Raw genomic sequence first — 229,226 nt, 5'->3', positions numbered from 1 at the left:
CGCTCAGGCGGGTCTGCAACTGGTTCTCCTGAATGCTGGTAAACACCAGCAGACTCGACAGCAGGCTCACCACCAGCACCACCAGCAGTACGGCTCCCCGCTGCCCCTGCAATCCCTTGTTCATCCCGCTCCCCCTGCTGTGGCGTTGGCACCGGATGTGGCCAACGCTGCCGCCCAGACCGCCTTGCGGCGGGCCACCTGCACCTCGACTCCCGGCGCCAGATAGCTGGGCAGCCCTTCGGGCAAGATGCGGATATTGACCAGCGCCCCCTGCTGGCCGAATTCAAGATCCTGAAGATGGGCCAGCAACAGGCGCGGGCCATCCCCGTCATCGCAACTGAGTACCGGCGGCGTGAAGCGGTACTGCTCGGTAAAATCGGCGGTTTTCTGGTTGCCAAGACAGGAGAGCACCTGACTGCCCCCCTCTACCTTGAAGGCCAGCGTCAGGCGATCAGGGGTGACCGCTATCAGCTGATCCGCCTGCTTGATGCTGTTGGTAAAGGTGAGAGTGGCAAAGCGCAGCACTTCGTTCGCCTGCTCCAGCGCCTTGCTCTGTTCGACCGTGCTCTTGATCGGGGCGTAACCGGCAAAAATCGCCAGCATCAGCATCAGACCGAGCACCATGGAGATCATCAGCTCGACGAGACTGATGCCTCGTTGCCGTGAGGGGAGGCTCAGCATAAAGGCGGAAATCCTGCGTTCAGCTCCACCCGCTTGGCGCCGGAGACCCGCTCATCCTGCCACTCGATAGCGACCACAAAGTTGTCGCTATAACGGTTCGGCAGCACCAGCCGGTGGCCCTCGTGCAGGGTGAAGCGGGCAAGAAAATCGGCCTGGGTGAACCGCTCGGGCTTGCGCTGCACTTCACACAGCGAGCTCCAGATCTGCTCCACGCTGTTGCTCGCCTCGATCGTGGCCAGCGTGCTCTGCAAGCTGTAATGCGCCTGCTGCAACGAGACCACCTGCCCCTTGGCGAGACCGAGAAACACCATCACCGCCAACACCATGGAAACCATGATCTCCACCAGATTGAAGCCCTGCTGGCGGGCAAGTGCGGCGTGTCTCATGAGCAGCTCCCTTGCAGCAGCTGGCCGCTCGGAGCCACGCAGAGCACCCGCTGCTCACCGAGGCGATTGGCCAGAATGATCTCGGCGTGGCTGCTGCTGCCGGTTGGCGCGATCTGGATGGGGTCAAACGGCTTGATCACCACTCCGCCAGCAGGTGCTGCTGCCTGACGCAGCAACTTGCTGTCAGCCATCACCTCCCAGCCACCGTTCTCGGTGCCCTGCAGTACCACCGGCAGGGTCAACTTGACCGCTTCACTGCGGGCAAAACGGTAGGCAGACGCGAGTTCGGTCGCGCTGCGATCGAGCCGTTCGGCCGCGAGGCGCTGACTCATGGAGGGCAACCCGACCAATAGCAAGATGGCGGCGATGCCGACCGTGATCATCAACTCAATCAGAGTAAATCCACGCACATTCATCTTATGATCCCCAGCAGTCATGGCGATTGGCCGCGCGATAACCGGTCTGATCGAGGGTCAGAGTGCCGCACTCATCCTGTTGTCGCGTCGTTGGAATGGCTTTAAGCAGGTAGTCGCCAGCATCTTGCTGGCTGTAGCTGAACTGGTAGAAATCCGTGTTGGAAGGGGTAGCAAACGTGTCTGGATAACGGCCCTGTTGGGTATAGATACGTTCGAGGGCGAGCGCCTGCTCCAGCAATTGCTGCTGCGCTTCGTAACGACGTCCCTGTTGCAGATAACCCTGATACGCTGGCAACGCGATGGCCGCGAGAATGCTGACAACCGTCATGGCGATCAACAACTCGATCAGACTAAACCCTCGGCAATGGGGCCATGCCTTACAGTCGTTCACTTATCATCCTTGGCAAGTGTTGTTGTTATTGGTCGGCCCTGGGCCGCAAATGCGATGACTTAATAATCATCAAAAATTAACTGACTCGATTGAACAACACAAAATCGCCACACTCAATGTAAAAAAGATAATTATGTGATCTGTTATTAATTTTTAAGCAGTTTTCACCGCCACTAATCTCGCTAAGCAAATAAAGCTAAGCCAATCGTGCCTACAACCCGTCCGTTATGCCCCCTTCTGTCGAGCCGCGACATATGAATAACAGCGTGACGAAGAGTGAAACCCGGCCGTGCAATGAAAGAGCAAAAAAACCTTTGGCCAATTTTTGCTATCCCTGTCCGTTTCTGGCTAGTCACAGCCCCCGAGCCCCCTTACTCTCTTGCCATCTATTCCAGCAAAGCCGCCAACACCATGAATGCAAAGCCCAGCCCAGAGTCGTCACCGGATGAGGTGATCAACACCCTCAGCCGCGAGCAGTGTCACGCCGCACGGCTCGCCCGCGATTCTCGCTTCGATGGCCGCTTCTTTACCGGCGTGCTCTCGACCGGCATCTACTGCCGGCCTGTCTGCCCGGCACGGCCACCGCACGAGCACAATGTGCGCTACTTCCAAAGCGCCGCGGCCGCCGAGCAGTATGGGCTGCGACCCTGCCTGCGCTGCCGCCCTGAGCTGGCCCCCGCCGCCCGTGGCGATCTGCCGGTTGAACTGGCACGTCTGCTGGCGTGCATCGATCGCGGCGAGCTGGCGGAAGGCACGCTCGCCAAACTGGCCACTGAGGCAGGGATAAGCGAACGCACCCTGCGCCGCCAGTTCGAGCAGCACCTCGGCGCCTCGCCAAAACAGGTGGAGCAGACGCGCCGTCTGCTGCTCGCGAAACGGTTGCTGACTGAAACCGGGCTGCCCATCACCGACATCGCGTTTGCCGCCGGATTTGCCAGCATCCGCCGCTTCAATGACGCCTGGCTCAACGCCTACGGACTGGCCCCGCGCTCCCTGCGCCAGCAGGAGCAGCACGCTGACGCGCCAGAGCACATGAGCGCGCAGCCGCGCGGCGCAACCCTGACACTGCAACTGCCCTACCGCCCCCCATATGACGTGGCGGCCATGCTGGCGTTCTACCGGCTACGGGCGATCCCCGGACTGGAGCGGGTAGATGGCGAGGTGTACGAGCGGCGCTATCGGGTCGGCGATCAGGTCGCGCTGGTGCGTATCGCGCAAGGCAAGGGGCATAGCCTGCAGCTCACCGTCCATGATCTGCCGCTCGCAGCACTGCCCGATCTGCTCTATCGGGTGCGCCGGATGTGGGATCTCGATGCCGATATGCAGCGGATCGGCGATCTGCTCGGTCAGGATCCGCTGCTCGCCCGCTTGCAGGCGCGCTGGCCCGGCGTACGGCTGCCAGGTGGCTGGGACGAATACGAGGTGATGCTGCGCGCCATCGTCGGCCAGCAGGTCTCGGTCAAGGGGGCCATCACCATACTCGGGCGGCTGGTAGCTCGTACCGAGGCGCAATTCGGGGTGGCGCAACTACCGACCCCCGCCCAGTTGTGCGAACTCGATCTCGACGGCATCGGCATGCCCGGCAGCCGTATTCGTACCCTGCGGGGAGTGGCGAAGGCACTGGCCAGCGGTGAGCTGACCCTCACGACAGCCAGTGATGAGCAGTTGCTGGCACTACCGGGCATAGGCCCCTGGACGGTCTCGTACTGGCGGCTGCGCTGCGGGCTGGATACCGATGCCTTCCCCGCTTCCGATCTGGTGCTGCAAAAGGCACTCGGCGGCGGCACCAAGCTGCCGGTAAAAGAGGTGTTGGCGCAAAGCGCAGCATGGCAGCCGTGGCGCAGCTATGCGGCCAGCTGGCTGTGGCACGCCATGAGTGAAGCGCCCAATTTGCTGCTCCATGCCACCGGCAACGAACAACAGCCAGATAACCAACCATAGGAGATAACCCCATGATCCGCTACGATATCCTGCCGACCCGCTGCGGCAATCTGCTGGTTGCCATCAACGAGTATGGCTTGGTGCACGTGGACTTTGTGGCGGGCCTGCGGGCGCTGCCCGATATGAGCGGCTGGCTGCAAGACCCCGCAGCGCTGGCCCCCTTCCTCGCCGAATTTGACGCCTATTTTGCCGGTCGCTTGCAGCGCTTCTCCCTGCCCCTTGCCGCCCGTGGCACAGCTTTTCAGCAGGCGGTGTGGCAAGCGCTGTGCGACATCCCCTACGGCGAGACCCGCAGCTACAGCGATATCGCTCGCACCATCGGCAAACCCGATGCGGTGCGGGCAGTGGGCGCGGCGAATGGCCGCAATCCGCTCTCGATCATCGTCCCCTGCCATCGGGTGATCGGCCAAAACGGCAGCCTGACCGGCTATGCGGGGGGATTGGAGATTAAAAAAACGCTGCTGGCGCTGGAGAGGGGCAATTAAAGGAGGGTAGGCAGAGAACCTGCGATAAAAATTGCCCCTTTCCGGATGGAGAAAGGGGCTCATTGATCAGCGTTTCAGGCTGCCCATCACATGCATTTCGCAGCGGTGACAATCAAAACGCAGGCGGAAGGTGTCTTTACCCATTTTGAGTTCCAGCGGCTCGGCCTTGAGACCTGGCACCTCGTTCGGGCAGAGGTTCTGGCTATAGCGGATGCAATGCTTGGTGATCATCAGCACCACTTCCCGCTCCTCCTTGTTCGCCTCATAGGCGGGAGCAATCCGATCCACCCCGTGTTCGCGGAAGAACTGCTCGGCCGCGCTGTTCAGCACATTGCCAAGGTAGGAGAGACGGTGCTGGGGATAGTTGATATCCCGCAGGGCAATGCGTCGCTCGGGGCGCTGGTAGCTGGCCACGCGTGCGGCCTCAAGTGCAGCGATGCCATCCCGGCGCAAACCGTTGAGCTGTGATGCGGCGATAAATAGCGGCCTCGTTACTGCCAACTCAATCTTGCGCGCCACAAAGAGGGTATTGCCAAGTTTGCCAAGTTGATCCCGCGCCTGCTGCAGCGCCCGCTCCGGATTGTCGGCAGGCTGTTTATCGCAAGACAGCGTCACCATGGCGCTGATGCCCTGCTCGTCGGTGAGCGTGAGGCTCACGCCCTCATCGCACTCTGCCAGCACCATATCGACCCGGATACGGCGATCCGCGCTCGCCTTCTCCAGCATCTTGCTGAAGGCCTGATCGTGGTTGCGGTAGATTTCGGTGCCTACCTTCAACCCCGGCATACGCTCTGACAGGAGTAACTGCTTACCTTCGACTTTGTTGAGGCGCATCCCCACCAGCTCGTTATTCGGCTTGAAGAAGCCCAGACCGTCGCCGTTGTTGAGGGTGACCTGTTTGCCATCAATCTCGATGCCGTCACGGGTCACCTTGGTGACCCGCCCCAGCGGCTCGCCCACATATTTTGGGCTCTTGGTGGAATCGATCCCCTGCTGGCGGCCATGGAGGAAGTAATCGGTGCTGCCGCGGTTGAAGCTCTTTTTGGGATCTGGCGTGAAGCTGTAGCTGCAACGACCCGCCGAGGCAGCCACCAGATCGGAGCGACTATCGAGAATGGCGTCCAACTTCTGCCGATACCAGGCGGTGACGTTTTTGACGTAGTCGAGCCCCTTGAGACGCCCTTCAATCTTGAAGGAGCGGATCCCCGCCTCGATCAAGGCCTCCAGGTTGTCGGTCTGATCCATATCCTTGAGCGACAACAGGTGGCTGTCGGCCACCAGCACTTCACCGTCCGGCTTTTGCAGCGAGCAGGGCAAGCGACAGAGCTGGGCACACTCGCCGCGGTTGGCACTGCGACCGGTACGGGCATGGCTGATGTTGCACTGGCCGCTGTAGGAAACGCAGAGCGCGCCGTGGATAAAAAACTCCAGCTGCACATTGGTCGCCGTACTGATCTCGCGGATCTGCGCAAGAGACAGTTCGCGCGCCAGCACCACCTGAGAGAAGCCCACATCCTGCAGAAACTTCACCTTCTCCGGCGTGCGGTTGTCGGTCTGGGTACTAGCATGAAGGGCGATGGGTGGCAGATCGAGCGCCAGCAGCCCCATATCCTGCACGATGAGCGCATCGGCACCGGCTTCGTAGATCTGGTGGGTCAGCCGCCGGGCCTGCTCCAGCTCATGATCGTGCAGCAGGGTGTTGAAGGCGACAAAAACCTGGGCGCCGAAACGGTGGGCGTGACGTGCCAGCGCTTCGATATCCTCAATGGTGTTGCCTGCCGCACTGCGGGCGCCAAAGGCTGGGCCCCCCATGTAGACGGCATCGGCCCCATGGTTGATGGCTTCGATGCCGTAGGCGAGGTTCTTGGCCGGAGCCAGCAGCTCCAACCGGTTGTTGTGGCTTAACGGGTGCTTGTTCTGGTGCATGGTCTCGGGATCAGGGCGGACAGCAAATGGGCGCTACTCTAGCCCATTCACCACCCGCGTGCCTTGATCCCGCTTAAGGTATCTGCGAAATACAGGATTACATGACCACCTTGAGTGCCAGCCCGAGCAGCACCAGCCCACTCACCTTGTCGATGACAAAGGATTTGGCTTTAAGCCACGCCAGCACCGGCCCGCGGGAGAGCACCAGCGCCACCAGCACGTACCAGACTGCATCGATCCCGCCAGCGGTAAGCATCATGATGCCCCCTTCGCTCCAGCCGGTATCGGCTCGCACAAACTGGCTGAACAGGGCGATGAAGAAAACCGCCAGTTGGGGATTGAGGAAAGCCACCATAAAACCTTCAAAGGCCCCCTGCCGACCACGCAATTGATGCACCTCTTCACTCGCTTCGCCGCTGGCTGGTTTTGCCAGCAGGGCTTTCACCCCGAGCCAGGCAAGAAATGCGGCGCCGCCGTAGCGGATCAGATCAAACAGGATCGGGGTCTGGGTGATCAAAATGGAGAGGCCAAGCGCCGTGACCAGCGCATAGATACCAACCCCGAGGCCGTGGCCAAGCGCAGTAGCGACGCCGTGCCCCTGCCCGCCCTGCACCGTGTTGCGGATGATCAGCGCCAGACTCGGCCCCGGGCTGATGGCCCCCATCACGCAGATTGCGGCCAGTGCCAGCCAACTCGTCAGTTCCATGCATTTCCTCTTTATATGCTCGATATGATGACCTGCATTCAGGGTACGGGCTGAGCCATTATGCCAGTAGTGAAAGTTATGAATAGATTCCATAACCAATGGCTATGGCACCACACAACTGACTGGGGCTAACCGCCGAGATCGAGCAGCTTGCGACTCTCGCCAACGGTACGTTGCAGGTGATCCCGCAGGAAGGGGTAGGCCAGCTCGCGAAACCAGCGGTGGGCCGGATCCTGATGGTGGCGCTGATGCCACAGCAGATGATACTGCTGGTCGCGGGTAGCAAATGGCAGATCGACAAAGGTGAGCTCATGGCCGCAGGAAAGCTGCCAGGCGATATGAGCCGGAGTGGTCATCAGGCAATCGGTGCGCAGCAACACCTCCACTGCCGCCTGAAAGAAGGGGACTCTGGCAAACCAGCGTCGACTCAGTCCCTGCGGCGCCAATACCTGCTCCACCGGGCTGTCCTTGTCGCCACCGCCACTCACCTGCAGGTGAGGCCAGGCGAGATAGTCATCGAGACTCAGCGCCTTGCCCGCCAACGGGTGATGACGTCCCATCAACACCGCCAGCCGATCTTCCCCCTGATGCAGACCGCGTATCTGCTCCGGTACCTGCTCGGTGATGGTAGAGACCAGATCGAGCTCGGACTGCCACAACTGCGGCAGCTGACGCTTGTCCCACAGGCTGTACTCCAGCGCCGCCAACGGCGCCTCTTTGGCGAGCGCGGCACAGATATCGGGCAGGATATGCTGGGCAACATAATCAGAAGACGCGAGTCGAAATACCCGCTCGCAGCGGCTCGGGTCAAATCCGGGCGCCTCGTAGAGCCGCTCCAGCGCATCGAGAGAATCCGCCAGCAGGGCGGCCAACATTTCGGCCCGTGGCGTCAGCAACCAGCGTTGCCCCTCCCGTACCAGCAACTCGTCATCAAACTCGCTGCGCAACTGGGCAAGCTGCTTGCTGATGGAGGGCTGACTCAGGTGCAGCAGCTCGGCGGCGCGGCTGATATTGCGGGTCTCCAGCAGCACCTTGAGGGTCGGCAACAAGTTGAGATTGGCTCTGAGCAAGGAGATACCCTCATCGGTGGCGAAATGCCTATCTTAGGGCAGAGGAGTCCCGCGTTTTAAGCAAAATTTCCTGCCATGTTCAGCGCGTTGCAGCCCTTTGCGACCAGATGGCACAGCTGAGCCCCCCGCACATAACCATGACCACAAGATGACAGTGGTTGTCTCGTACGGCATAATTGCACGATTTTCCGCCCGCGGGCGATCCACTTTGAGAAGCGGTAACAAGATGAAATACGCCAATATCACCGGCTGGGGCAAATGCCTGCCTCCCTCTGTGCTGACCAACGACGACCTCAGCACCATCATGGATACGTCAGACGAGTGGATCTATCCGCGCACCGGCATCAAGGCCCGCCGGATCTCCCATGTCAGCACCTCGGATCTCGCCACCCTGGCCGGTCGCCGCGCACTGGCCTGCGCCGGTCTGGAAGCGAGCGATCTCGATGGCATCATCCTGGCTACCGCCACCCCGGACAACCTGCTGCCAAGCGCCGCCTCTGCGGTGCAAAAGAAGCTGGGCGCAGTCAACGCTGCCGTATTCGACCTCAACGCGGCCTGCACCGGTTTCGTCTACTCCCTCTCCGTCGCCACCTCGCTGGTGCAGACCGGCATGATGAAGAAGGTGCTGGTGATCGGTGCCGAGCGCCTTACCTACCTGCTGGACTGGGCGCGCCGCGATACCGCCGTGCTGTTTGGCGATGGTGCCGGTGCCGTGGTAATCGAGGCGAGCGAGCAGGAGTGTGGCCTGATCGCCAACAAGCTGGGCTGCGACAGCGAAGCGCGAGAGATCCTGCACGTACCGAACTTCGGTACTGATCGGGTGCGTTTTGCCGACATCGATGGTCTGTTCACCTTCAACTTCGAAGGGCCGGAGATCTTCAAACGCGCCGTGCGTGGCATGGGTGAAGCCACCAGCACTGTGCTGGCGCAGGCCGGTATTGCGCCGGAGCAGGTCGACCTGATCGTGCCGCACCAGGCCAATATCCGCATCATCGAGACCCTCGCCAAACGGATGAATGCGCCGATGGAGAAGGTGATGGTCAACATCGAAAACTACGGCAACACCTCTGCAGCCACTGTGCCCATCGCCCTGTGTGAAGCGCTGGAGCAGGGCCGCGTCAAGCCGAACTCCTATCTGCTGACCGCCGCTTTCGGTGCCGGCCTGACTTGGGGTGCCGCCATCATCAAGTGGGGCGACCGCGTCACCCCCATCAAGGGGTGCGATGCCGAGCTGCCCCCCTGCGACAAGAGCGCGCTGGAGCTCATCGCCCACGCCGTAGAAGGGTGCCAGAAGGCTCACGTCAACGAGGCTTGATCCTCATCAGGAGCCTGAATCCTCAGGCTCCTTCTCTCCTTTTCATCCCCACCAGGCTCTTCCCCCCACTTCGCAAGCCACTTGATACGGCAATCGCTGATACAAACAACTCCGATTTGCAGCCAATTAATTTTTTTCCGCTAACCTTATTGTGCCAACTATAAATAAAGAAAAGAGCGTCAAGGGGCACCATGACTGTTTCGGTCCCGCGCCTTTACCTCTTACCAAATAATTGCACAGGGATAAGCTACGTATGGCACAACACAAAAGTGGCGTGAACACACCGCTTTGGGAACCGGTTTGCTGGATTTGCTGCATCGGGCTTGCTCTGCTGAGCTGCCTGTTGCTGCAGCTCGCCGATGCGCTGTCACCTCTCTACCTGCTGCTCAATGTGCTGGTTGCTATTGCCGCCGCGCTCTGGACATCGAGTCACTTCCACCAGCACACACTCCGACATCGTGCAGGAGAGGAACAAACAGTCGCGACCGATCCTCTCGCCCACTCCATCATCGGGCTCGAACAGGTGTGCGAGAAGGCACTCCCCATCTGGTCCCAGCAGATTGAAAACTCTCGTCAACAAACAGAAGCCGCGATGATTGACCTGACTCAACGCTTCAGCGGCTTGGCCAACAAGCTGGAGGAAGCAGTCAATGCTTCTCATCTGGCAGCCGGAGAACTGGGTGATGCCAATTCCCGTGGCATGGCAGGAGTCTTGAGCGAGAGCCAGCAGCAACTCAATGAGGTAGTGGCCATCCTGCACTCCGCCCAGGCCAATCGGGACGCCATGCTGGGTGAGATAAAAAGCCTGACCACCTACACCATAGAGCTCAACACCATGGCCATGGATGTGGCCAAAATCGCCTCCCAGACCAACCTGCTGGCCCTCAACGCCGCCATTGAAGCGGCCCGCGCTGGGGAAGCTGGTCGTGGCTTTGCTGTGGTAGCTGATGAAGTGCGCAACCTCTCCCGCCTCTCCAGCGAAACCGCCCAGAAGATGACCGACAAGGTAGACACCATCAATACTGCTATCGGTCGCGCCTTCCAGATTGCCGAAAATGCTGCCGCACGGGATCACGCCTCAGCGCTCAATTCGGAGCAGACAATTGAACAGGTACTGGCCCGTTTTCGCCATGCCACTGACAGCCTGGCGGAATCCGCCTCCCTGCTGCAAAACGAGAGCACCGATATCCATCGCGAAATCTCCAGCGTCATTGTCTCGCTGCAATTTCAAGACAGAGTCAGCCAGATCCTCAGCCACGTCAGACAAAACATGGAGAGCCTCTCCAGCCATCTGGTTGCTTCGGAGCAGAGCAGCAATGCGACAGGGCCAATCCAGATCGATGCCAATCGCTGGCTGGCAGAGATGGAGCTCTCATACGCCACCGACGAACAGCGCAATATTCACCATGGTCGCACCACCCGTACAGTCAACGCGCAACCAAGCAGCGCCGACATCACATTTTTCTAGGAGAGAGATATGGGCAAAACGATCCTGATCGTGGATGACTCGGCAACTATTCGCCAAGTCGTGGGCATGACCCTCAAGGGAGCCGGTTATGAGGTCATGGAAGCCTCTGACGGCAAAGATGCGCTCAACAAACTAGATGGCAAGAAGATCAACCTGATCATCAGTGACGTCAACATGCCGAACATGGATGGCATCACCTTCGTCAAAGAGGCCAAAAAGCTGGCCAACTACAAATTTACCCCTGTCATCATGCTGACCACCGAGTCTCAGGACAGCAAGAAGCAGGAGGGACAAGCCGCAGGAGCCAAAGCCTGGGTGGTCAAACCCTTCCAGCCCGAACAGATGCTGGCCGCAGTCGCCAAGCTCATCATGCCGTGATCCGGAGCGCATCATGCAACTACAGAGTGAGCTACTCGACAACAAGGTAGTGGTGACCATGCCGGACGAGATCACCATTTATACAGTCAGCGAGCTGAAAGATGCTCTCTCACCCTTATTGCATCAGGGGAACGAACTGGAGCTGAATCTGGCAGCGGTATCCGAGATAGACAGCGCCGGGCTGCAATTGCTGCTGGCAGCGAAGAAAACCGCTCTGCAGCAAGGCTCCTCCCTGGCACTGGTCTGGCACAGCCATGTTGTGCTTGAACTGCTGGAGCTCTGCCAGCTCTCGGCCTTTTTTGGCGACCCCACCCTCATCACCCATGGCGAACGGCCCTGAGCCACCATGACAAGGAGTCACCGTGAGCATCGATCTTGATCAGGCTTTACAAACCTATATCGCCGAGGCACGCGAGTTGCTTGAAGAGATGGAGTCAGCCCTTCTATCACTGGAATCTGACCCTGACAATAGCGAGCTGATTGGTGCCATCTTCCGTGCTGCTCATACCATCAAGGGGTCAGCTGGCCTGTTTGGTCTGCAACCAATCGTCGGGTTTACCCATATCGTCGAGGATCTGCTCGACCAGATCCGCAATCAGCAGCTCACCGTCACCTCTCCTCTGATCAAGGATCTGCTGGAGAGCTGTGACCACATCCAGACGCTCATCAGTGTCGTTGCAGAACAGGGCAGCACGTTAAGCGATAGCGATGCCAACCAGGATGAACGGCTGAGGCTCACCCTCACCCGTCATCAGTGCGTCCCCCATGCCACGCTGCCAGATACTGTACATACGCCGGAACCCAAGATCGAAAAAGAGGGAGGAATTACCAGCTCCGCCTCCCTGTGGCATATCTCCCTGCGTTTTGGCCCCGATGTGCTGCGCAATGGCATGGATCCGGCCGCATTTCTGCGCTATCTCGGCACCCTCGGAACCATATGTTCAGTGGAGACAATCCATCAGGCGCTACCGGATTGGGAACAGTTCGATCCGGAGAATTGCTACCTCGGCTACGAGATAGACTTCGACTCGCAGGCAGACAAGGCGGCCATCAGCGATGTCTTTGAATTTGTCAGAGATGACTGCCAGATCACCATCTTGCCACCCCACAGCAAGATCGCCGAGTTCATCAACCTGATCGAGTCGCTGCCGGAAGATAGCGCCATGCTGGGGCAGTTGTTGGTCAACACCGGCGCCCTCACCGCAGAGGAGTTAGCCAGCGGTCTGCAGGCACAACAAGCGACCCCGGCAGAACAAGCGCCCAAACTCGGGGAGATCCTGATTGCGCAGGGTGCTGTCAACGAAGCCGTCGTCGATGCCGCCCTGAAAAAACAGAACCAGACCAAGGAGAGCAAGAGCAAAGAGGGCCGTTACGTCAGGGTGCATGCCGACAAGCTGGACGATCTAATCAATCTGGTCGGGGAGTTGGTAGTCGCCAGTTCAGGAGCCAATCTGCTGGCCCAACGCACCCGCGAAAGCCAACTGCAGGAAGCCACCTCGGTCATTGCCATGCTGGTGGAAGAGATCCGCGACAGTGCACTGCGCCTGCGAATGGTGCCTATCGGCGATACCTTCAACCGCTTCCAGCGGGTGGTGCGCGATGTCAGTCAGGAACTGAACAAGGATATCACTCTGGTGATCTCCGGAGCCGAGACTGAACTGGACAAGTCGGTGGTAGAGAAGATCGGCGATCCGCTGATGCATCTGGTCAGAAACTCGATGGATCATGGCATCGAATCGGCAGAGCAACGGCTGCTGGCAGGCAAATCCCCCCGTGGCACCCTGAATCTTAATGCCTATCACGACTCCAACAGTATCGTCATCGAAATTCGGGATGACGGTGCAGGTCTCAACAAAGCCAGGATCCAGCAAAAAGCCATCGAGCGCGGTCTGATCAACCCAACCACCACGCTGACGGATCAGGAGATATACAACCTGATCTTCGAGCCGGGGTTCTCTACCGCCGAGGCGATAACCAACCTCTCCGGTCGCGGGGTTGGCATGGATGTCGTCAAACGCAACATCACAGCCCTGCGCGGCACGGTCGATCTGGACAGCATCCCGGGAAAAGGAACCCGTGTGCAGATCCGCCTGCCGCTTACCCTTGCCATCATCGACGGCTTCCTGGTGCGAGTCTGCGACACCCACTACGTCATTCCCCTCGATATGGTGATCGAGTGCGTTGAATTGACCCAGAGTGCACTGTCCGATACCCAGGGTCGCAATTACATCAATTTGCGTGGCGAGGTGCTGCCCTTTATCCGCCTGCAACACTACTTCGATACCAATGGCAGCAAAGGGAGGCGCGAGAACATTGTCGTGGTCAGCCATGCAGGCAAAAAATCCGGACTGGTAGTGGATGAACTGCTGGGAGAATTCCAGACCGTCATCAAGCCGTTGGGGAAATTGTTCCAGCGCCTGCAGGGCATTAGTGGTTCAACCATTCTGGGGGGGGGGGAGGTCGCCCTGATCCTCGACATTCCTTCGCTGATCCAGCACGCAATCACTCAGGAATCCTGTCAGCTCAACAGGTTGACAGTGTCGCGCAACCTGCCTCAATCCAGCATCAACTGAGGGGACCATCATGTTAAAAAATTCCACCATCAAATTGCGTCTTATTGTACTGCTCTGCATGCTCTGCCTGCTGCTGCTGGCCGTTGGCAGCCTCGGGTTATACAACATGCAGAGCAGCAATACCGGGTTGCAGCGCGTTTACAACGACAGGGTGGTTCCCCTCAAGCAGCTGAAGACCATCTCCGACAGCTATGCCGTCTCGATCATCGACAACCTCAACAAGGCCAATGCGGGACTGATCCCGGCAGAAGAGGCTTTGAAGCAGATACAACAGGCCCAGCAGACAATCAAAAACGAGTGGCATCACTACCAGTCCACCACTCTCACACCGGAAGAACAGCGTTTGTCAGCCGAGGCGACAACCCTGTTCAACGCGGCCGATACCGATATTGGCAAGCTGGAGAAATACCTAGCCACCCAGCACGGCATGATTACTGGCATGCTGAACAATTTTGACGGTGCCCTCTATGGCTCCATCGACCCGATAGGCAACAAAATCACCGAGCTGGTCAACCTGCAGCTCAATGTGGCCAAGTCGGAATATACCGCAGCGCAATCCTGGTATGACGTGATGCTGCTAACCATGGCGGTGGTTATCGCGGTCGGCATCGCACTCGCAGCCTGGTTTGGCACCCTGCTGATCAAAAGCATCATCACCCCCATCGAACAGGCTCTACGCGTGGCCAATAGTCTGGCCGATGGCAATCTGGATGTATCGATCCAGATAGAGTCCAACGATGAAGCGGGTCAGCTCTTGATGGCGATGGATAACATGGTCAAGAAACTCGGGGCCTTGATCACGGATATCGAGACCTTGGTTACTGCCGCTGTCGAACAGGGCGACTTCAGCCACAAGATTGCGCTGGAGGATCGTCAGGGATATATCAAGCGGGTATCCGAGCTGCTGAATCGCCTCTCCCACGTGACAGATACCAGCCTGGAAGATGTGATGCGCATTGCCACCGCGCTCTCCAAGGGTGACCTGACCCAACGGATCGATGAGCCCTATCCAGGAATTTTTGGCCAGACCAAAGACGGCCTCAACCGGACCATCACTGCGCTGACCAATATCATCGAAGAGGTACGCAACGCCGCCGACAACCTGACCAATGCCTCCAATCAGGTGAGCAACACGGCGCAGGCATTGAGCCAGGCCACCAGCGAGCAAGCGGCCAGCGTTGAAGAGACCAGCGCCTCTATCGAGCAGATGAGCGCCAGCATCAATCAGAACACCGAGAACGCCAAGATCACCGACAGCATGGCCAGCAACTCGGTGCTGGAGGCAACCGAAGGGGGCCAATCCGTTCAACAGACGGTGACCGCCATGCAGCAAATCGCCAAGAAAGTCAGCATCATCGACGACATTGCCTACCAAACCAACCTGCTTGCCCTCAACGCCGCCATCGAGGCGGCTCGCGCCGGAGAGCATGGCAAAGGCTTCGCGGTGGTTGCTGCCGAGGTGAGAAAACTGGCAGAGCGCAGCCAGATCGCAGCGCAGGAGATTGGCGAGCTCTCCTCCGACAGCGTCAGCAAGGCAGAGCGGGCTGGCAACCTGCTGGAGAGGATCGTCCCCTCCATTCGCAAAACCTCTGATCTGGTACAAGAGATCAATGCCGCCTCAGGTGAACAGGCCAGCGCAGCCAACCAGATCAGTCTGGCCATGAACCAGCTTAATCAGGTGACACAGCAAAATGCGGCCAGCAGCGAGGAGCTGGCGGCCACGGCCGAAGAGATGAGCTCGCAAGCCAGCGAACTGCAGCAAACCATGGCCTTTTTTGCTCTGGAGAAAAGTGCGCAGCTCAACACCAGGCCCAATGAAACCGGCCACAAGGGCATGCCTCCCAGAGGCAGTTTCATCGCCCCCCCACAACGGGCCAGCCAGCCCAATCAACCATCATCCCATTCCATTGATGACGCGGATTTTGTCCGCTTTTAACCGGAGGCGACCATGCATACATCCACCGACATCACGGTGCCATCAGCGGCCGCTGACGAGAGCAGTGGCGATGCCCAGTACCTGACATTTCTGATCAACAACGAGATGTTCGCCATCAATATTCTGGGGGTCAAAGAGATCATCGAATACGGCAATATCACTCCGGTTCCGATGATGCCGGGTTTTATTCGTGGCGTAATCAACCTCAGAGGAGCGGTAGTGTCGGTCGTAGACTTGAATGCCCGCTTTGGCAATGCACCTTCGGTCATCACTCGCCGCAGTTGCATCGTCATTATTGAGGGGATGGCCCCGCAGGGCGATGAACCTGTAGGTCAGGATATTGGCGTTGTGGTGGATTCTGTATCGGAAGTACTGGGTATCCCACAAGCAGATATCGAGCCCCCACCCAGTTTTGGTGCCCGCATCCGGGCCGATTTCATCAGCGGCATGGGCAAGGTCAACGGCAAATTCGTCATCCTCATCGATACCGGGAAAGTGTTGTCACTCGATGAGATGGCTCAACTCAGCGAACTGGCCCAGCCACAGGCAAGGTTGCCACAAGGCAACCTGCAACCCTCCTGAACAGGCCTCCATACTCCACGACATGCAGCATAAGGAAACGCTCATGACCCAATCACTCTTAGGAAAACTCTTCGGAGACAATGCCACCGAAGTGAGGCAGCGGACCGAGTTACTCGACGCAATAGGCCAGTTGCAACACGCAGTCCTGGCAGAGCAGGTTCCAGCACCACTCGATCTTTCCGGTATGGATAGCCCCTTGCGTGAAGTAGGACATGCCATCAACGAGGTGGTCACCTTGCTCAGTGACAAGCTGGAACAGAGCCGCAACGACATTAAAAAGAACCAGGTGCTGCTCCATGAGAACCAGCTGGTTCGCAAAGCACTCGACTGCGCCAGCACCAACGTGATGATTGCCGATACCAACCTCGACATTATCTATATGAACGAGGCTGTGACCGGCATGCTCAATCAGGCCGAGACCGACATCAAGAAAGAGCTATACAGCTTCAACGCCAATCAGCTGATGGGCGCCAACATCGACAGCTTTCATAAAAATCCCGGCCATCAGCGCGCCATGCTGGCCAAACTCAACAGCACCTACCGTACCCAGATTCAGCTGGGGGGGCGCACCTTCTCCCTGATCGCCAATCCGGTCTTCAACGATACCGGTGAACGGTTGGGATCCGTGGTCGAATGGGCCGACAGAACCAAGGAGGTGATGATAGAGAAAGAGATGTCCGACATTGTGCAGGCCGTGATCAATGGCGAGCTGCACCGCAGGATGGAACTTGCTGGCAAGAGCGGCTTCTTTCAGGCGATGGGAGAAGGGATCAACCAGATTGCCGAAGTGATCGACAGCACCCTCAACGACGTCATCCGGGTCGTGCAATGTCTGGCAAAAGGTGACCTGACCCAACAGATTGAGGCGGACTATCCCGGCGTGTTTGGCACCACCAAGGATGCGCTCAACAAGACCATCGCATCGCTCACCAACATCGTCACCGAAGTGCGCGGCGCCTCTGACAACCTCTCCAGTGCCGCCGAGCAGGTAAGCGCGACCGCCCAGTCGATCAGCCAATCCAGCAGTGAACAGGCCTCCAGCATGGAGGAGACCAGCGCCTCCATCGAGCAGATGAGCGCCAGCATCAACCAGAATACCGACAATGCCCAGGTCACCGATGGCATGGCCAGCAAGGCAGCCAAAGAGGCCGTAGAGGGAGGAGAAGCGGTCAAACTGACTGTGGATGCCATGAAACAGATCGCCAGACGGATTGGCATCATCGATGACATCGCCTACCAGACCAATCTGCTGGCTCTCAACGCAGCTATCGAAGCGGCGCGGGCAGGCGATCACGGCAAAGGCTTTGCCGTAGTGGCGGCGGAGGTGCGCAAACTGGCCGAACGCAGCCAGGTTGCAGCACAGGAGATTGGTGAGCTGGCCTCCAGCAGTGTCGAGATGGCGGAAAAAGCAGGTCGTTTGTTGGATCAGATGGTTCCTTCAATCAACAAGACCTCGGATCTGGTTCAGGAGATCAGTGCCGCTTCGGTTGAGCAATCCACCGGTGTCAGCCAGATCAATCAGGCCATGAACCAGCTGAGTCAGGTTACCCAGCAGAATGCCTCTTGCAGCGAAGAGCTGGCTGCCACAGCAGAAGAGATGAGCAGCCAGGCTGAACAGCTGCAGCTGGCCATGGAGTTCTTTACCCTGGAGGCCCACGCCAAAGAAGGTAAAGCAGCCACCTCGCATCTTCACCCCAATACCCGAGGTCGCTTTATGAACGAGAGCACTGCCAACAGTCGGGAACGAGCCGCCACCGTCCAACGCCCCATCGGCGATGGCGATTTTGTCCGGTTCTAGCCACGGGAGAGGCGTTGCCTCTCCCGTCTCCGACAACACAGGTAGAGGGACAGTTTTTTGTATCAAACCCAGCTGCATGATGATGAGTTCTCCCGCTTCCAACGCTGGCTTCATCAAACGGCGGGGATAGAGCTGTCTCCTGCCAAGAAGGCGCTGGTGGCCAGCCGCCTGGCGAAACGCCTCTGCCACTATGAGCTGGATAGTTATGACGACTACTTCCAGCTCATCATGAACGATCGCAGCAGCGAACTGCAGCTGGCGCTCGATCTCCTTACCACCAACGAAACCTACTTTTTCAGGGAGCCCAAACACTTCGAGTTTCTGACGCGGGAGATAGTCTCAACCCTCCCGCCAGAGCAATCGCTGCGAGTCTGGAGTGCCGCCAGTTCATCTGGCGAGGAGCCCTACAGTCTGGCCATGACCCTCGCGGAAAAACGCAGCACCTTCAACTGGGAGATACTGGCCTCCGATATCTCGTCCAGGGTGCTGGAACAGGCGATGAGCGGTCGTTACCCCATCGAGCGGGCGCAAAATATTCCACTGCCCTTTTTGATGAAATATTGCCTCAAGGGTGTGGGCCTGCAGGAGGGCATTTTCATCATCGATCGCAAGTTGCGGGACAAGGTGCAGTTCAGGCAGATCAACCTCAATCAGGATCTGCCAGACATCGGCATGTTTGACGTCATCTTCATCAGAAACGTGATGATTTACTTCAACAAGGAGACCAAAGGGCAAGTATTGCAGCGGCTGGTACCCAGACTCAAACCCGGTGGCTACCTGCTGGTGAGCCACGCCGAGAGCCTGCATGGCCTGCACCACGGCCTGCAGCTTGTCTCTCCTTCCATCTATCAGAAGAGATAAGTCATGGCACGGGAGGTGATCCTGCAACCGGGAGAGCTCTTCTTTGGCAAGGAGGATGTGGTGGTCAGAACCGTACTGGGCTCCTGTATTGCCATCACCTTGTGGCATCCGGAGCAGAAACAGGGAGGAATGTGTCACTACATGCTGCCAAGTCGGCGCAATCCCTCTGCCAAGCTGGATGGGCGCTATGCCGATGAGGCCCTCGCCTTGCTGCTGCAAGCGGCCAGTCACTATCCCGCCCCCATCAATGAATATGAGGCCAAGTTGTTCGGGGGTGGCAACATGTTTACCGAGCCTCAATACGCACAGAGCGACAACAATGTCGCCGCCAAAAATATTCAGGCAGCCTGGCAGCTGACCCGACACCTTGGCCTTGATATCAAGGCTCATCATCTTGGCCATAGCGGCCACCGAAGCTTGCTCTTTGAGCTCAGCAACGGCACTGTCTGGCTCCGCCATCATCGTCTGCCACATCAACGGGAGTCGCGAGAATGAAGCAGATCCGGGTCATGCTGGTGGATGATTCCGCCGTGGTCAGACAGGTATTGCAAGCGGTGCTGGAGCAGGAGCCTGATATCCGGGTGATAGCCACAGCATCGGACCCCCTGTTTGCCCAGGAAAAACTGAAGAAAGAGTGGCCTGACGTCATCGTGCTCGATGTGGAGATGCCCCGTATGGACGGCATAACCTTTCTCACCAAGATCATGGCGGAGCATCCCACCCCGGTGGTGATCTGCTCCTCCCTCACCGAAAAAGGGGCCGAGACCACCTTGCAGGCAATGGCTGCCGGCGCGGTGGACATCATCACCAAGCCGACCATGGGGATAAAAAGCTTTCTGCAAGAATCTGCCCACGACCTGGCTATGGCGGTACGTGCTGCGGCCCAGGCCAACCTCAAGCGCGTGGGCAAGCCCTACTCTGTACCGGTCAGCACCAAACTCAACGCGGATGCCATGCTGGCGCCCAACCAGCACGCCATGGCACAAACCACCGAGCGGCTCATCGCCATCGGCACCTCGACCGGCGGCACCCAGGCACTGGAAGCCGTGCTGACTGCCTTGCCCCGGGTCAGCCCCGGCATTGTCATCGTGCAGCACATGCCAGAGAAATTTACCGCCATGTTTGCCGAACGCCTGAACGGGGTCTGCCAGATAGAAGTGCGGGAGGCGAGGAACAATGACCGGGTAATCCCGGGGCTGGCGCTGATTGCCCCCGGAGGCAAGCATATGCTGCTCAAACGCAGCGGTGCCTACTATCACGTCGAGGTAGTCGACGGGCCGCTTATCAATCGCCATCGCCCCTCGGTAGATGTGCTGTTTCGCTCCGTCGCCAAATATGCCGGCAAGAATGCCACCGGCATCATCATGACCGGCATGGGGGATGACGGAGCCCGGGGATTGCGCGAGATGCTGGATGCGGGTGCCAACACCTATGCCCAGGATGAGGCCTCCTGCGTGGTCTTCGGCATGCCCAAGGAGGCGATCAAGCTGGGAGCAGCCCGCCATGTACTTCCCTTGCAAGAGATGCAGTACGCCATCCTCGGCAAGTAATCCCTTATTGCGCGTTTTGACCATAAAAAAATCCGGCTCCCATTGGGGAGCCGGATTTTTTACATCAACCGGAACCTATCCGGTATCAGGCGAGCAGATTACTCTGCAGCAGGCGCTTCTTCTGCGGCCGGAGCGGCGTCAGCAGCAGGTGCAGCTGCTTCGGTCGGGGCGTTCGCTTCCTTGATGGAGAGACGTACGCGGCCCTGACGGTCCACTTCCAGTACCTTCACCTTGACTACGTCACCGATGGTCAGGTGGTCAGCCACGTTCTGCACGCGAGCGTCGGTGATCTGGGAGATGTGTACCAGACCATCTTTGCCCGGCAGAATGTTGACGAATGCACCGAAATCGGCCAGACGAACAACTTTACCTTCATAGATGCGGTTCACTTCGATCTCGGCGGTGATGGCCTCGATGCGACGGATCGCTTCCATGGCGGCTTCGTTGGCCACGGCGGAGATACGTACAGTACCGTCATCATCCAGCTCGATGTTGGTGCCGGTCTCTTCGGTCAGCGCACGGATCACGGAACCACCCTTACCGATCACGTCCTTGATCTTCTCGGGATTGATCTTGATGGTGTGGATACGCGGTGCGAAATCGGAAATCTGGGCACGGGGAGCCTGGATAGCTTCGTCCATCACTTTCAGGATGTGCAGACGAGCGCCACGAGCTTGCTTCAGCGCAATCTCCATGATCTCTTTGGTGATGCCTTCGATCTTGATGTCCATCTGCAGCGCGGTCACACCTTCGGTGGTACCGGCTACTTTGAAGTCCATGTCGCCCAGGTGATCTTCGTCACCCAGAATGTCGGACAGCACGACGAAACCTTCTTCTTCCTTCACCAGACCCATGGCGATACCGGCAACGGAGGCCTTGATCGGCACACCGGCATCCATCAGCGCCAGAGAGGAACCACAGACAGACGCCATGGAGGAGGAGCCGTTGGATTCGGTGATTTCAGAGACCACGCGCACCACGTACGGGAACTCGGCGGCGCTCGGCATCACGGCAGCAACGCCGCGCTTGGCCAGACGGCCGTGACCGATTTCACGACGCTTCGGGCTACCCATCATGCCGGTCTCACCGACACAGTATGGCGGGAAGTTGTAGTGCAGCATGAAGCGATCGGCACGGTTGCCGGTCAGCTCGTCGATGTTCTGGGCGTCACGCTCGGTACCCAGAGTGGCGACCACGATGGCCTGAGTTTCACCACGGGTGAACAGGGCAGAGCCGTGAGCACGGGGCAGAATACCGGTACCTACGCTCAGGGCGCGGATCATTTCCGGATCGCGACCATCGATACGCGGCTCACCACGTACTACGCGACCACGAACGATGCGGCTTTCCAAGCTGTGGAACTCTTCGCCGATCTTCTTGGCATCTTCTTCCACGCCGGAAGCGATAACTTGCTCAACCACACGACCCTTGATGGCCGCGATGGTTTCGTAACGAACTGCCTTCTCGGTGATGCGGTAGGCTTCACCCAGTTCAGCGCTTGCCAGCTCGGCAACCTTGGCTTTCAGCGCTTCGTTGACGGCAGGCGGAGTCCAGTCCCACGGCTTGGTGCCGACGGCAGCGGCAAACTCGTTGATCGCATTGATCACGGTCTGCATCTGCTCGTGACCGTATACCACGGCGCCCAGCATTACCTCTTCGGAGAGGATGGCCGCTTCGGACTCAACCATCAGCACGGCATTGGCAGTACCGGCAACTACCAGATCCAGATCGCTCTGCGGCAGTTCGGTGGTGGTCGGGTTCAGCACATACTGACCGTTCATGTAACCCACGCGAGCAGCACCGATCGGGCCGCCAAACGGGATACCGGAGATGGCCAGTGCAGCAGAGGCACCGATCATGGCAACGATGTCGGGGGATACGGCCGGATTCACGGACATTACGGTCGCAACGACCTGAACCTCATTGAGGAAGCCTTCCGGGAACAGCGGACGAATAGGACGGTCGATCAGACGGGAGATGAGGGTCTCGCCTTCGCTCGGACGGCCTTCACGACGGAAGAAACCACCCGGGATACGACCAGCAGCATAGGTACGCTCCTGGTAGTTGACGGTCAGCGGGAAGAAATCACGGCCGTGATCGGCCTCTTTCTTGCCGACTACGGTCACAAATACGCAGGTATCGTCCATGCTGACCATAACGGCCGCAGTGGCTTGACGGGCCATCACACCGGTTTCCAGAGTGACGGTGTGTTGACCGTACTGGAATGACTTTACAATAGGATTCACGTGAATTTCCTTTTTACAATTTGGCTCTTTAAATTCGCGCACAAGTATACTTGATTCGATGCAAAAGGTAAGCGGTGACGCGAATTCTGTGAGGCAGGCAACGGCTTGAAGAGCAATAAAAAAGGGGAACCTGACGGTTCCCCTTTTTCGCGAAATCTGATGGTCGATTAACGACGCAGACCCAGCTTGGCGATCAGAGCAGCATAACGCTCGGAATCTTTACGCTTCAGGTAGTCCAGCAGCTTACGACGCTGGGAAACCATGCGCAGCAGACCGCGACGACCGTGGTGGTCCTTGGAGTGCTCTTTGAAGTGACCTTGCAGATGGTTGATCTGGGCAGTCAGCAGGGCAACTTGCACTTCGGGGGAACCGGTGTCGTTGGCGCAACGAGCATTGTCAGCAACGATTTGAGCTTTGATCTCAGCATTTAGAGACATGGTAATACTCCAGTAGAGTGTTTAAAGGTTCACAGCCAATCTCTAATTCAGCCGTGAAATGAGGGCGGTATCATAATCGTCCCCGCCCCTTTTCGCAACGATAAAGAGGCTAAACGGGAAAGACGCGCTGATACCGCCTGAGGATCACTCCTCGTCGTGATAACGCACCAGTCGCTTGGGAGCGACGCGGCCATCGTCATCAATCTCGCCAACCCCGATGAACTCGCGCTCCGGGCCGACCGTCATGCGAACCTGACCGCTTTGCGGCGCACCCGCTACCTGCACCGCCTGGCCCTGATTCACATAGGCAGCCACAACCGCCAGCATGTTCACCTCGGGCAAGCTTGCCACGGCGGTATCCATCGGCAGCAGCAGCGGATCCAGCTGCTCGCGCGGCGGGATGCTCTCGGCCTTGGCCTGCTCGAAGATGCACTCGAGTTGCTCCAGGGTCAGCATCCGCTCGTACGGATAACTGGCCACCTGGGTACGGCGCAACTGGGTCACGTGGGCGCCACAGCCCAGCACTTCACCCAGATCATCCACCAGAGAGCGGATGTAGGTGCCCTTGCTGCAGTGCACTTCAAGGCGCACCTCATCACCTTCAAAGCTCAGCAGTTTGAGCTCGAATACGGTGATGGGACGGGCTTCACGCTCAATCTCGATGCCTTCGCGGGCATATTCGTAGAGCGGACGGCCGTTGTGCTTGAGCGCGGAGTACATGGAGGGCACCTGCATGATGGGGCCGCGGAACTGGTCCAGCGCCTCGATCAGGGTACCGACAGCCACGTTCACCGGACGGGTGGAGACCACCTCACCATCGGAGTCGCTGGTGTTGGTGCGCTCGCCCAGTTTGGCGGTCACCTCATAGCGTTTGTCCGCTTCCAGCAGATACTGGGAGAACTTGGTGGCCTCGCCGAGGCAGATCGGCAGCATGCCGGTAGCCAGCGGATCCAGTGCGCCGGTGTGACCGGCCTTGGCGGCGTTGTAGATGCGCTTGACCTTCTGCAACACATCGTTGGAGGTCAGGCCGGTCGGCTTGTCCAGCAGCAGAATACCGTGCACATCACGGCCCTTGAAACGACGTCTTCGGGTCATCTCAGGCTTTATCCTCAGTCGTGTCATCCGGTGCGGATTCAGCTTCTTCGTCACGGCCGGATTCGGCCATGCGACGCTTGTCTTCACGCACAGTGTTGGTCACCAGGTTGGAGAGACGCATCCCCTCGACCAGGGTCTGGTCGTAGTAGAAACGCAGCTCAGGCACCACGCGCAGACGCATGGCACTGCCCAGCAGACTACGGATATATCCGGCTGCTTCGGTCAGACCCTGCAAGCCTTCCTTGATGCGCTCGGCATCATTTTCCAGCTGCAAGAAGGTGACGTAAATCTTGGCATAGTTGAGGTCACGGGACACTTCCACATCGGAAACGGTCACCATGCCGATGCGCGGGTCTTTCACCTCGCGCTGCAGGATCAGCGCGATTTCACGCTGGATCTGCTGTCCGACCCGACGGGTCCGGCTGAATTCTCTGGCCATATTCTATCCTGCGATAAAAGGGGGCCGCGGCCCCCTATTTTGTCTAACTCTCGGCTTACAGAGTCCGTTGGATTTCAACAGTCTCGTAAACTTCGATCTGGTCGCCTTCGCGCACGTCGTTGTAGTTCTTGACCGCGATACCACACTCGTAGCCGTTGCGAACTTCGTTGACGTCATCCTTGAAGCGGCGCAGGGATTCCAGCTCGCCTTCATAGATAACCACGTTGTCACGCAGAACGCGGATACGGTTGGAACGCTTGACCACACCTTCGGTAACCATACAGCCGGCAACGGCGCCGAACTTCGGAGACTTGAAGACGCTACGCACTTCAGCCAGACCGATGATTTCCTGACGATACTCAGGGGCCAGCTTGCCGCTCATGGCCTGCTTCACTTCGTCGATCAGGTCATAGATGACGGAGTAGTAACGCAGATCCAGGCTCTCGGATTCGATGACCTTGCGCGCAGAAGCGTCGGCACGGACGTTGAAACCAACCAGGATGGCGCTGGAAGCAGCAGCCAGGGTCGCGTCGGTTTCGGTGATACCACCTACGCCGGAACCCACGATCTTCACCTTCACTTCGTCGGTGGAGAGTTTGACCAGCGCATCGCAGATCGCTTCCACAGAACCTTGTACGTCGGCCTTGATCACCACGTTCACTTCGGACACTTCGCCCTCGGTCATGTTGGCGAACATGTTTTCCAGCTTGGCCTTCTGCTGGCGAGCCAGCTTGACTTCGCGGAACTTGCCCTGACGATAGAGCGCCACTTCACGGGCTTTCTTCTCGTCACGGACAACGGTGGCTTCGTCACCGGCAGAGGGAACGCCGGACAGGCCCAGGATTTCCACAGGCAGGGACGGGCCCGCTTCCTTGATCTCGCGACCCAGTTCGTCACGCATGGCGCGAACTCGGCCGTACTCAAGACCACACAGAACGATGTCGCCCTGACGCAGAGTACCTTCTTGTACCAGTACGGTAGCAACCGGACCACGACCTTTATCCAGGAAGGATTCGATCACGACGCCGTTGGCCATGCCATCAACCACCGCTTTCAGCTCCAGTACTTCAGCCTGGATCAGGATGGCTTCCAGCAGGTCGTCGATGCCTTCGCCAGACTTGGCGGATACGTGCACGAACTGGCAGTCTCCACCCCAATCTTCGGACATGACGTTGTAACGGGCCAGTTCGGTCTTGACGCGATCCGGATCCGCTTCCGGCTTGTCGATCTTGTTGACCGCAACAACCAGCGGCACACCGGCAGCCTTGGCGTGCTGGATAGCTTCGATGGTTTGCGGCATCACGCCGTCGTCAGCTGCAACAACCAGAACAACGATATCGGTCGCCTTGGCACCACGAGCACGCATGGAGGTAAACGCCGCGTGACCCGGGGTATCCAGGAAGGTGATCATGCCACTGTCAGTCTGGACGTGGTAAGCACCGATATGCTGGGTAATACCACCGGCTTCGCCAGCAGCAACCTTGGCTTTACGAATGTAGTCGAGCAGCGAGGTCTTACCGTGGTCAACGTGACCCATGATGGTAACGACCGGTGCGCGCGGCTTGGCTTCGGAGGTCTCGTCACGATCGGACAGTACCGCCTCTTCCAGCTCGTTCTCACGACGCAGCACAACCTTGTGACCCATCTCCTCGGCGACCAGCTGAGCAGTCTCCTGGTCGATCACCTGGTTGATGGTGGCCATGGCGCCCATCTTCATCATCACCTTGATGACTTCAACGCCCTTGACGGCCATCTTGTTGGCCAGCTCAGCCACGGTGATGGTCTCGCCGATGACGACGTCGCGGTTCACCACGGCAGCCGGCTTGTTGAAGCCGTGCTTCATGGCGTTCGGCATGGCGACCTTGCCGCGCTTGCCTTTGCGGGCTCGCGGGTTGCGAGAGTCGCGATCATCTTCACGACGACCGGCTTTCTTCGGTGCCTTGGCAGCTGCAGCAGTGCGGCGGCTGGTCTCTTCTTTCCGATCCAACTCGTCTTCTGCGGCTTGCGCATGCTTGTTGGTGGTCAGATGGTAGTCGCTGCTCTCTTTGGCGCGAGCGGCCTCTTCTTCAGCCCAGCGGGCTGCGTTCTGTTCCGCCATGAGACGAGCCTCTTCGGCTTTCTTCGCGGCGAGTTCTTCAGCTTTTTTCAAAGCTGTTTGTTCCTGTTGGCGCTTCAGTTCTTCTGCTTCGCGCTTGGCCATCTTTTCTGCCTCTTGCTGAGCTGTGCTACTGGCTGCTTTGGCGGGCTGTGAAGCCTGTCGAGCCTTTGATTGTGCCTCGATCCGCGCCTTTTCCTCAGCTTCACGACGAGCCTGCTCAGCCTCACGGCGAGCCTTCTCTTCAGCTTCGAGGCGAGCCTTCTCTTCGGCCTCGCGACGAGCTTTTTCTTCTGCTTCCAAACGCGCTGTTTCCTCGGCTTCCGCCTGACGCTGTTCATCTTCCAGCGCCGAGCGTCTTACATAGGTGCGAGACTTGCGCACTTCTACCTGCACTTCCTTGTTCTTGCCGCCAGTACCCTGAACACTGATGGTGCTCTTGGTCTTGCGCTGCAAGGTCATGCGGGCAGGAGCGGCGACCTCGTCACCTCCATGCTGTTTCTTCAGGTGTGCCAGCAGGGCCTGTTTCTCAGACTCGCTGACCATGTCGTCGGCCTTGCTCTTGCTGATACCGGCATCGACAAACTGCTGGAGAAGACGATCAACCGGTGTGTCGATGTCAGTGGCAAGTTGTTTGACTGATACTTCTGCCATTCATTTTCCTCCGTTTGATCTTACTCGGACTGCTCTTCTCCGAACCAACAGATATTGCGAGCAGCCATAATGAGCTCACCTGCCTTCTCGGCAGTCAGCCCTTCAATATCAGCAAGGTCATCGATACCTTGCTCAGCCAAATCTTCCAGGGTGCCCACGCCACGGCCCGCCAGAGCGTAAGCCAGTTCGCGGCTCAGACCGTTCAGATTGAGCAGCTCTTCGGACGGCTCAACACCATCGAAAGACTCTTCTTTGGCCAGTGCCTTGGTAGTCAGGGCATCTTTGGCGCGCTTGCGCAGCTCTTCGACCATGTCTTCATCCAGACCGTCGATAGCCAGCAGCTCGTTGACCGGTACAAAGGCGATCTCTTCCAGGGTAGAGAAGCCCTCTTCCATCAGCAGACCGGCGAAATCGTCGTCGATATCCAAAGTGCTGGTGAACAGGTTCATGATGCGGTCGTTTTCGGCCTGGTGCTTGGCACGCATGTCCTCAACGGTCATCACGTTCAGCTCCCAACCGGTCAGCTGGGAGGCCAGACGCACGTTCTGACCATTGCGACCGATGGCCTGAGCCAGGTTGGCAGCTTCCACGGCGATATCCATGGTGTGGTTGTCTTCATCAACGATGATGGAAGCCACATCGGCAGGTGCCATGGCATTGATCACGTACTGGGCCGGGTTGTCATCGTACAGCACGATGTCAGCGCGCTCACCGCTCAGCTCGGCGGAGACAGCTTGCACACGGGCGCCACGCATGCCGATACAGGCACCGATCGGGTCGATACGACGATCGTTGGTCTTCACCGCGATCTTGGCGCGGGAACCCGGATCACGGGCCGCGCCCATGATTTCGATCATCTCTTCACCGATCTCCGGTACTTCGATACGGAACAGCTCTTTCAGGAAGTCCGGGCTGGAACGACTGACAAACAGCTGGGAACCACGGGCTTCCGGGCGTACTGCGTAGAGCAGGCCACGGACACGGTCGCCCGGGCGGAAGGTTTCACGCGGCAGCATGTCATCACGGAAGATCACGGCTTCAGCATTGCTGCCCAGATCCAGGATGACGTTGTCGCGGTTGCTCTTCTTGACCACACCACTGATGATGGTGCCTTCTTTATCTTTAAACTGATCAACTACTTGTGAACGCTCGGCTTCGCGCACTTTCTGCACGATAACCTGCTTGGCGGTCTGGGTAGTGATACGGTCGAAGGTCACAGAGTCGATCTGGTCTTCAACATACTCACCGATCTGGATTTCCGGCTGATCAATTTGTGCCGCTTCCAGGGTGATTTCAGCATAGGGGTTCTCCATCGCGGCTTGATCCGCAATTACTACCCAGCGGCGATAAGTGTCGTAGTCACCGGTCTTGCGATCGATTTCGACCCGGACTTCAATCTCGCCTTCATATTTCTTCTTGGTCGCAGTCGCCAGCGCGGTTTCCAGAGCCTGGAAGATCTTCTCGCGGGGTACCGCTTTCTCGTTGGATACTGCGTCAACGACCAGCAAAATCTCTTTATTCATATCCGATAGCCTCGTTAACCAAAGTTCGGCACTATGTTCGCTTTTTGGATATTGGTGAAAGCCAACACGTCGTCCTTACCATCTACTGTCAGGGTGATCATGTCGCCTTGCACAGCTTTGATTACGCCTTTGAACTTGCGGCGGTTGTTTGTTGCCATCCGAAGCGTTACCGCCGCCTCTTGGCCAACGTATTTTTCGAAATGGGCAACCTTGAACAGGGGACGATCCAGGCCGGGGGAGGATACCTCGAGGTAATACTCCTCGGTGATGGGATCTTCGACGTCCATGATGGCGCCAACCTGATGGCTGACCTCAGCACAGTTCTCGACAGTCACACCCTGCTCGCCGTCGATATAGACACGCAAGGTGGAGTGTTTACCCGCACGGATAAACTCAATACCCCAAAGTTCAAAACCCAAGGCAACGACCGGAGCCTCGAGCAGATCGGTCAAACGTTGTTCCAACGTAGCCAAAGTCACCCTCCGAAAAACAAAAAAAGGGCATAAAGCCCAGATAGATATCGATTCAGAGTAAATTGCACATAACAAAAAGCCCCGATGTCAAATCGGGGCTTGGCGCTTTACCCTGATTGTCGCCTCGCAGCGACCGCCTTCCTGAGCGTAGGAAATGCGTGAAATTTGGTTGCGGGGGCCGGATTTGAACCGACGACCTTCGGGTTATGAGCCCGACGAGCTACCATGCTGCTCCACCCCGCGTCCGAAATCGTGCGAGATTATAGCCACTTCACTCTCTCGATACAAGACTGACTGGCTATAATACACTCGGTTTCCCGAGCTCACTGCTTAATTGGTGCCGTGGGCGGGACTCGAACCCGCACACCCTAGAGCACTACCCCCTCAAGATAGCGTGTCTACCAATTCCACCACCACGGCAAAACTCTTACTCGGGAACGTCAGTATCTTTCTTCACTGGCGCTTTGGTCTGCTCAACCTGTTGGGTTTGTTGCAGATTTTCCCATTCACTACCCTGCTTTACCTTGTTGCTGGACATAGATCCGAGCACCAAGCTGATAACGAAAAACAGAGTAGCCAAAATTGCTGTTGTTCGGGTCAGGAAACTGCCTGAACCACCGGAGCCGAATACTGTGTTCGATGCCCCTGCGCCGAAGGAGGCGCCCATATCAGCCCCTTTACCTTGCTGAATCATCACCAGACCAATCAGAGCCAGTGAAACCAGCAGATAAACGACTAAAAGAATCTCGTACATTTAACTTGCACCCTTTGCCGCTTCAACAATTCCTAAAAACGCATCGCTATCGAGGCTTGCTCCGCCAATCAGTCCGCCATCAATGTCGGGCTGTGCAAACAAATCTCTCGCGTTGCTCGGCGTTACGCTCCCACCATAGATGATTCTAACTTTCTCACCTATTACCGGAGTATCCTCCGCCAAGCGACCACGTATAAAGGAATGAACCTCTTGTGCCTGCTCGGGTGTGGCGCATTTACCTGTACCTACAGCCCAAATCGGCTCGTAGGCGATGATAGCATTATCGAAAGCCATCGCGCCATTTTTCTCTATGACGATATCCAGCTCTTCAGCGATCACCTCGAAGGCTCTTCTCGCCTGCCTCGCCGCACCTGATTCACCTAAACATAGGATGGGAATCAAGCCTGCCGCTCTGGCTGCCGCAAACTTCTCTGCGACGATAAAACTGGTCTCACCAAAGAGACGCCTGCGCTCGGAGTGCCCTACCAATACGTAACGACACCCTGCCTCAACCAGCATCTGACACGAGATTTCTCCAGTGTAAGCGCCAGTAGCGTGCTGACTCACATTCTGAGCCCCCAACTTTATTACCTTCTGCTCATTGAGCAGTGAAGCGCTAAAGTCGAGATGCACATGGGAAGGACAGAGAACCACATCTACTTTTCCGTCAAAGCCCTTGAGGCACTGACTCGTAAACTGCTCTAACTGCGACCTACTACCGTGCAACTTCCAGTTGGCTGCTACAAACGGCTTGCGATGTCCCATCGGCAACTCCCTTGCGAAAGCGGTGCTGATAATATCCAGAGGATGCTCAGCTGACAAGTGCTATTTATAAATTTTTGAATCGTTTGAACAAGATACAACCAGGGCGGCCAAAAAGCCGCCCTGGTTGTTCATTAAAACGCCGATTCAACCTGCTTGGCGATGCGCTGAGCCATATCACGCACCTGCTGTTCATGCTCCCCTTCGACCATGACCCGGATCAGCGGTTCGGTACCTGATTTACGCAACAGTACGCGACCACGGCCAGCCAGCTCCTGTTCCACCTTGGCAACCTCAGCCATGACAGCATCCGCGGCCAGCGGATCCTTGCCTTCGGCAAAACGAACATTCACCAGCACCTGCGGGAACTTGCTCATGCCGGAGCGCAGCTTGGCCAGCGGCATCTCGGCACTGCGCATGGCGGTAAGTACCTGCAAAGCGGCCACGATGCCATCACCCGTAGTGGTTTGATCCAGACAGATAATGTGGCCGGAGTTCTCGCCACCGATACGCCAGCCCTTCTCTTCCATCATCTCCAGCACATAGCGGTCACCCACCTTGGCACGGGCAAACGGAATGCCTAGGGTTTGCAGCGCCAGCTCCAGACCCATGTTGGCCATCAGGGTGCCGACGACACCACCTTTGAGGCGACCATTGCGCAGGGCATCGCGCGCGATGATATAGAGCACTTCATCACCGTCGATGAGATAGCCGGTATGGTCAACCATGATCAGACGGTCGCCGTCACCATCAAAGGCAACCCCCAGATCGGCCTTGCACTCCAGTACCTTGGCAACCAGAGCGTCAGGCGCAGTCGAACCGACACCATCGTTGATATTGAGACCATCCGGGGCACAGCCCATGGTGATCACTTCAGCGCCCAGCTCGCGGAAAACCGAAGGCGCAATGTGGTAAGTGGCGCCGTGGCCACAGTCGACCACCATTTTCACCCCATCCAGATTCATGTGGGAGGGGAAGGTGCTCTTGCAGAATTCGATATAGCGACCAGCAGCATCATCAATGCGCACCGCTTTGCCAAGTTCGGCCGACTCGACACACTTGAGCTCGTGATCCAGCTCGGCTTCGATAGCCAGCTCGACATCATCGGGCAGCTTGGTGCCATCGGCGGAGAAGAACTTGATGCCGTTGTCGTAGAAGGGGTTGTGGGAAGCACTGATGACGATGCCAGCTTCGGCACGGAAAGTGCGAGTCAGGTAGGCAACCGCCGGCGTGGGCATGGGCCCCATCAGAATGGCTTTAAGGCCTGCTGCAGAGAGCCCCGCTTCCAGCGCGGATTCCAGCATGTAACCGGAGATGCGGGTATCTTTGCCAATCAGCACCTTTTTGGTGCCCTTCTTGGAGAGCACCTTGCCGGCAGCCCAACCCAATTTCATTACAAAATCAGGGGTGATCGGGTATTCGCCAACCTTGCCGCGTACCCCATCGGTACCGAAATACTTTCTTGCCATTGTCTGTTCTCTTTATTATCTGGAAATAAAATCTTGTCCCGTCATTGCCAGCCAACCGACGCGCAATGCGTCCATGGTCTCCCGTACATCGTGTACCCTGATGATGCGGGCCCCATGCTGCATGCCGATAAGGGCGCATGCCAGACTGCCCGCCAGACGCTCATCCACCGGACGGCCCAGCAGGTTGCCTATCATAGACTTTCGCGACATCCCCACCAATAGCGGCAAGCCATAATCAAGCAGTTCCTTTTGAGCCGCCAACAGCTGATAGTTGTGTGCAAGGGTTTTGCCAAAGCCATATCCCGGATCCAGCAACAGCTCTTCACGACGGATCCCGACCGCCAGACAAGCCGCAATACGCTCATCAAAGAAGGCGCGTACCTCCCCGATCAGGTCGTCATAGTGCGGCTCGACTTGCATGGTTCTCGGCTGCCCCTGCATATGCATCAGACAGACCGGAACCCGCGCTTCGGCCGCGGCTTGCAGTGATCCAGGTTCTTGCAGTGCCCGCACATCGTTGATCAGATGGGCACCCACCTTGCAACCCTCCCGCATCACAGCCGCTTTGGAGGTATCGAGGGAGATCATCACATCCAGCTCACGGGCCATCTGCTCCACGACAGGAATGACCCTGTCCAGCTCCTCCTGCTCGCTCACATCGGGCGCACCAGGGCGGGTTGACTCGCCACCGATGTCGATGAGGGTCGCACCGTCAGAGACCATCTGGCGCGCATGGGCCATTGCCCGTTCAAGCTGGTTGAAATGGCCGCCATCGGAGAAGGAGTCGGGCGTCACATTGAGGATCCCCATCACATGGGGACGATCGAGGGAGAGGCTAAGCCCCTTGCTGGTTAACTGCATTTTCACGTCCATCTGATAAAGAAAAACCCCGGGCAAGCCCGGGGTTTGGAGAGTCACGATTATTTGGCCGGAGCGTCGTTGGCTTTGTCGATAGTGACATCCGCCACCGGTGCAGCCTCATCGACAGGCTTGGCCTCGGCAGCCACGGTGGAACCGCCTTGCGGGGTATCACCGTGCTCGTCATGCCAATTGCTCGGAGCACGAACCTCGCGACGCGCCATCAGATCATCGATCTGTTTGGCGTCGATGGTCTCGTACTTCATCAGCGCATCTTTCATGCTGTGCAACACATCCATATTATCCAGCAGGATCTGCTTGGAACGGGCGTAGTTGCGGTCGATGACCTGCTTGACTTCGGCATCGATCACGCGAGCTGTATCGTCGGACATGTGCTTGGCCTTGGCCATGCTGCGACCGAGGAACACTTCACCATCTTCTTCCGCGTAGAGCATCGGGCCGAGACGCTCGGACATACCCCACTGGGTCACCATCTTGCGTGCAATGTCGGTCGCTCGCTCGATGTCGTTGGAAGCACCAGTAGAAACCTTCTCGGCACCGTAGATCAGCTCTTCTGCCAGACGACCGCCATACAGACTGGAGATCATCGACTCCAGATGCTGCTTGGAGTGGCTCCAGCGATCCTGCTCCGGCAGATACATGGTCACACCCAGCGCACGACCACGCGGAATGATGGAGACCTTGTAAACCGGGTCATGATCCGGAACCAGACGACCAATGATGGCGTGACCGGCTTCGTGATACGCAGTCATCTCCTTCTCGGACTCTTTCATCACCATGGAGCGGCGTTCCGCACCCATCATGATCTTGTCCTTCGCCTTCTCGAACTCGGCCATGGAGACCACTCGGCGGCTCTCACGGGCAGAGAAGAGGGCAGCTTCGTTGACCAGGTTCGCCAAATCCGCACCGGAGAAACCGGGGGTACCACGGGCAATCAGTGCCGGATTGACGTCATCCGCCAACGGAACTTTGCGCATGTGCACTTTCAGGATCTGCTCGCGACCACGGACATCCGGCAGACCGACCACCACCTGACGGTCGAAACGGCCCGGACGCAGCAGTGCCGGATCCAGTACGTCAGGACGGTTGGTGGCAGCGATGACGATAATGCCTTCATTGCCTTCAAAACCATCCATCTCGACCAGCATCTGGTTAAGGGTCTGCTCACGTTCATCGTGACCACCACCCAGACCGGCGCCACGCTGGCGACCGACCGCATCAATTTCATCGATGAAGATGATGCAGGGAGAAGATTTCTTGGCCTGTTCGAACATGTCACGCACCCGGGAGGCACCAACACCGACGAACATCTCCACGAAATCGGAACCTGAGATGGTGAAGAACGGCACCTTGGCCTCGCCCGCAATGGCCTTGGCCAGCAGGGTCTTACCGGTACCGGGAGGACCAACCAGCAGCACACCGGTCGGTATCTTGCCACCCAGTTTCTGGAATTTGCTCGGGTCGCGCAGATAGTCGACCAGCTCCTTCACCTCTTCCTTGGCTTCATCGCAACCTGCAACATCAGCAAAGGTGGTCTTGATCTGATCTTCGCTCATCAGGCGAGCCTTGCTCTTGCCAAACGACATGGCACCTTTGCCACCGCCGCCCTGCATCTGACGCATGAAGAAGACCCAGACACCGATCAGCAGCAGCATCGGGAACCAGGAGATGAAGATAGAGGTCAACAGAGACGGCTCTTCCGGCTTCTCGCCCATCACTTTGACATTGTGATTGAGCATGTCGTTGAGCAGCTGGGGATCCGGCGCAGGGATGATGGTGGTGAATCGTTCACCAGTACGCTTGACGCCATTAATGACCTTACCGTCCATCCGCACTTCACGGATCTGCTCTTGGGTCACCTCTTTAACGAAGCTGGAATAGTCCAGCTGGCGACTGGTGGTATCGCTGGGGCTGAAGCTATTGAACACCGACATCAAAACGACGGCGATGACCAGCCACAGGATTAAGTTTTTCGCCATGTCACTCAAATCAGTAACCTCGCAGACTGACAGTTAACGATGAAGGTTAGGGTACTACAGTTTAAAACCGGTAGCCACAATGTAGACTTCCCGTGATCTGGCGCGGGATGAGTCTGGTTTACGAATTTTGACAGCGGAGAAAAGTTTACGAATTTCATTGAGATAGGCATCAAAACCCTCTCCCTGAAACACCTTCACTACGAAACTGCCGTCACTACGCAATACCTGATTGCACATGTCCAGAGCCAGCTCGACCAGATACATGGCGCGAGCCTGATCCACCTGCTGGGTACCGCTCATATTGGGCGCCATATCAGACATCACGACATCGACCTTGTCGGGACCCACTCGTTCCAGCAAAGCGCCGAGTACAGTTTCCTCTCGAAAGTCCCCTTGCAGGAAATCGACACCAGCAATGGGATCCATCGGCAAAATGTCACATGCGATGACGCGACCCGAATCACCAACCTGTTCAACCGCGAACTGGGACCAACCACCGGGGGCTGCACCCAAATCCACTACGGTCATGCCATGTTTCAGCAAGCGATCCTTGCCCTGGATCTCGTCAATCTTGAAAACAGCACGAGAACGCAGGCCCATTTTCTGGGCTTTTTTGACGTATTGATCGTCGAAATGTTCTTTTAACCAGCGAGTTGAACTGGGGGAACGTTTTTTCTGGGTCATGATAATCGACTTTAAAAAACCACAAGGGTTATTAGTATTAAGGGCTAAGTGGGGGTAGAATACGCCCCTTTCAACCCTGACTTATGAAGAAATTGCGATGATTCTCAACAATAAACAGAAACAGTACCTCAAGGGCCTTGCCCATAGCCTCAAGCCTGTCGTCCTGCTGGGTCAGCATGGTCTGACCGAAGGTGTACTGGCCGAGATCGATCTGGCACTGAACCATCACGAGCTGATCAAGGTTAAGGTTGCCTCTGAAGATCGCGAAATGAAACAACTGGTTATGGATGCTATCGTCCGTGAAACCGGTTCAATCAAGGTGCAAAGCATGGGTCATGTGCTGACCATTTATCGTCAAGCCAACGAACCCAAAATCCAGCTGCCCCGCAAGTAAAAGGAAAGAGCATCGCTCTTTCCTTATTCCACTTCTTCCCGAGTCGCTTGCCAAAGTAGTCGCAAAGCCCTTAACCTGCGATGAATACTTCCGGACACGCATTATGGCTCACCATCCTATTCTGACCGACGATGAGCTGGCCATGCTGCGGGACTTGGGGAGCAATCAGGACACCCATGTTCTGAGTGGTCACCTCGATGCCCCCATGCTTGGCTTGCTGCAAAAAGCCGAACACCTTGTACTCGAAGCCCGCTTCGCTGGCCATCAGCTGCGTTTTCCCCTGAGCTTTACACAAGGGGAAGATGGCTTCGTCGAGCCCCGCTTATCTGCACCGGTCATCAGGGAGCTGGGGTTTGCGCAACCGCGCGCCTGGCGTCTCACCCAAAAAGCCAAGCTATGCAGCGAACTGGGCCTGTTTCAGGTACTCAGCCTCTCCCTCAATGGCCTCATCGTGGAAAATTTGCCAACCGACATGGTGGCCGATACCCCCATCAACGGCGAGCTCTGCATCGAGCAAGAGCCCCCTCTTCCACTGCAGGGACGACTGGTAAGGCGCATCAAAGCCAATGCCGACCATGCCACCTGGGCGCTGAGCTTTCAGATGAGCGAGAACAACATCGAACGGCTGCGCCACTGGTTGTTTCAGCGCCATCAGGACGCCTTTACCGAGGCGTATCTGTCCTGATTTTTATCAATAATCACATAGATAAAGACAAACAGGGGAGCGCCAGCCCCCCTGTTTCATCGTCTGTAGCATTCGCTTAGATATAAGCGACTTCCAGCACTTCGTATTCCACATCACCGCCCGGCGTCTTGACGATTGCAACATCGTCCACTTCCTTGCCAATCAGGGCGCGGGCAATGGGGGAGTTGACAGAGATGAGGTTCTGTTTGATATCAGCCTCATCATCACCCACGATGCGGTAAACCACCTCTTCCTCTGTCTCGCTCTTGAGCAGAGTCACAGTCGCGCCAAAAATAACGCGGCCGTTGTTGGTCATCTTGGTGACATCGATCACCTGCGCATTGGAGAGCTTGGCTTCAATCTCCTGAATGCGGCCTTCACAGAACCCCTGCTGCTCGCGAGCGGCATGGTATTCGGCGTTTTCCTTCAGATCGCCGTGCTCACGGGCATCGGCAATCGCTTCGATAATCTGGGGACGAAGCTCGGTCTTGAGATAATCGAGCTCTTCGCGCAGCTTCTCAGCGCCGCGAACAGTCATCGGAGTATGATTCATAGTCGAAACCTGGGTTGCTTGAAAATAGAAACTGCGGCCATCTGCAAGGAGGCCGCAGCAATCGGTTCGGATGAGGCATCTTAATATGAAGCCAACACAAAATCCACGTCAGCCCCCTGATGCAGATCCCACTTGCGTCATCGGCATTCCCTTCGCTTACTTCCCTTCCGGTACGGAAATGGGGGCCGAAACGGTCGGTTTGCCCTGCATGATGGCGATCTCCACTCGCCGGTTCATCCGACGATTTTCCGGGGTGGTATTGGGCACCAATGGTTGGGAGTCCGCCATCCCCTGCACCACCAGTCGCCCCTGATCAAAACCGGGGACCTTCAGCATCTGGTGCGCCACCGCCACCGCCCGTTGCGACGACAACTCCCAGTTGGACTGGAACAGCTCATCTTCGGTCGCCACGTTGTCGGTGTGACCGGAGATGGTGATTTCACCCGGCACATCCTTGAGCAGGGTCGCGACCTTGCGAATGACCGGCCAAAACTGGGGCTGCAGAAATGCCGAACCGGCCGGGAAAGACGCTTTTTCCCTGATCCGGATGATGATCTGCTGGCCCAGCGCCTCAATTTCGATGGCACCGTCCTGGATCTGATCTTTCATCTGCTCGGCGAGGGCTTTGGCCAGGGTATTGGACTGTTCTTGCGCCTTCTTCGCATCCTGCGCGGTATCGCCCCCCGTCTGTTTGCCATCACTCTTGTCCTGACCACCGGCCTGATCCGCCTCACCGGGCAGAAACTCCAGTTCGGTCTGGGTCAGATCGATGGTCTGCTGCATCACGGTATCAATCGGCGTGGGTTCCGGGCGACCGGGCCTGAACTCCTGGGCAATCACCGAGGTTCCCTTGGGAATATCTTTCACCTCAAGGATGTTCTGTACCCCGAATGCCTTGTCCATGGAACCGGCTATCTGCTTGAACTTCTGCACATCCATCTCGGCAAAGGAGAGCAACAGCACGAAGAAGCACATCAGCAGCGACATCAGGTCGGCAAAGGTTCCCATGTAACCAGGAAGACCTGGTGGTGGGCACTTGCAATCAGACATAGCGCCCCCTATTCGGTGCCGGTATTACGTTTGGACTGGTTCAGATAGTTTTGCAGCATGGACTGGATCACCCGCGGATTCTGACCATCCTGAATCCCCATAATGGCATCAAGGATCAAGGTACGACTGAGCTTCTCCTCCCCGCTGCGCAGCTCCAGCTTGTCGGCAATCGGGATCGCCAACATATTGGCCTCTATCGCACCGTACAGGGTGGTAAGCAAGGCCACCGCCATCGCCGGCCCGATCGACTTGGGATCACTCATGTTGGCCAGCATGGCCACCAGACCCACCAACGTACCTATCATCCCCATGGCAGGGCCCAGATCCCCAAGGGTACGGAAGACCTTGATGGCAATGACATGGCGCTCGGCTGTCAGGTCGATATCCTTTTCCATCACGGCGCGCACCACTTCGGCATCGTGACCATCCACCAGCATGTCGATCCCTTTTTTCATAAATGCATTGGGGATCTCTGCGGCCTCCAGCGCCAGAAAGCCCCCTTTGCGAGCCGCGTCAGCCAGTTCAACGGCTTTGGTAATCAGGTCTTCAAGCTTGTCGCCCTTGTACATAAAGGCTTTGCCCGCCACCTTGAATGCCATCAGGAACTGGCCAAGGTTGAACTTCATCATGGCGATGAAGATTGAGCCCAATACAGTGATGTAGACCGATGGCATATCAACATACATGCTCATGGGGCCACCCAGCAGCATGCCGTACACCACCACCCCGAAACCCAGCACTATCCCTATCAGACTGCCTAGATCCACGTCCCTACTCCTGTCACCGGTTCTTATGTCTATTTATAGTCTGTTGAATTTTCTGCTATTGCGACCCATGCGGCAAGCATGCATCCACTGAGAATGATGGCTCATTATCGGCCAGTTTAGCGAGAGTTTGAGGGGGCGATGCTTTTCTGCCTCCCCCCTGTGGACGGTCGATGTTAATATAAGCCGTTTTTTTCAATCCCCGAGGATGGACATGGCCAGTAAAAAAATCGACCGTCTGAGTTTTGATGCCACTCTGGAAGAGCTGGAAACCATCGTTCATCAGCTGGAACAAGGTTCCCTACCCCTGGAAGAGGCACTCAAGCAGTTCGAGCAGGGCGTTCATCTGGTACGGGCCGGTCAGCAGAAGCTGGAACTGGCCGAACAGAAGATCCAGATCCTGCTCAGTCAAGCCGATGGCAGTGACCAGCTCGCCACCTTCCAGCCAGAACAAGGAGAGGAGTGAGTGGCGCTGGACCATTTTTCCCGTCTGCATCGTCAGCGTATTGACGACTGTCTGTCAGCACAACTTGAATCCTTGCCCGCCATGGCGCCACGCCTGCGCGATGCCATGAGTTATGGCCTGCTGCTGGGCGGCAAGCGGGTTCGCCCGTTTCTGGTCTACGCGGTCGGCGAGATGCTGGGCGTCAAGAGCGAACTGCTGGATGGCCCCGCGGCTGCCGTGGAGTGCATCCACGCCTACTCCCTGCTGCACGATGACCTGCCCGCCATGGATAACGACGACCTGCGTCGTGGTAAGCCAACCGTTCACAAGGCGTTTGACGAAGGAACCGCCATTCTGGCCGGTGATGCGCTGCAGACCCTGGCGTTCTCCATTCTCGCCGATCACCCCATGCCCGACTCCTTGATGGCCAACCGGGTGCGGATGCTGAGTACCCTCGCCCGCGCCTCCGGCTATCTGGGGATGTGTGGCGGCCAGGCGCTGGATCTGCAGGCCGAAGGGCGCCAGATCACGCTTGCCGAACTGGAGCAGGTACACCGCCACAAGACCGGTGCGCTGATTGAATGCGCCGTGGCGCTCGGCGCTCTGTGCAAAGCCGATGTCGATAACGCCACGCTGGCTGCCCTGCAAACCTACGCCGCTGCGATTGGCCTCGCCTTTCAGGTGCAGGATGACATCCTCGACATCACAGGTGATACCGCCACCCTGGGCAAGCCGCAAGGTTCTGACCTGGCGCTGGAGAAAAGTACCTATCCGGCCCTGCTGGGACTCGAAAATGCCCGTGAGCTGGCTCGCGAACTGCATGGGAAAGCCTTAACAGCCCTGCAATCCTTGCCCTACAATACCGACATTCTGGAAGCGTTTGCCGATTACATCATCGAGCGAACCCACTAAACGCTGGATAACAGTAACAATATGAGCGTTGATATTAGCAATTTCCCCAACCTGGCCCTCGCGGACACTCCGGTCGAGCTGCGTTCCTTGCCCAAAGATCGGCTGCCGGTGCTGTGCAACGAGCTGCGCGAATATCTGCTGCGCTCTGTCAGCCGCTCCAGCGGACACTTTGCCTCCGGTCTCGGCACGGTCGAACTGACCGTGGCCCTGCACTACGTCTACAACACCCCGTTCGATCGGCTGATCTGGGACGTGGGCCATCAGGCCTATCCCCACAAGATCCTGACCGGGCGCCGTGACCAGATCCACACAATCCGGCAGAAGGATGGCCTGCACCCCTTCCCCTGGCGTGGCGAGAGTGAATACGACGTGCTCTCCGTCGGCCACTCCAGCACTTCCATCGGTGCGGCGCTCGGTATGGCGGTCGCCGCCGAGAGTGAAGGGCTGGGTCGCAAGGTCGTTGCCGTGATCGGTGATGGTGCCATTACCGCAGGTATGGCCTTTGAAGCGCTCAACCACGCCGGCGATGTCCATAAAGACATGCTGGTGATCCTCAACGACAACGAGATGTCCATCTCCGAGAATGTCGGGGCGCTGAACAACCATCTGGCCCGGGTCATGTCCGGCAAGCTCTACACCACCATCCGCGAAGGCGGCAAGAAGGTGCTGGCGGGGCTGCCGCCGGTCAAGGAGCTGGCCAAACGGGCCGAAGAGCACCTCAAGGGGATGGTTGTGCCCGGCACCCTGTTCGAGGAGTTCGGCTTTAACTACATCGGCCCCATCGACGGTCACGATATCGAGGCACTGGTCGAGACCCTGCGCAACATGCGCAACCTCAAGGGCCCGCAGCTGCTGCACGTCAAGACCAAGAAGGGCAAGGGCTACGAGCCCGCCGAAAAAGACCCTATCGGTTATCATGCCGTGCCCAAGTTCAATCCGGACGAGTGCGCCCTGCCCAAGGCGAGTGGTGCCAAGCCCACCTTCTCCGCCATCTTCGGCCAGTGGCTGTGCGACATGGCGGCCAAAGACGAGAAGCTGGTTGGCATCACCCCTGCCATGCGTGAAGGCTCGGGGCTGGTGAAATTCAGCCAGCAGTATCCGGATCGCTACTTCGATGTGGCCATTGCCGAGCAGCACGCGGTCACTTTTGCTGCCGGTCTCGCCATCGCCGACAAAAAGCCGGTGGTCGCCATCTATTCGAGCTTCCTGCAACGTGCCTACGATCAGGTGATCCACGACGTAGCGCTGCAAGAGCTGCCGGTGCTGTTCGCCATCGACCGGGCCGGTCTGGTGGGCGCCGATGGCCCCACCCATCAGGGGGCGTTCGATATCAGCTTCCTGCGCACCGTGCCCAACATGGTGATCATGACCCCCTCCGACGAGAACGAATGCCGTCAGATGCTCTATACCGGCTATCGCCATCAGGGGCCAGCTGCGGTGCGCTACCCCCGTGGCAGCAGCCTGAGCGATGCCCCCATCTCGCAGGAGATGCAGGCGCTGGCGCTTGGCAAGGGACTCATCATTCGAGAGGGCAAAGGCACTGCCATTCTGGCGTTTGGCACTCTGCTGCAACACGCCAAAGCGGCGGCCGAAGCACTCGATGCCACCCTGGTGGACATGCGCTTTGTCAAACCGATGGATGAGTCACTGGTGCTGTCGCTGGCGGCCAGCCACGATCAGTTCGTCACCATCGAAGACAACGCCATCATGGGCGGCGCCGGTTCGGCGGTGAACGAACTGCTGATGCGCAGCAAGCAGTGCAAGCCGGTGCTCAACCTTGGCTTGCCGGATCGCTTCGTGGAACAGGGTACCCAGCAGGAGATCTATGCCCTGCTCGGTCTGGACGATGCTGGCATCCAGCGCAGCATCGAAAGCTGGCTGCAAGCCTGACGAGACACGATGTGATGCAATAGACAGGAAAATTCAGTAACGGTTCGAAAAAATCCCCGGGTAATGCCCGGGGATTTTTTTAAGAAGACAGCAGAGTGTGACTACTGTTGTGACGATACCGAATCGACAGCTCTTAGTTACACCCTTCGGCAGATGTTGAGTTCAGATAGGTCACCTCATTGGACGGTTGATAATCGGCCACGTTGATCACCTTCTTGATCTCGATGAACTCTTTCAGCACGGCAGCATCCACCAAACCGGCGTTGATGGTATCGATCTTCGGATAGCCGTCACCACCGGAGGCGCTGAAGCTCGGGATCGCGAAGCTGTAGGTTGCTGCCGGATCAAACGCCTTGCCACCGATACTGGTGATATTGACGCTCTTGGCCTGGCAATCCACCGCCATGTTGATACCGCCAAACTGGGCATAACCACCGGTATTGCGGGTCTTGCTTGCCACCTGGCCCAGATAGGTCGCCAGCTCGCTTCCCTTCATGACAGCCTTATTGACCGTGTTGCCAAACGGGTGTACCAGCAGCACGCTGCGGTAGGTGATATCACCGGCCGGGATGCTGTCACGGACACCGCCAGAGTTGACGATACCAAAGTCGACACCCAGCTTGCTGCTGGTCGCCGTGGTGATGAGGCGACCCAGGTTGGTCTGCTTGTTGCGAACCGAGTTGCGATCACCAACCAGCAAGCCATCTGCCGAGCCAATGACGACATTCAGCTCTTGCTGACCTTTCTCCTGGTAACCCAGCAGGGTGTTATACAGCTCGGGATCCTTGGTGATCTCGTCCTGTACGAACTGCATCTTGGCCGGATCCTTGGTTACGGCGCCGTTGGCATCGATCGCCTCGCCCTTGGCGTTGCGCTTGATCAGGTTGACCGGGATCAGGTCATAGCTGGTCAGGGTCAACTTGCCATTCTGGTACTCAAACTGGGCACGGCCCACATACTTGCCCCACTCGTGGGCCTGCATGATCCAGGTGCCGTTTTGCTGGTCCGGTTGGCAGTTATCACCCGGTTTGAAATTGGCGTACTTGTTGGTGGTACCCGGTTCCATACAGACCGGATTCTGGGAGTGGCCACCAATGATGGCATCCAGAGTCCCTGCCGGCAGAGCACGAGCCATCTCTACATCACCCGGCGCATTGCTGCCGTGCTGACCATTCTCGTAATGGCCCATGTGAGTGATGGCGAAGACCAGATTGGCCTCCTTGTTGCTGCGGATCTGCTGGCCCAGTTTGGCCGCCTCGCTGGTCGGATCGCGGAACTCCAGGGTTTGCACGTTGTTGGGATCCACCAGCTGGGCGGTATCCTCGGTGGTCAGGCCCAGTACAGCGACCTTGAGACCGCTCTCCAACTTGAACACCTTGTAGGGGTCAAAGTAGTGTTTACCGCTGGCCTTATCATAGATATTGGCCGAGAGCATGGGGAACTGGGCCCACTTGCGCTGCTTCTCCAGCACGCTGAGGGGGTTGTCGAATTCATGGTTGCCCACTGCCATGGCATCGTAGCGAATGTTGTTCATCGCCATGAAGTCAGGCTCGGCATCCTGCAGATCTGACTCCGGCACCCCAGTATTCACATCACCACCGGAAAGAACCAGTACGTCACTGCCAGCAGCCTTGGCATCGGCACGCAGCTGTTCGACCAGAGTCTTCTGGGCAGCCATACCATACTCATTTTCAGCGTTGTGCCAGAAACGGCCGTGGGTATCGTTGGTGTGCAGTATGGTCAGTTTGCAGACATTTTCGGTGCAGGGTGCAACGGTGTCATTGGTCGAGGTATTACAGCCAGTCAGTGCAGCAAGCACGGCCAGTGCCACGCCGCCTTTGATAAAGTTATTATTCATTTCCATATCACCTTGATTGTTTTGTTATTTATCAACCCTGTCCAGCGGGTCGGGCGCCAATATAACAAACAACAGATGACCGTTTTTCATCGATGACTCACAAATTCTGCTAATTGTGATCTTCGGCCCAACATCCGGCTTCCTGCTGATTTATCAGGTTTTTTGTTGAGCAGTCACTCACTTGCTCCCCTCCCGCACCAAGGAGGCGCCACCCGGACGCGCCTTTATGGCATACTCCCCAGCCAGCCATGTCCGAGGAGATGATTTGATGGCCAAGTACGACAAGATTTCCCCCGAGACCCAGCAGGAGGCGATGAAAATTGCCCGTGCCAACCAGAAGCCGGGGCAGACCAAGGAGCAGACCCAGCTTATCGCGCAAGGGATCCAGAAAGGCATCGACGAATACAAGAAACAGATGAAGGCGCGGGCCCGTGAAGCGAGCCGCCAGAAAAAATTGCAGGCCAAAGCCAGGCAGCCACAGGGCGCACCCCAAACCGAAGAACAAGATGATCAGCTGGAGCTGGTTGAAGTAAGCCATCAGCATCCCCTGCCCTGGATATTGCTGGTGCTGAGCTGGCTGGGATTTGCTGCAGCCTGGTTCTGGTTGCACTAAGAGTGCGCTAGCAAACCTTTATCCGGGATCCTCTTCACAGCCCGGACCCGGGCTGCTGGTGATTACCTGCGAAGAGTGATTAAATCCCGCGCCTCTTGCACCGGACTCCCTGTTTTTTGACGATCAGTTTTCAGGAAAGATGTTATGAACCCCGCTCCGCTCTATCTGCTGGCCCCTTTTGTTCTGTTCCTTGTGACCATGCTGCTCTATCGCATTTCGCCGCTGCGGGCGGTCGCCGCCGGTGGGGTACGCTGGTTTATCCTCCCCGCCTTCACCCTGTTTATTTTACTGATCATCATCAACGGTGCCGCCGATCCCGCCCTGCGCGATCCGGCATTCCACTGGTTGATGCCGGGCCTTGGCTTTGCCCTGAGCCTGTTTCCGGCCCTGCCCAAGGCGCTGGTGCCAAGGCTCGCCATCAAGGAGGGTGCCTTCGCCGCACTCGGTCTGATGCTGATGAGCCTGGCCATGGTCTACTGACCAACCGGCCACAGCAGTTAGCATGCTGCAAGGGGCGCTCTGTGACGGGCGCCCCTTGTACAAACAATGGCCTGCAGGCATCTTGGTGACAGGATAACCAGCAAGGAGGCCAAATGGACAATCCGCCCGATTTCATGGCGCTGTGGGATTATCAGGATCCCGCCGCCAGCGCCCTGCGTTTTCATACCCTTCTTCCCGAAGCGCGCGCCGCTGCCTACCTGCAACTCGAACTGGAGTTGCTGACCCAAATTGCCCGCACCCATTCACTGCAGCGCCAGTTTGCCGAAGCCCATCAGCTGCTCGACGAGATAGCGCCCCGCCTCACCGATAAAACCCCCAGAGCCCGGATCAGGGCCCTGCTGGAACGAGGCCGCACCTTTAACTCGGCGGGTGACAAAGCCAGTGCCAAACCGCTGTTTGAACAAGCCTGGCAATGGGGGCTCAAGGAGAAAGAAACCTATCTCGCCATCGACGCCGCTCACATGATCGCCATCGCCGCACCACTGGAAGAGCAGAGCCGCTGGCATCAACTGGCGATGGAGCTGGCGGAACGCAGCAGTGACGAGAAGGTGCGTGGCTGGCTTGCCCCCCTTTACAACAATCAGGGCTGGACCCTGTTCGAATTGGGCCGCTTTGATGAGGCGAAAATCCAGCAACAGAAGTGCCTGGCCTGGCATCTGCAGCATAACCAGCCGGCCAAGGCGTTTATCGCTCGCTGGAGTCTGGCTCGCCTGACCCGGGCCCAAGGTCAGCACCAGCAGGCACTGGCAGAGCTGCACCAACTCAAGGTTGATATGGCCGAGGCAGGCGAACCTGAGGATGGTTATCTGTTCGAGGAGCTGGGGGAGAATGCCTTGGTGCTCGACGATCCGCTGGCCGCGGAATACTTTTCCCGCGCCTGGTTTCTGTTGTCGCAGGACCGCTGGTTCAGCGCCAACGAGGGGGAGCGACTGGCCCGCCTCAAGCGCCTCGCCAAACTCTGATCCCCAAAATAGAAAGGGCGGCACACTAGCCGCCCTTTCTGCTAGCAAGATGGTTCAGGCCCGATTGGACTCTTCCCACCCCTGCTTTTTACGGTAAATGGTGGAGGGGCTGATCTCAAGCAGTGCCGCCGCCTTGGGAATGTTGCCGTCACAGCTGGCGATGGCCTGTTCGATCACCTCTTTCTCCACCAGCCAGAGCGGACGAATTGGCCCGTTGGCCGCCCCGGTGGCGGCCGGAGCCGATGCCACCGCTGCCGCAATCGCAGCCGGCAGCTGGGGGCGAACCCCATTGAGTGGTGGCGGCAGAATATCCGGGCTCACCAACTCCTTATCGTTGAGCACCACAATATTGCGCACCACGTTCTGCAGCTCGCGTACGTTGCCAGGCCAGGGGTAGTCAAGCAGCACTCGCGCCGCCTCGACATCGAAATCCTTGAAGCGTTTGTTCTCCTCCTTGGCGTAGCTTTGCAGCAGGGTGCGCGCCAGCAGCAGGATATCCTCACCCCGCTCCCGCAGTGGCGGCAGGGTAAGCGGAATGACGTGGAGCCGATAGTAGAGATCCTCGCGAAAACGGCCCGCTTTCACCTCCACCAGCGGATCCCGGTTGGTGGCGCAGATAAAGCGCACATCCACCGTCTCGAGCTTGCCGCTGCCGACCCGCTGCACTGTGCCGGTCTGGATAAAGCGCAGCAACTTGCTCTGCAGATCCAGGTCCATCTCGCAGATCTCGTCGAGAAACAGGGTACCGCCATCGGCCAGACTGGCCGCCCCCTTGCGATCCCCCTGCGCACCGGTAAAAGAGCCCTTCACATGACCGAAGATCTCGCTCTCCATCAAATCATGGGGAATGGCGGCGCAGTTGAGGGCAATAAAGGGCTGTTCGCTGCGGGGACTGCACTGGTGAATCGCCTCGGCACACACCTCTTTGCCGGTGCCGCTCTCGCCAGTGATAAAGACGGTCGCCTTGCTGGGCGCCGCACTTTCGATGATGCGATAGACCGCCTGCATCGACATGGAGGCGCCGATAAAACCGAAGAAGGAGCTACGCTCGAAGTTCTCCCGATAGTGGGCAACCAGCGAGCTCAACTGCTGATGTTTCAAGGCATTGCGAACGGTGGCGCAGAGCCGCTTGCTGTCAAACGGCTTGGTCAGAAAATCGAAAGCACCGAGGCGCATCGCCTCCACTGCCACATCCACCGAACCATGGGCGGTGATCACCACCACAGAGCAGGGCAACTGCTGTTCGGTGATCATTTGCAGAATATCCATACCGGACATATCCGGCAGCTCCAGATCCAGCAGCACCACGGGGGGAGGACTTGCCAGCAACTGTGCCAACGCTTGCTGACCACAATCGGCCAGCACTACCTCGTACCCCTCCTGGCGCAGGTACTGTTCATAGACCACCGCCAGACTACGGGTATCTTCCACCAGCAGGACACGCGATTTATTTTCAGCCACTGGACTCATCCTTGTATTTGATTCTGCGATCTATTTTGCCTTATTTTCGCGCGCAAACCCAACGCCAAGACAGCTCTGTTATCCCGCGATTGCAGGGAATACACAAGTAAAAACGGCTCCTTAAGGAGCCGTTTTTCACTACAAGAAAAGATTACTTCTTGGCATCGTCTGCAGTCGGCTTCTCGATAGCCAGCAGCTCAACGTCAAACACCAGTACGGCATTCGCCGGGATGGAGCCTGCACCGTGCTCGCCATAGGCCAGCTTGGACGGCAGGAAGAACTTGAACTTGGAACCAACCGGCATCAGCTGAACGCCTTCGGTCCAACCCGGGATAACCTGGTTGAGCGGGAAGGTAGCCGGCTCGCCGCGATCGACGGAGCTGTCAAACTTGGTGCCATCGGTCAGGGTACCGGTGTAGTGCACCTTGACGATGTCGGTAGATTTCGGCTTGGCGCCAGTGCCCATCTTCTCGACCACGTATTGCAGGCCGGATTCAGTGCTCTTCACACCCTCTTTCTTGGCGTTGGTAGCCAGGAACTCTTCGCCCTTCTTCAGATTCTCAACGGCGTCTTTCTCGGCCTTGGCCTTGGTCAGCTCGTTGATCTTGGCGTCGTAATCCTGCAGTACCTTCTGGATCTCTTCATCAGTCATCTTGGCTTCTTTGCCCAGACCGTCAGTCACCCCTTTCAGGATCACGGCGTTGTCCAGTTTGATGCCCAGTTCCTGCTGACGCTCCAGGGTATTGGCGATGTAACGACCCATGGAGAGGCCAATTGCGTAGCCAGATTGCTCTTCAAAGCTCTTGGCTTCGGCCTTGGTCGCCTCTGCCGGCTTGCTGGCTTCTGCCTTCACTTCGGCGGTATTGGCCGCAGCAGGCTTCTCGTCTTTTTGGCAAGCAGTCAGACCGACGGCAACGGCCGCCGCCAACAGGGACACCTTCAGAAATTTGTTCATCAGTTTCTCCAAACTCCAAATACCGCTCTCGGTTCCATCGTGAAATGAGAGGTTTATCGTGATAAGCGCCTTATACTAACGCCGTGATCGCAGGTAACAAAAGCGTGAGACCGCAAAAATGATAAAAAGTGCCATTTATCTGGTGAGCCTCTGTTTAATGCTCACCGGTTGCGAGCAGAGCTCCCAACCCAACCAGCAAATGACTCTCGCCAGCACAGGTCTGCTGACCGCAGATCTCTCCAGTGATGGCAAGCAGGCCATCGTCTCCAGCATCAGCCAGGGCATCATCGTCTGGGATCTGGAACAGAACCGTCAACGCTGGCGCTGGAAGCAATCCGACTCGGCGGATGATCTGGTATTCATTACCCGCTTTTCCGAAGGCAACAGCCATGCCGTCACCGCCACCCCAGACACCTTTGCTACCTGGCGGCTGAACGACGGGCAATCACAAGGCTACTACTCACTTCCTGAATCCAGGCTGAGGGACATCGCGCTCTCTGCCGACGGTCGTTATGTGCTGATCGGGCGGGAAGATGGCAAAGCTGAGTGGCTCGACACCCGAAGCGGCCGTCGCCTGCAGTTTCTGGGGCACACCGAACAGGTCAATACGGTGGATCTCTCCGCCAACGGTCGCTACGCCCTGACCGGCGGCAACGACTACAGCGCCTATCTGTGGGATACCCGTAGCGGGCAGGTGATCTGGCGCTTCAACCATGGTGGCCGGGTGATCATGGCCAGACTGGAGCCGAGCGGCCGCTACGCCTTCACCGCCGACAGCAGCCGGGCCAGCATCTGGGATCTGAAAACCGGCAAGGAGGTGAGTCAGCTGCAATATGATCACCGCTTCGAGGTCTACACCAGCGCCCGCTTTGCCAACGATGGCAAGTGGCTCATCACCGGCGCCCCTTCCCGTCAGCTCTCCCTGTGGCAAGTGAGCGATGGTGCCCTGCTGCAGAGCTGGCGCGTCTCGCCGCAACCCAAGGTGAAACCGCCCAGCGCAGTGGTCTACGGCGTCGCTTTGCGCGACAATAGCCACCTTGTCAGTGCCAGCTCCAGTGGTCTGGCCGAAATCTGGACAATCAAGTAAGGACCCGAAGGCCCATGAGTCAGCAACTTAACGATCGCATCGAAACCCTGGAAACCCGTCTCGCCTATGCGGAATACACCATAGAGCAGCTCAACGACGAGGTAACCACCCAGGGCCGTGAACTCGATCGACTCAAATACCAGATCCAGCTGCTGATCGACAAACTGCAAAGCGTACAGCCCAGCCAGATTGCCAGCATGGCCGAAGAGACCCCGCCACCGCACTACTGATGGGTGTGCAATCAACAAGCTGTCTGCTCAAGACCAATAAAAATCCGAAACCGGCTAAACCGGTTTCGGATTTTTTTATCCAAATGCTCTGACAGCTGCGACTCGGCGCTTCAGAATCAGCCCGCGTTAACCTTTGTAGATCTTGGGGTTAAACACATCCCGCAACCAGTCACCCAGCAGGTTGATGACCAGCACCAGCACCACCAGACAGATACCCGGGAAGGCGGTGATCCACCAGGAGCCGGAGAAGATGTAGTTGAAGCCGACGCTGATAAGCGAACCGAGCGAGGGCTGATCAACCGGCATTCCCAGACCCAGGAAGGAGAGCGCCGCCTCGCTCATGATGGCGTTGGCCACCTGCACAGTGGAGATGACCAGAATGGGCGACAAACAGTTGGGCAGAATGTGGCGGAACATGATGCGCGGGGCGCGGAACCCCATCACCTTGGCCGCTTCCACATACTCCTTCTTCTTCTCCGCCAGCACAGAGGCGCGCACGGTACGGGCGTACTGCGGCCACTCGGCGATACCGATGATCACCACCAGCATCATGATGGCGAACTTCGAGTAGAACTCGGAGCCAAATGTTGCCTGAAAGATGGCGGAGATGATGATCGCCACCATCATGGTGGAGAACGACAACTGCACGTCGGCAAAGCGCATCAGCAGGTTGTCGATGCGGCCACCGAAGTAACCGGCAATCAGACCGATGACGATACCGAGCACCAGCTGCAGCGCCACCGCAAACAGGCCGATGGTGAGGGAGATACGGGCGCCATAGAGGATGGTGCTCCAGATATCCCGCCCCTGGTTGTCGGTGCCGAGCCAGAAGCGCTCCTCGCCACCTTCGAGCCAGGAGGGGGGCAACTCGGCATCCATCAGATCAAAACTGGTCTGGTCATAGACGTTGTGCGGGGCGAGCCAGGGCGCCAGCAGCGCCGCCAGCACGAACACCACAAACACCGCAAAGCTGAACATGGCTACCTTGTCCCGCAGGAAGTAGTAGACGATGTCAGAGTTCTTGAATCGTGCCCAACGGCTTGGGCTTGCAGTTACAGCATTAGTCATGCGCTTACCCCTTGGCAGTCAGGTTAACGGTCGGGTTGATCAACCCGTAGAGCAGGTCGACCAGGGTATTGGTCACCACGAAGATCAGTCCCACAAAGATGACGTAGGCGGTGATCAGCGGCGTATCGACCCGGTGGATCGCCTCAAGGAACAGGAAGCCGGTGCCCGGCCACTGGAACACGCTCTCGGTCAGGATGGTGTAGGCCACCATGGTGCCGATCTGCACCCCGCCGACGGTAATGACCGGCAGCATGGTGTTCTTCAGAGCGTGTTGATAGTAGACCTTGTTGTTGTCCAGCCCCTTGGCGCGGGCGAATTTGACGTACTCGGAGGAGAGCTGCTCCAGCATCTCGGAGCGCACCAGCCGGATAAACAGCGGCAACATGATGGAAGAGAGCGATACCGCGGGCAGGATCAGGTGCAGGATGCCGTCCCAAGTGAAGAAGCCCGACTCCCAGCCCAGCAGGTTACGGGTCTCGCCGCGGCCATAGGCAGGCAGCCAGCCCAACTGGATGGAGAAGAGGTACATCAGCATGATGGCGGTCAAAAATACCGGGATCGAAATGCCGATACTGCTCCCCGCCATGATGATCTTGGTGGGAATGCTGCGCGGGCGGATCGCCGAATAGACACCGAGTGGAATGGAAACCACCACGATGATGAGCGCGGCAGCAAACACCAGCTCAAGGGTAGCCACCAGCTTGTCGAGGATCACCTCGAGAGCGGGTCGCTTGAAGAAATAGGAGGTACCCAAATCCCCATGCACCGCATTTTTCAAAAAGCGGCTGTATTTGATGAGGAAGGGATCGTTAAGGCCCATCTTCTCGCGCAACTCGTGACGCTGGGCTTCGGAGACGGATTGTCCCACCAGCTCGCGCAACGGGTCACCCAGGTTGTCCTGGATGGAGAAGGCGACCAGGCTGATGACGAACATCACTATCACGGCCTGATAGAACCGTTTCAGCAGGAATGTAAACATGCTTGTCCTTCTACGTGGCCTGTGTCGTGGCACAGGCTTCTGTTAGTGGGCGGAGTGGCCAGCTGACCACCCCGCCCCGTCCTTCCTTGCGACGTTCTCTTACTTGCTGACCACCAGGTCACCCAGGTAAGGGAAGTTCATCACGTTGACCACTGGCTTGATGTCGACGTTCTTCTTGGCGCCATAGGCCAGATCTTCCCAGTGCAACGGCACGTAGGCAGCATCTTCGATCAGCATGGCTTCGACCTTCTTCAGCATCTCGGCACGCTTGGCAGGATCGGTCTCGGCGTTGGCATCCATCACCAGCTTGTCAGCTTCGGCGTTGGCGTAACCGGCGCAGTTGTACTGACCCATACCGGTCTTGGCATCCTTGGTGAAGGTCAGGAACTCGAAGAAGTTCGCGGTATCTTCAGTGTCGGAGTGCCAGCCGATCAGCTGCATGTCCGCGGCGCACTTGTCAAACTCGGGCCAGTACTGTGCCACCGGCATGGTCTTCAGATCCACCTTGATGTTGATCTTGGCCAGCATGGCGGAGACAGCCTGGGCAATCTTGACGTCGTTGACGTAGCGGGCAGCCGGGGAGATGAAGGTCATCTTGAAGCCTTTCTCGTAACCGGCCTCTTTCATCAGCTCCTTGGCCTTGGCCAGGTCATACTGGGGCACCAGCGCCTCGTTGTGACCGGCATAGCCTTTCGGGCTCAGCTGACCAGCAGGGGTACCGAAGCCCTTGTTGATCTTCTCGACGATACCCACCTGGTTGATGGCGTAGTTGATCGCCTGACGTACACGCTTGTCTTTCAGCGCCGGGTTGGTGTTCTGGTTCAGCTCGATGATGATGGCGCGGGTACCGGACAGGGTAACCAGCTGGGAGTCCTTGCCATTCTTCACGCGCTCCAGATCGTTCGGCGCAACCGGATAGATCATGTCCACGTCGCCACCCAGCAGGGCTGCAACACGAGTCGCATCTTCCTTGATGGGCACCACGGTCAGGTTCTCAACGTTACCCTTGGAGGCCTTGTCCCAGTAGTTGGCGTTGCGGGCATAATCCAGCTTCACACCCTGCTCGCGGAACTTGACGGTGAACGGGCCAGTACCGGAGACGTGGGTAGAGGCATAGGAGTCGCCGTTTTTGACGATCTCGGCCTTGTCTTTGCCCGCTTCGGTCTTGCCGGTGTAGAACTTGGAGTCCATCGGGAAGATGTAGGTGACGGTCTGCAGCACCAGCGGGAACGGCTTGGCGGTAATCAGATCGACGGTGTAGTCATCAACTTTCTTCACTTCGCTGATGGGATCGAAGATCGCCTTGAAGTCGACGGAGGATTTCAGGCGGTTGACGGTCCACACCACGTCGTCTGCGGTGAAGTCGTTACCGGAGTGGAACTTGACCCCTTTGCGCAGGTGGAAGCGGACGGTCTTGTCATCGACACGCTCGAACTTCTCGGCCAGACGGGGCTCGAACTGCAAGTCCTGGGTGTAACGCATCAGGGGATCGAATACCAGGTGCGACATCTCCAGGGTCTGACCGGAGAGCTGCTCCTGCGGATCCAGCGAAGTGGCGTCAGAAGCGACCCCCACCTTGATATCGGCGGCTGAGACACTGAAGGCGAAACCGGCGGCAAACAGCGCCAGGGCAATCTTGGACAATCCTTTCTTCATCTTGTTCTCCATGCTTTTGGCTTTCTTATGACACTTTTTTTGACAAGCAGACCGGCGCACCGGCGCTCTCCTAGCTTGCGATTTCCAGCCCCTCGCGGGACATTCCCTTGAACTCCGGCATGAGGGAGATCAGCTTGCGGCTGTACTCATGCTCGGCATTGGTAAAGAGTTTCTCGGTCTCTGCCACTTCCACCAGATGACCGTGCTGCATCACCCCGATGCGGTCGCACATCTGGCGGATCACCGGCAGATCGTGGCTGATAAACAGCATGGTGAGCTTGAGCTCCTGCTGCAGATCCTTGAGCAGGTTGAGGATCTGGGCCTGCACCGACACATCCAGCGCCGAGGTCGGCTCGTCACAGATAAGGAAGCGCGGGCGAGTGGCCAGGGCGCGGGCAATAGAGATGCGCTGGCGCTGACCGCCGGAGAACTCGTGGGGATACTTGAGGCCAGCACCACGACCGAGACCCACATGATCCAGCAGATCGCCGACGATCCCCTCGATCTGGCTCTCGCTGCTTGCCAGCTGATGGAAGCGGATCGGCTCGGCAATGATGTCGCGTACCTTCATCCGCGGGTTCATCGAGGAATAGGGGTTCTGGAACACCATCTGCATCTGGCGACGCAACGGGCGACGCTCGCGCTCGCTCTTGAGAGCGGTCAGATCGATCCCCTCGAAGAAAATCTTGCCGGTATCAGGCGGATAGAGACCGGTGATGGCGCGGGCAATGGTCGATTTGCCGGAGCCCGACTCCCCCACCAGACCGAAGGTTTCACCCTCGAAGATCTCGAAGCTGATGTTGTTGCAGGCGCGTACATACTGGCGGCGGCTCGGGAAGATGGAGTCCTTGGTGACGAACTTCAGATCGACGTTCTCCACCCGCAGCAGCGCCCCTTCATAGGCTCGCTCGTCCTGACTCTGGCCGAGCCAGTGGGTCTTGAGGTCGATATTGGTATCCGGCGCACTGGCATCCTCGATATAGGAGACCAGCGGGAAACGCACCAGCTTCACGTCGGAGCGAGGTACCGCCGAGATGAGGCTGCGGGTATAGGGGTGATTGGGGCTGCCCAACACCTGTTCGGTCAGGCCGAACTCCACCAGATCGCCGCGATACATCACCGCCACCTTGTCGGTAACGTTGGAGACCACGCCCATGTCGTGGGTCACCAGCATGCAGCCCACCTGACGCTCTTTGCAGAGGGCGCGGATAAGCTGGAGGATCTGATCCTGAATGGAAACGTCCAGCGCCGTGGTCGGCTCGTCGGCGATGATCAGCTCCGGATCGCAGGAGAGCGCAATGGCGATAACCACCCGCTGACGCATGCCACCGGAAAACTGGTGTGGATACTGCTTGATGCGCAGCTCCGGCTGCGGAATACCCACCGCCCCCATCAGTTCCAATGCCTTGGCAAAAGCGGCTTCGCGAGAGAGGTCGGTATTGGCCAGAATGGTCTCCACCAGCTGATGCTCAACGGTGAACAGTGGGTTGAGGGAGGTCATGGGGTCCTGAAAGATGAACCCGATACGGGAACCACGGATGGCCCGCATCTCGTTCTGGCTCTTGCCGGAGATGAGCTCGCCATTGAGATAGATATCGCCACGGGCGATGCGACCCGGCGGGCTCAGGAGATCGATAACGGCGTTGCCGATGGTGGACTTGCCGGCGCCGGATTCACCGACCACCCCGACAATCTCACCCTTTTCGATAGAGAAAGAGAGATCCTTCACCGCGGCCAGCACCCCGTAGCGGGAGGGGTACTCGATCCGCAAGTTCTTTACTTCGAGCAAGGACATGTTTACCTCTGCGGGGGACATCCGTCCCAAATAATTCGTCCGTAAATCAGCCGCAGATGCCGGTTGTTACCTTGGGCAATATTTGCTCAATCCATGAGGCAGCGAAACCAGCGATCCGGGCGGGTTTTTTGCATTTTTTTGGAATAACCCGCGAGTAACTTAGACGGTTTGACCACGGGTGTAAATGATTGAGTTATACAATTCCGCAATGTTTTGTGCAGATAACCACCAATTCGGCAGAGATAAATGATGATTTTCATCACACAAATGGCCGGTGCGTCCGTACATCTATTGGTATCATTACTTTAATTTCAACAACAACGCAACAAGCAGCATTTATCACTATTTCCAAAACAATCACCAGCCCCGAATGAGTAGTGAATATTTATGTGAAATGGATGATAAACGGCAGCATATGCCGATGAATGAAAATTAAGCAGATATAAATCGGGGGATGCCAGAACGGTCATCCCCCGGAAGGTGGCTCTCAACCGAGCCAGAATGCCAGTAATTGCATACAAAACAGGGCGAACAGGCCGGCGATCAGATCGTCCAGCATGATGCCCAGACCACCGTGGATCCGGCGATCAAACCAGGAGATGGGCCAGGGCTTGAGCACATCAAACAACCGGAACAGCGCGAAGCCCGCCACCACCCACTCCCAGCCGGCTGGCGCTGCGATCATGGTGACGCCAAAACCGATCACCTCGTCCCAGACGATGGCGCCGTGATCCGGCATGCCGATGGCATCGGTGGCGCTCTGGCAGATACGAATACCGACAACAAAACCCACCGCCAGCAAGGCGATAAACCAATAGGTCGGCAGCCCGCTCACCAGCAGGTAGAGCGGAATCGCCGCCAGGGTGCCCATGGTGCCCGGCGCTTTGGGGCTGAGACCGGAACCAAACCCCACCGCCAAAAAGTGAAGCGGATTTTTCAGATCCAGTCGTGTCAGCTCGGGCTTTATCCTGAACAAACTCATGCGAAGTGATCCCACCCTTTCAGTTGCAGCTCGACCGCTTGGTCGCCACGCAGGTAGTCGATGCCCGGCTCGCCCGCCACGATGCGGCCGATGCGGCTGAACTTGACCCCGCTGTGGGCCAGCGCCGTATCGAGCGCGCCGCGGTGCTCCTCCGGTACGGTGAAGCAGAGCTCGTAGTCATCGCCACCGGCCAGCGCCAGTTGCCACGCCTCCTGCTCGCTCACCGCATCCTGCAGCACCGGCGAGAGCGGCAGCAGATCGAGCTCGATCTGGGCCCGCACGCCGGACGCCTTGAGGATATGGCCGAGATCCGATGCCAGACCATCGGAGAGGTCCAGCGCACTGCCCGCCAGCCCGCGCAGCGCCTGACCGGCCAGAATGCGGGGATGGGGATGGTCGAGCCGTGGCAGCACCGCAGCCAGCTGGTTCTCGTTGAGGGTGCGTTTGCCCAGCAGGTGGGAGAGCGCCAGCGCGGCATCTCCCAGAGTGCCGGTCACATAGATGCCGTCACCGGCTTTGGCACCGCTGCGCATCAGGGCGCGACCGGCAGGCACCGATCCCTTCACCGAGATGGTGATGGAGAGCGGCCCGCGGGTCATGTCTCCGCCCACCAGCGCCACGTTGTAGTACTCGGCCAGCTCCAGAAACCCTTCGGCAAAACCGGCAACCCAACCTTCGTTGATGGCAGGCAGGGTCAGCGCCAGCGACACCCAGCGTGGCTCGGCACCCATGGCGGCGAGATCGGAGAGATTGACCGCCAGCGCCTTGTAGCCGAGATCCACCGGATCCATGTCGGGAAAGAAGTGTACGCCGCTCACCAGAGTGTCGGTGCTCACCGCCAGCTGGGTATCGGGGGGCAGGGTCAGCAGGGCACAGTCATCTCCAGGGCCCATCACCACGTCCTTGCGGGCGTGGGGAACCTTGAAGTACTTATCAATCAGCTCAAATTCACCCATACAGTAAAAAGCCAGCAATAAGCTGGCTCCTCTCTTAGATGCTGACGGACAGCAGGATCAACGCTTGTTCAGCGACTTGATCACCTTGTCCAGTACACCGTTGACAAACTTGTGGCTGTCATCGGCAGCAAAAGCTTTGGCCAGCTCGATCGCTTCGTTGATGACCACGCGCGGCGGTACATCATCACGACGGGTCAGCTCGTAGGTCGCCAGACGCAGGATCGCCTTGTCCACCATGTCCACTTCTTCCAGCGGACGGGAGAGGAAAGGTGCAAACACCTTGTCCAGCTCGCTGCAGTGGAGGGCTACCCCGAACAGCAGATCGCGGAAATAGTTCAGGTCTACACCCTTGGTGTCCTGATCGATCTTGAACTGCTCTTCGATGTCACCCACGTTAGCCTTGGTCATCTGCCACTGGTAGATGGCCTGGGTGGCGCAATGGCGGGCTTTACGGCGCTCAGACGGTTTCAATGTACTTCTCCTCGTTACACGTCCAGTTCTTTCAGGACGTTGATCATTTCGAGCGCTGCCAGTGCAGCCTCTGCACCCTTGTTACCCGCCTTGGTACCTGCACGCTCGATGGCTTGTTCAATGTTTTCAGTGGTCAGCACACCGAAGGCAACGGGAATTTCATATTCCATCATTACCTGGGCCATGCCCTTGCTGTTCTCGTTTGCCACCAGGTCGAAGTGGTAGGTGCCGCCACGGATGACAGTACCGACCGCCACGATGGCGTCGTATTGACCACTCTTGGCCAGCTTCTTGATGACCAATGGCATTTCAACCGCGCCCGGCACTTTTACCAGTGTCAGGTTGCTGTCCTGCACTTGACCTTGACGCTTCAGTACGTCCACCGCGCCGTTCACCAGACTGTCGTTGATGAAGCTGTTGAAACGGGCAACAACAATAGCAACGCGCGCCTCAGGAGCGGCGATATTTCCTTCGATAACCTTCATTGGAAATCCTGTATCTGTGCAATCAAAAGGGCCGGAGTCAAAAGTGCGCACATTCTAGCACAACAGACCCACGACAAAAACCATGGCCGCAATAGACAGCCATGATCGCGATGTAACCAGTCCGGCGCGCTTACTCGCCGGTAAATTCCACAACTTCCAGGCCTAAACCACCCGGAAGGGGATGGTACTTCTCTGGTAGAACGTTATTCGCCGATGTACTCAACCACTTCCAGGCCGAAACCACCGAGGGCATGGTACTTCTTCGGCGAGCTCAACAGGCGCATCTTGCTCACGCCGAGCGCCTTGAGGATCTGGGAACCCACACCAACACGGCGCGAGGTGCCCTGCCACTTGGCTCCTTCCGGTGCCAGTCCCTTGTCGGCGGCTTCAAAACCCTTGACCCGGGCCAGCAACTCGGCGCCATGGGATTCCGCTCCCAGGATCACAAGCACCCCGCCCTCGTCGGCGATGCGGGCCATAGATTTGGGCAGCGGCCAGCTGCGGGCGGCGTGGCGGTCGGTCAGCAGCAGATCGCTCAGCACATCGTGCAGATGGACGCGCACCAGGGTCGGCTGGTCCGCCTGTACCTCACCCTTTTTCAGGGCGAAGTGAACCTGATTGTCGATGGTGTCACGGAAGGTGATGAGGTCAAACTCGCCAAACTCGGTCGGCAGCTTGCACTCAGCCACCTTCTCGACCGTGGTCTCGTGCTGGTTGCGGTACTCGATAAGGTCGGCGATGGTGCCGAGCTTGATGCCGTGCTGCTCGGCGAAGATCTCCAGGTCAGGACGGCGCGCCATGGTGCCATCTTCGTTGAGGATCTCGACGATGACGGCGGCAGGCTCGAAACCAGCCAGACGGGCCAGATCGCAGCCCGCTTCGGTGTGACCGGCGCGGGTCAGCACGCCGCCATCCTGTGCCATCAGTGGGAAGATGTGGCCCGGCTGCACCAGATCGGCCGCCTTGGCATTGGGCGCCACAGCGGCCTGCACGGTCACCGCACGATCGGCGGCGGAGATACCTGTGGTCACCCCTTCTGCCGCCTCGATGGAGACGGTAAAGGCGGTGGAGAACTGGGCATTGTTGCGATCCACCATCAGCGGCAGCGCCAATTGCTTGCAGCGATCCCGAGTCAGGGTCAGGCAGATGAGGCCACGGCCGTAGCGGGCCATGAAGTTGATATCCTCCGGACGGACGCAGGAGGCGGCCATGATGAGGTCCCCTTCGTTCTCCCTGTCTTCGTCATCCATCAGGATCACCATCTTGCCAGCCTTGATATCGGCAATGATTTCCTGGGTTGTGCTCAGCGCCATGGGCTACTCCATCAGTGTGCTTGGGGGTTGAGCCAGCAGGCTCAACGCAAATTCGAGTGTATGTTGCTCTAGATTGGGGCTAGCGGCTCCATTTCAATCAGAGCGGGATCACAGAAAATCGTTTTGGGGGCCAGATTCAGCGCTCACCGTCAGAGAAAACCGGCCTTGGCCAGCGTCTCCATGGTCAGGGTCGAGGCGCTGCTCTCCTGACTTTTTCCCATCATCAGCCGCTCCAGATAGCGGGCGATTTGATCCACCTCGAGGTTGACCTTGTGGCCCGGCTTCCAGCTGGCGATGGTGGTCTCCTGGGCGGTGTGGGGCACGATAGTCAGGCGGAAAAGGTCGCCCTGCACCGCGTTGACGGTGAGGCTAATGCCATCCACCGCAATGGATCCCTTCTCGGCGATATAGCGGGAGAGCTCGCCCGGCGCCTTGATCCAGTACTCGATGGCGCGGCCGCTGCTGGAGACGCTTTTCACCTCCCCTACCCCGTCCACGTGGCCGGAGACCAGATGGCCGCCGAGGCGGGAGGTGGGCATCAGCGCCTTCTCGAGATTGACCCGATCGCCCACCTTGGCGGCGGCAAAGCCGGTTCGGGAGAGGGTTTCCAGCGACACGTCGGCGGTATAGCTCTTGTCGCCGAGCGCCACGACGGTGAGGCAGACGCCGTTGGTGGCGATGGAGTCGCCCAGTTTGACGTCGCTAAAATCCAGACCTGGTGCGTGGACGGTGAGGGCCATGTCATCGCTCTGACGACGCAGTTCGGCCAGGGTTCCCACCGCTTCGATAATTCCGGTAAACATGCAGATCACCTTGCTGATGACGGGGGCTGATTATGCCCCCTTGAACATTGATAAATCAGGCTATTTTGGCGGTAATGCGAATATCCGGCCCCACCATGCGCACGTCCTTGATGGCGAGCTTGGGCGCCTGGAACAGCCGGGTCAGGCCCGGCAGATGGAACAGGCCGCGCCCTTCGTCACCCATCAGTTTGGGTGCCTGATAGAGCACCAGCTCATCCACCAGCCCCTTCTCCAGCAGAGCGCCGCAGAGCCGCGGGCCCGCCTCGACCAGTACCGAGTTGACGTTCTGCTTGGCCAGCAGCATGAAGAGGCTGACCAGATCCAGCTTGCCATCCAGCAGCGGCAGCTCCAGCTGCTGCACCCATGCGGGCCACTCGCCGGACGCCTTGTGACGGGCCAGCAGCACCGGACTCTCGCTCTGGAACAGCGGCAAGTCGGGTGTGAGGCGGTTTTGCGAATCGACGATGACTCGCAGCGGCTGGCGCAGGGTCTCTTTGGGGTAGCTCGCCTTGACCGAGGGGGGCAGCTCGTCCCAGCGCACGGTCAGGGAAGCGCCATCGGCCAGCACGGTTTCAGCGCTGGAGAGCACCGCATCGTGGCGGGCCCGCAGTCGTTGCACGTCACGGCGCGCATCCGGGGAGGTGATCCACTGGCTCTCGCCGCTCGCCATGGCGGTGCGGCCATCGAGGCTGGCCCCCAGCTTGACGGTCACCCGCGGGAAGGCGGTACGCATCCGCTTGAAAAAGCCCAGGTTGAGCGCTTCGGCTTCGCTCGCCAGCAGGCCGAAATCTGTCTTGATCCCCGCTTCGGAGAGCATCCGCAGGCCACGTCCGCCCACCTGGGGATTGGGATCGACCATGGCTGCTACCACCCGGGCCACGCCGGCGTTGATCAGCGCCTCGGCGCAGGGGGGAGTACGACCGTGGTGGGAGCAGGGTTCGAGGGTCACATAGGCGGTAGCGCCACGGGCGTTGTCACCGGCGGCGCGCAGGGCGTAAACCTCGGCATGGGGCTCGCCCGCCTTCTGATGCCACCCTTCGCCAACTACCACGCCATCTTTCACCAGCACAGCGCCGACGCAGGGGTTGGGGGCCGTGGTGTAGCGGCCGCGGCGGGCCAGTTCGAGGGCCCGATTCATCCATTGGTAATCATCTTGACTAAACATTCGGGCTCCTTTGACAACACATCTCGACTTTACGCAGTATCGTAGGTTCGATTAGCGCAGCGTAATCGGACGCGGCAACATGGGTGAGCATGGAGGTTTACTTCTCCAGCTTGGCAATCTCTTCGCCGAACTCGCGAATATCTTCGAAGCTGCGATAGACGGAGGCAAAGCGGATATAGGCCACCTTGTCCAGACTCTTGAGCTCATCCATCACCAGATTGCCCACCAGCTCGGAGGCGACTTCGCGCTCACCGGTGGCACGCAGGCGGGATTTGATATGGTTGACCGCCTTTTCGATGGCCTCCATGCTCACCGGCCGCTTCTCCAGCGCCCGCAGGATGCCGGCACGCAGCTTATCTTCGTTGAACGGCTCACGGGAACCGTTGGACTTGATGACGCGGGGCATCACCAGCTCGGCCATTTCGAAGGTGGTAAAACGCTCGTGACAGAGCAGACACTCACGACGGCGGCGCACCTGATGGCCTTCTGCCACCAGACGGGAATCGATCACCTTGGTATCAACCGCACTACAGAATGGGCAATGCATCGGACCTCCGGCGTTAATGGAACAGGGACCGGCCCGGCGGGCCAGGATCTAGGTCGGCCAGTGTAGCACGGCCATCCAAAACCGGTAAAAGCCAGAAAAAACAATGCCACCCGAAGGTGGCATTGGTCTCAAACCGGATGGTCTGACTTATCAGCCATAAACCGGGAAGCGGCGGCAGATATCCAGCACCTTCTCACGCACGGTGGCCAGCACGGCATCGTTGTCGTGGTTGTCCAGTACGTCGCAGATCCAGTGGGTCAGCTCGATGGACTCGGCTTCCTTGAAACCGCGGCGGGTGATGGCCGGGGTACCAATACGCACACCGGAGGTGACGAACGGGGAGCGCGGGTCATTGGGCACGGAGTTCTTGTTGACGGTGATGTTGGCTTTGCCCAGTGCGGCGTCAGCATCCTTACCGGTCAGCTCGCGGCCGATCAGGTCAACCAGCATCAGGTGGTTGTCGGTACCGCCGGAGACGATCTTGTAACCGCGCTCGATAAAGGTCGCAGCCATCGCCTTGGCGTTTTTCACGACCTGAGCCTGATAGGTCTTGAACTCCGGCTCCAGCGCCTCTTTGAAGGCAACGGCTTTACCGGCGATGACGTGCATCAGCGGGCCACCCTGACCACCCGGGAAGACGGCAGAGTTGAGCTTCTTGTAGAGTTCCTCGTCGTCAGCGGCGGAGAGGATCAGACCACCGCGCGGACCGGCCAGGGTCTTGTGAGTGGTGGAGGTAACCACGTGAGCGTGGGGAACCGGGTTCGGGTAGACGCCAGCGGCGATCAGGCCAGCCACATGGGCCATGTCGACGAACAGGTAGGCACCGACCTTGTCGGCGATTTCGCGCATGCGGGCCCAGTCAACGATGCCGGAGTAGGCGGAGAAGCCACCGATCATCATCTTCGGCTTGTGCTCGACAGCCTGACGTTCCATGTCGTCGTAGTCGATCTTGCCGGACTCATCGATACCGTAAGGCACGATGTTGTAAAGCTTGCCGGAGAAGTTGACCGGAGAGCCGTGGGTCAGGTGACCGCCGTGGGCCAGGTTCATGCCCAGCACGGTGTCGCCCGGCTGCAGCAGAGCCATGTAAACGGCGCTGTTGGCCTGGGAGCCGGAGTGCGGCTGCACGTTGGCGTAAGTGGCACCGAACAGCTCTTTGGCGCGCTCGATAGCCAGGGTTTCGACCACATCCACATACTCGCAACCACCGTAGTAACGCTTGGAGGGGTAACCTTCGGCGTACTTGTTGGTCAGCTGGGAGCCCTGGGCTTCCATGACACGGGGGCTGGTGTAGTTCTCAGACGCAATCAGCTCGATATGCTCTTCCTGACGACGGGTTTCGTCTGTGATGGCCTGCCACAATTGCGGATCATAATTGGCGATGGTCATGTCACGTTTCAACATCCGTTTCTCTCCTGAAAATCGTTTGCGCGTTAGGTGAAGTGGGCGCGGGCATTGTAACGTGAGCTGGATCAAAGAGACAGTCCAACCACCTAAAAAAATGTTGAATTTATGTTGTAAAAAAACAAGATTCCCTCCCCGTTCAATACCCTGGCCGCTCCGTCAAACGGCACATTTTTCATCCCGCTGCGGGCGGGCAAAACCCGAAGGGGATCACAACGCCCTCTTTATCCATCCTGTAACATATTCATTCGAAACAAATTTAATGATGATGGAGCTGATTGCAGCCATGCATCCGAGGGGCTGCACCTAACCGGAGGAGTTCAAGATGGACCATCTGCTGACATTCGTGATCCTGGCTGTCTTTTTTCTGTTCTACTGGGTCTACTACACCAGCCAACGCAAACATGTCCCCACCACCTCGTGGGAGCAGCTCCCCACCAAAGCCGACTATCTGGCGGCCCACCCTGAATCAGTCGATGGCGATATCATCTTCTGTTATCACTGCGGCCACCCCGAGTTGCTGGAGGTGGGCATGGTGCACCTGACCGATTTTCGTCGGGAATGGGTCTGTGCCAAGTGCAAGCAGGTGCTGTTTCGCGAGATCGAATAACGGCGCAGGGACTGGCCCCCTCTGAACGTTGTGCATCGCCAGCAGGGATCAGGGCTGCGAATCCCTGTTGGCCGCCAGCCACTGCTGCAACCCGCTCACCGCCGCGTCAAATTGCGCCCCGATTGCCGCAGGCTCCCCGCCTCCCGCCTCAAGAGCCGCACAGTGGCTGGCAAATTCGGTCAACCCCAGCGCCAGCGCACTCCCCTTGAGCTTGTGCGCCAGCTGACGTTGCTCACTCCCCTCACCCTGAGCCAACTTATCTACCAACACCCGCCCTTGCGACTCAAACAGCGCGACCAGCTGGCGGATCCGCGCCATACCGAGCAGGGGTAGATCGGCGTCCAGCACCGGATTGGTCCACTCGGGCTGGTTAGTTGGGGGCACGGCTACTGATAACTGCACCTGCGGCTCGATAGCGGCGCCCTCTTGCCGAAATAGTTGATCGATGGCGTTCGCCAGCACCGCCAGCCGCACCGGCTTGCCGACAAAATCGACGAAGCCGACGGCAAGGCAGTGGCGGATATCCTCCGGATACATCTGGGCCGAGATGGCGATGGCGGGCAGCGACCGCTCATGCATCTCCTCACTGATGGCGGCCAGATCCTCGCGCAGGGTCATGCCGTCCATATCGGGCAGATTGATATCGAGCAGCGCCAGCTCGAAGGGGCGCTCGGTTACCAGCGCCAGCGCGCTGCGACCATCCTCCGCCAGGGTGACGCGATGGCCGAGGCGGGTCAGCATGCCGTGCGCCACTAACCGGTTGATCTCGTTATCCTCCACCAGCAGGATGTCGCGGGACTGACCAAGGTGCAGCGGCTGTGCCTCGGCGGGCAGTTGGGCGCTCGAGCGTTGCAAGGGCAGGCTGAAGCTGAATTCACACCCCTGGCCCGGTTCGCTGGCAAGGTTCAGCTCGCCTCCCATGGCGGCCACCAGCTTGCGGCTGATCGCCAGTCCCAGCCCGGTGCCGCCCTGATGGCCTATATCACGCTTGCGCTGGCGAAACGCCTCGAACACCGCCTCCTGCTCATCGGCCGGAATACCGGGGCCGGTATCGCGCACCACGAAGCGGATGCAGGGCTCGGCGCAAGGGCCTTGGCAGGCAAGAGGCGCCACCGTCAGGGTAATCTGGCCACGGGCGGTAAACTTGACCGCATTGCCGAGCAAGTTGCCGAGCACCTGGCGCAGCTTGCCCAGATCCCCCTCGACCACAGGCGCCAGCCCGGGCGCATATTCCAGCGCCAGGGTGACCCCCTTGGCCGCAGCCTTTGGCCGGAACAACGCGCTGAGCTCATCCACCAGCTGGAACAGGGGGAAGGGTTCGCGGCGCGCCTCCACATGACCCGCCTCGATCTTGGAGTAGTCGAGAATGTCGTTGAGGATCTCCAGCAGGGATTCGCCACTGTGCTCGATGGCGGCCAGATAGCGCTGCTGGGTATCGCTCAGGTGGGTATCTTCCAGCAGCGTCAGGCCCCCGAGAATGCCGTTCATGGGGGTGCGGATCTCGTGGCTCATGGTGGCGAGAAACACCGACTTGGCGCGGTTGGCCTGTTCTGCCTCGGCGCGGGCCTGCCGCTGCTTCTCCACCTCCTCATTGAGCCGCTCGTTGGCGTGGCTGAGCTGGCCAGTGCGCTCCTCGACCCGCGACTCCAGCTCGCGCTGATAGCGGCCCAGCTCCACCGCATTGTCACGAAACACCTGCAGGGCCCGCCCCAGCTCCGCCAGCTCATCGCGCCCGGTACTGGCGATCGGCTCAAGGGGGGCCAGATCCCCGCGCGCCAACCGGCTCATCCCCGCCACCGCCCGTTGCAGTGGCCAGACGATCCGGCCGTAGACCATGCGCCACATCAGCAGCATCAGCAGTAGCAGGGTGAGCAGGCCAATGGCCATCAACGCCTGCTCCAGCAGCCTGAGGCGCTGGCTTAGCGCCTGCTGGCTCTGCCCCAGCGAATCGCGGGCACGGCTGACCAGCTCACCGACCTGCTGGTTGAGGCTGCTCATCAAAGCCTCATTGGCATTGGCCAGCACCCGCAGCGCCTCCCCCTTGCCGAGCCAGTCGCTGCGCAGTTGCACCAGCTTGTCGCTCTGCGCCAGCACGGTCAGCGCCTGTTCCACCGCCTGCCGGCGGGCCGGGTCGGTCACTGCCCCGGCCCGCAATTGCAAGATAGCCAGCTCCCGCTGCCCCTCTTGCAATAGCGTTTGCAACTGTTCCTGCCGTTCGCTGCGCCACATCTCTTCGATGCGCTGCTGCTGCATCAGGGTGCGATGGCGCAGCTCGGTCATCTGCTCCAGCCAGTCGAGATCCTGCTCCAGCAGGCGGTCCAGCGTCCGGGTCGCCTGCGCGCCTTGCTGTTGGTAGAGGGAACCCAATCCCGCCACCATCACGGTTTCGGCGTTCTCCATCTGGCTGCGCGCCAGCTCGGCGATCTGTCCGGCCGCCGCCACCAGACGGGCACGCTGCGCCTCACCCTGCGCCATCAGGGTCAACCGCTCCCCCACCAGCCAGCCCTGCTGACCCAGATTGCCGATGATGCTCTGACTGAGCTGATCGAGGCTTGTTGAACCCTGCCCACGGCCAAGTTGCGCCAGTACCTGTTGTAGCTGTTGCCCTTGCAGAGTGAGCAAGCGCCCCTGATGCTCCCGCTCCTGCTCGCTGGTTGCGGTGGCCAACAGCCGCGACGCGCTCTGGATCTCGCCGCTGAGGCGAGAGAGCGTGCGGGCCAGCTCCTGATCGGCCAGAGTCTGCTGCACCCCTTGCTCCAGCTGGCGCAGATGGCTAAGCCCCACCCAGCCCAGCAGGGAGGCACTCAGGGTCAGCAACGCCATCAGGGAGAAGGCCAGCAGCAACTTGCCACCCAGGCCGGAAAAGATTCTCACGGGAAGTCCCTTGGTTGTGGTCGGCTTTGACCGGATAATATGGCCCAACACTTTAACAAAACCCCTGGCCATGCGAAGCGTCTATCTCTCCCCGTTGTTGCTGATCTGGTTGCTAATGCTTCCCAGCGCCGCCCTCGCCTTTGCGGTCGATATCTGGCCCGGCGGCGAATTCAGCGGCCAGCCGGTGCGCCAGCAGTGGCCGGAACCCGCTGCCGCAACCAAACCGCTGACCCTCTGTGCCCTCTACCCCCATCTGCGCGACGCCTACTGGCTCTCGGTCAATCAGGGCATGGTGGACGAGGCGAAGCGGCTGGGAGTCAAGCTGCAGATCCACGAAGCGGGGGGCTATGGCGCCCTCGCCGAGCAGCGCCAGCAGTTGCAGCGCTGCGTGCAGGAAGGGAGCGACGCCATCTTGCTCGGCGCGGTGAGCTATCAGGGCTTGCGCGAGGCCATCAAGGTCACGCCGCTACCGCTCTTTGGGTTGGTCAACGATCTACCCAGCGGTCTGGTGCAGGCGAAGGTGGGGGTCTCCTGGTACCAGATGGGCTGGCAAATCGGCCACTGGCTGGCGCAGCGCCACCCCGCCGGCAGCAAGCCGGTCTCGGTCGCCCTCTTCCCCGGCCCGCAGGCAAGCGGCGGCAACAACTTCGTCGAGCCGGGCTTTGCCGACGCCATCAAGGGGAGCGCCATCAAGCTGGTCACCACCGAGCGCGGCGACAACAGCCGGGAAATCCAGCGCACGCTGGTGCAGCAGACGCTGGCCCGCTATCCCGACCTCGACTATCTGGTGGGAGGCGCCATCGCCGCCGAAGTGGCGGTCAACGAGCTGGCGCAGCGCCATCTCGACAGGCCCCAGGTGCTGAGCACCTACTTCAGCCACGGAGTACAGCGAGGCCTGCGCCGGGGCAAGATCCTGGCCGCCAACAGCGATCAGATGCGGCTGCAGGGGCGCCTTGCGGTCGCTCAGGCTGTCTGCCTGCTACAACACCCTGATGCCAATACCGAGCAGTGCCCGCGGGTGATGGGGCCACCCATTCTGACGCTCTCTGCACCGCTGGCCGCCCCCGCAGATTCCCTCTCGGATGGCGCTTTTCGCCCCGTCTATCGGGTCGAATAGCCGCTCCAAATCCTATCAGCACACTCAAGGAGAAGAGATGAAAGAGTTACATGCCAGCTGCCTGTGCGGCGCCGTCGCCCTGACCCTGCCGGATCAGTTCGACTATATGGGGAACTGCCACTGCAGCGAATGCCGCAAGTTTTCAGGGGGAGATTACGCCTCGGTCGGCGGACTGGATGGCAACAAGGTCACCATAGTGAAGGGAGAAGAGGCCATCGGCCGCTACCGGAAATCGGCAGAGACCACCCTGGCCTTCTGTCGTCACTGCGGCTCCAGCCTGTTCAGCCAGAAGAGCAGCAGCGGCAAGATCAATCTGCGGTTGGGGGTACTGGACGACGTGCCGAGCCAGCGACCCGCGTTTCACATCTTTGTCGGCTCCAAGGCACCCTGGCACCAGATTGGCGACGACTGCCCGCAATTTGATACCCGCCCGCCGGTCTGACACCCGCTCAAACAGGTCAAGGCCACCGCAACGGGGTCAGGAGGCTATCTCGCCGGCAAACAGATAGCCTTCACCATGGACGGTGACAAACAGCTGGGGATCCCGCGGATCCGCTTCCATCTTGCCGCGCAGCCGCCGGATCAACACGTCTATGGTGCGATCGCTCGGGCCATCGCCGCGATGGCTGATGAGGGTCAGGATCCGCTCCCGACTGAGCACCCGTCCGGCATGGGCGACAAAGGCCACCAGCACTTCATATTCGGCCTTGGTCAGCCGCACCGGCACTCCGTCCTTGCTGAGCTGGCGGCGGGGAATATCAAAACGCCAGGGGCCAAAGCGCACCGCATCGTCAGCCACCGCAGGCTCGCTCGGCGCAGCGGCCGCCAGCGAGATCCGCCACAGCAGATTCTTGACCCGCACCAGCAACTCCCGTAGCTCGAACGGCTTGGTGACATAGTCGTCGGCCCCCATCTCGAGGCCGACAATCCGGTCCACAGCATCGCTGCGGCCGGTGACCAGAATGATCCCCACCGTGCTGCGCGCCCGCAGTTCACGGGTCAGCAGCAGACCATCTTCCCCCGGCAGGTTGATATCCAGCATCACCAGATCGACCGTCTGATCCGCCAGCACAGCGCGCATCTCCTGGCCGTTTTCGACCGCCGTCACCCGATAGCCCTCCCGCTCGAAATAGCCGGTCAGCTTCTCGCGGGTAACCGCATCATCTTCAACAACCAGAATGTGGTAGCTCATGGGCAGGGTTCACGATGGTCGACAAGGGAGGATTATTCTATTCACATTTTGTCATAAATACCCCTATTTCATTAATTTGTGGCGGCAGCCCTGTTCATAACGCCTCCCTATCATGGCTCCCATCAAAAAAGTGATGTGAGAGAGCATGATGAAAAAACTGTGGCACTTCCTGCGCACCCCCAGCCGTCGCTGGTCGGTACTGGCGCTGCTTCTGGTGGGCGTCGGCGTCACCCTCGCGGGCACCGTAGGCCTGCACTACGGCTTTGAGAAAACCAGCAGCCTCGAATTCTGTATCTCCTGCCACTCCATGAAAGACACCGTCTATCCGGAGTACAAGGAGTCCATCCACTTCAAGAATGCCTCAGGGGTACAGGCGGTCTGTACCGACTGTCACCAGCCGAAGGATTTCGTCGGCAAGGTGGCCCGCAAGATGGAGGCGGCCAACGACCTCTATCAGGAGTACATAGGCCACAGCATCGACACCCAGGAGAAGTTCGAGGACCGGCGCCTGCATCTGGCCGAGAAGGTGTGGGCACGGATGAGCAGCCAGAACTCCAAGACCTGCAAGTCCTGCCACAGCTACGACAACATGGATCACGCCAAGCAGTCCCCGGCGGCAGCGCTGGCGATGAAAGATGCGGCGGCGAAGAACATGAACTGCATCGAGTGCCACAAAGGCATCGCCCACGAACTGCCCAACATGGCGGGCGGCTTCCGGGCCACTTACGCCACCCTGGTCAACGACGCGCAAGAGGCGCCAGCCACCGAGACCCTCTACAACCTGGGTGAAAAAGATCTCTACGCCAGCGAACAGAGCAGCGACCCGGTCGGCAAACTGCTGCCTGCCTCCCGCATCGACGTGGTGGACCGCAGCGGCGATCGCCTCAAGGTGACCATCGAAGGGTGGCGCGAGAGCGATGGCAAGGGCCGGGTGCTGAGCGAATACATGGGCAAGCGGGTCTTCGTCGCCACCATCCGTGACGAACTGAAAGCGAGCGAGAAAGTGCTCAAACAGGAGACCGACAGCGCCACTCATATCAAGTGGGAGCAGGTTCAGGTGCAGGCCTGGGTCGATGGCAAGGGCTTTGAGTCCTCGCTCAAGCCAATCTGGGATTACGCCGGCGAGATGTACAAATCTACTTGCAACTCCTGCCACGGCGCGCCGGATCCCGCTCACTTCACTGCCAACGGCTGGATCTCGGGGCTCAAGGCAATGTCTGCCTACTATCGCCTGAGCAAGGAAGAGGAGCGCACCCTGCTCAAATACCTGCAAAACCATGCCGCCGATACCGGTGGTCAGGGCAGCCACTAAGTCCGGATTCGAAAGAGGAATAACAAGATGATCAATATTTCCCGTCGTGGTTTTCTGGGTGGCTTGCTGGCCAGCGGTGCCTCTGCCCTGATCGGCCCCTCCCTGCTCGGTCGCGCCGTAATGGCCGCCGAGTCCGGCGACAAGCTGGTGCAGTCCGGTTCCCACTGGGGCGCCTTCCGTGCCCGGGTGGTCGATGGCCGCTGGGTCGAGACCCTGCCGTTCGAGCACGACAAGCACCCCACCGACATGCTCAAAGCCTTGAGTGAAGTGGTCTACAACCCCTCCCGCATCCGCTACCCCATGGTGCGACTGGACTGGCTGCGCAAGGGCCACCAGTCCGACACCAGCGAACGCGGCCAGAACCGCTTCGTGCGGGTGACCTGGTCTCAGGCGCTGGACTTCTTCTATCACGAGCTGGAGCGGGTGCAGAAAACCTATGGCCCGAGCGCCCTCTATGCCGGTCACTCCGGCTGGCAGTCGGTGGGCAAGCTGCACTCTGCTGGCGCCATGTTGGGGCGTGCCATGAACCTGCACGGCACCTATCTGGCCAAGGCCGGTGACTACTCCACCGGTGCCGCCCAGGTGATCCTGCCCCACGTGGCCGGCGCCATGGAGGTGTATGAACAGCAGACCTCCTGGCCGCTGGTGCTGGAGCACAGCAAGACCATCGTTATCTGGGGCTCAGATCCCATCAAGAATCTGCAGGTGGGCTGGCTGGTGCCGGATCACAGCGTCTACGACTACTGGGCGCAGCTCAAAGAGAAGGTGGCCAAGGGCGAGATCCGGGTGATCAGTGTCGATCCGGTCAAATCCAAGACCCAGAAGTACCTCAATTGCGATCAGGTGACCCTGAATCCGCAAACCGACGTACCGCTGATGCTGGGCATCGCCCACACCCTCTACAGCGAGAAGCGTCACGACGAGGCGTTTCTGAAGAACTACACCACCGGTTTTGACAAGTTCCTGCCCTACCTGCTGGGCACCAGCGATGGTCAGGTGAAGGATGCCGAGTGGGCCGCCGCCATCTGTGGCGTACCAGCCGAGACCATCCGCGAGCTGGCCCGCGCCATGAGCAGCGGCCGCACTCAGCTTATCGGCGGCTGGTGTGTGCAGCGCATGCACCACGGCGAACAGTACGCCTGGATGCTGGTGGTTCTGGCCTCGATGATTGGCCAGATCGGCCTGCCGGGGGGCGGTTACGGCTTTGGCTGGCACTACAACGGGGCGGGCACCATCACCTCCAGCGGCCCCATCATGTCCGGTTTCAGCTCGGTCATTCCCGGCGTTAAACCACTCCATGACGGCGACTGGAAGGGCTACTCCAAATACATTCCGGTGGCCCGCTTCGTCGACTGCATCCTCAATCCGGACAAGCAGATCGCCTTCAACGGCCAGACCATCACCTACCCCCACATGAAGATGGCGGTGTTCTGCGGCAACAACCCGTTCCACCACCAGCAGGATCGCAACAAGATGGTCGCCGCCTGGCGCAAGCTGGAAACCGTGGTCAGCATCGATCACCAGTGGACCGCCAGCTGCCGCTTCGCCGATATCGTGCTGCCCGCCACCACTACTTATGAGCGGGATGACATCGAGCAGTGGGGTTCTCATTCCAACGCGGGCATTCTGGCCATGTACAAGGTGGTGGAGCCGCTGTTCGAGGCGCGCGATGACTACGACATCTTCGCCGATCTTTGCCGTCGCTTCGGTCGCGAGGCTGAATTCACCGGTGGCAAGAGCAAGCTGGAGTGGATCCAGAGCATCTATGACGACGCCCGCCTGCAGGGCCGCGGCATCGGCATTCGTCTGCCCCGTTTCAGCCAGTTCTGGCACGGCGAAGGCTTCGTCACCTTCCCGGCGGGCCAACCCTGGGTGCGCCACGAGTCGTTCCGTCAGGAGCCGGACCTGGAGCCACTAGGCACCCCTTCCGGCCTTATCGAGATCTACTCCAAGACCATCGCCGACTACGGCTATGGGGATTGTCCGGGCCACCCGGTCTGGATCGAACCCTACGAGCGCTCCCACGGCGGGCCGGGCAGCAAACAGTACCCGCTGCACCTGCAATCCTGCCACCCGGACAAGCGGCTGCACAGCCAGCTCTGCTCCTCCGACAACTACCGAGCCACCTACACGGTGCAGGGTCGCGAACCTGTCTATATGAATCCGCAGGATGCCAAATCCCGCGGCCTCAAGGACGGCGATCTGGTGCGGGTGTTCAACGGTCGCGGTCAGGTATTGGCTGGTCTGGTGGTGAGCGATGACTACGCCCCTGGGGTGGTGCGCATTCAGGAAGGTGCCTGGTATGGCCCGCAAGAGGGCGGCAAGGTAGGGACGCTCTGTACCTACGGCGATCCCAACGTGCTGACCGCCGACATCGGCTCCTCCAGCCTGGCGCAGGCTACCACGGCCCATACCGCGCTGGTGGAGATCGAGAAGTTCCGCGGACAGGCGCCCGCCGTCACCGCCTTCGGCGCGCCTGAATCGGCCAAGGGCATCGACCCCATGTTCCCGGCACTCTGACCACGGAGGGACGAAAGCGCCCCCTTGAGTTTCCTTTATTTTTAAAGTCGTTAGAATCGGGAGCCATCAAGGCTCCCGATTGCCATCCACGGAGGAAAAATGCAGGAATTTATGGCTACCAGCGAACGCCGGGCCGAACTCTACTGGTGGTTCTCCACCCTGTTCGCCGCCGAACTCAGTGATGAGCAGATCGCCGAATATGACACCTATGATGTGCGAAGCTTCCTGAAAAGCCTCTCCACCCTGGATCCGATGCGCGAAGCCGTGGCCGAGCTCAACGATGCCATCGCCCGCCTGCTGGTGCGCCCGGATCGCCAGCTGGAACTGGCCGCCGACTTCGCCGGCCTGTTTCTGGTGGATCCCAAACAGGGCGCGCTGCCCTACGAATCGCTCTACCGCGGCGAGGCCAAGCTGCTGATGCAGGCCCCGATGGCCGAGATGCAGGCCCGCCTCGATCGCCTCGGTATCAATGTCAGCGACAAATACAAAGAGCCTGCGGATCATCTGGCCATCGAGCTGGATCTGATGGGCAATCTCATCATCCGTGGGGCGGAAGCCAAGAGTGCAGCCGAGCGGGAACGCTGGCTCGACGAGCAGGAAGCACTGCTGCACGGTCATCTGCTGGGCTGGTTTGACAAGTTCGAAAGCGCCTGTCGCGCCGCCGACCGGTTTGGCTTCTACGGCGCCAGTGCCCGTCTGCTGGGGGTCTTCCTCAAGATGGATGCCAACTACCTCTCTCTGGTCAAACCGGCACCGTCTGCCGACTGAGGCCGCGATGAAGACAGCCCTGCTTCTGATTGCATGCTGGCTGCTGGCCCTGATCCCGCTGGATCAGGGCATTACTCCCCTGATTGCGCTGCTGTTCAACCCGGATCGCGAGCTCTACGGCACCGCCCAGCTCACCGGATTTGCCGGCATCCTGCTCACCCTCTACCTTGCCAATCTCGGCGTCGAGGTGGTGTTGCGCCGCCGCTTCCAGATCGCCGGCATGCTGGCGCTGCTGGCCGCCTGGATCGATTTCATCAACAGCAGCGGCAGCGAGTCGCACTTCCTGCTGCTCTATCTGCTTGCCCTCCCGTTCCATCTGCTCGGCTGGCTGGTATTTGTGCGCGGTATTCAGGCGTTTGGTCGCCAGAAGGGATAACCACTCGCCCCCTTTTTCCATCCTTTTTATCAGGTTTTTCTGCCTATTCTTGCCGTCAAAACAACCAGATAACTCCGCTTGACTCCCGGCCAAACAGTTCGTGCCATACTGACAACTGATGCAAGTGATAAAACAATCAATGCCGAGGTCATCATGGATGGGAAGCTTTTCAACGCCGACACCGAGGCAATGTTGACCCAGCTGTCAGATCACACCGTCCTGGAACAGCTGATGGATAATGCCCCTCTGGGCATCGGCGTCTTTGACTGCGAATTTCGCTACCGTAAAGTCAATCAGGTGCTGGCCGACATCAATGGCAAGAGCATCGAGGAGCATCAGGGCAAACACCTCAGAGAGGTGGTTCCCAAGCTGGCACCGACTCTGGAGCCCATGTTTCAGCAGATCATGCGAAGCGGCATGCCCTACGTGGATATCGCCATCACGGGCCAAACCGCGGCGTACGACAACAGCTCCCGCCGCTTTCAGGCCACCTACAGCCCGATGCGTGATGAGAAGGGAGAGCTGAACGGCATCCTCGCCATCGTACGGGACATCACCGAGCAGTACGAAACCGAACAACGGCTGCAACTGGCAATGCGAGCGGCCCAAATCGGGGTGTGGGAGTGGCACGTGGCGGAAGACAGATTACTGTTCGACGGCCAGATTGAGCCGCTGCTGGGCATCGAGTCCAACCAGTTCCACGGCGGGCTGCAAGCGTTCGTCGACTGTTTTGAACCGGAATCAGGCAGCCAGCTCAAGGCCGCCCTGCAAAGTCATGACCCCATCCATCTCACCCTGAGCTACCTCACCGCTCTCAACGAGCGCCACTGGGTCGATATTCATGCCGACCATGTCCCCGCCACCGAGTCGGTCGGCCACCGGGTCATGGGAGTCATTCACAATGCCACCGCCCGCCGCCGTCAGGAGGAACGACTTCACCAGGCCAACGTGGTATTCGATACCACGGCCGAGGGGATCATCATCCTCGACAGCGAGCACCATATTCTGTCGGTCAACCCGGCCTTCACCATGCTGACCCAATACAATGCCGAGGAGGTGATAGGCCGTACCCCGGATATCATCATGCATCCCAGGCGCTACACCGACCTCGACTATCCCTGGTATCACCTGCGCCCCGGCAACAACGCCTGGCATGGCGAGATGGTTTGTCTGCGCAAGGATGGCAGCTACTTCTCCTCCTGGCAGCAGATCAGCGCTGTCTATGACAACTTCAACAACACTACTCACTATGTGATCGCCCTCTCCGACATCAGCGCCATTCGCAAGGTGGAGGCCGAGCTGAATCACCTTGCCTATCACGATCCCCTGACCGAGCTGGGCAATCGTCATCTGTTGCAGGAGCGGCTGGCCCTTGAGCTGAAAACCGCGCAGCTCAATCGCAAACGGTTGGGGCTGCTCTTTATCGATCTGGATGGCTTCAAGCTGATCAACGACAGCCTGGGCCACGGAGTTGGCGATGAGCTGCTCAAGCGGCTGGCAGAGCGGATCCGCGGCTGCCTGCAGCACAACGATCTGGCGACCCGCCTCGGGGGAGACGAGTTTCTGGTGCTGATCCCCTATCTGGAGGAGCCTGACGAGCTAGCAACCCTCGCCAATACCCTGCTGACCGTGTTGCGTGAACCGGTTGAGCTGGCTCATGAACTGGTGGCAATCTCGGCAAGTATCGGTATCGCCATCTATCCGGATCATGCTGACAGCCCGGAAACCCTGGTCAGCGCCGCCGACAGCGCCATGTACGAGGCGAAAAGTCAGGGGCGCAACGGATTCCAGTTCTATACCCCCTGCATGGCGGCTCGAGCCCGCGAGCGAATGCAGATTGAGCAGGGTCTGCTCAAGGCCCTGGAGCTCGAACAGCTCTGCATTTTCTATCAACCCATGACCAATCTGGCCAACGGCCACCTGAGCGGACTGGAAGCCCTGCTGCGCTGGCAGCATCCGAATGAGGGGATGATAGCGCCGACCCGTTTTATTCCGGTGGCAGAGGAGTGCGGCCTGATCGAGAAGATTGGAGAGTGGGTGATGCGCAACGCCTGCGAGCAGGGACAAAACTGGCTGGCTGCCGGACTGCCGGTGCCCCGCTTGTCGGTTAATGTGTCGGTGCGGGAGATGCGATCCCCCGGCTACGTTGAGCGGGTCGCCGCCATTCTGGCCGAGACCGGATTTCCGCCAGAACGGCTGGAGATAGAGGTGACGGAGAGCATCATCCAGCGGGTCGAACAGAGTCTGGATCTCTTTACCCGCCTGAAAAATCTCGGCGTGCAGATTGCCATCGATGACTTTGGTACCGGCTTCTCGTCACTGAGTCTGCTCAAGACCCTGCCGATCGATCGCATCAAGATCGACCGGGCGTTTGTGCAGGCATTACCGGAAGACAAGAACAGTCGGGAGCTCTGCCGCACCATCATCAATCTGGCCGACAGTCTGGATATGGAGGTCACCGCCGAAGGGATTGAAACCAAGGCACAACACGCCTTCTTGCAGTCACTCAACTGCGGCGAAGGACAGGGCTATCTGTTCAGCAAACCACTGCATGTCGAGCACATGGGAGATCGCCTGCATCAACGCTACGTCTCATAGCGGCAGGCAATCATCATCACCAGCCGGGAGGCATCCGCCTCCTAGCTGCCGACCGGATTACCACTCAATCTGCAAGCGGGATTCCCAACCATCATCACGATCATTGAGCATACGCGTCAACGGTGATTCGCCAGCATAACGGGGGGCTGGCTCGCTGAAGGTAAGTCTGGTACCAGGCTCCTTGGCCTGCCATGCATGACCAAGCTGATCAGCCACCCGATCCCGCAGCGCAGGTGAGGCCTCCTGATGGGTGATCGCAAACTCTTTCGGGGGTTCGCCAGCGGGCACTGGCGCATCAAACTGCCAGAGGGATGCACAGAGCAACAGAGAAAACATCATGACCTCCAATTAATCGACACGCCCCCTTTTACCCACTCGCCGATTAATTGTCACTCTTTGTCCTGTAACCAACTGTTGCCGCCTATCCAAAAGTCTAATTGCCCCCCGCCACCAAAGGTATAAGTTGTTACTTAATTATTAAAAGTATGTATTCAAAGGAGTGAGTGATGAGCGAGAGCAAGGTCTACCCGGTCAAACCCCACATCAGCAGCAATGCACTGCTCGACAAGGGCGACTACGCCGCCATGTATCAGGCCTCCATCGAGGATCCCGATACCTTCTGGGGAGAGCAGGGAAAAATTCTCGACTGGATGAAACCCTATAGCAAGGTCAAGAACACCTCCTACGATCCGGGCCATGTCTCCATCAAATGGTTTGAAGATGGCCAGCTCAACGTCTCGGCCAACTGTCTCGATCGCCATCTCGCCGAGCGTGGCGACAAGGTTGCCATCATATGGGAAGGGGACAACCCTGCCGAAGATCGCAAACTCACCTACCGCGAATTGCACAGCGAAGTGTGCAAGTTTGCCAACGTCTTGAAAGCCCAAGGGGTTCACCGCGGCGACGTGGTCTGCCTCTATATGCCCATGGTGCCCGAAGCTGCCATCGCCATGCTGGCCTGTACCCGCATCGGCGCGGTACACAGCATCGTATTCGGCGGCTTCTCGCCAGAAGCGCTGGCTGGTCGCATCATCGACTCGGGCTCGCGCATCGTGATCACCGCCGACGAGGGGCTGCGTGGTGGCCGTCCGGTGCCGCTCAAGAAGAATGTGGATGAAGCGCTCACCAACCCGGAAACCCAGGTCAACAAGGTGATCGTGCTCAAGCGCACCGGCGGCAATGTCGCCTGGCACAACCATCGCGATGTGTGGTGGCACGAAGCGACCGCCACCGTCAGCAGCGACTGCCCGCCCGAGGCGATGAACGCCGAAGATCCGCTCTTTATCCTCTATACCTCCGGCTCCACCGGCAAACCCAAGGGGGTGCTGCACACCACTGGCGGCTATCTGGTTTATGCCACCCTCACCTTCAAATATGTGTTCGACTACCACGAAGAGGATATCTACTGGTGTACCGCCGATGTGGGCTGGGTCACCGGCCACTCCTATCTGGTCTACGGGCCGCTCGCCAACGGTGCTACCACCATCATGTTCGAAGGGGTGCCCAACTACCCGGCCACCAACCGCATGAGTCAGGTGGTGGACAAGCACCAAGTCACCATTCTCTATACCGCCCCCACTGCCATCCGCGCCCTGATGGCCAAAGGCACCGAAGCCGTCACCGGCACTTCCCGCCAGAGCCTGCGCATCATGGGCTCGGTAGGTGAGCCCATCAACCCGGAAGCCTGGGAGTGGTACTACCGCACCATTGGCGATGAGCGCTGCCCCATTGTCGATACCTGGTGGCAGACCGAGACCGGCGGCATCCTGATTACGCCGCTGCCCGGCGTCACCGACCTGAAACCGGGCTCGGCAACTCGTCCCTTCTTCGGGGTGCAACCGGCGCTGGTCGACAACATGGGCGAGCCGCTGGAGGGCGCCACCGAGGGCAATCTGGTGATCACCGACTCCTGGCCGGGCCAAATGCGCACCGTATTCGGCGATCACGAGCGCTTCGAGCAGACCTACTTCTCCACCTTCCCGGGCCGCTACTTCACCGGCGACGGTGCCCGTCGCGACGAGGACGGCTACTACTGGATTACCGGTCGGGTGGATGATGTACTGAACGTCTCCGGCCACCGCATGGGTACCGCCGAAATTGAATCGGCGCTGGTGGCCCATCCCAAGATCGCTGAAGCGGCGGTGGTGGGGGTTCCTCACGAGATCAAGGGTCAAGGCATCTATGCCTATGTCACCCTGATCGCCGGGGAAGAGCCGAGCCGCGAGCTGCACAAAGAGGTGAAGGAGTGGGTGCGCAAGGAGATTGGCGCCATCGCTACGCCAGATGTCATTCACTGGGCGGAAGGGCTGCCGAAGACCCGTTCCGGCAAAATCATGCGCCGCATCTTGCGCAAGATCGCCACCGGCGAGACCGACAGCCTGGGGGATATCTCCACCCTGGCGGATCCGGGGGTAGTAGACAAACTCATCCGCGAGAAGTCGGAAGCGGCCTGATCCCGCTTCGTTTGTTGCTCAACAAAGCCGGCCCTGTGCCGGCTTTGTCGTTTCTTATCTGCCAGCAAACAGCAAGGTGGCAGCGACGAAGTATCTCAGGTCGAAACGTGCAATAAATAGCCAGATGTAGAGATTAGACCAGTAAAATGCTGCTAATTTTCACGAAATCAATATAATTGCGAAATCTGTGTGCCAGGGCACACCGATTTGCGCAGAAAATGGCTAGATTTCTGGTAGTCCACAAGATAGCTGATAGATAGCAGCATTATCATCGAGGATGTACTCAATATGTCGCAAAATCACCGAATTCTCCTGCTCAACGGACCAAACCTGAATCTGCTGGGCAAACGGGAACCGGGTATCTACGGCAGCAAGACGCTTGATGAGATCGTCGCCGATCTGAAGCTTAACGCCAGCGAACTCGGTGTCACTCTGGAACATCTGCAATCCAACGCCGAACATGAGTTGGTCGGCCGCATCCATCAGGCCATGGGCCAGGTGGATTTTATCATCATCAATCCAGCCGCCTTCACCCACACCAGCGTTGCCATTCGCGATGCGCTGCTGGGTGTCGCCATCCCTTTTATCGAGGTTCACCTGTCAAACGTCCATGCCAGGGAGCCGTTCCGTCATCACTCCTATCTGTCTGATGTCGCCAAAGGGGTCATTTGTGGTCTGGGGGCCGATGGCTACCAATTCGCTTTAACCGCGGCCGTGCACCATCTGCGCGCGGCTTGATAATCACTGATCAGATAAAGAAGAAAGAGAATGCTAATGGATATCCGCAAAATCAAGAAGCTGATTGAACTGGTTGAAGAGTCCGGCATCGCCGAACTGGAGATCTCCGAAGGTGAAGAGTCCGTTCGCATCAGCCGCAACTTCTCCGGTCAGGTGACCACCGCCATGCCGCAGATGATGATGCAGCAAGCCGCTCCGGTTGCCGCACCTGCCGCTGCCGCCCCGGTTGCCGCCGCACCGGCCGCAGATGCCGCCCCGAGCGGTCACCTGATGCGCTCCCCGATGGTTGGCTCCTTCTACCGCTCCTCCAGCCCGGATGCCAAGCCGTTCGCGGAAGTGGGTCAGCAAGTCAATGTCGGCGACACCCTGTGCATCGTCGAAGCCATGAAAATGATGAACCAAATCGAGTCTGACAAGGCCGGTGTGATCAAAGCGATCCTGGTTGAAAATGGTCAGGCCGTCGAATTTGACGAGCCGCTGTTCATCATCGAATAAGGGAAATCGCCACCCATGTTGGACAAAGTAGTCATCGCCAACCGCGGTGAAATTGCCCTGCGGATCCTGCGCGCCTGTAAAGAGCTCGGGATCAAGACAGTGGCCGTTCACTCCACCGCCGACCGGGAGCTCAAGCATGTGCTGCTGGCCGACGAATCCATCTGTATCGGCAGACCGGCCAGTACTGAATCCTACCTCAACGTCCCGGCCATCATCGCCGCCGCCGAGGTAACCGGTGCCGTGGCCATCCACCCGGGTTACGGCTTCCTCTCCGAGAACGCCGATTTCGCCGAAGTGGTCGAAAAATCCGGCTTCATCTTCATCGGCCCGCGCGCCGAGACCATTCGCCTGATGGGTGACAAGGTCTCTGCCATCGAAGCGATGAAGAAAGCGGGCGTACCGTGTGTACCGGGCTCTGACGGCCCCGTCGACAACGACGCCAAGCACAACGCCGCCATTGCCAAGCGCATCGGCTATCCGGTGATCATCAAGGCCGCCGGTGGCGGTGGTGGTCGCGGTATGCGCGTGGTGCGCAATGAAGCGGAACTGGCGGGCGCCATCGCCCTGACCAAATCCGAAGCAGGCCAGTTCTTCAAGAACGACATGGTCTACATGGAGAAGTACCTGGAAAACCCGCGCCACATTGAAATTCAGGTGTTGGCAGACGGCCAGGGCAACGCCCTCTATCTGGGCGAGCGTGACTGCTCCATGCAGCGTCGCCACCAGAAAGTGGTGGAAGAGGCGCCGGCGCCCGGCATCACCGCCGAAATGCGCAAGTTCATCGGCGAGCGCTGTGTGCGCGCCTGTATCGAGATCGGCTACCGCGGCGCGGGTACTTTCGAGTTCCTGTACGAGAACGGCGAGTTCTATTTCATCGAGATGAACACCCGTATTCAGGTTGAGCATCCGGTCACCGAGATGGTCACCGGTATCGATCTGATCAAGGAGCAGCTGCGCATCGCCGCCGGTCAGCCCCTGTCGATCACCCAGCAGGATATCCGCATCCGTGGCCATGCCATCGAGTGCCGGATCAACGCCGAAGATCCGGCCACCTTCATGCCCTCTCCGGGTCTGGTGCAGCGCTTCCACGCGCCGGGTGGTCTGGGCGTGCGTTGGGACTCCCACATCTATGCCGGTTACAAGGTACCGCCCCACTACGATTCGATGATCGGCAAGCTGATCTGCTACGGCGAGAATCGTGACATTGCCATCGCCCGTATGCGTCATGCGCTGGACGAGCTGGTGGTGGAAGGGATCAAGACCAACGTACCGCTGCAAAAAGAGATCATGAAAGACGAAAACTTCCAGCACGGTGGCACTAACATCCACTACCTGCACAAGAAGTTAGGTCTGTAAGGATCGCTGATAGAGACCGGACTTCCGATGGAAGTCTGCTCCGCAAGGGGCCTCCGCTGAAAAAGGGCCATGGCGACATGGCCCTTTTTTGTTATTCTTGCGCCCCTCAAATTTGTCGGAGGCCAAGGTGAACCGTTTTGCTCTCGCCCGCCGGGAAGCAGCTTTCTGCCTGCTGCTGACCCTGCTCTACTTCTTTGCCTGGTATGGCACCGCCTATTTTATCCCGCTCCAGCTGGAGTTGTGGGGTCTGCCGTTGTGGTTCCTGCTCAGCTGCATGGTGATGCCGCTGCTGTTCATTCTGCTCTGCGCCCTGATGGTGAACCGGCTGTTTGTGGAGATCCCCCTCGATACCCACTCCCCTTCCGGCAAGGAGTCATCCCATGAATCTTGAGTTGATGCTGCCGCTCGTCATCTATCTGGTGCTGGTGCTGGGGGTGGGTTTCTGGGCCAGCCGCCATCGCGCAGAAGGCAACTTCGTGCAGGAGTACTTCATCGGCAACCGCAGCATGGGTGGGCTGGTGCTGGCGATGACGCTAGTGGCCACCTACACCTCGGCCTCCTCCTTTATCGGCGGGCCGGGCGCGGCCTACAAGATCGGTCTGGGCTGGGTGTTGCTGGCGATGATCCAGCTGCCCACCGTCTGGCTCACTCTGGGGGTGCTTGGCAAGAAGTTCGCCATCATCGCCCGCCGGGTCAATGCGGTGACCATCAACGACATGCTGTGGGCCCGCTACCAGAGCAAGGCGGTGGTGATCCTCGGCTCCATTACTATCATCCTCGCCTTTATCGCGACCATGGTGGTGCAGTTTATCGGCGGCGCCCGCCTGCTGGAGACCGCCACCGGCCTCTCCTACCAGCAGGGCTTGATGTTGTTTGCCAGCTGCGTACTGCTCTACACCATCATCGGCGGTTTTCGCGCCGTGGTGATGACCGATGCCCTGCAGGGGATCATCATGCTGATCGGCACCGGCGCCCTGCTGGCAGGAATTCTGATTGCCGGTGACGGCCTGCCAAACCTTATCCACCAGCTCAGGGAGATCGACCCCAAGCTGGTGAGCCCGCAGGGGGCTGGCGACATGTTGACCCAGCCCTTTATGCTGAGCTTCTGGATCCTGGTCTGTGTTGGGGTGGTGGGGCTGCCCCACTCGGCGCTGCGTTGCTTTGGCTATCGCGACAGCAAGGCGCTCCATCGCGGCATTCTGATCGGCACCGTGGTCAGCGCACTGCTGATGTTTGGCATGCATCTGGCGGGCGCCCTCGGCCGCGCCATCCTGCCAGGCATGGACAGCCCGGACAAGATCATGCCCTCCCTGATGATGGAAGTGCTGCCCCCCTGGCTGGCCGGGGTCTTTCTGGCGGCGCCGATGGCGGCCATCATGTCCACCATCGACTCCCAGCTGATCCAGGCTTCCGCCACTCTGGTGAAGGATCTCTATCTCAACTATCTGAGTCCAAAGCAGGAGAAGCTGGAGGTGCGCATTCCGCGCCTCTCCCTGCTCTGTACCCTGATCTTGGGCACCCTGGTGCTGCTGGCGGCGCTGCAACCGCCTGAGATGATCATCTGGCTCAACCTGCTCGCCTTTGGCGGTCTGCAGGCGGTGTTCCTCTGGCCGCTGGTGCTCGGTCTCTACTGGTCACGGGCCAACGGCCCGGGCGCGCTGGCCAGCATGGTCAGCGGCATCGTCTGCTATGGGGTACTCAGTCAGTGGGGGATCAAGCTGGCTGGCCTGCACGCCATCGTGCCAAGCCTCACGCTGGCGCTGGTGGTCTTTATCACGGTGAGCCTGCTGACGGCACCGCCCTCGCGGGAAGTGCGCGAGCTTTTCGGGCAGAAATAATAAAAATATAAATTAGGGGTTCCAAAACTATCCCCAAATAGGTGTTTTCCGGTTAAACTGTGCGCCAAGTCACAGAACGTAGCCGCTGTATGCCCGTTAAAGCCACTCGACAAGTCGTTACTCAAGCCCTGCAGCGGCTCGGTTATGCCCTGCTGCTGCCCGTCTCCATCCTGCCGATGGCGGCGTTGATCTACCGGCTTGGGCAACCCGACGTGCTCGATTTGGCGGTGCTCTCCCTCACCGGTCAGGCGATCTTCAGCCAGATGCCGCTTATCTATGCGGTGGCGATCGCCTTTGGCCTGAGTCGGCAAGAGCTGGGCGGACAGACATTAGCGGGTGCGGTCAACTTCCTGCTGCTCAGCACCGCTTTCAATACGCTGGCCCCCAACCTGCACGCCGACATGATCTGCGGTCTGCTGGCGGGGCTCACCACTGCCATCATCTACCCCTGGGTTCACCAACAAACACTGCCCCGCTGGCTGCAGATCGCCAAGGGGGAGTTTCCCAGCCTGCTGGTGTCGGCCTTGGCCTGCCTGCTGATCGCCATCCCCCTCTCGCTGCTGTGGCCGCCGCTGGAGCGCGGGCTGACCCTGCTCACCTCCGAGCTGCTTACCACGCCGTTTGGCGCCTTCTGCTACGGCACCCTCAACCGCTTGCTAATCCCGCTCGGGCTGCATCAGGTATTGGGTAGCGTCATCGGCCTTGGCGAGAGCAACCTGCAGGCGCTGGCCACCGCCCAGCCCCTTCATGAAGGGTATGTGGCCGGTCTCTACCCCATCATCATGTTCGGCCTGCCGGGCGCCTGTTTTGCCATCTGGCTGCACCGCCAGCGGATGCAGCGGCTGCCGCAGGGCGGGCTGCTGCTCACCCTGGCGCTCACCTCGGCACTGGTGGGTATCACAGAGCCCATCGAGTTTCTGTTCGCCTTTACCGCCCCCTGGCTGTTTCTCGCCCACGCCCTGCTGACCGGGCTATCGCTCGCTGTCTGTAGCGGGCTGGGGATCAAAGTGGGCAGTTACTTCTCCGCCGGTCTGCTGGATCTGGTGCTGAGCTATCAGGCAGGGGAGCACAGCTTCTGGCTCATTCCGGTCGGTATCCTGTTCTTCGTTGCCTACACCCTGCTGTTCTATCAACTGCTGGAGCGCGCCCCCCTCAGCATGCCGAGCAAGCCCATCGCAGTGGAGCATCCGCGCCTTGCCAGCGTTGCCCCCTCCGACCCGCAGATGCTGGCGATCCAGTACCTCAAGGTGCTGGGCGGGATGGACAATCTGGTGGCGATGAGTGTCTGCATCACCCGCCTCAGCCTGCGGGTGCGCGATATTTCACTGGTGGATCAGTCACGCCTGCTGGGGCTGGGCTGCCTCTCCTGGATCCAGCTCAACGACCACCAGCTGGTGCTGGTGCTGGGCCCCAGCGCCAGCCTGATTGAAGGGCAGATCCGCATGCTGGCGGAGCGCCAGTCGGTCCCCCTCGGCCTCAAACCCAATCAGGAGTCGGCCAGCCAGAGCAGCTGGTAACTCAGGCAAACAGCAACCGCTCGGCCACGAAATCCATCAGGGTGCGCAGAGCGGGGGCCAGATGCTCCCGACTGGGATAGATAAGGTAAAACGGGTTAGCCGGAATGGGCTGATCCGGCAACACCTTCTGCAATCGCCTCGCCGCCAAATCCCCTTCACAGACATGGTGGGGCAACAGGGCAATCCCCCCGTCATGAAGCGCCATCTCCCGCAGCGCCAGCAAGCTGTTGCTGACACAGGCCCCCTGTGGCCGCCAGCCCCCCTCCTGCAATGGCCACACCGGCATGGCCGAGTGCACCAGACAGGCATAACGACCCAGCTCGCTCAGCTGTTGCGGCATGCCGTGGGCCGCCAGATAGGCGGGCGCCGCCACCAGATGGCGCGCCACCTCACCGATACGCCGACAGATGAGGCTGGAGTCTTTCAGCGGCGCCGCCCGCAGCGCCAAATCATAACCCTCCCCCACCAGATCGAGCTGTTCATCGCTCAGGGTCAGTTCCAGCACCACCTCGGGATAGAGGGCGCGAAACTCGGCGAGGATCCGGCCAAGCAATAGAGTACCGGTCGCCTCGGGGGCAGTAATCCGCACCCGCCCCGCCGGGGCCGAGCGCAGCCGTGCCATCGCCAGATTGGCGCTGCGGGCCAGAGCCAGCAGCCCCTGACAGTGCTCCACATAGAGCTCCCCCTGCGGGGTCAGGCTCAACCTGCGAGTGGTACGCTGCAACAGCCGCACCCCGAGCTGGGATTCGAGCCGCGAGATCTTCTGGCTCACCGATGACTTGGGCATACCTAGCAGCTCGGCGGCCCGGGTAAAGCTTCCCTGCTCCACCACGGTGGCGAACAGTCCCATCAACTCCAGATCGACATTGTTCATATATTCAAACAGTCTTTACCGATTACCCATCTTAATCTTGATAATCAACCAGACTAGAGTGAGTGGCAATCCCGAACACAGCGATTTGAAAGGAAAAACCATGAAAGCCATTGCCCTGACTCACTATCTGCCAAGCGACCACCCCGACTGCTTCATCGCCGCCAACCTGCCCGATCCGGTTCCGGGCCCGCAGGATCTGCTGGTGCGGGTCACCGCCACCTCCGTCAATCCGGTGGATACCAAGGTGCGTTCCCCCAGGGCCAAAATTGAAAGCTCGCCCCGGGTACTGGGCTGGGATGCGGTGGGGGAAGTGATCGCCACCGGCAGCGAAGTGACCCTGTTCAAGGCGGGCGACCGGGTCTGGTATGCCGGCGATATCAGCCGCCCGGGCAGCAACAGCGCCCTGCAACTGGTGGATGAGCGCATCGCCGCGATCGCCCCCACCAGCGTGAGCGATGTGGAGGCCGCCGCCCTGCCGCTCACCGCTATCACCGCCTGGGAGACCCTGTTCGAGCGCTTCGCTCTTACCCGCGAAAGCCGTGGCAAACTGCTGATCATCGGCGGCGCCGGTGGCGTGGGATCCATCGCCATCCAGCTGGCCCGCCAGCTCACCGGTATGGAGGTGATTGCTACCGCCTCCCGCCCCGAGAGCAGTGAGTGGTGCCTCGAGATGGGCGCCCATCAGGTCGTAAACCACCACAAGTTGCAGGAGGAGCTGACCGCCCTTGGCATCACCCAGGTCGATGCCATCTTCTGCACCAACGCCACCGCCGAACACTGGGCCACCATGGCAGGGCTGATCCGCCCGTTTGGCCATATCTGCACCATCGCCGAATCGAGCGAGCCGTGGGATCTCTCCCTGCTCAAGAGCAAGAGCGTCACCTTCAGCCAGGAGTTCATGTTCACCCGCTCCCTGTTCCAGACGCCGGACATGATCGAGCAGCACCGCCTGCTCGGCCGGGTGGCGGCACTGGTCGATGAAGGGGTATTGCAGACCACCCTGACCAGAACCATCCCGTCACTGACCCCGGTCACGCTGGCTCAGGCCCATGCCGAGGTGGAAGCAGGCCGCATGGTAGGCAAGCTGGTGATCGACATGAGCGGCTTTGCCAACTAAGCCCTCAAACGCACCATGATGGGATAAGTTCACCAAGGAGATGCCCCAAACGGGCACAACCAGCAGCACTCATGACAGCCTGTGGCAGGCCAACGTCCGACAATCAGCCAAAAAAGAGGCCATTTCACGAGAAATGGCCTGAATACCTGAACATTGGGGTAACAATCACACACATATCCTTATGCAGGACAATCTAGTCTTTGCATCTGGCGTGCCAACAGCAGCATGATGCGCCAAAACGGCGTCAGCCCATCCTTGAGCAAGGTGCCGACCTTGCTCTTTTTTGTCTGGCTAACTTTTTTTCGAAGGTAAACAAGTACAGATAAAAAAATGCCACCCGAGGGTGGCAGTGAAAGATGACGGAACTTGAGCAAAGCGTTCAGCGAAAACCGGTCGTCTTCGCCTGCATAGTGCAATACAGGAACCGTGCCAATCCGGCAAAAGCCCCCGTATCCCTCCACGTCATGGGCAAACCACGACAGCACTGCCCCATGATGGTAGAATCTCGCGGTTTCACATTTATGAAGAGTCGACGCCATGCCCTGGATACAAATTCGAATCAACGCCACTGCCAAGACCGCAGACAAGGTGAGCAACATGCTGCTGGGGCGTGGAGCCCAGGCGGTGACCTTTATGGATGCCAAGGATGTGCCCGTCTACGAACCCATGCCCGGTGAAACCCCGCTCTGGGGCGAGACCGAAGTGATGGGTCTGTTCGATGCCGAAACCGACCCGGCTCCCACCATCGCCTTCTTCCAGCAGATCTTCGGCGAAAACGTCGGCTACAAGGTCGAGCAGCTGGAAGACAAGGATTGGGTGCGCGAGTGGATGGATCACTTCCACCCGATGCAGTTTGGCGAGCGCCTCTGGATCTGCCCGAGCTGGCGCGATGTGCCGAACCCCGATGCAGTCAACGTCATGCTGGATCCGGGTCTGGCCTTCGGTACCGGTACCCACCCCACCACCGCCCTCTGCCTGCAGTGGCTGGACGGCCTCGATCTGACCGGTAAAACCGTGGTCGACTTTGGTTGCGGCTCCGGCATTCTCGGCATCGCCGCCCTGAAACTGGGTGCCGCCCGCGTCATCGGCATCGACATCGACCCGCAGGCCATTCAGGCCAGCCGCGACAACGCCGCGCGCAACGGTGTCGCCGACCAGATTGAGCTCTATCTGCCAGCCGACCAGCCGCAAGATGTCGAAGCGGACGTGGTGGTTGCCAACATCCTGGCCGGCCCGCTGCGCGAACTGGCTCCACTTATCGCCGGCCACGGCAAGCCGGGCAGCCTGATGGCTCTCTCCGGCGTGCTGGAGAGCCAGGCTCCGGAGCTGGAAACTATCTACGGTCAGTGGTTCGAGATGGACCCGACCGCCGTCAAGGAAGAGTGGTGCCGCCTCTCCGGCCGCAAGCACGGCTAAACATAGCTCCCGCTCTCAAGGCGGCAAGTCAGCATCTTTATTAAACAAGAGCACCCGCGGGTGCTCTTGTTGTTTCTCCCTCCTTTCCCACTCTGAGGGACGGTTCACGCTTCTCTGGCCAATGAGGGATTAACATCGTTCTTCCACATCATTGGGGCCCTGCCATGATCGAATACCAGAAGATGATTTGCAGCCAACCGTACAACTGCATGACACCCGAGTTGGCCCAGTTGCGCCGGGAGGCGGCCCAGCGCTATCGCCGTTTCAATCAGGCGGAAGATGAGGCTGAGCAGCGGGCACTACTGGCGGAGCTGATTGGCGAACTGGCAGAGAACGCCTTTATCTGCCCGCCCCTCTACTGCACCTATGGCCACCACATCCACCTGGGCAAGGACTCCTACATCAATATGGGAGCGACCCTGCTGGACAATGCCCCCATTCGCATCGGCGCCCATGTGATGATTGGGCCAAACGTGCAGATCTATACCGCAGCCCATGCGCTGGAGGCCGATGAACGGATTCAGGGAACAGAGACGGCGCTGCCGGTTACCATTGAAGACAAGGTCTGGATTGGGGGCGGCGCCATCTTGCTGCCCGGCGTCACCATAGGGCGGGAGGCGATCGTCGGCGCGGGCGCCGTAGTCACCAAAGATGTACCGGCCGGAGCTCGGGTAGTCGGCAATCCAGCCCGGATCCTGCCAGCCAAAAACAGGGCATAAGGCTGCCAACCTGGCTGCATCTTGATACCGCCATCAACTCACAACAGCCCCGACACCCCATAAAAAATAAAGCCCAATGTCACGAAGACGTTGGGCTGTTAAAAGGTGCTACGGAATTGCGACTCTCATCGCAGAAAAATTAGAAGGAGTGCCCTTCTAAACTGGCAGGGAGATATTAGCGAATGCGCAAACGTTTTACATAGTGAAATACAACAGGATTGCGAGGTACATCGCACTATTTAAATAATTACCTGCTATGGCGTGCGAAGCCTCTTTGAGCCATTTATTTTCCCCAATTTCTCTGGTTACTATTCACGGTTAAACAGAAAAGCCCCGATTTCTCGAGGCTTTGCTTCTCTCAACCGCAACGTGGCCGAAAAGTCAGAAACGGCGGACAAACTCATCGAGCGGCAGCTCGCGCAGTTTACGCGCTTCCAGCATGGGGGTACCGAGGTAGAGGAAACCCACCAGCTGCTCCTCTGCCGCCAGCCCCAGTCCCTTGTTGATCTGCTCATCGAAGATAAACCAGCCGGAGCGCCAGATACCGTTGAAGCCCTGTGCCTGCGCCGCCATCTGCATCGCCATCAGGGCACAACCGGCAGAGAGCTCCTGCTCCAGTTTCGGCACCTTGGGGTGATCCTGATAACGGGTTGCCACGGCGACGACCAAGGGCGCCCGCAGTGGCGCTTCGCTGCACTTCTTGATGCTCTCTTCATCTTCGCCACGGGCACGGGCCGCCTCGGCCAGCAGCTTGCCCAGCCGCTCGCGCCCATCCCCTTCAAACAGAATGAACTGCCAGGGGGTCAGGGTACCGTGATCCGGCGCGCGCAGACCCGCCTTGAGGATATTGTCGAGCACCTCACCGCTCGGGGCGGGATCGGCGAGACGGCCACAGGAGTGGCGATTGAGCAACAGGGTGAGGGCATCCATGGGCAATTCCTTCTCTGGGGCAATGATGGCGCTACCTTAGCACAGCACCGAATGAAGAAAACCCCTGAGGCTCAGGGGTTTATCGCACTATAAAGGGCAGGATGGCACAGCTGGCTAGATGATCGCAGCCAGCTCGGCCCCTTGCCGGATGGCGCGCTTGGCATCCAGCTCGGCAGCCACGTCGGCTCCGCCGATGATATGCACCGGCTTGCCTGCCGCCTGCAACCCGGCCTGCAGTTCTTTAAGGGGCTCCTGCCCGGCGCAGACGATAACCTGATCCACCGGCAGACACTGCTTGGTCTCGCCCACCTGAATGTGCAAGCCCTCGTCATCGATCCCCAGATATTGCACCCCGGAGAGCATCTGCACCTTGCGGTTCTTGAGCACGGTACGGTGGATCCAGCCGGTGGTCTTGCCAAGGCCGTCACCCACCTTGCTCTCCTTGCGCTGGAGCAGCCAGATCTGGCGCTCGGGGGCGTCGATTTCAGGAACCGTGAGGCCACCGCGCTCGCCAAGCTGTTTGTCGATGCCCCACTCCTTGAGCCAGTGATCACGGTGCCCATCGGCATCCATCTCCACTTTCTTCTCTACCAGATACTCAGCTACATCGAAACCGATGCCGCCAGCGCCGATCACCGCCACCTTCTGGCCGACCGGTTTGTGATCCCGCAATACATCGAGATAACTCATCACCTTGGGATGCTCGATCCCCGGAATATTGGGGGTGCGCGGACGAATACCGGTAGCGAGGATCACCTCGTCAAAACCGCCGCCGAGCAGGCTCTCGGCACTCTGGCGCTGGCCGAGATAGAGCTCGACGCCGCACTTCTCCAGCCGTTTGGCGAAATAGCGCAGAGTCTCGTGAAACTCCTCCTTGCCCGGGATCTGCTTGGCGAAGTTGAACTGGCCGCCGATTTCGCTGGCTTGATCGAACAGGCTCACCTGATGACCGCGCTCGGCAGCGTAACAGGCGAACGCCAGGCCAGCCGGGCCCGCCCCCACTACCGCCAGCTTCTTGGGCTGGGGCACGCGGCCAAAGGTAAGCTCGGTCTCGAAACAGGCGCGAGGATTGACCAGACAGGAGGCTCGCTTCTGCTTGAACACATGGTCGAGGCAAGCCTGATTGCAGGCGATGCAGGTGTTGATCTCGTCCGCACGGTTCTCGGCCGCCTTGATGACAAACTCGGGATCCGCCAGGAAGGGGCGCGCCATGGAGACCATATCCGCCTCGCCCCCCGCCAGAATCCGCTCGGCCACCTCGGGGGTGTTGATACGGTTGGTAGTGATAAGCGGCACCTTGAGATGCTTTTTCAGCTCGGCGGTCACCCAGCTGAAGGCGCCGCGCGGCACGCTGGTGGCGATGGTGGGAATACGCGCTTCGTGCCAACCGATACCGGTGTTGATCAGGGTCACCCCCACCGCTTCCAGCGCTTTGCCAAGGGCGATCACCTCTTCCAGGGTCGAGCCCTGCTCCACCAGATCCAGCATGGAGAGGCGGAAGATAATGATGAAGTCGGTGCCGACCCGCTCGCGAATGGCGCGGACAATCTCCACCGGAAAGCGCATCCGGTTTTCGCTGCTGCCGCCCCAGCCATCGGTGCGTTTGTTGGTGCGCTCGCAGATGAACTGGTTGATGAGATAGCCTTCCGACCCCATCACCTCAACCCCGTCATAACCGGCCGCCTTGGCCAGCGCTGCTGTAGCAGCGAAGTCGCGAATGGTGCCGCGGATCTGTCGCTCGCTCATGGCGCGTGGCTTGAACGGGGAGATGGGGGCTTTGAGGGCGCTCGGGGCCAGACTGAAGGGATGATAGGCGTAACGACCGGCATGGAGGATCTGCAGCGCTATCTTGCCCCCCTCCTGATGCACGGCGCTGGTCACCTTCTTGTGCTTGCTCACCTGCCAGGGGAAGCTCAGCTGGGAGCCGTGAGGTACCAGCCGACCGCGCAAGTTGGGGGCAATGCCGCCGGTGACGATAAGGCCAACACCACCACGGGCGCGCTCGGCATAAAAGGCGGCCAGCTTGTCAAAACCGCCCTTCTCCTCTTCGAGGCCGGTATGCATGGAGCCCATCAAGACGCGGTTGCGCAGCTGGGTAAAACCAAGGTCGAGCGGGGTCAGCAGGGTCGGATAGCGGCTCACGATGCCTCCAGTTAATTTTTTGTTATCAAACTGAGGCTAGAGTAAAGAATCGAAAATTCTTTTTCAAACAAATGTTTGGACAATTTTTCAGCGAACAGCCGTGCCCTGAACGAAGATAGGCGGGATCCGCCAGTCGGAAATGGCAATTTCGCCCGCAACTGGTTAATAATGGCTCTTCTCTACCCATTAACAGGGCGATAACGCGACTATGTCTATTTTCAAAGGTCTGGGTTGGTTGTTCCGCAGCCTGTGGCGCCTGCTCAATTTCACCCGGCTGATGCTGGTCAATCTGCTGTTTCTCATCGTAGTGCTGGTCATCGTCTTCAGCGTCAGCCAGAAAGAGGCCCCCAAGGCGCCCATCGAAGGGGCGCTGACCCTCAATCTCAACGGCGTGCTGGTGGAGCAACGCTCCCAGACAGATCCCACCGTCCAGTTGCTGCGCCAGATGGACAGCAGCGATGAGCAGCCGAGCGAGATCGTTCTCTCCGACCTGCTGTGGGCCATCAAGAGTGCCAAGGATGACGAGCGCATCAAGGCGCTGGTGATCAAGCCACAAGGGCTGCAGGGAGCCAACTTCACCAAACTGCAGGAGGTGGCGAGTGCCATCGACTCCTTCCGGGAGAGCGGCAAACCGGTGATCGCCATGGCCGACTTCTACACTCAGGGGCAATACCTGCTGGCGGCCCACGCCGATCACGTGCTGCTCAACCAGAGCGGCGCCGTGGTGATCGAGGGGCTTGGTGTCTACCAGACCTACTTCAAGTCGGCGCTGGAGAAGCTCAATATCACCCCGCACGTGTTCAAGGTCGGCACCTACAAATCCTTCGTCGAACCCTATACCCGCGACGAGATGTCCCCCGAGAGCAAAGAGGCGAACCAGCGCTGGCTGGATCAGCTGTGGCAATCCTATGTGGCTGACGTAGCCGAGCAGCGGGAGATCGAACCCGATGCGGTCGCGCCGGGCAAGGATCGCTTCCTCGAGCTGCTGCGCAAGGCCGGTGGCAATGCCGCCAACTACGCCCTCGACAACGGGCTGGTGGATCAGCTGGCCACCCGCGACGAGATGACCCAGGCGGTCATTAAAGAGGTGGGTGAAGCTGACGATCACGGCTGGAAAGGGGTCGGCCTGAAAGAGTATCTGGCTGCAGTACCCGAGCAATATCCCCAGAGCGGCAAGGATGAGGTGGGTCTGGTGGTCGCCAGCGGCGCCATCATGGATGGCGTACAGCCTGCCGGCACCATCGGCGGTGATAGCCTCTCCGACCTGCTGGCCGATGCGCGCCGCGATGACAAGGTCAAAGCCGTGGTCCTGCGGGTCGACAGCCCGGGCGGCAGTGCCTTCGCCGCCGAGCAGATCCGCGCCGAGCTGCTGGCCCTGAAACAGGCAGGCAAACCGGTAGTGGTCTCCATGGGCAGCTATGCCGCCTCCGGTGGCTACTGGATCTCCGCCGATGCGGACAAGATCTTCGCCTCCCCCACTACTCTCACCGGTTCCATCGGGGTATTCGGCATGTTCGCCACCATCGACAAGGCGTTGGCCCAGTTCGGGGTGCATACCGACGGGGTTGGCACCACAGATTATGTTGGCGTAGGCCCGACCCGCGCCCTGCCGGATCACGTCGGTCAGGCTATCCAGCTGAGCGTGGAAGATACCTACCAGCGCTTCATCGGTCTGGTCAGCAAGGGCCGTGGTCTGAGCCCGGAAGAGGCCGAAAAAGCGGCCGAAGGTCGGGTCTGGACTGGTGAGGATGCCAAGGCCCTGGGCCTGGTGGACGAGTTCGGCAATCTGGATGACGCCATCAAGGCAGCAGCCGACCTCGCCAACCTCAAAGAGTGGCAGGTGACCCCCATCGAGCAGGAGGAGTCCACCAAGGACAAGTTCCTGCGCCAGCTGTTTGACAGCAGTGCCCAAGTGCTGACCCCCCAGTTGCAAAGCTGGCTGCCGGCAGGATTTGGCAAGGCCTTGGTGGAAGTGAACCGCAGTCTCGACCCGCTTACCCGCTTCAACGATCCGCAAGGCACCTACGCCTTCTGCCCGGTCTGCGTGCAGTAAGCAAGCGGTGACTCCCCCATAAAAAACGGCGACCATCTGGTCGCCGTTTTCTTTATTCAGCCAGTGCGCGCGGCACCGCCAACTTGCTCAATCAGGGATTGAGGCGGGTCGGCATACCGGTACGCTGTTCCAGCACCTGCTTGACCACGTTGGAGTCAGACTCGGCGTGAGCGATGAAGCGGGTGATGGCCGGTGTCATCGGGAGCGGCACGGAGGCGGTGGAGTTGAACTCCTCCTCGGTGCGCGACAGCGGCTCATGTACTTCCATGTAGCGACCGCCATCCGGCTCGACCGTGGTCTTGACCGGCTGGTTGACGAACTGGACGCGGGTGCCGACCGGCACGTTGTCGAACAGATACTTGATGTCGTCAGCGCGCAGACGGACGCAACCGCTGCTCACCCGCAGACCGATACCGAAGGTGGCGTTGGTGCCGTGGATGGCATAGAGGTTGCCGATGTAAAGGGCGTGCAGACCCATGGGGTTATCCGGACCGGCTGGCCATACTGCCGGCAGAGTCTTGCCCTGGGCGGCATAGCGGCGACGGATGTTCTCGGTCGGGGTCCAGGTCGGGTTGGCGCGCTTGCGCTCTACCTTGGTGATCCAGTTCTCCGGGGTGTTTACCCCCAGCTGACCGATGCCGATGGGCAGCACTTCCACCACATTCTTCCCTTTCGGGTAGTAGTAGAGACGCATCTCGGCAACGTTGATGACGATCCCTTCGCGGGGCGCGTTGGGCAGGATCAGCTGGTGGGGGATGATCAGGGTGCTACCTGCTTTCGGCAGATAGGGATCAACGCCCGGGTTGGCTTCCATGATGTTGGTCAGACCCAGCTGGAAGTCAGCAGCGATCTGCTCCAGCGGACGGTTGTCCGCAGGCACCACGTATTCCTGGTTTTCACCGATCAGGCGGCTGTTGGCCGCAGGCAGACGGTACTCGACGGCGGCAGCCTGCTGGCTGACCAGCGCAAAAGTGCATAAAAGGGCCGAAGCGGCAGTGCGAAGGGGATTCATAAAATTCCTGTGTGGTTTCCTGTACCAAATGGGCCGGGGGCCGTCTCATCCTCGGTCTGCCGGTGGCGGGTCAACCTGCCCCACGACGCCAATAACCGAGCGCGCATTCTTTCCTGAGTCGGCCAAAATTTCAACTTCCATATGTTGCTTTTCTTGTTAAAAGTAGCCGTTTTCGATCTGACGCTTATCAACAGGGCAAAAGCCACACTGGCAAGTCGCAGCTGAGTGAAAGATGAATGGCACTGCCCGCCTGGCAGCGAGCCACCCGAGCCCCCGTCAAGCACAGCGCTGCGCCACCTTGTGTCACGGTTGCAGCCCTAGCTGAAACGTTTGCCACATCGGGAGAGATAGACCAATGTCGAGGGAGACTATTTATTGGCATGAAGAGGGATAAAACCGTGCGTCGGCCACCCGCCGGTGCTGGCAGCCACCATAAAAAAACCGCTCCGAAGAGCGGTTAATGGAGCCACCAGGCAACCATAAAAGGGACTACAGGTAGTTGTCATTGGAATTACTGGACGGCTGCCTCTCCGGTGCCGCTCTGCTCTTTGAGGAAGCTGATCCAGGGGGATGCCCGACCGCTGACGTTGCCATTCTGAGCCGCCTGGGTGAAGGCGTTGAGGGCCTCCTTCGGCTTTTGTTGCTCAAAATAGGCGACACCGGTCAGGAACTTGAGATCCGCCCGCTGTTCACCATTGGCATTGGCTGCCGGTTTGGCGGCCAGCGCCACCAGATCCTGATAGCGTTTGCTCTGGATCATCATGCGCGCCATTTTCAGCTGCAATTCGGCGCTCGGGGCCAGCTGGTAGGACTTGGCCAGGGTGTCGATGGCCGGATCCAGCTCCTTGGCCTGATGCCAGTAGTTGGCCAGGGTCTTGTAGTTGCTGGCGCTCGGCTCAATCACCCCATCCTTCATCCCCTTCTCCATCACCCGGGCGGCGCGATGGGGAATACCGGTGAAGGCGAGGTAGTTGGCGAGGCGCTGCAGCTCGGCAGCCTCGGTCAACATGCCGAGGTTGTAGGCCGACTCGAGCGCCGCCAGCGCCTTGGCATCGTTGCCTGCCTGCATATGCATGGCCGACAGCTGGGTCCAGTACTTCTTCTTCTCCGGGAACATATTGACCAGAGAGGTCAGCACCTCGGTCGCCGGTTTGTACTGTTTCAGCTCGTAGTGAGCCCCCATCTTCAGTAGATACCAGGACTCCGGCGCTTTACCTGCCGACAGCTTGATCGCCTGCTCCACCGCCGGGATCGCGTCACGGTACTGCTTGAGCTGCACGTGGGCGTTGGCCAGCGTGATATAGGCATGGGAGTTGGGCTTGTCATCCTTGCCCTGGTTGGTAAACCACTCCTTCATGGTCTTGATCGAGCCCTGATAATTGCCCTCCGCCATATAGAGCTGGGCCAGGTTGTAGCGCACCTGCTGGGCCACCGGTGGCGGCAGGCCGCCTGTCGCGATGGCATCGGCAAAGTACTTGGTCGCCTGACCGTATTTCTCCTGCTGGGCGGCCACGAAACCGAGAGTCTGCAATATGACCCCCTTGTCGTAGACCCGCTCGCCCGCGCCGGAGAGCGCGTCTTGCAGCTTGGCATTGGCCTCACCGTATTTCTTCTCGGTGATCAGCTCCTGCGCCTTGTTGACCGCCCGATAGGCCCGATCCGACAGGGCCGGCTGCTCGGCGGCCCAACTGGCGGTGCTGAGCAGCACCGCCATGGCGACCGGGGCGAGGATCATCTTGTGTAACTTGTTCATCGCCACCTTCCTTAGTTGACCGCAAACTCGATCTCTTGCTGCATACGGCTCGCCTGCGGCTTGCCATCCACCATGGCCGGTTTGAACGTCCACTTGGCGATGGTTTTGCGCGCCTCTTTGCCGAGGTCATAACTGCGCGGCTCTTCCTTGACGATCCGCACGTTGCTGACTGTGCCGCGCTCGGTGACGGTGAACTCCACCAGCACCTTGCCGGAGGCCAACCCCGCCAGTGCCGCCTTGCGGGGCATCATGGGCTCGAAGGTTGCCAGCGGAATGGCACCATTGTTGCCACCGACTCCACCACCACCGCCGCCGGTGCTGTAGGCACCCAGCGCGTTACCACCACCGATGTTGACCGGGATGTCGAGCTTGGGCATGTCCATCGGCGCGCTCTCCATCTTCGGCCGATCCGTGCTGGCCACTTCCATCTCGGGAGGAGGTGGCGGACGCTTGGGCGGCGGCGGTTTGGGCAGCTCCCGCTGTTTCTCTTGCAGGGTCTCCTGGGGCTTGAGGCGAATGAAATCGGTCATGGTGACGTCATCCTTCTCCACCAGCTCCCGGTGATCCGGTGTGATCAGCTTGTTCATTCCCAGAAACAGAAAGAACACCACCACACAGGAGACCGCCAACGATATCAGGTATCTCATAGGTCTCTCTCCGGCATCAGCTGCTCTTGTCTGCCGCGATGGAGATGTTCTGGACACCGGCCATGCGGATCTGATCCATGACCTGCACCACCAGACCGGAACGGGATTCGTTATCGGCCTGGATCACCACGGCGCTCTCCGGGTTTTCGGCCCGCAGCCGCTCGATGTTGGCGCGCACCGCACCGACCTCGACCACCCGCTTGTCGACCCAGACCTGACCGTTTTCGCGCACCGCGACCATGATATTGCCCTTCTTCACCGTCTCGGCCGTGCTGGCACTGGGACGGTTGATCTCGACACCTGACTCCTTGACGAAGGAGGTGGTGACGATGAAGAAGATCAGCATGATGAACACTATGTCCAGCATGGGGGTCAAATCGATAGCCGCCTCGTCAGCACCGCTGTCGCTGTAACGTTTTCTCATAGCAGAAACTCCTTGCTTGTTCTGTGCCCCCGGCAGGCCATGCCTCGCCGGGGGTATGCATCCTGCATCAACCGTGTTTCAGGTTGTCTTCCAGCTTTTGCACCGCCAGTTTGGCCTTGTGATCGAGCTGGTTGACAAAAAACAGGCCGGAAAGGGCGGCGATCATGCCCGCCATGGTCGGTACCGTTGCCTTGGAGATCCCCGATGCCATCGCCCGCGGCGAACCGGTGCCGGTGATGGCCAGGGTGTCAAACACCTGCACCATCCCGACCACAGTGCCGAGCAGCCCCATCAACGGGCAGAGAGCGATCAGCACCTTGATGACCGGCATCCCCTTGTCTACCGCCATGGCGACCCGTGAGACCAGCTCGCGCCGGATCTGCTTGGCAGACCAGGAGAGATGATCGGTACGGGCCAGCCAGGTGGCCTTGGTCTGCTTCACCTGCTTGGGGTAAACCGCCATGAAGTAGAACCAGCGCTCCAGCAACAGGGCCCACATCATCAGGGTCAGGAAGAACAGGGCGACCAGTACATCGCCCCCCAATCCCAAAAACCGGCGGACCGACTCGACTTCTTCAATCAACCAGAACCACATGGGTGACTCCTTACGCTGCGGCTTTGGAGGCGTGCAGACGTTCCTGATAACGGGCAACGAAACCGGCGCTCTGCTCTTCCAGCACCTGGATCAGACGACGGCTCTGGGTCTGCACAATGGTGTAGAGGAACAGCATGGGCACGGCGACGACCAGCCCCTGCATAGTGGTCACCAGCGCCTCCGAGATACCGCCCGCCATCAGCTTGGGATCGCCGGTACCGAACAATGTGATGGCCTGGAAGGTGGCAATCATCCCCACTACGGTACCAAGCAGCCCCAGCAGCGGCGCGACCGAGGCGATCAGCTTGATGATGCTGATACCCTTCTCGAACTTGGGCACGTTGCGCAGGATGATCTCGTCGAGCTTGGACTCCAGATCCTCGATGTTGTCACCGCGATGGCTCTGGTAGGCTCCCAGCATGTCACCAATGGGGTTGCCCTTGATGATCTGATCGGATTTCAGCTGCTTGCGCATGGACGAGCCGATCAACGACAGCCGGATACCGCAGAAGATGGCCAGCAGGGTACCGAGCACACCGAGCACCATGATGACGTAACCCACTTCACCACCCTGATCGATCCGCTCCTTGAGAGTCGGTGACTGCACCAGCAGAGAGAGGATCACGCCGCGAGACGGGTCGATGAAGATGGGTTTGACCCCGTCACCACCCTGTTCAAACTCGGCGATGGGAGCCAGCACACTCTTCTCCGGTTGACGGGAGAGCTGCTCGAACTTGCCGGTCTCCGGTACGAAGGTGAGGTACTTGCCTTCGGAGACAGTGTTGAACTCGCCGATCTGGGTAACGGTCTTCTCGGCCTGGTTGCCCTCGCCGTAAACCACGGTCGCCGGGATCTGGCTCACCTTGCCACCGTCCACCATGCGGCTGAGGGTGGTGGTCCAGAACGCTTCCAGATCGTCGCTGGAGGGGAGCTCTTTACTCTCGGCCAGACGGGTCAACAGGGCGGATTGCTCCGGATGCTCGACCCGACGGGCGGAGGCGTTGAAGATCCCCTTGAACTCACCAGCGAACTGACGCAGTACGCCGAACATCTCGCCCATGTTGCCAGAACGCTGGCGCAGGGTTTCAGTCAGCTCGGTCAGCTGCTTGTCATTGGCATCGAAGGTCGCCTTGAGCTGCTCGCCCTTGGCGGTTTCGGCAGCCAGCTCGGCCTTGGCCTTGGCCAGCAGCGCCCCCTGCTCGTTCTTGTCAGCCAGGAAGCGGGCTTCCCGCTCCTTGTTGAGTTGGGATTCGCTCAGGCTGGAGGCTTTGACCTGATTCAGCAGCGCATTGAGATCCACCGGTTTTTCGGCGGCGGTCACCGGCAGGGTGACCAGGGTTGCTCCCGCAATCAGGGAGGCAATCGCAAGTTTGATTCCTTTCATGATGCTTTCTCCGCAGTTTGAACCGGCAGCTTGATCAGAGCGGGAGGCGCCTGCTTCTTGGCGATGCGAAGGCCCTGTTCAACCGCACTGCGATACTCCTGGGGCAACTCTTCCCACTGGCGAGTCTTCTTGTTCCACATCCCGGTCTCATTGCCATCCGGGGATTGATAAAGCAGCGCGATGCGGCCAACCCGCAGGAACTCGTAGGTCTTCTCGCTGCCATCCTTGTCCAGGCTCGCCTTGTAGGATTCGATGGTGCGGCTGAAGCCCTCCTCGATCTGGTAGGCCTCCAGGATCTTGCGGTACTTCTCGGAGATGGTGACATCGGCACGGTTCATCAGGTCGGTCAGGGCAGCCACGCGGTCCTCCCGCTCGACCTTCTGGAACGGCAGATCCAGCGCCACAAACTGCTCGAGGGAGTCGATCATCTTGAGCATCAGGGGGACGACTTCGGTGCTGGTCTGATCAATCTGGGCGATCTGCTTTTGCATCGACGCCAGCTCGGCGCTCTGGGACTCGACCATCTTGCTCACCTGCTCGTTGTAGGTGCGCAGACTGTCGACCTGACGCAGGGCGGCTTTGTACTGGGCCAGTGCGGATTCGGCAGATTCGGCATAGCTGTCGATCTTCTGCTGGGAAACTTTGGATGCGTTGTCGGTGGCGGCTTGAGCGTCCACGGCCTGACCGGCAGTGGCGGCACTCAGATTGAAGCTGGTCAACAAGGCGGCCGAAATCAGGCTGCCAAGGAGCGCTTTCTTCATTGTAATGGTCCTTGTCTTCATAGGATTACCCTATCTCCGTAACTTCCTTGGACGTTGGGCACAGCCGGCCCGACCGGGCCGGCTGAGGTTGTATATCAACAGGGTTGATTAGAACTTCTGGGTGTAGTCGATGTAGTAGACGCGACCGTCGATGCCGTAGAGGTCTTCTTCATAGGTGAAGCCATCGCTCGACAGAGAAGGTCCGCGGTTGAACATGTTCTTCACACCGGTCTGGATCTTGGCATTCCAGCTGGTATCGACCGCGACGTTCAGGTTCCAGACGGTGTTGGAAGCGATATGCCCCTCTTCCTGTCCATTCACGTAATCCTGACTCTGGGAGTCGATATAGTTGGCGCTCAGATAAGCATCCAGATTCCACCACTGCGGGAAGTTGGCACCTATCCCGGAGTTGAAGCGAAGGTCTGGCAACGCATTCCAACCCTTCTTGTCGACCATCGGGCCACCGGCAAACAGACCTTCTTCATACTTCAGGATGTAAGTGCCACCGAAGTCATAGCGCATGGTGAAGAAGTTAAAGTCGTACTTGTAGTCCGCCTTGAAGTCGATACCACTGGTCTTGAGTTGCCCCAAGTTGACCATGCCGGCGTAGACCATCTCGACATCGCCGTTGGCATCACGAATAACGTTCGGGTTGCTGCCGGTATTAAGCTCCTGATAGAACTGGGTCTGGGTGGTAGCCAGCTGGATTACGTCATCAATCTTGATGTAGTAGTAATCGAGCGACAGGTTCAGATTGTCCAGCGGGTTGTAAGCAGCCCCGATGGTGAAGGTATTGGCGGTCTCTTCCTTCAAGTTCTTGTTGGCTTTACGCGTTGTGTCGTACTGAGCTTCGGAGCAATTGGCAATACCATTGGCCTGGCAGCCTACATAGTCCTTGGCAAAGTCGGCAGAGAACGAGTCTGCGGCATAGAGATCATCCAGACCCGGCGCGCGGAACGACTGGGACCATGAGGTACGGAACATCAGCTGGTCGAGCGGCTGATAACGCAGACTCGCTTTGGGCGAGAAGGCGCTGCCAAAGTCGCTGTACTTGTCGTAACGACCCGCCAGGTTCAACTCGATCTGCTCGGTGATGGGGATCAGGCTCTCGATGTAGGTGGCAAACACATCGCGCACACCGCTACCGGAGTTGCCGGATGAACCCAGTACGTTACCCGCTTCGGACTGGCTGTCGTAGGTGTCGGAGTAAACCCAATCGTTATACTCGGCCCCCAGATACCAGCTGACCGGGCCAGCGGGCAGTTCACCCATCTCCCAACCCAGACCACCGTACCACTGGAAGAAGTCCATTTTGGAGGTACGGCTGGTATCGTACGAAAGGTCCTTGGTGGCCGCATCAGAGAAGCTGCCATTAATGAATTTCCCGCTATTAACCTGAGTCTGTACTGCTGGCTCCAGAACGTAGCCTGAACCATTGCTGCGGTTATCTGTTTTGGAATACATGTAACCGGCATTCCACTCCAGATCGCCTACCGCTTCGGTCGGCACAGTCCCTTCAAAACCCAGGTTCATGTTACCGGTCATGTCAGTCACATCGTTGTCACGGGGGCCGACGTTGTTAAAGCGGTAGTAAACGGTCGCAGCCTTGGCGGTACTGAAGTTGTTGGCAGACAGGACTGCTGCGCTTTCAGGGGTAGAACCATCTACGGTGAATGCACCGGCAGCTGGCGCGAAACGACCAAAACTGGTGACGCGGGAGCCAATCAACTGCGGAACGAAGTCCACGTTATCGTTAATGTGATAGCGGCCGTTCACATAGACGGTATCACGCGTCCGGGAAGCGGTTTTGGCTGCTATCTGGGCAAAGTCGAAGCGGCAGGCTGTCCCCACGGGCACGAAACCTGCACCTGTATTAGCACAGTCAATGCCGTCCAGAGTACGGGTAACTGTCTTGCCGGTCGTGGCATCAACACCCTTGATATTGCGACCATAAATACTGGGGGCCTCGGCACCCTGCTTGGCCAGATAGTCACGATCCTTGTAATAGATCACATCTTTCACATCGTGCTCGTAAACCATCATCAGAGAACCCTTGTCCCCTGTGATGCCACTGACAATGGAACCACTCTGCTCGTCACCACCCTCTTCGGTCGGCGAACCGATACGCCCCTGGAAAGTCAGCCCTTCGAAACCCTCTTTGAGGATCACGTTGATAACGCCACCGATGGCATCAGAACCATAGAGTGCGGAGCCACCATCCAGGTTCACTTCCACCCGCTCAACCGCCGCCATGGGGATGGTGTTGAGGTTGATGGAAGTACCACCCATAGTCGGTGAACCTGCGATCCGCTTGCCATTGAGCAGTACCAGAGTACGGGTAGAGCCCAGACCACGCAGACCAACGGTTCCCTGAGATTGATAGGAGTCACCAGAGGAAGGGGAGTAACCACCAAAGGAGTTGTAGGAGGCCTGTTTCAGATAATCGGCCACAGTCTGCTGACCAGACTGTTCAATTTGGGCCTTGCTGACAGAGACAACCGGAGTCGCCCCCTCAACATCAACACGGGAGATACGGGAGCCAGTGACTTTGATTTTCTGCAGTTTTTCGACGTTCTGCCCTTCTTCGGCAGATACGGATGGGGCCGCCGCAAGGCTCGCCAAGGCGAACGCAATCGCAGCAGAGATTCTGCTCTTCCTAAGCATCGCTTATATCCTTCCTGGTTGTTTATTGTTTGCTTCCTGATACCGCCCTCTTTGGAGCGATGTGTAAGGCTTATCAATCTTTGACTAGCGACGTCAATGGAGCAGGGGTGTGGCGAGGTCAGGCGTAGAATAAGCGGAGTGTATTAATTTTGACCGGCATAATTAGTGAATAATTCTACTAAAAACAACCAGTGCAATGTAAAAACATTGTTAAATGACATAAATGGCGCTGAATTAAAATTTGATGAACTTATTAGTTAACGTGCTGTCCGTTTATATCTTATTTTGATTTATCGGCATTAATAAGAATAAAACACTAACTTCATGAGAGTTTCACCTGACCGTTCTCATGGGGATAACAGATAAAATCGTCGAGATGATATCGTTTTCCTTCAATTTCACACCCCAAGCAAAAGCATTACTAATCAACAAGTTAAAAACATTTAAAGCTCAAGCAAACAGCTGTTTATATTTTTTAAAATAATGTTGAGCAGTAGCGTTTTGTTTTGATTTTCACTTTTCAGATAAAAAACGTCATTTTTCGGTGCTTTTGGTCTCAGCGGGTCATTTGTCCCAGTTTTCCATTTCCTTGTACTTGATTTTTGTTGCAGAGCTTTTACAGTGGCCAAGCGGATTGTCTGCTGTTTGGCAACCAATCCAGCGCGTAATGCCAGGAAGGACAGGCCCGTCACCGGATTTGACTGGCCGCAAAAAAGAACAACAAGGACGAGGTTCCACCATGCTGTCGTATTTCCTACGCCGGATGCTTTTGATCATCCCGACGTTTCTCGGTATCACCCTGCTCGTCTTCACCATCACCCGTTTCGTGCCGGGCGGACCGGTCGAACGCATGCTGCTGCAAGCCCAGGTTTCCCAGAATGAATCTGGCCGCTCCAGCGGCAGCAAGGGGGCACAGGCCCTCTCCGATGAACAGATCGAGGAGCTCAAGGCCTTCTATGGCCTCGACAAGCCCATGCTGGTCGCCTACTGGGAGTGGCTGCAGAAGCTGGCGGTGCTGGATCTGGGCGAATCGACCCGCTACTACGAACCGGTGTGGGATCTCATCAAGGAGCGGCTCCCCGTTACCGCCTTCTTCGGGCTGGCGACCTTTCTGCTGAGCTATGCGGTCTCCATCCCGCTGGGGGTAGCAAAGGCGCTCAGGCACAACAGCCGCTTCGATTCGTTAAGCTCCATGCTTATCTACATGGCCTATGCCCTGCCCGCCTACGTGGTGGGGATCTTCCTCATCACCGTCTTCGCCTTTCATCTGGAGTGGCTGCCGATGGGCGGTTTTCCGGGGGACGATTTTGAATATATGGAGAGCAGCTGGGATCAGATCCGCACTGTCTTTGCCCACGCCCTGCTGCCGCTTATCGCCTACGCCATCGGCGATTTCGCCATCCTCACCATGACCATGAAAAACAGCCTGATGGAGAACCTGTCGGCCGATTATGTGCGTACCGCCGTGGCCAAGGGACTGCCGTTTCGCAAGGCGGTCACCGACCACGCCATGCGCAACAGCCTGATCCCCATCGCCAGTCACCTGGGGTCTGTGCTCACCGTTTTCTTTGGCGGCTCCTTCCTCATCGAGACCATCTTCAACATCGACGGCATCGGCCTGCTCGGTTACGAGGCTATCGTCGAGCGGGATTACCCCACCGTCATGGGCATTCTGGCCATCACCTCCATGCTGATGCTGATTGGCAATATCGTCTCCGATATCTGCGTTGCCCTCGTTGATCCCCGCGTGCGGTTTGGAGATTGACCATGAACCAGACCTTTATTGCCATGCCGATGCTGATATCACGCCATATCGTCTCCGATATCTGCGTTGCACCTCTTGTTGATCCCCGCGTGCGGTTTGGAGACTGACCATGAAGCTCAATCCGGTTACCTTGAAAAAACTCAAGCGCTTCAAGTCGATCAAGCGCGGTTACTACTCCTTCATCATCTTCACCACCCTGGTGCTGCTCTCCCTGCTGGCGGAGCTGCTGGTCAACAGCCGGGCACTGATGGTGAGCTATCAGGGACAGTTGCACTTCCCCACCTATGGCGATGTGATCCCCGGCCAGCAGTTCGGGCTCGATTACGAATACGAAACCAACTACCGCCAGCTCAAGGCCAAGTTTGCCGCAGAGGGCCAGGGTGACTGGGTACTGCTGCCGCCGGTGCCCTGGAACCCCTACGAGCAGGATTTCAAAGAAGATGCCTACCCGCCCTACGCCCCCAGCGCGGCTGAGCGCCACTTCCTCGGCACCGACACCAGCGGCCGCGATGTGCTGGCGCGGCTGGTTTACGGCTTTCGCATCGCCATCGGCTTTGCCTTTATCGCGCTGGCGGCCAGTTACGCCATCGGAGTCACCATCGGCTGTCTGATGGGCTTTCTCGGCGGCCGCTTTGACCTCATCCTGCAACGCTTTATCGAGATCTGGTCCCAGGTGCCATTTCTCTACGTCATCATGATCCTGGTGTCGCTGGCCAAGCCCAACTTCGGCCTGTTTGTCGCTATCAACGTGCTGTTCGGCTGGATGGGGATCACCTGGTATATGCGCACCCTCACCTACAAGGAGCGGGCGCGGGACTATGTGATGGCGGCGCGGGCACAAGGGGCGACCACCGGGCGGATCATCTTCAACCACATCCTGCCCAATACCCTGATGATGATCGTCACCCTGGCGCCGTTCGCCGTGGTGGGCAATATCTCCACCCTGACGGCCCTCGACTATCTTGGCTTCGGGCTGGCACCGCCGACCCCGAGCTGGGGAGAGCTGCTCTCCCAGGGCATCAACAATCTGGATGCCATCTGGATCGTCAGCTCGGTGGTGGCCGCGGTGAGTCTGGTGCTGATCATGGTCTCCTTTATCGGTGAGGCGATCCGCGAGGCGTTCGATCCGCGCAAATTTACCCGTTACCAATAAGCCAGCCGATGCCAGCGCATCGGCAGGCGTCGGGTAACGAACAGTGATTAATGAAGGACGGGCCGCCGCCATCGGCGGTCCCGGGAGCAAGGGATAATCCCGTTATCAATCAAGACCCCCAGTGCAGGGGCCAGACCTGGAAGTCAAACATGAAAAATAAAATCAAATGGATAGGTGCTCTCTTTGTGCTGGTAAACGGATCCTGGGTCTGGGCGGCCAGCCTGCCCGCGGATCTCAAATGGGAGACCAACGACACGGATCCGGTGTTCGCCTCCCCCAAGGCACTACCGGGCGGCAGCCTCAATATGTTTGTGGAGAGCTTTCCGCTGACGTTTCGCACCGTGGGGCCTGACTCCAACGGATCGTTCCGCTCCTTTATTCTCGATAACCAGTTGCGGCTCATCAGCTTCCACCCCAATACCGGCAACCCCATCCCCTCGCTCGCGACCCACTGGGCCATCGCGCCAGACAGCCAGACCGTCTACTTCAAGCTGGATCCGCGAGCCAAATGGTCGGATGGCAAGCCGGTCAATGCTGACGACTACACCTTCGGCTACGAGATGATGCGCTCCAAACACATCAAGGGGCCCTGGTTCAACAACTACTACACCACTGAAGTGGTCGCGGTAGAGAAGATCGATGATCACACCATTATGGTCAAAGCGGGCAACCGCAAGGCCAAGATGGACCTGCTCAACACTACCGAGCTGTGGCCCCAGCCCAAGCACTACTACAAGCTGACCCCCAACTGGGTGAAGCAATACAACTGGGCCGTGGTGCCCACCACAGGTCCCTACGTGATCAGCGACGTCAAGAAGGGCAAGTCGGTTACCTTCAGCAAGCAGAAGGATTGGTGGGCAAAGGATGATCGCTACAACCAGCACAGATTCAACATCGACACCATCAAGGTGCAGGTGATCCGCGACCATAACATCGCCTTCCGCCACTTCCTGAAAGGGGAGATCGATACCTTCGAGATGATCCTGCCCAACTGGTGGCATGAAAAAGCGGTCACCCCGGAGTACAAAAAAGGCTACGTGCAGAAGGTAATGGCCATGACCGATACCAAACAGGGCGGTCAGGGGGTTCACCTCAATGTGGCCAACCCCAAGCTGGCGGACGTAAACGTACGCCTCGGCATCCAGCACGCCTTCAACATCGACAAGATGATCGAGACCGTGCTGCGCGGCGACTATGACAGAGCCACCACCTTCGACTCGGGCTTTGGCGAGTTCACTGACATCACGCTGCCGGAGCGGGCTTATGACATTGGCAAGGCGCGGGAGTACTTTGCCAAGGGCGGCTACAACAAGCCGGGGCCGGACGGCATCCTGCAAAATGAGAAGGGGGAGCGGCTGACGCTGGCACTCACCTACACCAGTCAGGAGCACTCCAAGCGCCTGACCGTGCTGAAAGAGGAGGCCAAGAAGGCGGGTCTCGATCTGGAGCTTAACCTAGTGGATGGCGCCACCGGCTTCAAGGTGATGCTGGAGAAGAAACACGAAGCGGCCTGGCTCGGTTGGGGCGGCGGCGGTCTCTATCCGCAATATTGGGAGTTTTTCCACTCCGCCAACGCCAACAAACCGCAGACCAACAACCTGTTCAACGTGGCTGACAAGGAGCTGGACGCGCTGATCGATGCCTACAACGTCGAATTCGACATGGCCAAACGGGCCAAGCTCTCCCAGCAGATCCAGCAGCGCATCTATGACCTCGCCATCTTCGTGCCCGGGGTGCAGCTCAACTATGTGCGGGCCAGCAGCTGGCGTTATGTGATGCTGCCGGAGGTGCCTGCCACCAAGAACACGCCGGATCTGCTCTACTGGCCGATGGACGGTTATCCTCACAGTAGTGGCGGTCTGCTCTGGCTCGATCCCAAGGTGAAGGAAGAGACCCGCAACGCCAAGGAGGCAGGGGAGGCGCTGGCGCCCATCAACCTGCTCGACAAGACCTATGCACGTCATTGATATTCAGGCCATTGCGAAGGGAGCAGCCGTTATGCCCAACACTCAGGCCCCCATTCTTGACGTACCGGATAACGGGGGGGAGTTCGCCGTTGATAACGGCCAGCACCAGGCCCCAATCCTCGAAGTACGCGATCTCGAGGTGGAGTTCGCCGTCGATGACGGCAAGATCAAGGTGCTCGACGGGGTCAGCTTCAAGGTGGCCCCGGGTCAGACGCTGGGGATCGTCGGCGAGTCCGGCTGTGGCAAGAGTGTCACTTCACTCGCCATCATGGGGCTCTTGCCCAACCCCCACGGTCAGGTGGTAGCAGGCTCCATCCGCTTTCAGGGGGAGGAGCTGCTGTCGCTTGCGCCGGATCAGATGTACAAGGTGCGCGGCAACCGCATCTCGATGATCTTTCAGGAGCCGATGACGGCCCTCAACCCGGTGCAGACGGTCGGTGAGCAGCTGATGGAGGTGTTTCGCCTCCATCGCCCCGAGTATGACAAGGCCCAGCGCAAAGCCGCGGCCATTGCCATGCTGCAGAAGGTGGGGATCCCGGAACCGGCCCAGCGCTTTGCGGTCTATCCCCACAACCTCTCCGGCGGTATGCGCCAGCGGGTGATGATCGCCATGGCGCTCTCCTGCGAGCCTTCCTTGCTTATCTGCGATGAGCCGACCACGGCGCTGGATGTCACCATTCAGGCCCAGATACTCGAACTGATGAAAGAGCTGCAGGCCCAGACCGGGATGGCCATCATCTTTATCACCCACGATCTGGGGGTGGTTGCAGAGCTGTGCGACGAGGTGGTGGTGATGTATGCCGGGCGGGCGGTAGAGCAGGCCGATGTGTTCGAACTGTTTGACCATCCCCGTCATCCCTATACCCACGGCTTGATGAGCTCAATCCCGCGCCTCGAGGATGAGCCCAAGAGCCTGCTCAAGACCATCAAGGGACAGGTACCGGCCCTGCACGAAATGCCCGCTGGCTGCCGTTTCTCTAACCGTTGCCCCCACGCGACCGATCTCTGCATCAGCGCCATTCCGGCGGTGGAGCAACTCAATCCGCGCCACCATGTCGCCTGTCACTACTGGAAGGAGTTGACCGTATGAGCACTCTGTTATCGGTCAGGGATCTAAAACAGCATTTCCGGCTGGGAGGCGGGTTCCTGCGCAAGCAATATACGGTTCACGCGGTGGATGGCATCAGCTTCGACCTGAAACAGGGGGAGACGCTGGGGCTGGTGGGTGAGTCGGGCTGCGGCAAGTCCACCCTCGGACGCAGCCTGCTCAAACTGTTCGAGCCGACCGCAGGCACCATCACCTTCGAGGGGCGCGACATCACCGCCCTCAGCCCGAAGGAGATGCGCTCCCTGCGTCAGGAGATGCAGATGGTGTTTCAGGATCCTGCAGAATCCCTCAACAGCCGCCACACCGTGGGCCAGATCCTGGAGGAGCCCTTTATCATCCACGGTAAAGGCAACACTGAGCAGCGGCGCGGCTGGGTGCAGGAGTTGCTGGCAAAAGTGGGCCTGCCGGGCAGCGCGGTGGATCGCTACCCCCACGAGTTTTCCGGCGGTCAGCGCCAGCGGATCGGCATCGCCCGCGCCATCGCCCTCAAGCCCAAGCTGCTGGTGTGTGACGAGGCAGTCTCGGCCCTCGATGTCTCGGTGCAGTCGCAGATTGTCAACCTGCTGCTCAGCCTGCAGCGGGAGATGAACCTCTCCATCATCTTCATCGCCCACGATCTGTCGGTGGTCAAACACATCTCGGATCGGATCGCGGTGATGTATCTGGGACGGATCGTCGAACTGGCGGATGCCCAGTCGCTCTATCTGGCGCCACGTCACCCCTATACCCAGGCACTGATCTCCGCCATTCCGGTGCCGGACCCGCGCAGGCGCAGCCAGCGCATTCTGCTGACCGGCGATGTGCCCTCCCCCATCTCGCCGCCAAGCGGCTGCCACTTCCACCAGCGCTGTCCCCATGCGACCGATCTGTGCAAAAGCAAGGCGCCATGGCTTGAGGCGTGTGATGAATCCCATCATCAGGTGGCCTGTCACACCCCGCTCGCCGTCGGTAGTCACCCCATCAGCGGCAGCGCCATCAGTGGCAACGCCATGAGCGGCGACAGCAGGCTGGAGCAGGCGAGCTAGGCGCAGCGAACAAACGCCAGGGTAGAAACAGACGAGGCGGCCATCAGGCCGCCTCGTGCTATCGGGTCACGCTTGTCTTATCGAGCCAGGGCTGCCGCTTGTCAGGCAATCTGGTAGCGGCCCGGCTTGTGGTTGAGTGTCAACACCAGATTACAGATAACCGCCGCCACGATGGATAGCGCCAGGATCCAGGGCTGCACCACGAAAAACGAGGCGACAACAATGGCGCAATCGAGCCCCATCTGCAGCTTGCCCGCCCGGATGCCAAAGCGATCCTGAATAAAGATCGCCAGAATATTGAAGCCCCCCAGACTCGACTTGTGACGGAACATGATGAGCAGCCCCATGCCGATCAGGGTGCCGCCGATCAGCGCCGCATAGAGGGGCTCTATCTTGCCGATCTGCAACACCCCGTTGAGGTGATCGGTCATGTAGGAAACCGCCGCCACCGAGACAAAGGTGTTGAAGGTAAAACGTGGCCCCATCCGCAACCATGCCAACGCATAGAAGGGCAGGTTGATGCCGAAAAACAGCAGGCCGAAGCTGATGCCGGTCACCTTTTGCAGCAGCAGCGCCAGCCCGGCAGTACCGCCAGTGAGCAGGCCAACCTGATGAAACAGAAAGATGCCGAGGGAAACAAAGCCGGCCGCCGTCAGCAGGGCCAGCACATCCTCATAAATAGGATGAGCAGTGCGAATCGAGGTGTTGTCCATAACCTGTATCCAAGCGAAGTAAAGAGAGAGTGTCTGTCGCCTGCCGTTGCGGGCGGGCTGCGAGCCCTGTCCACAGGGCTTCGTTATGGGGTCCAGTCTATTTTTTGTGAAAAGGATCACAACAGTCAGGCTGAACGCCCCATTCTGGTGCCTGTCATCTGGCATTGACACTCGCTGCACCAAGATGCAGCATGCCGCGGTTTCACAGCGCCATCACTCCATCCACAGCACGAGGCACTTTTCATGAAGGTCACCATTTTTGGCACAGGCTATGTCGGGCTGGTGCAGGCCGCCGTTCTGGCCGAGGTGGGCCATCAGGTCTGCTGCGTGGATGTGGATGATGAGCGGATCGCCGCCCTCAGGCTGGGGCAGATCCCCTTCTATGAGCCGGGGCTGGCCACGCTGGTCGAGAGTCATCTGGCCAGCGGCCGCCTGAGCTTCACGGTCGATCCCGCCATTGGCGTGGCACACGCCGACCTGCTGCTGATCGCCGTGGGCACCCCGGCTGACGAGGATGGCTCGGCCGATCTGCAACATGTGCTGGCGGTGGCCGACACCATAGGCCGACTGATGAGCCGCCCCAAGCTGGTGGTGACCAAGAGCACAGTACCGGTCGGCACGGCGCAACAAGTAAGGGAACATATTGAGCAGCAGTTGGCCGAGCGTGGGCTAGACCTCGCCTGCGAGGTGGCCGCCAATCCCGAGTTTCTCAAGGAGGGAGCGGCGGTCAACGACTGCATGCGGCCGGATCGCATCATCATCGGCTGTGACAGCGAGCGGGCGCTTGAGCAGTTGCGCGCCCTCTACGCCCCCTTCAACCGCAATCACGACCGGATCGTGGTGATGGATCTGCGCAGCGCCGAGCTCACCAAGTACGCCGCCAACGCCATGCTGGCCACCAAGATCTCCTTTATGAACGAGATGGCGGCCCTCGCCGAGCAACTGGGGGCCGATATCGAGGCGGTGCGCCAGGGGATGGGGGCCGATCCCCGCATCGGTTACCACTTTATCTACCCGGGCTGCGGCTACGGCGGCTCCTGCTTCCCCAAGGATATCAAGTCGTTGTGCCATACCGCGGCGAGTGTCGGCTGCGACGCCCCGCTTTTAGCGGCGGTCGAGCAGGTCAACCAGCGCCAGCAACAGAAGATGGCGCAAACCCTGCTGACCCGCTTCGGCCCGGATCTGCGTGGCCACACCTTTGCCTTGTGGGGACTGGCGTTCAAACCCGGCACCGACGATATGCGCGATGCGCCGAGCCGCCCGCTGCTGGCCGCCATCTGGGCTGCCGGTGGCCGAGTGCAGGCTTTTGATCCCAAGGCAATGGGGCGTGCCCGCCAGATCTACGGCCAGCGGCCGGATCTGCTGCTCTGCCCGACTCAGGAAGCGGCACTGGAAGGGGCCGATGCCCTGCTGATCTGCACCGAGTGGCAGGCGTTTCGCGCCCCCGATTTCCAGCAGCTGAAAGCGCTGCTCAACCAGCCTGTCATCATCGATGGCCGCAACCTCTATGAGCCACGCCAGCTCAGCGAACTCGGGTTTGACTATCACGCCATCGGGCGGCCACATCTTCCCGCCAAAAAGCAGCCTGCCAACACCAGCTGCAACCCGGAGACCCAACCATGATCTATCTGGTTACCGGCGTCGCCGGTTTTATCGGTTTTCATGTGGCCAGCCAGCTGTGCGCCGCAGGTCATAGGGTGGTGGGGATCGACAACCTCAACGGCTACTACGAGGTGAGTCTGAAAGAGGCGCGGCTGGCCCAACTGGCCAGTTTCCCCTATTTTCACTTCGAGCGGCTGGATCTGGCGGATCGTGAAGCGATGGCGGCTCTCTTTGCCCGCCATCGCTTCGAGCGGGTGATCCATCTGGGGGCGCAGGCGGGGGTGCGTTACTCCATCGACAATCCGTTCGCCTATGCCGACAGCAACCTCACCGGCATGCTGACGGTGCTGGAGGGGTGCCGTCACCAAGGGATCCAGCACCTCATCTACGCCTCCTCCAGCTCGGTCTATGGCATGGGGGATCAGATGCCCTACTCCACCGAGCAGCAGGTGGATCACCCGGTCTCCCTCTACGCAGCCACCAAGAAGAGTGGCGAGCTGATGGCCCACGCCTATTCGGCGCTCTATGGCCTGCCCACCACAGGGCTGCGCTTCTTTACCGTCTACGGCCCCTGGGGTCGGCCCGACATGGCCATCATCAAGTTCACCCGCGCCATCCTCGCGGGAGAGCCTATCGACGTCTATAACAACGGCGATCTCAGCCGCGACTTCACCTACATAGACGATATAGTCGCGGGGATCCTAGCCGTGGCCGATCAGCCGCCCTGCCCCAATTCCGATTGGCACGCCAGCGAGCAGAGCGCAGCCGAGAGTGCCGCTCCCTACCGCATCCTCAATATCGGCAACGGCCAGCCGGTGCGGCTGCTCGATTTTATCGAGGCGCTGGAAGAGGCCATCGGCAAACCCGCCATCAAGCGAATGCTGCCGATGCAGGCAGGTGACATGCACGCCACCTGGGCCGATAGCGAGCCCCTCCATACCCTCACCGGCCTGCGCCCCGCCACCACCATCAAGGAGGGGGTCGCCGCGTTCGTCCGCTGGTATCTCGACTACTACCAACCCGACCGCTGACGAGCGCGGGTAGCTCCTCGGTCATTGATGAGTTAATCAGATACCACTGATGCCCCGCGGGTTTTAGGATGGCTGAACGCACTGTCTGCGCACCATAGCGAGGATTTGAGATGCAATCACAGGAACAGGGTCTGATCGATGGACTGTTCGACCGCCTCAAGCAAGCGCAAGCCAGGGATAGCAAGCGAGACCCACAAGCGGATCAGCTGATCCGCCAGCATCTGGCAGAGCAGCCCGATGCCCCCTACTACATGGCCCAGGCGCTGCTGATCCAGCAGGCTGCCCTTACCCGCCTCAACGAGCGAGTCAAGGAGCTGGAGACAAGCCAAAGCAGTTCGAGCGGCGGCAGTTTTCTCTCCGGCTTGTTTGGTAGCGAAAGCAGCCCGCCCCCGCGCTTTACGCCGCCACCGGCAACCGCTCCTGCCCAGCCAGCATCCCGTGCCAGCTCCTTTTTGGGCGGCGCCCTGCAAACCGCCGCCGGTGTGGCCGGTGGCGTCATGTTGGCCGATATGATCGGCGGACTGTTTCACAACAACCGGCCTGAGGAGATCATCGACATCATAGAGCCTGCCCCCATCGCCAATCCGGTCGATGCGGAACCGGTCCGCTGGGACGGCTGGGATTCACCTCCCGATGCTGGCAGCAGTTTTTTCGATGACGATAACCTGAGTGGCGGCTGGGCCGACAGTGACGATAACAACGGCGGTTTCTTCTAACCGTCAAACCATTACTGGCCCCGCATCTGGCGGGGCCCAACTCGATACGAAACCCATGACTATGGAAAGTGGGATGACACCACGGATCGGCAGCGGCATGACGCAATATACTCAGCGCGCTTCGTGCCACCCGGGAACAACTCCCGACCCCAGGCGCTCTGTCCGTGGCCACGCAACACCCCCATGACGACAAGGAGCCACCTCATGATCCGAACCCTGCTTTTGACCGGTGCCGCCATTGCGGCCTATGCCCTGACCCAGAGCCACTCTCTGCTTCCCCTGCTCAGCCTGCTGGCCCTGCTTTCGCTCTGGGTTGTCAGCGAAATTGGCAGCTTCTATCGCACGCTTCCTCCCACGGTGCTGGATGAGCAGGAGTATCACCACGACTTCTAACCGGATGAAAAATGGTGTGAAACTGTCGAGATGCCGTTAGTTCCATACCGTTTTGCTCTCTGAAATCAACCGGCTATAACCACAGGATCCACTGGGTTCGTGGCGATAGCAGCCATGTTCCTCTATATCTTCTGTACTCAAACAGGAGATAACCCATGAGGCACATCAGCGAAAACGGACTGTTTTTGCTGCTTTTTTTGTCGTTGTTACTGGCAGGTACGCCACGGACGATGGCACAAGGCAGGGATTTCAGACAGGCCCCCAAGGCGCTGACGGCGATCAAGCAGGGTCAAGTTGCCCAGCAAAACGGTCATCTGCAAAAAGCCATCGCCCTTTACTGTGTCGCCGCCAGCACCGGCAATCCCGAAGGATATTTCCGGATCGGCCGTCTGCTCGCCACCGGCCCAGCCTCGGTGCGCAGCGCCAAGCTGGCCAACAGCTACCTCGCCATGGCAATGCGCCTTGGTAACCGACAGGCTGCCCGCTACTACAACGCTCGCATCGGCAATGCCCCCATGGGTGATCATTGCGGCATCGGGATCCGTGGCAGTCAGGGTGGCTATCTGGCCGGGCTCCCTTCCACCCCCTTCAATGTCGACACCTGGGTTGCCCGCCAGCCTCCTGCCAAGCAAAAACTGGTCACCATGCTGCGCCACGCAGCCAAACACCATAAGGTGGATGCCCGGCTGGTACTGGCGATTGCCATCGCCGAATCCAATCTCAACAGCCGTGCCGTTTCCCCCAAGAATGCCCAAGGGCTGATGCAGCTCATCCCCGAAACCCAGCAACGGTTCGGGGTAACCCGGCCATTCGATCCGGCCCAGAACATCAAGGGTGGCGTCAGTTATCTCAAATGGCTGGATCGCCGCTTCGATGGCGACTGGGTACTGATCTCGGCAGCCTACAATGCCGGGGAAAAAGCGGTGGAACGCTATGGCGGGATCCCACCCTATGACGAGACGCAGGAGTATGTGAAACGGGTGCTTTACTTCGCTGGCCACAAGCAGCCCTGAGCGGAAAATCAGAAGGTCGCCCGATCGGAAGGCGGCACACTTATCTTTCTACGCTCACTGTGGCGGCCACGCCCCCAATAATCGAAGCCATAGTGGCGGTAGTAACCCACCAGATTGCTGATCAGAAACAGCCCCTCCATCAGCACGGCGACCGGTGAGCCCACCAGCAAGTTGTTACCCAGCCAGCAGAGGGTACCGAGCAGCATCCAGCGCCTCAACAGGCGATCATCCGGGCAAAACGCGGCACGGGTTTGCAGAAAGCTCGCCAGCAGCCCGATCCATGAGAGCAGGCCCTGATAGGTCGCCAGCGCCGCTGCACAGGCCAACCCCATGAAAAACCACATCAAGATGCGGCGAACCAGCCAGATACTCACAACAAAGCGCATACTGGCCAGCAGCAACAGGCTGGCGGCCGACCACTGCCCGAGCAGGGTAAAGTGACCGGCATTGAGCGCGCAGGAGAGGGCCAGACAGGCCAGGATCCTACGGCGATCCCGCAACTGAAACGACAACAGATCGAGCAACAAGGCCAGGCTCACTACCAGCTGCGACCACAGAAACAGCGACATCATCCACACCTCATCCGTCATTTGGATGGCGCAGCATGAGGGGATGGTCGGAGAGCGGCATTAACCCGTGTTAATGCGCCTGCGGATCCGTGACAGGGTGACCGGGCTGATACCGATATAGTTGGCGAGCTGCACCTGAGTGAGCCGCGCAGGCCAGTGAGGGAAGGTGTGGCAGAGCTCCCGATAACGCTCCTCGGGAGAGTGGAGCAGCAAAAACGCCTCCTTGCGCTCCTTGTAACCGAGCTGCTGTCGCAGCAGGGCCATGCAAACCGGCTGCCAAACGGGCTCTTCCAGCAGGGCGATCGGAACCCGCACAACTTGCAACTCCGTCAGCGCCTCCAGCTGGTAGCGGGCGGGCGCCCCCGTGAGCCAGCTGTCATAGAGCAGGCAGAGCTCCCCTTCGAAGTAGAACTCCTTGCAGCGCTCCTGTCCGTCCCGGGTGTAGTGGCAGGCGCGAGCGATGCCCGCTTCGATATAGAAGGCAGCTTCCTGCTCTGACCCCTGCGCCAACAATGCCTGACCGGCGCGCAGCGTCTGCCGTGGCAAGCGCAGGCTGATGGCTTCGCTCAGCGCGGCGTCCAATCCCATTGTGCAGAGAAAGGCGGCCAGCGAGGGGGCTTGAGGATATGGGTTCATGACGGCTCCGGGACAAAACGGCAGCCCACATCATGCCCAAATTGCACGGCTGATGCAGCAAGGCGTGACCGCTGCGGCAAAGGGGGGACATAGCCGGGTGCCACCTTTGCCCCCCCTCGTCCGTTGGTTTACAATCGACGGGTTTTTTGGAACCCGGTTGACCTGTGTCGACCTGGCCCCACCACGACATCAGTCTGTTAATGCCAAGACATTAACCTGCTGAAAAGGAAGAGAATTAGCCAATGGCTCAATTTATTTACACCATGAACCGGGTCGGCAAGGTAGTGCCGCCCAAGCGTCATATTCTCAAGAACATCTCCTTGAGCTTCTTCCCGGGCGCCAAGATCGGCGTGCTGGGTCTGAACGGCGCCGGTAAATCGACCCTACTGCGCATCATGGCGGGCATCGATACCGAGATCGAAGGGGAAGCCCGTCCGCAGCCCGGCATCAAGATCGGCTACCTGCCGCAGGAGCCGAAGCTGGAGCCGGAGCAGACCGTACGCGAAGCCGTCGAAGAGGCCGTTGGCGAGGTGAAGCGCGCCATGGCCCGCCTGGACGAGGTCTATGCGGCCTACGCCGACCCGGATGCCGACTTTGACAAGCTGGCCCGCGAACAGGGCGAGCTGGAGGCAATCATCCAGGCCCAAGGCGGTCACAACATGGAAAACCAGCTGGAGCGCGCGGCCGATGCCCTGCGCCTGCCGGCCTGGGATGCCAAGATCAAGCACCTCTCCGGTGGTGAGCGCCGCCGTGTGGCGCTCTGCCGTCTGCTGCTGGAAAAGCCGGACATGCTGCTGCTGGACGAACCAACCAACCACCTGGATGCAGAATCCGTGGCCTGGCTGGAGCGCTTCCTGCACGACTACGAAGGCACTGTTGTGGCCATCACCCACGACCGTTACTTCCTCGACAACGTGGCAGGCTGGATCCTGGAACTGGACCGCGGCGAGGGTATCCCATGGGAAGGCAACTACTCCTCCTGGCTGGAGCAGAAGGACGCACGTCTGGCGCAGGAAGCAAGTTCCGAAGCGGCCCGTCGCAAGTCCATCGAGAAAGAGCTGGAGTGGGTTCGTCAAAACCCGAAAGGGCGTCAGGCCAAGTCCAAGGCCCGTATGGCTCGCTTCGAAGAGCTCAACACCAACGACTACCAGAAGCGCAACGAGACCAACGAGCTGTTCATTCCGCCCGGACCGCGCCTCGGCGACAAGGTGGTGGAAGTGGCCAACCTGCGCAAATCCTACGGTGATCGGGTGCTGATCGACGATCTGTCGTTTGCCATTCCGAAGGGTGCCATCGTCGGCATCATCGGCCCGAACGGTGCCGGTAAGTCGACCCTGTTCCGCATGATGTCGGGTCAGGAGCAGCCGGATTCCGGCGCCATCACCCTGGGTGAAACCGTGGTGCTGGCCTCTGTCGATCAGTTCCGCGACAGCATGGATGACAAGAAGACGGTCTTCGAAGAGGTCGCAGACGGTCAGGATATCCTGCGCATCGGCAACTACGAGTTCCCGAGCCGCGCCTATATCGGCCGCTTCAACTTCAAGGGTTCCGACCAGCAGAAGCGGGTTGGCGAACTCTCCGGTGGTGAGCGCGGTCGTCTGCACCTGGCCAAGCTGTTGCAGACCGGCGGCAACGTACTGCTGCTGGATGAACCGACCAACGATCTGGATATCGAAACCCTGCGCGCCCTCGAGAACGCCCTGCTGGAGTTCCCGGGTTGTGCCATGGTCATCTCCCACGACCGCTGGTTCCTCGACCGTATCGCCACTCACATCTTGGACTATCAGGATGAGGGCAAGATCGAGTTCTTCGAAGGTAACTTTACCGAATACGAAGAGTGGAAGAAGAAGACCTACGGCGCCGAGGCAATCCAGCCCCATCGCGCCAAGTACAAGCGCATCGCCAAATAAGGCTGACTGCGTGTTGAGGGGAGCTTCGGCTCCCCTTTCTCTTGCCTTTTGACTTACAATCCTAGACGGATGCCTTTGCATGGATGTAGCACGATGACGACCCCCATAGAGAAAAAACTCACCATCCAGATCCGGGTTGAACCGGGTTGCCTCGGGCCGGATGGCAAGGAGCACATAGAGACCTTCTGTGCTGCTGCCGCCAAGATTTTTGCCGCCGTGGAGCCCGAGCTGGTGAGCTGGGTGCTGATCCCCCGCTACGACAAGCAACTGCCGGAGCAGGAGTTCTTTATCGAGGGGCGCAAGCTGACCGAAGAGCAGGCCAGCCTCTTTCTGCGCCGCTTCGGCCGCGAGCTGGGTGAGGTACAAGACCGGCTCGATTCTGTACTGGCCCAGCTGGTCGAGCGCTACTTCAAGACCCTGTAAGCCCCCAATTTTCGATAAAAGGTTCTCTGCTGAGAACCTTTTTTCATGCTCAAAAAGCAAACGTTTGAATTTTTACTCTATTCATTGATCTGCTTCGCAGATCCGGGGTTTGTAAACGGCGCCGCCTGTGTAAAAATGTGCGCGCTGTCACGGTATCAGGACGACTCTGGTTACTTAACCGCCAGAAACAGGGCAATTTACCCCGCATGGATGGGATAGCCCGTTCCCCTGCTGCTTATTTCACGTCACCTATTGGAATCCAACATGAATCAACAACACCAAGCTGCCAATCAGGCCGCCGGGCAAGGATTGCTTGAGCGCCTGTTTGCCCTGCAAGGCCATGGCACTACCGCCCGTACCGAAGTGATCGCCGGTATCACCACCTTCCTGACCATGGTCTATATCGTGTTCGTCAACCCGCAGATCCTCTCTGCGGCGGGCATGGACACCCAGGCCGTGTTCGTCACCACCTGCCTCATCGCCGGTATCGGCAGCATCCTGATGGGCCTGTTGGCCAACCTGCCGATCGCGCTGGCTCCCGCCATGGGCCTCAACGCCTTCTTCGCCTTCGTGGTGGTCGCGGGTATGGGTTACTCCTGGCAAGTGGGCATGGGCACCATCTTCTGGGGTGCCATGGGTCTGTTGATCCTCACCCTGCTGCGGGTGCGCTACTGGCTGATTGGCAACATTCCGCTCACCCTGCGGGTCGGCATCACCGCCGGTATCGGTCTGCTGATCGCCCTGCTCGGCCTGCACAACGCCGGGATCGTGGTGGCCAGCCCAGCGACTATGGTGACCGTGGGCAACCTCACCTCCCTGCCCTGCCTGCTGGGGCTGCTCGGTTTCTTCCTGATCTGCATCTTCTCCGCCCGCGGCGTCCACTCCGCCGTGCTGATCGCCATCGTGGTCACCACGGGTCTGGGCTGGCTGTTTGGCGATGTCACCTTCAAGGGCTTTGTCTCCATGCCCCCCAGCATCGAACCGGTGTTCGGCCAGCTGGATCTGATGGGATCGCTCGATATCAGCCTCGCCGGGATCATCTTCTCCTTTATGCTGGTCAACCTGTTCGACTCCTCCGGCACCCTGATCGGCGTCACCAACCGCGCCAAGCTGGCCGATGACAAGGGCCACTTCCCGCGCATGAAACAGGCGCTGATGGTGGATAGCGTCAGCTCGGTCGGCGGCGCCTTTATGGGCACCTCCTCGGTTACCGCCTTTATCGAGAGCAGCTCCGGCGTCGCCGTCGGCGGCCGTACCGGTCTGACCGCCATCGTGGTTGGCCTGCTGTTCCTGCTGGCGATCTTCTTCTCTCCGGTTGCCGCCATGGTGCCGGCCTACGCCGCCGCTGGCGCCCTTATCTATGTGGGTGTGCTGATGTGCTCCGAGCTGACCCGGGTGAAGTGGGAAGATCTGACCGAAGCGGTACCGGCCTTCATGACCGCGGTGATGATGCCGTTCAGCTTCTCCATCACCGAGGGGATCGCCGTGGGCTTCATCTCCTACTGCGTGATGAAGGCGGGCACCGGCCGCTGGCGCGAAATCAACCCCTGCGTGCTGGTGGTCGCCCTGCTGTTCGTGCTCAAGTTCGTCTGGGTCGACAGTCACTAAGCGGCACTCTGTCCCAATAAAAATGCCAGTCAGCTGACTGGCATTTTTTTATCCGAAACTATTCTCGGCCTGTGCGCTGGCCATAAAAAAATCCGAAACCAGTGGTTTCGGATTTTTTCTATTCAGCATGTGGCAAAGCGGGGTTATCCCCTCGCCTGCCACATCGGCAGAGCTTACTCGGCAGCCATGCGGGCTTCGATGTAAGCCAGTGCGCGGTCGATACGCGCCAGAACACGCTCCTTACCCACCAGCGCCATTACGGCGTCGATGGCAGGGGACTGACCCAGACCGGTGACGGCCACACGCAGCGGCATACCAACCTTGCCCATGCCCTGACCCAGCTCGGCAGCGGTCGCTTCAATCAGCTCGTGCAGCGCTTCGGTAGTCCAGCTATCCAGTGCAGCCAGCTTGGTTTTGGCCAGAGCCAGCGGCTCGGCAGCCACGCCGCGCAGGTGCTTCTTGGCAGCGGCTTCGTCGATGGCCTCGTACTCTTCGAACAGGTAGCGGCTCTGGGCGGCCATCTCGACCAGGGTGTTGCAGCGCTCGGCCAGCAGGGTGACTACCTCGGCCAGCGCCGGGCCATTGCTGGTGTCGATCTTCTGGTTTTCCATGTGCCATGCCAGATGCTTGGCAACATAAGCCGGATCCAGGCTGCGCATGTAGTGGTTGTTCAGCCACAGCAGCTTGTCGGTGTTGAAGGCAGAGGCGGACTTGGAGATGGCATCCAGGCTGAACAGCTTGATCATCTCGTCCAGGCTGAAGATCTCCTGATCGCCGTGGGACCAGCCCAGACGCACCAGGTAGTTCAGCAGCGCTTCCGGCAGGTAGCCATCGTCGCGGTACTGCATCACGGAGACTGCACCGTGGCGCTTGGAGAGCTTGGCGCCGTCGTCACCCAGGATCATGGATACGTGGGCAAACTCCGGCACCGGCGCGTTCAGCGCCTTGTAGATGTTGATCTGGCGCGGGGTGTTGTTGATGTGATCTTCACCACGCACTACGTGGGTGATCTCCATATCCCAGTCATCGACCACTACGCAGAAGTTGTAGGTCGGCGCGCCGTCGGTACGGCGGATGATCAGATCGTCCAGCTCGGTGTTGGCGAACTCGATGCGGCCACGGACGTGGTCATCGAACACCACGGAACCTTCGATCGGGTTGCGGAAGCGGATCACGTGCGGCGCATCGGCAGGGTGATCGTGGGCGTGGTCGCGGCACTTGCCGTCATAACGGGGCTTCTCGCCGTTGGCCATCTGGCCTTCACGCAGCGCTTCCAGACGCTCTTTGGAGCAGTAGCACTTGTAGGCGCGGCCATCGGCCAGCATCTCGTCGATCAGACCGTTGTAGCGATCGAAGCGCTTGGTCTGGTAGTAGGGGCCCTCATCCCAGTTCAGCTCCAGCCATTCCATGCCCTCAATGATGGCGTCGATTGCCTCCTGAGTGGAACGTTCCAGATCGGTATCCTCAATACGCAGCACGAACTCACCGCCCTGGTTCTTTGCAAACAACCAGGAATAGAGTGCGGTACGGGCACCGCCGACATGCAAAAAGCCGGTCGGGCTGGGAGCAAAACGGGTTTTGACTTTCATCTTTAAGCCTTGTGTAGAGGGCCTTGGGCCAATTCGTTAGAAAAAACCGTCGCATTTTAGCACCGACAATCACGGATGGGAAAACCATGACGCCGCAAAGGGCAAAGTAGCGGGTTTAATTTGCGCAACGCCCCCCTGCCCCCCCTGATCTTTGAAGGGGATCGCAGAACAAAATCCCCATTTCCGATTTGCTATGCATAGCGCTGGAGAGCTGCCTCCTCCTGCCGATATCCAGACAACTCTCAACGCCCCACGCAACAAGAACAAGGAAGAGACGATGCAGTTCCGTTCAATCCAGACCCGAATACTGGTCATGGCCGGGATCGCCATGACGACAGCCCTGGTCATCCTGATCCTGCTCAACCAGTACTCCGGTCAACAGACCCAGAAGCTGACCATCAGCTCCAGCCGCGCCGCCCTGCAGCAGGAGGCATGGCAGAAGGTCAGTGCCAACGCCCGCGCCGAAGCAGCCACCATCACCCAGCTGTTGCAAAAGGGGCTCTCCTACACCCAGCAGATGGCCAGCGTCTTCGCCCAGCAACAGCAGGGCAAGCTGCCGCTCGATCGTCAGCAGGCCACCGACCTGCTCAAGGCCCAGCTCGCCCTTGAGCCCCAGCTCTACGGCGCCTTCGCCGGTTTCGAACCCAACGGCTTCGACAGTCAGGATGCCAGCTTTGCTGGCCAGACCGCCCTCGGTAGCGACAGCAAGGGGCGTTTTGTCCCCTACTTCTATCGCGACAAGGACAAGGTCGGCACCGACCTGCTGCTCTCCATCGAGAAGAACGAGACCGATAGCTTCGGCAACCCGGCCAACGACTACTACGCCTGCCCGAAACGGGAGGGGCGCTCCTGCCTCATCGATCCCTTCAAGGTGGATATCAACGGCCAGCAAGTGCTGGTGAGCACCATCACCACCCCCATCATGGTGGATGGCCAGTTCCGGGGGATCGCCGCGCTCGATCTGGCGGTGGACTCCATCAGCCGTCAGGCCCAGTCCCTCAACAGCAACATCTATGACGGCAAGGGGGAAACCCTGATCGTCAGCGCCGCCGGCGTCATCACCGGCACCAGCGGCGATGCCAGCCTGCTTGGCAGCAGCGCCGAGAAGGTGCTGGGCAGCCAGTGGCAGCAGTATCTGAAGCCGGAACTGCAGCGTCAGGAGCTGAACAACTCGTTTCGTATCTCGGTCCCCATCATGGTGCCGGGCATGAGCCGCAACTGGGCCATCATCGTCACCCTGCCCTACAAGGTGGTACTGGCGGGGGCCGATCAGCTGGAGAGCCAGCTCAATGAGATGAACCGGGCCGCAGTGACCCAGCAATTGGTGGGCGCCGTTATCATACTGGTGCTGGCGCTGGCCACCATGCTGGTGATTGCCCGCAGCATCACCGGCCCCATCCGTCAGATGGTCAGCCTGGTGGATGACATCGCCGATGGTGAAGGGGATCTCACCAAACGTCTCGCAACCCGCTCGGTGGATGAGCTGGGGGATCTCGCCAAGGGGATCAACCGCTTTATCGACAAGCTGCAAGGGTTGCTCGGGGATGTGCTCAAGACTGCCAGCGAGGTGAACCGCTACGCCGGTGACACCGATCGCATTGCCGGTCAGACCGACAACAATCTGCAGCATCATCAGGCCGAGATGGAGCAGATGCTGACCGCGGTACAGGAGATGTCCTACGTCAGTCAGGAGGTCGCCACCCACGCCAACAATACCGCCGACTCGGCTAAACAGGCGCAAAGCGCTGCCGATCAGGGCAAGGAGCGCTTCCAGCAGGTGATCCAGTCGATGCACAAGGTCGCGGCAGAAGCCGGTAAAGGGGCCGAAGTGGTGGAAGGGCTGGCCCACGACAGCGCCCAGATCACCAGCATCCTCACCGTCATTCAGGGGATTGCCGATCAGACCAACCTGCTGGCCCTCAACGCCGCCATCGAGGCTGCCCGGGCTGGCGAACAAGGCCGCGGCTTTGCGGTGGTGGCTGATGAGGTGCGTAAACTGGCGGGCAATACCCAGCAGGCGGTGCAGAACACCCAGGAGTTGATCGAGAAGATCCGCCTCAGCTCCACCAATGCAGTCAACGCCATCACCCAGAGCCAGCAGCTGACCCATCAGGCGGTGGGCGAGGCGGATCTGGCGGAAGAGGCGCTCGGCAGCATCTACCAGGCCATCTCCACCATCAACGACATGACCTATCAGATTGCCTCCGCCGCCGAAGAGCAGAGCTCGGTCTCAGAAACCGTCTCCGGCAACCTGTCAAAAACCAACGCACTGGCCAACGACATTGCTCAGGATGCGACCGAAACGGCCACAGCCAGTCAGGCATTGCGTCAGGCGGCCGACAAATTGCAGCAATTATTGGGTCAATTTCGTCTCAGCTGATAATTTTCCGCCTCAGGACTCTCCCCCTCGGGGGCGAGTCCGTTTACCATAGGCGGCGAATTTGCCTGATGGCAGGCAATGTAGTGAGAGGTAAATGCCGTGCCCACCCCGGACCGTCGCCCACGAGGCCATAACAGACGAGCCCAGCAGCGTCGCCAAGACGAATCACAAGGATCCCTGCTCCATCGCATCAATGCCGCGACCCTGTCCCTGCGCCAACGTTTTGGCCAAGGGATGAGCAACCTCGGTCAACGCCGCCAGGATGCCAAAGCAGGCAAATTCAAGCTGTCCAGCCCGCTGCCCCGCAAAAACACCATAGGTCTGCTGATCCTGATCCCGCTCTGGTTGCTGGTGCTGGCCTGGGAGCCGGCACCATCCGCCCCCAAAGCCGCCCCTTCCGGCTCGCTGGAAGTGCCGCTGGCCGTGCCTGCTCAAGCTCTAACTGTCGGTAATGGCGCGGCAGGTAGTGCCCCCGCGGCAGCCAAGCCGGTCGAAGAGAAGGTCAACGGTACCTGGCTGCAACACGATGTGCAGGCGGGTGAGACCCTCTACTCCATCTGGCGCAAATTCGAGTTGCCGGGTGCCGAGCTGAGCCGCCTGATCGCCATCGAGGGGCCGGATCGCCCCCTGACCCGCCTGCAATCGGGCCGCTCTATCTTCATCCTGGTGGACGACACCCGCCGCATCCAGCGGGTGGAGATCCGCTCCTACGGTCAGGCGGTTTACCGCTACGACCGGCAGGGCGAAGGGTTCGCCCTCAAGGAATAACAAAAACGGGAGGCGCTGGCCTCCCGTTTTTTTCAGTCAAATATCTTCAAATAAGCTACTGACTTCACAATATTTTTAGCTTGTTCAAAAAACGAAAGGGGTCAAATTGACAAGGATCGGCGCTAACGTAGAATCGTTTGTGCTTTAGACAGGGATTGTTCTACGTGCTACTGGGACAAAGAGACGTGGTCAGTCATGAGCCAACCCCTGCTTGCAAGGCAAATGCAGCCCAGCACGGGCTTAGTTTCATTTTGTTATTGATAGGATTTAGCACATGTCTGACATTCGCACCGGCCAGGTAAAATGGTTCAACGAAACCAAGGGTTTTGGCTTTATTGAACAATCCCAGGGTCCGGACGTATTCGTTCACTTCTCCTCCATCCAGAGCACCGGTTTCAAAACCCTGGCTGAAGGTCAAAAAGTCCAGTTCACTGTGACCCAGGGCAAAAAAGGCCCTCAGGCTGAGAACGTTACTCTGGTCTAAGCCCGCGCCAGTGAATCATGCAGGAGGAGCCAAGGCCCCTCCTCTTTTTTGCCCGCAATTCTTCCTGCCAACCACCTTTCCCTCGTACAACCCGCACAATGAACCCGTACCATCTTCCTGTTTGCAGAAGGCGGCGGAGACACGCTGAGTAAACGCCATATACGACAAAGCATCGCAGCGCGATGTGAAGGGCAATTCAAAGGGATTATGAAAACGTCGAAGAGAGATTGGAGCGGGAAACGAGACTCGAACTCGCGACCCCGACCTTGGCAAGGTCGTGCTCTACCAACTGAGCTATTCCCGCAACAGAATGTCATTTACAAGTGATTGGAGCGGGAAACGAGACTCGAACTCGCGACCCCGACCTTGGCAAGGTCGTGCTCTACCAACTGAGCTATTCCCGCAACGGAATGTCACTTACAAATGTTTGGAGCGGGAAACGAGACTCGAACTCGCGACCCCGACCTTGGCAAGGTCGTGCTCTACCAACTGAGCTATTCCCGCAACAGAATGTCATCTGCAAGTGATTGGAGCGGGAAACGAGACTCGAACTCGCGACCCCGACCTTGGCAAGGTCGTGCTCTACCAACTGAGCTATTCCCGCATCGGAATATCACTTACAAATTTTTTGGAGCGGGAAACGAGACTCGAACTCGCGACCCCGACCTTGGCAAGGTCGTGCTCTACCAACTGAGCTATTCCCGCAACAATTTGGTTGTCTTGAGGCTGGCTGATGATTGGAGCGGGAAACGAGACTCGAACTCGCGACCCCGACCTTGGCAAGGTCGTGCTCTACCAACTGAGCTATTCCCGCATCGGGCTGGTTTGCACCAGTGTCATCATCAGATTTTTGGAGCGGGAAACGAGACTCGAACTCGCGACCCCGACCTTGGCAAGGTCGTGCTCTACCAACTGAGCTATTCCCGCAACTACCTTAAAACAGGCCGTACAGCATTTGGTTGCTTGCGCTACTGTACGGGAGCCGAATTATAAGAGCAGTCATTCCAATTGCAAGGGCTTTTTTGTCTGGTTGCGCGCGTTCGCTCAAAAGCTGGCCGAACTGTCGATTTTAGCAGCCAGAGTATGACAACCCCTTGCCGGAGAATCAGATCTTGAAGACGTGGCTGCGATAGAACTGCAGTTCGGCGATGGATTCGCGGATATCGTCCAGCGCCTGGTGGGTGCCGCTCTTCTTGAACTGATCCAGCAGTTCCGGCTGCCAGCGGCGTACCAGCTCCTTGATGGTGCTGACGTCGACATTGCGGTAGTGGAAGAAGGCTTCCAGCTCGGCCATGTGCTTGACCATGAAGCGGCGATCCTGACCGATGCTGTTGCCGCACAGCGGGCTGGTGCGCTCCGGCACCCACTGGCGAATGAACTCGAGGGTCTCGGCAATGGCTTTCGCCTCGTCGTGCTGACTCGCCTTGACCCGGGCCACCAGACCGCTCTTGGTATGGGTGTTGACGTTCCACTCGTCCATCTTGGCCAGCTCTTCATCACTCTGATGAATGGCGATGACCGGCCCTTCGGCCAGTACGTTCAGATCCTTGTCGGTGACGATGGTGGCAATCTCCAGTACCACGTTCTCTTCGGGGTCGAGACCCGTCATCTCCATGTCGATCCATACCAGGTTCTGCGCGCTGACTGTCATGATTGCTCTCTCTATTGGGAGGAATGGCGGAATTTTGCCAATTTGCATGTATCATACTGGCTTTGGATCTGTTCATAAACTGGCGAATCGAGTGGCAAAGAAAGCAAAACTCAATCTGGGTCAACAAAGGCGCGTCCAGGCCAACCGCGAACGGCGGCTGCAAAAAGATCACACCACAGTGGTGGATGACACCCTGTTTGGCCCGGCCATCGAAGGGGTGGTGATCAGCCGTTTTGGGCAGCACGCAGACGTGGAAGCGGTCGATGGCACCATCCACCGCAGCAACCTGCGACGCAGCAGCATCAGCAGTCTGGTCTGTGGCGACAAGGTGGTGTGGCGTCCCGGCCTCAATGCCGCGACAGCGGGCGTCATCGAGGCGGTGCATCCGCGCCACTCGGTACTGACCCGGCCGGACTTCTACGACGGGGTCAAACCCATCGCCGCCAATATCGACCAGATCATCATCGTCTCTGCGGTGATGCCCGAGTTCTCCACCAACATCGTCGACCGCTATCTGGTGGCCGCCGAGGATGTGGAGATCCGCCCCCTCATCGTGCTGAACAAGGTCGATATGCTGGATGATGTGGCCCGCGCGCGCATCGAACGCCAGCTCGAAACCTACCGCAAACTCAATTACGAGGTGCTGCTGGTGAGCTGCGAGAGCGGTGAAGGGCTCGATGAGCTGAAAGCCGCTCTGACCGACAAGATCAGCATCTTCGTCGGCCAGTCCGGGGTGGGCAAGTCGTCCCTCACCAATGCCCTGATGCCGGGGCTGGATGTGCTCACCGGCGAGATCTCCGAGAACTCGGGGCTCGGCCAGCACACCACTACCACGGCGCGGCTCTACCACTTCCCGAGCGGTGGCGATCTCATCGACTCCCCCGGGATCCGCGAGTTCGCCCTCTGGCATCTGGAGGCCGATCGCATCACCTGGTGCTTCGTCGAATTCCGCGACTATCTGGGTGGCTGCAAGTTCCGCGACTGTACCCACAAGGACGATCCCGGCTGTGCCCTGCGCGCCGCGGTCGACGCGGGCGCCATCAGCGCCGATCGCTTCCACAACTATCACCGCATCCTGGAAACCATGCAGGAAGCCCGTCACGGTCGCCAGCAAGCGCGCCTGTGACCCTAATAAACCTACGTTGATGATGAACATGAGCATTACTGACAACCTGAAAATTGCCGGTCAATACTGTCTGCCCAAGCACGCCCTCTCCCGTCTGTTCGGCAAGTTTGCCGCCGCCGAAGCGGGCAACATCACCACCAAAGTGATCGAGGCCTTTATCAAGCAGTATCAGGTCGACATGAGCGAGGCGCTGCACGAGAGCCCGGCCCACTACAAGAGCTTCAACGAGTTCTTCACCCGCGAACTCAAGCCCGGTATCCGCCCGGTGGTAGAAGATGCCATGACCCTGGCGCTGCCGGTGGATGGCACCGTCAGCCAGCTCGGCCCCATCCAGCAGGGTCGCATCATCCAGGCCAAAGGCCACGACTACAGCGCCCGCGAACTGCTTGGCGGCTATGAGGATCTGGTGGCGCCGTTCAAGGATGGCGACTTCGCCACCATCTATCTGGCGCCCAAGGATTACCACCGCATCCACATGCCGCTGGACGGCGTGCTGGAGAGCATGGTGTTCGTGCCGGGGGATCTCTTCTCCGTCAACCCGCTTACCGCCGAGAACGTGCCTAACCTGTTTGCCCGCAACGAGCGGGTGGTGGCCACCTTCCGCACCCCGCACGGCCCCATGGCGCTGGTACTGGTCGGTGCCACTATCGTGGCCAGCATCGAGACCATCTGGGCCGGCAACATTGCGCCGACCAAAGAGAAGAAGGTGGTGCGCCGGGATTACACCGGCGACGAGGCCATTACATTGCAAAAAGGTGCCGAGATGGGGCTGTTCAAGCTGGGCAGCACCGTGGTCTGCCTGTTTGGCCCGGGCATGCTGGCCGGTTTCGAACCCCATCTGGCCAACGGGGTCACTACCCGCATGGGTCAGCCCTTTGCCAAGCTGGCGGAGCAGGCATGAGCGAGCAACCGAACGCCTCGCAGAAGAACAACCCGCTGCACGGGCTGACGCTGGAAGCCATCGTCACCGCACTGGTCGAGCACTACGGCTGGGAAGAGCTGGGGCAGCAGATCAATATCCGCTGCTTCACCGATAATCCGAGCATCAAGTCCAGCCTGAAGTTCTTGCGCAAGACCCCCTGGGCTCGGGAGAAGGTCGAAAGCCTCTACCTCTACGTCCAGCGCAAGCAAGCCAAATCGAAGAAGGAAGGGCAAGATGGCCTTTAAGATTACGTACACCTATAAAAAACAGGCCAAAGAGATCGGCTACGCGAACGACAAGTTCCGCAGCATCTACGACGCCATCGCTGCTGCCGAAGGGCTGGATCTCACCAGTTTTCACGCCATGGAGGCCCAGCTGGCTCAGGTTTGTCGCCGTGACAAGAAAAGCGTGAAGGATTATCAGGAGAACTACTTCAAAGAGTTGGGATTCTCCAACATCGTCATCGAACGGGATCTTCAGGAGTAACCATGCGCACCTTGACTCTGATGGCCGCCTCTCTGCTGCTGGCGGCATGCAGTACACCGGAACAACATCTGGTGGGCGGCGATCGCGACAGCCACGGCTGTATCGGCAGTGCGGGCTATCAGTGGTCAGCGCTGACTGGCAAATGTGTGCGCCTGTTTGAAGAGGGTGTACGGCTCAATCCGACCGATGCCAGCCAGACCAGCAGCGCCTTCGTGATGTTCAATACCGACCAGACGCAGGCCGAATTGCATCTGCCAAGCGGCGAGCAGCACCTGCTGACCCGTCAAGGTGCGGAGGGCAACTGGTCGTGGCAGGGCAGCGGCTACACCCTCTTCATCTGGAAGGGTTATGTGCTCAAGCACGGTGACAAGGCGCTCTATCACGGGGAATAACCCGATCGCCTGATATCTTCGCCATATCCACCAAATAAAATGCCGACCCAAGGGGTCGGCATTTTTGTATCTGACACAACCGGTTATCAGGCACGGCTGAGGTAATCGGCCTGTCCCACCCACTTGTAGCTGGTGAGCTCGGTCAGCCCCATGGGGCCGCGAGCATGCAGCATCTGGGTCGACACAGCTACCTCCGCCCCCAACCCAAACTGGCCGCCATCGGTGAAACGGGTGGAGGCGTTGACATAGACCGCCGCCGAACCGGCTCCGTTGACGAAACGCTCGGCATTGGCCAGATCGTTGGTCAGGATGGCATCTGAGTGGCCGGCGTTGTGCTCGCGCATGTGGGCCAGTGCCTCGTTCACATCCGCCACCAGCTTGACCCCCAGGGTCAACCCGAGCCACTCGGTATCGAAATCCTCCGGCCCCACCTCGCACAGGTTGTCGGCACCCGCCAGCAGCGCCATGGCGTTGGGCGCGGCCACCAGCGTCACCTTGCGCTCGTTCATCAGCGTCACCAGCTGCGGCAGGAAAACCGAAGCGACTTTCTCGTGTACCAGCAGAGTATCGAGGGCGTTGCAGGCGGAGGGGCGCTGCACCTTGGCGTTGTCGATAACAGCCAGAGAGCGCACCAGATCGGCACTCTCGTCGACGAAAATATGGCTGATACCGAAACCACCGATGATGACCGGGATGGAGCTGTTCTCCTTGCACATCTTGTGCAGGCCGGCACCGCCACGGGGGATGATCATGTCGACATAGCGGTCGAGACGCAGCAACTCGCCGACCAGCGCCCGATCCGGGTTGTCGATGTACTGCACCGCCGCCTCGGGCAGACCGGAGGCCGCCAAGGCATGCTGGATCACCCGCACCAGCTCCAGATTGGAGTGGAAGGTCTCGCGCCCGCCGCGGAGTATGCTGGCGTTGCCGGTCTTGAGGCAGAGGCTGGCGATGTCGATGGTGACGTTGGGTCGCGCCTCGTAGATGACGCCGATAACCCCGATGGGCACCCGACGACGGGAGAGCCGCAGGCCATTTTCCAGCACCCGGCTATCCATTTCGGCGCCGACCGGATCGTCCAGCGTGATCACCTTGCGTACATCCGCCACAATCCCGGCCAGCCGCGCCGGATTGAGCAGCAGGCGATCAAGCATCGCCTCTGACAAGCCAGCCTCACGGCCGGCGGCGATATCTTTCGCATTGGCAGCGAGGATCTGTTCACTGCGCGCCTCCAGCTCGTCGGCGATGGCGGCCAGCGCCCGGTTCTTCTGCGCCGTGCTGACAGTAGCCAGCTGATAGGCAGCTTCACGGGCCGCCTGCCCCATTTTCTCCAGACTCATCTCATTTCCCTTTGTTCATGCCGTGCCGCCCTGATTAGAGCAGCACCATATCGTCTCGATGGATGGCTACTGAACCATATCCATAGCCCAGTACCTGCTCAATCTGATCCGAGTGGACGCCACGCAACTTCTCCAGCTCCAGATGGTCGTAACGGCAGATACCGCGCGCCAACTCGGCGCCTTTGGGATCAAGAATACGCACCACATCGCCCCGAATGAAATCGCCCTTGACTGCCACAATCCCCTTGGGCAGCAGGCTGGAGCCTTTCTCCTTCATGGCGGCCACTGCGCCCTGATCCACATGCACTTCACCGTGAGGAGGTGGGCCTGCCAAGATCCAGCTCTTGCGCCCTTCCAGCGGGGACGCCAGCGCCGGGAACAGGGTGCCAATCCGCTCGCCCTTGGCGAGACGGCCGATCACCTCCGGCATCTGGCCGGTCGCGATCACCACGTTGACGCCGGCGCGGCGCGCCACATCGGCAGCCTGCAGCTTGGTAGCCATGCCGCCGGTGCCGAGGCCGCTGACACTGTCACCCGCCAGCGAGCGCAGGGTATCGTCGATAGTCTGCACCTCTTCAATAAGCTGGGCATCGGGATTGGTGCGCGGATCGGCGGTAAAGAGCCCCTTCTGGTCAGTCAGCAGGATCAGCAGATCCGCATCCGCCAGGATAGCGGCGCGGGCGGAGAGGTTGTCGTTGTCACCTACCTTGATCTCGGCGGTCGCCACCGCATCGTTTTCGTTGATGACCGGAATAATGCGGTGATCGAGCAGGGTGCGCATGGTGTCGCGGGCGTTGAGGTAGCGCTCCCGATCTTCCAGATCGGCGCGGGTCAGCAGCATCTGGCCGATATGCAGACCGTAGAGGTTGAACAGATCCTGCCATACCCGAATAAGCTGGGTCTGACCAACCGCTGCCAGCATCTGCTTGTTGGGCAGGGTTGGCGCCAGTGGCGGGTGACCCAGATGTTCACGCCCGGCGGCGATAGCCCCTGATGTGACGACCACGACCCGATGGCCGTGACGGTGCAAGGCCGCACACTGTCTGACCAGCTCGACCATATGGGCACGATTGAGCTGGGAAGACCCCCCTGTGAGCACGCTGGTGCCCAACTTGACGACTATGGTTCTGTTTTCCATGGGAGCATAAAGGCTAAAAAGTAAGGAATATCTTTATACCCACGGCCATGGTGCCCTGCAAGGCAATTAACGCCGGGGTGAGGAGATGGGGCAAAGCCCGGATGATTGCGGTCGGAAGGGGAGATGGCTGACTGATGGCCCGGCAAACAGCAGGATGCTGCTCGCCGGACATCAGGGATCAAGCGGCGGTCACGGTCAACTCATTGGTGACCTGATCCGCTGGCGCTAACTGACACTCCAGAGCCGTCAGTTTGTCGCTGATGAGCTTGTAGAAACGGTTGAGGGTCCGCTCCACTTCTACCTGGTGCTTCTTGGGGATCGGTTTGTCCAGCCACTCACCATCAGCATTGTAGAAACCGAGCTGATAGTGGTAACGGAAGTGGTGATCGTCCTGTTCCAGCACCAGCCACCAGCCCCAGAACTCCCGTTTGTCCGGCGCCGGCTTGGCACTGACACAGACCGACAGGCAGTCGAAACGATAACGCCCCTCCTCGCAGAGATCTTCGCGCAAATAGGGGCCAATGGCAGCAAACTGCCTCAGCAGTCGCTTGTAGGTCACTCTTTCAGACATGTTAACCTCCCTGTTAAACAAGCCGCACCACCTCGGGATGGTGTCAGTTCTTTAGCGCAATGTCAGGTACACAAATGCTGTTTCAGCCACTCGACGATTTCGTCCAGCGCCTTGTCATACACCTCCAGCAAAGGCTGTTTGTCGAATACGATGGCCTTGCCGTTACGACTGGCCGCCGCCAATGCCCGTACATCCTGCTCGGGACAAATAAAATCTCGCTTGTGTCCAATACTCAATATCGGCACCGATGTGCGAGTCCCCAGTAATCCTTGAGTTTTAAGTGAAAAAACCTGGCACTTGGTACGCATGCCGTCCCACTGCGCCGCATCCGCCCCCAACCGGTTGGCCAGACTGTCCCGCATCATGCGCGGACACTTGGCAAACAGCTCCTGATTGGTAAACACCTGATTGACACCGGCGCCGACACAAACCACGGTGCGCAGCTTAAAGGGTTCGATAAAGGCCAGTCTGGCTGCGATATTGCCCGCCAGACGCATCCCCACCATGGCGATACGCTGATGATCGACCCAGGCCACTTCGGAAAGGTAATGGAGCACCGCCTGATGAAGGCGGCTGGTATCCTGCACCAGCGGCCAATGCTCGGCATAGCCAACCCCGGGCATATCGAGGGAGAGCATGCCGATACCGTTGGGCTCGAGCCGTTTGAGATAGAAGTTGAGGAAATCGAGCTGCAGGGAGTCGATCCCGCCGCTGATGATCACCAGCGGCACCGGTTTTTCGGTCGTCGGCAGGTGGAGATAACCCTGAATATGCTTGCCGCGAAAAGGCACCTGGATCTCTTTGAGCGGCACCTTGAACAGGCGACCCGCCTCGCGATAGGCCATGTTACCGAGCAGCTGGGCCTGATCCGCCAGCTCGTCATCCTTGAGATGGGGATAGCTGGCGATGGAGTAGTAGCGCACCGCCTTGAGCAGCTGTTTCAAGGCGCCAGAAGGATCACCCTTCTCGCGCAGTTCGCGGCCCTGCTTGAAATAGTTGCCAGCCACCTGGCTCCACTCGTAGATCCAGTTGCCGGGCACATAGCCCTTGATGGTATCGAGATAGCAATCGTGGGTGCGCTCGCCGGTCGCCATGGCGATGCGGGCCAGGGTCTGCTCCACTTCGATGGGGTCTGCCCCCTGCCAAGTCCAGGAGGGGCGACGCAGCAGGCGATACCAGCTCTTTGACATGGAGCCATCGATAAACATCTCGTCTGACTCGGCTTGCGCCAGATCAGCCGCACTGGAGTTGGAGATCTCGGATGTTTCCAATACCTTCTTGACGCGGGTAAAGAGCTGTTCGGTCAGGTTTAGGTCTTCGTTCAAGTCCAAGATAGTATCCCATTCATATCAGGCAATAGCTCATCTTAACCACTTTTACTGCCCATCAGCCACCCTGCAACAGATTGATACACAAAAAAACAGGGCTCCAAATTGGAGCCCTGTGAAACCATTATTGCCGGTCGCGACCAATGGACGCAGTGAGCGTCACATCCCGCTCCCGTTACTTTTCGTCGCAGATCGGTGTGGCGAACTCCAGTGCCATATCCCACGGCTGTTCGATCCAGGTATCCTGCGGGATCGCCACTTCGAAATCGTCCAGCAGCGCTTCGCCCATCGGCTTGGCGAAAATCGCGATGAACTTGGCTTTCGGGTAGAGCTCGCGGATCGCCTTGGCGGTAGTGCCGGTGTCTACCAGATCTTCCACCACCAGCCAGCCTTCGCCGTCACCGGCGGTGGTGGCAGCCTTCACGACCACCAGCTCGCGCTGGCTGTCATGGTCATAGCTGGAGATGCAGAGGGTTTCCACATTACGAATGCCAAGTTCACGGGCCATCAGGGCTGCGGGCACCAGGCCACCACGGCTGACCGCGATGATACCTTTCCACTGGCTGACAGGCAGCTGACGACGGGCCAGACGGCGAGCTTCACGTTGCAGGTTGTCCCACGACACATAGAACTTTTTCGGCATGTTATCGATCTCGAATAGTTATTTAAAAACAATCACTTAAAATAACAACATCCGCAATTATCCCTGCGGATGCCAGTAAATGGCGGCCCTTGCCCGACTGAATTCAGATTGCACTTCGGCTGCCTCAGGACTAAGCCTCGGCAGCAAATCTGATAACAATGGAAGCAAGATGGGCTTATCCGGCGATCGGTTAGATGATGTGTCCAAACCGCGGACAGGCTGTTGGGCCGATATGATAGCACCGTTTGCAGAGAAAATGCCTGGCAAACGTATGCCAAAAACAGGAAAAATCGGCATCACCCTCTCCATTCGGCCCATCTCGAGCGCCAAACGACTAACCTGCCGTCCCTGCTGCCGAGTCCTAATGAGCTGTGCGGCAAATCGCAGATAAAAAAATAGCAGGGGGAGGATTTACCTCACGCACCTGCTGCTTTCTCGCCTCTGCCTGGTTGGGCAGCTCGTCTTAGCGACGAGTGACGAAGGGGTTAGGGTAGCTGAAACCCTGGGTATACAAAGAGGGGGCAAACCAATAGGTTGAGTTGCTGCCTGGCATATTGAAACTCCTGATTGCTTAACAAGTTACGTACCTTTAATGCGGGCTCAAATCCTTGAACGAACACTCGGTTCCATGGAGGCGCACTTGCTTTGCTTCGGTTCCCTGGAGGCTTTCATCGTCATCCTGACGGGTGGCGAACCACGGGAGCTAATTTACCAGTCGGTGCGTTAAATTCAATATTTTTGTGAGATCGGTCACACATTTTCTTTTCTATCGGTCAGCGTCGTCCGAACCTGACGATCGTACTGCCTGGTTGCCATAAGCCAGCACAAGCTGCCTGCGATTTGCGCTGATTGCTCACATTTTTGTGTGATTGACTGTATTATCGTTATCCTCTTCCCCGGCCCGCTGATGGGGCCCTGTTAATTCCGTGCTGGTAAGGAGTCCCGACGTGGCACAGCTTAGCTCTCTCTCTCCCAAACTGATTTGGCATTTCTTCGAACAGATCTGCTCCATTCCCCACCCTTCCAAACATGAAGCCAAACTGAGCGCCTGGATCATCCAATGGGCTCAAGGGGAAGGTCTGGCGGTCAAACAGGATAACGTCGGCAACATCATCATCAAAAAACCGGCTACCCCGGGGATGGAAAACCGCAAGGGCGTGGTGCTGCAGGCCCACATCGACATGGTGCCGCAGGCCAACGCCGACACCAAACACGACTTCGCGACCGATCCCATCGATGCCTATGTCGATGGCGAGTGGGTCACTGCCCGTGGCACCACCCTGGGTGCCGACAACGGCATCGGTATGGCCGGTTGCCTGGCAGTGCTGGCGGACAAGACCATCAAACACGGCCCGCTGGAAGTGCTGCTGACCACTGACGAAGAGACCGGCATGACCGGCGCCTTCGGTCTGGAAGCAGGCTGGCTGGAAGGCGAGATCCTGCTCAACACCGACTCCGAAGAGGATGGCGAGGTCTATATGGGCTGCGCCGGTGGGGTGGATGCCAATATCCGTTTCCCGCTCGAGCTGGTTGATGCTGCGGAAGGTGAAGCATTCGAGCTGGCCGTTAAAGGGCTGCGTGGCGGTCACTCCGGTTGCGACATCCATCGCGGTCGTGGCAACGCCAACAAGCTGCTGGTGCGCCTGCTCAAAGCAGCCGAGCCGCTCGGTATCCGTCTGGCCGAGATCCACGGCGGCACCCTGCGCAACGCCATCCCGCGCGAAGCCCGTGCCACCCTGCTGGTACCTTCTGCCAGCGTAAACGAGTTCAAGGCGCTGGTTGACCGCTACACCGGGATCTACCAGACCGAACTGGCCGCCACCGAGCCGAACCTGACTCTGCTGGTCAACAACGCCGCCAAACCGGCCAAGCTGATGAGCGTCTCCCTGCAGCAGCGCCTGCTGGATGCCCTGATGGCCTGCCCGAACGGCGTGATGCGCATGAGCGATGCCATGCCCGGCGTAACCGAAACCTCTACCAACCTGGGGGTCATCAAGACTCAGGATGGCGAAGTGTACGTCCAGTGCCTGATCCGCTCCCTGATCGACTCCGGCCGCGAGAGCATCGAGCAGATGACCCGCTCCCTGTTCACTCTGGCGGGTGCCAGCTGCGAATTCACCGGTGCCTATCCGGGTTGGGCGCCGAACGTGGACTCCCCCGTCATGGCGCTGGTGCGCAACAGCTACCAGACCCTGTTCGGCACCATGCCCAACGTGATGGTGATCCACGCCGGTCTCGAGTGCGGTCTGTTCAAGAGCGCCTATCCGGAGTGGGACATGGTCTCCTTCGGCCCGACCATCCGCGGTGCCCACTCCCCTGACGAGAAGGTACACATCCCGGCAGTCGAGCGTTTCTGGCAGCTGCTGGTGCACGTACTGGAAGCCATTCCAGCCAAGTAAGCTAACCCAACGGCAAAACAAAAGCCCCGCACTGCTGCGGGGCTTTTTATTGTCTGTGCCAGCCTGACTTTGGCGCTTAACGGATACCGCGTGCCTCGCGGATCCATTCCCAGGCTTGCTGGATCTCCTGGGTCTTCTCCTTGGCCATCTCCATCATCTCCGGCGGCAATCCCTTGGCGGCCAGCTTGTCCGGGTGATGCTTGCTCATCTCCTTGCGGTAGGCGCGCTTGATATCCTGATCGCTGTCGCTTTCGCTTACCCCCAGCAGCTGGTAGGCATTCTTGAGGCGATCCGCCGAGGGAGGCGCCTGCCGATACTGCTGGCCACCTGCGCCGCCCCCCTGATACTGGCCATGGGCCTGATTGAAGAAGTTCATCTGCGCCTCGGCCATCGCCAGAATGCGGGCCAGCTCGATGCGGCTGAAGCCCAGCTCGTCGGCAATGGTGTGCAGGATGGCGCGTTCACCATCCTCTACCCGACCATCGGCAAAGGCGGCCTGCAGCTGCACTTCCAGAAAGAAGCGCAGGATATCGCGCTGGCCCTGGCTGGCACGACGGAACTCGGCCAGGGTCTCGCGCAGCGGGAAACCGGCCTCCTTGCCCTGCCGGAACGAATCCTGCGCGCGGCTGCGCAGCTCACCGGAGAGACGCATCCGATCCATCAGATTGGAGGCGACCCGGATCTCCTGCTCGGTCACCTGACCGCTCGATTTGGCGATATGGCCCATCACCGAGAAGGTGGCATGGAAGAAGACAGCCTGTTGCTCCTGAGTCGGGGTACGGCGAAACGCCCCCTGCAGCCCCATGCCGCGATCGAAACGGTGGCCAATCCAGAGACCAATCAGGGCACCGATGATGTTGCCGAGCAGAAAACCGAAGAAGGCGCCCAGCACCTTACCCCAAATACGCATGGTTCAAGACCTCTTGATGTTATTGAGCGCGGAGCTGAAGCTGTTCGTCCAGCTCGCGCAGACGGTCGACAGTGCCGATATCGCGCCACTCGCCAGCCAGCAGGCAGCCACCGACCAGACCCTGCGCCATCCACTCCCGCAGCAGGGGAGCCAGTTTGCGGGCACCCGCAGGCAGACCGGCAAAGGCTGCGGGCCGATAAAGACCGACGCCGCTGAACGTGAAGGCGGGGGTGTCTACGACCTTGCCATCTTGCAGGGCAAAGTCCCCGGCCGGATGCTGGGGCGGATTGGGTGCCAACCAGAGGTGGGCAAGATTCTCACCCAGGGACAGCTCAACCAGAGAGCGATAGTCGAGATCGAGCCAGGTATCGCCGTTGATCACCAGAAATGGCTCATCCCCCAACAGTGGCAGCGCCTGGATGATGCCGCCGGCCGTCTCCAGCGCACTCTCCTCGGCTGACCAGTGAATGGTCACGCCAAGCGCACTGCCATCACCCAGGGTCTCGACCAGCTTGTGGCCGAGCCAGGCGTGGTTGATCACCAGCTCGGTGACTCCGGCTGCTTTGAGCTTTTCTATATGGTGGACGATGAGCGGCTTGCCCCCGACAGCCAACAACGGCTTGGGCAGCAGGTCAGTCAGCGGACGCATCCGCTCGCCACGGCCAGCGGCCAGGATCATCGCCTTCATGGTTTCACCCCGGCGTTGGCGATCCCCGGCAACACCACCTGCTCGAGCCACAAACCAAAACGGGCCAGCACCGGATAGGCGCTACCATGGCGGTGACAGACATCCACCACGTAGCCGAGGGTACGGGGAATATCCTTGAGATAGCCGGACTTGCCGTCGCGATGATAGAGACGAGTGAAGATCCCCGCCGCTTTCAGATGGCGCTGCATGCCGGTCAGGTCGGCATCGCGGCGGAAACTGGCGTAGTCGCTCTCGCCAAGCAGTCCCGCCTGCTGCAGGGTGGCAAAACCGTGTTGCATCCCCTGCTCGATCACCGCGTCCGGCCAGCGCACATAGCAATCTTTCAGCAGAGAAACGAGGTCATAGGCGAGCGGCCCGATGACCATATCCTGAAAATCGATGATGGCGAGTTCGCTGGTATCAGGAGTGTCTCCGCCGCACACCATCAGGTTGCGACTGTGGAAGTCACGGTGCATAACCCCTTGTGGCTGAGACAGATTACAGGCGGTGAGACAGGCAAAGGTCTCATCCAGCAATTGTTGCTCTTCATCGCTCAGGGTCAGTTTTAGATGGTGGCCAAGCAGCCACTCGGGGAAAATGCTGTTCTCCCGCGCCATAAAGGCGGCATCGAAGGGCTCAAGCGCCAGATCTACCGCCCCCAGAGTTGGCAACAGGTCTATCGCCTTGCCATACCAAGCCTGCACGTTTTGCTCGTTCAAGCAGCTGATCAGCTGGGTATCGCCCAGGTCGCTGACCGCCAGCAAACCTTGTTCATAGTCAACGGCCTTGACCTCTGGCGCCAAGAGCTGACGTGCACGCAAGGCTGCTGCATTACGAACAAACTCATGATTTTTTTCGGTTTTCGGATTGGCATCTACCCATACCAGCCCGGTACCACGGTAGTAGCGGCGGAAACTGGCATCACCGGAAATGAGGGTCAACTGAAGGGTGGCATCGCCTGAAATCTGGCGTGCCCACTGCAATAGCAGGGAATCGCGATCGTGCATAAGTAGGGGACCAAGGTGGAAAGCAGCACTTGGCTGTTAGCCCTGGCCGCAATAATGCTTTATCATTGCCGGCTAACATAAAGCAATGACATGCAATGTCAACTCGATGAAACCTGTCGTAAAATGCATGCCTTGGATCAACCGTATCTATCACGGATTGCACGAGTCTTTCACATGACAAAATGGACACTGGGGTACCGCTATCCCATCGCCCTGACTATCAGCCTGGCCCCCGCACTCACCTCTATGATGGTGCAGGCGGCTCCGTTCGAAGCGCCGCCAGCCACCGGCATTCTCGATAGTCTCTGCTATGACTATGTTCCCAAGATAGAGAAGCCTGCATCGGATCAGGATGCCAACGCACAGCCGGTCGAGGTTGATGCTGACCGTCTCGAGGCCAAACAGGGCGGCACCGCCGTCTATGAAGGCGACGTCAAGGTTCGTCAGGGTGTTCGCAAGTTTGACTCCGACTATGCCCAGCTCGACCAGAAGAGCCGGGATGTCATCGCCATCGGCAACATCTATTACAACGACGGTCAGGTGACCGTCACCAGCGACAAGACCCTCAAATCCAACCTGGATACCAAGAACTCCGAGCTGGAAGAGGGCAAGTATCAGGTGCATGGCTCACCGGTGCGCGGCTTTGCCAAGCGCGTGGTGATGACCAACAACAACCAGAACATCACCATGGAGGGGGCCCAGTACACCACCTGCCCCCCCGGTCAGGAAGTGTGGACCCTCAAGGCGGGCAGCATCGACATCGACCAGAAAGAGGTGTTCGGCGAAGCCTGGAATGCCAGCCTCTGGCTCTATGACTACCCGGTGTTCTACTTCCCCTATATCAACTTCCCCATCAAGGATGAGCGGAAGACCGGTCTGCTCTACCCGGGTTACAAGCAAAGCTCCAGCAACGGCATGGATATCACCCAGCCCTTCTACTGGAACATTGCCCCCAACTATGATGCCACCATCACCTCCCGTTTTATGGACAAACGCGGCCTGATGGAGCAGGTGGAGTTCCGCTATATGCCGGACCCTGCCCACACCGGCACCCTCTATTTTGAAAATCTGGCGGATGACAAGCAGTACAGCCCGAGCAATCCGAGTCTGGCGGGCCTGTCCGATGGCCATCGCTACCTGATGAACGTCCGTCACGGCTCCGCCCTGATGGATGGCAGCCTGCGTTTTGGTATCGACTACACCCAGGTGCGCGACAAGGATTACAACTACTTCAACGACTTCAGCCCGCAAGTGGGCACTCAGGTCGACAGCCAGTTGCAGCAATCCTTTACCGCCGGCTATTACCAGCCTAACTGGAACCTCACCTCCGAGGTGCGCCGCTACCAGATCCTGAGCCCATATGCACTGCTGCCCCACGAGATGCTGCCGCGTATCGACTACAACTACTATCAGCAAGGCAAGTGGTTCGATCTGGCCTGGAACAGTGAACTGACCAAGTTTGGCTATGACAGTGGCAGTGCCGCCACTCTGCAAGCAGGTGAGCGCTATACCGCTACCCGCCTGCATCTGGCGCCAACCCTGACCGTGCCCCTGGTGGATGCACCGGGTTACTACCTGACCAGTCAGTACAAGCTGATGTTTACCTCCTACAACCAGGAGGTACCCGATAATCTGGTTAGCCAGGACCGCAGCCGCTTCACCGATGCAGACAGCAAACAGCTGACCCTGAAAGAGGGCACCATTACCCGCACTCTGCCCTCCTTCCGCCTCAAGGGGGGCGTCAACTTCGATCGGCCACTCGACTGGTATGATGGCAAGGGTACCCAGACCCTGGAACCCGAGTTCCAGTACCTCTATATCCCTTACAAAAATCAGGACGAGATCGGGATCTACGACTCCACCACCACCCGTCAGGATTACTACAGCCTGTTCAGTGATCGCCGCTTTGCCGGTCTCGACCGCATCAGCGATGCCAATCGGGTCACCGTTGGCCTGACCAGCCGGGTCTATGACAATGTAGGTGATGAACGGTTGCGTCTGGCGGTGGCCCAGGCCTTCGAAATGACACCACCCAAGGTGCGCCTCTACCCTTCAAATCCGGAAAGCACCAACGCTCGCTCCCTGCTCTCGTTCGAGGGGGATGCCCGGATCACCGATGAGTGGTTTGCCCACGCGGGGACCCAGTACGATACCTCCGAGGGTGAATTTACGGCTGGCAACGGTGCAGTCGAGTACCGAACCGGCAAGCTGACCACTCAGGTCAACTACCGCTACATCAAGGATGGCAACCTGGACTATCGCTATCCGACCAACACGGCACTGGCAGAAGATCTGAGCCAGGCGGGTCTGGTGATGATGGCGCCGATCGCCGATCAGTGGCAGATGTATGGCGGTTACTACCGTGACATCAAGCAGGATGTGAACATTGACCGCAAGATCGGTGTCAAATACGACTCCTGCTGCTGGAGCATCAACATGAGCCTGGAGTGGCACAATCAGCCGGACAACGTCACCCTGAAGCCCACTTCGGAAAAAGTCATTGGTCTGCAGTTTGAAATGAAGGGACTTGGCAGCGTGGGTACCGGTGGCCGCAGCGTCACCCTGGATACCGAGCTGTTGCCCTATGTTCGCCCGTTTAATCTGAAAGGCCAGCAATGATGCTGGCCCAGCCTTGAGAGATGGATATGAAAAAGACCCTGATTGCCCTGCTGACCGCGGGAATGTTCGGTGCCATGAGCCAGGCCGCACTGGCTGCGCCCGAGCTGATGGACAAGGTTCTGGCCGTGGTCAACAAGGACGTGGTGCTGTCCAGCCAACAGGACGCACTGGTCAACAAGGTAAAACTCTCCGCCCAGGAGAGCGGCCAGTCCCTGCCTGACGATGCCACCCTGCGCAAACAGGCGCTGGATCGGCTGATCCAGGAGAGCCTGCAGCTGCAACTGGCGGAGCGCCAGGGGCTGAAGATCAGCGACACCCAGCTGGAACAGGCTATTCAGGGCATCGCTGCCGACAACAAGATGACCCTGGATCAGCTGCGGGCCCAGCTCGCACGTGAAGGGATGACCTATGCCCAGTATCGGGAAGAGGTGCGCCGCGAGATCCTGATGAACGAGGTGCGCCGCAACCAGGTGCGCCGCCGTATCAACATCTCCGAGCAGGAGGTGAAGCAGGTGGTGGAGATCCTGAAGAAACAGGGTCAACAGCAGAACGAATACCACGTCGGCCATATCCAGATTGCCCTGCCGGACAACCCCACAGCCGCCCAGCTGGATGCCGCCAAGAGCAAGATCGAGCGCATTCTGGCCGCCCTCAAGCAAGGTGCCGACTTCCGCAAACTGGCCATTGCCGAGAGTAATGGTCCCAAGGCGCTGGAAGGGGGTGATTGGGGCTGGATGAGCCCGCAAGAGATGCCGACCCTGATGGCCGAAGCGGTACAGGGTGCCCAGAAGGGCGACATCGTCGGCCCGCTGCGCTCCGGCGCCGGCCTGCACATCGTCAAAGTGTTCGACACCAAGGGTCAGCAGCAAGTGATGCAGACCGAGGTGAAAGCCCGCCATATCCTGATCAAGCCGTCCATTATCCTGAGCGAAGAGAAAGCCAAGGGGATGCTGGATGGCATTCTGCACGACATCAAGAGCGCCAAGGCCAGCTTCGCCAGCATGGCAGAGAAGTACTCCGAAGATCCGGGCTCTGCGGTGCAGGGTGGCGAACTGGGCTGGTCTGATCCCAACGTCTATGTCCCCGAGTTCCGCGACATGGTCAACCGTCTGCAACCGGGCCAGATCAGTGCCCCGTTCCGTACCAGCCATGGCTGGCACATCGTGCAGGTGGAAGATCGCCGCAGCCAGGATGCGACCGACAAGGCTCAGGAGCAGCGCGCCTACCAGCTGATCTACAATCGCCGCTTCGTGGAAGAGTCCCAGGCGTGGCTGGATGAACTGCGTGACGAGGCCTACATCCAGATCGAAGGAGCTGGTAGCTGATGAGCTGCCGTCGCCTTGCCGTTACCCCGGGCGAACCGGCCGGGATCGGCCCGGATCTGGTGCTGCAGATTGCCCAGCAGGATTGGCCCCACCAGTTGGTGGTGATCGCCGATCCGGCGCTGCTGCGCGAGCGGGCAACCCTGCTTGGGCTGCCCATCGAGCTTGAGCCCTACGATGCCGCTGCCCCTGCCCGCCCCCAGCGGGCGGGCACTCTGACCGTCTGTCCGGTCACCCTCGGCGCCCCCGTGGTGCCGGGCGAGCTGAACGAAGGCAATGGCGCCTATGTGCTGGCGACCCTGCAGCGTGCCTGCGATGGCAACATGAGCGGCGAATTTGCCGCCGTGGTGACCGGGCCGGTGCACAAGGGGATCATCAACCAGGCCGGGGTCTCGTTCAGCGGCCACACCGAGTTCTTTGCCCAGCAATCCAACACCGCCGATGTGGTGATGATGCTGGCCACCGAGGGGCTGCGGGTCGCACTGGCGACCACCCATATTCCGCTGGCCTATGTGGCGATGGCCATCACCGAGGATCGCCTCGGCAAGGTGATCAGGATCCTCAACGAGGATCTCGCCACCAAGTTTGGCATCGCCAAACCCCGTATTTACGTCTGCGGCCTCAACCCCCACGCAGGGGAAGGTGGCCATCTCGGACGTGAAGAGATTGACGTGATCGAACCCGCCCTGGCCACCCTGCGCCAGGAAGGGATCGATCTGGTCGGCCCCTTGCCGGCCGACACCCTGTTCCAGGAGAAATACCTCAAGGATGCGGATGCGGTACTCGCCATGTACCACGACCAGGGGCTGCCTGTGCTCAAATACAAGGGCTTCGGCAGTTCGGTCAATATCACCCTGGGGCTTCCCTTCATCCGCACTTCGGTGGATCACGGCACTGCGCTGGATCTGGCAGGCAAGGGCCTGGCCGATCCGGGCAGCCTTGTCACCGCGATTAACCACGCCATCAAGATGGTAGAGAAAAAAAGATATGAGCAGTAAGGTGCACATGGGCCACACGGCCCGTAAGCGTTTCGGTCAGAACTTCTTGCACGACCGGTATGTGATCGATCAAATCGTCGCCGCCATCAACCCGCAGCCGGGTCAGAATCTGGTGGAGATCGGTCCGGGTCTGGCCGCGCTGACCGAGCCGGTCGCCGCCCAGATGGACAAAATGACCGTGGTCGAGCTTGACCGGGATCTGGCTGCGCGCCTGCGCGAGCACCCGACCCTCAAAGACAAGTTGACCGTCATCGAAGCGGACGCCATGCGTTTCGACTTCGGCACCCTGATGGGTGAAGGCAAGGGGCCGCTGCGCATCTTCGGCAACCTGCCCTACAACATCTCCACCCCGCTCATCTTCCACCTGTGCGAATTTGCCGACCGGGTTGAGGACATGCACTTCATGCTGCAAAAGGAAGTGGTATTGCGTCTGGCAGCAGGCCCGGGCAGCAAGGCTTATGGCCGCCTGAGCGTGATGACCCAGTACTACTGTCAGGTAGTGCCGGTGCTGGAAGTGGGCCCGGGCGCCTTCAAACCAGCGCCGAAAGTGGACTCTGCCGTAGTTCGCCTGATCCCGCACAAGAATCCGACCATAGTCGCAAAAGACATTCGCTGTCTGAATCGCGTCTGTACCGAAGGCTTTGGCCAGCGTCGCAAGACCATCCGCAACAGCTTCTCCAACTTCATCACCGACGCCCAGCTGACCGAGCTTGGTATCGATGGCAACCTGCGCCCGGAGAATCTCTCCCTCGAGCAGTTTGTCATGATCGCCAACTGGCTGGCGGATCAGCAACAGGCCTGATCCTGTGGCACTCCCGCACATCGAGATCCGCCCATACCCCGTGTATGTGGCGGGCTCCAAAGACCCTTACCAGTTTCACTATCTGATCGAGATTGAGAATCTGGGGCCCGGCCCGGTGCAACTGCTGCATCGGCGCTGGCTCATCACCGATGCCAATGGCAAAATGCTGGAAGTGGCAGGCTCGGGCGTGGTCGGGGAACAACCCGTCATTGCCGAAGGTGAGACCTACCGCTACCAGAGCGGCGTGCCGCTGGCGACCCCGCTTGGGGTGATGGAAGGGAGCTATACCCTGCAAGATGGCTCTGGTCAGCAGTTTGAGGCGCCCATCGCCCCCTTCACGCTGGCTATCCCCAATATTATCAACTGAGGTTTCATGGCGAACTGTTTTGTCGGTGACATCCAGGGCTGTTACGACGACTTGCGCCGTCTGCTGGATCTTGCCGCGTTCGATCCCGACCAAGACGTGCTCTGGCTCTGCGGCGATCTGGTCGCCCGCGGCCCGGACTCCCTCAATACCCTGCGTTTTGTCAAAGGGCTGGGCAACCGCGCCGTTACCGTGCTCGGCAACCACGACCTGCACCTGCTGGCGGTCGCCGATGGCGTTGCACCGCTCAAGAAGAAAGACAAGCTGCAAAGCCTGATGGATGCCCCTGATCGGGATGAACTGCTGGAGTGGCTGCGCCACCGCCCGCTACTGGCCGAACATCCGGATCTCCCCATCATGGTGGTGCATGCCGGGATCTCCCCCGCATGGGATGTCCGCACCGCGCGCAACTGCGCCCGCGAGGTAGAGAGCCTGCTGCGCGGTGACCAGTACAGCTGGCTGCTGCACAACATGTACGGCGACCAGCCCGATGGCTGGAAAGATGATCTGGTCGGGATCGACCGCTACCGCTACATCATCAACACCTTCACCCGGATGCGCTTCTGCTATTTCGACGGTCGTCTCGACTTCAAATGCAAGAAGGGGCCCAAGGAGTCGACCCCGGGGCTGCGTCCCTGGTTCGAACAGCGCGAACACCACGTGGATGACCCCATTCTGGTGTTCGGCCACTGGGCGGCCCTGATGGGCAACACCGGCAAGAGCGATATCAAGGCGCTCGATACCGGCTGTGTCTGGGGCAACAGCCTCACCCTGTGGCGCTACGAGGATGATGCCCTCTTTGCCACCCCCTGCCCCACTCACGCCAGCTAGGGCAGTGATTGCAAAGACCTGAACCAAAAAGAGAGCCCGGCAACTTGCCGGGCTCTCTTACTCTGCTATTTACATTAATAACCGATAATTTTCACTAATTAAGCAAAGGCTTGCCGTTCGTACAGCGAACTTTTATACCAATATAATATTAACTGATACATGACGAATAATATTATTAAAGCAGATCATTTAATGGTTTTAATTTTTAACTGTAATCAAGTTATTTTGAGCATAGTTAGCCACATAAATAGGTCTTTCGATATGTTAAGTAAAAATTCACTGTGCGGCCCCAAAGAACCCCACTAATCAATCCACTTGAAACACCAAAGATGATATTAAACCATAATGAGAATCTTAAAGAAGGCTCCATATTTAAAAAAGCATTCAACGCATACTTTATAATGAAAGTAATTATTACGAAAACGAGGACCCATGATGTACCGGGCCAGATAATTAAATGAGTACCTTCTTTACGCTTCAGCTGAGGTCCATCGCTAAAGTGGCGCCAGCCAATATAAGAGCCAGCTATTAACCCTGACATCATCGAAGCAAAGCCACAGAACAAAAAAGCCAGATTATCAATCACTGTGAATCCTCCCCAGAGGAGAAAAAACAATGGCATAATGAATAACCCTTCAATGTTTGTTTCTCTATCACTTAATGCATTTATGCCTGTGGTTATGAGAAATACAAACAAAATCCAGACCCATATAGGAGTCTCAGTTACAATTTGAATAAGCAACATGTCATCGTCCTTAATAAATAAAACAATGTCATCAAATGGTGAGCGCTACCTATAAACTTTATTTAAAAACCAAATGTTCGCGAGAAAAATTTTTTCAGCCTTCATATCAAAATACAATCATGTCACATTTTTGGATGAGCCCATACTCATGGATATTAGTTATGAGACTATCCTATAAATATGGGCAGATATGTGACTGCTTTGAGATTACAACTTGCGCCCCAACCGTTTCTCGATCTGGCGCCGCTCCCACTCGGGGCCAAACAGCTTGAAGGGCTGAAACACCCGAACAGCATGGGAGGCAAGTCCCAGCCCCCATCCCAGGGTTGGCCACCAGGCCCAGATGTACTCCGGATTGCTCAGGTAGTTGATGACAAACAGCCCGCAGATCACCACCACGTAGCTGGCGACATGGTGATAGAAGCCCTTGAGCTCCTCCACATAGCGCATTGCCGCCCGCTCCTCTGCCGATACCTGCACCGCATCCTGCCCCATAGTGTCACTTCCTCTCATCTCGCGCTCCTGTTGCTCTGATCCATCCAGTTGAGCCACATCGAGTTCAAAGACGGCAGCCAGGGCCTTGAGAGATTCCAGTCCGGGTTGCTGCCCCTGCTCGATCCGCTGGATAGTGCGGACACTCAAACCAGTCAACGTTGCCAACTGATCCTGAGACCAACCCCGTTGCAATCTCAACTTCCTGACGATCATCTCGAACTCCTTGTGGTAATTGACAGGGACAGCATAGGGCTTGCGCCACGAAAGGTGACACGACAGATAGCCGACATACATCTGACAGTCCTTTAAAATCAGATGGTTAAGATTTTTATCTTGTCAGTCAGCCGCTCGTTCCCCCAGATATTGCACAAACCGTCACAGATAACCATCGGGATCCTGCAGCAAAAATTCGCGCTGCCCGGCCAGCATCTCGCCCACTGGATACCAGACCTCAGTGGGCTGCCGGAAAAGTGCAATCCCGGCGGCCTGCAAGCGGTCGAGTAGCGGCTGGATCTCGGTCAGCTCCATCTGCAGATTGATTCCCCGACCGAACGGTGGCTCCAGCGCCCCGACCTGCCAACCCGCCGGATGTACCTGCTCCAGCATCAGCTGTATCTGTTGCTGCTCAAGATAAGCAAAAGGAGGGTCATCGCGCCGATAGCGGACCGAGAAGCCCAACAAACCGGTATAGAAAACCAGAGATCGAGTCAGGTCGGTAACCGACAGCTCCGGTACCATGGGATTCCAATACGGCCCATCCACCGCGACAGTAGGGTTCGTCATGGCTTACAGGCTCTGCATCAGCTCGGCGGCAATTTCAAAGGAGCGCAGTCGGGCCTGATGATCGACGATGGGCCCATTGAACATCAGCTCATCGGCACGGGTTTCTGCCAGCAGCGCCTTGAGGCCATGACGAACCTGCTCCGGGTTGCCCACTAGCGAGCGAGCCAGAGTCTGCTCCATCGCCATCAGCTCACGGGGCGCCCACTCGTCACCAAGCTGGACGACCGGCGCGGGCAGCTTGCCCGCATCACCGCGATGAAGGCGCAAGAACTGCTGCTGCACGGTAGTGAACTGGAAGCGTGCCTCCCGCTCGCTGTCGGCGGCGATCATGTTGATGCAGACCACCGCATGGGGCTTGGGCCAGCGAGCAGAGGGGCGATACTGGCTGCGGTAGATCTCCAGCCCCTGCAGCAACATGGCGGGAGCGAAATGGGAAGCAAAACCGAACGGCAAGCCCATCGCCGCCGCCAGTTGCGCGCTGTAAAGGCTGGAGCCCAGCAGCCAGATGGGCAGATGCAGCCCCTTGCCGGGCACCGCCTGCACTGCGCCAATATCGTCGCCAAAGTAGCTCATCAGCTCGCGCACATCGGCCGGAAAATCATCCACCTCGCTGCTGCGCATTCGCCGCAGCGCCCGCATGGTGCGCTGATCGGTCCCGGGGGCGCGACCAAGGCCGAGATCGATGCGGTCGGGATAGAGCGAAGCCAAAGTGCCAAACTGTTCGGCAATCACCAGCGGCGAGTGGTTCGGCAGCATGATGCCACCCGCCCCAATCCGCAGGGTGGTGGTGGCTTCGGCCAGATGGCCGATCAGCACCGAGGTGGCGGCACTGGCAATGCCCGGCATGTTGTGATGTTCGGCCAGCCAGTAGCGCTGGTAACCCCAACCCTCGGCATGGCGGGCAAGATCCCGTGAACGGCGAAACGACTCGGCAGGCACGGAACCTTCGGCAACAGGCACCAGATCGAGCACGGAATAGGGGATGGCAGACATGGTTCACTCCATTGATTTACAGGCCAGTAACAAGTGGGGCAATGTAGCACGGGATACCTGAATGAATCACTATCTCCTGCCACACTCTGCCTGCCAGGCGGCAGCAATCGAACGGAACAAATCTCAGGCAAGTATTGTTCGAACGCTCATCCTGCTGGCCGCGCAAGCCCGGGGGGATCATATTTTCTTACATTTGCGGGCTGGCCTGAGCGTCCCCGGCTGGTTATAACGGTGCCCCTATAGCGAAAGGGGAGCAACAGACTCCCCCTCACTCTTTGTCACACCACACTGTTCAGGTTATCTATGTCAAAACATCTCGTTCTGCTGGGCGCGCTGACGCTCTCCGGCTGCGCCCTGTTGTCTCCCCCCGCCCCCACCGTCACCCCGGTGCACCTTGCCGATACCAGCCAGCGCGGCTTCTACATCGAATGCAGCAGCATGAAAGCCTGCTTCCAGCAGGCCAACCAGACCTGCCCGCAAGGTTACAAGGAGACCGACCGCCGCCAGCAGACGCTCTACAGCACCCAGTATCTGGGGGGAAGCTATGACGACGAGAAGAAGGTCTACAAAGCAGCCAAGCCCTATCGCATCGCCAACACAGTCCACTCCCTGACCATCCAGTGTCCCGTCACTACAGGCTGAGCCAACCGAAGGGGGACTCTCTCCCGTTACTGCGAAAAAGAAAACGGTCAACCGAGGTTGACCGTTTTTCACTGCGCTGCGCCCTTAGAACAGCAGGTGTGCCACCCCGGCGATGACCGGCAAGGTGACCAGAGTGCGCAGCAGGAAGATAACGAACAACTCCCACAGCTTGACCGGGATCTTGCTGCCCAGCAGCAGGGCGCCGACTTCGGACATATAGATCAGCTGGGTGACCGACATGGCGGCAATCACGAAGCGGGTCATGTCGCTCTCGATGGTCGAGGCCAACACCGCCGGAATAAACATGTCGGCAAAACCGACCATGATGGTCTTGGACGCCGCTTCCGCCTCAGGCAGTTGCAGCAGCTCCAGCAAGGGGACAAACGGGGCGCCAAGCCAGTTGAAGATAGGGGTGTGCTCGGCCAGCATCAGGGCACAGGTACCGATCGCCATCACAACCGGCAGCACGCCAAACACCATATCCAGTGCATTCTTCACCCCTTCCCGTGCGACTGCGCCGAGATCAGTCATGCTGTCAGCCTTGGTCAGCGCCCGCTCGAAGCCATAACTCATCACGCTGTGTTGGTGTGGCACGGCTTCCTGCTTGCGGCACAGGGGAGTGCCATCGGCATAGATGTCCTTCTTCCAGCAAAGTGGCGGCAAACGCGGCACCACGATGGCGGCGACCACCCCCGCCAGACAGACGGTCAGGTAGAAGGGAACGAACATGTGCTCCAGCTTCACCTGGGAGATCACCACCAGACAGAAGGTGATGGAGACAGCAGAGAAGGTGGTGCCAATCACCGCGGCTTCACGCTGGGTATAGAACTTCCCTTCGTACTGCTTGCTGGTCAGCAGGATGCCGACGCTGCCATCTCCGAGCCAGGAGGCAAAGCAGTCCACTGCGGAGCGGCCCGGCAACCGGAAGACAGGACGCATGATGCGGGTCATCATGGTGCCGACAAATTCCAGCAGCCCGAAATCGAGCAGCAACGGCAGCAGCAGGCCGGCAAAAATGAAGACCGAGAACAGCACCGGCAGCAGATCGTTGAGCACCAGTCCACCGGTTGCGCCGGAGTAAAGCACCTCAGGTCCCACCTGGAAGAAGGTCAGCAGCACGAAGATACCGCCCAATACCCGCACGCAGGCCCAGAAAGGGGAGACATTGAACAAACTGTTGAGGAAAGGACGACGCACCAGAATCGCTGGTTTGAACAGCCAGGCAATCACCGTCATCAGCATGGTGGTGGTGATCACCGCACTGACCATGGCGACCAGATAATCGGCAAAAACGAGCTGTACCAGCTTGGCAAGCACGGCCACCGGGATGGTGACGTTACCGTCATAGACGACTGGCGTCATGAACAGCAGGATCCCGATAAGTGACGGAACCAGAAACATCAACAAGTTACGGCGAGTATTGACCGCAGGTGCTTCGAGACTCTTTTCCAACATGATATGACTGCCCTAATGTTACTTTTCCCTAGCCCGGCCAACCTGCGTATTCATGCATTAACCGGCAAAACGGGCGCAAGAATACTCTAAAAAAATGCACAAACAAGCCCCTAAGGCAGAAATCTGCGCATAAATATTTCCACAGGCAAACCTTCCATTAAAACAATAAGATACAGCGGCGCATATCGATTCAATCGACATCGCCAGATGATTGTTTCGTTATTGTTAATTTTGGTGGGCAGTATAATCGGTTATCAGTGGCAGGCAATAAGTGACATCACAAATATATCTAATGAGTTGCTGCTCGATAGACATAAAAAAACCGGAGCCTGTTCAGGCTCCGGTTTTCAATGAGAGTGACGGGGATCAGTCACGGACGTAGATGACTTCAACGCCATCATCTTCGTCGTCATCCCAATCGTCATCATCAAGCCCTTCATCGAAGGCAAGAGATGCAGCCAGTGCTTCCGCTTCAGCCTTGGCCAGCTGGTTCTTGTGGTAGTCGTCCCACTTGAACTCCACCTTCTCGATGGCGTCTTTGGCATCTTCCGCCAGCTGACGGGGCATGGTATCCAGCAGATCCAGAATGTCGTAGCAGACCTTCTTGGTGCCTTCCTTGCTGATGGCAGTGATGGCATAGACCGGACCTTCGTGGTTCAGGGCCGCCTTGACGCGATCCATCACCTCCTGGGCTTCTTCTTCCAGGATCAGATCCATCTTGTTAAACACCAACCAGCGCGGCTTGCCAGCCAGTTCCGGGCTGTACTTCTCCAGCTCCTTGACGATGGTCACGGCATTTTCAGCAGGATCGGAGCCATCAACCGGGCAGATATCCACCAGGTGGATCAGTACGCGGCAACGCTCGAGGTGTTTCAGGAAGCGGATACCCAGGCCTGCGCCTTCGGCAGCACCTTCGATCAGACCAGGGATATCGGCGATCACGAAGGAGCGGGAGTTTTCACCACGCACCACACCCAGATTCGGTACCAGGGTAGTGAAGGGGTAATCAGCCACTTTCGGGCGAGCCGCAGAAACGGCGCGAATAAAGGTAGACTTGCCTGCGTTGGGCAGACCCAGCATGCCGACATCGGCCAGCAGCAGCAGCTCCAGCTTCAGGGTACGCACTTCACCCGGAGTACCGTTACTCTTCTGGCGGGGAGCACGGTTGACGGAGCTCTTGAAGCGGGTGTTGCCCAGACCGTGGAAACCACCTTTGGCAACCAGCAGCTTCTGCTCGTGGTGGGTCAGATCCCCCAGCAGTTCACCGGTATCCTCATCGGTCGCCCGGGTACCGACCGGCACGCGCAGGATCTTGTCCTTGCCGCGGCGACCGGTACAGTTGGCGCTCTGGCCATTCTCGCCACGCTCGGCAGCATGGAAACGCTCGAAACGGTAGTCGATCAGGGTATTGAGGTTTTCGTCGGCGATCAGATATACGTCGCCACCGTCACCGCCGTCACCGCCGTCCGGACCACCGTTGGGAATATATTTTTCACGGCGAAAGCTTACACAACCGTTACCACCGTCACCGGCATCGACTCGAATCTGGACTTCATCAACAAACTTCATAGGTAACCGTCACCTTAATTCGAAAAACCGATACGCAATTATAGTGGTACAGACCCCTGCGGGCGATACGCATCTTGCCAATCATGCCCGTCAGAGCCAAAGTCAGCTGCGTTCCGTTTTTTCGTCAACGACATCAGAAAGACGTCAGAAAAACAAAAGCCCCGCCTGTTGGCGGGGCTTCGGATCCTTGCGGTCCGTAATTACTCAGCAACGATGCTAACGTACTTACGATTCAGCGGACCTTTAACTTCGAACAGGATTTTACCAGTCGCGGTAGCGAACAGGGTGTGATCCTTGCCCAGACCAACGTTGGTGCCAGCGTGGAACTTGGTACCACGTTGACGAACGATGATGCTGCCAGCCAGAACTGTTTCGCCGCCGAAACGCTTCACGCCCAGGCGTTTAGCTTCAGAATCGCGACCGTTGCGGGATGAACCGCCAGCTTTTTTGTGTGCCATTTATCGGACTCCTCTAATTAAGCGCTGATGCCAGTGATTTTGACTTCAGTGAACCACTGACGGTGGCCCGCTTGCTTACGATGGTGCTTACGACGACGGAACTTGACGATAGTCACTTTCTCGCCACGGCCGTGAGCCACAACTTCAGCTACAACCTTGCCACCTTCAACGAAAGGAGCACCTACTTTAAAAGTGTCGCCTGCAGCAACCATCAGAACTTCGTTGAAGTCGATGGTAGCGCCAGTCTCAACGTTCAGCTTTTCCAGACGAACGATTTGACCTTCGGCCACACGGTGTTGTTTTCCGCCGCTTTGGAATACCGCGTACATTTGATTAACTCCGTAAAGGCATGTCTTTTGCTCAAGGCTAGACATGCGCAAAAACCTATAACAATGGGCGGGCATTCTACGCAAATCGATCTGCTCAGGCAAGGCCAATTTAGCAAAAAGTTTATTTTGTGCGCATATCTGCCGCCGTGGATAAACGCCTAACTGTAACCCATTGTGAAATCGTGTAGAATCCCTGCCATTACTAAAATCGCAGTTATTGCTGCTGTCACGTTACGAGACTTATGGACCAACAGACTATCCGTGCGCTCTGTGCCGCCGACATGACGGCGGTCAATGAACTGATCCTGGCCCGACTCCAGTCCGACGTTAGTCTGATTAATCAGCTGGGTTTCTACATTGTCAGCGCCGGCGGGAAACGGATGCGCCCAATGCTGACCGTGATGGCTGCGCGTGCGCTGGGCTATGAGGGTGAGGATCACCTGAAACTGGCCGCCATCATCGAATTCATTCACACCTCTACCCTGCTGCATGACGACGTGGTCGACGAATCCGACCTGCGCCGTGGCAGGGAGACCGCCAACGCCATGTTTGGCAATGCCGCCAGCGTGCTGGTCGGTGACTACCTCTATAGCCGCTCCTTCCAGATGATGGCCGAACTCTCCAACCTGCGGGTGATGGAGATCCTCTCGGATGCCACCAACACCATCGCCGAAGGGGAAGTGTTGCAGCTGATGAACTGCAACGATCCGGACACCACCGAAGAGAGCTACATGACGGTCATCTACTGCAAGACCGCCAAGCTGTTCGAGGCCGCTACCCGACTCGCCGCCGTGCTGACCCATCAGCCGGAGCCCGTCGAACAGGCCATGACCGATTACGGCAAGTATCTGGGCACCGCGTTCCAAATCATCGATGACGTGATGGACTACTGCTCCCAGAGCGAAGAGATGGGCAAGAACGTCGGCGACGATCTGGCCGAAGGCAAACCAACCCTGCCGCTGCTGCGTGCCATGGAAGTGGGCACGCCGGAAGAGCGCCAGCTGGTGCGCGATGCCATCGAGCACCGCAACGGCATGGAGCATCTTGAGCAGATCCTCGGCATTCTCGACCGTACCGGCGCGCTGGAGTACTCCCGCATGCGAGCCAGGGAAGAGGCCGACAAGGCCATTGCCGCCCTCGCCATCCTGCCTGACTCCCCGCACAAACAGGCGCTGGAAACACTGGCCCACATGGCCGTGCAGCGCAGTGCCTGAGTAAACGACATGGATGAAAAAAGAGGCCTTCGGCCTCTTTTTTATTGTCTGCTATCTGCTGGACAGTGCATTGCGCCAGACTCAGCGACTCAGCATCCAGAGGATCACGCTACCCGCCACCACTAGCGAACCGCCGATACGGCGCAACTGCTCCGGTGGCTGCTCGCTCAGCAGCCGCAACATCTGCTGCCATGCTCTGGGCATCAACAACGGGCCGAGCCCCTCGAACAACAGCAGCAATCCCAAACCTATCAGCATGGATGTCAGCATCCGACCTCCTTCAATGCAACCAGCCCCCTGGGTCGACGGCTGGCATTGGCACCAAAAACAAAAAGGGTCTGACAATGCAGACCCTTTGAATGTGACCTCGTGGCGATTACTGCTTGGTGCCGTGAGGAGACTTGAGGTAACGGAAGAACTCGCTGTCCGGCTTGAGCACCATCAGGTCGTTGCCACCGGCAAAGCTCTTGCGATAGGCCTCCATGCTACGCACGAAGCTGAAAAACTCGGGGTCTTTCTTGTAGCTGTCGGCATAGATCTTGGCGGCTTCCGCATCCCCTTCACCACGCAGCTGGCGAGCGTTACTCTCGGCGTCGGCGATCATGACGGTCACCTTGCGGTCGATATCGGCACGCAGGATTTCAGCCTTCTCGCGACCCTGAGAGCGGTGCTCACGGGCGACTGCGGTACGTTCGGCACGCATCCGCTGGTAGATGGAGTTGGAGACTTCCACCGGCAGGTTGATCTGCTTGATCCGCACATCCACCACCTTGATACCGAGCTCGGAGGAGCGCGCCATCTTCTTCAGGGCATCTTCCATCACGGTACTGCGCTCACCGGAGACGATGTCCTTGATGGTGCGGTTACCGATCTCGGAACGCAGACCGTTATTGATCTTGCGCTTGAGCAGATCTTCAGCCTGCAGCTTGTTGCCACCACCGGTTGCCAGGTAGTACTTGGAGAAGTCCTCGATCTTCCACTTCACGTAGGAGTCGATGATCAGGTCTTTCTTCTCGGAGGTGACAAAACGGTCGGCCTGGCTGTCAATAGTCTGGATGCGAGCATCCATCTTGCGAACCTGGTCGATGAGCGGCACCTTGAAATGCAGGCCCGGCTCATAAAGGCGGGGTTCACCGGAGTCAACCCGCTTCACCTTGCCAAACTGCACCACAATCCCCTTCTGACCTTCATCAACGATAAAGACAGAAGAGAAGCAGACCATGGCCGCGACAGCGATTGCACCAATAGCTAGCTTTTTCATCTATCAGTTTCTCCCTGAGCTGAAGCGGTCACCGCTACGCAGCGGCATTGTCGGGGTAGAGTTGGCACCCTCGTTGGAAACGGGGACCTGCTCTGTGACCGGGGCGACAGTGGCACGATCAGGCTGGGCTGCCTTCGGCTTGCCAGACAGCTTGTCGAGCGGCAGGTAGATCATGCTGTTGTTGCCAGCCGGCATGTCGACCACCACCTTGTTGGCCTGCTGATAGAGCTCTTCCATGGTTTCCAGATAGATACGCTCACGGGTCAGCTCGGGGGCAGCCAGATACTGGGGCAGCAGCTCGTTGAAGCGAGCAACTTCACCTTGGGCTTTCAACACGATCTGGGATTTGTAAGCTTCCGCTTCCTGCTCCAGACGCTTCACCTGTCCACGGGCCTTCGGCTCCACTTCACGGGCATAGGCTTCTGCTTCACGAATGAAGCGCTGTTCATCTTCCTGAGCGGAGATGGCGTCATCAAAGGCGTCTTTCACCTCTTCCGGCGGACGTGCCGGCAGGAAGTTGACGTCGACGATCTGCAGACCCATCTGGTAGGGCTCGATGATGCCATCGATCACCTGCCAGGTCTCCTGACGCACCTTCTCACGACCGGTAGTCAGCACATCATCCATCCGGGTATGACCCACCACGTAGCGCAGGGCGCTATCGGTGGCCTGACCCAGACTCTCGTCGGCATTGGTCACGCTGAACAGATACTGCTCGGGATTGACCACACGGTACTGCACGTCCATCTCGACCCGTACCACGTTCTCATCCTGAGTCAGCATGAAACCGGAGGCAGGCAGGGAGCGCACAGACTCGACGTCCACCGGGATCACCTGATCGATAAAGGTCGGCTTCCAGCGCAGGCCCGGCTCGACAATATGGGAAAACTTGCCAAACCGCAGCACGGCACCACGCTCCGCTTCGCGAATGGTGTAGAAGCCGCTGACGACCCACACCACCACAGCGACAACCAGCGCTATGGAGATACCAAAGCGACCTACATCGCCGCCAGATTTGCCGCCACCAAACAAGCCACCGAAACGGCGACTCACTTTGCGCAGCATTTCATCCAGATCAGGGGGTCCCTGATTCTTGCCGTTATTCCCCCAAGGGTCACGGTCTTTGCCGTTGTTACCAGGCTCATTCCAAGCCATCAGCGTCTCCATTAATACATGCGGATGGATATCATCTCTATCGGGCCATCATACATTGAGAAGCCCCTAAGGGTTCATCTTCATCGACGAATCAATGCCTGATAAAGCGTTGTAAACTCTCACCTTCCTGTTTCACGAGGCGGTTCCAGTCGGCCACTTGCAAGCGGACTTCCAGCACGAAATCACCCTCCTCGCTAAAACCTTCCTGCTCAATCCCTTTCAGCTGATAGAGCGCACTGCGCAATCTCGCGGCAGAAGGAGGCAACTGCAGGGTGTGATGCACCATGGAGCCAGCCAGCAATTCGGTCAGCGCCGTAAACAGATGCTCACAACCTTCACCGGTCTGGGCCGACAACCAGACGCGCAACGGGCGCCCCTCGTCATCTCGCTCCAGACCTGCCGGACGATCCGCCAGCTTGTCGATCTTGTTGCAGATCATCAGCTGGGGCCTGTCATCGGCTTCAATCTCGGCCAACACCTGCTGCACGGAGTCGATATTCTCCTGCATCTGCTCATCGGCACAGTCCACCACATGCAGCAGCAGATCCGCTTCACGGGTCTCCTGCAGGGTCGCCTTGAAGGCCGCGACCAGATCATGGGGCAAGTGTCGAATAAATCCAACTGTATCCGCCAAAATCACATCACCCACATCCCGGATCACCAGTTTACGCAGGGTGGGATCCAGAGTTGCGAACAATTGGTCGGCAGCATACACGCTGGCAGCTGTAAGTTGGTTGAACAAAGTGGATTTTCCGGCGTTGGTATAACCAACCAGTGACACCGTCGGCACTTCGTTGCGGTTGCGGGCACGGCGTCCCTGCTCCCGCTGTTTGGCCACCTTGTCGAGCCGACGCAAAATCGCCTTGATGCGTTCCCGCAGCAGACGTCGGTCAGTTTCAAGCTGGGTTTCACCCGGGCCACGCAGACCGATCCCGCCCTTTTGACGCTCAAGGTGGGTCCAGCCTCGCACCAGACGAGTGGAAAGATGGCGCAACTGGGCCAGTTCGACCTGCAGTTTACCTTCGTGGGTTCGGGCGCGCTGGGCAAAGATATCGAGGATCAGGCCGGTTCGGTCCACCACCCGGCACTGGAACAGACGCTCCAGGTTGCGCTCCTGGGCAGGGGTCAGGGCATGGTTGAAGATGACGACGTCGGCATCCAGCATCTGGACTTGGGACGCGATCTCTTCAGCCTTGCCACTGCCGACAAAAAATTTGGCACTGGGCGCACTGCGACTGGTGGTAATTACCCCCAGCGCATTGACTCCGGCCGAGCTCACCAACATCTTGAGCTCTTCCAGATCCTCCCGCTCACCCTCATCACTGAAGTTGACATGCACCAGAACGGCCTGTTCGCCAGCTTCATAACGGTCAAACAAGCGCTTGCTCCTTAACAGGAATCATGATGAATCTGAGTTGGCGAGTCGACTCGCCCAGGGATATCACGCCTCGGCATCACCCTGTTCATCAGCCGCGCCACCCGGAGTGGGCTGGTGATGATTGACGGCACGGGCCGGTACGACAGTCGAGATGGCGTGCTTGTAAACCATCTGGCTCACGGTGTTTTTCAGCAGGATAACAAACTGGTCAAAAGACTCGATCTGACCTTGCAGTTTGATGCCGTTCACCAAATAGATAGAAACAGGAATCCGCTCACGGCGCAGCGCATTCAAAAACGGGTCTTGGAGAGATTGCCCCTTAGCCATTTTTCTTTTCCTTATAGTTTGTTGTTTTTAAACACCGAATATCAATATAACAACCTGATTATACAGGGAGTGTCAAGCCGCACCAGCGCGAGCAAGCACGCGGTCGAGATTGCCAGACTCACCAGATTCCAACCAGGTCACGTCGGGCCAGCCACGCAACCAGGTCATCTGTCGTTTTGCCAATTGGCGTGTGGCAACAATGCCACGATAACGCATCTCATCATACCCCACTTCACCGCACAGGTAGTCCCATATTTGGCGATAACCCACACAGCGAATGGAGGGGAGATCCGGGTGCAGATCGCCGCGCGCCATCAGCGTACGAACCTCCTGTTCAAAGCCACCTTGCAGCATCTTGTCAAAGCGCTGTTCGATACGCTGATGCAGCACGGCACGATCGCTCGGGGCGATGGCAAACTGCAGCACCCGATAGGGCAAGCCCTCCCCCTGCACCTGCGTCAGCTCGGTAAGGGTCTTGCCGCTGATACGGTAGACCTCCAGCGCCCGAGAGAGTCGCTGCGGGTCATTGGGGTGGATCCGCGCCCCGGCCACAGGGTCGATGCGCACCAGCTCGTCGTGCAGCGCTTGCCAACCGAGGCGGGCAGCCTCTTCCTCAATCCCAGCACGAATGGCGGGATCGGCAGAGGGCAGCGGGGACAATCCCTCCAGCAGCGCCTTGAAATAGAGCATGGTACCGCCCACCAGCAGAGGAATGCGGCCACGGTCGGCGATCTCTTTCATCTCCCGCAGGGCATCCTTGCAAAAATCGGCTGCCGAATAGCTCATGGCAGGGTCAAGAATGTCGATCAGCCGGTGCGGGGCACGTACCAGTTCATCGGCGGTCGGCTTGGCTGTGCCTACATCCATGCCGCGATAGATCAGCGCTGAATCGACGCTGATGATGTCGCAGGGCAGCGCCTGGCACAGTTCAATGGCGAGATCCGTCTTGCCGGAGGCCGTCGGCCCCATCAGAAAAATTGCTGTCGGCAAGTCACTCGCCATGTTCAAACTCCTCCAGCACGGTCGCCAGCGAAAGCGGGCGCACCATGCGAATGTCTGCCAGTTGGTCACTGAAATCGGTCACAAGTTCCGTCAGCAGACGACTGGCAGTTGAAAAATCGTATATCTTCTCGCGGCTTATCCCCTGCTCCACCAGCCATTGGCATAATACTTCAGCCTGCTGACCAGCATCACTGTCAGATCCGCCCTCGATAATTTGCAGCAATTCGGGTAACAGACGCACCAGATCGGTCTGGCGCAGCAGAGCCGGCACCCGAGTCAGGATCATGGTGTCGCGCCCCCCGCTTTTCAACTCCAGCCCCATCCGTTTCAGCAAACGTTCCTGCTCGGTCACCAGCGCGATCAAATTCTTCGGCAATTTGAAGGAGACCGGCAGCAACAGTGGCTGGGCCGCCAGTCCCTGGCCCCAGGTCTCCAGCAGCCAGTAGCGCAGCAGCACCCGCTCGGCGCGCACCAGCGAGAGCAGCGCCAGCTGATTATCCCGCTCGATCAACAGGTAGGCCTGATCCACCAGTGTCAGGGCGCGACATCCCCCCTGTTTGGGTGACGGCACCGTGTCGGTGGACTGTGCGGGAGCAGCCTCAGTCGCAGTTGCGATAGGCAGCGTGGTGAGCAGAGCGCCCATGCCGCGCATCGCCTCCCGGCTTGGGAGCTCGGGCGGTTGATAGTTGCTGACCCGGCCTGCACCACCACCGTTCCCTTCCCGCACCTGTGCAGGTGCCCGGTAGCTGTGCTCGGCACCGTACCACTCCGGGCGTGGCGCCTGACCGGGATATTCGATCTGCGGACTGACCGGCAGCTCGACCAGGGTTTCGGCCAGCGGCGCGTCCTGATGAGCGGCGCTGACTCCTTCGCGGCGCAGCGCAGTAAACAGCGCCTGAAAGATAAAGTCGTGGATCAGTCGCGCCTGATGGAAGCGCACCTCATGCTTGGCCGGGTGGACGTTGACATCCACCTGACGGGGATCCAGCTCGATATAGAGCACATAGGCGGCGAAGCGGTCGGGAGGCAGCAGCTCGTCATAGGCCTGACGAATGGCGTGGTTGATGAGCTTGTCGCGCATCATCCGGCCGTTGACATAGGTGTATTGCAGGTCGTTCTGCGGTCTTGCCCCCTCCGGAGTCGCCAGCCAGCCCCACAGACGCACATCGCTGTGTTCGCTCTCCACCGCCAGCGCATGGTGCATGAAGGGGGTGCCGCAAACGGCGGCGAGGCGACGCTCCTGCTCCGGCACGGTATTGGCGGCCTTGTACTGGCGCACCACTTTGCCGTTGTGGCGCAGGATCAGGGTGGCATCGAAGCGGGAGAGCGCGATGCGGCGCACCAGCTCGTCGATATGGGCAAACTCGGTCTTTTCGCTGCGCATGAACTTGCGCCGCGCCGGGGTATTGAAGAAGAGATCCACCACCTCCACCGTGGTGCCCACCGGATGGGCCGCCGGCTTGATGGTGACGCTCATCTCCCGCCCTTCCGCCTGGGCTTGCCAGGCTTCGGACTGCTCGGCGGTACGGGAGGTGAAGGTGAGACGGGAGACCGAGCTGATGGAAGCGAGCGCCTCGCCACGAAAACCGAGGCTGTTGATCCCTTCCAGATCGTCCAGCGTGGCCACCTTGGAGGTCGCATGACGCGACAGCGCCAGCACCAGCTCGTCTTTGGCGACGCCACAGCCGTTGTCACGGATGCGGATCAGCTTGGCCCCCCCCTTGTCGATGTCGATCTCGACCCGGTCGGCCCCCGCATCCAGGCTGTTTTCCACCAGCTCTTTCACCACAGAAGAGGGCCGCTCCACCACCTCTCCGGCTGCAATCTGGTTGGCCAGAATGGGTGGCAAAATACGGATCGGCATCATTTACTCCTGAATTTCTATCTTGCGGATGGTCAGTCTCTTAAGGCTCCAGGAGGGCCGCTCTACCACCTCTCCACCAACCGGAATCTGGTTGGCCAGAATCGGGGGTAATATACGGATCGGCATCACTTACTCCTGAATTTCAATCTTGCTGATGGTATTCGCTAACAACGGGAGCGGCATCGCTCGCTCCCTCGCGTCAGTTTTGCGGAATGTAGAGCACCTGCCCTACCTGAATATTCCGCGACTTGAGCTTGTTGATCTCTACCAGCCGTGCCTGACTCACCCCATGTTTCTCGGCAAGGCGAGAGAGGCTCTCGCCCCGCTTGACCACATGGCGGATCATCTGCGACTTGTCGTCACTGCGAACGGGAGCAGCAGCGCGGCTCTGCACTTGCTGGGGAATATAGATTGTTTGACCAATCTGAATATCCCGGCTGCGCAGCTGGTTGATCTCCACCAGAGTGGACTGACTCACTCCATGCTTCTCGGCAAGGCGGGAGAGGCTCTCACCCCGTTTGACCACATGGCGGAGCATCCGCGATTTGTCATAGTCACCCACACTGCTGACCGGTGCACCGCTCTCCTGCGCTGCCGCCGAGTAAGGCTTGATCACCCCGGCGCCAGAGCCGCTCCCAGCACCGCCGTCGCGGGCAGTGGCGGGCATCTTGTTGGTCACTACCGGCTGCGACTGTGTCTGCCTGGGCTGGCTCACCGGCTGCCGGGCTGCCGGTGCAGGGCGAGTAGCGGCAGGTTGGCTCACCTGCCCTTTGCCGGTCAGCATGGCCCCCTTGGTCGGGTGGGCGCGGTAGTAGTTGCGGATCCCCTCGAAGATGGCGCGGGCCAGCTGGTCCTGATAGCTGGCGGTAGCCAGCAGCTTCTCCTCCGCATGGTTGGAGATAAACCCGGTTTCAACCAGCACCGAGGGAATATCCGGCGCCTTCAACACCGCCAGACTGGCATGCTCCGGCGCCTTCTTGTGCAGTCGGGCAACCTTGCCCATGGAGCGCAGGATCTGGCGGCTGACGTCATATCCTTCGGCACGGGACTTGTCCATGGAGAGGTCGAGGAAGGTCTGCGCCAGATAGGGGTTGGGATCAGATTCCGCCAACACCTTGCCGACACCGCCCAGCAGCTCGCCCTGCTTCTCCTGCTTCTCCAGCCAGCTACCCATCTCGCGGTTGGCACGGTTGGTCGACAAGACCCAGACCGAGGCACCACGCGGGGTCGAGTTATGAAAACTGTCTGCATGGATAGAGACCAGCAGATCCGCCTTCGCCTTGCGAGCGATCTCGGAGCGCTTGTTGAGATCGACGAAGTAGTCGCCACGACGGGTCATCACGGCGCGCATCCCCGGCTCGCGGTCGATCAGTGCCGCCAGCTTCTGGGAGACCGCCAGCGTGACCCGTTTCTCGTAGGTACGGCGCGGGCCGATGGAGCCTGGGTCTTCCCCGCCGTGGCCCGGATCGATAGCAATCACCACTCCCTTGCCCTTGCCACCGATGGGCGTGGATTGCACCGCAGCCGCCGAGCGCTTCTCTTCATAAGGCAGGTCGATGACCAGACGGTGGCCATAGGGCCCGGCTGGCGCCAGCGGGAAGACCACCGGCTTGATGGCGGAGCTGAGATCCATCACCAGCCGCAGACCGCCCTTCTCCAGCGGAGTGCTCTGGCGGATCTTGCGCACCAGTTCGCTGTTGTTCTCGATCCGGGCCAGATTGGCGGCGTTGCTCGCCCCTTTCAGATCGATCACCAGCCGATCCGGACCGGTGAGGGTGAAGTAGTTGTAATTGGGGGCGCTGCTCATATCGAGCACCACCCGGGTGTTATCCGGTGATGGCCAGATTCGTACACTCTTGAGCTGATTCGCCCAAGAGGGTAACGCCATCAAAGAGAGAGCAATAACAAGGATCAAGCGCACGTAGATGACAACCGTTCCAGAATGGCTTCGCCAATAGCAGTGCGAGCCTCTATCAGAACCTCGCGCTGCTCGCCTACATAAGTGAGGGTAATTTCCAGGTCGGGAGCCGGTAACCAGCCCTCGCCCTTCTCGGACCACTCCACCAGACAGAGAGTGTTGGCGGCAAAATAGTCCCGAATGCCCATGAATTCCAGCTCTTCCGGATCAGCCAGGCGATAGAGATCGAAATGGTAGACCTGCCAGCCATCGAGCTCATAGGGCTCGACCAGGGTGTAAGTCGGGCTTTTTACCTTGCCCTGATGGCCAAGGCCCTGCACCCAGCCGCGGGTCAGGGTGGTTTTACCGGCGCCAAGCGTGCCATGCAAAAACACTGTGGTCGCCTGCTGGCAAGCCTGTGCCAGACGGCCACCCAGTGCCACGGTTGCTGCCTCGTCCGGCAGTGTCATCATCAACTGTTTTGCCATGTTCTTCTTTTTAACTTGTAATGGTGTCGGGATTAACCAGTTTGCGGATCAGCGGCAGCAGATCTGACGCCAGCATGCCCCGCTCGCCGTCAGCGGCGGCCTGATCTGCAGCCTCGCCGTGGATCACGGCGCCCAGCCAGCTTGCCATGGTGGCAGACCAGCCCTGGGCCAAAAGGGCGGCGATTATACCAGATAACAGATCGCCCATCCCGCCACTTGCCATGCCGGGATTGCCTTCACAACAGAGAGCGACCCGCTCGCCGTCATAAATAAGTGTTCCCGCCCCTTTTAACAACACCACACCGCCATAACGCCGCTGCAGCGCCTGCACGGCGGCAAACCGGTCGGTTTCAATCTCGGCAATGGTGCATCCCAGCAGGCGCGCCGCTTCGCCGGGATGGGGCGTGAGCACCCAATTATCCTGATGGCGGGGAGATTGCGCCAGCCAATTCAATCCATCGGCGTCCAAAACCAGTGGCAGCCGTTCGGTGAGATAACGGGCGATTTGTGCTCTTCCCCACTCATCCTGGCCGAGGCCGGGGCCAATGACCCGCACCGGCGCCCACCCCTCGTCACCAGCGGTAGTGAGGCTCATCAGCTCGGGTTGGTAGAGGCTGACCGGTGGATGATCCGGATGCTGACACACCCGCACCAGCCCGGCCCCCGCCCGCAGGCAGGCGCGAGCCGCCAGCACGATGGCCCCCTGCATGCCGCGATTGCCCCCCACCAGCAGTACCTCGCCATAAGAGCCCTTGTGGGCAGCGCGCGGGCGCGGGGTCAACTGCGCGCTGAGCAGTGGATAATCGATACGCCTGGCGGCGGGCAGCATAGTGTCATCAGGCGTGACGCCAAGGGGATCACAGTCGAGCTGACCGACACAATCCACCCCGTCGCCGGTGAGCATCCCCTGCTTGATCCCGATAAAGGTGAGGGTGCGCGTGGCCTTCACCACGGCCCCCATGGCACGGCCGGTATCGCCGTTGAGGCCGGAGGGGAGATCCACCGCCAGCACAGGCACAGCCAAGCCATTGATTGTTGCGACGATCTTTGTCATTAGTGGCGAGAGAGGCGTGTTGACACCGGTGCCAAGCAGGGCATCAACCACCAGATCCGGGGTGGAGTGCTGGTCCTTATCAAACTGCTCGGCCAGCCAGACCCGGCCACCGGCCGCCAGCCACTCATCGGCGGCCCGTCTGGCATCCCCCTTCAGCTGGTCGGGTGCTCTGGCGGCAATCACCACCACCTCGATGCCAATCTGGCGGGCAAGGCGGGCCAGCACATAGCCATCACCGCCGTTATTACCGGGGCCGACGAAAATCCACCAGCAGCGACTGTCGGGCCAATGCAGGGTGGCATAGGTGCGCAGCGCAGCACCGGCTCGCTCCATCAGAGCATAGAGAGGTTGCCCCTCACGCGCGGCCCAGTTGCGCTCCAGTGCGCGGATCTGTTCAGTCTGCCACAGCCCCTGTGGTAAACTGCCCCCCTCTTTTGTGCCCAACGCGCCCCTGATGATCTCTACCATGACGGCTCCCGCCTCTTATCAATCGACCCACGCCAGCAAACTTCGGCCAGGCCAAGCCGCATGAGCGCACCTGACTTCCACCAGCTGGCCCACGATATCAAGCTCTGGGCACGGGAGCTAGGTTTTGACCAGGCGGGCATCACCGACACCGACCTGCGTATCGAAGAGCCGAGATTGCAGGCCTGGCTGGATGCGGGCTATCACGGCAGCATGGATTACATGGCGCGCCACGGCATGATGCGCGCGCGCCCCCACGAGCTGCTGCCGGGCACGGTGCGAGTGTTGTCGGTGCGGATGAACTACCTGCCGTTCGAGGCGGGTTTTGCCGCCACCCTGCGCGATCCGGCCCTCGGCTATATCAGCCGCTATGCTCTCGGTCGCGACTACCACAAGGTGCTGCGCAACCGGCTCAAACAGCTGGGTGATCGCATCGAAGCGCGCTGCGCCGAGCTGTTTCAAGGCACCGAAGATACCTTGGGTGAGTGGCGCCCCTTCGTTGACTCCGCCCCCATCCTCGAGCGGCCGCTGGCAGCCAAGGCGGGCCTCGGCTGGGTTGGCAAACACTCACTGCTGCTCAACGAATCGGCCGGCTCCTTCTTCTTTCTCGGTGAGCTGTTGCTCAACCTGCCGCTGCCGCTCGACCAGCCAGTGGAGAAGGAGCAGTGCGGCAAGTGTGTCGCCTGCATCAACATCTGCCCGACCGGCGCCATTGTCGCCCCCTATGTAGTAGATGGCCGCCGCTGCATCTCCTATCTCACCATCGAGAATGACGGCCCTATTCCGGAAGAGTTTCGCCCCCTGATGGGCAACCGCATCTACGGCTGCGACGACTGCCAGCTTATCTGCCCCTGGAATCGCTACGCCGATGCCAGCCCGGAACCCGACTTCAGCCCGCGCCACAGTCTGCACCGCCCCCCCCTGCTGGCGCTGTGGTGCTGGAGCGAGAGCGACTTTCTCAAGCAGACCGAAGGGAGCCCGATCCGCCGCATCGGTTACCAGCGCTGGCGCCGCAATCTGGCAGTCGCCCTTGGCAATGGTCCAGCGACCCCCGAGGTGATCGCGGCCCTGCAACTGGGGCTGACCACCGCCGATCCCATGGTGGCCGAACATATCGAATGGGCGCTGGCCACCCTTGCCAGGCGTCAGGATGAAGAGAACAAGAAGACCCGTTTGCTGATCCGCTGCATCGAAAAAGGTCTGTCGGATCACGCATAAGTGATCTGTCCCTTGCCGGATTGCAGCACTTTTTTCATGCTCTGCCGACCTGCAGTGCCCATAACAGCGTGGTCACTGCAAACTGGTCGGCACACAACAAGGACAACACAGATGCATATGTTGGGAGTGGATATTGGAGGCTCAGGGATCAAGGGCTGTCTGGTCGATACCAAAACCGGCGAATTGATTGGCGAGCGCCATCGCATTGCCACACCGCAACCGGCCACCCCGGCCGCCATCGCCCATACCCTCAAGGCGCTGGTCGAACATTTCGACTGGAAAGGACCGGTGGGCTGCGGTTTTCCTGCCACCATACACAACGGGGTTGCCAAGAGTGCCGCCAACATCGACAAGAGCTGGATCGAAACCGATGCCGAGCATCTGTTTGCCGATGTCACCGGCAAGCCCTGCTATGTGCTGAATGATGCCGATGCAGCCGGTCTGGCCGAGATGCGCTTTGGCGCCGGCAAGGATCGCAAGGGGGTCATCATCCTCATCACGGTCGGTACCGGTATCGGCACCGCCATCTTCGTCAACGGCCATCTGCTGCCCAACACCGAGCTGGGCCATCTGATGCTGGAAGGAATGGTCGCCGAGCACTACTGCTCCGATGCGGCGCGCAAACGGGAGGATCTCTCCTGGAACCGCTGGGGCAAGCGCTTCAACAAGTATCTGGCGCGCCTTGAGTTTCTCTTCTCCCCCGACCTCTTCATTCTGGGGGGCGGCAGCGCAGCCAAGCTGGATAAGTTTGTCGATCGCATCGAGACCCGGGCACCGCTGATTCCGGCGGCCAGCCTCAATCAGGCAGGCATTATCGGGGCCGCCCTCTACGCGGCCGAGCAGCAGGGCTAACCGACGCTCACTGCAAGTCAGCAGATACCAATGGAAAGGGCCCGGCACTGCTGCCGGGCCCTTTTGTTTTGCTGTCATCTTGCGTGTTTGGTGCTTATCACCCGTTACATGTCGTCGAGTCGGTGCACTCCGTGCACCAGTCGAGTCAGGCGGGTCTGCTCCAGCCCGGCCAGATTCTCGAGCAAAGCGGTGGTGGCCGGTGTCGGGCACTCCTGGGCCAGATGGCTCAGCTCGCCCACCAGCTGCTCTTCCCAACGGCATACCTGAGTGACGATATCCTGGGTCTGGACTGATGCCGGCAGCTCGAAGCGGGTAATGGCAGGCAGCATATCCTCGCTGAAACTCTGGTTCAGCCAGGTCTCCCTGACCGCCTCTCCCAGCTGAGCAGCATATTCGTGCAGATGGGCACTGGCCGCATCCTCACGCCCTTGCAGATAGACCAGCAACATCCGGCTGCGTTCGCTGTCCACCTGACTTGTCAAACGCCCGTAACAGAGTCCGAGCTGGTGGTGAACCTGCTCAAGATAGTGCAGCAACTCTTTGATCTGTTGGAATCTCATCGCACTGCCCTCCATGCTTGTCGACATCATCAGTATAAAAAACCGGCGCAACTGACCCAATCCCTATCCGAGCCCCTCTTGCGCTGCATCAAGGTTGACGCCGACAAAGTGGCGATCAGGTGATCCGGTCACGAATAGGGAACGATTTGTGCAGCAATTTGTGCAACGATGGAGGAGCATCAGGCTCGATAGCCAATGTGGACAGATACGGGCTGACACACTAATAAAACCAGCATTTACCGTGTATAAACCATCTTTAATTCGGTTATCTGCCGCAGGGACGAAACAGGATCTGGAAGAGCAACAATACCATTCTGATCGTTATCCGCCTGACAGAAATCCTTATCACTTTTTTAGACGTCTAGACGTAAAAACATGCGTTGACATGGCCATCCAGACATCTTAGCATCATCCTCCATGATGACAGAGTAACCCAGTGGAACCTCTGCCCAATTTCCCCGCCTGTAGCGCCCTGTGCTTTAAGGCTGTTAGCACGGAAGAATCCATGATTAAGTTGATCGGTCTCAACAAAGTCTACGGTACAGGCAGTGACGCCGTACACGCCCTGCGTGATGTGAGTCTGCATGTACCCCAAGGCAAAATTTTCGGGGTGATCGGTGCCTCCGGTGCCGGCAAGAGTACCCTCATTCGTTGTGTCAACCTGCTGGAGCGCCCGACAGAGGGCCAAGTCATCGTTGATGGCCAGGATCTGGTCGCCCTGAGCGAGCGGGATCTGACCCAGGCTCGCCGCCAGATCGGGATGATTTTCCAGCACTTCAACCTGCTTGCCTCCCGCACCGTGTTTGCCAACATAGCCTTTCCGCTGGAGCTGGCAGGCTGGAGCAAAGAGAAGATCCAGCAACGGGTTGCCGAGCTGCTGGCGCTGGTCGGGCTGGAAGCCCGTGCCCAGGCCTATCCGTCCGAGCTTTCCGGCGGTCAGAAACAGCGCGTCGCGATTGCCCGCGCACTGGCACCGGCCCCCAAGGTACTGCTCTGTGACGAGGCCACCTCTGCTCTCGACCCGCAGACCACCCGCTCGATCCTGACCCTGCTCAAGGAGATCAACGTCAAGCTGGGGCTCACCATCCTGCTCATCACCCACGAGATGGACGTGGTGAAGGGGATCTGTGACGAAGTGGCCATCATCAGCGACGGCCGTCTGATCGAGCAGGGCGAAGTGGCCTGGTTCTTCAGTAATGCCAAAACCCAGCTGGCCCGTGACTTCATCCACTCCACCATCCATCTGGAGGTACCGCAGGAGTATCAGGATCGGATGAGCAGCGAGCGGGTGCCGGGTAGCTACCCGCTGGTGAAGCTCGGCTTTACCGGCAGCACGGTCGATACGCCGCTGATCTCCGAGGCGAGCCGCCGTTTCAACATCGACATCAGCATACTGAGCGCAGACATCGAATACGCTGGTGGCGTCAAATTCGGTTTCCTGCTGGCCGAGCTGTTCGGGGATGAAGCCCAGTGCGAGGCAACCCAGCAGTTTCTCATCGACAACCACATTCAGCTGGAGGTAATGGGTTATGTCCGAAGCCATGATTAATCTGCTCATCACGGCCCTGGGCGACACCCTGATCATGGTGTTTGCCTCCGCTCTGTTCGGCTGCCTGCTGGGTCTGCCGCTCGGCGTGGCACTGCACGTGACCAAGGCGGGCCAGATCCTGGCCAACCCCTTGCTCAACCGCACCCTGGGCATGGTGGTCAACGTGGGTCGCTCGGTGCCCTTTATCATCCTGCTGGTCGCCATCATTCCGCTGACCCGGCTGATTGTCGGCACCAGTATCGGCACCATCGCCGCCATCGTGCCGCTGACTGTCGGCTGCATCCCCTTCATCGCCCGTCTGGTGGAAGGGGCCCTGATGGAGGTGCCGGACGGCCTGCTGGAAGCGGCCAAGGCGATGGGCGCCAAGCCGTTGCAAATTATCACCAAGGTGCTGCTGCCTGAGGCCCTGCCCGGCATCCTCAACAGCGTCACCATTACCCTCGTCACTCTGGTGAACTACTCGGCCATGGCCGGGGCCATCGGTGGCGGCGGTCTGGGGGATGTGGGTATTCGTTATGGTTATCAGCGTTTTGACCCAACCGTCATGCTGGTGACCGTGGTTATCCTGGTAGTACTGGTTCAACTTATCCAGAGCGCGGGTGAGCGCCTGGTCAACAAATGTGATCATCGTTAATCGTCGATTTCTGACAGGAGGTTTTATGAAATTTGGCATCAAATCCGTTGCGGCTGCCCTGCTGGCTGGTCTGGTTCTGGCCGGTTGCGGTCAAAAAGAAGAGAGCAAGGTTCTGAAAGTGGGCGCTATTGCCGGCCCCGAGACCGAACTGGTTGAAGTGGCTGCCAAGGTCGCCAAAGAGAAATACGGTCTGACAGTCGAGGTGGTCAACTTCTCCGACTACGTCACCCCGAACGTGGCGCTGAACGATGGCAGCATCGACGTCAACGCCTTCCAGCACAAACCCTATCTGGATGCACAGGTGCGTGATCGCGGCTTCAAGCTGGTGCCGGTTGGCAACACCTTCGTCTACCCAATCGCCGGTTACTCCAAAAAGATCAAGGCGCTGAGCGAGCTGCAAGATGGCGCCCAGATCGCGGTACCGAACGATCCGACCAACCTGGGTCGCTCGCTGATCCTGCTGGCCAAACAGGGTCTGATCACCCTGAAGGATGGCGCCGGTCTGGAAGCGACCGTACTGGATATCGCCAGCAACCCGCGTAACTTCAAGATTGTGGAACTGGAAGCAGCCCAACTGCCGCGCTCGCTGGAAGACGTGGACTTGGCCATCATCAACAACACCTTCGCCGGTCAGATTGGTCTGACCCCGACCGAGAACGGCCTGTTTGTTGAGGACAAAGAGTCCCCGTACGTCAACCTGATCGTCGCCCGTGACAACAACAAGGATGACGAGAAGGTCAAACAGTTCGTACAAGCTTTCCAGACCGATGATGTCTACAAGAAAGGTCTCGAGCTGTTCAAAGGCGGCCTGGTAAAAGGTTGGTAATTGCTCACTCGGCAAAAAAGGCCACGCAATGCGTGGCCTTTTTTATTGGCGCCGCTATCATATCCGCGAGCACGGCAACACGAACATACTCATAACATGAAAAAATGGTATCTGGCCTACTGCAAGCCAAAAGAAGAGGCCCGCGCCCGCGCCCACCTCGATGCCCAGGGTATCGAATCCTATTACCCCATGGTGGAGATCGAGAAGCTGCGCCGGGGCAAGCGAGTTCCGGTACGGGAACCCATGTTCCCCAACTATCTGTTTATCTTCGTTGATTTGGAAGAGGTGACACCGGTCACCCTGAAATCGACCCGCGGCATCAGCCGGATCATCCACTTTGGCAGTGAATGGACCCCCATCAACAGCAAACTGGTCTATCAGCTGATGAGCCGCGATGACAGCGACGAGGCGAGAGCCAGCTACGCCAGCCTGCCCTGCTCGGGCGACAAGGTGCTGATTGAAGAGGGGCCACTTGCCGGCTTCGAAGCCATCTATATGGAGCCGGATGGAGAGAAACGGGCGATTTTGCTGGTCAGCCTGCTCAACCGGGAGACCACCAGCAGCTTCGACAACCACACCTTCAGACGTCTGGACTAAACCCACGGGCCAGACGGCCCGGTGAATGGCAATAGCAATGGCGGGATGCTCCCGCCATCTCACGCATCAAGATCAAAGCGGGCGATGACCGCCTTCAGCTTGCCGGTATCGCCAGCCAGTCTGGCTACGATCTCCTCCCCCTGCTGACTACGCTGACAGGATTGCCGACTGAGCGCGGCAATGTCGTCGACCGTCCCGGATACCTCGGCGGCCACCCGCGACTGCTGCTCGGTTGCCACCGAAATGGCCTCCAGCTGGCCCGACAGCGACTGAACCAGCTGGTTCATGGCACTCAGGGTATCTGTCACCAATCCGACTGCATCCCGCCCTTGCTCTACCAACCGGGTACCGCTGCTGACGGTACTCACCGTCTGGCGAGTCTGCTGGGAGATGGCCGCAATAGTCTGGCTGATCTCGGCAGTGGATTGATGGGTGCGGGTCGCCAGCTGGCGCACCTCGTCGGCCACCACCGCAAAACCGCGCCCCTGCTCGCCTGCCCGCGCAGCTTCTATCGCCGCATTGAGTGCCAGCAGATTGGTCTGCTCGGCTATAGTGGCGATCACCTCGGTGATCTGCCCCACCTGTTCACTCTGATGCTCCAACAGCCCCATGGCATCGTTGGCCTGTCCAATCATGGCGGCAATCTGCTGCATGGTATCGCTCATTCGTGCCAGCGCGGCCTCTCCCTGACGGGTCTGCTGCCGCACCTGATGGGCTCCATCCGCCACACCGGCAATGTTGCCAGCCACATCACGAGCACTCACTGACATCTGATCGATAGCCGCCGCCACCGCATCGACCCGCTGATCCTGCTCCGTCAGATCCGCCACTATGGCTCTGGTGGTGCTGCCCACATCGAGACAGGCCACCTCGACCTGCCCCACTGCGCCCTGCAACTCCCCGACCAGATGATGTAACTGGGCAGACATCCGGTTGATGGAGCCGGTCAATTCTCCCAACTCATCCTGCCCTGTGATTGGCAAGGGCTCGGCCGCCAGCCGACCATCCGCAACCTGCCCCGCCCGGTTCACCAGACAGACTATGTCACGGGTCAGACGGCGACTAAAGAACCAGGCGACCACCATGCCAAGCACGATGGCGCTGCCGGTAGCCAACAGCAGAGTCTGGTTGATGGCCCTCCCGGCTCCGGTCATCTGCGCCGAAATCTGATCCACCTCGGCACGGGTTTTCCCCACCTGCTGGACCAGCTGCTCGCGGAGGCTGGACTGCATCGGCTCGATGTCGGTGGCCATCAGGTAGTTTGCCTGATCCCAATCCGGCGCCTGGCGCTTCTCGATCACCTGTCCCACCAGCTCGGAGAAGGGGGTCGCCATCTCTTCAAACAGCTGCCAGAGGCTCTGCTGGGTGTCGGTAAAGAGCGCGGCTTGCTGTTTCACCTCAGCCACCCGCTGCTGGTGAAACTGATAGTAATCCTGATACTTGCTGCGGTATTCGGGATCGCCTGAGATGAGAAAATCCCGCAGTGCGGAGAGGGAATTGGCGAGGCTGTTGTAGGCATCCCCCACCTGTTTGAGCAACATGCGGCGATCGCCGGAGAGTTGATCCTGCGGAGTGCCAACTTCTTCATTGGCAAAGGATTGCAACTGATCGAGCGCCGCCTCCGCCAGCGGCCCCGCCTCCTGCAGCATCAGGGTGTGAGCGGGCAGATTCTCTTCGCTCTGGGCGATGGTCCACACCTTCTCCTGATGGCTTTTGAAAGTCTCGAGAGACTTGGCGAGCGCCGGGCTGAAGGCCTGATGGGCAATAGCCTGCCAGGCCGACTCCCACTCCTGCTTGAGGCGGGAAGCCTGAGCCGGATCCTTGCCGAGGATCAGATAGCCGCGCAGGGCAGAAACGGTGGCAACCAGCGCTTTCTGGCTCGCCTCATCCCGCTGCAGAGCGGGCAGCGCCTGCTCCAGCAGGGTGTGTTGGGCCTGATTGATCTGGGTCAGCCGGTAATAGACCAGCGCGGAGGAGAGCAGGATCAGCAGGTTGATAAAACCGAAGCTGAGCAGCAACTTGCTTGAGATTTTCATGAACATCCTTGTTCAAACAGAGGGATCCAGCCAACAGAATCAGATAGATATCAGTGTAGGCAATCTATCTTGCCAAGTCCGGTGCCAATTAGCCAATTCACTGCGCGGCATCGGGCGGGCAGAGAAAAATCCCTGACAAAGGTCACAACCGAGCTGAGCCAGCACTCGCCAGGTTGCCTCATCCTCTACCCCTTCCGCCACCGACTTCAGCCCCAGCTTGCGGGCCAACTCGATACTGGACTCGATGATAGCCAAACGTGACGGATCGGCATGGCAGCGATCGACAAAGGAGCGATCCAGCTTGAGTTCGGTGAACGGCAACAGTGCCAGCTGCTGCATCGAGGAGTAGCCGGTACCAAAATCATCGATGGAGAGGCCAAAACCATGCATCCTCAGCCGGGTCAGCACCTCCAGAGACTTGCCCAGATCCTGCACGAATGCGCTCTCGGTCACCTCCAGAGTGATAAGCTCCGGATTGATACTCCAGCGCTTGCACTGATCAATCAATAAGTTGCAAAGATCCCCTTCAATGAGCGAGGTGGTGGAGAGGTTCATCGACAGATTGAGTGACAAGCCGGTTTCCTCCCATAAATGACCATCACTCAGAGATTTGCTGATGATCACCTCGGTCAACGGATCGATAAGCCCGTTGCTCTCCGCCAGTGAAATAAAACGCCCGGGAGGGATCAGGCCAAACTCGGGGTGTTGCCAGCGGGCCAACGCCTCCATCCCGACCCACTCGCCGGATGCAAAACTCACCTTGGGCTGATACCAGGGCAGCAGTTGATCTTGTTCGATCGCACGACGCAACTCATCGAGTCCTATTCTGTGCCCCTCTTCCTCCCTGAGGGGTTCCTGCCGGGGTGACCAAGCCTGGATAAGCCGCTGGAGCTGCTGCGGCGTTGAGGGTTTCTCTATGCGACCGAGCACCTGCAGGCCATAAGCGGTACTCATACGCAATACGGCTTCGACCACATCCCCCTCAAGCGCGCTGGAGAGGATAATGCCGCCCTGAAAACCACCCAGCGACAGGCGGCGCAACAGCGCCATGCCATCCATTCCGGGCATTCGCAGATCGCAAAACAGGATATCGACGTTGTGTTGCTGGCTAAGCGCCAACGCCTCGATACCATCAACCGCTTCCAGCAGATTCTGGTAACCCAGGCTGCGGATCTGGTGCAGCAGCGCCTTGCGCTGAAATCCATGGTCTTCCACGACCATGATGACCAACTCATGTTGTGCTTTTTTCATCGAGCCATAATCCAATGTCGTGGGCAATCGCCGTCATCAACCTCTGCACTGTGCTGACCAGATCGTCGAGCTCGTCGAGCCGCTTCAATCGCGCTGCCGATTCCAGCATGGCGGCCTGACTGGCAAGCTCCTCCAACCCGACCATTCGGGCTGCCCCCTTGATCCGGTGGGCGGTCTCTACCAAGGCGCTGGCATCATGACAAATCAGTGCTGCCATCATGGCCTCGCCATCCTGCCGGTTGGAATCGAGATACTCCACCGCCATGGCTCGCGCGGTCAGCTCGTCACCAAAGAGCGCCAACCAGCGCTCAGCCTGAATGCCTGTAACCCCAACAACGGGCGCAACCGCGTTTCTGGTTGGCGTCCTCTCTGCCAGCCAATGGGCCAGCATCTGGCGCAAGATATCCAGCGGGTAGGGCTTCAGTAACATGTCACTCATGCCAGCCTCTACCATACGAGCACTCGCCTCTTCCGACGTATCTGCCGTTACCCCAATGATGGGGGCCGTCACTCCCGCAGCCCGCAACGCCTTGGTCAGGGCATAACCATCCATCACCGGCATATGGCAATCAGTCAAAAGCAGAGAGAATTGCTGTCCCTGCCAGGCCCGCAGAGCCTTCTCGCCATCTTCCACGACCTGAGCCTCGATACCAAGAATGGCTAACTGCCGTGCCAACAAGGCACGATTGACCGGATGATCATCGGCCACCAATACTTTGCCACCCAGCTTCTCTGCAAGCGCAGGGAGGATTGGTGTGACCCGCTCCTGTAGCAATTCGTGGCAGCTCTCCAGCAGAAGATCCGGATAGAGAGGAGATAGACCCAGGCGCCACCATTTCTGTTCACCAATCCGCCCCCGTAACGCCTCATCGGGTGACGCTATGATCCCCTTCAGCGCAGAGTGTTGCAGCCAGCTTTGCCATTCCCCTCCCAGCGCTTGCTCAAGCCACCGTTGATCGGCCAACAGCAACCCTTCCAGTGAGCGACTGAGCTCACTGGCCCCCAAGTACCTGAGCTTGGCCCCCTGCCGCACCATGGCCGCTTCGAGGTTAGTGTCATCGCTGAAAAACCACCATTCTGTGCCAGCCAGAGCAGGGGGATCCCACTGCGGATTGGTAAGCGGCACGGTGAAGCGGAAGCAGGAGCCCTCTCCTGCCTTGCTGGTCAGTGTCAGTGCCCCCCCCATTTTGCATACCAGCTGCTCACAGATTGCCAACCCCAGTCCGGTGCCACCAAAACGACGGTTGATATCTGACTCCACCTGCTCAAAAGGCGTGAACAGCAGCGCCTGCTTCTCTTCGGCGATCCCGATACCGGTGTCACTGACACTGATGGTCAGTTGCTCGCTCAGGTAGCTGACCCGAATCGTAATCCCCCCTTGTTCGGTAAACTTCACCGCATTATTGAGCAGGTTGGAGATGACCTGACCGATACGTACCCCGTCGATGTCGGCCCAATCCGGCACATGATGCTCCCACTCCAGCACCACGTTGAGCCCCTTGTTATGAGCAAGTGCCGCATGGCCACGAATGGCATCGCAGATCACCGTTTGCAACCGGCTGCTCTGGTAATTCAACTGCAACTGACCCGCTTCTATCTTGGAGAAATCGAGGATGTCATTGACCAGATAGAGCAGGTTATTGGTCGAGGTGACCACATTGCGCACCATAAAACGCTGGTCGTCGTTGAGCTCGCTCATTTGCAGCAATTCGAGCATGCCATGCATGCCTGAGATGGGTGTTCGTAGTTCATGGCTCATGGTTGCCAAAAAGCGGCTGCGAGCCTGCATCGCCTGCTCGGCATAGGCGCGAGCTTCGCGCAGCTCATATTCCTGTTGCTTGAGGGCAGTGATGTCCTGAATCACCCCGTTAAGGATCAATGCCTGCTGCTCCTGTCTGACAAAGTTGCCACGTACTTGCAGATAGCGATCTCCATCAGGTCGCTCCACCTTGACCTCCAGATCGAGGGGCGCCAGAGTCTCGGCATGATTGGCCACCTTGCTGACAAAATCCTGCAGCGCCTCTTCGGTAAAGCCGAACACCTCACCACCCGATTCGGCATTGAACAGATCCTGCCGGGAAGCCCCGAGGATCTCGCGGGCCCCCTGAGAGGCATACAAAAACCGCCCCTTGCCGGGTCCTTGCCACAAATACTGATAGACCACCCCAGGCATGCTGTCGGTAATCTGGGTAAGGCGATTTTCAGCCTGACGGGCGCGCTCCTCCGCCTCCTTGATCCGGCTGACATCGGTCAGTACTGTCAACACCCCCAGCATATTGCCATCGGGATCGCGATAAGGGCGTTTGGCATAGATAACATGGCAGGGCGTACCATCAGCTCGCAGGTTACTGCCTGCCCCCTCCAGATCCTGTCCGGTCTGCCACACCAAACGCTCTTCTTCCAACACACTGTTTCTGAGTGTCTCTGGCATGTTTTGCAGCTCCTCACTGCTACTGCCAGCACCGAGGAAAGCATCGCGATAGGCCTGATTGCACAAGGTGATCCGCTGCTCGCTATCACGTAGCGCCACCATGGTTGGCAGTGAGTTGAGCAAGGTCTGCACAAACAGCAACTGTTCGTTCAGCTTGTCCTCTGCGATTTTGCGCTGCGCAATCTGGCGACGCAAACTGCGAGCCCAGAACATCACCAGCAAACCGCTGACGAGCAAGGCGCCCCCCCCTATGGCCAACCATTTGTAAATCAGGGTGTAATCAGACTCGATATTGACCGATACATTGAGCCAGCGTCGTTCCAGCAGTTGCCACTCCTCATCCGTGATGGTCAGCAGCAACTTGTCCATGATTCGGAGCAACTCGGGCTGAGCATTGTCGACAGCCATACTGATAGGTACGGAAAATTCGGGAGAGCTCAGCACCACCTGATACTTCTCGTTGAACCCCTTCATCGCCTGCTGTCCCAGATTGGTCATGGTCAACAGCACATATTCGGTTCGCCCAGTGTCGAGCAAGGTCAGTAAATCGGCATCTTTGCCCACTTCGATAATATTGGCGCCCAGCGCGTGAATGAGAGAGGCTTCGTAAGAGCCCGTCACACCACCAATCAGACGCCCTTTCAACTCGACCAGCGACTTCAGCGGGCGAGCACCGTGTCTGGCTACAACATAGCTGTCGAACTTCAGATAGGAGGAGGTAAAAGAGGCAAAGGACTGACGATCCTTGAGCGGTGTCATCAAGGGAATAAGGTCCACTTTATGCTCTTTCAGCAGTTTAAGTGACTCTTGCCAGGTATTTGTCGACACCAGCTCAAAGCGGATCCCGGAGCGCAGACTCAGTAACTTCATCAGGTCTGCCGTATAGCCATGCAATTCACCTTCGTCATCGATTTCACTGATGCCGGCAAATCCGGGGGCAACGGCGAACTTGATGACCTTGTTTCTCTGCTTCAGCCAACTGGCCTCATCAGGTTCCAGCAACAGACCAGCGTTGGCGCGTTCATTTTTCTGATGCAACCGTAATCGTGAGTCTGCAACGGGTATCCGTTGATATGCCTGCCAAAGCTTCTCGCTCAGCTCTGGCTGGCGGGAGCTGGTCGCCATCGTCAGCGTGCTGCCAGAAAGCCACCCAGGAGCGACAACCCCCATTGATGCAGGCATTCTCTCCATCTTGAGGGAAACAATTGGTTCCAAATCAAGATATGCATCGACAGCGCCCAGCTTGACCATATAGGTCGCCTCAGTGCGGCTCTCCAGCTCAGTTACATCAGAGATCCCCAAACGAGCCAATTCATTACAACTGCCAAACCCGCGAATACAGACCCAGCGTAACTTGCGCGCCTGCTCCAAGGTCAATTGCTGATCCGGGGTATGCATTAAAATGGAGCGAGCATATGAACCGATACTGCCGATATGGTTTATCCCCTTCAGCTCAAGAGCATTACGTTCGACTCCGATTAATGCATCGATCTGGCCGCCTTGGAGAGCAATCTGGGCATCTACGTAGGAGTTGTAGGAGATATAGCGCAGGGACACACCCATTTCGGCTGCAATGCGCGAGGCCAACTCCTTGAGCGGACCGGCATAACGCTGGTTGGGGAGTTGATAGATGAAAGGGGGATAACCACCACGGGGTACCCCGACCAGCAGCTCCTTTTGTGCGGAGATTTCGTTACTTGTACTCTCATCTTGCGGCAGGGGAGCCGCAACAGCCAACATGCCTGAAAACAACAGCAAAATGGGAAGAAAAAGCTGACGAAGGAGTGGCATAAGGTCTTGTCCTGATGAGTAAAACAGATAGGGCTGCCACCTCTAATCTTGCAGATCCTGACGACGCAAGGCGAGAAAACAATCGCAGCTGTTACAAAGAGGGCGGAGAGGATAATACTGAGTCACCAACATGTGAACCTGGAATCAACCGCAAGATGGAAAAATGGCAGGCATGCAGCCTGCCATTTCACTAGCGAGGGGGATCTTATTCTCCCCTTCGCGATCAGGTTATTCGATTCCCGAGGCGGAAGCCGGTTTGATACTCCCGCTCGCGAACGAGGGCGATTTGACCCTGATATCCTTCCAGCCCGATATCCCTGAGCAGGGCGGGCGACAGATTGACCTGCACGAGACGACGCTCGACCCGGGCAATCCTTCTCTGGACCATGGATTCAACACTGCGCAGTAAAACCAGTTCGATAGACATGACATTCTCCAGTTGAACATGCGGTTCTCCCGGAGAAAGTGGATATCACCCTGCGGGACGAACCGCGGGTGATAAAAAGACAGGGGTTACCTGTTTACGCCACGCGGTAAAAGAGCACGAGATTTCACGCCGCACGCAGTGCCGCGAGAGAATGCAATATTGAGCATCAGATGTTGCATATTCGTCTCCTTACCGGATAAAAGTTGAACAGGTTGCAGAAGTCTAAAAAATATCCGAATTTAAAACAAGCCTCTTGCGACTCCTTTTTAAACGTTTTTACGGTATTTTATGCTGTCCGAAGGGGGAGCTTGGGGCATCAGATCCCCGAGAGTAGCCGGTACTCCTCCAGCACGTAGGTATCCGTCATGCCGCTGACATAATCGAGCAGCAACCGCACCCGGTAATACCACTCCTGCTCGTTCTGGCAGGCAAATCGTGGATCCGGGGTGGCGCTCGCCAATCGATAGGCCTTGAGATGGCGGGCCGAGAGACGGTGATAGAGGCGGCGCGCAAAGAACAGCGCCTGACTCCCCTCCCCAGCCAGCAGACGGGCAAACTGTGGCGCTGGCAGCGCCAACAGACAGGCATAACTGGTCAGCACCCCGCGCAGTGCCGCATACCCTTCCAGTTCGAGAGCCTCGACTTCGGGTCGCATAAAGACCAGCTCGCGGGCCACCCGTTTGAGGATATCGAGCACCCGCGCCGCCGGCGCCTGACCATGCAGCAGTGCTTGCGGATAGGAGCCCTGCAAAATGGCCTGATGTTCGCTGACATAGCTCTGCGCCGCCAGCGCAACCAGATCCCGGGTAAGTTGCTGGCGAAAATGGGGGAAAAAGCCCCGACCACTGGCAAGCGCCTCATCCAGCAAGGTGCCCATGTAGTCACTCTGGTCAGCGGCCCGCAACGCCACCAGCAGCTCTGACAGTGTCAGGATCCGCCGGTCTACCGCATCTTCCAGATCGGCGATGCAGTAGGAGATATCATCGGCCGCCTCCATGATGTAGACCAGCGGATGGCGACAGCCGCGGGCCAATCCCAGACTCTGGCCAAGGGCACGGTAGAGCGGCTGCTCGCTAAAGAAGATACCCCGCTTGCTGCTCCAGCCATGATGTTGGCCATAGCTCACCCCGGGTTGCGGCTGCTGCGGGTATTTGCAGAGCGCCGCCAGTTGCCCGAGCGTCAGATTGAGCTCGTGCAGACTGTGCACCAGCCGCAGGCTCTGGGCGTTGCCATCAAACAGTTGCAGATCCTGACGCAGCTCAGCCCACTGGGTCGAGGGGGGCCGCGCCAGCGCCTGCTGATAGAGGGGATCCAGCATCTCGCCGAGCCACTGGCTCATCACCTGCTCGCCAAAGTGGCCAAACGGCGGGTTGCCCACGTCATGAAGCAGGCAGGACATCTCCACCAGATTGATAAAAGCCCCTTCACAGACCATCCCGGCAGGCAAGGCGGCCAGAATGCGGCGGCTGATCTGGCGACCGGTCTCCTGCACCTCCAGCGAGTGGGTGAGGCGACTGCGCACCGAGGCCTTCACATCGAGCGGAAAGACCTGGGTCTTCTGCTGCAACCGGCGCACCGGCGCCGCCTGCACGATACGGGCGCGATCCTGCTCGGTCGCCTCCAGCAGATCCTCGTCTCCCCAGGGGTGGATGCGCGCAGGGGTAATCAAACGGCTATACATCTCGCAGCTCCTTGCCAGCAACTTCCATCAGACTCAAGACAACCTCCAGCCTCAAGACAGCAACCAGCGCCGCAGACGGGCGATATCGCCCGGATATTCCCGGCGCAGCGTCTCAATCCAGTCTTCCACGTTCTCCCACCAGGCGGGATGATCCGGGCTCTGGATCAGCTGAGCCGTCTGCTGCAAACGACGCAGGCCAATGGAGCCTGCCGCCCCTTTTATCTTGTGTGCCTCTTCCACCACCCCCGCTTGATCCTTGGCAATCATGTTGGAGTCGAGCACTGCCATGTAGTCCGGCATCATCTTCTCGAACAGATCGACGCTGGAGAGCAGCACCGGTTTACCCACGGTATCGGCGTAATCGGTGAGGAAGGGGATATCCAGCAGGGCATCCTGATTGCCTGCATCCGCCTGCTCGTCCGCTTCATCCTCGGCCAGATCGGCAAACAGGTGACCAATCACCTCCCGCACGGCTTTGGAGCCAAGCGGTTTGTTAATCACATCCAGCATGCCGTGATCCCGGTAGTACTGGCGATCACCGGTGGAGTTGGCGGTGAGTGCCACCATGGGTGGCAGGCTGTCGCCATAACGCTCCAGCAGGGTTTTCGCCACATCGAAGCCGGTCATGTCCGGCAGCTGGATATCGAGCAAAATGAGGTCGAAATCATCCGGGTTGGCCATCGCCAACGCCTGGGTGCCGTCCCGTGCCACCTGCACCTGATGACCCAGCTTGCCCAGCAGGGCGCAGGCCACCGTCACGTTAAGCTCCACATCCTCCACCAGCAGGATATCGAGGGAAGGCATCTCCTCCTCCTGCTCTGGCAACACGGGCTCGGCGCAAGCCACTTCCAATTCGGCGGTAAAGCAGGAGCCTTCGCCCGGATCGCTGTCCACATAGAGTTGCCCCCCCATCGCCTGCACCAGCTGACGGGAGACCGCGAGGCCAATGCCGGTGCCGGTGGCGTGCTTCTTGCCCTGCACCTGATAGTACATGGCGAAGATCTTCTCCTGCTGGGCGCGCGGGATACCGATACCGGTATCCTCCACCTCGAAGTGCAGGGCCAGCTTGCCCGGCTCGTCGGCGGGATGGGATAGGCAACGCACGGTGACGCCCCCCTCATCGGTAAACTTGACCGCGTTGCCCACCAGATTCCACAGCACCTGACGCAGGCGGGTACCGTCAGCCATCACAAATTGCGGCATGTCGCCATCGCGATCGAAATGGAGATAGAGCCCCTTCTGCTCCGCCTGAATGCGCGACAGGGTCTCCAGCTCGTCGAGGAAGGCAGGCAGGTCGATACGGGTCGGTGCAATTTCGAGGCGACGGCGATCGAGTTTATCCAAGTCGATGATGTCGTTGAAGATATTGCCAAGGGTCACCGCACTCAGGTGAATGGTCTTGAGCTGCTGATGCTGTTTGGGATCGAGGGGGGTATCCATCAGCATCCGGCTTAAGCCCACGATGCCGTTGAGCGGGGTGCGCAACTCGTGGCTGATGGTGGAGATGAAGGTGGTCTTGTCGCGACTCGCCTTCTCCAGTTTGTCCTGATACTGCTTGCGCTCGGTGATGTCGCGGCCAAAACCGAGTAGGCCGAGTCGCTTGCCGAAGCGGTCGAAGAAGGGCACCTTGCGCAGCTCGAAGTAAGCCTTGCGGCCATCGGGATACTCCAGCCACTGCTCGTAGGTGAGCGGCTCGTTGCTGGCAAAGACCTGCTTGTCGGTCTCCACCACCTTGTTGGCGATCTCCTGCTTGTAGACATCGAACGGGGTCAGACCGATCAGCTCGGCCTCCACCTTGCCGGTCAGCTCCTCCATGGCGCGGTTGCAACCGGAGAACTGCTCATCCTCGTTGCGGTAGTAGACCAGATCGGGGGAGCAGTCGATAAAGGAGCGCAGCAGGGCGGTACGCTCCCCCAGATGAAGCTGGGCTTTCTCTCGCTGGAACACCTCGTTCTCGAGATCCTCAATGGCCTGAAGGCGCAAGCTCTCGGCCCGGTTGGTCTCGGCAATCTGGGCGTTGAGGCGGCTGATGTTCTCCTGCAGCTGGGTATTGAGCTCCAGATCCCGCTCGCGCATATCTTGCAGCTTGCGCACCATCCGGCTCAGTCGCTGACGGGAATCCTCCAGCTGATCCACCACGATGGAGAGAAAATAGACCGCCCAGGGGGTCACCAGCAGGCCAAAAAACACCGAGCGAACGAAGTCGATCACATCAATGTTGCCGCGCAGGAACAGGGTCACCCCCATCTGGATGGCGACCGCCAGCACGATAATGCCCGCCGCCAGGAACATGCTAAAGCGCACCAGTCCCAGCTTGGTCATCAGATCGACATAATATTGCGCCCAGGATTTAATCTGTTTCATCTTATTGTTTTCCCCCGATATTCGCGGTACAGAATACCAGCACAACCGAGTGAACTCTTCTTAATCTCGCACAATTAATTAACGATTCGCCGAATGAAATGAGTGGGTTAGGATAATTGGCAATATTGAGTCAGTTGCCATTAAGGTTTTTTCTTTATACTCACCGGCCGAAAAAATTCACCACCATTTAATTTAGGAGTTATCCGATGCGCAATACCACCTTGCTGGGCCTGGGCCTGCTGGTCGCAAATAGTGCTTATGCTGATTTGGGCGAAATTCCCAAGGAGTCTGGCTGGTCCGGTTTCCTGCTTGGCGGGGTCAGTGTCATCAATTACGAATCGAATTTTTATAGTGGTGATGATGAAAACCGCCGCCTGAGCGGACTGGGCAGTGCCGAGAGCAGCTCCGCCGTTGCCCCGCTGCTCAACGCCGATATCCGCTACACCTTTGCCGATACCCGCACCCAGGTCTTCCTCGGTAACCTGATCCAGGATGCCATTCGTTTCGACTTCACCCAGCAGCTCGGTATCCGTCAGGAGATGAGCGACAAGGGCATCGTAGCTGGCTCCGTGGTCTTTAATGCGATGCCGACCGAGCAGTGGAGCGATCCCTTCGCCGTAGGCGTTGATCGCCAGTCGACCGATATCAAGTCAAAAGGGGTGCGCTTCGCCTGGGACAGCATCTGGGGTAGCAACTTCAATGGCAGCCTGACCACCCGCAACATCGAGGTGGATGAGGAGCGCAGCGGCAGTCAGTACGGCGCCGATACTGCCGCCAAACTGGATCGCAACGGCAAGATCCACGCCCTCGACCTCTCCTACAAATGGCAACTGGCCCCCGGTCAGATGCTGGAGCCAGCCTTTATCTACCGCCAAGCGGATCTGGATGGCAGCGCCCAAAGCTACAAGAGCAACGGCCTGCAGTTGACCTACGGCATGCGCGGCGCTTCCCAGTGGTCTTTCGTCAGCAACGCCTATCTGGGTCAGACCAAATATGATGAGGCCAACCCCATCTTTGGCCAAAACGCCGACTCCGACGAGTTTGCCCTGACCGGTACCTTCTTCTGGCACCGCCTGTTCGGTATCGCGCCGCTCTCCGCAACCTTTACCGCTGGCTATGCCAAGTCCGATTCCGACATCAACTTCTACGATTCTGAATCCGTGATGTTCAACACCGGCCTGCTCTACAACTTCTAATAACGGTTGTGCGCACCGATACAACAAGGCCACCCGAAGGTGGCCTTGTTGCTATCCGGCATTTGCCTCAAATACCCAGAGAGTCGAGCAGATCGTCGTGATCGTTGGCGACCGGGGCCGCAGCCTGAACCGGCTTGGCGGCATCCTGCTTGGCCTGGGCGATCAGCGCATCGGGATCCAGCTCTTCATGCTCCATCCCCTCATTGTGGATGCGAATGAACTCGGTTTTGTCCATCGCCAGCTCCAGATAGAAGATGTTGTTGCGGGCGGTGAAGAAGGTGACGCGGCGGGACTCCGGGCTGTCGAGATTGGTATCGACGCTCAGCATCACCTGCTTGTTGAGGGCCAGCATCTTCGGCTGGTTCTGGGTGATGTGGGTCTGCAGATCCCGGCCCACCTTGACGGTAAAGCTGCCGACGATCTGGTTCATCAACTCGCCCATCACGTTGCTCACCTCGTCAGAGGTGTGGGAGATGGCGAGATCCTCCTTGGAGAGTCCCATACTCAGCATGTAGCTCTCGTACAGCTCCATGGCGGCGGCGGCGGAGAAGTTGATCACCACCAGACCGGAAAAACCGCCATCGAACAGCACGAAGCAGCCGATATCCGGCTTGAGGCAGGTCTTGCTGATCCGCTGCACCATGCCGGAAAACCGCACCTGACTCATGGTCGCGGCACTCAAAACGTCCGTCACCGAGTTGCACAGGCTGAGCAGCACATCCTCTGTGGTCAATACGGCATCGTCATCGGATCTTGTCACTATCATGGGACCTTCCTGAACATCGAAAATGGGCTTATCTATACCATAACTCTAACAGATGGCGCGGCCCGGAGACTGAAATAGCGACACGCCTCTCAGTTGACTCCGTTATCAGCAGCCACAGGGGTGAAACCGCTCAGCTTGGCGAGCCGGGCACGCCATATATCGGCCTGCTGCGCCAAAACTTGTGGCTCGTAAGGCACGACCGGATGAGCTCCCCAGATAGGGCCGGGCCAGGCGCGATCCGTCGCAAAGCGGGCGACATGGTGAAGGTGGAGTTGTGGCACCAGATTGCCCAGCGCCCCTATGTTGATTTTGTCCGGACTGAGGGCCTGTTCCATCAGGTTGGCGACAGCGCAGGACTCCTGCATCAGCTGTTGCTGCTGCTCCGACGCCAGATGGTGAATTTCCCGCAGGTTGGCTACTCGCGGTACCAGGATAAGCCAGGGATACTGGCTGTCTTTTGCCAGCAAGACACGGCAGAGGGGCAGATCCCCGAGCCACCGGGTATCTGCCTGCAGGCGTGAATGCAATTCAAACATGAAAACCTCGTTGAGTACGATGAACAGAGCGCCTGAAAAAGGAGTGTCCACGTTACTGCAACGGGCAAAAAACTTAAAGCTGTGGCACGGCCCAACCGATAAAGCGCTTGCGCAGAGCCGGATCTGCCTTGAGGAATAGCTGCTGCAACTGCCCTTCCAGCTCGCTGGCTGCCACAACGGGTTGCGCCCCACCAGCGGCCGTGGCCGTTGGCTGCGTAGCAACGGCGACGGCCGTCAGCGCCGCCTTGCCGCCGCTGCGGTTGTATTCAGCCAGTTTGCCGTTCCAATCCACCCCAAGCAGCATGCCACTGGTCACCAGCGCGTCCTGCTGGATGGCAAGCGCGCGGCCATTCTCCTGCAACGCCACCACCGGATCCTTGGCATAGGCCTGCATCCCCCGCTCGTCTCCCGGTACGCTGGCCGTCAGCTGCAAATGCTGATTGCTGCCCTGATAGCGCACCACCTGCGGCTCGGAACGTACCTGCCGATCATTCTCGCTGCTGCTGCGACTGGGGATCACCCCCTCGAAGCGCACCAGCAGTTGCTGTTCGCCATCCGCCAAGGTGGCATGCTGCTCATCCTGCAAGGTGCCGTTGCTCACCGCGAGGATGCGGAAATTCTCCGGCACCTTCACTTCCACCATGGCCTGTACACTGCCGGCCCCCAAGACTGCACAGAGCAGTACAAAACCGGTCAACCCTCTATTGCTCTTCATTCCCGCTGATCTTCCTGATGCCGATGATGGGCGCAGGGTAGCAGCCGAAGATGACAGAAAAATAACGCCGCTCAGAGCAGGTAGTGGGGTCGCTCGGCAAACCACTGGGCCAGCACCTGCTTGAACAGCCGGAGCTTGCGCGGCACTCGCCGCTGCTGGGCATGCAGCACATGCAGCTGATGCAGGCCGCTCTGCCACTCGTCGAGCACTGTCACCAGCTCCCCCGCCGTCAGCTGCGACTCCACCAGCATCAGCGGGCACTTGGCATAGCCCATACCGGCACGCGCCAGTTGCAGCACGGTGCTGTAGTGGTTGGCCCGCACCTTGCCCTGCACCAGAATGTGAGCCTCTTCCCCTTCACGGATAAAGTGCCACTGCTCCCAGGCCGGATTGTGTCCCTGCAACAGGCAGCTGCGCCCGCTCAGCTCATAGGGAGTGGCGGGACGCCCCTCTCGCGCCACCAGTGCGGGGCTGGCCACCACCACATCCTTGAGCCGACCGAGCGGCAGGGCCACCAGATTGTCCGGCACCTCGTTCATGGCGCGCAGGGCGATGTCGTTCTCCCCCTGACTCATGTCGACCATCTGGTTGGTGAAGTTGAGCTCGACTTCAACTCCGGGGCAGAGCGCGGCAAAGCTGGCCAGCAGCTCGCTCACCATGCGATCGCCAGTGCTGACCGGGCAGGTAAAACGCAGCCGACCGCCATCCTCTTCGGTCAGCGCCTGAATATCCTGCTCCGCCTGCCGTGCCAGCGCGAAGATCTCCCCCGCCTGCTGATAGAGGGTCTTGCCCGCCTCGGTCAGACTGAGGCGGCGGGTGGTGCGCTGCAACAGTTGTGCATTGAGGGAGGTCTCCAGCGCGCTGACATGGCGGCTCAGCATCCCCTTGCTGACCCCCAGCGTATCGGCAGCAGCCGAGAAACTGCCGCGCAGCACCACTTCGTAAAAGCTGGCCAGATGGGCGATATCCATCATTAGCTCCAATATGGAAACAATGGGTTTATTTTACGCGCTTTTTCGCATTTTCTGTTGCGCTAGAATCGATACATCCCAACCAGGAGTGATGCAGATGAAAATTGTGATTGTGGGTGCCTCCGGCACCGTCGGCTCCGCGGTCAGTGAACTGCTTGCCAAAGATCATCAGGTGATCCGGGTCGGCCACAGTCGTGGCGATGCCACGGTCGACATGCGCGATCCCGCCTCCATCAAGGCGCTGTTTGCCCAAGTGGGCCAGTTTGATGCACTGGTTGTCGCCAGCGGCAGCGTGGCCTTCAACGGCCTGACCGAGATGACCGACGAGCAGTGGCAGGTGGGACTGGAGAGCAAGCTGATGGGCCAGATCAACCTGACCCGAGCCGCCATTCCCTATCTGACTGACAAGGGTTCCATCACTTTGATCAGCGGTATTCTGAGCGAGGAGCCGATCAACTGGGGCGTGAGCGCCAGCACCGTCAACGGCGCCATCGATCACTTTGTGAAAGCGGCCGCCTGCGAGCTGCCAAGGGGCATTCGCATCAACGTGGTGAGCCCCACCGTGCTGGCGGAGTCGATGGACAAATACGCCGACTTCTTCCCGGGCTTCGTGCCGGTGCCCGCCGCCAAGGTAGCGCAGGCTTACAAGAAGTCGGTGCTGGGCATCCAGACCGGTCAGGTGTTCAGAGTGAACGGCTGATCGCCGCTCGCTTGCCGCCAGACCAGCAATAAAAACGGGCCCCGTAGCGGGGCCCGTCTGTTTCTCTGCCTATATCCCTCACTATCAGCAAACGTTTGTTTGTTGACGACAAAAAAAGAGAGCAACCCTTAGTCGATCAGACCGTACTGATCGCGCAGCACCTCGATGATCTCCTGCTTGGGATTGGCAGAACGCGCCAGCTTGTGGCCGATGATCTTCTCGGCGATCCCGACATAGGTGTTGGAGATATCCATCATCACTTCGGTCGGCAGCTTGTTGTCGCGAGCAAGGGCAAAACGTTCCGGCATGCGGTTCTTGTTAAGCAGGATGTCCGGATCCGGGAAGTGGTTGAGCAGCCACTGACGGAAACCCTCTTTAGACTTCTCGACAATCTGGCCGTCGCGCAGGGCGGCGCCATCCCAGATACGGGAGCTGTCGGGGGTGCCCACTTCATCCATGTAGATCAGCTTCTCGTTGCCGGCGGCATCGTGGACGTAACCAAACTCGAACTTGGTATCGACGAAGATCTGATCCAGCCCGGCCAGCGCGTCGCTGATGACGTTGAAGCCCTCTTTGAGCAGCACTTCGTAGCGGTCGATGTCGGCCGGTTTGCTGAAGTTGAAGCCTTTATAGTGGCGCTCGATATCGGCACGGGAGACGTTGACGTCATCGGCTTCCGGCACGCCATCCAGCCCTTTCAGCACGCCCTTGGTGGAGGGAGTGATGAGGATCTCCGGCAGTTTCTGATCCTTTTTCAGCCCTTCCGGCAGGGTGATGCCGCAGAACTCGCGCTCGCCATCCTTGTAGGCACGCCACATGGAGCCGGTGATGTACTGGCGGGCAATCGCCTCGATCATCACCGGACGGGCTTTTTGCACGATCCAGACGAAGGGGTGCGGAATATCCAGAATGTGGCTGTCGGCCAGTCCCTTCTCCTTGAACAGCTTGAACCAGTGGCTGGAGATGGCGTTGAGCGCAGCCCCTTTGCCCGGTACGCCATTCAGGCCATCCACACCTTGCCAGATGCAATCGAAGGCCGAGATGCGATCGCTGATCACCATGAGGGCGAGGGGCGCATCGGCCGGCACATCATAGCCTTTCTCTTTTATGAGCCGGGCACTGTCTTCGGGGGTCAACCAGTAGACGCTGCGCACTTTGCCGGAATGGACAGGTTTATCGGTACGGATCGGCAAATCGTCATTCACCGCCAATACTTGATCTGCAAGACTCATGGCTAATAACACTTCCTGTTTGTGGGGGGTAAACATCGCGAATTCCTCACCTGCGCGCTCTGTTTGCAACGGGCTGGCAAGGGGGCTCGCATCATCGAAAACCACTCGGAATCCCCGCGTTTTCAGGGGGATTTTGATAACAAAACAGGGGCACAAGGCCCCTGTATTTATTCTGCTTTTGCTGCTGCCTGATCGGCCAGCCCCTTGGCGAACGCCTCGGACAGGCTGATATACATCTGGGAGATAACCCCGGACGATACCGGCTTCTTGTCCTTGTCGAACAGGGTGATGGAGGTCTTGCCTCCCGCCATTTCGCCAAGCTGGAAGCGGTATTTCTCCTCCTCCAGTTTGAACGGCTCGCTCCCTTTCGCCTTCCAGAACTCGGCACCCGGCTCTTCGTACTCGACGTCGATCCAGCCCAGAGACTGTTGGGTATCCTTGATGGTGAAACCGTAAGCAGGCAGTACCTGGTTGAGGCGACGCCACACCTGATCAAAGGAGCCTTCGGCAATCCAGGCGCTCAGCTCGTTGTTGTCCAGACCCAGTTGCAGACCCATGCCATCGTTGGACTTGTGCTGCTCGCGGGCTTTCAGCTGGCTGTCGTAATAGAGCGAGAACTGGTTCAGCACTCGCGCAGCATAGCGCTGGGCATCGGCAGGGGTCAGCTTGTTGCTGGTCTCGCCATCGATGGTCTCTTCGTGATCCAGCACCCGAACCGACATGTTGACGGCGTGGCGCTGGGCATCGTTGCGCACGGTGAACTGGTAACGCTGACGGATTTTGAAGTCTTCGTCATCTTCACCCCAGCCATCGAGGGCGACAGTGTTGTCAAACCAACCGGTCTGCAATACGCCATCCTGCTGATCCAGCTTCTCGGTGGTGACCTTGTATTTGGCCAGGAAGTTCATCAGGAACGACCAGGTATCGCGCTCCACGCTCTGGCTGGTGCTCAGGGCATAGAAGGCAACGGTCGGTTCGGTTGCGCTCTGCACCACCTGGCTGCCCGGTACCACGGTCAGCAGTTGAGCAGGTGGGCGCACATCAACTTGGGCGCCGAGGGCACCTTCACGGCTGCTCTCGGGAAGCGGCGGAATATCGTACTGGCTGTTGAAGGTGGGGGCACTCAATCCTGCGGGGATCAAGAACGCGCGGCCCTCGAGGCGGGCATCTTCATAACCGAAGTCGCGGTTGGCCATTTTGCGATCCTGGGGGGTGCTGCAACCGGCCAAGACGGCCACAGTCGCAACGCTCAGCACCAAACGGGCTCTATTTCCCTTTCCATTAGATTTAAACACTCGCCATCAACTCCGCTGTGGTCAGTGCTCGCGCCATCAGCTGCTCGCCCTCGGGGGTGAGGTCAACCAGCGGCAGGCGCAAGGTGGCTGTTGCAATCAACCCCAGTTGGGCACAGGCCCATTTCACCGGGGTGGGGCTCGGTTCACAGAACAGAGTCTTGTGCAACGGCATCAAGAGATTGTTGATGTCATGCGCCTGCCCGGCATCACCGGCCAGCGCAGCACGACACATGTCGGCCATCTGGGCCGCTGCAATATTGGTGGTGACCGAAATCACGCCATCGCCACCTTGCAGCATAAAATCACAACCAGTGGCATCATCGCCACTGTAGAGAGCAAACTCCGGCCCGCACAGCTCGCGCAGCAGCGGGGTGCGGCTCAAATCGCCGGTTGCCTCTTTCAAACCGATAATGCCGGGAACCTTGGCCAGACGGGCCACGGTCTCCGGTTTGAGATCGCAACAGGTGCGACCGGGCACATTATAAAGAATTTGGGGCAGACCACTAGCCTCGGCGATCGCACAATAGTGGCGATAGAGACCTTCCTGAGTGGGCTTGTTGTAGTAAGGAGTCACCGAGAGACCCGCCACCACGCCGGTTTTGGCTAGTCGCTTTGCCAATTCAATAGCATGGGCAGTATTGTTGGAGCCGCAACCGGCGATGACGGGAATGCGTCCGGCGGCATACTCAACGGTCTTTTCAACGACGGCGATATGCTCCTGCTCGCTCAGGGTCACCGATTCCCCTGTGGTCCCAACCGCAACAATGGCGCAGGTCCCGGCGCTGACATGATAGTCAACCAGCTTGGCCAGACTGGCCCAATCGACTTCACCTGAAGCCAGCATGGGGGTAACGAGCGCAACAATACTACCGCGTAACATGGACTTTTCTCCCGATTTTCAGGGGCGTAATGGTAAAGCTGCCCCCTTTGAAAAACAAGGGAGAGAGGGGGCAAGCCGTGATACCATCCGGAACAAAAAGTAATGGACGAAAGTCGGCAGCGTCCCTCAGGGAGTGGTCATCAGGGCCGGAGGGTTGGCTTGCCAGCGCGGCTTTCGCAACGAAATAACGGACGAGAGAAGATTTATGACTCACTACCTGGTCGTAACGGCCATCGGCACGGACAGGCCTGGCATCGTCAATGAAGTGACCCGCCACGTCAGTGGCTGTGGTTGCAACATTGTGGACAGCCGCCTTGGCATCTTCGGCAATGAATTTACCTTTATCATGCTGCTCTCGGGCGACTGGAACAGCATGATGCAACTCGAAATCAGCCTGCCCCTGCGTAGCCAGGAGTGGGATCTCATCACCATGATGAAACGCACCGAACGCCACCAGTCCCTGCAGTATGACGTCCGCGCCAGTGCCGACCTGTTGATCCGCGACGAGCCCGGCATCGTAAGCCAGTGCACCCAGTTCTTCAGCGAACATGGCTGGAACATTCAGGCGATGCAATCCATGACTCTGGAGCAGCAGCCGTTCAACCTGCTGAAGATCAGTTTTCAGCTCAATCTGGCCAGAGAAGGTGAAGTGGAAGGTTCGCAAACCGCCTTCGCCGAATTCTGTCGTCAACTGGGTGCCGAATCGTTCGAGTTTATCGTCAATCGCAAACACGCCTGAGGGCGTTTTACCCGAGGAGACCCCATGCAACCACTACAAGCTGGCAGCCCCGCCCCCGATTTCTCCCTGCCCGACCAGAATGGCAATCAGGTCAGCCTCGCTGGCCTGCGCGGCAAGAAGGTGCTGGTCTATTTCTACCCCAAGGCGATGACCCCCGGCTGCACCACCCAGGCCTGCAGCCTGCGCGATGTGAACGCCGAGCTGGCCGCTCTCAATGTGGTGGTGCTTGGCATCAGCCCGGATCCGGCCAAACGGCTGAAAAAGTTCGAAGAGCGGGACCAGCTCAACTTCACCCTGCTGGCCGATGAAGACCACGCCGTCGCCGATGCCTTTGGCGTCTGGGGCCCGAAGAAGTTCATGGGCAAAGAGTATGACGGCATTCACCGTCAGAGCTTCCTGATCGACGAAGAGGGCAAGATTGCCCACCACTTCGACAAGTTCAAAACCAGCGATCACCATCAGGTGGTACTGGATTTCCTCAAGGGATAATCCTCCCCTGCGTCATTGAAAGGCCTGCCATGCAGGCCTTTTTTGTCTGGCCAGCCGCCCCTTGCCAACGGATTTTTCTCACCAACTCCCCCGCCCAGATCAAAAAATTCATTTTATATATGGGTTAACGTGACCCCAGAATCATCTTCCAGCGAGATATCCCATGAACATGAGCAACACTGAGCGTTTGATCCTGAGCAACCAGTACGAAATTCTGGCGAAACTCAACCCGGAGAAGGCGGACGTCTACCAGCGCGCCAGCACCATCATCGAGCGCGGCTACTGCCTGCAGATCCTCGAGCTGGAGAAGAGCTTCGGCCATCTGGATCTGGCGACCTGCCAGGAGGTGATCGATACCCTGGAGCTGCACCACGCACTGGCCATCTCATGGGGCAATCTGGATGGGGCCGATCAGAGCGAGATCAATGCCAGCCGGCTGGAGTTCAATGGCTACAGCCGCAGTCAGGAGCGGGAGCTGGCTGACTATGTCTGCTTCCTGCTGGAGGTGGACAAGCGCTTCCCCGAACTCAAATGCCCGTGCGACGAGCTCTCCAGCGACATCGCCATGCGCGACAAGTACCAGCGGATGCTGCAGGTGTGGCGTCAGTGCCCCCGTCAGTACAAGCTCTCCATCCAGGAGATCCGCAAGGTGCTGGCGGCGTGATCCGCACACCGACCGCAACAAAAAAGGCGCCACTGGCGCCTTTTTGCATCTGAAACGGGTTATTCGTAGAGAAAGGATTTATCGAGCTGCTGGAAGGCGGCCTTGAGGGTATCGGCCAGCTCTTCATAGCGCGGCTGAGAGACCAGCTGACGGCGGCCACCCTGCTCGTTCATCTTGCCGTTGATCTCCCGATACCAGCTCGCCAGCGACGGGGGCAATCGGGTATCGGCACGCTGGCCGAGCCAGTAGTAACCCTGCAGCGGCAAGCTGAGCAGAAACAGCACGGAGGTGATAACGGAAGGCCAGTAGTGCTGCTCGCCAAACTGGAACTGCAGCATCACGCTCAGCACCGCCAGCGCGGGGATCACCTTGAGAGCGAACTCGGTCGCCTTGATCACCCGATTTTCAGGAAACATCGAATTGAGCTCGGGACGGCGCGGCCAAAGCGTCATATAATGGCGGCCTTGCTGTAACTTAGTTCCAAAAATGTTCATGCTCATACTACCTCCGAGCGCTTTTTGAACGTACTAACGGCAAAACCTCGACAAAATTTGATGCAAAGTAACAAAGGTTGAGGATGACTTTGTTATTTTTCAACAATCGGGTTATCCTTTGTACGCCCATTTTTGCGTCAAAAGCTTCTTGCTATTGACCTGTCAGGGACGTCTGGATTTCGGGTCTTGTATCACTATACAAGGGGCAAGCAACAGATTGCCAACCCTCATAAGGATAAGTTGAAAGTTTTTGGCCGCACCGCGTCCAACGCATCCGCCTACACAACCCAATCTGCGATAGGATTTATTCATGAGTAAGCTGGTTCTTGTTCTTAACTGTGGCAGCTCTTCCCTGAAGTTTGCCGTCATTGACGCAACCACCGGTGATGACCTGCTGTCCGGCCTGGCCGAGTGCTTCAACCTCGACGATGCCCGCATCAAGTGGAAACTGAATGGCGAGAAAGGCAGTGCCGATCTGGGCGCGGGTGCCGCTCACCAGGAAGCGCTGGACTTCATCGTCAACAAGATCCTGCCGCTCAATCCGGAACTGTCCAAGAACCTGATCGCCATCGGTCACCGTGTTGTTCACGGCGGCGAGCGCTTCACCTCTTCCGTTGTCATCTGTGAAGACGTGATCGCCGGCATCGAAGCCGCCGTTCCGTACGCACCGCTGCACAACCCGGCTCACCTGATCGGTATCCGTGAAGCTCGCCGCGTATTCCCGGCGCTGGCTGACAAGAACGTGGCCGTATTCGATACCGCGTTCCACCAGACCATGCCGGAAGAAGCCTTCCTGTACGCCCTGCCGTACAAGCTCTACAAAGAGAACGGCATCCGTCGCTACGGCGCCCACGGCACCAGCCACTACTACATCAGCCTGGAAGCTGCCAAGCAGCTGAACAAGCCGGTTGAAGAGCTGAACATCATCAACTGCCACCTGGGCAATGGCGGTTCCGTCTGCGCCATCAAGAACGGCAAATCCGTTGATACCTCAATGGGCCTGACTCCGCTGGAAGGTCTGGTGATGGGTACCCGCTCCGGCGATCTGGACCCGGCCATCATCTTCTTCCTGCACGACAAGCTGGGCATGAGCGTGGCCGATATCAACACCATGCTGACCAAAGAGTCCGGCCTGCAGGGTCTGACCGAAGTGACCTCCGACTGCCGTTTTGTTGAAGACAACTACGACAGCAAAGAAGAAGCCAAGCGCGCTATGGACGTTTACTGCTATCGCCTGGCCAAGTACATCGGCGCCTACGCTGCCGCCATGGACGGTCGTCTGGACGCCGTTGTTTTCACCGGTGGTATCGGTGAAAACTCTGCCCCGATCCGTGAAATCACCCTGAACAAGCTGGGTCTGCTGGGCTTTGACGTTGATCACGACGCCAACCTGAAGGCTCGTTTCGGCAAGGGTGGCGAGATCACCAAGGCTGGTTCTACCAAGGCCCTGGTTATCCCGACCAACGAAGAGTGGGTTATCGCCCACGACGCGCTGGAACTGGTCGGCGCTTAATTGACGCAGTAACTCGAGGCCGCCCACAGGGCGGCCTTTTCCTGATCCCAAAAAATGAACAAGGGGTATAAAGTGGCACGCACTATTATGCTTATCCCGGTCGGCACTGGTGTCGGCGTAACTTCCGTGAGTCTGGGCGTTGTTCGCGCCATGGAACGTCACGGTGTCAATGTCAGCTTCTTCAAACCGGTTGCCCAGCCGCGTCCGGGTGAAACCGGTGCCGAGCGCTCAACCGCCGTTATCCGCGCTGCTGCCAACATCAACCCGCCCGAGCCCTTCACCCTCTCCTACGCCGAGAACATGATCAGCTCCAGCAACACCGATATCCTGCTGGAAGAGATCGTTGCCCGCTTCGAAGAGCACGTGAAATCCAGTGGTGCCGAAGTGCTGGTTGTCGAAGGTATGGTGCCGACCGACAAGCAACCCTTTGCCAACAAGCTGAACTACGACGTGGCCAAGGCGCTGGACGCTGACATGGTATTCGTGACCCACCCGGGCCATGACTCCAGCCAGAAACTGAAAGAGCGCATCGAGCTGGCCTGCTCCAACTTCGGTGGTGTCAACAACCCCCGCATCGTTGGTTGCGTGATCAACAAGGTTGGCGCGCCGGTTGACGAGCATGGCGTAACCCGCCCTGACCTGACCGAGATGTTCGAAGCCCATCACCACGCTTCTGACGCGGCTCACAACCTGGAAGTGCTGCAAGTGTTCGGCAAGAGCCCGCTGCGCATCCTGGGTTGCATCCCCTGGAACACCCAGCTGATCGCCCCGCGCGCCAAGGATCTCGCCAAGCATCTGGCCGCCAAGATCCTGCACAAAGGTGAGCTGGACAGCCGTCGCCTGCAGACCGTGACCTTCTGCGCCCGCTCCATCCACAACATGGTCGAGCACTTCCGTCCGGGCAGCCTGCTGGTCACCTCCGGCGACCGCTCTGACGTCATCGTCTCCGCCTGCCTCTCCGCCATGAACGGCGTCAAGCTGGGCGCCCTGTTGCTGACCGGTAACTACCATCCGGAGCCGCAGGTCATGGCGCTGTGCCAACAGGCCATGGCCACCGGCCTGCCGATCATGATGACCGGTACCAACACCTGGCAGACCGCCGTCAGCCTGCAGAACTTCAACGTCGATATTCCGGAAGATGACCGCGAGCGTATCGAGCTGGTACAGGACTACGTCGCTGGCCACATCGACAAGCACTGGATCGAGTCACTGACTGTCAGCTCTACCCGTTCCCGTCGTCTGAGCCCGCCGGCATTCCGTTATCAGCTGACCGAGCTGGCCCGTCAGGCCAACAAGCGTGTCGTGCTGCCGGAAGGCGACGAGCCGCGCACCATCAAGGCTGCCGCCATCTGTGCCGAGCGTGGCATTGCCCGTCCGGTACTGCTGGGTAACCCGGAAGAGATCCGTCGCGTTGCCGAACAGCAGGGTGTGGTACTGACCGATCGCGTCGAGATCATCGATCCGGCAGTTGTGCGCGAGCGCTATGTACCGCGTCTGGTCGAGCTGCGCAAGAACAAGGGCATGACCGAAGTGGTTGCCCGCGAGCAGCTGGAAGACAACGTGGTACTGGGTACCATGATGCTGGAGCGCAATGAAGTTGACGGCCTGGTATCCGGCGCGGTGCACACCACTGCCAACACCATCCGTCCGCCGATGCAGATCATCAAGACCGCTCCGGGCTCTTCCCTGATCTCCTCCATCTTCTTCATGCTGCTGCCTGACCAGGTGCTGGTCTACGGTGACTGCGCGATCAACCCGGATCCCACCGCCGAGCAGCTGGCCGAGATCGCCATCCAGTCCGCCGACTCTGCTGCCGCTTTCGGCATCGAGCCGCGCGTCGCCATGATCTCCTACTCCACCGGTACCTCTGGCGCCGGTGCCGATGTAGAGAAAGTGCGTGAAGCGACCGAGCTGGCCAAGGCCAAGCGCCCCGACCTCATCATCGACGGCCCGCTGCAGTACGATGCGGCCATCATGGAGAACGTGGCCAAGTCCAAGGCACCGAACTCACCGGTTGCTGGTAAAGCCACCGTGTTCGTCTTCCCGGACCTGAATACCGGTAACACCACTTACAAAGCGGTGCAGCGTTCCGCTGACCTGGTCTCCATCGGCCCGATGCTGCAAGGCATGCGCAAGCCGGTCAACGACCTCTCCCGTGGCGCCCTGGTTGACGACATCGTCTACACCATCGCCCTGACCGGTATCCAGGCTGCCCAGGCTGACGAACAAGCCTAATCAGTGCCTGTCTGAAAAAACCGATCACAAAGGCTGCTCACCCCAGGTGAGCAGCCTTTTTTATTGGTTCTCTTTTGAAGACCAGTGAAACATGCCATCAGCGCAGTGTTGCACAGAACAATGCCATGTGATGAGCCAGAAATGTCTAGAGCGTAGCGCTGCGGGAAAGCGTGCCCGCCACCTTAAAGATGTATCTAAAATAGATTCAAGATCATACGCTTGGATATATGAGGGCATTCATAGCGAAGCGCTTATAGCAAATATTTCGCCATCGGCATGAGGTTTTGACCTGTTAGAAATAGCAGTGAAAAAGACCCGTTCGATACGCTATTCATCAATGTGCCGCTCGGCAATATCCACATCATGGAGGAATGGAAATGCTGATGAAGAAACTCTCTGCAATCATGCTGCTGGCCTGCTTGCCCCTGTTCAGCCAACCCGTACTGGCCGCAGATAAGGCAACGCCCAAGCAAACAACCACAGCCTCGGTCGCCAAGGAGACCGGCAAGCTGAATATCAATACGGCCACCCTTGCCGAACTCACCAGCCTTAAAGGGATTGGTGACAAGAAGGCACAAGCCATCGTCGACTATCGGGAAAAACAGGGAAAGTTCACCTCGGTCGATCAGCTGGCGGATGTCAATGGCATTGGCCCGGCCACGCTGGAAGCCAACAGAGACATGATAATAGTCAAATAAAGTCGAATGGATCAGTTGCAAATGGGGCAGCCTGTGGCTGCCCCATTTTTCTTGGGGTATGATTGCCGCACTTTAATCCCGCTGGATAGTTTTCCATGAAAAAGACTCCTCTTGTTGTTCGTAAGGCCGTGCTCCCGGTAGCCGGTCTGGGTACCCGTATGCTGCCAGCCACTAAGGCCATCCCGAAAGAGATGTTGCCGGTGGTCGACAAACCGCTGATCCAGTACGTAGTGCGCGAAGCTATCGCCGCCGGGATCAAGGAGATCATTCTGGTCACCCACTCGAGCAAGAACTCCATCGAAAACCACTTCGACAAGAGTTTCGAACTGGAAGCGACCCTCGAGAAGCGAGTCAAGCGTCAGTTGCTGGAAGAGGTACAACAGATCTGCCCTAAAGACGTCACCATCATGCACGTCCGTCAGGGTGAGGCCAAAGGTCTGGGCCACGCTGTGTTGTGCGCCCGCCCGCTGATCGGTGACAACCCGTTTGCCGTGCTGCTGCCGGATGTGCTGATCGACGACGTTGCCAGCAACCCCAAGCAGGACAACCTGGCCGAGATGGTGCACATGTACGAAGAGAACCAGATCAGCCAGATCATGGTGGAAGCGGTTCCGGAGAGCGAAGTGGACAAGTACGGCATCGCCGACATCAAGGGCGAGGCCCTGAGCGAGGGGATGTCCCTGCCGATGCAGGCGATTGTCGAGAAGCCGCCCCGTGACGAAGCCCCCTCCAATCTGGCGGTGGTGGGTCGTTACGTCCTCTCCTCCAATATCTGGCCGCTGCTGGAGAAGACCCCAGCCGGTGCCGGTGACGAGATCCAGCTGACTGACGCCATCGCCATGCTGATGGAGCAGGAGCAGGTCAACGCCTACTTCATGAAGGGCAAGAGCCACGATTGCGGCAGCAAGCTGGGCTACATGAAAGCCAATGTGGAATATGGTGTGCGCCATCACGAGCTGAATGGTGAATTCATCGGCTGGCTGAAGCAGTTCGTCAAGCAGTTGTAATCGCTGATAAATCTGTTTTTTATAGACGTATTTAAGGGGCATCAAATGATGCCCCTTTTTCATTTTTGCAACAAAAAATCAATCAAGAGCAAATAAACTCTCAGCAAATCATAATGTTGTAATTTATTCACACATGCTCTATAAGGATTGAGGCGTGTTTCTCGCCCTTGCATAAAAAACTCAAAAAAATATAAGACACAGGTGGAAGTTCCAATGAATAACCCGTCAAAAGGGACCTTTTTAGGTCACCCTAAAGGGCTTTTTTTGCTCTTTAGTACCGAACTGTGGGAGAGATTCTCCTATTACGGCATGCGTGCCGTACTGGTGCTCTATCTGACCGACCTGACTGCCAACGGCGGTCTGGGCTGGAGTCAGGCAGATGCCCTCAAACTCTACGGTATCTATACCGGCCTGGTTTATATCACTCCGCTGATCGGCGGCTGGCTGGCAGACACCTTCCTGGGTCAACGTCGCGCCATCCTGATCGGTGCCGTGCTGATGGCCGCAGGTCAGTTCACCCTGGCACTGCCCCACGCCATGTTCCCGGATATGGTCAACACCATGTTCTACGCGGGCCTCGCGCTGCTGATCGTGGGTAACGGCCTGTTCAAACCGAACATATCCACCATGGTGGGTGACCTCTATGAAGAGGGCGATCACCGCCGTGATGGTGCTTTCACCATCTTCTACATGGGTATCAACCTGGGTTCCCTGCTGGCAGGCGTGATCTGTGGTGCTGCTGCCACCGCCTACGGCTGGCAAGCCGCCTTCGTCGGCGCCGGTATCGGTATGCTGCTCTCTCTGGTGATCCAGGCCACCATGGCCCAGCGTTTCCTGGGTGACATCGGTCGCGTCACTGCCGCCCAGCGCGCAGCCGCCCTGCGTACTACCGAGCAGAAAGCACCGCTGACCAAGCAGGAAGTGGATCGCATCAAGGTTATTCTGGTACTGGGTCTGTTCACCATCATCTTCTGGGCCGGTTTCGAGCAGGCCGGTGGTCTGATGAACCTCTACACCCAGGAGTATACCGACCGCATGATCGGCAGCTTCGAAGTGCCGACCGCCTGGTTCCAGTCCCTGAACCCCTTCTTCATTATCACCCTGGCACCGGTCGTTGCGGCCATCTGGATCAAGCTCGGCAAGAAAGAGCCGAACTCTCCGGTGAAATTCGCCATGGGTCTGCTGTTCTTGGCTATCGGCTTCCTGTTCATGGTTGGTGCCGTGCTGCAGCAGGGTGGTGACAACACCGTCAAGACCTCCATGTTCTGGCTGGTAGGTGCTTACCTGTTCCACACCCTGGGCGAGCTCTGCCTCTCCCCGATCGGCCTCTCCATGGTGACCAAACTGGCTCCGCTGCGTCTGGCTTCCCTGATGATGGGTGCCTGGTTTGGCTTCGTTGCCCTGGCCAACTACGCTGCGGGCTTTATCGGCTCCTTCGTGGGTGAAGCCGGCCCGATCGCCATCTTCGGTGGCATCGCCCTGGCGGCGGTACTGAGCGCACTGATCCTGTTGACCATGGCCAACCGCCTGGTTTACTGGATGCACGGTGCCGAAGGCCCGGCCAAAGAGCCGCAGGCTCAAGAGAAAAAAATGCACTCCGCCACCGTCTAAACGGTCTGGATTGTAAACAACAAACAGGGCGCCCATCGGCGCCCTGTTTGTTTTGGCCTGTTTATCAGGCGGCATCAGTGATGACGAACCTGCACATCCAGTGAGCCGCCGCTGTCGCTGCGAAACTGCAGGGCGAACGGTTCATGCCAGCTGCGTTTGTGCAGGGCGTAGTGGCTGCTGCGCATCAGACCAAGGGGCAAGCCGCCGGAGCGCATCAGCCAGTGGGGAGAGGTGAGCCCAGCGTTGGCAAACACCAGCCCATCATGCTGATCAAACAGCAGCGCCGCCATGGCAAAGGAGTGGCGAAGCCCGGATGCCATCAACTGATGGTTGAGGTAGTCGAGCAACCGGTGCGGCTGGCTCAGCAACCGGCTCTCGTTCTGCTGAAACTGGCGGTAGGGGACGTTCATCAAGGATCGCACCAGTGCACCACAAAATGCCGCATCCGTTCCCATGATTGGCAGCTCCATCACCAGCACCAGTAGCTTGTCTTCCACCTTGAAGGTATCGGGAATAAACAACTGCCCCAGCCCCTTGAACGTGACCTGCCAGGGGCCCCACTCCTGCAAGCCCGGTGGCTTGAGCCCCGCCAGCAGGCGGCTGGCCGCCTTGTCGTGGGCACTGAAATAGTCGATGTGATCCATCAGCTCAAGCTGCTGCGCCCGGTTGACGCTGCCGTTGAGACACTGTTCGATGCTGCGCTCGACCAGCGCATAATCCTCGAGGGGTTTGAGCAGATAATCCCGCGCACCGGCACGCAAGGCGCTGGCGACTGCCTCCATGGTGCTCTGGGCCGAAATGACGATAACCGGAATATGGGGATAGCGCGCAGAGAGGCAGGCGATCACCTCGTGGCCATCCATATTGGGCATATTGAGATCGCAGAGCACCACATCGGGATGGTAGAGGGCCGCCGCCGATAGCCCCTCAATACCATCTTCGGCCTGAAAGACCGTTGCCCCGTCCCGTGCGAGGTAACTCACTAACGAGTGGCGAAAAACGGCCTCGTCCTCCACCACCAGGATCCGTAGCCCGGCTTTTGACATCTTGATAAAGCTCTTATTAGTCAATTGGTTATTTAGGTATTAAGACTAGCTCAAAAGTGCGGTCAGCGCGGAAACCCTGCGTCAAAAGTAGACCTCGATCATACGAAGGCATCAGGAGAACCCCATCCGTCCGCGTAGCTCTATTCACTCGGGAGGCCCCGCGACTACGACCGCCATCCGAATTGTGCAAGTGGGCGCCATAAGGGATAATGCCCCCCACTCCAGCTCGTGAAGAAGACCATGACCCCAGCCGAATACAGCGCCCTTGCCCACCCAAGATTGTCCCATCCGGCCCGCAGTCTCTACACCCTGCAGCTGCGCCGACTGGTGCTGGAAAATCAGGCGGCAAGGCTCAACTATCCCGAGCTGGGCCGGGCGCTGGCAGTGGTCGACCCGGGCGAGCCCTGCGGCTTCTCGTTTCAGGTCAATGCCCGCCAGCTCACCGAGCTGTTCGATGAACTGATGGAGGCGGGTCTGCTGCAGGTCGAGGCTCAGCCCGAGAGTGAGCACTACCATCAGTGCCCGTTCCAGTTACCGCTGCTGACCCAGAAATTGCGCAGCCCGCTGCCGGAGCGCCCCTTCCAGATGCATCTGCAGTGGCGACCGGACGAAGAGCTGCCCGCACTCGCCCGTCTGTGCGGAGTGATCGATGCCAGCTACAGCGAAGAGGATCTGGGGGAGTTTATCGCCTACTGGCTGGGACGCCCCGAGGTGTTCGACTCCCAGCATCAATGGATGCTCAAGTTCATTCGCGCCCTCAAGACCCGCCGCTATACCCGTCGCAAACCAATGGAGGTGCAGGGCTACCAGCAGGTGACGCCGGCCCCGGCAGAGTCGGGCCCCAGCAAACGGGCACAGCAGATGATTGAAGAGGCCAAGCGACTGGCCCAACAGCAGACGCAAGAACCCGCAGCGCAGCAGGAGCCGGATAATGATTGATAGCGGCCCCCGCCTGCAGGCAGAATCAATCCCCTGTCTACCCATCCCTGATCGAGCAGAAGGAGCATTTCATGACTGACCCGCAAGATCCCCTGCGCCAGGAGCTGGAAGAGATCGAAGCCAAGCGCCAGAAGATCGCCAAGGCCAAGCAGGATCACCGTATTCACGACCCGGAATTGAGCCGCCATGTGGGTGGCCTGCTGGAGCGCATTCGTCGCCTGCAACAAGAGACCGGTGGCGGCCAGTATGACTACGAGACCCTGCGCAAGGAGTACGACGCCAAGGCCAACGCCGAGGTGCGCGAGCTGCAGAAGGCGGCCCGTCAGGAGCGGATCCAGAAGCTGATCGCCCAGGCCGACCTCAACCCTGACTGGGTATTTGACAAGATGGATGCCGGTGACCCGGCGCTGCAATACCCCATCGAAACAGCCCGTTACTTTATCAGCGGCTTCGAGCACTGGGAGAAGAGCGGTGGCGGCTGCATGCTGATCTACGGCGACTACGGCACCGGCAAGTCAACGCTGGCGGGAGCGGTGGCGCATGAGCTGATCGCCCGTCACCAGAAATCGGTGATCTTCCAGCAGTGGGCCTCCATCGTCGATCGGCTGTTCTTCAACGTCATCCCCGACCAGGATGAGCGCAACCAGTACCGCCGCGCGCTGGAAGAGGTGGATCTGCTGATCATCGATGAGGTATCGGCCAACCGCGCCAAGATGGCGGAGAGCCAGTCCAGCTTCCTCGGCCACCTGCTGCGCCGCCGTCGCAACCTGTCAAAGAGCGTCATCATCATCACCAACCACACGCCCCAGAGCCTGCATCAGGCGATCGGTGATTTCAGCTATGAAGCGATCAAGGCATTCAATCCGGTGGATATCCACCTGAGCGGTCCCAGCCGTCGCCCCAGCATCGGCAGCTACAACGGCTGATCCCCTCTCAAAAGAGTGCGAGTCACTGGCGGCTCGCACTTTCTCATCATTGCCGATTCACAAATAGAAACAACTCTCATTTACAGCGAGCAAACAAGCCACTAGGCTAGCCCCTTTTGCCAAGGGAGCTCAGTTATGCCAACCACACTGATTTTCGGAGCCAGCCGCGGGCTAGGCCGCGCCTTTACTCACCACGCTCTCGCTGATGGTCATCGGGTAGTTGCGCTGGTGCGCAGCCCCGAGATGGCCACGGAGCTGGGTGCGCAGGGAGTAGACGTCATCGAAGGGGATGCACTGGATCCGGCTGCGGTGCAGCAGGCGTGTGCCCGGGCGGGGCAAGATGCCCAGGTTGTCTCCACCCTCGGCAGCTTCCGTCAGGCAGCTCCAGTGGACTATCAGGGCAACCGTCATGTGATCGATGCCATGGAGCAGGCAGGTCTGAAACGGCTGCTGCTGGTCACCTCTCTCGGCTGCGGCGACAGCTGGCAATATCTGCCGCAGCGGGCCCGCGCCGCCTTCGGCCACGAGGTGCGCCTCAAGAGTCTGGCGGAGAGCTGGCTACAGACCAGCTCCCTCGCGTGGACCATTCTGCGCCCGGCGGGCCTGCAGGATGGCGACGCTACCGGCCGTGCCGAACTGAGTCAGGGCAAGGAGGTTCATGGACTGGTACGCCGCACCGATGTGGCCACCCAAGGGCTGCGCCTGCTGGCGGATGAGACGGCAGTGGGGCAGATCTACGCCATCGGCGATCCCGAACTCCAGCGCGGCTAAAGCAGCAGTAAAACCGCTTAACCCCACCACATAACAAAACGGTCAGCCCAAGGGCTGACCGTTTTCGCTTTACCGCACACGCTATCTCACGGGCGCTTGCACCATCCCGCTTAACAGGCGGTCGTTTCACTCTGCACGACTGACGGCCCAGCAACCGGCAACGACCGCTGCCGCCAACGCAGCAGCAGGCAGGCCAGCACGCCGTAGAGCAGCGCCAGTCCCCACAACTGCCACCAGTAATGGGCAACCTGGGCAAAGTCGGCCCCCATCTGGTTAAGGCGCAGAAAACCCTCGATGGTGGGGATAGTGGGCACCCACTGAGCCAGCCAGTTGAGGGGCGCCGGGATCAGCTCGAGCGGCCAGATAAAGCCCGCCAGAAAGACCAGTGGCAGGGAGGAGATCAGCACCACCTGAGTGGGCAGATCCCGCCGGGTAAAGAGGGCACCCAGCACAATCCCGAACCAACATGTGGCAAGCAGGAATGGCAGGGCGAACAGCCAAAGCTGCACCGGATCTGCATGACGAGCGATATTGTAGTGATCGAAGCAGAAGCCGAGGAAGTAGCTCACCGGCAGCAGGAACAACCCCGCCAGCACCAGAGTTCTGGCCAGCAGCAGCGGCAACACCGGCGCGCTTTGCCAGTAACCATGCTCGCCGCGACAGCCGCGCTGGTTCTGGGTCGCCCCCAGGATCCCCGCCCCCATCAGCAGCACCTGATGAAGGATCAGCACAAACACCGCCGGCACCACGTAGTTGACGTAACCCATGGTGGGGTTGAACACCGGCACCACGTTGAGGGCCACCGCATTCCAGCCCATGGCCGCTTGTGGCAGCGCTTCGCCGTGGCTCAACAGCCGCGCCACCTTCACCTGCGCGGCGAGAGTGCCGCCGGCCTGTGCCAGCCCCTCGGCAATGGTACCGTAGACCAGAAAGTAGGAGGCATCACCGGCATAACTCAGGGTAACGCTCTTGCCCAGCATCAGATCCCGATAGAAGTGGTTGGGGATATGCAGGATCCCGCTCGCCTCCCCGGCCATCATCAACTGACGCGCCTCGGCCAGCGAATTGGCTCGCGCAACCAGCTTCACCTGCGGCGTGGCATCGGCCATAAACTCCAGCTGACGGGACAACTGACTGCCATCCTCGTTGACCACCACCACCGCCTCTTCCCGCGGCAGCTGATGCAGATAGGGCTGGGGATAGAGAAACGAGTAGAAGATCACCCCACCAAACAGGGTGAGCATGATGGCGCGATCCGCCAGCAGGGTGCGCAGCTCTAGGCGCAACAGATCGACAAATCCCAGCATCACTCAGGCTCCTTTTCAGCGACTGCCACTGCGGCGGATTGACGGGCCAGCTCGGCCTGCTGCTTGTAACGGCGCACCACCAGCAGCAAGGGGAGCAGGAACAGCAGCAGAGCCCCCAGTTGCGGCAGCGCCGATGCGAGGGGCAGACCGTAGTTGCTCTGACCAATCTGCAGCTCGACATAGTGAGAGACCGGCAGCAGGCTGCGCCAGAAGCGGGCGAAATCCCCCATGGCACTCACCGGAAAGGTGACTCCCATAAAGGCAAAACCGGGCGCAGTGTAAGCCCCCGCCAGCGACAGAGCGCGGGCCGGATCCCGGATGATGCCGTAGAAAAAAGCCCCCATGGTGACGCAGGCGGCCGAGGCGAGCCCCAGCCCCACCAGCAATACCAACCAGCTACCGTGCATGGGATAGGAGAAGCCCTTGAACAGCAGCAGCGTCCAGACAATCCCCCAGCCCCAGCCAATCAGCACGTGGGGCAGCAGGGTGCGCCAGAGGCCAAACCAGACGCCGCGAGTGGTCCAGTCCAGCCCCAGCCGATCGGTACGGGCCAGCGCATTGAGGCCGAACAGCACCACCAGGATCTGCCACACCGCGGGCAGAATGGCGCTCAGCAGAAACTGGGCGTAGCTGGAGTTGAGGTTGTAGAGCGCAGTGACCTGACTGCTGATGGGCACCGACTGTCCAATCGCACCGGGCAGCGCCTTGCCGTCAGCCATCGCCTCCAGCACGCCCACCTGACCGTTAAGGGTGCCTACCACCTGCGCCAGCGCCGAGTTGACCAGCTTGGCGATGAGAATGAACTGGCCGTTGTTGAACACCGTCACCTGCGGCTGGGTGCCCTGACGGGCATCCCGCTCCAGATGGTTGGGGATCACCACCAGCGCATAAATGTCGCCACCGCGCAGGGCGTGGGCACCTGCATCGATGGAGTCAAACTGTTGCGCGACCTTGAGCCCGGCCGAGCCATCCAGCGAGAAGGCGAGCTGGCGCGAGAGCATGCTGTGGTCGAGATCCACCAGCCCCACCTTGAGGTCGCGGGCCAGCCCTGCCGAGAAGATCCAGCAGAGGATCCCCATCAGCAGCAGCGGCACCCAGCTCATCAGGGCACGGCTGAACGGATCCTGCCACAGCAGCCGAAATTCACGTCCCATCAGAGTTCAACCAGCACACTCATGCCAACCCGCAGCCCCTCAACCGGTTGCAGCGGGCGAGCCTCCACCTGGAAGCTCTTCATATCGAAACCCTGACGGGTATCGGTGGCACGCCAGGTGGCAAAATCCCCCATCACGGCCACATGGGTCACCTTGAAGCGTACGGTCTGGTCGCCAAGGCCCGGGATGCGGGCATCGAACTCGGTACCGACCGGGAAGCGGGGCAGCAGATCCTCGCGAACGTGGAACTGGGCCCAGGCATCGCTCATGTCGAGCAGAGTCACCACCGGGAAGCCTTGCGGCGCCAGCTCGCCGCTGCGCAGCAGTACCTGACTCACTTCACCATTGTGGGGGCTGGTGATGCGGGTATCGGCCAGATAGGCCTCTACCTCAGCAACAGAACCCGCCGCCATCTTGGCCTTCTCGCGGGCGGCGATCTTGGTCTCTTCCCGCGCCCCTTCCAACGCCATCTGGTACTGTTGCCACGCCATCCCTTCGCTGTAGCGTGCAGCTTGCCAGGCAGTCCAGGCCTCGTCGCGTTTTTGCAGCGGCATCACGCCATCTCGGTGCAGGCTGGCCACCCGCTCATAAGTCTTGCCGCGCAGGGCTGCGGCGGCCTTGGCTTTTTGCCACTGATCCTTGGCAGCGGCGATCTGCTGGGCTCGGGCGCCCTTCTCCGCCTCTTGCGCCAGCGCACCCGCTGCGGCCTCACCGGCCTTGGCCTGGCTCAGCTTGGCTTCGATCTCGGGGCTCGCCAGGGTAAAGACCAGCTGATCCTTGGCCAGCTGATCACCCTTTTTCACCAACACTTCGTCGATACGACCCGGCACCTTGGAGGAGACCGAATATTGCTGCGCTTCAATCTGCCCTTGCAGATGCACCGGCTCCGGCTGATAGGCCAGCCAGAAACGCCAGCCGAGCCAGACCACCAGGATCACCAGCGCCAGCGGCAACAACAGCGGTTTACCCTGGCTCATCTTCTTTTTGATGGGGGGATGGCTCATCACTTCACCTCGACAAACGGGCGACCCTTGGCGGTCGAAACAGAGATAGAAAAAGGCTCGAATCGGATGGCGATCATGAGTTCACCTCGATCACCTGACCGTGCTGATATTGATTGAAACTGTTCATCTGGCCGGAGAGCGCCAGCAGACGAGCCAGCGACACCACATATTGATAAGCCGCCGCCGCGCGCTGGGTCTTGACCCCCGCCAGCTGGTTCTGGGCATCCACCACATCAAGGGAGGTAGAGAGCCCCTGCCCGAAGGCCTTGTCCCGCAGCAGCACGTTCTCCTCTGCCAACGCCTGGGTAGAGGAGAGGGATTGATACTCCTCCAGCCCCTGCGCCGCTTCGCGCCAGGTCTTCTCAACGAGCAACTCCAGATCCTGGCGGGTCTTGGCCTGCAGCAGATTGACCTGCAACTCAGCACTCTTGGCGGCCTGCACCGTCTCGGAGCGGCCATCGCGGCTCACCAGCGGCATGCTGACCCCCACCCCCACCAGCCAGTCCGGCGCTGTCTTGGAGGCGAGTGAATCATCTTCATAGAGGTTGTAGTTGCCGAACAGGAACACCTCGGGGGCATATTTGCCCTGCTCGACCCGGATCAGCCCCTTGGCCTGCTCCTTCTTGGCAGTGAGCAGCTTGAGACCGGGGTGCACCTCCAGGGTCTGGCTCACCAACCCCTCAAGGCGCGGCAGATCCTTGTTGACGAACAGGCCGCTGCCCGGCTGGGCATTTGGCAACTTCAGCATGCGGCCGAGGGCCAGCTCGGCGATCTCGAGGCTGCGGCGCGCCTTCTGGGTATCGATGCGCGCTCTGTCATAGGCCGACTGGGCCGAGAGGCGCTCCACCCTGGCGATCTGGCCCTGCGCTTCGAGCTTCTTGGCGTGATCCAGATGGTGGGCCAGCCCCTCTTCGATCTCCTGTTTGGTCTGCACCACCTGAGCAGCCAGCACCACGCCGAAATAGGTCTGGGAGAGGCTCTCGAAGGTGGATTGCTGCTTGAGCACCAGCAGCTGCTGCGCCTCGCTCACCTGTGCCTGGCGGATATCCTGCGCCGCATCGATGCGACCACCGGCAAAGAGCGGCCAGAGCATCTTGACCGAGCTGGTCACCACATTCTGTTTGGTCAGGGGCGTTACAAATGCGTTGGCCCCGACCCCGAACAGGCTGCCGAGCGCTAGGATCAGATCCTTCTGCTTGGCCAGCGGATTGAGATCGAGGGCATCAAGTTCAATCGGCTGATCAAGATGGGTATAGCTGGCCCCCAGATCCACCTTGGGCAGATACATGTCCTTGGCCGCCTCGCGCAGCTGCTTGGCCCGATCGACCCCGGCCTGCTCGGCAGCCAGCCCTTCATCCTGCTGGATGACCCGGGTCCAGGCTTCGCCAAAACTGATGGTTTGCGCCTGCACCGACCCCAGCACAGCCCCCAGCAGACACGGCCAGAGTGATTTAATGAACCTTGACGTCATAGATCCCCAATCCGCTCTTGTTGCATAAATGTTTGGAGCATTTGCTCGACTTAAGCCCGCTATCATAACGCAAAGCGGGCCTGCAAGTGGACTGACAATTATGCAGGCGTCCGACCCGAATGGTACAGCGCTCACTCTCCGGCAATCTGGCCGTTTTTCAATAACTCCAGAATTTGCAAGCCTTGGCGCGACGTTTTTTTCAGAAAAAAATGGCTGACGCTCAAATACTAACCTTTTCTCCTGCCTAAAAAATGCGTAATATACGCCGCCCTAAGCCGATGGTAACCGTGGAATGCAGATAGGTCCCCACACGCTTGAAACTCCCTTGATTGTGGCTCCCATGGCCGGTGTAACTGACCGACCATTCCGTGAACTTTGTTTGCGATTGGGGGCTGGCATGGCCGTTTCCGAGATGCTGCTGGCCAACCCGGATGTCTGGGATACCCAGAAAACCCGGATGAGGATGGATCACTCTGCAGAAGGCGGATTGCGTTCGGTCCAGATTGCCGGAGCCGACCCCGAGATGATGGCGTTTGCTGCCCGCTACAACGTGGAGCAGGGCGCACAGATCGTCGACATCAACATGGGATGTCCGGCAAAAAAAGTGAATAAGAAGTTGGCAGGTTCTGCCCTGCTGCGTGCCCCCGATCAGGTCAAAGCAATTTGCCGGGCCGTGGTGGATGCAGTGGAGGTGCCTGTCACCTTGAAGATCCGCACAGGATGGGATCCGGATAACCGCAATGGCGTGGAGATCGCCCGAATCGCCGAAGATTGCGGTATCGCGGCCCTTGCCGTGCATGGTCGTACCCGTGCCTGCCTCTACAAGGGCGAAGCGGAGTACGACACGATCAGGGCGATTAAGCAGGCCGTATCGATTCCTGTTGTCGCCAATGGTGACATCAACAGCCCGGAGAAAGCCCGGTATGTCCTCGACTATACCGGTGTCGACGCCGTGATGATCGGCCGAGCTGCGCAAGGACGACCCTGGATTTTCCGGGAAATCCGTCATTTTCTTGAGACGGGCACCAAGCTGCCGCCTCCCGAGAGGGAAGAGGTTCGCACCCTGATGAACGAGCATGTAACCAACCTGCACCGGTTTTATGGTGCATATCTGGGAGCACGCATAGCCCGTAAACATGTGGGCTGGTATCTGGATGAAGAAGAGACGGGCCGAGAATTCCGTAAGCACTTCAATGCCCTGGATTGCGCAGACGCGCAACTTGAGGCACTCGAAGCGTATTTCGATGGATTAGGTTAACAAGATAACTAAAGAGCCGACCGAATATGTTCGAACAAACCCTGACTTCTGATGCATTGGTAACAACTACTCACAATCACGCTGCCGAGCCAACCCAGCGCCCCCTGCGTGACTCTGTGCAACAGGCCCTGCGTAACTACCTGGCCCAGTTGAACGGTCAGGAAGTGATTGATCTGTACGATATGGTTCTCTCCGAAGTCGAAGCGCCGATGCTGGACGTGATCATGCAGTACACCCGTGGTAACCAGACTCGCGCTGCCGTGATGATGGGTATCAACCGTGGCACCCTGCGCAAGAAGCTCAAGCGTTACGGCATGAACTAAGCCATAACAGCTAAGCTATTGAAAATAAAGGCACCATCATTTTATTGATAGTGCCTTTTTCGTTTTGAACCCACATTTGAACCCACACCTACAAGACTAATTATCATTGTCGACGACTCAACTCGGACTAGCCTGATGAACAGCGTTGACCACATAACTGTACCTATCCTCCCCATGTTGCCTAATGCAAGAGAGAGCCAGCTAGCCCTCTCTTGCTATCTGTTTTTTGGCCAGCGCAAACAGCACTCTTTGTACGTCGTGCCGTTGCAGAAGGAGGCAAAGTTTATTTCCTACGGTTACTCGAGATTAGTGGTTTTTTTGAGGGGGTAGCGATGCCGAATGAACTAGCTTTCTATTCCTTTTCTGGAGCTTGATAACGGATAGGGCGGTTAAGTTTTTTCACCACGCCATCTTTCTCGGCGCGCTTCAACCAGTCATTCAGCTGTGATTTATGCAGTCCACTGTTCTCAACTAGTTCTTCAACCGTAGCAGGCGATCTTGTCCATCGTTGAAGCTCTATAGTGAACAACTGATAAAAATCAACAGGACTCATAGATGACTCATTGACATCCACAACCTGTTCAGACAACGTTGGACTATCAGATCGCCTCTCAATAGCCGAAATGTCTTGTTCTATCTTGGAATCATTTTGCGCCAAATCGAACTCAGGTTGAGCGAACAATTCAGGCTGCGCTGACATTGAAAATAGATCTGCCTGTTCCTCTTTTACTGGTGCCGATATGCTGCCCTTATTTGCCAGTAAGTCAGAAATCTTCAGACTTTGTGCATTAGCCTCATACCAATGTCCTCCCATGGCCACCAAATCAGCGTTCGCTGCATCTTTGTCCGTTGTCGTCTTGACCCACAGGGGCACCCAAGATTTCTTCAGATTCTCTTGTGCGCCATTAAGTGTGCCGCCTTTTTTGCCGGAATGAACCACAAGAGAACTGTCGGCTAGGCAATAAATGTACTTATTACGCGCCATAGCATTACCTGCGCTGAAGCCGGCTTCAGGGTAGAAAGGCGATACCAACACTGCATGGCCCCCCATCAGGCCACTACGCCACTTGCTACTGGTGGCTGCTTTTAATAGGCTATCCGTCATTACGCCGATAACAATACCGCCTTGCCTCATGGAACCCAACATCGCGGTTTCATCCACCCCACGAGCACCGCCTGAGACGATGGCCACCCCTTCTAACGCGGCTTTAGTTCCTACCTCATTAGTAAAAGCAAGATCCACATCACTGGCATTGCGAGAGCCAATCACAGCCAAACCGCCAGCATTCAACAAAGCTTTATTACCACAACCAAACAATACTGGGGGGGAATCAGTTTTCAATCGCTGCTTTAAACGCCAGGGATATTCGGTATCAGAGCGAGTCACGACCCAGAGACCCGCTCTTTGCCATTTTTCCATGGCGAGCGCCAAACTATGCCCACGCTTAAGCAAGAGAACAATTCGCTCCGCACTGATCCGAGTATCATACCAATCATTGAGTAAGGCCTTCGGGTCCGTGACCAATAAATCGGCAGGCGTCAATGATTTCTCTTTCAACCACAAAGCAAACCGCCCCCATTCGGCGTTAGTAAGTGGTTTTGCATCTTCGCTGCTCGCCTTAGAGAAATAACTGGTAAGTAGCAAAGTGGTTTGGGCTGTTTTTGACAAAGAGCCGGATAAATTCATGAGTCTTTCACCGAAGAAGAAGCAAGTGCAACGGGATATACCAATCCGCTGCCTGCTTGTTGTAATAGTGCTGCGATGACTGTGAGCGTCCAACCAGAATCCACAATGTCATCTACAAGCAGAACGGGTTGACCATTATAAAGTGGGGTCACCTCAAATGCCCCATCCAGGTTTCGGCATTGATGAAAGCGATTTTGTTGGCCTTTTTGCGGCAGATTGTCTTTAACTTTTCTGATGCTATCTCTAAACGGCAGCCCCAACCGAGCGGCTAAGCGACGGGCAAAATCGGGCACCAAGTCTGGATGATTACGTGACGGCACACAGCAAACCCACTGCGGCGCCGGATTGGGCAGCCAACGATCCTGAATCATTTCAGCCATAGCCTCCACTAATTGATCACTAAAGCGTCCTGCATGTTTGTTGTCAGCAACCATACGCCCCCAACCTGCATCCCCCCAACGCGATAACACACGTCCTTCTTGTGCGCGAAGATTTTGCGGTAGGTTACCTCTAAAACCATATTGGACAAAAGCATTGGAAGCGACCTGCGCTTTCGGTTCAATAGGGATTTCAGCATGCTTGAGAAATGTACCTGCACGATGTACTAATACAGGTTCAATTGTCTGATTAATAACCGGATTCCCAATGCAGGATGCACATTTGCCACAAGGAGTTGGGTCAAGGTCATCCAGTGCTCGGCGCAAAAAGGTCATCTTGCAGCCGATATCAGCCAGATATGCCTGAACCTCGTCCCACTCTTGAATCCGTTGTCCTGTTAGATGCGCGATACGGGCATGATCCATTTGGTAGTGTACTGGCGTTCTGACCCAACGACTTCCGTCTTTTATAACTGGCGCCGGGTTTTCCACACTCATCAGCTTAAGAACCTTCTCAATCTGACCATTACGCAGGTTAGTTTGCTCTTCGAGATCGCGCAGTGAAAGGCCATCGCTGTCTTCCAGCTCCTGTAAAATCTGATTGGCATGGGCTTCTGATGGAAACGCCGATGACCTGAAAAACTCGTGGATATCCTGATCTTCCACGCCCGACATCAAGACACCTACAGCGTGATCAATACCACGTCCGGCACGCCCCACCTGCTGGTAGTAAGCAACGATAGAGCCTGGGGCCTGATAGTGAATAACAAAGCTCAAATCCGGCTTGTCGTAACCCATCCCTAAAGCGGTGGTGGCCACCAAAACCTTAAGTCGGTTACTGAGTAACAGATCCTCCAGATGTTGGCGGTAAGCATTGCTGTTCTCAAAGCCATCTGCCTCAACACTACCATGGTAAGCCTTGGCATCAATGCCGTTATCGCCCAACCATTGGGCTACTTGCTCGGCATCGCGCACCGTTAATGTATAGACAATACCCGTACCCTGCAAAGTCGGTATCACTTGGGCCAACCACGCTAAACGCGAGGCTTGATCAGGCAGCACAATAGTTTGCAGAGCTAGGCTTTCGCGGTTCAGCGGGCCGCGATGGATCAGGATATTGCCAAGCTGGGTTTGAATATCTGCCACTACTCGGTTATTCGCTGTGGCAGTAGTACCCAGTACACCGGTGTTAGCTGGCAATCCACGCAGAATGTTGGCGATAAGTCTATATTCTGGAATGAAGTCATGACCCCAGTCAGAAATGCAGTGGGCCTCATCAACGACCATCAAACCTAATCGATCAGAGATCGGTGCAAGTACATCATCCAGAAATTCTTGATTAGAAAACTGCTTCGGATGGATAAAAAGCACATCAATTTCATTAGCTTGCAGTCTTCGCAGTATATCCGGTCTTTCTTCTCGATTTGTTGAGTCCCAGCGAACAGCCTCAAGCCCCAACCGAACTGCGGCATCAACTTGGTTACGCATCAGAGCCAGCAAAGGCGAAACAATAATGGTAGGTCCCATACCGTGGTCGCGAAAAATCTTGGTGCTTATAAAATAAACCGAGCTTTTCCCCCAACCAGTGCGCTGCACAACAAGCAGTTTCTGCCGTTGATTGACCAGCGCATCGATGGCTTCCCACTGGCCATCACGAAATTCGGCAGCAGGGTTCGCTAGTGCCGTTTGCAGTAATTGTTGGGCTTGATCTCGATTCATTTTCACTCCTTGATTTACACCGTGAGTTCACCGCTCATTTATGTGGGTAGTAACAGAACGCGGGCTTGGGTGAGCTTGTTGTAAGACATGGCATCATGCCAGTCGGGTACTCGGTGACTGGAGCCATTTTTACAACTAGAAACGTCACATCTGGCGCTAAAGATGACACACCGGCCTATGCCCAAGTTGCTTAGTTGTGTAGGAAAGGCTGGGTCATTTTTCAGCTTGAAAAAATCCGAGGTTTATCTTGCCATTGTGACCTACTTGGGGCCAGTGGTTTGGGTCTTAAGTGTGCGTGCGCTCATTTAAACGTAGTGAGGAGATGCTGGTGGGGAAGGCTCACCGGCAACCGGATAGCAGATGAAGATCCATGTTCAGGCACGCCAAAGTGATCACTTTCGTGTATGTAGGGCTGGGTGGTGGCGATTTACACCAGGTGGCCCGGTTGCCAGCGGTCAAACAACCGGGCTTTGGCCTCCTTGATGGTGGTGATGCGGGAGCAGGTAACTTCTGCTGATTGCGCAGATGCAGTTTGTTAAGCTCGGGAGCATAGCGATGCACCTCAAGCCCGGTGATAAGAAGGGTCATGTTTGGTGACTCCAATGATGCCAAGGGCTGGCCCTTTATGCTGTTTGTGGATGAACGAGACAGTGGAACCTCAACGAGCGCTGTCAGCCGTCTCATTGAGCACCGGCTTGCAATTGAGCCGGTCTAGCAGGTGCCGCGAGCCGTATTGAGCCACCAGCCGGTCGATGGCCATCTGGGCACAGGCTGTTCTGCTGGGCTTATTTTCAGGTATTGCATAACGCGCAGTGAGCCAACTGCCGAGCAGCGCGATGCGATAGCCGCTCGGGATGTGGGTGAGTGAGGTGCCGATGCCCCTCCCGTGAATGAGGAAGGGCACGGCTTGGCCACCGATGTCGATATCCATGCGCTGGCCCTTGAGCTCGAAGGTAGTGAGCTCACCGGTCTGCGGATGCTTGCCTGGTACCTTGATGGTGATGTTTTTCGCCATGTCACACCTCCGGTTTGGCTTCAAAGTGGTGGGTCACAACGCCCGCCTCCGGATCGATGCTGATAAACGCCGGGGCTTGTGGGTAGTACTGGTAGAGCCGCGCCAGCTCGGCACGAAACGCCTCGACGTTTGGCGCAATCACATGGCTGGTATCCCCCTCGGCGTAGGTAAAGGTCTCCAGCTTCTCTGTGTTAATCCAGATGCCGAAATACCAGGCGTCTTCCTCGGTATCGTATTGCTGCCAGCCCTGGGCCAGTAGCGTGCGGTCGTAGTAGTAACGGTCTGCTTGATGGCTGCCTCGGTCGATGCGGCAACCGGTCACGGTGAGCTCAAACGGGATACGGCCTGCCTTGTGCGCTTTCTTGGCCCGGCGCAGCAGCTTGAGGGCCTTGGCTCTGCTACGGCCATTACCGAGCGGGGGCGGCTGCCTGGCCCGCAATGCCAGATGGGTCATTATCTTCGGTGCGGTGTTGTGGTTGAGCTGGCCGATGGCAGTAGTTATCTGCCGAGCGGACAGGGTCTTGCAATCTCGCAGGTCATGCATGGTTGGGTTCCTTAAAATGCATACAGCCCCTCACTCCGAGGGGCTGTATGGGGTCTTGTGTGTGCTGGTGGCCGTGGCTCAGGTGTGACTGCTCCAATCCGGCTTGTCATTACTACCGTGGTTGACGTAGGCCCCGATAATTACCCGTTGCCACTCACCGACCGGCTGACCCGCTGCATTACAGGCACAGCGAAAGCGGGCGAAGTTAATCTCTCGTGGCAGGTGCTCACGCATATCCCGTGGACTGACAAAGAACGAGGTTTTGTGCAGCACCGGATTGGGGGCTACCAGCGGGCCACCAATACGCCGCCCCTCTACATCGTGGGCATAGGCAAAGCCCGGCAGCATCAACTGCTGACTGATGAGCTTGGCGAGTGCTGGATGGGCACACATGGCCTCCGCTACGGCGGCCTGGCTAAAGCTGTCGTTGAACTCAATCATTGTTGTTTCTCCCTTTCTGCAGGTGCTCGGTAAGCCGTTGCCAGCAGCGCAAACTGTTCAACGAGGTAACTGATGCTGATGCCCAGTTCATCGCTGACCCCATCCCCGAGACGGTGATGCAGGTGTGCCATGTCATCGGCAATGCGTTGGGCTATCTGGGCGGTTGAGCTCGGTGGCGAGTTTGTCATCGTCAGGGTGATGGAGAGAGCCATCACATCTCTCCCCAAGGGGCTTGTTCCCACAGTGACAGCCGGGTTAGCACGTCTTGTGCGAGAGCCTGTTGCAACTGCTGTATCACCTTCATCAACCGGGGAGCTTGCTCAGGGCTCCCGGTCCATTCGCTCGATTGGTATAGGGCGCAGCAGGTAAATTTGTACAGCGCCACCAGTTCAGCATCGGTGAGTGGTGCCTGGTGGTAACGGTGGGCAGGTTTAAGCGATCCCAGCTTGGTTGAGCCACGCTGGCGTGGTTCCTTCTGGTCTTGCTGGCGTCCTAACTGATAGCGATGCCAGACCGCCCGCCGATTGGCGAGCATCATCAGCCGCACCAGCCGGTCTACCCGCCACGTCCAGGTACTGGTGACATCCATTGGTGAGTTCCACCAGAGGGCGCGCAGCAACTCAAGGGTGTAGTGCGGTGGCATGGGGGCATTGCAAAAGCGCTGTAACTGTACAGCAAAGGCAAGATAGTCCTTGCGGTCAATTATGAAGGCAGACATGGGGATGACTCCTTGAAATGCAAAAGGCCACCTGTAGTGAGGTGGCCTTGTTGGGGGGATCGGAATATCCGGATCATGGTGTTGGACCTGATGATCCAGGTTATTGGGTGGAAACGTGATCGGCATGCATGTTATTGGGCGATCGACTGTTCGTTATTGGTTATCTTGGCGTGTGTCGGGGTGAGCTAGAGCGAACAGGATGGCGTAGAGCGCACAATCAATGCCGTTGACGGCATCGTGGTGCGGGTAATAGGGCGGTGCGTCTCGGGATCGCTCGAAGTAGTCACCAAAACAGTTGAGACACTCGCGGATCTCAACGGTAGAACCGTGCAGCAAGGTCTCTTCAAACTGCCTAGCATAACCCTCGTCGTCACGGGCCTTGGTGACGGCCTTTTCCAGCAACGTCAGCGCATCCTCTTTACAGGCGGTTGTCAGGCCATGGCGCAGCTTCTCGAGGGTTTCCTCCTGGGAATAGGGATTGGGTAATCGCATGGTGCTTGTCCCTTCTTGGCGCGGCTAATGGCGCAACTGATGCAGCAGTGCATCAATGGCCACGACACAATCGCTCTGGGTGAGCAGGTAACCGTTAGGCATGTGAGCCACGATGGCAGGCTCGGCCTGCATCTCGATGTTGTCAGCAAGCCAGCAGCGCAGCTCGAGGAGGATGTCGAGGGCGGTGAGGTGTGACTTACCAGGTGTGAGAGTCATAGCAGACCTCTTTCGGCCATCGAGACCACGCCCTCAGCGCCGACCACCAGATGGTCGAGCAATCGCACATCGACCAGCGCCAAGGCCTCTTTGAGGGCTTGGGTGAAGACTCGGTCAGAGTGGCTGGGTTCAGGGTCACCGCTTGGGTGATTGTGCACCGCGATGATGGCCCCACAGTTGAGCAACAAGGCCCGCTTGACCACTTCTCGAGGGTAGATGCTGGCACTGTCGAGGGTGCCGCGAAACAGCTCCTCAAAGGCCAGCACGCGATGCTGGGAGTCAAGGAACAGTGCCCCGAACACTTCGTGTTCTCGGTCCTGCAACAGGGTTTGCAGCCGCTCAGCGGCCTCTGTGGTACTGGTGATGGCAGTGCCTTTGGCCAGCCGCTTGCGAGCAATCTGGTTGGCGATACGCAGCAGGTCTTGCTCGGTCACGGGCTCAGTGACGACATAGGTGCCGGGGCATTCCCCGGCTTTGAGTTTGTGGTAACGCATGGTGGAATTCTCCAAATAAACAAAACCCCGGCACGCATGAAGCATGTCGGGGTTAAAGGTAGAGCGGTTGTTGGTTCACTTTGAGGGTAGTTCAGTTGGCCTTGGTGGTGGCTTTTGCTCCTGCTCCGGCAGTAGGGGCTCGTTTCACCGGGATCAACGAACCGGGGACCTGCACGGTGAGCGGGATGGCCAGCGCCTGGCTCAAGCGCTCGGCCAGTACGTAAGCCGGTCCTATGGTGTCGTAGTCAGCGACCCAGGTGGCTAGGGCCAGTCCGCTGGCTTCGACGGCCCGCAGGTAGACGCTATAGCCCTGAACCGTCAGGCAGCTGTCACGTACCACCTGTATCTCTCCCTCTCGATTGATGGCCTCCAGCTCAACGGCTATCGGTTGTTTGGGCATCTGCGCTCCTCAATCAGCATTGACGGTGACGGTAAAAAAGTCCAACTGCGCGTAGGCGAGGAAAGCGCCTTGCCACATGTGAAAGAGTTCACGGGCTTCTGTTGGAGGCAGTGGTCCCCATCCCTGCAGATAGTGCTCACCATCGAGGAAGTTGAAATCAAGCTCCTTGTTGAGCTCGGCATCCTGCCCCAGCCCTTGGTAACTGAAGTCGGTGACATAATCGAACAGCCAGCCATCAAGGCCACGTATCAGACGGAGCTCGACCGGGTGCACGCCGCCTTGTTCGGGTGTGTAACTGGGGTTGCGAAAGTTGAAGGTGAGCTGAGTCAGACGCGCCAGGTCGAGCGCGGTGTGGGTGACCTCTTGCTCAAGCAGCGCCAACAGGGCTGGTGCTACGGGCAGGGCAAAGCCGTCCCGGAAAAAGGGAATGGTCATGGTGTTCTCCGAATAAAGGGTTGGGGCTAGCGCAGTCGCCAGGGCAGAAGCCAGGTTGGTAGCTTGTTCGTCAGCGGTGCGAGTAGTGCGGGGAACGTAGGCACGGTAGTGGGGATCGACGGCAGGGGCGTTTGTGCAAGCGTGATGGCTAGCAGGACGGTACTCCACGCCTGGTCAACCTGCTCACTGTTATGCACACCCTGGATACACCAGGTCACGAAGTGCTCGCAGTTGTTGAACTGCAGGTTGTAGGCCCGCTCTCCCAGCCGTTGACGTGCTCGCGCCAGGCTTTCGCTCGGACTGTAGTAACGGTGGCTGTATTCACGCCGGTAGCAGTCGCTATTGCCTGTAAATATCTCCAACGATGAAACAATAATCCGCCCAGTCACCGGGCCTTCACTCGAGAAAGGCCCGGTATAGTGGATGACTTGGTTATTGCCCGCGTAGAGGCCGTGATGGTCATAGCCCCATCGGCTTACGACCAGATGGTCACCAGGTTGCATCTGTGCTCCTTTTAGAAAACAAAAAGCCCGGTACGAGACCGGGCATAGCGAAGTGGAGTCTGGCTCATTCGAAGGTGTAACCAGCGTCTCCCCGGTCGGTATGAATAACCACCTCCAGTACCCGGCACTGTGATGCTGACTTGATAGTGAACCGAGCTTGCTGCCCAAAGTTGATTGCAACAGGGAAAATCTGCCGCTTGATGTACTCTGGCTTCAGCCTGCCTTTACTGTCGAGACAAGTACTCCATTTCACACGACCGCTGACACAATCATTGCTCGGCACTTCTCGGTCCAACTGACACTGGCCACGGTTGATGGTGATGTCATTAATCGTGACAGGGTCATTACGAGACACGACCTGCAGTACGCCTTGTTGTACTCGAAGCTCAAAGTTCAAGGGGGCGGCAGCTGGCTCAGGCTCCGGAGCAGGAAAGGCACAACCGAAAGCGGCATCTGTCGCAGCAGGTAGGGTCTCTTGTACACCCGCTACCGGCAGCTCAACGGTGCGGCCATCCTGGGTGATGGCTTGCAGCGACGTGGCTGAGCGCAGCGCGGCCCACATGTCATAGAACGCCTTGCTGTCATTACCTGCCACCATGCTCGGCAGCGGCGGGAAGGTATGACCATTGATGCGCAAACTGACGTTGTTTGTAGCTGCTTGTCCTGCCTGATTGAGCGTGATGCCATTAAGCTGGCCCATCTGGCACGAGAGATAGAGATAGGTCTCATCGTCGACCGTTGCCGAATACTCCGTCACCCCCTGACCCCAGCCATCGTTCCAGCGGCCATGGTCGCCAAATGCCAGTACGGCAGGCGTCAGCAGTAAGCCCAGCAGGGCTATTGTCCATCGATGCATCCCGCACTCCTTACACGGCATAGCCGAGAATGTTGTTCATAAAGCCCTGAAAGGCGAAAAAGCCAATCAGCGCCCCGATGGCCTGTGGCCCCATCAGCCAAAATATCTTGGCCTTGAAGGTCTCGACTGCACCGCTGGTCGAGATCCAGTCCGGGTGAGTAAAGCGGCGAAACCACTCCCCGATACACATGCCAACCCCGGTAAAAAGCGTGCCGAACACGAAGGTGGCGGTCAGCCCCCAGAATCCAAGCCAAGGAGCTTTGCCGGTCCAGGCAATGTTGATGGTCAGGGCCAGAAAAAGCAGGCCAGCGATAACAAAGTAACGTTTCATGGTATTTCCTCAATCGTGCATAAAAGGTCCCCCTGCCAGTGCCAACGCGCTAGCCGTCGTGTAGAGGGGGAATAAGGGAAGTCGGTTGCCGGGCTGAAGTGCAAAGCCCCATCAATGCATCAGGTGAAGCTCGGCAGGTATGTGGGGTATAGAGCTGGTCTTCGTGGTGTTCTCTCCTTGTCTATTGTTCAGTTGCCTTGAGAATGCGCTGTACGCTGGAGACGCTGATCCCCGCCTGCCTGGCGGTCTCGGCTTTGGTTAGCCCTCGCGCCAGCAACGCCAGCACCTCATTGCCTTTGGCCATGGCGGTCGGTTTGCGTCCCTTGTAGACCCCCCGCTGTTTGGCCAACTCAATCCCCTCGGCTTGCCGCTCCAGCATCAGCTCTCGCTCGAAAGTGGCGATAGCGCCGATCATGGTCAGCATCAGCTTGCCGGTAGGGGTCGAGGTGTTGATCCCCAGATTCAAAATCCTCAGTGCCACCCGCTTGCTTTGCAGGTACTCCGAGATCTCCAACAGGTGACGGGTGTTGCGAGCCAAGCGATCGAGCTTGGTGACTAGCACCACATCCCCCTCACACACAAAGTTCAGTAGCTGGGCCAATTGGGGGCGGTCGTCCCTGGCCCCACTGACCTTCTCCTGAAAAATCGTACTGCACTCAGCCAGTGCCTGAAGCTGGGTATCCAGGCTCTGCCCGACGGTACTCACGCGTGCATAACCCACCAGTGCCATGGTCTCCTCCTGGTCAATAGGGCAGGGTACACTGACGCCACCAGCCAAAAGCCCCAAACAAACCCTATTGACCTGAAAATTGTGCCGATTTCGTGTGAGTCATAAGGGCCTGACCTATTGACTCAATGCCAGCCTTTGAAGCTGAAATGAGAGCGTTATGTGAGCGCTATCCCGTGGTGGTTCTGATGAGCTGGGTGTGAGAAAGGGCATTGATGGGTGGAGGAAAGTAAGTGGCCAGAATTGGCTCAAGGGAAGGGTTAAATTCGTCATGACGGGTCTCCTGATGTAGCGGGATCGGTGTCCCATATTCGTCAGGCGGTAATATGTGTTTGAGATATGCTCGAGGTGAGATTCATGGGGGATATTGCTGACACACTTGCTCCTATATAAAGACACGTGAAGCTCAACTAAGGCAAGAGCAGGCTACAATAGCCTATCCGTAAATATTTACAGAAGCACAAATGTATTAGCTGCAATGCCAATAGAAACGAGCCACTTGGTATCTGACAGTCAATAGGCTGTGATTACCTACCCTGTTAGCTAGGTAGATATAGAATGTAAAGGCTTTGCGTTATCGGACTTCACATCGACTATTTCCTACACCTTTATGCCGAGAGGCCCGTCACATGATCTCGATTGCTGCTTGTAAGGGGCTTTAGTTACAGCTAAACAGCGGGGGGCGTTCCACATCCCATGCCTTTGTCTACGCTTACGGTGACGACCCCATACACCGGGCTTCTCCCCCGTGAAATGCTCTACAGCACAGGTAATCGCAGGGGTTTACTAACTTGTATGTAGGTGTTTGGAACCCTAACTTGTGCATTTTTCACTTTAATTTCGTCCTGAACCGGTTGGGGAAAAAGCCTGCTGGCGTGACCGAAAAAGTCTCGTTACCCTCCTTCTCATCATCAAACGTGAAGGAAGCTCACATGTCAAATCACAGCCAAAACAAGCTACTCAGAGTTCGAGAAGTCGCAGAAAAATTGGGTATCTCTCGCTCGACCCTATATGACTGGACCAATCCAAAATCCCCTCGCTTCGACAGTACATTCCCTCCCAAGAAAAGGCTGGGAAGAATGGTTGTCGGGTGGATGAGTAATGAGATCGACGCATGGTTGGAGGGGCGCAACAATAGCTGCTTGGTCAACACTTAACTTTGAATAGTAACAGCGTAGGCAAAAAGCAAGGCTAGGCTTGCCATATTGAATATGGCCGCCTGTAATTTACAGACGTCAAGAGCAAGAGCTATATGGGTTTATTTGATATCTACCTAATCTCTATACCTGTGTCTATCTAATAGCAGTCCTGCCACACGGCATATATCGGCACCCACAGTGCCGTAATACAATCACACGTTACACACAGGCTGTACTTATTACAGCCCTGGGTAAGCTATGCGCATTAAAAGCATGAGGACCATATATGAGCGCAGATAAAGCAGCGCGTAAATCGCTGCATGCTATTCCACATAGTTCAGAATGGGAGGATTATCAGGCCGGTCCAGACCTATTGGTTAGCACCGCGTTGAAGAGCGCTCAGAAGCTCTCCAAAGCGTTGTGTCATCTCCTGCCTACAGAGCCAAAGGCTTGGGAGCATCGAGAGTTTAAACGCGTTTGTAAGTGGCTAAAGCCTATGCTGGAGGCTTCTACACTGCTAAGGACAATGAGACAGTTCCGACTGCATCCTGACCTGGAAACATTCCTCGGCTACCCGGTGCCTGCGGAATTGGTCGATCTGCTTCGGTTACCGGCTCCGTTGCACCCTGCTGCAAGACAGCGGTTGGAGGCAGGGCTCCAAGAGTACGTAACGCTATTACGTGAGAAGCTCAGCACACCGGAGCATCGTAAAGCTGTACACCGCTTTATGCTGGGGCCCAAGAAGAATCGTGCTAGCCTGCTCCGTTATATTGATGCGCTCTTTGAGCGGCATCAGAAGCTGCTCGTACTACGTATTGACTTGCACTATCAGGAGCGGAGACCACCTAGGCTCCGTCATTCCCCAGACCCGCTGCTCGGCCAGTTTCGCCGACTCCTGAACAACCGAAAGAACAACCGTATCTTTGATGACTTTGTAGGGTATGCGGCTAAGCTGGAGTTTGCTTCAGGGGCGGGTTTTCACTTGCACTGCATGTTCATCTACAACGGCTCCGAGAGACGTGAGGATGTTGTTATCGCCCAGCAGATTGGGGACTACTGGGTACAGCTGACTGGTGAGCTGGGACGGTACTACAACTGCAATTACCACAAGCGCAGCTACAAGGAGGTAGGGATAGGATTGATCCACTACACGGACGGTAAGCTGCGCAAAAACCTCGAACTGGCCATCGACTATATGACCAAGCCGGAACTGTACATGAAGCCCCCCACCGGGGTGGGGCCGAAAGGGGGCGCAGGTAGAGTATTCTTTCGTGGAGAGCTCCCGAGCAAAGCCCAGGCCAAGCCTGGTCGGGTGCGCAGCCGGGTGTATGTCAGCCCCAAGAATCGCCGTCTAGGGAAGCACCTTTGCTGGAGTGACAGTGAGCTGGAAAACTTGCTAGGCGAGTGATGGTTCGAAAGGAAGCCTTGCGAGGCTTCCTAAGCTAGCAGCCCTTTCCTGCGGGTTCACATGCCACTCAATGGATTCAAGAGGGCCCCACCCACCAAAACCAAGGGTCTATTCCCAGTCCCAGTATTCGCTGGACTGTTTCGTCGCCGGAATATGCTCTTTGCTAGCCTGTGAGGCTTTTATGCTCATCGGGCTGACCGAGAAGCTATCCAACCATGCACAGAACTCAGCTTCAGAACGCACAGTTGGCGGTGGGCGGGCGGTATCTTTGTGCTTAAAGTCGTAATGTAAACTGCCGCCAGGCTTGAGCCAGCGCTTGAGGTTCTTGGGTGCTTTACCTGAGAGGTCTGTGAAGTAGGCTTCTCGTTCGTCTTGGTCTTCAGGCGTGATGTTTTTTCCCCAGCGAAGCTGACCTAGCTTAACTTCTTCTATCAGTTTGTTAGCGATGGCATTTGCAGCCGCGTCGACATCTTTGTTCCACCCTTTAAAGCCTCCTTCTGCTGTCTTACCACTGGGCTGCAGTTCTGTAAGCAATTCTCGGGCTCGTGCTTTAACCTCGAACAGTTTGTTTCCTCCCCGTTGAGCCTGTGCTTGTTTGCTTAGTGAGAGGAAGTAAAAAGCAGTATCGACAACACCGATGTAATAGCTGGCTTGGGTGAGGTTGACCCATGCTTGCTCATACCGTTGCTGCCGGAAGTCTAAGTAGGCCAGTCGTAGATATAGGCGAGCAGGCATCAGGATCTTAGGGCAATTTACATAGTGCCCCTTTTCTGATTCAAACGGAGGTAAGTCGGTTGGCTTAGACGCTTCACCGTGAATTTGCCAAGCACTTAGCCGCCGTTCGTTACGAAGAAGAACGCTACAGAGCTGCACCGTTTGCAGTAAGTCGGTTCGGGAAACAAACCCAAACTTGAGCAGCTTGTTTTTTAGATCATGTGCCGCACCATGGAGGTGTTTGAGCTTATCGCGCAGTTTGGTGTCATCACGGTTGGTCGTTTCCATGTGTGTTCCCAGTTGGTACTACATGCCCTACTGAGTACCACACCGAAAACGGACAGTTAAGGCCAAGTTTTGTAAGTGTGAGCCTGGTCCCACTCGAAACGCCACCTACGTATAGATAAGTGCTTGATAGAAGGATCGCGCTGTGATGCGCAACGTATTGCTCATCATGCAGATTAAATCACTGCGTGCGCAGCCTTTACCAAGGCATCTGCGCAGTTTGAGCGAAAGTTTGCTCAGGGCTTAGTGGGCGGGGTGTTGGGCGAGCGGTAAGTGGCTGATAAATAACAGAACAAAAAAGTGGCATGGTCGCTGCTAAGGCTGGTTGAGTGCTATCTCGTTTAACCAACCTATTTAGGAGCATACACATGCCAACTCCATGTTATATCAGCATCGAAGGTAAAACCCAGGGC

Annotated in this window: 218 protein-coding genes and 9 tRNA genes (1 of these 227 running past the window's edge); 95 read left to right on the top strand and 132 right to left on the bottom strand. The window is 58.6% G+C overall.

Features of this window, described 5'->3' with window-relative positions; all coding sequences use genetic code 11:
* The 5 genes in view from AB5Y99_RS11565 to AB5Y99_RS11545 are tightly spaced (at most 1 nt apart) and all read right to left on the bottom strand, a layout consistent with a single transcriptional unit that may run on beyond the window.
* On the bottom strand, positions 1-124 hold the 5' end (the start) of the coding sequence (locus AB5Y99_RS11565) for a hypothetical protein (RefSeq protein ID WP_368209742.1). It extends 1,496 nt beyond the left edge of the window; only the first 124 of its 1,620 coding nucleotides appear in the window; the start codon lies at positions 122-124; its stop codon lies beyond the left edge, outside the window.
* On the bottom strand, positions 121-681 hold the full coding sequence (locus AB5Y99_RS11560; protein WP_368209741.1) for a PilW family protein: 561 nt from the start codon (positions 679-681) through the stop codon (positions 121-123). Before AB5Y99_RS11560 ends, AB5Y99_RS11565 begins: the two co-directional genes overlap by 4 nt.
* Complete coding sequence (locus AB5Y99_RS11555; protein WP_120414906.1) at positions 675-1,067, bottom strand: prepilin-type N-terminal cleavage/methylation domain-containing protein; 393 nt, start codon at positions 1,065-1,067, stop codon at positions 675-677. Before AB5Y99_RS11555 ends, AB5Y99_RS11560 begins: the two co-directional genes overlap by 7 nt.
* Complete coding sequence (locus tag AB5Y99_RS11550) at positions 1,064-1,483, bottom strand: GspH/FimT family pseudopilin (RefSeq protein ID WP_005338751.1); 420 nt, start codon at positions 1,481-1,483, stop codon at positions 1,064-1,066. The genes AB5Y99_RS11555 and AB5Y99_RS11550 overlap by 4 nt, the downstream gene beginning before the upstream one ends.
* 1 nt (position 1,484) lies before the next feature.
* The gene (locus tag AB5Y99_RS11545; RefSeq protein WP_005343572.1) at positions 1,485-1,874 is read right to left on the bottom strand and encodes a type IV pilin protein; all 390 of its coding nucleotides are present in this window, start codon (positions 1,872-1,874) and stop codon (positions 1,485-1,487) included.
* A gap of 411 nt (positions 1,875-2,285) precedes the next feature.
* On the opposite strand from AB5Y99_RS11545, the gene AB5Y99_RS11540 reads away from it, so the two are divergent.
* Together AB5Y99_RS11540 and AB5Y99_RS11535 are read left to right on the top strand one after the other, a co-directional pair.
* Positions 2,286-3,815, top strand: coding sequence for an AlkA N-terminal domain-containing protein (locus AB5Y99_RS11540; RefSeq protein ID WP_368209739.1), 1,530 nt, complete (start codon positions 2,286-2,288; stop codon positions 3,813-3,815).
* A gap of 11 nt (positions 3,816-3,826) precedes the next feature.
* Positions 3,827-4,300 (top strand): methylated-DNA--[protein]-cysteine S-methyltransferase, encoded by a 474-nt coding sequence (locus AB5Y99_RS11535; RefSeq protein WP_005349587.1) that lies wholly within the window; start codon positions 3,827-3,829, stop codon positions 4,298-4,300.
* 66 nt (positions 4,301-4,366) lie between these two features.
* Here AB5Y99_RS11535 and AB5Y99_RS11530 read toward each other — a convergent pair whose 3' ends face one another.
* From AB5Y99_RS11530 to AB5Y99_RS11520, 3 genes are all read right to left on the bottom strand, one after another.
* Entirely contained in the window at positions 4,367-6,226 is a 1,860-nt protein-coding gene (locus AB5Y99_RS11530; protein WP_368209738.1) for a U32 family peptidase, read from the bottom strand.
* Positions 6,227-6,323: 97 nt separating this feature from the next.
* Complete coding sequence (locus AB5Y99_RS11525) at positions 6,324-6,932, bottom strand: LysE family translocator (protein ID WP_042054198.1); 609 nt, start codon at positions 6,930-6,932, stop codon at positions 6,324-6,326.
* Between the two features lie 128 nt (positions 6,933-7,060).
* Positions 7,061-8,002 carry a LysR family transcriptional regulator gene (locus AB5Y99_RS11520; RefSeq protein WP_201945752.1) on the bottom strand — a complete coding sequence of 314 codons (942 nt, stop codon included), beginning with the start codon at positions 8,000-8,002 and terminating at the stop codon, positions 7,061-7,063.
* A 226-nt stretch (positions 8,003-8,228) separates the two neighbouring features.
* Between AB5Y99_RS11520 and AB5Y99_RS11515 the strand changes: the two genes are divergently transcribed.
* From AB5Y99_RS11515 to AB5Y99_RS11465, 11 genes are all read left to right on the top strand, one after another.
* The gene (locus tag AB5Y99_RS11515; protein ID WP_368209736.1) at positions 8,229-9,317 is read left to right on the top strand and encodes a ketoacyl-ACP synthase III; all 1,089 of its coding nucleotides are present in this window, start codon (positions 8,229-8,231) and stop codon (positions 9,315-9,317) included.
* Positions 9,318-9,570: 253 nt separating this feature from the next.
* Positions 9,571-10,785, top strand: coding sequence for a methyl-accepting chemotaxis protein (locus AB5Y99_RS11510; RefSeq protein WP_333563378.1), 1,215 nt, complete (start codon positions 9,571-9,573; stop codon positions 10,783-10,785).
* A gap of 9 nt (positions 10,786-10,794) precedes the next feature.
* On the top strand, positions 10,795-11,163 hold the full coding sequence (locus tag AB5Y99_RS11505) for a response regulator (protein ID WP_005338778.1): 369 nt from the start codon (positions 10,795-10,797) through the stop codon (positions 11,161-11,163).
* A 13-nt stretch (positions 11,164-11,176) separates the two neighbouring features.
* Positions 11,177-11,503 (top strand): STAS domain-containing protein, encoded by a 327-nt coding sequence (locus AB5Y99_RS11500; RefSeq protein WP_005358513.1) that lies wholly within the window; start codon positions 11,177-11,179, stop codon positions 11,501-11,503.
* 22 nt (positions 11,504-11,525) lie between these two features.
* On the top strand, positions 11,526-13,736 hold the full coding sequence (locus AB5Y99_RS11495) for a chemotaxis protein CheA (protein WP_368209735.1): 2,211 nt from the start codon (positions 11,526-11,528) through the stop codon (positions 13,734-13,736).
* 10 nt (positions 13,737-13,746) lie between these two features.
* Positions 13,747-15,672, top strand: coding sequence for a methyl-accepting chemotaxis protein (locus tag AB5Y99_RS11490; protein ID WP_368209734.1), 1,926 nt, complete (start codon positions 13,747-13,749; stop codon positions 15,670-15,672).
* Between the two features lie 12 nt (positions 15,673-15,684).
* Positions 15,685-16,254 carry a chemotaxis protein CheW gene (locus AB5Y99_RS11485; RefSeq protein ID WP_111899904.1) on the top strand — a complete coding sequence of 190 codons (570 nt, stop codon included), beginning with the start codon at positions 15,685-15,687 and terminating at the stop codon, positions 16,252-16,254.
* A gap of 43 nt (positions 16,255-16,297) precedes the next feature.
* Entirely contained in the window at positions 16,298-18,052 is a 1,755-nt protein-coding gene (locus AB5Y99_RS11480) for a methyl-accepting chemotaxis protein (RefSeq protein ID WP_368209733.1), read from the top strand.
* A 57-nt stretch (positions 18,053-18,109) separates the two neighbouring features.
* Complete coding sequence (locus AB5Y99_RS11475) at positions 18,110-18,913, top strand: protein-glutamate O-methyltransferase CheR (protein WP_323890738.1); 804 nt, start codon at positions 18,110-18,112, stop codon at positions 18,911-18,913.
* 3 nt (positions 18,914-18,916) lie between these two features.
* A complete protein-coding gene (gene cheD, locus AB5Y99_RS11470) occupies positions 18,917-19,408 on the top strand; it encodes a chemoreceptor glutamine deamidase CheD (protein WP_323890736.1) in 492 nt (163 codons plus the stop codon).
* The gene (locus tag AB5Y99_RS11465) at positions 19,405-20,463 is read left to right on the top strand and encodes a chemotaxis response regulator protein-glutamate methylesterase (protein ID WP_110303375.1); all 1,059 of its coding nucleotides are present in this window, start codon (positions 19,405-19,407) and stop codon (positions 20,461-20,463) included. The genes cheD and AB5Y99_RS11465 overlap by 4 nt, the downstream gene beginning before the upstream one ends.
* A gap of 98 nt (positions 20,464-20,561) precedes the next feature.
* On the opposite strand, the gene pnp is transcribed toward AB5Y99_RS11465, so the two are convergent.
* From pnp to rlmE, 15 genes are all read right to left on the bottom strand, one after another.
* Complete coding sequence (gene pnp, locus AB5Y99_RS11460; protein ID WP_005338796.1) at positions 20,562-22,709, bottom strand: polyribonucleotide nucleotidyltransferase; 2,148 nt, start codon at positions 22,707-22,709, stop codon at positions 20,562-20,564.
* 167 nt (positions 22,710-22,876) lie between these two features.
* On the bottom strand, positions 22,877-23,146 hold the full coding sequence (gene rpsO, locus AB5Y99_RS11455) for a 30S ribosomal protein S15 (protein ID WP_005338797.1): 270 nt from the start codon (positions 23,144-23,146) through the stop codon (positions 22,877-22,879).
* 144 nt (positions 23,147-23,290) lie between these two features.
* A complete protein-coding gene (gene truB, locus AB5Y99_RS11450; RefSeq protein ID WP_005338798.1) occupies positions 23,291-24,241 on the bottom strand; it encodes a tRNA pseudouridine(55) synthase TruB in 951 nt (316 codons plus the stop codon).
* Position 24,242: 1 nt separating this feature from the next.
* Positions 24,243-24,680, bottom strand: a complete 438-nt coding sequence (rbfA, locus tag AB5Y99_RS11445) for a 30S ribosome-binding factor RbfA (RefSeq protein ID WP_005338799.1) — start codon at positions 24,678-24,680, stop codon at positions 24,243-24,245.
* 55 nt (positions 24,681-24,735) lie between these two features.
* Positions 24,736-27,429 carry a translation initiation factor IF-2 gene (gene infB, locus AB5Y99_RS11440; protein ID WP_005338806.1) on the bottom strand — a complete coding sequence of 898 codons (2,694 nt, stop codon included), beginning with the start codon at positions 27,427-27,429 and terminating at the stop codon, positions 24,736-24,738.
* Between the two features lie 20 nt (positions 27,430-27,449).
* Positions 27,450-28,952, bottom strand: a complete 1,503-nt coding sequence (gene nusA, locus AB5Y99_RS11435; RefSeq protein ID WP_005338808.1) for a transcription termination factor NusA — start codon at positions 28,950-28,952, stop codon at positions 27,450-27,452.
* Between the two features lie 14 nt (positions 28,953-28,966).
* A complete protein-coding gene (gene rimP / locus AB5Y99_RS11430; protein WP_005338809.1) occupies positions 28,967-29,425 on the bottom strand; it encodes a ribosome maturation factor RimP in 459 nt (152 codons plus the stop codon).
* A 166-nt stretch (positions 29,426-29,591) separates the two neighbouring features.
* Positions 29,592-29,668, bottom strand: a tRNA-Met gene (locus AB5Y99_RS11425).
* Between the two features lie 92 nt (positions 29,669-29,760).
* Positions 29,761-29,845 (bottom strand) — tRNA-Leu (locus AB5Y99_RS11420).
* A 7-nt stretch (positions 29,846-29,852) separates the two neighbouring features.
* Complete coding sequence (gene secG, locus AB5Y99_RS11415; RefSeq protein ID WP_005338811.1) at positions 29,853-30,179, bottom strand: preprotein translocase subunit SecG; 327 nt, start codon at positions 30,177-30,179, stop codon at positions 29,853-29,855.
* Positions 30,180-30,944: a triose-phosphate isomerase gene (gene tpiA, locus AB5Y99_RS11410; protein ID WP_323890734.1), complete on the bottom strand. Its 765-nt coding sequence runs from the start codon at positions 30,942-30,944 to the stop codon at positions 30,180-30,182. It abuts the gene before it with no gap.
* Positions 30,945-31,075: 131 nt separating this feature from the next.
* Positions 31,076-32,410, bottom strand: coding sequence for a phosphoglucosamine mutase (gene glmM / locus AB5Y99_RS11405; protein ID WP_005338823.1), 1,335 nt, complete (start codon positions 32,408-32,410; stop codon positions 31,076-31,078).
* A gap of 15 nt (positions 32,411-32,425) precedes the next feature.
* A complete protein-coding gene (folP, locus tag AB5Y99_RS11400) occupies positions 32,426-33,271 on the bottom strand; it encodes a dihydropteroate synthase (protein WP_323890732.1) in 846 nt (281 codons plus the stop codon).
* Between the two features lie 59 nt (positions 33,272-33,330).
* Positions 33,331-35,277 (bottom strand): ATP-dependent zinc metalloprotease FtsH, encoded by a 1,947-nt coding sequence (gene ftsH / locus AB5Y99_RS11395; RefSeq protein ID WP_323890730.1) that lies wholly within the window; start codon positions 35,275-35,277, stop codon positions 33,331-33,333.
* Between the two features lie 45 nt (positions 35,278-35,322).
* Positions 35,323-35,952, bottom strand: coding sequence for a 23S rRNA (uridine(2552)-2'-O)-methyltransferase RlmE (rlmE, locus tag AB5Y99_RS11390; RefSeq protein WP_005338828.1), 630 nt, complete (start codon positions 35,950-35,952; stop codon positions 35,323-35,325).
* A gap of 97 nt (positions 35,953-36,049) precedes the next feature.
* On the opposite strand from rlmE, the gene yhbY reads away from it, so the two are divergent.
* A complete protein-coding gene (gene yhbY, locus AB5Y99_RS11385; protein ID WP_005338829.1) occupies positions 36,050-36,346 on the top strand; it encodes a ribosome assembly RNA-binding protein YhbY in 297 nt (98 codons plus the stop codon).
* 103 nt (positions 36,347-36,449) lie between these two features.
* Positions 36,450-37,031: a PilZ domain-containing protein gene (locus tag AB5Y99_RS11380; RefSeq protein ID WP_115522502.1), complete on the top strand. Its 582-nt coding sequence runs from the start codon at positions 36,450-36,452 to the stop codon at positions 37,029-37,031.
* Positions 37,032-37,107: 76 nt separating this feature from the next.
* Here AB5Y99_RS11380 and greA read toward each other — a convergent pair whose 3' ends face one another.
* From greA to pomA, 3 genes are all read right to left on the bottom strand, one after another.
* On the bottom strand, positions 37,108-37,584 hold the full coding sequence (gene greA, locus AB5Y99_RS11375) for a transcription elongation factor GreA (protein WP_005338833.1): 477 nt from the start codon (positions 37,582-37,584) through the stop codon (positions 37,108-37,110).
* Positions 37,585-37,740: 156 nt separating this feature from the next.
* The gene (locus tag AB5Y99_RS11370; protein WP_139405724.1) at positions 37,741-38,634 is read right to left on the bottom strand and encodes a flagellar motor protein MotB; all 894 of its coding nucleotides are present in this window, start codon (positions 38,632-38,634) and stop codon (positions 37,741-37,743) included.
* Positions 38,635-38,642: 8 nt separating this feature from the next.
* The gene (pomA, locus tag AB5Y99_RS11365) at positions 38,643-39,401 is read right to left on the bottom strand and encodes a flagellar motor protein PomA (protein WP_005349525.1); all 759 of its coding nucleotides are present in this window, start codon (positions 39,399-39,401) and stop codon (positions 38,643-38,645) included.
* Positions 39,402-39,612: 211 nt separating this feature from the next.
* Between pomA and xseB the strand changes: the two genes are divergently transcribed.
* From xseB to dxs, 3 genes are read left to right on the top strand one after another with little or no spacing between them, the layout of a single operon-like run.
* Positions 39,613-39,864: an exodeoxyribonuclease VII small subunit gene (gene xseB / locus AB5Y99_RS11360; RefSeq protein ID WP_040068599.1), complete on the top strand. Its 252-nt coding sequence runs from the start codon at positions 39,613-39,615 to the stop codon at positions 39,862-39,864.
* Positions 39,865-40,755, top strand: a complete 891-nt coding sequence (ispA, locus tag AB5Y99_RS11355) for a (2E,6E)-farnesyl diphosphate synthase (protein WP_368209731.1) — start codon at positions 39,865-39,867, stop codon at positions 40,753-40,755.
* A 21-nt stretch (positions 40,756-40,776) separates the two neighbouring features.
* Positions 40,777-42,645 carry a 1-deoxy-D-xylulose-5-phosphate synthase gene (dxs, locus tag AB5Y99_RS11350; RefSeq protein WP_368209730.1) on the top strand — a complete coding sequence of 623 codons (1,869 nt, stop codon included), beginning with the start codon at positions 40,777-40,779 and terminating at the stop codon, positions 42,643-42,645.
* A 133-nt stretch (positions 42,646-42,778) separates the two neighbouring features.
* On the opposite strand, the gene ushA is transcribed toward dxs, so the two are convergent.
* Positions 42,779-44,503 (bottom strand): bifunctional UDP-sugar hydrolase/5'-nucleotidase UshA, encoded by a 1,725-nt coding sequence (gene ushA / locus AB5Y99_RS11345; RefSeq protein WP_368209729.1) that lies wholly within the window; start codon positions 44,501-44,503, stop codon positions 42,779-42,781.
* A gap of 268 nt (positions 44,504-44,771) precedes the next feature.
* Here ushA and AB5Y99_RS11340 point away from each other — a divergent pair, with 268 nt between their 5' ends.
* The 3 genes from AB5Y99_RS11340 (at position 44,772) to AB5Y99_RS11330 (ending at position 46,579) form a co-directional block, all read left to right on the top strand.
* Positions 44,772-45,116, top strand: a complete 345-nt coding sequence (locus AB5Y99_RS11340) for a DUF2956 domain-containing protein (protein WP_005349520.1) — start codon at positions 44,772-44,774, stop codon at positions 45,114-45,116.
* A 144-nt stretch (positions 45,117-45,260) separates the two neighbouring features.
* A complete protein-coding gene (locus AB5Y99_RS11335; protein WP_005358483.1) occupies positions 45,261-45,596 on the top strand; it encodes a hypothetical protein in 336 nt (111 codons plus the stop codon).
* Positions 45,597-45,709: 113 nt separating this feature from the next.
* A complete protein-coding gene (locus tag AB5Y99_RS11330) occupies positions 45,710-46,579 on the top strand; it encodes a hypothetical protein (protein ID WP_368209728.1) in 870 nt (289 codons plus the stop codon).
* 54 nt (positions 46,580-46,633) lie between these two features.
* Here AB5Y99_RS11330 and AB5Y99_RS11325 read toward each other — a convergent pair whose 3' ends face one another.
* Positions 46,634-48,040 (bottom strand): sigma-54 dependent transcriptional regulator, encoded by a 1,407-nt coding sequence (locus AB5Y99_RS11325; protein ID WP_236348689.1) that lies wholly within the window; start codon positions 48,038-48,040, stop codon positions 46,634-46,636.
* A gap of 151 nt (positions 48,041-48,191) precedes the next feature.
* Entirely contained in the window at positions 48,192-48,995 is an 804-nt protein-coding gene (gene fkpA, locus AB5Y99_RS11320) for an FKBP-type peptidyl-prolyl cis-trans isomerase (RefSeq protein WP_106842305.1), read from the bottom strand.
* Between the two features lie 118 nt (positions 48,996-49,113).
* Here fkpA and AB5Y99_RS11315 point away from each other — a divergent pair, with 118 nt between their 5' ends.
* Positions 49,114-50,082, top strand: coding sequence for a hypothetical protein (locus tag AB5Y99_RS11315; RefSeq protein ID WP_021230804.1), 969 nt, complete (start codon positions 49,114-49,116; stop codon positions 50,080-50,082).
* Positions 50,083-50,096: 14 nt separating this feature from the next.
* Positions 50,097-50,312, top strand: coding sequence for a SlyX family protein (locus AB5Y99_RS11310; RefSeq protein ID WP_005335285.1), 216 nt, complete (start codon positions 50,097-50,099; stop codon positions 50,310-50,312).
* A 126-nt stretch (positions 50,313-50,438) separates the two neighbouring features.
* On the opposite strand, the gene AB5Y99_RS11305 is transcribed toward AB5Y99_RS11310, so the two are convergent.
* The 13 genes from AB5Y99_RS11305 to glyA form a co-directional block, all read right to left on the bottom strand.
* A complete protein-coding gene (locus tag AB5Y99_RS11305; protein WP_019445927.1) occupies positions 50,439-51,380 on the bottom strand; it encodes an ABC transporter permease in 942 nt (313 codons plus the stop codon).
* Between the two features lie 4 nt (positions 51,381-51,384).
* On the bottom strand, positions 51,385-52,359 hold the full coding sequence (locus tag AB5Y99_RS11300) for an ABC transporter permease (RefSeq protein ID WP_005349514.1): 975 nt from the start codon (positions 52,357-52,359) through the stop codon (positions 51,385-51,387).
* 99 nt (positions 52,360-52,458) lie between these two features.
* On the bottom strand, positions 52,459-54,015 hold the full coding sequence (locus AB5Y99_RS11295) for an ABC transporter substrate-binding protein (protein ID WP_042054176.1): 1,557 nt from the start codon (positions 54,013-54,015) through the stop codon (positions 52,459-52,461).
* Positions 54,016-54,085: 70 nt separating this feature from the next.
* Positions 54,086-55,810 (bottom strand): ABC transporter ATP-binding protein, encoded by a 1,725-nt coding sequence (locus AB5Y99_RS11290; protein WP_100654430.1) that lies wholly within the window; start codon positions 55,808-55,810, stop codon positions 54,086-54,088.
* Positions 55,811-56,297: 487 nt separating this feature from the next.
* A complete protein-coding gene (locus AB5Y99_RS11285) occupies positions 56,298-56,792 on the bottom strand; it encodes a phosphatidylglycerophosphatase A (protein ID WP_021230380.1) in 495 nt (164 codons plus the stop codon).
* Positions 56,789-57,748 carry a thiamine-phosphate kinase gene (gene thiL, locus AB5Y99_RS11280; RefSeq protein ID WP_159143094.1) on the bottom strand — a complete coding sequence of 320 codons (960 nt, stop codon included), beginning with the start codon at positions 57,746-57,748 and terminating at the stop codon, positions 56,789-56,791. Before thiL ends, AB5Y99_RS11285 begins: the two co-directional genes overlap by 4 nt.
* Positions 57,749-57,805: 57 nt before the next feature.
* Positions 57,806-58,219, bottom strand: coding sequence for a transcription antitermination factor NusB (nusB, locus tag AB5Y99_RS11275; RefSeq protein WP_005343514.1), 414 nt, complete (start codon positions 58,217-58,219; stop codon positions 57,806-57,808).
* 14 nt (positions 58,220-58,233) lie between these two features.
* Positions 58,234-58,704: a 6,7-dimethyl-8-ribityllumazine synthase gene (ribE, locus tag AB5Y99_RS11270; RefSeq protein WP_005338866.1), complete on the bottom strand. Its 471-nt coding sequence runs from the start codon at positions 58,702-58,704 to the stop codon at positions 58,234-58,236.
* A 203-nt stretch (positions 58,705-58,907) separates the two neighbouring features.
* On the bottom strand, positions 58,908-60,017 hold the full coding sequence (gene ribBA, locus AB5Y99_RS11265; RefSeq protein ID WP_144714263.1) for a bifunctional 3,4-dihydroxy-2-butanone-4-phosphate synthase/GTP cyclohydrolase II: 1,110 nt from the start codon (positions 60,015-60,017) through the stop codon (positions 58,908-58,910).
* Between the two features lie 149 nt (positions 60,018-60,166).
* Complete coding sequence (locus tag AB5Y99_RS11260; RefSeq protein WP_368209726.1) at positions 60,167-60,820, bottom strand: riboflavin synthase; 654 nt, start codon at positions 60,818-60,820, stop codon at positions 60,167-60,169.
* 55 nt (positions 60,821-60,875) lie between these two features.
* Positions 60,876-61,985 (bottom strand): bifunctional diaminohydroxyphosphoribosylaminopyrimidine deaminase/5-amino-6-(5-phosphoribosylamino)uracil reductase RibD, encoded by a 1,110-nt coding sequence (gene ribD / locus AB5Y99_RS11255; protein ID WP_368209725.1) that lies wholly within the window; start codon positions 61,983-61,985, stop codon positions 60,876-60,878.
* Between the two features lie 97 nt (positions 61,986-62,082).
* Positions 62,083-62,532, bottom strand: a complete 450-nt coding sequence (gene nrdR, locus AB5Y99_RS11250; protein ID WP_005338880.1) for a transcriptional regulator NrdR — start codon at positions 62,530-62,532, stop codon at positions 62,083-62,085.
* A gap of 150 nt (positions 62,533-62,682) precedes the next feature.
* A complete protein-coding gene (glyA, locus tag AB5Y99_RS11245; protein ID WP_005338884.1) occupies positions 62,683-63,936 on the bottom strand; it encodes a serine hydroxymethyltransferase in 1,254 nt (417 codons plus the stop codon).
* A gap of 325 nt (positions 63,937-64,261) precedes the next feature.
* On the opposite strand from glyA, the gene AB5Y99_RS11240 reads away from it, so the two are divergent.
* Complete coding sequence (locus AB5Y99_RS11240; protein ID WP_368209724.1) at positions 64,262-64,546, top strand: hypothetical protein; 285 nt, start codon at positions 64,262-64,264, stop codon at positions 64,544-64,546.
* 48 nt (positions 64,547-64,594) lie between these two features.
* Here the strand turns inward: AB5Y99_RS11240 and torS are convergent, their stop codons facing one another.
* Positions 64,595-67,420: a TMAO reductase system sensor histidine kinase/response regulator TorS gene (torS, locus tag AB5Y99_RS11235; RefSeq protein WP_368209723.1), complete on the bottom strand. Its 2,826-nt coding sequence runs from the start codon at positions 67,418-67,420 to the stop codon at positions 64,595-64,597.
* A 70-nt stretch (positions 67,421-67,490) separates the two neighbouring features.
* Here torS and torT point away from each other — a divergent pair, with 70 nt between their 5' ends.
* Positions 67,491-68,537: a TMAO reductase system periplasmic protein TorT gene (gene torT / locus AB5Y99_RS11230; protein WP_236324204.1), complete on the top strand. Its 1,047-nt coding sequence runs from the start codon at positions 67,491-67,493 to the stop codon at positions 68,535-68,537.
* A 37-nt stretch (positions 68,538-68,574) separates the two neighbouring features.
* On the top strand, positions 68,575-68,979 hold the full coding sequence (locus AB5Y99_RS11225) for a GFA family protein (RefSeq protein WP_005338893.1): 405 nt from the start codon (positions 68,575-68,577) through the stop codon (positions 68,977-68,979).
* Positions 68,980-69,015: 36 nt separating this feature from the next.
* Here AB5Y99_RS11225 and torR read toward each other — a convergent pair whose 3' ends face one another.
* Positions 69,016-69,729, bottom strand: coding sequence for a two-component system response regulator TorR (gene torR, locus AB5Y99_RS11220; RefSeq protein WP_043822859.1), 714 nt, complete (start codon positions 69,727-69,729; stop codon positions 69,016-69,018).
* 145 nt (positions 69,730-69,874) lie between these two features.
* Here torR and torC point away from each other — a divergent pair, with 145 nt between their 5' ends.
* From torC to AB5Y99_RS11195, 5 genes are all read left to right on the top strand, one after another.
* Positions 69,875-71,041 carry a pentaheme c-type cytochrome TorC gene (torC, locus tag AB5Y99_RS11215; RefSeq protein WP_083243727.1) on the top strand — a complete coding sequence of 389 codons (1,167 nt, stop codon included), beginning with the start codon at positions 69,875-69,877 and terminating at the stop codon, positions 71,039-71,041.
* 27 nt (positions 71,042-71,068) lie between these two features.
* The gene (gene torA / locus AB5Y99_RS11210) at positions 71,069-73,561 is read left to right on the top strand and encodes a trimethylamine-N-oxide reductase TorA (RefSeq protein WP_304520166.1); all 2,493 of its coding nucleotides are present in this window, start codon (positions 71,069-71,071) and stop codon (positions 73,559-73,561) included.
* A 99-nt stretch (positions 73,562-73,660) separates the two neighbouring features.
* The gene (gene torD / locus AB5Y99_RS11205) at positions 73,661-74,329 is read left to right on the top strand and encodes a molecular chaperone TorD (RefSeq protein WP_201905699.1); all 669 of its coding nucleotides are present in this window, start codon (positions 73,661-73,663) and stop codon (positions 74,327-74,329) included.
* 7 nt (positions 74,330-74,336) lie between these two features.
* Positions 74,337-74,705, top strand: coding sequence for a hypothetical protein (locus AB5Y99_RS11200; protein WP_042080620.1), 369 nt, complete (start codon positions 74,337-74,339; stop codon positions 74,703-74,705).
* Positions 74,706-74,894: 189 nt separating this feature from the next.
* Positions 74,895-77,303: an EAL domain-containing protein gene (locus tag AB5Y99_RS11195; RefSeq protein ID WP_323891190.1), complete on the top strand. Its 2,409-nt coding sequence runs from the start codon at positions 74,895-74,897 to the stop codon at positions 77,301-77,303.
* A gap of 57 nt (positions 77,304-77,360) precedes the next feature.
* Here the strand turns inward: AB5Y99_RS11195 and AB5Y99_RS11190 are convergent, their stop codons facing one another.
* On the bottom strand, positions 77,361-77,642 hold the full coding sequence (locus AB5Y99_RS11190) for a hypothetical protein (protein WP_225315392.1): 282 nt from the start codon (positions 77,640-77,642) through the stop codon (positions 77,361-77,363).
* A 167-nt stretch (positions 77,643-77,809) separates the two neighbouring features.
* On the opposite strand from AB5Y99_RS11190, the gene acs reads away from it, so the two are divergent.
* The 7 genes from acs (at position 77,810) to AB5Y99_RS11155 (ending at position 85,700) form a co-directional block, all read left to right on the top strand.
* A complete protein-coding gene (gene acs / locus AB5Y99_RS11185) occupies positions 77,810-79,756 on the top strand; it encodes an acetate--CoA ligase (protein WP_368209721.1) in 1,947 nt (648 codons plus the stop codon).
* Positions 79,757-80,044: 288 nt separating this feature from the next.
* Complete coding sequence (gene aroQ / locus AB5Y99_RS11180; protein WP_005338907.1) at positions 80,045-80,494, top strand: type II 3-dehydroquinate dehydratase; 450 nt, start codon at positions 80,045-80,047, stop codon at positions 80,492-80,494.
* A gap of 36 nt (positions 80,495-80,530) precedes the next feature.
* Positions 80,531-80,989 carry an acetyl-CoA carboxylase biotin carboxyl carrier protein gene (accB, locus tag AB5Y99_RS11175; protein ID WP_005338908.1) on the top strand — a complete coding sequence of 153 codons (459 nt, stop codon included), beginning with the start codon at positions 80,531-80,533 and terminating at the stop codon, positions 80,987-80,989.
* 15 nt (positions 80,990-81,004) lie between these two features.
* The gene (accC, locus tag AB5Y99_RS11170; RefSeq protein WP_005338910.1) at positions 81,005-82,345 is read left to right on the top strand and encodes an acetyl-CoA carboxylase biotin carboxylase subunit; all 1,341 of its coding nucleotides are present in this window, start codon (positions 81,005-81,007) and stop codon (positions 82,343-82,345) included.
* A 127-nt stretch (positions 82,346-82,472) separates the two neighbouring features.
* Positions 82,473-82,736 carry a YhdT family protein gene (locus tag AB5Y99_RS11165; RefSeq protein ID WP_005338912.1) on the top strand — a complete coding sequence of 88 codons (264 nt, stop codon included), beginning with the start codon at positions 82,473-82,475 and terminating at the stop codon, positions 82,734-82,736.
* Positions 82,726-84,183, top strand: coding sequence for a sodium/pantothenate symporter (gene panF, locus AB5Y99_RS11160; RefSeq protein WP_323890702.1), 1,458 nt, complete (start codon positions 82,726-82,728; stop codon positions 84,181-84,183). The genes AB5Y99_RS11165 and panF overlap by 11 nt, the downstream gene beginning before the upstream one ends.
* Positions 84,184-84,272: 89 nt before the next feature.
* Entirely contained in the window at positions 84,273-85,700 is a 1,428-nt protein-coding gene (locus tag AB5Y99_RS11155; protein ID WP_043822878.1) for a PTS transporter subunit EIIC, read from the top strand.
* Between the two features lies 1 nt (position 85,701).
* Here AB5Y99_RS11155 and AB5Y99_RS11150 read toward each other — a convergent pair whose 3' ends face one another.
* Positions 85,702-86,574 (bottom strand): LysR family transcriptional regulator, encoded by an 873-nt coding sequence (locus tag AB5Y99_RS11150; RefSeq protein WP_043822880.1) that lies wholly within the window; start codon positions 86,572-86,574, stop codon positions 85,702-85,704.
* 100 nt (positions 86,575-86,674) lie between these two features.
* Between AB5Y99_RS11150 and AB5Y99_RS11145 the strand changes: the two genes are divergently transcribed.
* The gene (locus AB5Y99_RS11145) at positions 86,675-87,691 is read left to right on the top strand and encodes a zinc-binding alcohol dehydrogenase family protein (RefSeq protein ID WP_368209719.1); all 1,017 of its coding nucleotides are present in this window, start codon (positions 86,675-86,677) and stop codon (positions 87,689-87,691) included.
* Positions 87,692-87,870: 179 nt separating this feature from the next.
* Here the strand turns inward: AB5Y99_RS11145 and AB5Y99_RS11140 are convergent, their stop codons facing one another.
* Complete coding sequence (locus tag AB5Y99_RS11140) at positions 87,871-88,176, bottom strand: hypothetical protein (protein ID WP_323890698.1); 306 nt, start codon at positions 88,174-88,176, stop codon at positions 87,871-87,873.
* A gap of 52 nt (positions 88,177-88,228) precedes the next feature.
* Between AB5Y99_RS11140 and prmA the strand changes: the two genes are divergently transcribed.
* Together prmA and AB5Y99_RS11130 are read left to right on the top strand one after the other, a co-directional pair.
* Positions 88,229-89,107 (top strand): 50S ribosomal protein L11 methyltransferase, encoded by an 879-nt coding sequence (prmA, locus tag AB5Y99_RS11135; RefSeq protein ID WP_005358410.1) that lies wholly within the window; start codon positions 88,229-88,231, stop codon positions 89,105-89,107.
* Between the two features lie 164 nt (positions 89,108-89,271).
* Complete coding sequence (locus tag AB5Y99_RS11130) at positions 89,272-89,826, top strand: sugar O-acetyltransferase (RefSeq protein WP_368209718.1); 555 nt, start codon at positions 89,272-89,274, stop codon at positions 89,824-89,826.
* A gap of 381 nt (positions 89,827-90,207) precedes the next feature.
* On the opposite strand, the gene AB5Y99_RS11125 is transcribed toward AB5Y99_RS11130, so the two are convergent.
* Positions 90,208-90,756: an NAD(P)H nitroreductase gene (locus tag AB5Y99_RS11125; RefSeq protein WP_368209717.1), complete on the bottom strand. Its 549-nt coding sequence runs from the start codon at positions 90,754-90,756 to the stop codon at positions 90,208-90,210.
* Between the two features lie 114 nt (positions 90,757-90,870).
* Positions 90,871-92,898 (bottom strand): FAD-dependent oxidoreductase, encoded by a 2,028-nt coding sequence (locus tag AB5Y99_RS11120; protein ID WP_368209715.1) that lies wholly within the window; start codon positions 92,896-92,898, stop codon positions 90,871-90,873.
* A gap of 208 nt (positions 92,899-93,106) precedes the next feature.
* On the opposite strand from AB5Y99_RS11120, the gene sppA reads away from it, so the two are divergent.
* Positions 93,107-94,951 carry a signal peptide peptidase SppA gene (gene sppA / locus AB5Y99_RS11115; RefSeq protein WP_368209713.1) on the top strand — a complete coding sequence of 615 codons (1,845 nt, stop codon included), beginning with the start codon at positions 93,107-93,109 and terminating at the stop codon, positions 94,949-94,951.
* Positions 94,952-95,042: 91 nt separating this feature from the next.
* Here sppA and AB5Y99_RS11110 read toward each other — a convergent pair whose 3' ends face one another.
* The 8 genes from AB5Y99_RS11110 to AB5Y99_RS11075 form a co-directional block, all read right to left on the bottom strand.
* The gene (locus AB5Y99_RS11110) at positions 95,043-95,963 is read right to left on the bottom strand and encodes a L,D-transpeptidase family protein (protein ID WP_005338927.1); all 921 of its coding nucleotides are present in this window, start codon (positions 95,961-95,963) and stop codon (positions 95,043-95,045) included.
* A 511-nt stretch (positions 95,964-96,474) separates the two neighbouring features.
* Positions 96,475-97,716, bottom strand: a complete 1,242-nt coding sequence (locus tag AB5Y99_RS11105) for a tetratricopeptide repeat protein (protein WP_368209712.1) — start codon at positions 97,714-97,716, stop codon at positions 96,475-96,477.
* An 11-nt stretch (positions 97,717-97,727) separates the two neighbouring features.
* On the bottom strand, positions 97,728-98,363 hold the full coding sequence (locus AB5Y99_RS11100; RefSeq protein ID WP_005343441.1) for an energy transducer TonB: 636 nt from the start codon (positions 98,361-98,363) through the stop codon (positions 97,728-97,730).
* Between the two features lie 16 nt (positions 98,364-98,379).
* Positions 98,380-98,787, bottom strand: a complete 408-nt coding sequence (locus AB5Y99_RS11095; protein ID WP_005338933.1) for a biopolymer transporter ExbD — start codon at positions 98,785-98,787, stop codon at positions 98,380-98,382.
* Positions 98,788-98,854: 67 nt separating this feature from the next.
* Positions 98,855-99,382, bottom strand: coding sequence for a MotA/TolQ/ExbB proton channel family protein (locus tag AB5Y99_RS11090; protein WP_005338936.1), 528 nt, complete (start codon positions 99,380-99,382; stop codon positions 98,855-98,857).
* Positions 99,383-99,392: 10 nt separating this feature from the next.
* The gene (locus AB5Y99_RS11085; RefSeq protein ID WP_043822897.1) at positions 99,393-100,766 is read right to left on the bottom strand and encodes a MotA/TolQ/ExbB proton channel family protein; all 1,374 of its coding nucleotides are present in this window, start codon (positions 100,764-100,766) and stop codon (positions 99,393-99,395) included.
* The gene (locus tag AB5Y99_RS11080) at positions 100,763-101,527 is read right to left on the bottom strand and encodes a DUF3450 domain-containing protein (protein ID WP_368209710.1); all 765 of its coding nucleotides are present in this window, start codon (positions 101,525-101,527) and stop codon (positions 100,763-100,765) included. Before AB5Y99_RS11080 ends, AB5Y99_RS11085 begins: the two co-directional genes overlap by 4 nt.
* 108 nt (positions 101,528-101,635) lie before the next feature.
* On the bottom strand, positions 101,636-104,191 hold the full coding sequence (locus AB5Y99_RS11075; protein ID WP_368209709.1) for a TonB-dependent receptor: 2,556 nt from the start codon (positions 104,189-104,191) through the stop codon (positions 101,636-101,638).
* A 739-nt stretch (positions 104,192-104,930) separates the two neighbouring features.
* Here AB5Y99_RS11075 and AB5Y99_RS11070 point away from each other — a divergent pair.
* The 5 genes from AB5Y99_RS11070 (at position 104,931) to AB5Y99_RS11050 (ending at position 111,209) form a co-directional block, all read left to right on the top strand.
* Positions 104,931-105,956, top strand: coding sequence for an ABC transporter permease subunit (locus AB5Y99_RS11070; protein WP_031227629.1), 1,026 nt, complete (start codon positions 104,931-104,933; stop codon positions 105,954-105,956).
* Between the two features lie 109 nt (positions 105,957-106,065).
* Positions 106,066-107,109, top strand: coding sequence for an ABC transporter permease (locus AB5Y99_RS11065; RefSeq protein WP_013724081.1), 1,044 nt, complete (start codon positions 106,066-106,068; stop codon positions 107,107-107,109).
* 149 nt (positions 107,110-107,258) lie between these two features.
* Positions 107,259-109,076, top strand: a complete 1,818-nt coding sequence (locus tag AB5Y99_RS11060; protein WP_042054924.1) for an extracellular solute-binding protein — start codon at positions 107,259-107,261, stop codon at positions 109,074-109,076.
* A gap of 31 nt (positions 109,077-109,107) precedes the next feature.
* Positions 109,108-110,166 (top strand): ABC transporter ATP-binding protein, encoded by a 1,059-nt coding sequence (locus tag AB5Y99_RS11055; protein WP_368209708.1) that lies wholly within the window; start codon positions 109,108-109,110, stop codon positions 110,164-110,166.
* On the top strand, positions 110,163-111,209 hold the full coding sequence (locus AB5Y99_RS11050; RefSeq protein ID WP_368209707.1) for an ABC transporter ATP-binding protein: 1,047 nt from the start codon (positions 110,163-110,165) through the stop codon (positions 111,207-111,209). Before AB5Y99_RS11055 ends, AB5Y99_RS11050 begins: the two co-directional genes overlap by 4 nt.
* 101 nt (positions 111,210-111,310) lie before the next feature.
* Here AB5Y99_RS11050 and AB5Y99_RS11045 read toward each other — a convergent pair whose 3' ends face one another.
* Positions 111,311-111,922 (bottom strand): YitT family protein, encoded by a 612-nt coding sequence (locus tag AB5Y99_RS11045; protein ID WP_139405664.1) that lies wholly within the window; start codon positions 111,920-111,922, stop codon positions 111,311-111,313.
* A 243-nt stretch (positions 111,923-112,165) separates the two neighbouring features.
* Between AB5Y99_RS11045 and AB5Y99_RS11040 the strand changes: the two genes are divergently transcribed.
* The 5 genes from AB5Y99_RS11040 to AB5Y99_RS11020 all read left to right on the top strand — a co-directional run bounded on the left by AB5Y99_RS11040 (position 112,166) and on the right by AB5Y99_RS11020 (position 116,677).
* Positions 112,166-113,545, top strand: a complete 1,380-nt coding sequence (locus AB5Y99_RS11040) for a UDP-glucose/GDP-mannose dehydrogenase family protein (protein ID WP_368209705.1) — start codon at positions 112,166-112,168, stop codon at positions 113,543-113,545.
* Complete coding sequence (locus tag AB5Y99_RS11035) at positions 113,542-114,555, top strand: NAD-dependent epimerase (RefSeq protein WP_368209704.1); 1,014 nt, start codon at positions 113,542-113,544, stop codon at positions 114,553-114,555. The genes AB5Y99_RS11040 and AB5Y99_RS11035 overlap by 4 nt, the downstream gene beginning before the upstream one ends.
* A gap of 110 nt (positions 114,556-114,665) precedes the next feature.
* Positions 114,666-115,271 carry a DUF2076 domain-containing protein gene (locus AB5Y99_RS11030; RefSeq protein WP_368209702.1) on the top strand — a complete coding sequence of 202 codons (606 nt, stop codon included), beginning with the start codon at positions 114,666-114,668 and terminating at the stop codon, positions 115,269-115,271.
* A gap of 204 nt (positions 115,272-115,475) precedes the next feature.
* Complete coding sequence (locus tag AB5Y99_RS11025; protein ID WP_076492814.1) at positions 115,476-115,664, top strand: hypothetical protein; 189 nt, start codon at positions 115,476-115,478, stop codon at positions 115,662-115,664.
* A 155-nt stretch (positions 115,665-115,819) separates the two neighbouring features.
* Positions 115,820-116,677: a lytic transglycosylase domain-containing protein gene (locus tag AB5Y99_RS11020; RefSeq protein ID WP_323890676.1), complete on the top strand. Its 858-nt coding sequence runs from the start codon at positions 115,820-115,822 to the stop codon at positions 116,675-116,677.
* Between the two features lie 8 nt (positions 116,678-116,685).
* Here AB5Y99_RS11020 and AB5Y99_RS11015 read toward each other — a convergent pair whose 3' ends face one another.
* Positions 116,686-117,249 carry a YgjV family protein gene (locus AB5Y99_RS11015; RefSeq protein WP_168769907.1) on the bottom strand — a complete coding sequence of 188 codons (564 nt, stop codon included), beginning with the start codon at positions 117,247-117,249 and terminating at the stop codon, positions 116,686-116,688.
* 57 nt (positions 117,250-117,306) lie between these two features.
* Positions 117,307-117,882, bottom strand: a complete 576-nt coding sequence (locus AB5Y99_RS11010; protein ID WP_323890673.1) for a Crp/Fnr family transcriptional regulator — start codon at positions 117,880-117,882, stop codon at positions 117,307-117,309.
* A gap of 242 nt (positions 117,883-118,124) precedes the next feature.
* Between AB5Y99_RS11010 and ettA the strand changes: the two genes are divergently transcribed.
* From ettA to AB5Y99_RS10995, 3 genes are all read left to right on the top strand, one after another.
* On the top strand, positions 118,125-119,792 hold the full coding sequence (gene ettA / locus AB5Y99_RS11005; protein ID WP_005338959.1) for an energy-dependent translational throttle protein EttA: 1,668 nt from the start codon (positions 118,125-118,127) through the stop codon (positions 119,790-119,792).
* A gap of 93 nt (positions 119,793-119,885) precedes the next feature.
* Positions 119,886-120,215, top strand: coding sequence for a hypothetical protein (locus AB5Y99_RS11000; RefSeq protein ID WP_005343410.1), 330 nt, complete (start codon positions 119,886-119,888; stop codon positions 120,213-120,215).
* Positions 120,216-120,479: 264 nt separating this feature from the next.
* Entirely contained in the window at positions 120,480-121,823 is a 1,344-nt protein-coding gene (locus AB5Y99_RS10995; RefSeq protein WP_005343409.1) for an NCS2 family permease, read from the top strand.
* A 173-nt stretch (positions 121,824-121,996) separates the two neighbouring features.
* Here AB5Y99_RS10995 and gltX read toward each other — a convergent pair whose 3' ends face one another.
* On the bottom strand, positions 121,997-123,412 hold the full coding sequence (gene gltX, locus AB5Y99_RS10990) for a glutamate--tRNA ligase (protein WP_368209701.1): 1,416 nt from the start codon (positions 123,410-123,412) through the stop codon (positions 121,997-121,999).
* 277 nt (positions 123,413-123,689) lie between these two features.
* On the opposite strand from gltX, the gene AB5Y99_RS10985 reads away from it, so the two are divergent.
* From AB5Y99_RS10985 to AB5Y99_RS10975, 3 genes are all read left to right on the top strand, one after another.
* Positions 123,690-125,792, top strand: a complete 2,103-nt coding sequence (locus tag AB5Y99_RS10985; protein ID WP_368209700.1) for a methyl-accepting chemotaxis protein — start codon at positions 123,690-123,692, stop codon at positions 125,790-125,792.
* A 99-nt stretch (positions 125,793-125,891) separates the two neighbouring features.
* Positions 125,892-126,560, top strand: a complete 669-nt coding sequence (locus AB5Y99_RS10980; RefSeq protein ID WP_103250429.1) for a LysM-like peptidoglycan-binding domain-containing protein — start codon at positions 125,892-125,894, stop codon at positions 126,558-126,560.
* Positions 126,561-126,834: 274 nt separating this feature from the next.
* Positions 126,835-127,044, top strand: a complete 210-nt coding sequence (locus AB5Y99_RS10975) for a cold-shock protein (protein WP_005338972.1) — start codon at positions 126,835-126,837, stop codon at positions 127,042-127,044.
* A gap of 228 nt (positions 127,045-127,272) precedes the next feature.
* Here the strand turns inward: AB5Y99_RS10975 and AB5Y99_RS10970 are convergent.
* The 8 genes from AB5Y99_RS10970 to orn all read right to left on the bottom strand — a co-directional run bounded on the left by AB5Y99_RS10970 (position 127,273) and on the right by orn (position 128,695).
* Positions 127,273-127,348 (bottom strand) — tRNA-Gly (locus tag AB5Y99_RS10970).
* 24 nt (positions 127,349-127,372) lie between these two features.
* Positions 127,373-127,448, bottom strand: a tRNA-Gly gene (locus tag AB5Y99_RS10965).
* 24 nt (positions 127,449-127,472) lie between these two features.
* Positions 127,473-127,548, bottom strand: a tRNA-Gly gene (locus tag AB5Y99_RS10960).
* 24 nt (positions 127,549-127,572) lie between these two features.
* Positions 127,573-127,648: transfer RNA gene (locus AB5Y99_RS10955), tRNA-Gly, on the bottom strand.
* A gap of 25 nt (positions 127,649-127,673) precedes the next feature.
* Positions 127,674-127,749: transfer RNA gene (locus AB5Y99_RS10950), tRNA-Gly, on the bottom strand.
* Between the two features lie 33 nt (positions 127,750-127,782).
* A tRNA-Gly gene (locus AB5Y99_RS10945) sits at positions 127,783-127,858 on the bottom strand.
* 37 nt (positions 127,859-127,895) lie between these two features.
* Positions 127,896-127,971, bottom strand: a tRNA-Gly gene (locus tag AB5Y99_RS10940).
* Between the two features lie 178 nt (positions 127,972-128,149).
* Complete coding sequence (gene orn / locus AB5Y99_RS10935; protein WP_088870062.1) at positions 128,150-128,695, bottom strand: oligoribonuclease; 546 nt, start codon at positions 128,693-128,695, stop codon at positions 128,150-128,152.
* A gap of 91 nt (positions 128,696-128,786) precedes the next feature.
* On the opposite strand from orn, the gene rsgA reads away from it, so the two are divergent.
* The 5 genes from rsgA to AB5Y99_RS10910 are packed head-to-tail and all read left to right on the top strand — an operon-like array spanning position 128,787 to position 131,621.
* Positions 128,787-129,821, top strand: coding sequence for a small ribosomal subunit biogenesis GTPase RsgA (rsgA, locus tag AB5Y99_RS10930; RefSeq protein ID WP_201955097.1), 1,035 nt, complete (start codon positions 128,787-128,789; stop codon positions 129,819-129,821).
* A gap of 28 nt (positions 129,822-129,849) precedes the next feature.
* Positions 129,850-130,722 carry an archaetidylserine decarboxylase gene (asd, locus tag AB5Y99_RS10925; protein WP_201955096.1) on the top strand — a complete coding sequence of 291 codons (873 nt, stop codon included), beginning with the start codon at positions 129,850-129,852 and terminating at the stop codon, positions 130,720-130,722.
* Positions 130,719-130,988, top strand: coding sequence for a VF530 family DNA-binding protein (locus AB5Y99_RS10920; protein WP_005349372.1), 270 nt, complete (start codon positions 130,719-130,721; stop codon positions 130,986-130,988). The genes asd and AB5Y99_RS10920 overlap by 4 nt, the downstream gene beginning before the upstream one ends.
* A complete protein-coding gene (locus AB5Y99_RS10915) occupies positions 130,978-131,229 on the top strand; it encodes a DUF2960 domain-containing protein (protein ID WP_005338984.1) in 252 nt (83 codons plus the stop codon). Before AB5Y99_RS10920 ends, AB5Y99_RS10915 begins: the two co-directional genes overlap by 11 nt.
* 2 nt (positions 131,230-131,231) lie before the next feature.
* On the top strand, positions 131,232-131,621 hold the full coding sequence (locus AB5Y99_RS10910; protein WP_201955095.1) for a hypothetical protein: 390 nt from the start codon (positions 131,232-131,234) through the stop codon (positions 131,619-131,621).
* An 86-nt stretch (positions 131,622-131,707) separates the two neighbouring features.
* Here AB5Y99_RS10910 and AB5Y99_RS10905 read toward each other — a convergent pair whose 3' ends face one another.
* The 5 genes from AB5Y99_RS10905 to gpt all read right to left on the bottom strand — a co-directional run bounded on the left by AB5Y99_RS10905 (position 131,708) and on the right by gpt (position 136,641).
* Positions 131,708-132,961 carry a glutamate-5-semialdehyde dehydrogenase gene (locus AB5Y99_RS10905; RefSeq protein ID WP_201955093.1) on the bottom strand — a complete coding sequence of 418 codons (1,254 nt, stop codon included), beginning with the start codon at positions 132,959-132,961 and terminating at the stop codon, positions 131,708-131,710.
* A 34-nt stretch (positions 132,962-132,995) separates the two neighbouring features.
* The gene (gene proB / locus AB5Y99_RS10900) at positions 132,996-134,099 is read right to left on the bottom strand and encodes a glutamate 5-kinase (RefSeq protein ID WP_005358365.1); all 1,104 of its coding nucleotides are present in this window, start codon (positions 134,097-134,099) and stop codon (positions 132,996-132,998) included.
* 178 nt (positions 134,100-134,277) lie between these two features.
* Complete coding sequence (gene crl / locus AB5Y99_RS10895) at positions 134,278-134,670, bottom strand: sigma factor-binding protein Crl (RefSeq protein WP_005339003.1); 393 nt, start codon at positions 134,668-134,670, stop codon at positions 134,278-134,280.
* A gap of 62 nt (positions 134,671-134,732) precedes the next feature.
* Complete coding sequence (gene frsA, locus AB5Y99_RS10890; protein ID WP_005349360.1) at positions 134,733-136,001, bottom strand: esterase FrsA; 1,269 nt, start codon at positions 135,999-136,001, stop codon at positions 134,733-134,735.
* Positions 136,002-136,173: 172 nt separating this feature from the next.
* Positions 136,174-136,641, bottom strand: a complete 468-nt coding sequence (gene gpt / locus AB5Y99_RS10885) for a xanthine phosphoribosyltransferase (protein ID WP_005339007.1) — start codon at positions 136,639-136,641, stop codon at positions 136,174-136,176.
* A 947-nt stretch (positions 136,642-137,588) separates the two neighbouring features.
* Between gpt and AB5Y99_RS10880 the strand changes: the two genes are divergently transcribed.
* Positions 137,589-139,040, top strand: a complete 1,452-nt coding sequence (locus AB5Y99_RS10880; RefSeq protein WP_323893917.1) for an aminoacyl-histidine dipeptidase — start codon at positions 137,589-137,591, stop codon at positions 139,038-139,040.
* A 76-nt stretch (positions 139,041-139,116) separates the two neighbouring features.
* On the opposite strand, the gene djlA is transcribed toward AB5Y99_RS10880, so the two are convergent.
* Genes djlA through AB5Y99_RS10865 form a run of 3 tightly spaced genes read right to left on the bottom strand, consistent with a single transcriptional unit; the run spans position 139,117 to position 141,645 of the window.
* Positions 139,117-139,950: a co-chaperone DjlA gene (gene djlA / locus AB5Y99_RS10875; RefSeq protein ID WP_106842272.1), complete on the bottom strand. Its 834-nt coding sequence runs from the start codon at positions 139,948-139,950 to the stop codon at positions 139,117-139,119.
* Between the two features lie 19 nt (positions 139,951-139,969).
* The gene (gene murU / locus AB5Y99_RS10870; RefSeq protein ID WP_323893919.1) at positions 139,970-140,638 is read right to left on the bottom strand and encodes an N-acetylmuramate alpha-1-phosphate uridylyltransferase MurU; all 669 of its coding nucleotides are present in this window, start codon (positions 140,636-140,638) and stop codon (positions 139,970-139,972) included.
* A complete protein-coding gene (locus AB5Y99_RS10865) occupies positions 140,635-141,645 on the bottom strand; it encodes an aminoglycoside phosphotransferase family protein (protein WP_368209698.1) in 1,011 nt (336 codons plus the stop codon). Before AB5Y99_RS10865 ends, murU begins: the two co-directional genes overlap by 4 nt.
* Before the next feature lie 174 nt (positions 141,646-141,819).
* Here AB5Y99_RS10865 and lptD point away from each other — a divergent pair, with 174 nt between their 5' ends.
* From lptD to AB5Y99_RS10835, 6 genes are read left to right on the top strand one after another with little or no spacing between them, the layout of a single operon-like run.
* Positions 141,820-144,264, top strand: a complete 2,445-nt coding sequence (gene lptD, locus AB5Y99_RS10860) for an LPS assembly protein LptD (protein WP_069526578.1) — start codon at positions 141,820-141,822, stop codon at positions 144,262-144,264.
* 26 nt (positions 144,265-144,290) lie between these two features.
* Complete coding sequence (gene surA / locus AB5Y99_RS10855; protein ID WP_368209696.1) at positions 144,291-145,589, top strand: peptidylprolyl isomerase SurA; 1,299 nt, start codon at positions 144,291-144,293, stop codon at positions 145,587-145,589.
* Positions 145,589-146,584, top strand: a complete 996-nt coding sequence (pdxA, locus tag AB5Y99_RS10850) for a 4-hydroxythreonine-4-phosphate dehydrogenase PdxA (RefSeq protein ID WP_193861301.1) — start codon at positions 145,589-145,591, stop codon at positions 146,582-146,584. The genes surA and pdxA overlap by 1 nt, the downstream gene beginning before the upstream one ends.
* Positions 146,574-147,386, top strand: a complete 813-nt coding sequence (rsmA, locus tag AB5Y99_RS10845; RefSeq protein ID WP_005339016.1) for a 16S rRNA (adenine(1518)-N(6)/adenine(1519)-N(6))-dimethyltransferase RsmA — start codon at positions 146,574-146,576, stop codon at positions 147,384-147,386. Before pdxA ends, rsmA begins: the two co-directional genes overlap by 11 nt.
* A 4-nt stretch (positions 147,387-147,390) precedes the next feature.
* Positions 147,391-147,753: a Co2+/Mg2+ efflux protein ApaG gene (gene apaG / locus AB5Y99_RS10840; RefSeq protein WP_150998434.1), complete on the top strand. Its 363-nt coding sequence runs from the start codon at positions 147,391-147,393 to the stop codon at positions 147,751-147,753.
* A 6-nt stretch (positions 147,754-147,759) separates the two neighbouring features.
* Positions 147,760-148,581: a symmetrical bis(5'-nucleosyl)-tetraphosphatase gene (locus AB5Y99_RS10835; protein WP_368209694.1), complete on the top strand. Its 822-nt coding sequence runs from the start codon at positions 147,760-147,762 to the stop codon at positions 148,579-148,581.
* A gap of 235 nt (positions 148,582-148,816) precedes the next feature.
* On the opposite strand, the gene AB5Y99_RS10830 is transcribed toward AB5Y99_RS10835, so the two are convergent.
* The 4 genes from AB5Y99_RS10830 to AB5Y99_RS10815 all read right to left on the bottom strand — a co-directional run bounded on the left by AB5Y99_RS10830 (position 148,817) and on the right by AB5Y99_RS10815 (position 151,597).
* On the bottom strand, positions 148,817-149,326 hold the full coding sequence (locus tag AB5Y99_RS10830; RefSeq protein WP_201298798.1) for a DUF6622 family protein: 510 nt from the start codon (positions 149,324-149,326) through the stop codon (positions 148,817-148,819).
* A 207-nt stretch (positions 149,327-149,533) separates the two neighbouring features.
* Positions 149,534-150,034: a 2TM domain-containing protein gene (locus AB5Y99_RS10825; protein WP_021231934.1), complete on the bottom strand. Its 501-nt coding sequence runs from the start codon at positions 150,032-150,034 to the stop codon at positions 149,534-149,536.
* Between the two features lie 162 nt (positions 150,035-150,196).
* On the bottom strand, positions 150,197-150,604 hold the full coding sequence (locus AB5Y99_RS10820) for a bleomycin resistance protein (protein WP_368209692.1): 408 nt from the start codon (positions 150,602-150,604) through the stop codon (positions 150,197-150,199).
* A 3-nt stretch (positions 150,605-150,607) separates the two neighbouring features.
* Positions 150,608-151,597: a luciferase-like monooxygenase gene (locus AB5Y99_RS10815; protein ID WP_368209691.1), complete on the bottom strand. Its 990-nt coding sequence runs from the start codon at positions 151,595-151,597 to the stop codon at positions 150,608-150,610.
* A gap of 303 nt (positions 151,598-151,900) precedes the next feature.
* Between AB5Y99_RS10815 and AB5Y99_RS10810 the strand changes: the two genes are divergently transcribed.
* Positions 151,901-152,239, top strand: coding sequence for a hypothetical protein (locus AB5Y99_RS10810; protein ID WP_149153552.1), 339 nt, complete (start codon positions 151,901-151,903; stop codon positions 152,237-152,239).
* An 84-nt stretch (positions 152,240-152,323) separates the two neighbouring features.
* On the opposite strand, the gene AB5Y99_RS10805 is transcribed toward AB5Y99_RS10810, so the two are convergent.
* The 4 genes from AB5Y99_RS10805 to rplU form a co-directional block, all read right to left on the bottom strand.
* Positions 152,324-153,694 carry a YjiH family protein gene (locus AB5Y99_RS10805; protein WP_259584039.1) on the bottom strand — a complete coding sequence of 457 codons (1,371 nt, stop codon included), beginning with the start codon at positions 153,692-153,694 and terminating at the stop codon, positions 152,324-152,326.
* 366 nt (positions 153,695-154,060) lie between these two features.
* Positions 154,061-155,263 (bottom strand): Obg family GTPase CgtA, encoded by a 1,203-nt coding sequence (gene cgtA, locus AB5Y99_RS10800; protein WP_005339026.1) that lies wholly within the window; start codon positions 155,261-155,263, stop codon positions 154,061-154,063.
* Between the two features lie 200 nt (positions 155,264-155,463).
* A complete protein-coding gene (rpmA, locus tag AB5Y99_RS10795; RefSeq protein WP_005339028.1) occupies positions 155,464-155,721 on the bottom strand; it encodes a 50S ribosomal protein L27 in 258 nt (85 codons plus the stop codon).
* A gap of 17 nt (positions 155,722-155,738) precedes the next feature.
* A complete protein-coding gene (rplU, locus tag AB5Y99_RS10790; RefSeq protein WP_005304210.1) occupies positions 155,739-156,050 on the bottom strand; it encodes a 50S ribosomal protein L21 in 312 nt (103 codons plus the stop codon).
* Positions 156,051-156,292: 242 nt separating this feature from the next.
* On the opposite strand from rplU, the gene ispB reads away from it, so the two are divergent.
* Positions 156,293-157,264 carry an octaprenyl diphosphate synthase gene (gene ispB / locus AB5Y99_RS10785; RefSeq protein ID WP_019444890.1) on the top strand — a complete coding sequence of 324 codons (972 nt, stop codon included), beginning with the start codon at positions 156,293-156,295 and terminating at the stop codon, positions 157,262-157,264.
* A gap of 81 nt (positions 157,265-157,345) precedes the next feature.
* Here the strand turns inward: ispB and AB5Y99_RS10780 are convergent, their stop codons facing one another.
* The 10 genes from AB5Y99_RS10780 to AB5Y99_RS10735 form a co-directional block, all read right to left on the bottom strand.
* Positions 157,346-157,534: a DUF2065 family protein gene (locus AB5Y99_RS10780; RefSeq protein ID WP_194496634.1), complete on the bottom strand. Its 189-nt coding sequence runs from the start codon at positions 157,532-157,534 to the stop codon at positions 157,346-157,348.
* Between the two features lie 106 nt (positions 157,535-157,640).
* On the bottom strand, positions 157,641-158,525 hold the full coding sequence (gene hflC / locus AB5Y99_RS10775) for a protease modulator HflC (protein ID WP_005339038.1): 885 nt from the start codon (positions 158,523-158,525) through the stop codon (positions 157,641-157,643).
* 3 nt (positions 158,526-158,528) lie between these two features.
* Positions 158,529-159,680: an FtsH protease activity modulator HflK gene (gene hflK / locus AB5Y99_RS10770; RefSeq protein ID WP_040065047.1), complete on the bottom strand. Its 1,152-nt coding sequence runs from the start codon at positions 159,678-159,680 to the stop codon at positions 158,529-158,531.
* Positions 159,681-159,771: 91 nt separating this feature from the next.
* Positions 159,772-161,058: a ribosome rescue GTPase HflX gene (gene hflX, locus AB5Y99_RS10765; protein ID WP_005339043.1), complete on the bottom strand. Its 1,287-nt coding sequence runs from the start codon at positions 161,056-161,058 to the stop codon at positions 159,772-159,774.
* Between the two features lie 63 nt (positions 161,059-161,121).
* On the bottom strand, positions 161,122-161,385 hold the full coding sequence (gene hfq, locus AB5Y99_RS10760) for an RNA chaperone Hfq (RefSeq protein WP_005339045.1): 264 nt from the start codon (positions 161,383-161,385) through the stop codon (positions 161,122-161,124).
* Between the two features lie 72 nt (positions 161,386-161,457).
* Positions 161,458-162,387 (bottom strand): tRNA (adenosine(37)-N6)-dimethylallyltransferase MiaA, encoded by a 930-nt coding sequence (gene miaA / locus AB5Y99_RS10755; protein ID WP_323893930.1) that lies wholly within the window; start codon positions 162,385-162,387, stop codon positions 161,458-161,460.
* Entirely contained in the window at positions 162,377-164,251 is a 1,875-nt protein-coding gene (gene mutL / locus AB5Y99_RS10750) for a DNA mismatch repair endonuclease MutL (protein WP_323893932.1), read from the bottom strand. Before mutL ends, miaA begins: the two co-directional genes overlap by 11 nt.
* A 199-nt stretch (positions 164,252-164,450) precedes the next feature.
* Positions 164,451-166,139, bottom strand: a complete 1,689-nt coding sequence (locus tag AB5Y99_RS10745; RefSeq protein ID WP_323893934.1) for an N-acetylmuramoyl-L-alanine amidase — start codon at positions 166,137-166,139, stop codon at positions 164,451-164,453.
* Positions 166,140-166,162: 23 nt separating this feature from the next.
* Entirely contained in the window at positions 166,163-166,636 is a 474-nt protein-coding gene (gene tsaE / locus AB5Y99_RS10740; protein ID WP_005339056.1) for a tRNA (adenosine(37)-N6)-threonylcarbamoyltransferase complex ATPase subunit type 1 TsaE, read from the bottom strand.
* Positions 166,637-166,646: 10 nt separating this feature from the next.
* Entirely contained in the window at positions 166,647-168,158 is a 1,512-nt protein-coding gene (locus AB5Y99_RS10735) for an NAD(P)H-hydrate dehydratase (protein WP_368209689.1), read from the bottom strand.
* Positions 168,159-168,218: 60 nt separating this feature from the next.
* On the opposite strand from AB5Y99_RS10735, the gene queG reads away from it, so the two are divergent.
* Entirely contained in the window at positions 168,219-169,373 is a 1,155-nt protein-coding gene (gene queG, locus AB5Y99_RS10730) for a tRNA epoxyqueuosine(34) reductase QueG (protein ID WP_139730586.1), read from the top strand.
* A gap of 111 nt (positions 169,374-169,484) precedes the next feature.
* Positions 169,485-170,225: a polyphosphate--glucose phosphotransferase gene (gene ppgK / locus AB5Y99_RS10725; protein ID WP_005339062.1), complete on the top strand. Its 741-nt coding sequence runs from the start codon at positions 169,485-169,487 to the stop codon at positions 170,223-170,225.
* 104 nt (positions 170,226-170,329) lie between these two features.
* Here ppgK and AB5Y99_RS10720 read toward each other — a convergent pair whose 3' ends face one another.
* A complete protein-coding gene (locus AB5Y99_RS10720) occupies positions 170,330-170,785 on the bottom strand; it encodes a hypothetical protein (RefSeq protein ID WP_323893938.1) in 456 nt (151 codons plus the stop codon).
* A gap of 505 nt (positions 170,786-171,290) precedes the next feature.
* On the opposite strand from AB5Y99_RS10720, the gene metN reads away from it, so the two are divergent.
* From metN to rfaH, 4 genes are all read left to right on the top strand, one after another.
* Positions 171,291-172,334: a methionine ABC transporter ATP-binding protein MetN gene (gene metN, locus AB5Y99_RS10715; protein WP_005339067.1), complete on the top strand. Its 1,044-nt coding sequence runs from the start codon at positions 171,291-171,293 to the stop codon at positions 172,332-172,334.
* Complete coding sequence (locus tag AB5Y99_RS10710; protein WP_005339070.1) at positions 172,315-172,968, top strand: methionine ABC transporter permease; 654 nt, start codon at positions 172,315-172,317, stop codon at positions 172,966-172,968. Before metN ends, AB5Y99_RS10710 begins: the two co-directional genes overlap by 20 nt.
* A 25-nt stretch (positions 172,969-172,993) precedes the next feature.
* A complete protein-coding gene (gene metQ, locus AB5Y99_RS10705) occupies positions 172,994-173,794 on the top strand; it encodes a methionine ABC transporter substrate-binding lipoprotein MetQ (protein ID WP_005339072.1) in 801 nt (266 codons plus the stop codon).
* 96 nt (positions 173,795-173,890) lie between these two features.
* Positions 173,891-174,391, top strand: coding sequence for a transcription/translation regulatory transformer protein RfaH (gene rfaH / locus AB5Y99_RS10700; protein ID WP_323893940.1), 501 nt, complete (start codon positions 173,891-173,893; stop codon positions 174,389-174,391).
* A 59-nt stretch (positions 174,392-174,450) separates the two neighbouring features.
* Here rfaH and AB5Y99_RS10695 read toward each other — a convergent pair whose 3' ends face one another.
* The 6 genes from AB5Y99_RS10695 to arcB all read right to left on the bottom strand — a co-directional run bounded on the left by AB5Y99_RS10695 (position 174,451) and on the right by arcB (position 186,372).
* Positions 174,451-176,427 (bottom strand): methyl-accepting chemotaxis protein, encoded by a 1,977-nt coding sequence (locus AB5Y99_RS10695; protein ID WP_323893942.1) that lies wholly within the window; start codon positions 176,425-176,427, stop codon positions 174,451-174,453.
* 39 nt (positions 176,428-176,466) lie between these two features.
* Positions 176,467-177,678, bottom strand: coding sequence for an EAL domain-containing protein (locus AB5Y99_RS10690; RefSeq protein ID WP_128836442.1), 1,212 nt, complete (start codon positions 177,676-177,678; stop codon positions 176,467-176,469).
* Positions 177,659-181,900: a transporter substrate-binding domain-containing protein gene (locus tag AB5Y99_RS10685; RefSeq protein WP_323893944.1), complete on the bottom strand. Its 4,242-nt coding sequence runs from the start codon at positions 181,898-181,900 to the stop codon at positions 177,659-177,661. The genes AB5Y99_RS10690 and AB5Y99_RS10685 overlap by 20 nt, the downstream gene beginning before the upstream one ends.
* A gap of 223 nt (positions 181,901-182,123) precedes the next feature.
* Positions 182,124-182,327, bottom strand: coding sequence for a hypothetical protein (locus tag AB5Y99_RS10680; protein ID WP_075115375.1), 204 nt, complete (start codon positions 182,325-182,327; stop codon positions 182,124-182,126).
* Between the two features lie 316 nt (positions 182,328-182,643).
* The gene (gene dgt / locus AB5Y99_RS10675; protein WP_323893947.1) at positions 182,644-184,008 is read right to left on the bottom strand and encodes a dGTPase; all 1,365 of its coding nucleotides are present in this window, start codon (positions 184,006-184,008) and stop codon (positions 182,644-182,646) included.
* A 51-nt stretch (positions 184,009-184,059) separates the two neighbouring features.
* The gene (gene arcB / locus AB5Y99_RS10670; protein WP_368209687.1) at positions 184,060-186,372 is read right to left on the bottom strand and encodes an aerobic respiration two-component sensor histidine kinase ArcB; all 2,313 of its coding nucleotides are present in this window, start codon (positions 186,370-186,372) and stop codon (positions 184,060-184,062) included.
* A gap of 206 nt (positions 186,373-186,578) precedes the next feature.
* Between arcB and AB5Y99_RS10665 the strand changes: the two genes are divergently transcribed.
* Entirely contained in the window at positions 186,579-187,568 is a 990-nt protein-coding gene (locus tag AB5Y99_RS10665) for a DUF2860 family protein (protein ID WP_245133437.1), read from the top strand.
* A 67-nt stretch (positions 187,569-187,635) separates the two neighbouring features.
* Here AB5Y99_RS10665 and AB5Y99_RS10660 read toward each other — a convergent pair whose 3' ends face one another.
* The 4 genes from AB5Y99_RS10660 to AB5Y99_RS10645 all read right to left on the bottom strand — a co-directional run bounded on the left by AB5Y99_RS10660 (position 187,636) and on the right by AB5Y99_RS10645 (position 190,556).
* Positions 187,636-188,334 carry a DUF3334 family protein gene (locus AB5Y99_RS10660; protein WP_021231953.1) on the bottom strand — a complete coding sequence of 233 codons (699 nt, stop codon included), beginning with the start codon at positions 188,332-188,334 and terminating at the stop codon, positions 187,636-187,638.
* Between the two features lie 89 nt (positions 188,335-188,423).
* Positions 188,424-188,870, bottom strand: a complete 447-nt coding sequence (locus tag AB5Y99_RS10655) for an HIT domain-containing protein (RefSeq protein ID WP_236356711.1) — start codon at positions 188,868-188,870, stop codon at positions 188,424-188,426.
* 73 nt (positions 188,871-188,943) lie between these two features.
* Positions 188,944-189,585: a DUF2057 domain-containing protein gene (locus AB5Y99_RS10650; RefSeq protein ID WP_236356710.1), complete on the bottom strand. Its 642-nt coding sequence runs from the start codon at positions 189,583-189,585 to the stop codon at positions 188,944-188,946.
* Positions 189,586-189,656: 71 nt separating this feature from the next.
* Positions 189,657-190,556 carry a LysR family transcriptional regulator gene (locus AB5Y99_RS10645; protein WP_236356746.1) on the bottom strand — a complete coding sequence of 300 codons (900 nt, stop codon included), beginning with the start codon at positions 190,554-190,556 and terminating at the stop codon, positions 189,657-189,659.
* Between the two features lie 97 nt (positions 190,557-190,653).
* Here AB5Y99_RS10645 and AB5Y99_RS10640 point away from each other — a divergent pair, with 97 nt between their 5' ends.
* On the top strand, positions 190,654-191,256 hold the full coding sequence (locus tag AB5Y99_RS10640; protein WP_042052299.1) for a short chain dehydrogenase: 603 nt from the start codon (positions 190,654-190,656) through the stop codon (positions 191,254-191,256).
* A gap of 128 nt (positions 191,257-191,384) precedes the next feature.
* Here AB5Y99_RS10640 and AB5Y99_RS10635 read toward each other — a convergent pair whose 3' ends face one another.
* From AB5Y99_RS10635 to dapA, 3 genes are all read right to left on the bottom strand, one after another.
* Entirely contained in the window at positions 191,385-192,488 is a 1,104-nt protein-coding gene (locus AB5Y99_RS10635; RefSeq protein ID WP_040065098.1) for a phosphoribosylaminoimidazolesuccinocarboxamide synthase, read from the bottom strand.
* A gap of 167 nt (positions 192,489-192,655) precedes the next feature.
* Positions 192,656-193,783, bottom strand: coding sequence for an outer membrane protein assembly factor BamC (gene bamC / locus AB5Y99_RS10630; protein WP_005349235.1), 1,128 nt, complete (start codon positions 193,781-193,783; stop codon positions 192,656-192,658).
* A complete protein-coding gene (gene dapA / locus AB5Y99_RS10625) occupies positions 193,776-194,663 on the bottom strand; it encodes a 4-hydroxy-tetrahydrodipicolinate synthase (protein WP_139410839.1) in 888 nt (295 codons plus the stop codon). Before dapA ends, bamC begins: the two co-directional genes overlap by 8 nt.
* A 205-nt stretch (positions 194,664-194,868) precedes the next feature.
* Here dapA and AB5Y99_RS10620 point away from each other — a divergent pair, with 205 nt between their 5' ends.
* From AB5Y99_RS10620 to AB5Y99_RS10610, 3 genes are all read left to right on the top strand, one after another.
* A complete protein-coding gene (locus tag AB5Y99_RS10620; protein ID WP_005349229.1) occupies positions 194,869-195,402 on the top strand; it encodes a glycine cleavage system protein R in 534 nt (177 codons plus the stop codon).
* A 24-nt stretch (positions 195,403-195,426) separates the two neighbouring features.
* The gene (gene bcp / locus AB5Y99_RS10615) at positions 195,427-195,891 is read left to right on the top strand and encodes a thioredoxin-dependent thiol peroxidase (RefSeq protein WP_005358255.1); all 465 of its coding nucleotides are present in this window, start codon (positions 195,427-195,429) and stop codon (positions 195,889-195,891) included.
* 163 nt (positions 195,892-196,054) lie between these two features.
* A complete protein-coding gene (locus AB5Y99_RS10610; RefSeq protein ID WP_236293688.1) occupies positions 196,055-196,555 on the top strand; it encodes a YfbU family protein in 501 nt (166 codons plus the stop codon).
* 59 nt (positions 196,556-196,614) lie between these two features.
* On the opposite strand, the gene yfbV is transcribed toward AB5Y99_RS10610, so the two are convergent.
* The gene (gene yfbV / locus AB5Y99_RS10605; RefSeq protein ID WP_043851809.1) at positions 196,615-197,055 is read right to left on the bottom strand and encodes a terminus macrodomain insulation protein YfbV; all 441 of its coding nucleotides are present in this window, start codon (positions 197,053-197,055) and stop codon (positions 196,615-196,617) included.
* Between the two features lie 304 nt (positions 197,056-197,359).
* Between yfbV and AB5Y99_RS10600 the strand changes: the two genes are divergently transcribed.
* The 5 genes from AB5Y99_RS10600 (at position 197,360) to AB5Y99_RS10580 (ending at position 204,113) form a co-directional block, all read left to right on the top strand.
* Positions 197,360-198,562, top strand: coding sequence for an acetate kinase (locus AB5Y99_RS10600; protein WP_005349210.1), 1,203 nt, complete (start codon positions 197,360-197,362; stop codon positions 198,560-198,562).
* Positions 198,563-198,616: 54 nt separating this feature from the next.
* Positions 198,617-200,797: a phosphate acetyltransferase gene (gene pta, locus AB5Y99_RS10595; protein WP_005339119.1), complete on the top strand. Its 2,181-nt coding sequence runs from the start codon at positions 198,617-198,619 to the stop codon at positions 200,795-200,797.
* Positions 200,798-201,174: 377 nt separating this feature from the next.
* A complete protein-coding gene (locus tag AB5Y99_RS10590; protein ID WP_064341080.1) occupies positions 201,175-201,495 on the top strand; it encodes a ComEA family DNA-binding protein in 321 nt (106 codons plus the stop codon).
* Positions 201,496-201,590: 95 nt separating this feature from the next.
* A complete protein-coding gene (gene galU / locus AB5Y99_RS10585; RefSeq protein WP_100654493.1) occupies positions 201,591-202,502 on the top strand; it encodes a UTP--glucose-1-phosphate uridylyltransferase GalU in 912 nt (303 codons plus the stop codon).
* 213 nt (positions 202,503-202,715) lie between these two features.
* Positions 202,716-204,113 carry a peptide MFS transporter gene (locus AB5Y99_RS10580; RefSeq protein WP_150997404.1) on the top strand — a complete coding sequence of 466 codons (1,398 nt, stop codon included), beginning with the start codon at positions 202,716-202,718 and terminating at the stop codon, positions 204,111-204,113.
* Positions 204,114-204,187: 74 nt separating this feature from the next.
* Here the strand turns inward: AB5Y99_RS10580 and AB5Y99_RS10575 are convergent, their stop codons facing one another.
* Positions 204,188-205,159, bottom strand: coding sequence for a response regulator (locus tag AB5Y99_RS10575; RefSeq protein WP_021231964.1), 972 nt, complete (start codon positions 205,157-205,159; stop codon positions 204,188-204,190).
* A 240-nt stretch (positions 205,160-205,399) separates the two neighbouring features.
* On the opposite strand from AB5Y99_RS10575, the gene AB5Y99_RS10570 reads away from it, so the two are divergent.
* The 3 genes from AB5Y99_RS10570 to AB5Y99_RS10560 all read left to right on the top strand — a co-directional run bounded on the left by AB5Y99_RS10570 (position 205,400) and on the right by AB5Y99_RS10560 (position 207,795).
* Positions 205,400-206,098 carry a DnaT-like ssDNA-binding domain-containing protein gene (locus tag AB5Y99_RS10570; protein ID WP_159158249.1) on the top strand — a complete coding sequence of 233 codons (699 nt, stop codon included), beginning with the start codon at positions 205,400-205,402 and terminating at the stop codon, positions 206,096-206,098.
* A 71-nt stretch (positions 206,099-206,169) separates the two neighbouring features.
* A complete protein-coding gene (locus tag AB5Y99_RS10565; RefSeq protein ID WP_368209685.1) occupies positions 206,170-207,024 on the top strand; it encodes a DnaA/Hda family protein in 855 nt (284 codons plus the stop codon).
* 135 nt (positions 207,025-207,159) lie between these two features.
* Positions 207,160-207,795 carry an SDR family oxidoreductase gene (locus AB5Y99_RS10560; protein WP_368209684.1) on the top strand — a complete coding sequence of 212 codons (636 nt, stop codon included), beginning with the start codon at positions 207,160-207,162 and terminating at the stop codon, positions 207,793-207,795.
* A gap of 110 nt (positions 207,796-207,905) precedes the next feature.
* Here AB5Y99_RS10560 and AB5Y99_RS10555 read toward each other — a convergent pair whose 3' ends face one another.
* The 4 genes from AB5Y99_RS10555 to AB5Y99_RS10540 form a co-directional block, all read right to left on the bottom strand.
* Positions 207,906-209,102 (bottom strand): ABC transporter permease, encoded by a 1,197-nt coding sequence (locus AB5Y99_RS10555; RefSeq protein WP_368209682.1) that lies wholly within the window; start codon positions 209,100-209,102, stop codon positions 207,906-207,908.
* Positions 209,102-210,256 carry an ABC transporter permease gene (locus AB5Y99_RS10550; protein ID WP_041210389.1) on the bottom strand — a complete coding sequence of 385 codons (1,155 nt, stop codon included), beginning with the start codon at positions 210,254-210,256 and terminating at the stop codon, positions 209,102-209,104. The genes AB5Y99_RS10555 and AB5Y99_RS10550 overlap by 1 nt, the downstream gene beginning before the upstream one ends.
* Complete coding sequence (locus AB5Y99_RS10545) at positions 210,256-211,260, bottom strand: HlyD family secretion protein (protein ID WP_368209680.1); 1,005 nt, start codon at positions 211,258-211,260, stop codon at positions 210,256-210,258. Before AB5Y99_RS10545 ends, AB5Y99_RS10550 begins: the two co-directional genes overlap by 1 nt.
* A gap of 73 nt (positions 211,261-211,333) precedes the next feature.
* The gene (locus AB5Y99_RS10540) at positions 211,334-212,731 is read right to left on the bottom strand and encodes a TolC family protein (RefSeq protein WP_162519724.1); all 1,398 of its coding nucleotides are present in this window, start codon (positions 212,729-212,731) and stop codon (positions 211,334-211,336) included.
* 292 nt (positions 212,732-213,023) lie between these two features.
* Here AB5Y99_RS10540 and dusB point away from each other — a divergent pair, with 292 nt between their 5' ends.
* Positions 213,024-213,989 (top strand): tRNA dihydrouridine synthase DusB, encoded by a 966-nt coding sequence (gene dusB / locus AB5Y99_RS10535; RefSeq protein ID WP_019445016.1) that lies wholly within the window; start codon positions 213,024-213,026, stop codon positions 213,987-213,989.
* A gap of 26 nt (positions 213,990-214,015) precedes the next feature.
* Positions 214,016-214,312, top strand: a complete 297-nt coding sequence (gene fis / locus AB5Y99_RS10530; protein WP_005309538.1) for a DNA-binding transcriptional regulator Fis — start codon at positions 214,016-214,018, stop codon at positions 214,310-214,312.
* A 352-nt stretch (positions 214,313-214,664) separates the two neighbouring features.
* On the opposite strand, the gene AB5Y99_RS10525 is transcribed toward fis, so the two are convergent.
* From AB5Y99_RS10525 to AB5Y99_RS10450, 16 genes are all read right to left on the bottom strand, one after another.
* Positions 214,665-215,999, bottom strand: coding sequence for a DNA-processing protein DprA (locus AB5Y99_RS10525; protein WP_368209678.1), 1,335 nt, complete (start codon positions 215,997-215,999; stop codon positions 214,665-214,667).
* Positions 215,996-218,095, bottom strand: a complete 2,100-nt coding sequence (locus AB5Y99_RS10520; protein WP_368209677.1) for a RecQ family ATP-dependent DNA helicase — start codon at positions 218,093-218,095, stop codon at positions 215,996-215,998. The genes AB5Y99_RS10525 and AB5Y99_RS10520 overlap by 4 nt, the downstream gene beginning before the upstream one ends.
* A gap of 658 nt (positions 218,096-218,753) precedes the next feature.
* Positions 218,754-219,110 carry a hypothetical protein gene (locus AB5Y99_RS10515; protein ID WP_368209675.1) on the bottom strand — a complete coding sequence of 119 codons (357 nt, stop codon included), beginning with the start codon at positions 219,108-219,110 and terminating at the stop codon, positions 218,754-218,756.
* 1 nt (position 219,111) lies between these two features.
* Positions 219,112-219,654, bottom strand: a complete 543-nt coding sequence (locus tag AB5Y99_RS10510) for a hypothetical protein (protein WP_368209673.1) — start codon at positions 219,652-219,654, stop codon at positions 219,112-219,114.
* A gap of 78 nt (positions 219,655-219,732) precedes the next feature.
* Entirely contained in the window at positions 219,733-220,095 is a 363-nt protein-coding gene (locus AB5Y99_RS10505) for a hypothetical protein (protein ID WP_225511090.1), read from the bottom strand.
* Positions 220,092-220,307, bottom strand: a complete 216-nt coding sequence (locus AB5Y99_RS10500) for a hypothetical protein (RefSeq protein WP_368209671.1) — start codon at positions 220,305-220,307, stop codon at positions 220,092-220,094. Before AB5Y99_RS10500 ends, AB5Y99_RS10505 begins: the two co-directional genes overlap by 4 nt.
* Positions 220,307-220,813 (bottom strand): hypothetical protein, encoded by a 507-nt coding sequence (locus AB5Y99_RS10495; protein WP_368209670.1) that lies wholly within the window; start codon positions 220,811-220,813, stop codon positions 220,307-220,309. The genes AB5Y99_RS10500 and AB5Y99_RS10495 overlap by 1 nt, the downstream gene beginning before the upstream one ends.
* A gap of 153 nt (positions 220,814-220,966) precedes the next feature.
* Complete coding sequence (locus AB5Y99_RS10490) at positions 220,967-221,305, bottom strand: hypothetical protein (RefSeq protein ID WP_368209668.1); 339 nt, start codon at positions 221,303-221,305, stop codon at positions 220,967-220,969.
* A gap of 24 nt (positions 221,306-221,329) precedes the next feature.
* Positions 221,330-221,521, bottom strand: coding sequence for a hypothetical protein (locus AB5Y99_RS10485; protein WP_368209666.1), 192 nt, complete (start codon positions 221,519-221,521; stop codon positions 221,330-221,332).
* The gene (gene radC / locus AB5Y99_RS10480) at positions 221,518-222,015 is read right to left on the bottom strand and encodes a DNA repair protein RadC (RefSeq protein ID WP_368209665.1); all 498 of its coding nucleotides are present in this window, start codon (positions 222,013-222,015) and stop codon (positions 221,518-221,520) included. The genes AB5Y99_RS10485 and radC overlap by 4 nt, the downstream gene beginning before the upstream one ends.
* Positions 222,016-222,106: 91 nt before the next feature.
* Positions 222,107-222,415, bottom strand: coding sequence for a hypothetical protein (locus AB5Y99_RS10475; RefSeq protein WP_368209664.1), 309 nt, complete (start codon positions 222,413-222,415; stop codon positions 222,107-222,109).
* A gap of 9 nt (positions 222,416-222,424) precedes the next feature.
* Positions 222,425-222,850 carry a DUF2787 family protein gene (locus tag AB5Y99_RS10470; RefSeq protein ID WP_368209663.1) on the bottom strand — a complete coding sequence of 142 codons (426 nt, stop codon included), beginning with the start codon at positions 222,848-222,850 and terminating at the stop codon, positions 222,425-222,427.
* 26 nt (positions 222,851-222,876) lie between these two features.
* The gene (locus AB5Y99_RS10465) at positions 222,877-223,353 is read right to left on the bottom strand and encodes a lecithin retinol acyltransferase family protein (RefSeq protein ID WP_368209662.1); all 477 of its coding nucleotides are present in this window, start codon (positions 223,351-223,353) and stop codon (positions 222,877-222,879) included.
* 64 nt (positions 223,354-223,417) lie between these two features.
* A complete protein-coding gene (locus AB5Y99_RS10460) occupies positions 223,418-224,209 on the bottom strand; it encodes a hypothetical protein (RefSeq protein WP_368209661.1) in 792 nt (263 codons plus the stop codon).
* Positions 224,210-224,219: 10 nt separating this feature from the next.
* Entirely contained in the window at positions 224,220-224,540 is a 321-nt protein-coding gene (locus AB5Y99_RS10455; protein ID WP_069554321.1) for a hypothetical protein, read from the bottom strand.
* Positions 224,541-224,721: 181 nt separating this feature from the next.
* Positions 224,722-225,270, bottom strand: coding sequence for a recombinase family protein (locus tag AB5Y99_RS10450; RefSeq protein ID WP_368209660.1), 549 nt, complete (start codon positions 225,268-225,270; stop codon positions 224,722-224,724).
* Between the two features lie 929 nt (positions 225,271-226,199).
* On the opposite strand from AB5Y99_RS10450, the gene AB5Y99_RS10445 reads away from it, so the two are divergent.
* Together AB5Y99_RS10445 and AB5Y99_RS10440 are read left to right on the top strand one after the other, a co-directional pair.
* On the top strand, positions 226,200-226,424 hold the full coding sequence (locus AB5Y99_RS10445; protein ID WP_368209659.1) for a helix-turn-helix transcriptional regulator: 225 nt from the start codon (positions 226,200-226,202) through the stop codon (positions 226,422-226,424).
* A 268-nt stretch (positions 226,425-226,692) separates the two neighbouring features.
* The gene (locus AB5Y99_RS10440) at positions 226,693-227,814 is read left to right on the top strand and encodes a hypothetical protein (protein WP_368209657.1); all 1,122 of its coding nucleotides are present in this window, start codon (positions 226,693-226,695) and stop codon (positions 227,812-227,814) included.
* 108 nt (positions 227,815-227,922) lie between these two features.
* Here AB5Y99_RS10440 and AB5Y99_RS10435 read toward each other — a convergent pair whose 3' ends face one another.
* On the bottom strand, positions 227,923-228,816 hold the full coding sequence (locus tag AB5Y99_RS10435) for a hypothetical protein (protein ID WP_368209656.1): 894 nt from the start codon (positions 228,814-228,816) through the stop codon (positions 227,923-227,925).
* Positions 228,817-229,226: the final 410 nt, after the last annotated feature.

Origin of the sequence: Aeromonas sp. R4-2 (genome assembly GCF_040908295.1) — a bacterium.
GTDB classification, from domain to species: Bacteria; Pseudomonadota; Gammaproteobacteria; order Enterobacterales; family Aeromonadaceae; genus Aeromonas; species Aeromonas veronii.
The sequence above is the reverse complement of the archived record's forward strand: the minus strand, read 5'-3'. Positions and strand labels throughout refer to the sequence as shown.

Bases quoted from the DNA above. Each gene is read 5' to 3' on its own strand.
- AB5Y99_RS11560 (WP_368209741.1), bottom strand. From the start codon at position 681: ATGCTGAGCCTCCCCTCACGGCAACGAGGCATCAGTCTCGTCGAGCTG.
- AB5Y99_RS11555 (WP_120414906.1), bottom strand. From the start codon at position 1,067: ATGAGACACGCCGCACTTGCCCGCCAGCAGGGCTTCAATCTGGTGGAG.
- AB5Y99_RS11550 (WP_005338751.1), bottom strand. From the start codon at position 1,483: ATGAATGTGCGTGGATTTACTCTGATTGAGTTGATGATCACGGTCGGC.
- AB5Y99_RS11540 (WP_368209739.1), top strand. From the start codon at position 2,286: ATGAATGCAAAGCCCAGCCCAGAGTCGTCACCGGATGAGGTGATCAAC.
- AB5Y99_RS11535 (WP_005349587.1), top strand. From the start codon at position 3,827: ATGATCCGCTACGATATCCTGCCGACCCGCTGCGGCAATCTGCTGGTT.
- AB5Y99_RS11530 (WP_368209738.1), bottom strand. From the start codon at position 6,226: ATGCACCAGAACAAGCACCCGTTAAGCCACAACAACCGGTTGGAGCTG.
- AB5Y99_RS11525 (WP_042054198.1), bottom strand. From the start codon at position 6,932: ATGGAACTGACGAGTTGGCTGGCACTGGCCGCAATCTGCGTGATGGGG.
- AB5Y99_RS11515 (WP_368209736.1), top strand. From the start codon at position 8,229: ATGAAATACGCCAATATCACCGGCTGGGGCAAATGCCTGCCTCCCTCT.
- AB5Y99_RS11510 (WP_333563378.1), top strand. From the start codon at position 9,571: ATGGCACAACACAAAAGTGGCGTGAACACACCGCTTTGGGAACCGGTT.
- AB5Y99_RS11505 (WP_005338778.1), top strand. From the start codon at position 10,795: ATGGGCAAAACGATCCTGATCGTGGATGACTCGGCAACTATTCGCCAA.
- AB5Y99_RS11500 (WP_005358513.1), top strand. From the start codon at position 11,177: ATGCAACTACAGAGTGAGCTACTCGACAACAAGGTAGTGGTGACCATG.
- AB5Y99_RS11490 (WP_368209734.1), top strand. From the start codon at position 13,747: ATGTTAAAAAATTCCACCATCAAATTGCGTCTTATTGTACTGCTCTGC.
- AB5Y99_RS11485 (WP_111899904.1), top strand. From the start codon at position 15,685: ATGCATACATCCACCGACATCACGGTGCCATCAGCGGCCGCTGACGAG.
- AB5Y99_RS11480 (WP_368209733.1), top strand. From the start codon at position 16,298: ATGACCCAATCACTCTTAGGAAAACTCTTCGGAGACAATGCCACCGAA.
- cheD (WP_323890736.1), top strand. From the start codon at position 18,917: ATGGCACGGGAGGTGATCCTGCAACCGGGAGAGCTCTTCTTTGGCAAG.
- AB5Y99_RS11465 (WP_110303375.1), top strand. From the start codon at position 19,405: ATGAAGCAGATCCGGGTCATGCTGGTGGATGATTCCGCCGTGGTCAGA.
- rpsO (WP_005338797.1), bottom strand. From the start codon at position 23,146: ATGTCTCTAAATGCTGAGATCAAAGCTCAAATCGTTGCTGACAATGCT.
- truB (WP_005338798.1), bottom strand. From the start codon at position 24,241: ATGACCCGAAGACGTCGTTTCAAGGGCCGTGATGTGCACGGTATTCTG.
- rbfA (WP_005338799.1), bottom strand. From the start codon at position 24,680: ATGGCCAGAGAATTCAGCCGGACCCGTCGGGTCGGACAGCAGATCCAG.
- infB (WP_005338806.1), bottom strand. From the start codon at position 27,429: ATGGCAGAAGTATCAGTCAAACAACTTGCCACTGACATCGACACACCG.
- nusA (WP_005338808.1), bottom strand. From the start codon at position 28,952: ATGAATAAAGAGATTTTGCTGGTCGTTGACGCAGTATCCAACGAGAAA.
- secG (WP_005338811.1), bottom strand. From the start codon at position 30,179: ATGTACGAGATTCTTTTAGTCGTTTATCTGCTGGTTTCACTGGCTCTG.
- tpiA (WP_323890734.1), bottom strand. From the start codon at position 30,944: ATGGGACATCGCAAGCCGTTTGTAGCAGCCAACTGGAAGTTGCACGGT.
- glmM (WP_005338823.1), bottom strand. From the start codon at position 32,410: ATGGCAAGAAAGTATTTCGGTACCGATGGGGTACGCGGCAAGGTTGGC.
- folP (WP_323890732.1), bottom strand. From the start codon at position 33,271: ATGCAGTTAACCAGCAAGGGGCTTAGCCTCTCCCTCGATCGTCCCCAT.
- rlmE (WP_005338828.1), bottom strand. From the start codon at position 35,952: ATGACCCAGAAAAAACGTTCCCCCAGTTCAACTCGCTGGTTAAAAGAA.
- yhbY (WP_005338829.1), top strand. From the start codon at position 36,050: ATGATTCTCAACAATAAACAGAAACAGTACCTCAAGGGCCTTGCCCAT.
- AB5Y99_RS11380 (WP_115522502.1), top strand. From the start codon at position 36,450: ATGGCTCACCATCCTATTCTGACCGACGATGAGCTGGCCATGCTGCGG.
- greA (WP_005338833.1), bottom strand. From the start codon at position 37,584: ATGAATCATACTCCGATGACTGTTCGCGGCGCTGAGAAGCTGCGCGAA.
- AB5Y99_RS11370 (WP_139405724.1), bottom strand. From the start codon at position 38,634: ATGTCTGATTGCAAGTGCCCACCACCAGGTCTTCCTGGTTACATGGGA.
- xseB (WP_040068599.1), top strand. From the start codon at position 39,613: ATGGCCAGTAAAAAAATCGACCGTCTGAGTTTTGATGCCACTCTGGAA.
- dxs (WP_368209730.1), top strand. From the start codon at position 40,777: ATGAGCGTTGATATTAGCAATTTCCCCAACCTGGCCCTCGCGGACACT.
- ushA (WP_368209729.1), bottom strand. From the start codon at position 44,503: ATGAATAATAACTTTATCAAAGGCGGCGTGGCACTGGCCGTGCTTGCT.
- AB5Y99_RS11340 (WP_005349520.1), top strand. From the start codon at position 44,772: ATGGCCAAGTACGACAAGATTTCCCCCGAGACCCAGCAGGAGGCGATG.
- AB5Y99_RS11335 (WP_005358483.1), top strand. From the start codon at position 45,261: ATGAACCCCGCTCCGCTCTATCTGCTGGCCCCTTTTGTTCTGTTCCTT.
- AB5Y99_RS11330 (WP_368209728.1), top strand. From the start codon at position 45,710: ATGGACAATCCGCCCGATTTCATGGCGCTGTGGGATTATCAGGATCCC.
- fkpA (WP_106842305.1), bottom strand. From the start codon at position 48,995: ATGAACAAATTTCTGAAGGTGTCCCTGTTGGCGGCGGCCGTTGCCGTC.
- AB5Y99_RS11315 (WP_021230804.1), top strand. From the start codon at position 49,114: ATGATAAAAAGTGCCATTTATCTGGTGAGCCTCTGTTTAATGCTCACC.
- AB5Y99_RS11310 (WP_005335285.1), top strand. From the start codon at position 50,097: ATGAGTCAGCAACTTAACGATCGCATCGAAACCCTGGAAACCCGTCTC.
- AB5Y99_RS11305 (WP_019445927.1), bottom strand. From the start codon at position 51,380: ATGACTAATGCTGTAACTGCAAGCCCAAGCCGTTGGGCACGATTCAAG.
- AB5Y99_RS11300 (WP_005349514.1), bottom strand. From the start codon at position 52,359: ATGTTTACATTCCTGCTGAAACGGTTCTATCAGGCCGTGATAGTGATG.
- AB5Y99_RS11295 (WP_042054176.1), bottom strand. From the start codon at position 54,015: ATGAAGAAAGGATTGTCCAAGATTGCCCTGGCGCTGTTTGCCGCCGGT.
- AB5Y99_RS11290 (WP_100654430.1), bottom strand. From the start codon at position 55,810: ATGTCCTTGCTCGAAGTAAAGAACTTGCGGATCGAGTACCCCTCCCGC.
- AB5Y99_RS11285 (WP_021230380.1), bottom strand. From the start codon at position 56,792: ATGAGTTTGTTCAGGATAAAGCCCGAGCTGACACGACTGGATCTGAAA.
- thiL (WP_159143094.1), bottom strand. From the start codon at position 57,748: ATGGGTGAATTTGAGCTGATTGATAAGTACTTCAAGGTTCCCCACGCC.
- ribE (WP_005338866.1), bottom strand. From the start codon at position 58,704: ATGAAGGTTATCGAAGGAAATATCGCCGCTCCTGAGGCGCGCGTTGCT.
- ribBA (WP_144714263.1), bottom strand. From the start codon at position 60,017: ATGGCGCTGAGCACAACCCAGGAAATCATTGCCGATATCAAGGCTGGC.
- AB5Y99_RS11260 (WP_368209726.1), bottom strand. From the start codon at position 60,820: ATGTTTACCGGAATTATCGAAGCGGTGGGAACCCTGGCCGAACTGCGT.
- ribD (WP_368209725.1), bottom strand. From the start codon at position 61,985: ATGTTTAGTCAAGATGATTACCAATGGATGAATCGGGCCCTCGAACTG.
- nrdR (WP_005338880.1), bottom strand. From the start codon at position 62,532: ATGCATTGCCCATTCTGTAGTGCGGTTGATACCAAGGTGATCGATTCC.
- glyA (WP_005338884.1), bottom strand. From the start codon at position 63,936: ATGTTGAAACGTGACATGACCATCGCCAATTATGATCCGCAATTGTGG.
- AB5Y99_RS11240 (WP_368209724.1), top strand. From the start codon at position 64,262: ATGGACCATCTGCTGACATTCGTGATCCTGGCTGTCTTTTTTCTGTTC.
- torT (WP_236324204.1), top strand. From the start codon at position 67,491: ATGCGAAGCGTCTATCTCTCCCCGTTGTTGCTGATCTGGTTGCTAATG.
- AB5Y99_RS11225 (WP_005338893.1), top strand. From the start codon at position 68,575: ATGAAAGAGTTACATGCCAGCTGCCTGTGCGGCGCCGTCGCCCTGACC.
- torR (WP_043822859.1), bottom strand. From the start codon at position 69,729: ATGAGCTACCACATTCTGGTTGTTGAAGATGATGCGGTTACCCGCGAG.
- torC (WP_083243727.1), top strand. From the start codon at position 69,875: ATGATGAAAAAACTGTGGCACTTCCTGCGCACCCCCAGCCGTCGCTGG.
- torA (WP_304520166.1), top strand. From the start codon at position 71,069: ATGATCAATATTTCCCGTCGTGGTTTTCTGGGTGGCTTGCTGGCCAGC.
- torD (WP_201905699.1), top strand. From the start codon at position 73,661: ATGCAGGAATTTATGGCTACCAGCGAACGCCGGGCCGAACTCTACTGG.
- AB5Y99_RS11200 (WP_042080620.1), top strand. From the start codon at position 74,337: ATGAAGACAGCCCTGCTTCTGATTGCATGCTGGCTGCTGGCCCTGATC.
- AB5Y99_RS11195 (WP_323891190.1), top strand. From the start codon at position 74,895: ATGTTGACCCAGCTGTCAGATCACACCGTCCTGGAACAGCTGATGGAT.
- AB5Y99_RS11190 (WP_225315392.1), bottom strand. From the start codon at position 77,642: ATGATGTTTTCTCTGTTGCTCTGTGCATCCCTCTGGCAGTTTGATGCG.
- acs (WP_368209721.1), top strand. From the start codon at position 77,810: ATGAGCGAGAGCAAGGTCTACCCGGTCAAACCCCACATCAGCAGCAAT.
- aroQ (WP_005338907.1), top strand. From the start codon at position 80,045: ATGTCGCAAAATCACCGAATTCTCCTGCTCAACGGACCAAACCTGAAT.
- accB (WP_005338908.1), top strand. From the start codon at position 80,531: ATGGATATCCGCAAAATCAAGAAGCTGATTGAACTGGTTGAAGAGTCC.
- accC (WP_005338910.1), top strand. From the start codon at position 81,005: ATGTTGGACAAAGTAGTCATCGCCAACCGCGGTGAAATTGCCCTGCGG.
- panF (WP_323890702.1), top strand. From the start codon at position 82,726: ATGAATCTTGAGTTGATGCTGCCGCTCGTCATCTATCTGGTGCTGGTG.
- AB5Y99_RS11155 (WP_043822878.1), top strand. From the start codon at position 84,273: ATGCCCGTTAAAGCCACTCGACAAGTCGTTACTCAAGCCCTGCAGCGG.
- AB5Y99_RS11150 (WP_043822880.1), bottom strand. From the start codon at position 86,574: ATGAACAATGTCGATCTGGAGTTGATGGGACTGTTCGCCACCGTGGTG.
- AB5Y99_RS11145 (WP_368209719.1), top strand. From the start codon at position 86,675: ATGAAAGCCATTGCCCTGACTCACTATCTGCCAAGCGACCACCCCGAC.
- prmA (WP_005358410.1), top strand. From the start codon at position 88,229: ATGCCCTGGATACAAATTCGAATCAACGCCACTGCCAAGACCGCAGAC.
- AB5Y99_RS11130 (WP_368209718.1), top strand. From the start codon at position 89,272: ATGATCGAATACCAGAAGATGATTTGCAGCCAACCGTACAACTGCATG.
- AB5Y99_RS11125 (WP_368209717.1), bottom strand. From the start codon at position 90,756: ATGGATGCCCTCACCCTGTTGCTCAATCGCCACTCCTGTGGCCGTCTC.
- sppA (WP_368209713.1), top strand. From the start codon at position 93,107: ATGTCTATTTTCAAAGGTCTGGGTTGGTTGTTCCGCAGCCTGTGGCGC.
- AB5Y99_RS11110 (WP_005338927.1), bottom strand. From the start codon at position 95,963: ATGAATCCCCTTCGCACTGCCGCTTCGGCCCTTTTATGCACTTTTGCG.
- AB5Y99_RS11105 (WP_368209712.1), bottom strand. From the start codon at position 97,716: ATGAACAAGTTACACAAGATGATCCTCGCCCCGGTCGCCATGGCGGTG.
- AB5Y99_RS11100 (WP_005343441.1), bottom strand. From the start codon at position 98,363: ATGAGATACCTGATATCGTTGGCGGTCTCCTGTGTGGTGGTGTTCTTT.
- AB5Y99_RS11095 (WP_005338933.1), bottom strand. From the start codon at position 98,787: ATGAGAAAACGTTACAGCGACAGCGGTGCTGACGAGGCGGCTATCGAT.
- AB5Y99_RS11090 (WP_005338936.1), bottom strand. From the start codon at position 99,382: ATGTGGTTCTGGTTGATTGAAGAAGTCGAGTCGGTCCGCCGGTTTTTG.
- AB5Y99_RS11085 (WP_043822897.1), bottom strand. From the start codon at position 100,766: ATGAAAGGAATCAAACTTGCGATTGCCTCCCTGATTGCGGGAGCAACC.
- AB5Y99_RS11080 (WP_368209710.1), bottom strand. From the start codon at position 101,527: ATGAAGAAAGCGCTCCTTGGCAGCCTGATTTCGGCCGCCTTGTTGACC.
- AB5Y99_RS11075 (WP_368209709.1), bottom strand. From the start codon at position 104,191: ATGCTTAGGAAGAGCAGAATCTCTGCTGCGATTGCGTTCGCCTTGGCG.
- AB5Y99_RS11070 (WP_031227629.1), top strand. From the start codon at position 104,931: ATGCTGTCGTATTTCCTACGCCGGATGCTTTTGATCATCCCGACGTTT.
- AB5Y99_RS11065 (WP_013724081.1), top strand. From the start codon at position 106,066: ATGAAGCTCAATCCGGTTACCTTGAAAAAACTCAAGCGCTTCAAGTCG.
- AB5Y99_RS11060 (WP_042054924.1), top strand. From the start codon at position 107,259: ATGAAAAATAAAATCAAATGGATAGGTGCTCTCTTTGTGCTGGTAAAC.
- AB5Y99_RS11055 (WP_368209708.1), top strand. From the start codon at position 109,108: ATGCCCAACACTCAGGCCCCCATTCTTGACGTACCGGATAACGGGGGG.
- AB5Y99_RS11050 (WP_368209707.1), top strand. From the start codon at position 110,163: ATGAGCACTCTGTTATCGGTCAGGGATCTAAAACAGCATTTCCGGCTG.
- AB5Y99_RS11045 (WP_139405664.1), bottom strand. From the start codon at position 111,922: ATGGACAACACCTCGATTCGCACTGCTCATCCTATTTATGAGGATGTG.
- AB5Y99_RS11040 (WP_368209705.1), top strand. From the start codon at position 112,166: ATGAAGGTCACCATTTTTGGCACAGGCTATGTCGGGCTGGTGCAGGCC.
- AB5Y99_RS11035 (WP_368209704.1), top strand. From the start codon at position 113,542: ATGATCTATCTGGTTACCGGCGTCGCCGGTTTTATCGGTTTTCATGTG.
- AB5Y99_RS11030 (WP_368209702.1), top strand. From the start codon at position 114,666: ATGCAATCACAGGAACAGGGTCTGATCGATGGACTGTTCGACCGCCTC.
- AB5Y99_RS11025 (WP_076492814.1), top strand. From the start codon at position 115,476: ATGATCCGAACCCTGCTTTTGACCGGTGCCGCCATTGCGGCCTATGCC.
- AB5Y99_RS11020 (WP_323890676.1), top strand. From the start codon at position 115,820: ATGAGGCACATCAGCGAAAACGGACTGTTTTTGCTGCTTTTTTTGTCG.
- AB5Y99_RS11015 (WP_168769907.1), bottom strand. From the start codon at position 117,249: ATGATGTCGCTGTTTCTGTGGTCGCAGCTGGTAGTGAGCCTGGCCTTG.
- AB5Y99_RS11010 (WP_323890673.1), bottom strand. From the start codon at position 117,882: ATGAACCCATATCCTCAAGCCCCCTCGCTGGCCGCCTTTCTCTGCACA.
- ettA (WP_005338959.1), top strand. From the start codon at position 118,125: ATGGCTCAATTTATTTACACCATGAACCGGGTCGGCAAGGTAGTGCCG.
- AB5Y99_RS11000 (WP_005343410.1), top strand. From the start codon at position 119,886: ATGACGACCCCCATAGAGAAAAAACTCACCATCCAGATCCGGGTTGAA.
- AB5Y99_RS10995 (WP_005343409.1), top strand. From the start codon at position 120,480: ATGAATCAACAACACCAAGCTGCCAATCAGGCCGCCGGGCAAGGATTG.
- gltX (WP_368209701.1), bottom strand. From the start codon at position 123,412: ATGAAAGTCAAAACCCGTTTTGCTCCCAGCCCGACCGGCTTTTTGCAT.
- AB5Y99_RS10985 (WP_368209700.1), top strand. From the start codon at position 123,690: ATGCAGTTCCGTTCAATCCAGACCCGAATACTGGTCATGGCCGGGATC.
- AB5Y99_RS10975 (WP_005338972.1), top strand. From the start codon at position 126,835: ATGTCTGACATTCGCACCGGCCAGGTAAAATGGTTCAACGAAACCAAG.
- orn (WP_088870062.1), bottom strand. From the start codon at position 128,695: ATGACAGTCAGCGCGCAGAACCTGGTATGGATCGACATGGAGATGACG.
- asd (WP_201955096.1), top strand. From the start codon at position 129,850: ATGAGCATTACTGACAACCTGAAAATTGCCGGTCAATACTGTCTGCCC.
- AB5Y99_RS10920 (WP_005349372.1), top strand. From the start codon at position 130,719: ATGAGCGAGCAACCGAACGCCTCGCAGAAGAACAACCCGCTGCACGGG.
- AB5Y99_RS10915 (WP_005338984.1), top strand. From the start codon at position 130,978: ATGGCCTTTAAGATTACGTACACCTATAAAAAACAGGCCAAAGAGATC.
- AB5Y99_RS10910 (WP_201955095.1), top strand. From the start codon at position 131,232: ATGCGCACCTTGACTCTGATGGCCGCCTCTCTGCTGCTGGCGGCATGC.
- AB5Y99_RS10905 (WP_201955093.1), bottom strand. From the start codon at position 132,961: ATGAGTCTGGAGAAAATGGGGCAGGCGGCCCGTGAAGCTGCCTATCAG.
- proB (WP_005358365.1), bottom strand. From the start codon at position 134,099: ATGGAAAACAGAACCATAGTCGTCAAGTTGGGCACCAGCGTGCTCACA.
- crl (WP_005339003.1), bottom strand. From the start codon at position 134,670: ATGTCTGAAAGAGTGACCTACAAGCGACTGCTGAGGCAGTTTGCTGCC.
- gpt (WP_005339007.1), bottom strand. From the start codon at position 136,641: ATGCCGAAAAAGTTCTATGTGTCGTGGGACAACCTGCAACGTGAAGCT.
- djlA (WP_106842272.1), bottom strand. From the start codon at position 139,950: ATGCGTATTTGGGGTAAGGTGCTGGGCGCCTTCTTCGGTTTTCTGCTC.
- murU (WP_323893919.1), bottom strand. From the start codon at position 140,638: ATGAAGGCGATGATCCTGGCCGCTGGCCGTGGCGAGCGGATGCGTCCG.
- AB5Y99_RS10865 (WP_368209698.1), bottom strand. From the start codon at position 141,645: ATGCACGATCGCGATTCCCTGCTATTGCAGTGGGCACGCCAGATTTCA.
- lptD (WP_069526578.1), top strand. From the start codon at position 141,820: ATGACAAAATGGACACTGGGGTACCGCTATCCCATCGCCCTGACTATC.
- surA (WP_368209696.1), top strand. From the start codon at position 144,291: ATGAAAAAGACCCTGATTGCCCTGCTGACCGCGGGAATGTTCGGTGCC.
- pdxA (WP_193861301.1), top strand. From the start codon at position 145,589: ATGAGCTGCCGTCGCCTTGCCGTTACCCCGGGCGAACCGGCCGGGATC.
- rsmA (WP_005339016.1), top strand. From the start codon at position 146,574: ATGAGCAGTAAGGTGCACATGGGCCACACGGCCCGTAAGCGTTTCGGT.
- AB5Y99_RS10835 (WP_368209694.1), top strand. From the start codon at position 147,760: ATGGCGAACTGTTTTGTCGGTGACATCCAGGGCTGTTACGACGACTTG.
- AB5Y99_RS10830 (WP_201298798.1), bottom strand. From the start codon at position 149,326: ATGTTGCTTATTCAAATTGTAACTGAGACTCCTATATGGGTCTGGATT.
- AB5Y99_RS10825 (WP_021231934.1), bottom strand. From the start codon at position 150,034: ATGATCGTCAGGAAGTTGAGATTGCAACGGGGTTGGTCTCAGGATCAG.
- AB5Y99_RS10820 (WP_368209692.1), bottom strand. From the start codon at position 150,604: ATGACGAACCCTACTGTCGCGGTGGATGGGCCGTATTGGAATCCCATG.
- AB5Y99_RS10815 (WP_368209691.1), bottom strand. From the start codon at position 151,597: ATGTCTGCCATCCCCTATTCCGTGCTCGATCTGGTGCCTGTTGCCGAA.
- AB5Y99_RS10810 (WP_149153552.1), top strand. From the start codon at position 151,901: ATGTCAAAACATCTCGTTCTGCTGGGCGCGCTGACGCTCTCCGGCTGC.
- AB5Y99_RS10805 (WP_259584039.1), bottom strand. From the start codon at position 153,694: ATGTTGGAAAAGAGTCTCGAAGCACCTGCGGTCAATACTCGCCGTAAC.
- cgtA (WP_005339026.1), bottom strand. From the start codon at position 155,263: ATGAAGTTTGTTGATGAAGTCCAGATTCGAGTCGATGCCGGTGACGGT.
- rpmA (WP_005339028.1), bottom strand. From the start codon at position 155,721: ATGGCACACAAAAAAGCTGGCGGTTCATCCCGCAACGGTCGCGATTCT.
- rplU (WP_005304210.1), bottom strand. From the start codon at position 156,050: ATGTACGCGGTATTCCAAAGCGGCGGAAAACAACACCGTGTGGCCGAA.
- ispB (WP_019444890.1), top strand. From the start codon at position 156,293: ATGGACCAACAGACTATCCGTGCGCTCTGTGCCGCCGACATGACGGCG.
- AB5Y99_RS10780 (WP_194496634.1), bottom strand. From the start codon at position 157,534: ATGCTGACATCCATGCTGATAGGTTTGGGATTGCTGCTGTTGTTCGAG.
- hflC (WP_005339038.1), bottom strand. From the start codon at position 158,525: ATGAAAAAGCTAGCTATTGGTGCAATCGCTGTCGCGGCCATGGTCTGC.
- hflK (WP_040065047.1), bottom strand. From the start codon at position 159,680: ATGGCTTGGAATGAGCCTGGTAACAACGGCAAAGACCGTGACCCTTGG.
- hfq (WP_005339045.1), bottom strand. From the start codon at position 161,385: ATGGCTAAGGGGCAATCTCTCCAAGACCCGTTTTTGAATGCGCTGCGC.
- miaA (WP_323893930.1), bottom strand. From the start codon at position 162,387: ATGGCGAGTGACTTGCCGACAGCAATTTTTCTGATGGGGCCGACGGCC.
- mutL (WP_323893932.1), bottom strand. From the start codon at position 164,251: ATGCCGATCCGTATTTTGCCACCCATTCTGGCCAACCAGATTGCAGCC.
- AB5Y99_RS10745 (WP_323893934.1), bottom strand. From the start codon at position 166,139: ATGGCGTTACCCTCTTGGGCGAATCAGCTCAAGAGTGTACGAATCTGG.
- tsaE (WP_005339056.1), bottom strand. From the start codon at position 166,636: ATGGCAAAACAGTTGATGATGACACTGCCGGACGAGGCAGCAACCGTG.
- AB5Y99_RS10735 (WP_368209689.1), bottom strand. From the start codon at position 168,158: ATGGTAGAGATCATCAGGGGCGCGTTGGGCACAAAAGAGGGGGGCAGT.
- queG (WP_139730586.1), top strand. From the start codon at position 168,219: ATGAGCGCACCTGACTTCCACCAGCTGGCCCACGATATCAAGCTCTGG.
- ppgK (WP_005339062.1), top strand. From the start codon at position 169,485: ATGCATATGTTGGGAGTGGATATTGGAGGCTCAGGGATCAAGGGCTGT.
- AB5Y99_RS10720 (WP_323893938.1), bottom strand. From the start codon at position 170,785: ATGAGATTCCAACAGATCAAAGAGTTGCTGCACTATCTTGAGCAGGTT.
- metN (WP_005339067.1), top strand. From the start codon at position 171,291: ATGATTAAGTTGATCGGTCTCAACAAAGTCTACGGTACAGGCAGTGAC.
- AB5Y99_RS10710 (WP_005339070.1), top strand. From the start codon at position 172,315: ATGTCCGAAGCCATGATTAATCTGCTCATCACGGCCCTGGGCGACACC.
- metQ (WP_005339072.1), top strand. From the start codon at position 172,994: ATGAAATTTGGCATCAAATCCGTTGCGGCTGCCCTGCTGGCTGGTCTG.
- rfaH (WP_323893940.1), top strand. From the start codon at position 173,891: ATGAAAAAATGGTATCTGGCCTACTGCAAGCCAAAAGAAGAGGCCCGC.
- AB5Y99_RS10695 (WP_323893942.1), bottom strand. From the start codon at position 176,427: ATGAAAATCTCAAGCAAGTTGCTGCTCAGCTTCGGTTTTATCAACCTG.
- AB5Y99_RS10690 (WP_128836442.1), bottom strand. From the start codon at position 177,678: ATGAAAAAAGCACAACATGAGTTGGTCATCATGGTCGTGGAAGACCAT.
- AB5Y99_RS10685 (WP_323893944.1), bottom strand. From the start codon at position 181,900: ATGCCACTCCTTCGTCAGCTTTTTCTTCCCATTTTGCTGTTGTTTTCA.
- AB5Y99_RS10680 (WP_075115375.1), bottom strand. From the start codon at position 182,327: ATGTCTATCGAACTGGTTTTACTGCGCAGTGTTGAATCCATGGTCCAG.
- dgt (WP_323893947.1), bottom strand. From the start codon at position 184,008: ATGTATAGCCGTTTGATTACCCCTGCGCGCATCCACCCCTGGGGAGAC.
- arcB (WP_368209687.1), bottom strand. From the start codon at position 186,372: ATGAAACAGATTAAATCCTGGGCGCAATATTATGTCGATCTGATGACC.
- AB5Y99_RS10665 (WP_245133437.1), top strand. From the start codon at position 186,579: ATGCGCAATACCACCTTGCTGGGCCTGGGCCTGCTGGTCGCAAATAGT.
- AB5Y99_RS10660 (WP_021231953.1), bottom strand. From the start codon at position 188,334: ATGATAGTGACAAGATCCGATGACGATGCCGTATTGACCACAGAGGAT.
- AB5Y99_RS10655 (WP_236356711.1), bottom strand. From the start codon at position 188,870: ATGTTTGAATTGCATTCACGCCTGCAGGCAGATACCCGGTGGCTCGGG.
- AB5Y99_RS10650 (WP_236356710.1), bottom strand. From the start codon at position 189,585: ATGAAGAGCAATAGAGGGTTGACCGGTTTTGTACTGCTCTGTGCAGTC.
- AB5Y99_RS10645 (WP_236356746.1), bottom strand. From the start codon at position 190,556: ATGGATATCGCCCATCTGGCCAGCTTTTACGAAGTGGTGCTGCGCGGC.
- AB5Y99_RS10640 (WP_042052299.1), top strand. From the start codon at position 190,654: ATGAAAATTGTGATTGTGGGTGCCTCCGGCACCGTCGGCTCCGCGGTC.
- AB5Y99_RS10635 (WP_040065098.1), bottom strand. From the start codon at position 192,488: ATGAGTCTTGCAGATCAAGTATTGGCGGTGAATGACGATTTGCCGATC.
- dapA (WP_139410839.1), bottom strand. From the start codon at position 194,663: ATGTTACGCGGTAGTATTGTTGCGCTCGTTACCCCCATGCTGGCTTCA.
- AB5Y99_RS10620 (WP_005349229.1), top strand. From the start codon at position 194,869: ATGACTCACTACCTGGTCGTAACGGCCATCGGCACGGACAGGCCTGGC.
- bcp (WP_005358255.1), top strand. From the start codon at position 195,427: ATGCAACCACTACAAGCTGGCAGCCCCGCCCCCGATTTCTCCCTGCCC.
- AB5Y99_RS10610 (WP_236293688.1), top strand. From the start codon at position 196,055: ATGAACATGAGCAACACTGAGCGTTTGATCCTGAGCAACCAGTACGAA.
- yfbV (WP_043851809.1), bottom strand. From the start codon at position 197,055: ATGAGCATGAACATTTTTGGAACTAAGTTACAGCAAGGCCGCCATTAT.
- AB5Y99_RS10600 (WP_005349210.1), top strand. From the start codon at position 197,360: ATGAGTAAGCTGGTTCTTGTTCTTAACTGTGGCAGCTCTTCCCTGAAG.
- pta (WP_005339119.1), top strand. From the start codon at position 198,617: ATGAACAAGGGGTATAAAGTGGCACGCACTATTATGCTTATCCCGGTC.
- AB5Y99_RS10590 (WP_064341080.1), top strand. From the start codon at position 201,175: ATGCTGATGAAGAAACTCTCTGCAATCATGCTGCTGGCCTGCTTGCCC.
- galU (WP_100654493.1), top strand. From the start codon at position 201,591: ATGAAAAAGACTCCTCTTGTTGTTCGTAAGGCCGTGCTCCCGGTAGCC.
- AB5Y99_RS10580 (WP_150997404.1), top strand. From the start codon at position 202,716: ATGAATAACCCGTCAAAAGGGACCTTTTTAGGTCACCCTAAAGGGCTT.
- AB5Y99_RS10575 (WP_021231964.1), bottom strand. From the start codon at position 205,159: ATGTCAAAAGCCGGGCTACGGATCCTGGTGGTGGAGGACGAGGCCGTT.
- AB5Y99_RS10570 (WP_159158249.1), top strand. From the start codon at position 205,400: ATGACCCCAGCCGAATACAGCGCCCTTGCCCACCCAAGATTGTCCCAT.
- AB5Y99_RS10565 (WP_368209685.1), top strand. From the start codon at position 206,170: ATGACTGACCCGCAAGATCCCCTGCGCCAGGAGCTGGAAGAGATCGAA.
- AB5Y99_RS10560 (WP_368209684.1), top strand. From the start codon at position 207,160: ATGCCAACCACACTGATTTTCGGAGCCAGCCGCGGGCTAGGCCGCGCC.
- AB5Y99_RS10555 (WP_368209682.1), bottom strand. From the start codon at position 209,102: ATGCTGGGATTTGTCGATCTGTTGCGCCTAGAGCTGCGCACCCTGCTG.
- AB5Y99_RS10550 (WP_041210389.1), bottom strand. From the start codon at position 210,256: ATGGGACGTGAATTTCGGCTGCTGTGGCAGGATCCGTTCAGCCGTGCC.
- AB5Y99_RS10545 (WP_368209680.1), bottom strand. From the start codon at position 211,260: ATGAGCCATCCCCCCATCAAAAAGAAGATGAGCCAGGGTAAACCGCTG.
- AB5Y99_RS10540 (WP_162519724.1), bottom strand. From the start codon at position 212,731: ATGACGTCAAGGTTCATTAAATCACTCTGGCCGTGTCTGCTGGGGGCT.
- dusB (WP_019445016.1), top strand. From the start codon at position 213,024: ATGCAGATAGGTCCCCACACGCTTGAAACTCCCTTGATTGTGGCTCCC.
- fis (WP_005309538.1), top strand. From the start codon at position 214,016: ATGTTCGAACAAACCCTGACTTCTGATGCATTGGTAACAACTACTCAC.
- AB5Y99_RS10525 (WP_368209678.1), bottom strand. From the start codon at position 215,999: ATGAATTTATCCGGCTCTTTGTCAAAAACAGCCCAAACCACTTTGCTA.
- AB5Y99_RS10520 (WP_368209677.1), bottom strand. From the start codon at position 218,095: ATGAATCGAGATCAAGCCCAACAATTACTGCAAACGGCACTAGCGAAC.
- AB5Y99_RS10515 (WP_368209675.1), bottom strand. From the start codon at position 219,110: ATGGCGAAAAACATCACCATCAAGGTACCAGGCAAGCATCCGCAGACC.
- AB5Y99_RS10510 (WP_368209673.1), bottom strand. From the start codon at position 219,654: ATGCATGACCTGCGAGATTGCAAGACCCTGTCCGCTCGGCAGATAACT.
- AB5Y99_RS10505 (WP_225511090.1), bottom strand. From the start codon at position 220,095: ATGATTGAGTTCAACGACAGCTTTAGCCAGGCCGCCGTAGCGGAGGCC.
- AB5Y99_RS10500 (WP_368209671.1), bottom strand. From the start codon at position 220,307: ATGGCTCTCTCCATCACCCTGACGATGACAAACTCGCCACCGAGCTCA.
- AB5Y99_RS10495 (WP_368209670.1), bottom strand. From the start codon at position 220,813: ATGTCTGCCTTCATAATTGACCGCAAGGACTATCTTGCCTTTGCTGTA.
- AB5Y99_RS10490 (WP_368209668.1), bottom strand. From the start codon at position 221,305: ATGCGATTACCCAATCCCTATTCCCAGGAGGAAACCCTCGAGAAGCTG.
- AB5Y99_RS10485 (WP_368209666.1), bottom strand. From the start codon at position 221,521: ATGACTCTCACACCTGGTAAGTCACACCTCACCGCCCTCGACATCCTC.
- radC (WP_368209665.1), bottom strand. From the start codon at position 222,015: ATGCGTTACCACAAACTCAAAGCCGGGGAATGCCCCGGCACCTATGTC.
- AB5Y99_RS10475 (WP_368209664.1), bottom strand. From the start codon at position 222,415: ATGCCCAAACAACCGATAGCCGTTGAGCTGGAGGCCATCAATCGAGAG.
- AB5Y99_RS10470 (WP_368209663.1), bottom strand. From the start codon at position 222,850: ATGACCATTCCCTTTTTCCGGGACGGCTTTGCCCTGCCCGTAGCACCA.
- AB5Y99_RS10465 (WP_368209662.1), bottom strand. From the start codon at position 223,353: ATGCAACCTGGTGACCATCTGGTCGTAAGCCGATGGGGCTATGACCAT.
- AB5Y99_RS10460 (WP_368209661.1), bottom strand. From the start codon at position 224,209: ATGCATCGATGGACAATAGCCCTGCTGGGCTTACTGCTGACGCCTGCC.
- AB5Y99_RS10455 (WP_069554321.1), bottom strand. From the start codon at position 224,540: ATGAAACGTTACTTTGTTATCGCTGGCCTGCTTTTTCTGGCCCTGACC.
- AB5Y99_RS10450 (WP_368209660.1), bottom strand. From the start codon at position 225,270: ATGGCACTGGTGGGTTATGCACGCGTGAGTACCGTCGGGCAGAGCCTG.
- AB5Y99_RS10445 (WP_368209659.1), top strand. From the start codon at position 226,200: ATGTCAAATCACAGCCAAAACAAGCTACTCAGAGTTCGAGAAGTCGCA.
- AB5Y99_RS10440 (WP_368209657.1), top strand. From the start codon at position 226,693: ATGAGCGCAGATAAAGCAGCGCGTAAATCGCTGCATGCTATTCCACAT.
- AB5Y99_RS10435 (WP_368209656.1), bottom strand. From the start codon at position 228,816: ATGGAAACGACCAACCGTGATGACACCAAACTGCGCGATAAGCTCAAA.